225 protein-coding genes, 9 tRNA genes, 7 pseudogenes, 1 CRISPR repeat array and 2 riboswitches (2 of these 244 cut by a window edge) are annotated in these 230,686 nt (G+C 40.1%); of the genes and pseudogenes, 108 read left to right on the forward strand and 133 right to left on the reverse strand.

Annotated features, from left to right (window positions below; translation table 11 throughout):
- On the reverse strand, positions 1 to 526 hold the beginning of the coding sequence (gene gyrB, locus L5B83_RS04005; protein ID WP_250351248.1) for a DNA topoisomerase (ATP-hydrolyzing) subunit B. It extends 1,907 nt beyond the left edge of the window; the window shows 526 of its 2,433 coding nt (coding positions 1–526); it begins with the start codon at positions 524 to 526; the stop codon falls past the left edge of the window.
- A 480-nt stretch (positions 527 to 1,006) separates the two neighbouring features.
- Here gyrB and pckA point away from each other — a divergent pair, with 480 nt between their 5' ends.
- The 14 genes from pckA to L5B83_RS04075 all read left to right on the forward strand — a co-directional run bounded on the left by pckA (position 1,007) and on the right by L5B83_RS04075 (position 9,333).
- Positions 1,007 to 2,623, forward strand: coding sequence for a phosphoenolpyruvate carboxykinase (ATP) (pckA, locus tag L5B83_RS04010; protein ID WP_265777655.1), 1,617 nt, complete (start codon positions 1,007 to 1,009; stop codon positions 2,621 to 2,623).
- Between the two features lie 187 nt (positions 2,624 to 2,810).
- Entirely contained in the window at positions 2,811 to 3,128 is a 318-nt protein-coding gene (gene metJ / locus L5B83_RS04015; protein ID WP_250351398.1) for a met regulon transcriptional regulator MetJ, read from the forward strand.
- A gap of 244 nt (positions 3,129 to 3,372) precedes the next feature.
- On the forward strand, positions 3,373 to 3,684 hold the full coding sequence (gene rpsJ / locus L5B83_RS04020; protein ID WP_001181005.1) for a 30S ribosomal protein S10: 312 nt from the start codon (positions 3,373 to 3,375) through the stop codon (positions 3,682 to 3,684).
- A 16-nt stretch (positions 3,685 to 3,700) separates the two neighbouring features.
- Entirely contained in the window at positions 3,701 to 4,330 is a 630-nt protein-coding gene (gene rplC / locus L5B83_RS04025; protein WP_035687403.1) for a 50S ribosomal protein L3, read from the forward strand.
- Positions 4,331 to 4,345: 15 nt separating this feature from the next.
- A complete protein-coding gene (gene rplD, locus L5B83_RS04030; protein ID WP_250351399.1) occupies positions 4,346 to 4,948 on the forward strand; it encodes a 50S ribosomal protein L4 in 603 nt (200 codons plus the stop codon).
- A complete protein-coding gene (gene rplW, locus L5B83_RS04035) occupies positions 4,945 to 5,247 on the forward strand; it encodes a 50S ribosomal protein L23 (RefSeq protein ID WP_035687397.1) in 303 nt (100 codons plus the stop codon). The genes rplD and rplW overlap by 4 nt, the downstream gene beginning before the upstream one ends.
- 21 nt (positions 5,248 to 5,268) lie before the next feature.
- The gene (gene rplB, locus L5B83_RS04040; RefSeq protein WP_103853556.1) at positions 5,269 to 6,090 is read left to right on the forward strand and encodes a 50S ribosomal protein L2; all 822 of its coding nucleotides are present in this window, start codon (positions 5,269 to 5,271) and stop codon (positions 6,088 to 6,090) included.
- 25 nt (positions 6,091 to 6,115) lie between these two features.
- Positions 6,116 to 6,391, forward strand: a complete 276-nt coding sequence (gene rpsS, locus L5B83_RS04045) for a 30S ribosomal protein S19 (RefSeq protein WP_005539416.1) — start codon at positions 6,116 to 6,118, stop codon at positions 6,389 to 6,391.
- A gap of 10 nt (positions 6,392 to 6,401) precedes the next feature.
- Positions 6,402 to 6,734: a 50S ribosomal protein L22 gene (rplV, locus tag L5B83_RS04050; RefSeq protein ID WP_250351400.1), complete on the forward strand. Its 333-nt coding sequence runs from the start codon at positions 6,402 to 6,404 to the stop codon at positions 6,732 to 6,734.
- An 18-nt stretch (positions 6,735 to 6,752) separates the two neighbouring features.
- Positions 6,753 to 7,457 carry a 30S ribosomal protein S3 gene (gene rpsC / locus L5B83_RS04055; protein ID WP_250351401.1) on the forward strand — a complete coding sequence of 235 codons (705 nt, stop codon included), beginning with the start codon at positions 6,753 to 6,755 and terminating at the stop codon, positions 7,455 to 7,457.
- Between the two features lie 13 nt (positions 7,458 to 7,470).
- Positions 7,471 to 7,881 (forward strand): 50S ribosomal protein L16, encoded by a 411-nt coding sequence (gene rplP, locus L5B83_RS04060; RefSeq protein WP_103853558.1) that lies wholly within the window; start codon positions 7,471 to 7,473, stop codon positions 7,879 to 7,881.
- A complete protein-coding gene (gene rpmC, locus L5B83_RS04065) occupies positions 7,881 to 8,072 on the forward strand; it encodes a 50S ribosomal protein L29 (protein ID WP_017805230.1) in 192 nt (63 codons plus the stop codon). The genes rplP and rpmC overlap by 1 nt, the downstream gene beginning before the upstream one ends.
- Entirely contained in the window at positions 8,072 to 8,326 is a 255-nt protein-coding gene (rpsQ, locus tag L5B83_RS04070) for a 30S ribosomal protein S17 (RefSeq protein ID WP_250351402.1), read from the forward strand. Before rpmC ends, rpsQ begins: the two co-directional genes overlap by 1 nt.
- A gap of 611 nt (positions 8,327 to 8,937) precedes the next feature.
- Positions 8,938 to 9,333 (forward strand): hypothetical protein, encoded by a 396-nt coding sequence (locus tag L5B83_RS04075; RefSeq protein WP_265777656.1) that lies wholly within the window; start codon positions 8,938 to 8,940, stop codon positions 9,331 to 9,333.
- A 4-nt stretch (positions 9,334 to 9,337) separates the two neighbouring features.
- Here L5B83_RS04075 and recQ read toward each other — a convergent pair whose 3' ends face one another.
- Positions 9,338 to 11,182 (reverse strand): DNA helicase RecQ, encoded by a 1,845-nt coding sequence (gene recQ / locus L5B83_RS04080; RefSeq protein WP_265777657.1) that lies wholly within the window; start codon positions 11,180 to 11,182, stop codon positions 9,338 to 9,340.
- A gap of 61 nt (positions 11,183 to 11,243) precedes the next feature.
- The gene (gene cyaY / locus L5B83_RS04085; RefSeq protein WP_265777658.1) at positions 11,244 to 11,552 is read right to left on the reverse strand and encodes an iron donor protein CyaY; all 309 of its coding nucleotides are present in this window, start codon (positions 11,550 to 11,552) and stop codon (positions 11,244 to 11,246) included.
- A gap of 149 nt (positions 11,553 to 11,701) precedes the next feature.
- Between cyaY and lptM the strand changes: the two genes are divergently transcribed.
- Positions 11,702 to 11,818, forward strand: a complete 117-nt coding sequence (gene lptM / locus L5B83_RS04090) for an LPS translocon maturation chaperone LptM (protein ID WP_250363794.1) — start codon at positions 11,702 to 11,704, stop codon at positions 11,816 to 11,818.
- An 18-nt stretch (positions 11,819 to 11,836) separates the two neighbouring features.
- Positions 11,837 to 13,087 carry a diaminopimelate decarboxylase gene (lysA, locus tag L5B83_RS04095; protein ID WP_265777659.1) on the forward strand — a complete coding sequence of 417 codons (1,251 nt, stop codon included), beginning with the start codon at positions 11,837 to 11,839 and terminating at the stop codon, positions 13,085 to 13,087.
- A gap of 697 nt (positions 13,088 to 13,784) precedes the next feature.
- Here lysA and L5B83_RS04100 read toward each other — a convergent pair.
- From L5B83_RS04100 to cas1f, 9 genes and pseudogenes are all read right to left on the reverse strand, one after another.
- On the reverse strand, positions 13,785 to 13,934 hold the full coding sequence (locus L5B83_RS04100; protein WP_265777660.1) for a hypothetical protein: 150 nt from the start codon (positions 13,932 to 13,934) through the stop codon (positions 13,785 to 13,787).
- 222 nt (positions 13,935 to 14,156) lie between these two features.
- On the reverse strand, positions 14,157 to 14,447 hold the full coding sequence (locus tag L5B83_RS04105; RefSeq protein WP_265777661.1) for a hypothetical protein: 291 nt from the start codon (positions 14,445 to 14,447) through the stop codon (positions 14,157 to 14,159).
- A 175-nt stretch (positions 14,448 to 14,622) separates the two neighbouring features.
- Positions 14,623 to 15,272, reverse strand: a pseudogene (locus tag L5B83_RS04110) (IS1595 family transposase).
- Positions 15,273 to 15,393: 121 nt separating this feature from the next.
- A CRISPR array of direct repeats spans positions 15,394 to 16,925; the repeat unit is 28 nt; unit sequence TTTCTAAGCCGCCTGTGCGGCGGATAAC.
- A gap of 148 nt (positions 16,926 to 17,073) precedes the next feature.
- On the reverse strand, positions 17,074 to 17,646 hold the full coding sequence (cas6f, locus tag L5B83_RS04115) for a type I-F CRISPR-associated endoribonuclease Cas6/Csy4 (protein ID WP_265777662.1): 573 nt from the start codon (positions 17,644 to 17,646) through the stop codon (positions 17,074 to 17,076).
- A 2-nt stretch (positions 17,647 to 17,648) separates the two neighbouring features.
- Positions 17,649 to 18,656, reverse strand: a complete 1,008-nt coding sequence (gene csy3, locus L5B83_RS04120) for a type I-F CRISPR-associated protein Csy3 (protein ID WP_265777663.1) — start codon at positions 18,654 to 18,656, stop codon at positions 17,649 to 17,651.
- Between the two features lie 12 nt (positions 18,657 to 18,668).
- Positions 18,669 to 19,568, reverse strand: a complete 900-nt coding sequence (csy2, locus tag L5B83_RS04125; RefSeq protein ID WP_265777664.1) for a type I-F CRISPR-associated protein Csy2 — start codon at positions 19,566 to 19,568, stop codon at positions 18,669 to 18,671.
- Positions 19,565 to 20,923, reverse strand: coding sequence for a type I-F CRISPR-associated protein Csy1 (gene csy1 / locus L5B83_RS04130; protein ID WP_265777665.1), 1,359 nt, complete (start codon positions 20,921 to 20,923; stop codon positions 19,565 to 19,567). Before csy1 ends, csy2 begins: the two co-directional genes overlap by 4 nt.
- Before the next feature lie 394 nt (positions 20,924 to 21,317).
- Positions 21,318 to 24,644 carry a type I-F CRISPR-associated helicase Cas3f gene (gene cas3f / locus L5B83_RS04135; protein ID WP_265777666.1) on the reverse strand — a complete coding sequence of 1,109 codons (3,327 nt, stop codon included), beginning with the start codon at positions 24,642 to 24,644 and terminating at the stop codon, positions 21,318 to 21,320.
- Positions 24,641 to 25,621 (reverse strand): type I-F CRISPR-associated endonuclease Cas1f, encoded by a 981-nt coding sequence (gene cas1f, locus L5B83_RS04140; protein WP_265777667.1) that lies wholly within the window; start codon positions 25,619 to 25,621, stop codon positions 24,641 to 24,643. Before cas1f ends, cas3f begins: the two co-directional genes overlap by 4 nt.
- Before the next feature lie 923 nt (positions 25,622 to 26,544).
- Here cas1f and L5B83_RS04145 point away from each other — a divergent pair.
- The gene (locus L5B83_RS04145; RefSeq protein ID WP_265777668.1) at positions 26,545 to 29,571 is read left to right on the forward strand and encodes a glycoside hydrolase family 2 TIM barrel-domain containing protein; all 3,027 of its coding nucleotides are present in this window, start codon (positions 26,545 to 26,547) and stop codon (positions 29,569 to 29,571) included.
- 66 nt (positions 29,572 to 29,637) lie between these two features.
- On the opposite strand, the gene coaD is transcribed toward L5B83_RS04145, so the two are convergent.
- The 14 genes from coaD to L5B83_RS04215 all read right to left on the reverse strand — a co-directional run bounded on the left by coaD (position 29,638) and on the right by L5B83_RS04215 (position 41,483).
- Positions 29,638 to 30,132 (reverse strand): pantetheine-phosphate adenylyltransferase, encoded by a 495-nt coding sequence (gene coaD / locus L5B83_RS04150; RefSeq protein ID WP_265777669.1) that lies wholly within the window; start codon positions 30,130 to 30,132, stop codon positions 29,638 to 29,640.
- On the reverse strand, positions 30,129 to 31,418 hold the full coding sequence (gene waaA / locus L5B83_RS04155) for a lipid IV(A) 3-deoxy-D-manno-octulosonic acid transferase (RefSeq protein ID WP_250363870.1): 1,290 nt from the start codon (positions 31,416 to 31,418) through the stop codon (positions 30,129 to 30,131). The genes coaD and waaA overlap by 4 nt, the downstream gene beginning before the upstream one ends.
- Positions 31,419 to 31,510: 92 nt before the next feature.
- On the reverse strand, positions 31,511 to 32,662 hold the full coding sequence (mnmA, locus tag L5B83_RS04160; protein ID WP_250364521.1) for a tRNA 2-thiouridine(34) synthase MnmA: 1,152 nt from the start codon (positions 32,660 to 32,662) through the stop codon (positions 31,511 to 31,513).
- A 50-nt stretch (positions 32,663 to 32,712) separates the two neighbouring features.
- Complete coding sequence (gene nqrM, locus L5B83_RS04165; protein ID WP_250351355.1) at positions 32,713 to 32,961, reverse strand: (Na+)-NQR maturation NqrM; 249 nt, start codon at positions 32,959 to 32,961, stop codon at positions 32,713 to 32,715.
- Positions 32,962 to 32,970: 9 nt separating this feature from the next.
- Positions 32,971 to 34,008 (reverse strand): FAD:protein FMN transferase, encoded by a 1,038-nt coding sequence (locus L5B83_RS04170; RefSeq protein ID WP_265777670.1) that lies wholly within the window; start codon positions 34,006 to 34,008, stop codon positions 32,971 to 32,973.
- A 130-nt stretch (positions 34,009 to 34,138) separates the two neighbouring features.
- The gene (locus tag L5B83_RS04175; RefSeq protein WP_265754638.1) at positions 34,139 to 34,396 is read right to left on the reverse strand and encodes a hypothetical protein; all 258 of its coding nucleotides are present in this window, start codon (positions 34,394 to 34,396) and stop codon (positions 34,139 to 34,141) included.
- 190 nt (positions 34,397 to 34,586) lie between these two features.
- Complete coding sequence (locus L5B83_RS04180; protein WP_265754639.1) at positions 34,587 to 34,856, reverse strand: hypothetical protein; 270 nt, start codon at positions 34,854 to 34,856, stop codon at positions 34,587 to 34,589.
- Positions 34,857 to 34,963: 107 nt separating this feature from the next.
- A complete protein-coding gene (nqrF, locus tag L5B83_RS04185) occupies positions 34,964 to 36,187 on the reverse strand; it encodes an NADH:ubiquinone reductase (Na(+)-transporting) subunit F (protein WP_265777671.1) in 1,224 nt (407 codons plus the stop codon).
- Between the two features lie 14 nt (positions 36,188 to 36,201).
- Complete coding sequence (nqrE, locus tag L5B83_RS04190; RefSeq protein WP_013745915.1) at positions 36,202 to 36,798, reverse strand: NADH:ubiquinone reductase (Na(+)-transporting) subunit E; 597 nt, start codon at positions 36,796 to 36,798, stop codon at positions 36,202 to 36,204.
- A gap of 1 nt (position 36,799) precedes the next feature.
- Positions 36,800 to 37,423, reverse strand: a complete 624-nt coding sequence (locus tag L5B83_RS04195; protein WP_264244909.1) for an NADH:ubiquinone reductase (Na(+)-transporting) subunit D — start codon at positions 37,421 to 37,423, stop codon at positions 36,800 to 36,802.
- Entirely contained in the window at positions 37,423 to 38,199 is a 777-nt protein-coding gene (locus L5B83_RS04200; protein ID WP_103854398.1) for a Na(+)-translocating NADH-quinone reductase subunit C, read from the reverse strand. The genes L5B83_RS04195 and L5B83_RS04200 overlap by 1 nt, the downstream gene beginning before the upstream one ends.
- Positions 38,192 to 39,430 carry an NADH:ubiquinone reductase (Na(+)-transporting) subunit B gene (locus L5B83_RS04205; RefSeq protein ID WP_265777672.1) on the reverse strand — a complete coding sequence of 413 codons (1,239 nt, stop codon included), beginning with the start codon at positions 39,428 to 39,430 and terminating at the stop codon, positions 38,192 to 38,194. Before L5B83_RS04205 ends, L5B83_RS04200 begins: the two co-directional genes overlap by 8 nt.
- A gap of 2 nt (positions 39,431 to 39,432) precedes the next feature.
- Complete coding sequence (locus L5B83_RS04210) at positions 39,433 to 40,791, reverse strand: Na(+)-translocating NADH-quinone reductase subunit A (RefSeq protein ID WP_265777673.1); 1,359 nt, start codon at positions 40,789 to 40,791, stop codon at positions 39,433 to 39,435.
- A gap of 380 nt (positions 40,792 to 41,171) precedes the next feature.
- Positions 41,172 to 41,483 carry a BolA family protein gene (locus L5B83_RS04215; protein WP_265777674.1) on the reverse strand — a complete coding sequence of 104 codons (312 nt, stop codon included), beginning with the start codon at positions 41,481 to 41,483 and terminating at the stop codon, positions 41,172 to 41,174.
- Between the two features lie 110 nt (positions 41,484 to 41,593).
- Here L5B83_RS04215 and L5B83_RS04220 point away from each other — a divergent pair, with 110 nt between their 5' ends.
- Positions 41,594 to 42,196 (forward strand): YajG family lipoprotein, encoded by a 603-nt coding sequence (locus L5B83_RS04220; RefSeq protein ID WP_442780622.1) that lies wholly within the window; start codon positions 41,594 to 41,596, stop codon positions 42,194 to 42,196.
- A 122-nt stretch (positions 42,197 to 42,318) separates the two neighbouring features.
- Here L5B83_RS04220 and L5B83_RS04225 read toward each other — a convergent pair.
- From L5B83_RS04225 to ilvC, 7 genes are all read right to left on the reverse strand, one after another.
- Positions 42,319 to 42,395, reverse strand: a tRNA-Arg gene (locus L5B83_RS04225).
- A gap of 152 nt (positions 42,396 to 42,547) precedes the next feature.
- Positions 42,548 to 42,623, reverse strand: a tRNA-Asn gene (locus tag L5B83_RS04230).
- Positions 42,624 to 42,627: 4 nt separating this feature from the next.
- A tRNA-Phe gene (locus tag L5B83_RS04235) sits at positions 42,628 to 42,703 on the reverse strand.
- Between the two features lie 156 nt (positions 42,704 to 42,859).
- On the reverse strand, positions 42,860 to 43,933 hold the full coding sequence (mltC, locus tag L5B83_RS04240) for a membrane-bound lytic murein transglycosylase MltC (protein ID WP_265777676.1): 1,074 nt from the start codon (positions 43,931 to 43,933) through the stop codon (positions 42,860 to 42,862).
- Entirely contained in the window at positions 43,930 to 44,211 is a 282-nt protein-coding gene (locus L5B83_RS04245) for an oxidative damage protection protein (protein WP_250363877.1), read from the reverse strand. The genes mltC and L5B83_RS04245 overlap by 4 nt, the downstream gene beginning before the upstream one ends.
- Positions 44,211 to 45,329, reverse strand: a complete 1,119-nt coding sequence (mutY, locus tag L5B83_RS04250; protein ID WP_265762426.1) for an A/G-specific adenine glycosylase — start codon at positions 45,327 to 45,329, stop codon at positions 44,211 to 44,213. The genes L5B83_RS04245 and mutY overlap by 1 nt, the downstream gene beginning before the upstream one ends.
- A 244-nt stretch (positions 45,330 to 45,573) precedes the next feature.
- Positions 45,574 to 47,055, reverse strand: a complete 1,482-nt coding sequence (gene ilvC, locus L5B83_RS04255) for a ketol-acid reductoisomerase (RefSeq protein ID WP_265777677.1) — start codon at positions 47,053 to 47,055, stop codon at positions 45,574 to 45,576.
- 484 nt (positions 47,056 to 47,539) lie between these two features.
- Between ilvC and L5B83_RS04260 the strand changes: the two are divergent.
- Together L5B83_RS04260 and L5B83_RS04265 are read left to right on the forward strand one after the other, a co-directional pair.
- Positions 47,540 to 47,905: pseudogene (locus L5B83_RS04260) on the forward strand (transposase).
- Positions 47,893 to 48,705 (forward strand): IS3 family transposase, encoded by an 813-nt coding sequence (locus L5B83_RS04265; protein ID WP_265778371.1) that lies wholly within the window; start codon positions 47,893 to 47,895, stop codon positions 48,703 to 48,705. The pseudogene L5B83_RS04260 and the gene L5B83_RS04265 overlap by 13 nt, the downstream one beginning before the upstream one ends.
- Positions 48,706 to 48,797: 92 nt before the next feature.
- Here the strand turns inward: L5B83_RS04265 and ypfJ are convergent, their stop codons facing one another.
- Entirely contained in the window at positions 48,798 to 49,631 is an 834-nt protein-coding gene (gene ypfJ / locus L5B83_RS04270) for a KPN_02809 family neutral zinc metallopeptidase (protein ID WP_265777678.1), read from the reverse strand.
- Positions 49,632 to 49,821: 190 nt separating this feature from the next.
- Between ypfJ and lysM the strand changes: the two genes are divergently transcribed.
- The 4 genes from lysM (at position 49,822) to clpX (ending at position 53,773) form a co-directional block, all read left to right on the forward strand.
- The gene (gene lysM, locus L5B83_RS04275; RefSeq protein WP_250350844.1) at positions 49,822 to 50,265 is read left to right on the forward strand and encodes a peptidoglycan-binding protein LysM; all 444 of its coding nucleotides are present in this window, start codon (positions 49,822 to 49,824) and stop codon (positions 50,263 to 50,265) included.
- Between the two features lie 199 nt (positions 50,266 to 50,464).
- Positions 50,465 to 51,763, forward strand: coding sequence for a trigger factor (gene tig / locus L5B83_RS04280; RefSeq protein WP_265777679.1), 1,299 nt, complete (start codon positions 50,465 to 50,467; stop codon positions 51,761 to 51,763).
- A 171-nt stretch (positions 51,764 to 51,934) separates the two neighbouring features.
- Positions 51,935 to 52,537, forward strand: coding sequence for an ATP-dependent Clp endopeptidase proteolytic subunit ClpP (gene clpP / locus L5B83_RS04285; RefSeq protein ID WP_265748358.1), 603 nt, complete (start codon positions 51,935 to 51,937; stop codon positions 52,535 to 52,537).
- A gap of 3 nt (positions 52,538 to 52,540) precedes the next feature.
- Positions 52,541 to 53,773: an ATP-dependent protease ATP-binding subunit ClpX gene (gene clpX, locus L5B83_RS04290; protein WP_250350841.1), complete on the forward strand. Its 1,233-nt coding sequence runs from the start codon at positions 52,541 to 52,543 to the stop codon at positions 53,771 to 53,773.
- A gap of 62 nt (positions 53,774 to 53,835) precedes the next feature.
- Here clpX and rluC read toward each other — a convergent pair whose 3' ends face one another.
- Complete coding sequence (rluC, locus tag L5B83_RS04295; RefSeq protein ID WP_265777680.1) at positions 53,836 to 54,813, reverse strand: 23S rRNA pseudouridine(955/2504/2580) synthase RluC; 978 nt, start codon at positions 54,811 to 54,813, stop codon at positions 53,836 to 53,838.
- A 435-nt stretch (positions 54,814 to 55,248) separates the two neighbouring features.
- On the opposite strand from rluC, the gene rne reads away from it, so the two are divergent.
- The 6 genes and pseudogenes from rne (at position 55,249) to L5B83_RS04325 (ending at position 61,981) form a co-directional block, all read left to right on the forward strand.
- Complete coding sequence (gene rne, locus L5B83_RS04300) at positions 55,249 to 58,095, forward strand: ribonuclease E (protein ID WP_265777681.1); 2,847 nt, start codon at positions 55,249 to 55,251, stop codon at positions 58,093 to 58,095.
- 165 nt (positions 58,096 to 58,260) lie between these two features.
- A tRNA-Ser gene (locus L5B83_RS04305) sits at positions 58,261 to 58,350 on the forward strand.
- A gap of 118 nt (positions 58,351 to 58,468) precedes the next feature.
- Positions 58,469 to 59,692, forward strand: a pseudogene (locus L5B83_RS04310) (IS3 family transposase); the annotation flags it as partial.
- Positions 59,693 to 59,713: 21 nt separating this feature from the next.
- Positions 59,714 to 60,154 (forward strand): phage tail protein, encoded by a 441-nt coding sequence (locus L5B83_RS04315; RefSeq protein ID WP_265777682.1) that lies wholly within the window; start codon positions 59,714 to 59,716, stop codon positions 60,152 to 60,154.
- Positions 60,154 to 61,329, forward strand: coding sequence for a phage late control D family protein (locus L5B83_RS04320; RefSeq protein ID WP_265777683.1), 1,176 nt, complete (start codon positions 60,154 to 60,156; stop codon positions 61,327 to 61,329). Before L5B83_RS04315 ends, L5B83_RS04320 begins: the two co-directional genes overlap by 1 nt.
- Positions 61,330 to 61,417: 88 nt before the next feature.
- Positions 61,418 to 61,981: an IS1595 family transposase gene (locus tag L5B83_RS04325; RefSeq protein WP_265777648.1), complete on the forward strand. Its 564-nt coding sequence runs from the start codon at positions 61,418 to 61,420 to the stop codon at positions 61,979 to 61,981.
- A gap of 135 nt (positions 61,982 to 62,116) precedes the next feature.
- On the opposite strand, the gene L5B83_RS04330 is transcribed toward L5B83_RS04325, so the two are convergent.
- The 8 genes and pseudogenes from L5B83_RS04330 to L5B83_RS04360 all read right to left on the reverse strand — a co-directional run bounded on the left by L5B83_RS04330 (position 62,117) and on the right by L5B83_RS04360 (position 66,919).
- Entirely contained in the window at positions 62,117 to 62,731 is a 615-nt protein-coding gene (locus L5B83_RS04330; RefSeq protein WP_442780623.1) for an IS256 family transposase, variant Zn-binding type, read from the reverse strand.
- 9 nt (positions 62,732 to 62,740) lie between these two features.
- Positions 62,741 to 63,022, reverse strand: a pseudogene (locus L5B83_RS12415) (IS256 family transposase, variant Zn-binding type); the annotation flags it as partial.
- Positions 63,023 to 63,166: 144 nt separating this feature from the next.
- Positions 63,167 to 63,982, reverse strand: coding sequence for a DNA adenine methylase (locus L5B83_RS04335; RefSeq protein WP_265777684.1), 816 nt, complete (start codon positions 63,980 to 63,982; stop codon positions 63,167 to 63,169).
- Between the two features lie 43 nt (positions 63,983 to 64,025).
- Positions 64,026 to 65,396 carry a hypothetical protein gene (locus L5B83_RS04340; protein ID WP_265777685.1) on the reverse strand — a complete coding sequence of 457 codons (1,371 nt, stop codon included), beginning with the start codon at positions 65,394 to 65,396 and terminating at the stop codon, positions 64,026 to 64,028.
- Between the two features lie 107 nt (positions 65,397 to 65,503).
- A complete protein-coding gene (locus L5B83_RS04345) occupies positions 65,504 to 65,905 on the reverse strand; it encodes a hypothetical protein (protein ID WP_265777686.1) in 402 nt (133 codons plus the stop codon).
- 87 nt (positions 65,906 to 65,992) lie between these two features.
- Positions 65,993 to 66,178, reverse strand: coding sequence for a hypothetical protein (locus L5B83_RS04350; RefSeq protein WP_265777687.1), 186 nt, complete (start codon positions 66,176 to 66,178; stop codon positions 65,993 to 65,995).
- A 338-nt stretch (positions 66,179 to 66,516) separates the two neighbouring features.
- Positions 66,517 to 66,660, reverse strand: coding sequence for a hypothetical protein (locus L5B83_RS04355; RefSeq protein ID WP_265777688.1), 144 nt, complete (start codon positions 66,658 to 66,660; stop codon positions 66,517 to 66,519).
- Between the two features lie 109 nt (positions 66,661 to 66,769).
- Positions 66,770 to 66,919, reverse strand: a complete 150-nt coding sequence (locus tag L5B83_RS04360; protein WP_265777689.1) for a hypothetical protein — start codon at positions 66,917 to 66,919, stop codon at positions 66,770 to 66,772.
- Positions 66,920 to 67,179: 260 nt separating this feature from the next.
- Between L5B83_RS04360 and L5B83_RS04365 the strand changes: the two genes are divergently transcribed.
- Positions 67,180 to 67,368, forward strand: a complete 189-nt coding sequence (locus L5B83_RS04365) for a hypothetical protein (RefSeq protein WP_265777690.1) — start codon at positions 67,180 to 67,182, stop codon at positions 67,366 to 67,368.
- Between the two features lie 67 nt (positions 67,369 to 67,435).
- Here the strand turns inward: L5B83_RS04365 and L5B83_RS04370 are convergent, their stop codons facing one another.
- Entirely contained in the window at positions 67,436 to 67,738 is a 303-nt protein-coding gene (locus tag L5B83_RS04370; RefSeq protein ID WP_265777691.1) for a hypothetical protein, read from the reverse strand.
- 98 nt (positions 67,739 to 67,836) lie between these two features.
- Between L5B83_RS04370 and L5B83_RS04375 the strand changes: the two genes are divergently transcribed.
- From L5B83_RS04375 to L5B83_RS04410, 8 genes are all read left to right on the forward strand, one after another.
- Positions 67,837 to 68,094, forward strand: coding sequence for a hypothetical protein (locus L5B83_RS04375; protein WP_265777692.1), 258 nt, complete (start codon positions 67,837 to 67,839; stop codon positions 68,092 to 68,094).
- A 103-nt stretch (positions 68,095 to 68,197) separates the two neighbouring features.
- Complete coding sequence (locus L5B83_RS04380) at positions 68,198 to 68,470, forward strand: hypothetical protein (RefSeq protein WP_265777693.1); 273 nt, start codon at positions 68,198 to 68,200, stop codon at positions 68,468 to 68,470.
- Positions 68,471 to 68,496: 26 nt separating this feature from the next.
- Positions 68,497 to 68,835 carry a hypothetical protein gene (locus L5B83_RS04385; RefSeq protein ID WP_265777694.1) on the forward strand — a complete coding sequence of 113 codons (339 nt, stop codon included), beginning with the start codon at positions 68,497 to 68,499 and terminating at the stop codon, positions 68,833 to 68,835.
- A 103-nt stretch (positions 68,836 to 68,938) separates the two neighbouring features.
- On the forward strand, positions 68,939 to 69,211 hold the full coding sequence (locus L5B83_RS04390) for a hypothetical protein (protein ID WP_265777695.1): 273 nt from the start codon (positions 68,939 to 68,941) through the stop codon (positions 69,209 to 69,211).
- Positions 69,212 to 69,223: 12 nt separating this feature from the next.
- The gene (locus L5B83_RS04395) at positions 69,224 to 69,508 is read left to right on the forward strand and encodes a hypothetical protein (protein WP_265777696.1); all 285 of its coding nucleotides are present in this window, start codon (positions 69,224 to 69,226) and stop codon (positions 69,506 to 69,508) included.
- Positions 69,509 to 69,510: 2 nt separating this feature from the next.
- Complete coding sequence (locus L5B83_RS04400; protein ID WP_265777697.1) at positions 69,511 to 71,679, forward strand: replication endonuclease; 2,169 nt, start codon at positions 69,511 to 69,513, stop codon at positions 71,677 to 71,679.
- Positions 71,680 to 71,705: 26 nt separating this feature from the next.
- A complete protein-coding gene (locus tag L5B83_RS04405) occupies positions 71,706 to 72,251 on the forward strand; it encodes a phage N-6-adenine-methyltransferase (RefSeq protein WP_265777698.1) in 546 nt (181 codons plus the stop codon).
- Between the two features lie 92 nt (positions 72,252 to 72,343).
- Positions 72,344 to 72,628, forward strand: coding sequence for a hypothetical protein (locus L5B83_RS04410; protein ID WP_265777699.1), 285 nt, complete (start codon positions 72,344 to 72,346; stop codon positions 72,626 to 72,628).
- Here the strand turns inward: L5B83_RS04410 and L5B83_RS04415 are convergent.
- The 14 genes from L5B83_RS04415 to priA all read right to left on the reverse strand — a co-directional run bounded on the left by L5B83_RS04415 (position 72,625) and on the right by priA (position 88,686).
- Complete coding sequence (locus L5B83_RS04415; RefSeq protein ID WP_265777700.1) at positions 72,625 to 73,614, reverse strand: tyrosine-type recombinase/integrase; 990 nt, start codon at positions 73,612 to 73,614, stop codon at positions 72,625 to 72,627. The two genes, L5B83_RS04410 and L5B83_RS04415, sit on opposite strands and share 4 nt — an antisense overlap.
- A 215-nt stretch (positions 73,615 to 73,829) precedes the next feature.
- Positions 73,830 to 73,906: transfer RNA gene (locus L5B83_RS04420), tRNA-Arg, on the reverse strand.
- Between the two features lie 62 nt (positions 73,907 to 73,968).
- Positions 73,969 to 74,045 (reverse strand) — tRNA-Arg (locus tag L5B83_RS04425).
- A gap of 10 nt (positions 74,046 to 74,055) precedes the next feature.
- A tRNA-Ser gene (locus L5B83_RS04430) sits at positions 74,056 to 74,145 on the reverse strand.
- A 111-nt stretch (positions 74,146 to 74,256) separates the two neighbouring features.
- Entirely contained in the window at positions 74,257 to 76,269 is a 2,013-nt protein-coding gene (gene rep / locus L5B83_RS04435) for a DNA helicase Rep (RefSeq protein ID WP_326938359.1), read from the reverse strand.
- A complete protein-coding gene (locus L5B83_RS04440) occupies positions 76,266 to 76,487 on the reverse strand; it encodes a YceK/YidQ family lipoprotein (RefSeq protein WP_250351486.1) in 222 nt (73 codons plus the stop codon). The genes rep and L5B83_RS04440 overlap by 4 nt, the downstream gene beginning before the upstream one ends.
- 115 nt (positions 76,488 to 76,602) lie before the next feature.
- Positions 76,603 to 77,016 carry a DUF2251 domain-containing protein gene (locus L5B83_RS04445; RefSeq protein ID WP_250351485.1) on the reverse strand — a complete coding sequence of 138 codons (414 nt, stop codon included), beginning with the start codon at positions 77,014 to 77,016 and terminating at the stop codon, positions 76,603 to 76,605.
- 69 nt (positions 77,017 to 77,085) lie between these two features.
- Complete coding sequence (gene eno / locus L5B83_RS04450) at positions 77,086 to 78,387, reverse strand: phosphopyruvate hydratase (protein WP_265777702.1); 1,302 nt, start codon at positions 78,385 to 78,387, stop codon at positions 77,086 to 77,088.
- A gap of 115 nt (positions 78,388 to 78,502) precedes the next feature.
- Positions 78,503 to 80,134: a glutamine hydrolyzing CTP synthase gene (gene pyrG, locus L5B83_RS04455; RefSeq protein WP_250351483.1), complete on the reverse strand. Its 1,632-nt coding sequence runs from the start codon at positions 80,132 to 80,134 to the stop codon at positions 78,503 to 78,505.
- Positions 80,135 to 80,367: 233 nt separating this feature from the next.
- Entirely contained in the window at positions 80,368 to 83,466 is a 3,099-nt protein-coding gene (acrB, locus tag L5B83_RS04460) for a multidrug efflux RND transporter permease subunit AcrB (protein ID WP_265777703.1), read from the reverse strand.
- A 16-nt stretch (positions 83,467 to 83,482) separates the two neighbouring features.
- A complete protein-coding gene (gene acrA / locus L5B83_RS04465; protein ID WP_265777704.1) occupies positions 83,483 to 84,709 on the reverse strand; it encodes a multidrug efflux RND transporter periplasmic adaptor subunit AcrA in 1,227 nt (408 codons plus the stop codon).
- Positions 84,710 to 84,738: 29 nt separating this feature from the next.
- Positions 84,739 to 85,305, reverse strand: coding sequence for a TetR/AcrR family transcriptional regulator (locus tag L5B83_RS04470; RefSeq protein ID WP_250351480.1), 567 nt, complete (start codon positions 85,303 to 85,305; stop codon positions 84,739 to 84,741).
- Positions 85,306 to 85,477: 172 nt separating this feature from the next.
- Positions 85,478 to 86,281, reverse strand: coding sequence for a cell division protein FtsN (gene ftsN, locus L5B83_RS04475; RefSeq protein ID WP_265777705.1), 804 nt, complete (start codon positions 86,279 to 86,281; stop codon positions 85,478 to 85,480).
- Positions 86,282 to 86,499: 218 nt separating this feature from the next.
- Positions 86,500 to 88,686, reverse strand: a complete 2,187-nt coding sequence (gene priA / locus L5B83_RS04480; protein WP_265777706.1) for a primosomal protein N' — start codon at positions 88,684 to 88,686, stop codon at positions 86,500 to 86,502.
- A 200-nt stretch (positions 88,687 to 88,886) separates the two neighbouring features.
- Here priA and rpmE point away from each other — a divergent pair, with 200 nt between their 5' ends.
- Positions 88,887 to 89,099: a 50S ribosomal protein L31 gene (rpmE, locus tag L5B83_RS04485; RefSeq protein ID WP_103854262.1), complete on the forward strand. Its 213-nt coding sequence runs from the start codon at positions 88,887 to 88,889 to the stop codon at positions 89,097 to 89,099.
- A 51-nt stretch (positions 89,100 to 89,150) separates the two neighbouring features.
- On the opposite strand, the gene L5B83_RS04490 is transcribed toward rpmE, so the two are convergent.
- From L5B83_RS04490 to L5B83_RS04545, 12 genes are all read right to left on the reverse strand, one after another.
- Positions 89,151 to 90,437, reverse strand: a complete 1,287-nt coding sequence (locus tag L5B83_RS04490) for a hemolysin family protein (RefSeq protein ID WP_250363692.1) — start codon at positions 90,435 to 90,437, stop codon at positions 89,151 to 89,153.
- 65 nt (positions 90,438 to 90,502) lie between these two features.
- Positions 90,503 to 91,030 carry a DUF1523 family protein gene (locus L5B83_RS04495; RefSeq protein WP_250351476.1) on the reverse strand — a complete coding sequence of 176 codons (528 nt, stop codon included), beginning with the start codon at positions 91,028 to 91,030 and terminating at the stop codon, positions 90,503 to 90,505.
- Positions 91,031 to 91,058: 28 nt separating this feature from the next.
- Complete coding sequence (locus L5B83_RS04500) at positions 91,059 to 91,841, reverse strand: TatD family hydrolase (protein WP_250351475.1); 783 nt, start codon at positions 91,839 to 91,841, stop codon at positions 91,059 to 91,061.
- A 9-nt stretch (positions 91,842 to 91,850) separates the two neighbouring features.
- Positions 91,851 to 92,843 (reverse strand): DNA polymerase III subunit delta', encoded by a 993-nt coding sequence (locus L5B83_RS04505; protein WP_265777707.1) that lies wholly within the window; start codon positions 92,841 to 92,843, stop codon positions 91,851 to 91,853.
- Between the two features lie 5 nt (positions 92,844 to 92,848).
- Positions 92,849 to 93,478, reverse strand: a complete 630-nt coding sequence (gene tmk / locus L5B83_RS04510; RefSeq protein ID WP_250363695.1) for a dTMP kinase — start codon at positions 93,476 to 93,478, stop codon at positions 92,849 to 92,851.
- 1 nt (position 93,479) lies between these two features.
- Complete coding sequence (gene mltG, locus L5B83_RS04515; RefSeq protein ID WP_265778373.1) at positions 93,480 to 94,511, reverse strand: endolytic transglycosylase MltG; 1,032 nt, start codon at positions 94,509 to 94,511, stop codon at positions 93,480 to 93,482.
- 166 nt (positions 94,512 to 94,677) lie between these two features.
- A complete protein-coding gene (gene serA / locus L5B83_RS04520) occupies positions 94,678 to 95,910 on the reverse strand; it encodes a phosphoglycerate dehydrogenase (protein ID WP_265777708.1) in 1,233 nt (410 codons plus the stop codon).
- A gap of 22 nt (positions 95,911 to 95,932) precedes the next feature.
- A complete protein-coding gene (rpiA, locus tag L5B83_RS04525) occupies positions 95,933 to 96,592 on the reverse strand; it encodes a ribose-5-phosphate isomerase RpiA (RefSeq protein ID WP_265777709.1) in 660 nt (219 codons plus the stop codon).
- A gap of 102 nt (positions 96,593 to 96,694) precedes the next feature.
- Complete coding sequence (gene hemW / locus L5B83_RS04530) at positions 96,695 to 97,843, reverse strand: radical SAM family heme chaperone HemW (protein ID WP_265777710.1); 1,149 nt, start codon at positions 97,841 to 97,843, stop codon at positions 96,695 to 96,697.
- On the reverse strand, positions 97,843 to 98,457 hold the full coding sequence (gene rdgB, locus L5B83_RS04535; RefSeq protein WP_265777711.1) for an RdgB/HAM1 family non-canonical purine NTP pyrophosphatase: 615 nt from the start codon (positions 98,455 to 98,457) through the stop codon (positions 97,843 to 97,845). The genes hemW and rdgB overlap by 1 nt, the downstream gene beginning before the upstream one ends.
- Before the next feature lie 149 nt (positions 98,458 to 98,606).
- Entirely contained in the window at positions 98,607 to 98,978 is a 372-nt protein-coding gene (locus tag L5B83_RS04540; RefSeq protein WP_265777712.1) for a ComEA family DNA-binding protein, read from the reverse strand.
- Between the two features lie 329 nt (positions 98,979 to 99,307).
- Entirely contained in the window at positions 99,308 to 100,042 is a 735-nt protein-coding gene (locus L5B83_RS04545; protein ID WP_265777713.1) for a hypothetical protein, read from the reverse strand.
- Positions 100,043 to 100,335: 293 nt separating this feature from the next.
- On the opposite strand from L5B83_RS04545, the gene adhE reads away from it, so the two are divergent.
- Positions 100,336 to 102,960: a bifunctional acetaldehyde-CoA/alcohol dehydrogenase gene (gene adhE, locus L5B83_RS04550; RefSeq protein WP_250364153.1), complete on the forward strand. Its 2,625-nt coding sequence runs from the start codon at positions 100,336 to 100,338 to the stop codon at positions 102,958 to 102,960.
- A 108-nt stretch (positions 102,961 to 103,068) separates the two neighbouring features.
- Here the strand turns inward: adhE and L5B83_RS04555 are convergent, their stop codons facing one another.
- Both L5B83_RS04555 and L5B83_RS04560 read right to left on the reverse strand, forming a co-directional pair.
- Positions 103,069 to 103,548 (reverse strand): Dps family protein, encoded by a 480-nt coding sequence (locus L5B83_RS04555; RefSeq protein WP_265762244.1) that lies wholly within the window; start codon positions 103,546 to 103,548, stop codon positions 103,069 to 103,071.
- Positions 103,549 to 103,667: 119 nt separating this feature from the next.
- Entirely contained in the window at positions 103,668 to 104,237 is a 570-nt protein-coding gene (locus L5B83_RS04560) for an anthranilate synthase component II (protein ID WP_250364152.1), read from the reverse strand.
- 56 nt (positions 104,238 to 104,293) lie between these two features.
- Between L5B83_RS04560 and L5B83_RS04565 the strand changes: the two genes are divergently transcribed.
- From L5B83_RS04565 to L5B83_RS04575, 3 genes are all read left to right on the forward strand, one after another.
- A complete protein-coding gene (locus L5B83_RS04565) occupies positions 104,294 to 105,289 on the forward strand; it encodes an aminodeoxychorismate synthase component I (protein ID WP_265762245.1) in 996 nt (331 codons plus the stop codon).
- A complete protein-coding gene (locus L5B83_RS04570; protein ID WP_265762246.1) occupies positions 105,289 to 105,879 on the forward strand; it encodes an aminotransferase class IV family protein in 591 nt (196 codons plus the stop codon). Before L5B83_RS04565 ends, L5B83_RS04570 begins: the two co-directional genes overlap by 1 nt.
- 181 nt (positions 105,880 to 106,060) lie before the next feature.
- Entirely contained in the window at positions 106,061 to 106,450 is a 390-nt protein-coding gene (locus L5B83_RS04575; protein WP_265762247.1) for a RidA family protein, read from the forward strand.
- 53 nt (positions 106,451 to 106,503) lie between these two features.
- Here the strand turns inward: L5B83_RS04575 and L5B83_RS04580 are convergent, their stop codons facing one another.
- On the reverse strand, positions 106,504 to 107,115 hold the full coding sequence (locus tag L5B83_RS04580; RefSeq protein ID WP_250350854.1) for a LysE/ArgO family amino acid transporter: 612 nt from the start codon (positions 107,113 to 107,115) through the stop codon (positions 106,504 to 106,506).
- A gap of 144 nt (positions 107,116 to 107,259) precedes the next feature.
- Between L5B83_RS04580 and rpe the strand changes: the two genes are divergently transcribed.
- The 5 genes and pseudogenes from rpe to L5B83_RS04605 all read left to right on the forward strand — a co-directional run bounded on the left by rpe (position 107,260) and on the right by L5B83_RS04605 (position 110,897).
- Positions 107,260 to 107,934: a ribulose-phosphate 3-epimerase gene (rpe, locus tag L5B83_RS04585; RefSeq protein ID WP_265754347.1), complete on the forward strand. Its 675-nt coding sequence runs from the start codon at positions 107,260 to 107,262 to the stop codon at positions 107,932 to 107,934.
- Positions 107,934 to 108,608 carry a phosphoglycolate phosphatase gene (locus tag L5B83_RS04590; protein ID WP_265762249.1) on the forward strand — a complete coding sequence of 225 codons (675 nt, stop codon included), beginning with the start codon at positions 107,934 to 107,936 and terminating at the stop codon, positions 108,606 to 108,608. Before rpe ends, L5B83_RS04590 begins: the two co-directional genes overlap by 1 nt.
- A 23-nt stretch (positions 108,609 to 108,631) precedes the next feature.
- A complete protein-coding gene (gene trpS, locus L5B83_RS04595) occupies positions 108,632 to 109,633 on the forward strand; it encodes a tryptophan--tRNA ligase (protein WP_265777714.1) in 1,002 nt (333 codons plus the stop codon).
- Between the two features lie 100 nt (positions 109,634 to 109,733).
- Positions 109,734 to 110,097, forward strand: a pseudogene (locus tag L5B83_RS04600) (transposase).
- 185 nt (positions 110,098 to 110,282) lie between these two features.
- Positions 110,283 to 110,897, forward strand: coding sequence for an IS3 family transposase (locus tag L5B83_RS04605; protein ID WP_265777715.1), 615 nt, complete (start codon positions 110,283 to 110,285; stop codon positions 110,895 to 110,897).
- On the opposite strand, the gene lnt is transcribed toward L5B83_RS04605, so the two are convergent.
- Complete coding sequence (gene lnt / locus L5B83_RS04610) at positions 110,885 to 112,462, reverse strand: apolipoprotein N-acyltransferase (protein WP_265777716.1); 1,578 nt, start codon at positions 112,460 to 112,462, stop codon at positions 110,885 to 110,887. The genes L5B83_RS04605 and lnt overlap by 13 nt on opposite strands.
- Positions 112,459 to 113,361: a CNNM family magnesium/cobalt transport protein CorC gene (corC, locus tag L5B83_RS04615; RefSeq protein ID WP_265777717.1), complete on the reverse strand. Its 903-nt coding sequence runs from the start codon at positions 113,359 to 113,361 to the stop codon at positions 112,459 to 112,461. Before corC ends, lnt begins: the two co-directional genes overlap by 4 nt.
- Before the next feature lie 574 nt (positions 113,362 to 113,935).
- Here corC and nrfA point away from each other — a divergent pair.
- The 10 genes from nrfA to dnaE all read left to right on the forward strand — a co-directional run bounded on the left by nrfA (position 113,936) and on the right by dnaE (position 126,570).
- The gene (gene nrfA, locus L5B83_RS04620; protein WP_265778374.1) at positions 113,936 to 115,393 is read left to right on the forward strand and encodes an ammonia-forming nitrite reductase cytochrome c552 subunit; all 1,458 of its coding nucleotides are present in this window, start codon (positions 113,936 to 113,938) and stop codon (positions 115,391 to 115,393) included.
- A gap of 73 nt (positions 115,394 to 115,466) precedes the next feature.
- Positions 115,467 to 116,090 carry a cytochrome c nitrite reductase pentaheme subunit gene (nrfB, locus tag L5B83_RS04625; protein WP_250350801.1) on the forward strand — a complete coding sequence of 208 codons (624 nt, stop codon included), beginning with the start codon at positions 115,467 to 115,469 and terminating at the stop codon, positions 116,088 to 116,090.
- Positions 116,087 to 116,764, forward strand: coding sequence for a cytochrome c nitrite reductase Fe-S protein (gene nrfC, locus L5B83_RS04630; protein WP_265777718.1), 678 nt, complete (start codon positions 116,087 to 116,089; stop codon positions 116,762 to 116,764). Before nrfB ends, nrfC begins: the two co-directional genes overlap by 4 nt.
- The gene (gene nrfD, locus L5B83_RS04635) at positions 116,761 to 117,723 is read left to right on the forward strand and encodes a cytochrome c nitrite reductase subunit NrfD (RefSeq protein ID WP_265777719.1); all 963 of its coding nucleotides are present in this window, start codon (positions 116,761 to 116,763) and stop codon (positions 117,721 to 117,723) included. Before nrfC ends, nrfD begins: the two co-directional genes overlap by 4 nt.
- Before the next feature lie 239 nt (positions 117,724 to 117,962).
- Positions 117,963 to 119,882 (forward strand): heme lyase NrfEFG subunit NrfE, encoded by a 1,920-nt coding sequence (gene nrfE, locus L5B83_RS04640; protein WP_265778375.1) that lies wholly within the window; start codon positions 117,963 to 117,965, stop codon positions 119,880 to 119,882.
- Entirely contained in the window at positions 119,875 to 120,456 is a 582-nt protein-coding gene (locus tag L5B83_RS04645) for a DsbE family thiol:disulfide interchange protein (RefSeq protein WP_265777720.1), read from the forward strand. The genes nrfE and L5B83_RS04645 overlap by 8 nt, the downstream gene beginning before the upstream one ends.
- Positions 120,453 to 120,923, forward strand: coding sequence for a heme lyase NrfEFG subunit NrfF (nrfF, locus tag L5B83_RS04650; protein WP_265777721.1), 471 nt, complete (start codon positions 120,453 to 120,455; stop codon positions 120,921 to 120,923). The genes L5B83_RS04645 and nrfF overlap by 4 nt, the downstream gene beginning before the upstream one ends.
- Positions 120,920 to 121,771, forward strand: coding sequence for a tetratricopeptide repeat protein (locus L5B83_RS04655; RefSeq protein WP_265777722.1), 852 nt, complete (start codon positions 120,920 to 120,922; stop codon positions 121,769 to 121,771). Before nrfF ends, L5B83_RS04655 begins: the two co-directional genes overlap by 4 nt.
- 3 nt (positions 121,772 to 121,774) lie before the next feature.
- Entirely contained in the window at positions 121,775 to 122,974 is a 1,200-nt protein-coding gene (locus L5B83_RS04660) for an NAD(P)/FAD-dependent oxidoreductase (RefSeq protein WP_265777723.1), read from the forward strand.
- 119 nt (positions 122,975 to 123,093) lie between these two features.
- Positions 123,094 to 126,570 carry a DNA polymerase III subunit alpha gene (dnaE, locus tag L5B83_RS04665; RefSeq protein WP_265777724.1) on the forward strand — a complete coding sequence of 1,159 codons (3,477 nt, stop codon included), beginning with the start codon at positions 123,094 to 123,096 and terminating at the stop codon, positions 126,568 to 126,570.
- 39 nt (positions 126,571 to 126,609) lie between these two features.
- On the opposite strand, the gene L5B83_RS04670 is transcribed toward dnaE, so the two are convergent.
- The 5 genes from L5B83_RS04670 to L5B83_RS04690 all read right to left on the reverse strand — a co-directional run bounded on the left by L5B83_RS04670 (position 126,610) and on the right by L5B83_RS04690 (position 132,771).
- Positions 126,610 to 127,974, reverse strand: a complete 1,365-nt coding sequence (locus L5B83_RS04670) for an L-serine ammonia-lyase (RefSeq protein WP_265777725.1) — start codon at positions 127,972 to 127,974, stop codon at positions 126,610 to 126,612.
- Between the two features lie 80 nt (positions 127,975 to 128,054).
- Positions 128,055 to 129,296, reverse strand: a complete 1,242-nt coding sequence (locus L5B83_RS04675) for a serine/threonine transporter (protein ID WP_250364202.1) — start codon at positions 129,294 to 129,296, stop codon at positions 128,055 to 128,057.
- A 386-nt stretch (positions 129,297 to 129,682) separates the two neighbouring features.
- Positions 129,683 to 130,510: a class II glutamine amidotransferase gene (locus L5B83_RS04680; RefSeq protein ID WP_250350791.1), complete on the reverse strand. Its 828-nt coding sequence runs from the start codon at positions 130,508 to 130,510 to the stop codon at positions 129,683 to 129,685.
- Between the two features lie 115 nt (positions 130,511 to 130,625).
- Positions 130,626 to 132,035 (reverse strand): multicopper oxidase domain-containing protein, encoded by a 1,410-nt coding sequence (locus L5B83_RS04685; RefSeq protein ID WP_265778376.1) that lies wholly within the window; start codon positions 132,033 to 132,035, stop codon positions 130,626 to 130,628.
- A 1-nt stretch (position 132,036) separates the two neighbouring features.
- Positions 132,037 to 132,771 carry a 1-acylglycerol-3-phosphate O-acyltransferase gene (locus L5B83_RS04690; protein ID WP_250364203.1) on the reverse strand — a complete coding sequence of 245 codons (735 nt, stop codon included), beginning with the start codon at positions 132,769 to 132,771 and terminating at the stop codon, positions 132,037 to 132,039.
- 119 nt (positions 132,772 to 132,890) lie between these two features.
- Here L5B83_RS04690 and lpxH point away from each other — a divergent pair, with 119 nt between their 5' ends.
- Positions 132,891 to 133,634, forward strand: a complete 744-nt coding sequence (gene lpxH / locus L5B83_RS04695) for a UDP-2,3-diacylglucosamine diphosphatase (protein ID WP_265777726.1) — start codon at positions 132,891 to 132,893, stop codon at positions 133,632 to 133,634.
- On the opposite strand, the gene L5B83_RS04700 is transcribed toward lpxH, so the two are convergent.
- Positions 133,615 to 135,183, reverse strand: coding sequence for a phosphoethanolamine transferase (locus L5B83_RS04700; protein WP_265777727.1), 1,569 nt, complete (start codon positions 135,181 to 135,183; stop codon positions 133,615 to 133,617). The genes lpxH and L5B83_RS04700 overlap by 20 nt on opposite strands.
- A gap of 145 nt (positions 135,184 to 135,328) precedes the next feature.
- Here L5B83_RS04700 and pyrH point away from each other — a divergent pair, with 145 nt between their 5' ends.
- The 13 genes from pyrH to rnhB all read left to right on the forward strand — a co-directional run bounded on the left by pyrH (position 135,329) and on the right by rnhB (position 148,438).
- A complete protein-coding gene (gene pyrH, locus L5B83_RS04705; protein ID WP_250350787.1) occupies positions 135,329 to 136,045 on the forward strand; it encodes a UMP kinase in 717 nt (238 codons plus the stop codon).
- A 29-nt stretch (positions 136,046 to 136,074) separates the two neighbouring features.
- Positions 136,075 to 136,632, forward strand: coding sequence for a ribosome recycling factor (gene frr, locus L5B83_RS04710; RefSeq protein WP_250350786.1), 558 nt, complete (start codon positions 136,075 to 136,077; stop codon positions 136,630 to 136,632).
- Positions 136,633 to 136,766: 134 nt separating this feature from the next.
- Positions 136,767 to 137,966 carry a 1-deoxy-D-xylulose-5-phosphate reductoisomerase gene (gene ispC / locus L5B83_RS04715; RefSeq protein WP_265762205.1) on the forward strand — a complete coding sequence of 400 codons (1,200 nt, stop codon included), beginning with the start codon at positions 136,767 to 136,769 and terminating at the stop codon, positions 137,964 to 137,966.
- A 144-nt stretch (positions 137,967 to 138,110) separates the two neighbouring features.
- Entirely contained in the window at positions 138,111 to 138,839 is a 729-nt protein-coding gene (gene uppS, locus L5B83_RS04720) for a polyprenyl diphosphate synthase (protein ID WP_250350784.1), read from the forward strand.
- 3 nt (positions 138,840 to 138,842) lie between these two features.
- Entirely contained in the window at positions 138,843 to 139,706 is an 864-nt protein-coding gene (locus tag L5B83_RS04725; protein WP_265777728.1) for a phosphatidate cytidylyltransferase, read from the forward strand.
- A gap of 9 nt (positions 139,707 to 139,715) precedes the next feature.
- Positions 139,716 to 141,047, forward strand: a complete 1,332-nt coding sequence (gene rseP / locus L5B83_RS04730; RefSeq protein WP_265777729.1) for a sigma E protease regulator RseP — start codon at positions 139,716 to 139,718, stop codon at positions 141,045 to 141,047.
- Between the two features lie 29 nt (positions 141,048 to 141,076).
- Positions 141,077 to 143,461 (forward strand): outer membrane protein assembly factor BamA, encoded by a 2,385-nt coding sequence (bamA, locus tag L5B83_RS04735; protein WP_265777730.1) that lies wholly within the window; start codon positions 141,077 to 141,079, stop codon positions 143,459 to 143,461.
- A 111-nt stretch (positions 143,462 to 143,572) separates the two neighbouring features.
- Entirely contained in the window at positions 143,573 to 144,157 is a 585-nt protein-coding gene (locus tag L5B83_RS04740; RefSeq protein WP_250364210.1) for an OmpH family outer membrane protein, read from the forward strand.
- A complete protein-coding gene (gene lpxD, locus L5B83_RS04745) occupies positions 144,157 to 145,188 on the forward strand; it encodes a UDP-3-O-(3-hydroxymyristoyl)glucosamine N-acyltransferase (protein ID WP_265777731.1) in 1,032 nt (343 codons plus the stop codon). The genes L5B83_RS04740 and lpxD overlap by 1 nt, the downstream gene beginning before the upstream one ends.
- A 110-nt stretch (positions 145,189 to 145,298) precedes the next feature.
- Positions 145,299 to 145,751, forward strand: a complete 453-nt coding sequence (gene fabZ / locus L5B83_RS04750) for a 3-hydroxyacyl-ACP dehydratase FabZ (protein ID WP_035660215.1) — start codon at positions 145,299 to 145,301, stop codon at positions 145,749 to 145,751.
- A gap of 26 nt (positions 145,752 to 145,777) precedes the next feature.
- Positions 145,778 to 146,566, forward strand: a complete 789-nt coding sequence (gene lpxA, locus L5B83_RS04755) for an acyl-ACP--UDP-N-acetylglucosamine O-acyltransferase (RefSeq protein WP_250364212.1) — start codon at positions 145,778 to 145,780, stop codon at positions 146,564 to 146,566.
- Between the two features lie 94 nt (positions 146,567 to 146,660).
- Positions 146,661 to 147,848: a lipid-A-disaccharide synthase gene (gene lpxB / locus L5B83_RS04760; RefSeq protein ID WP_265777732.1), complete on the forward strand. Its 1,188-nt coding sequence runs from the start codon at positions 146,661 to 146,663 to the stop codon at positions 147,846 to 147,848.
- Positions 147,848 to 148,438, forward strand: a complete 591-nt coding sequence (gene rnhB / locus L5B83_RS04765; protein ID WP_268739333.1) for a ribonuclease HII — start codon at positions 147,848 to 147,850, stop codon at positions 148,436 to 148,438. Before lpxB ends, rnhB begins: the two co-directional genes overlap by 1 nt.
- A 243-nt stretch (positions 148,439 to 148,681) precedes the next feature.
- Here rnhB and argE read toward each other — a convergent pair whose 3' ends face one another.
- On the reverse strand, positions 148,682 to 149,824 hold the full coding sequence (argE, locus tag L5B83_RS04770; protein ID WP_265777733.1) for an acetylornithine deacetylase: 1,143 nt from the start codon (positions 149,822 to 149,824) through the stop codon (positions 148,682 to 148,684).
- Between the two features lie 111 nt (positions 149,825 to 149,935).
- On the opposite strand from argE, the gene argC reads away from it, so the two are divergent.
- The 3 genes from argC to argH all read left to right on the forward strand — a co-directional run bounded on the left by argC (position 149,936) and on the right by argH (position 153,186).
- A complete protein-coding gene (argC, locus tag L5B83_RS04775) occupies positions 149,936 to 150,943 on the forward strand; it encodes an N-acetyl-gamma-glutamyl-phosphate reductase (RefSeq protein ID WP_265778378.1) in 1,008 nt (335 codons plus the stop codon).
- Positions 150,944 to 150,955: 12 nt separating this feature from the next.
- The gene (argB, locus tag L5B83_RS04780) at positions 150,956 to 151,729 is read left to right on the forward strand and encodes an acetylglutamate kinase (protein WP_265777734.1); all 774 of its coding nucleotides are present in this window, start codon (positions 150,956 to 150,958) and stop codon (positions 151,727 to 151,729) included.
- 83 nt (positions 151,730 to 151,812) lie between these two features.
- A complete protein-coding gene (gene argH, locus L5B83_RS04785; RefSeq protein ID WP_265777735.1) occupies positions 151,813 to 153,186 on the forward strand; it encodes an argininosuccinate lyase in 1,374 nt (457 codons plus the stop codon).
- Positions 153,187 to 153,242: 56 nt separating this feature from the next.
- Here the strand turns inward: argH and ispD are convergent, their stop codons facing one another.
- The 4 genes from ispD to L5B83_RS04805 form a co-directional block, all read right to left on the reverse strand.
- Positions 153,243 to 153,944 carry a 2-C-methyl-D-erythritol 4-phosphate cytidylyltransferase gene (gene ispD, locus L5B83_RS04790; RefSeq protein ID WP_442780637.1) on the reverse strand — a complete coding sequence of 234 codons (702 nt, stop codon included), beginning with the start codon at positions 153,942 to 153,944 and terminating at the stop codon, positions 153,243 to 153,245.
- Positions 153,944 to 154,222, reverse strand: a complete 279-nt coding sequence (gene ftsB / locus L5B83_RS04795) for a cell division protein FtsB (RefSeq protein ID WP_250363500.1) — start codon at positions 154,220 to 154,222, stop codon at positions 153,944 to 153,946. The genes ispD and ftsB overlap by 1 nt, the downstream gene beginning before the upstream one ends.
- 111 nt (positions 154,223 to 154,333) lie before the next feature.
- Complete coding sequence (locus tag L5B83_RS04800) at positions 154,334 to 154,543, reverse strand: IS3 family transposase (protein ID WP_265777737.1); 210 nt, start codon at positions 154,541 to 154,543, stop codon at positions 154,334 to 154,336.
- Positions 154,544 to 154,654: 111 nt separating this feature from the next.
- Positions 154,655 to 154,921 carry a hypothetical protein gene (locus L5B83_RS04805; protein ID WP_265777738.1) on the reverse strand — a complete coding sequence of 89 codons (267 nt, stop codon included), beginning with the start codon at positions 154,919 to 154,921 and terminating at the stop codon, positions 154,655 to 154,657.
- A gap of 321 nt (positions 154,922 to 155,242) precedes the next feature.
- On the opposite strand from L5B83_RS04805, the pseudogene L5B83_RS04810 reads away from it, so the two are divergent.
- The 4 genes and pseudogenes from L5B83_RS04810 to L5B83_RS04825 form a co-directional block, all read left to right on the forward strand.
- Positions 155,243 to 155,360: pseudogene (locus tag L5B83_RS04810) on the forward strand (IS1595 family transposase); the annotation flags it as partial.
- Between the two features lie 265 nt (positions 155,361 to 155,625).
- Positions 155,626 to 155,775 carry a transposase gene (locus L5B83_RS04815; protein ID WP_265777739.1) on the forward strand — a complete coding sequence of 50 codons (150 nt, stop codon included), beginning with the start codon at positions 155,626 to 155,628 and terminating at the stop codon, positions 155,773 to 155,775.
- A 194-nt stretch (positions 155,776 to 155,969) separates the two neighbouring features.
- A complete protein-coding gene (locus L5B83_RS04820) occupies positions 155,970 to 156,332 on the forward strand; it encodes an IS3 family transposase (RefSeq protein ID WP_265777740.1) in 363 nt (120 codons plus the stop codon).
- A 15-nt stretch (positions 156,333 to 156,347) separates the two neighbouring features.
- A complete protein-coding gene (locus tag L5B83_RS04825) occupies positions 156,348 to 156,674 on the forward strand; it encodes a DDE-type integrase/transposase/recombinase (RefSeq protein ID WP_265777741.1) in 327 nt (108 codons plus the stop codon).
- Between the two features lie 146 nt (positions 156,675 to 156,820).
- Here the strand turns inward: L5B83_RS04825 and pflA are convergent, their stop codons facing one another.
- From pflA to focA, 4 genes are all read right to left on the reverse strand, one after another.
- Positions 156,821 to 157,561 (reverse strand): pyruvate formate lyase 1-activating protein, encoded by a 741-nt coding sequence (gene pflA, locus L5B83_RS04830; protein WP_250363510.1) that lies wholly within the window; start codon positions 157,559 to 157,561, stop codon positions 156,821 to 156,823.
- A 244-nt stretch (positions 157,562 to 157,805) separates the two neighbouring features.
- Positions 157,806 to 158,630, reverse strand: coding sequence for a hypothetical protein (locus L5B83_RS04835; protein WP_265777742.1), 825 nt, complete (start codon positions 158,628 to 158,630; stop codon positions 157,806 to 157,808).
- A 74-nt stretch (positions 158,631 to 158,704) separates the two neighbouring features.
- The gene (gene pflB, locus L5B83_RS04840) at positions 158,705 to 161,017 is read right to left on the reverse strand and encodes a formate C-acetyltransferase (RefSeq protein WP_265777743.1); all 2,313 of its coding nucleotides are present in this window, start codon (positions 161,015 to 161,017) and stop codon (positions 158,705 to 158,707) included.
- Between the two features lie 74 nt (positions 161,018 to 161,091).
- A complete protein-coding gene (gene focA / locus L5B83_RS04845) occupies positions 161,092 to 161,946 on the reverse strand; it encodes a formate transporter FocA (protein WP_265777744.1) in 855 nt (284 codons plus the stop codon).
- A 314-nt stretch (positions 161,947 to 162,260) separates the two neighbouring features.
- On the opposite strand from focA, the gene hinT reads away from it, so the two are divergent.
- Genes hinT through rlmC form a run of 4 tightly spaced genes read left to right on the forward strand, consistent with a single transcriptional unit; the run spans position 162,261 to position 165,219 of the window.
- Complete coding sequence (hinT, locus tag L5B83_RS04850; RefSeq protein ID WP_250349591.1) at positions 162,261 to 162,611, forward strand: purine nucleoside phosphoramidase; 351 nt, start codon at positions 162,261 to 162,263, stop codon at positions 162,609 to 162,611.
- The gene (locus tag L5B83_RS04855; RefSeq protein WP_265777745.1) at positions 162,611 to 162,979 is read left to right on the forward strand and encodes a YcfL family protein; all 369 of its coding nucleotides are present in this window, start codon (positions 162,611 to 162,613) and stop codon (positions 162,977 to 162,979) included. Before hinT ends, L5B83_RS04855 begins: the two co-directional genes overlap by 1 nt.
- A gap of 8 nt (positions 162,980 to 162,987) precedes the next feature.
- Positions 162,988 to 164,031, forward strand: coding sequence for a beta-N-acetylhexosaminidase (nagZ, locus tag L5B83_RS04860; protein ID WP_265777746.1), 1,044 nt, complete (start codon positions 162,988 to 162,990; stop codon positions 164,029 to 164,031).
- Positions 164,032 to 164,040: 9 nt separating this feature from the next.
- Entirely contained in the window at positions 164,041 to 165,219 is a 1,179-nt protein-coding gene (rlmC, locus tag L5B83_RS04865) for a 23S rRNA (uracil(747)-C(5))-methyltransferase RlmC (RefSeq protein ID WP_265778379.1), read from the forward strand.
- A 41-nt stretch (positions 165,220 to 165,260) separates the two neighbouring features.
- Here the strand turns inward: rlmC and L5B83_RS04870 are convergent, their stop codons facing one another.
- From L5B83_RS04870 to L5B83_RS04955, 18 genes are all read right to left on the reverse strand, one after another.
- The gene (locus L5B83_RS04870; protein WP_265777747.1) at positions 165,261 to 165,875 is read right to left on the reverse strand and encodes a sulfite oxidase heme-binding subunit YedZ; all 615 of its coding nucleotides are present in this window, start codon (positions 165,873 to 165,875) and stop codon (positions 165,261 to 165,263) included.
- Positions 165,875 to 166,834, reverse strand: coding sequence for a protein-methionine-sulfoxide reductase catalytic subunit MsrP (msrP, locus tag L5B83_RS04875; protein ID WP_265777748.1), 960 nt, complete (start codon positions 166,832 to 166,834; stop codon positions 165,875 to 165,877). The genes L5B83_RS04870 and msrP overlap by 1 nt, the downstream gene beginning before the upstream one ends.
- Positions 166,835 to 167,607: 773 nt before the next feature.
- Positions 167,608 to 168,453, reverse strand: coding sequence for a translation elongation factor Ts (gene tsf, locus L5B83_RS04880; RefSeq protein WP_250364187.1), 846 nt, complete (start codon positions 168,451 to 168,453; stop codon positions 167,608 to 167,610).
- Positions 168,454 to 168,584: 131 nt separating this feature from the next.
- Positions 168,585 to 169,313: a 30S ribosomal protein S2 gene (rpsB, locus tag L5B83_RS04885; protein WP_265777749.1), complete on the reverse strand. Its 729-nt coding sequence runs from the start codon at positions 169,311 to 169,313 to the stop codon at positions 168,585 to 168,587.
- Between the two features lie 284 nt (positions 169,314 to 169,597).
- A complete protein-coding gene (locus L5B83_RS04890; protein ID WP_250364222.1) occupies positions 169,598 to 170,209 on the reverse strand; it encodes a YfgM family protein in 612 nt (203 codons plus the stop codon).
- A 12-nt stretch (positions 170,210 to 170,221) separates the two neighbouring features.
- Positions 170,222 to 171,490 (reverse strand): histidine--tRNA ligase, encoded by a 1,269-nt coding sequence (hisS, locus tag L5B83_RS04895; RefSeq protein WP_265777750.1) that lies wholly within the window; start codon positions 171,488 to 171,490, stop codon positions 170,222 to 170,224.
- A gap of 10 nt (positions 171,491 to 171,500) precedes the next feature.
- Positions 171,501 to 172,607 (reverse strand): flavodoxin-dependent (E)-4-hydroxy-3-methylbut-2-enyl-diphosphate synthase, encoded by a 1,107-nt coding sequence (ispG, locus tag L5B83_RS04900; protein ID WP_265777751.1) that lies wholly within the window; start codon positions 172,605 to 172,607, stop codon positions 171,501 to 171,503.
- A gap of 14 nt (positions 172,608 to 172,621) precedes the next feature.
- Positions 172,622 to 173,680 (reverse strand): RodZ domain-containing protein, encoded by a 1,059-nt coding sequence (locus L5B83_RS04905; RefSeq protein ID WP_265777752.1) that lies wholly within the window; start codon positions 173,678 to 173,680, stop codon positions 172,622 to 172,624.
- A 228-nt stretch (positions 173,681 to 173,908) separates the two neighbouring features.
- A complete protein-coding gene (pilW, locus tag L5B83_RS04910; protein ID WP_265777753.1) occupies positions 173,909 to 174,457 on the reverse strand; it encodes a type IV pilus biogenesis/stability protein PilW in 549 nt (182 codons plus the stop codon).
- A 41-nt stretch (positions 174,458 to 174,498) separates the two neighbouring features.
- Positions 174,499 to 175,668, reverse strand: a complete 1,170-nt coding sequence (locus tag L5B83_RS04915; protein ID WP_265777754.1) for a bifunctional tRNA (adenosine(37)-C2)-methyltransferase TrmG/ribosomal RNA large subunit methyltransferase RlmN — start codon at positions 175,666 to 175,668, stop codon at positions 174,499 to 174,501.
- Positions 175,669 to 176,094: 426 nt separating this feature from the next.
- Positions 176,095 to 177,162 (reverse strand): AI-2E family transporter, encoded by a 1,068-nt coding sequence (locus L5B83_RS04920; RefSeq protein WP_265777755.1) that lies wholly within the window; start codon positions 177,160 to 177,162, stop codon positions 176,095 to 176,097.
- Positions 177,162 to 177,500 (reverse strand): nitrogen regulatory protein P-II, encoded by a 339-nt coding sequence (glnB, locus tag L5B83_RS04925; RefSeq protein ID WP_250350772.1) that lies wholly within the window; start codon positions 177,498 to 177,500, stop codon positions 177,162 to 177,164. The genes L5B83_RS04920 and glnB overlap by 1 nt, the downstream gene beginning before the upstream one ends.
- Positions 177,501 to 177,518: 18 nt before the next feature.
- Entirely contained in the window at positions 177,519 to 178,103 is a 585-nt protein-coding gene (mog, locus tag L5B83_RS04930) for a molybdopterin adenylyltransferase (protein ID WP_250350773.1), read from the reverse strand.
- A 21-nt stretch (positions 178,104 to 178,124) separates the two neighbouring features.
- Positions 178,125 to 179,054, reverse strand: coding sequence for a phosphatidate cytidylyltransferase (locus L5B83_RS04935; RefSeq protein ID WP_265777756.1), 930 nt, complete (start codon positions 179,052 to 179,054; stop codon positions 178,125 to 178,127).
- Position 179,055: 1 nt separating this feature from the next.
- Positions 179,056 to 179,685, reverse strand: a complete 630-nt coding sequence (locus L5B83_RS04940) for a lysophospholipid acyltransferase family protein (protein WP_265777757.1) — start codon at positions 179,683 to 179,685, stop codon at positions 179,056 to 179,058.
- Entirely contained in the window at positions 179,675 to 180,367 is a 693-nt protein-coding gene (locus tag L5B83_RS04945; RefSeq protein WP_265778381.1) for a CDP-alcohol phosphatidyltransferase family protein, read from the reverse strand. Before L5B83_RS04945 ends, L5B83_RS04940 begins: the two co-directional genes overlap by 11 nt.
- A 12-nt stretch (positions 180,368 to 180,379) precedes the next feature.
- Entirely contained in the window at positions 180,380 to 182,224 is a 1,845-nt protein-coding gene (locus tag L5B83_RS04950; protein ID WP_250350776.1) for an SLC13 family permease, read from the reverse strand.
- Positions 182,225 to 182,721: 497 nt separating this feature from the next.
- Positions 182,722 to 183,189 carry a surface-adhesin E family protein gene (locus L5B83_RS04955; RefSeq protein WP_250363529.1) on the reverse strand — a complete coding sequence of 156 codons (468 nt, stop codon included), beginning with the start codon at positions 183,187 to 183,189 and terminating at the stop codon, positions 182,722 to 182,724.
- A gap of 233 nt (positions 183,190 to 183,422) precedes the next feature.
- Here L5B83_RS04955 and purM point away from each other — a divergent pair, with 233 nt between their 5' ends.
- From purM to holA, 10 genes are all read left to right on the forward strand, one after another.
- Positions 183,423 to 184,460 carry a phosphoribosylformylglycinamidine cyclo-ligase gene (purM, locus tag L5B83_RS04960; RefSeq protein ID WP_250349563.1) on the forward strand — a complete coding sequence of 346 codons (1,038 nt, stop codon included), beginning with the start codon at positions 183,423 to 183,425 and terminating at the stop codon, positions 184,458 to 184,460.
- Positions 184,460 to 185,098: a phosphoribosylglycinamide formyltransferase gene (gene purN, locus L5B83_RS04965; RefSeq protein WP_250363528.1), complete on the forward strand. Its 639-nt coding sequence runs from the start codon at positions 184,460 to 184,462 to the stop codon at positions 185,096 to 185,098. Before purM ends, purN begins: the two co-directional genes overlap by 1 nt.
- Before the next feature lie 133 nt (positions 185,099 to 185,231).
- On the forward strand, positions 185,232 to 185,774 hold the full coding sequence (gene pyrR, locus L5B83_RS04970) for a bifunctional pyr operon transcriptional regulator/uracil phosphoribosyltransferase PyrR (RefSeq protein WP_265777758.1): 543 nt from the start codon (positions 185,232 to 185,234) through the stop codon (positions 185,772 to 185,774).
- A 95-nt stretch (positions 185,775 to 185,869) separates the two neighbouring features.
- The gene (locus tag L5B83_RS04975; RefSeq protein WP_265777759.1) at positions 185,870 to 186,814 is read left to right on the forward strand and encodes a peptidylprolyl isomerase; all 945 of its coding nucleotides are present in this window, start codon (positions 185,870 to 185,872) and stop codon (positions 186,812 to 186,814) included.
- Between the two features lie 83 nt (positions 186,815 to 186,897).
- A complete protein-coding gene (rsmA, locus tag L5B83_RS04980; protein WP_265777760.1) occupies positions 186,898 to 187,749 on the forward strand; it encodes a 16S rRNA (adenine(1518)-N(6)/adenine(1519)-N(6))-dimethyltransferase RsmA in 852 nt (283 codons plus the stop codon).
- Between the two features lie 3 nt (positions 187,750 to 187,752).
- On the forward strand, positions 187,753 to 188,574 hold the full coding sequence (gene apaH / locus L5B83_RS04985) for a bis(5'-nucleosyl)-tetraphosphatase (symmetrical) ApaH (RefSeq protein ID WP_265777761.1): 822 nt from the start codon (positions 187,753 to 187,755) through the stop codon (positions 188,572 to 188,574).
- A 15-nt stretch (positions 188,575 to 188,589) separates the two neighbouring features.
- Positions 188,590 to 189,210 carry a glucose-6-phosphate 1-dehydrogenase family protein gene (locus L5B83_RS04990; RefSeq protein WP_265778382.1) on the forward strand — a complete coding sequence of 207 codons (621 nt, stop codon included), beginning with the start codon at positions 188,590 to 188,592 and terminating at the stop codon, positions 189,208 to 189,210.
- 149 nt (positions 189,211 to 189,359) lie between these two features.
- A complete protein-coding gene (leuS, locus tag L5B83_RS04995; protein ID WP_265777762.1) occupies positions 189,360 to 191,942 on the forward strand; it encodes a leucine--tRNA ligase in 2,583 nt (860 codons plus the stop codon).
- Between the two features lie 48 nt (positions 191,943 to 191,990).
- Positions 191,991 to 192,491 carry an LPS-assembly lipoprotein LptE gene (locus tag L5B83_RS05000; RefSeq protein WP_265777763.1) on the forward strand — a complete coding sequence of 167 codons (501 nt, stop codon included), beginning with the start codon at positions 191,991 to 191,993 and terminating at the stop codon, positions 192,489 to 192,491.
- Positions 192,491 to 193,528 (forward strand): DNA polymerase III subunit delta, encoded by a 1,038-nt coding sequence (holA, locus tag L5B83_RS05005; RefSeq protein ID WP_265777764.1) that lies wholly within the window; start codon positions 192,491 to 192,493, stop codon positions 193,526 to 193,528. Before L5B83_RS05000 ends, holA begins: the two co-directional genes overlap by 1 nt.
- Positions 193,529 to 193,599: 71 nt before the next feature.
- Here the strand turns inward: holA and menH are convergent, their stop codons facing one another.
- Genes menH through L5B83_RS05020 form a run of 3 tightly spaced genes read right to left on the reverse strand, consistent with a single transcriptional unit; the run spans position 193,600 to position 197,383 of the window.
- Entirely contained in the window at positions 193,600 to 194,349 is a 750-nt protein-coding gene (gene menH / locus L5B83_RS05010) for a 2-succinyl-6-hydroxy-2,4-cyclohexadiene-1-carboxylate synthase (protein ID WP_265777765.1), read from the reverse strand.
- A gap of 16 nt (positions 194,350 to 194,365) precedes the next feature.
- Positions 194,366 to 196,072 (reverse strand): 2-succinyl-5-enolpyruvyl-6-hydroxy-3-cyclohexene-1-carboxylic-acid synthase, encoded by a 1,707-nt coding sequence (gene menD / locus L5B83_RS05015; protein WP_265777766.1) that lies wholly within the window; start codon positions 196,070 to 196,072, stop codon positions 194,366 to 194,368.
- A 36-nt stretch (positions 196,073 to 196,108) separates the two neighbouring features.
- Positions 196,109 to 197,383, reverse strand: a complete 1,275-nt coding sequence (locus L5B83_RS05020) for an isochorismate synthase (protein WP_265777767.1) — start codon at positions 197,381 to 197,383, stop codon at positions 196,109 to 196,111.
- Positions 197,384 to 197,592: 209 nt separating this feature from the next.
- On the opposite strand from L5B83_RS05020, the gene L5B83_RS05025 reads away from it, so the two are divergent.
- Positions 197,593 to 198,807: a pyridoxal phosphate-dependent aminotransferase gene (locus L5B83_RS05025; protein ID WP_265777768.1), complete on the forward strand. Its 1,215-nt coding sequence runs from the start codon at positions 197,593 to 197,595 to the stop codon at positions 198,805 to 198,807.
- A gap of 51 nt (positions 198,808 to 198,858) precedes the next feature.
- Here L5B83_RS05025 and L5B83_RS05030 read toward each other — a convergent pair whose 3' ends face one another.
- The 8 genes and pseudogenes from L5B83_RS05030 to fadR form a co-directional block, all read right to left on the reverse strand.
- On the reverse strand, positions 198,859 to 201,915 hold the full coding sequence (locus L5B83_RS05030) for a type I restriction endonuclease subunit R (protein WP_265777769.1): 3,057 nt from the start codon (positions 201,913 to 201,915) through the stop codon (positions 198,859 to 198,861).
- A 16-nt stretch (positions 201,916 to 201,931) separates the two neighbouring features.
- Entirely contained in the window at positions 201,932 to 202,762 is an 831-nt protein-coding gene (locus L5B83_RS05035) for an ATP F0F1 synthase synthase (RefSeq protein WP_265777770.1), read from the reverse strand.
- Positions 202,763 to 203,325: 563 nt separating this feature from the next.
- A complete protein-coding gene (locus L5B83_RS12355) occupies positions 203,326 to 203,838 on the reverse strand; it encodes a restriction endonuclease subunit S (protein WP_265778383.1) in 513 nt (170 codons plus the stop codon).
- A gap of 93 nt (positions 203,839 to 203,931) precedes the next feature.
- Positions 203,932 to 204,327: pseudogene (locus L5B83_RS12360) on the reverse strand (restriction endonuclease subunit S); the annotation flags it as partial.
- Between the two features lie 62 nt (positions 204,328 to 204,389).
- Positions 204,390 to 205,040 carry an IS1595-like element ISHpa1 family transposase gene (locus L5B83_RS05050; protein WP_194752148.1) on the reverse strand — a complete coding sequence of 217 codons (651 nt, stop codon included), beginning with the start codon at positions 205,038 to 205,040 and terminating at the stop codon, positions 204,390 to 204,392.
- A gap of 117 nt (positions 205,041 to 205,157) precedes the next feature.
- Positions 205,158 to 206,141: a virulence RhuM family protein gene (locus tag L5B83_RS05055; RefSeq protein WP_265777771.1), complete on the reverse strand. Its 984-nt coding sequence runs from the start codon at positions 206,139 to 206,141 to the stop codon at positions 205,158 to 205,160.
- Complete coding sequence (locus L5B83_RS05060; RefSeq protein WP_265777772.1) at positions 206,138 to 207,691, reverse strand: type I restriction-modification system subunit M; 1,554 nt, start codon at positions 207,689 to 207,691, stop codon at positions 206,138 to 206,140. Before L5B83_RS05060 ends, L5B83_RS05055 begins: the two co-directional genes overlap by 4 nt.
- 73 nt (positions 207,692 to 207,764) lie before the next feature.
- Positions 207,765 to 208,490, reverse strand: coding sequence for a fatty acid metabolism transcriptional regulator FadR (fadR, locus tag L5B83_RS05065; RefSeq protein WP_265777773.1), 726 nt, complete (start codon positions 208,488 to 208,490; stop codon positions 207,765 to 207,767).
- Between the two features lie 132 nt (positions 208,491 to 208,622).
- Here fadR and nhaB point away from each other — a divergent pair, with 132 nt between their 5' ends.
- Positions 208,623 to 210,164: a Na(+)/H(+) antiporter NhaB gene (nhaB, locus tag L5B83_RS05070; protein ID WP_265777774.1), complete on the forward strand. Its 1,542-nt coding sequence runs from the start codon at positions 208,623 to 208,625 to the stop codon at positions 210,162 to 210,164.
- A gap of 12 nt (positions 210,165 to 210,176) precedes the next feature.
- Positions 210,177 to 210,710: a disulfide bond formation protein DsbB gene (gene dsbB / locus L5B83_RS05075; protein ID WP_265777775.1), complete on the forward strand. Its 534-nt coding sequence runs from the start codon at positions 210,177 to 210,179 to the stop codon at positions 210,708 to 210,710.
- A gap of 141 nt (positions 210,711 to 210,851) precedes the next feature.
- Here dsbB and L5B83_RS05080 read toward each other — a convergent pair.
- The 3 genes from L5B83_RS05080 to dnaQ form a co-directional block, all read right to left on the reverse strand.
- Positions 210,852 to 210,928, reverse strand: a tRNA-Asp gene (locus tag L5B83_RS05080).
- A gap of 18 nt (positions 210,929 to 210,946) precedes the next feature.
- Positions 210,947 to 211,023 (reverse strand) — tRNA-Asp (locus L5B83_RS05085).
- Between the two features lie 87 nt (positions 211,024 to 211,110).
- Positions 211,111 to 211,878: a DNA polymerase III subunit epsilon gene (dnaQ, locus tag L5B83_RS05090; protein ID WP_250350755.1), complete on the reverse strand. Its 768-nt coding sequence runs from the start codon at positions 211,876 to 211,878 to the stop codon at positions 211,111 to 211,113.
- A gap of 80 nt (positions 211,879 to 211,958) precedes the next feature.
- Here dnaQ and rnhA point away from each other — a divergent pair, with 80 nt between their 5' ends.
- Positions 211,959 to 212,420, forward strand: coding sequence for a ribonuclease HI (gene rnhA / locus L5B83_RS05095; protein ID WP_250350754.1), 462 nt, complete (start codon positions 211,959 to 211,961; stop codon positions 212,418 to 212,420).
- A gap of 63 nt (positions 212,421 to 212,483) precedes the next feature.
- Here the strand turns inward: rnhA and manA are convergent, their stop codons facing one another.
- From manA to manX, 5 genes are all read right to left on the reverse strand, one after another.
- Complete coding sequence (manA, locus tag L5B83_RS05100; protein ID WP_265777776.1) at positions 212,484 to 213,692, reverse strand: mannose-6-phosphate isomerase, class I; 1,209 nt, start codon at positions 213,690 to 213,692, stop codon at positions 212,484 to 212,486.
- A gap of 2 nt (positions 213,693 to 213,694) precedes the next feature.
- On the reverse strand, positions 213,695 to 214,237 hold the full coding sequence (locus tag L5B83_RS05105; protein ID WP_250350752.1) for a YobD family protein: 543 nt from the start codon (positions 214,235 to 214,237) through the stop codon (positions 213,695 to 213,697).
- Positions 214,238 to 214,331: 94 nt separating this feature from the next.
- Positions 214,332 to 215,168, reverse strand: coding sequence for a PTS mannose transporter subunit IID (locus L5B83_RS05110; RefSeq protein WP_250364232.1), 837 nt, complete (start codon positions 215,166 to 215,168; stop codon positions 214,332 to 214,334).
- 13 nt (positions 215,169 to 215,181) lie between these two features.
- Entirely contained in the window at positions 215,182 to 215,985 is an 804-nt protein-coding gene (locus L5B83_RS05115) for a PTS mannose/fructose/sorbose transporter subunit IIC (protein WP_250364233.1), read from the reverse strand.
- A 12-nt stretch (positions 215,986 to 215,997) separates the two neighbouring features.
- Entirely contained in the window at positions 215,998 to 216,981 is a 984-nt protein-coding gene (manX, locus tag L5B83_RS05120) for a PTS mannose transporter subunit IIAB (protein WP_265777777.1), read from the reverse strand.
- A 395-nt stretch (positions 216,982 to 217,376) separates the two neighbouring features.
- On the opposite strand from manX, the gene L5B83_RS05125 reads away from it, so the two are divergent.
- The 10 genes from L5B83_RS05125 to L5B83_RS05170 all read left to right on the forward strand — a co-directional run bounded on the left by L5B83_RS05125 (position 217,377) and on the right by L5B83_RS05170 (position 224,849).
- Positions 217,377 to 218,591 (forward strand): type II secretion system F family protein, encoded by a 1,215-nt coding sequence (locus tag L5B83_RS05125; RefSeq protein ID WP_442780624.1) that lies wholly within the window; start codon positions 217,377 to 217,379, stop codon positions 218,589 to 218,591.
- Entirely contained in the window at positions 218,588 to 219,277 is a 690-nt protein-coding gene (locus L5B83_RS05130; RefSeq protein WP_265777779.1) for a prepilin peptidase, read from the forward strand. Before L5B83_RS05125 ends, L5B83_RS05130 begins: the two co-directional genes overlap by 4 nt.
- A 47-nt stretch (positions 219,278 to 219,324) precedes the next feature.
- Positions 219,325 to 219,954 carry a dephospho-CoA kinase gene (gene coaE, locus L5B83_RS05135; RefSeq protein ID WP_265777780.1) on the forward strand — a complete coding sequence of 210 codons (630 nt, stop codon included), beginning with the start codon at positions 219,325 to 219,327 and terminating at the stop codon, positions 219,952 to 219,954.
- A complete protein-coding gene (gene yacG / locus L5B83_RS05140) occupies positions 219,947 to 220,150 on the forward strand; it encodes a DNA gyrase inhibitor YacG (protein ID WP_265777781.1) in 204 nt (67 codons plus the stop codon). Before coaE ends, yacG begins: the two co-directional genes overlap by 8 nt.
- A gap of 28 nt (positions 220,151 to 220,178) precedes the next feature.
- Positions 220,179 to 220,445 carry a GNAT family N-acetyltransferase gene (locus tag L5B83_RS05145; protein WP_265777782.1) on the forward strand — a complete coding sequence of 89 codons (267 nt, stop codon included), beginning with the start codon at positions 220,179 to 220,181 and terminating at the stop codon, positions 220,443 to 220,445.
- Between the two features lie 264 nt (positions 220,446 to 220,709).
- A riboswitch (glycine riboswitch) is annotated at positions 220,710 to 220,824 on the forward strand.
- 103 nt (positions 220,825 to 220,927) lie between these two features.
- The gene (locus L5B83_RS05150; RefSeq protein ID WP_265777783.1) at positions 220,928 to 222,295 is read left to right on the forward strand and encodes an alanine/glycine:cation symporter family protein; all 1,368 of its coding nucleotides are present in this window, start codon (positions 220,928 to 220,930) and stop codon (positions 222,293 to 222,295) included.
- Between the two features lie 357 nt (positions 222,296 to 222,652).
- Positions 222,653 to 222,973, forward strand: a complete 321-nt coding sequence (gene hpf / locus L5B83_RS05155) for a ribosome hibernation-promoting factor, HPF/YfiA family (protein WP_250350742.1) — start codon at positions 222,653 to 222,655, stop codon at positions 222,971 to 222,973.
- A gap of 104 nt (positions 222,974 to 223,077) precedes the next feature.
- A riboswitch (PreQ1 riboswitch) is annotated at positions 223,078 to 223,122 on the forward strand.
- Positions 223,123 to 223,124: 2 nt separating this feature from the next.
- Positions 223,125 to 223,808: a 7-cyano-7-deazaguanine synthase QueC gene (gene queC / locus L5B83_RS05160; protein ID WP_265777784.1), complete on the forward strand. Its 684-nt coding sequence runs from the start codon at positions 223,125 to 223,127 to the stop codon at positions 223,806 to 223,808.
- Complete coding sequence (gene queD, locus L5B83_RS05165) at positions 223,801 to 224,223, forward strand: 6-carboxytetrahydropterin synthase QueD (protein WP_265777785.1); 423 nt, start codon at positions 223,801 to 223,803, stop codon at positions 224,221 to 224,223. Before queC ends, queD begins: the two co-directional genes overlap by 8 nt.
- On the forward strand, positions 224,223 to 224,849 hold the full coding sequence (locus tag L5B83_RS05170) for a 7-carboxy-7-deazaguanine synthase QueE (protein WP_265777786.1): 627 nt from the start codon (positions 224,223 to 224,225) through the stop codon (positions 224,847 to 224,849). Before queD ends, L5B83_RS05170 begins: the two co-directional genes overlap by 1 nt.
- Before the next feature lie 58 nt (positions 224,850 to 224,907).
- On the opposite strand, the gene L5B83_RS05175 is transcribed toward L5B83_RS05170, so the two are convergent.
- The 6 genes in view from L5B83_RS05175 to L5B83_RS05200 are tightly spaced (at most 34 nt apart) and all read right to left on the reverse strand, a layout consistent with a single transcriptional unit that may run on beyond the window.
- Entirely contained in the window at positions 224,908 to 225,555 is a 648-nt protein-coding gene (locus tag L5B83_RS05175; protein WP_265777787.1) for an ABC transporter ATP-binding protein, read from the reverse strand.
- On the reverse strand, positions 225,552 to 226,349 hold the full coding sequence (locus L5B83_RS05180; protein ID WP_265777788.1) for an ABC transporter permease: 798 nt from the start codon (positions 226,347 to 226,349) through the stop codon (positions 225,552 to 225,554). The genes L5B83_RS05175 and L5B83_RS05180 overlap by 4 nt, the downstream gene beginning before the upstream one ends.
- Positions 226,349 to 227,482, reverse strand: coding sequence for a capsule biosynthesis protein (locus L5B83_RS05185; RefSeq protein ID WP_265777789.1), 1,134 nt, complete (start codon positions 227,480 to 227,482; stop codon positions 226,349 to 226,351). The genes L5B83_RS05180 and L5B83_RS05185 overlap by 1 nt, the downstream gene beginning before the upstream one ends.
- 11 nt (positions 227,483 to 227,493) lie before the next feature.
- Positions 227,494 to 228,645, reverse strand: coding sequence for a polysaccharide biosynthesis/export family protein (locus tag L5B83_RS05190; RefSeq protein WP_265777790.1), 1,152 nt, complete (start codon positions 228,643 to 228,645; stop codon positions 227,494 to 227,496).
- A gap of 34 nt (positions 228,646 to 228,679) precedes the next feature.
- Positions 228,680 to 230,275: a WcbI family polysaccharide biosynthesis putative acetyltransferase gene (locus L5B83_RS05195; protein WP_265777791.1), complete on the reverse strand. Its 1,596-nt coding sequence runs from the start codon at positions 230,273 to 230,275 to the stop codon at positions 228,680 to 228,682.
- A gap of 16 nt (positions 230,276 to 230,291) precedes the next feature.
- Positions 230,292 to 230,686, reverse strand: the final stretch of a protein-coding gene (locus tag L5B83_RS05200; RefSeq protein WP_265777792.1) for a hypothetical protein. It continues 2,914 nt past the right edge of the window; 395 of the gene's 3,309 nt are visible here — the last part of the coding sequence; the start codon falls outside the window, past its right edge — the gene reads right to left on this strand; its stop codon occupies positions 230,292 to 230,294.

The raw sequence follows: 230,686 nt of genomic DNA on the forward strand, positions 1-230,686 counted from the left end.
TTGGCCAAAAACGCACCGTCGTTCCCGTTTGGCTAGTTTCACCAATAATGGTTAAAGGCGCTTGCGGATCACCTAAATGATAGAATTGTTCGTGAACATTGCCTTGACGGCGAATGGTGAGCTGTAATTTATCAGATAGCGCATTAACTACGGACACACCAACACCATGCAATCCACCAGACACTTTATAAGAATTATCATCAAATTTTCCGCCTGCGTGCAATACTGTCATAATCACTTCTGCGGCAGATACCCCTTCTTCAGGGTGAATATCCACTGGAATACCACGACCATCATCTTGCACTGAAACAGAATTATCAGAATGAATAGTCACAATAATATCAGAACAATAGCCCGCCAATGCTTCATCAATGGCGTTATCTACAACTTCAAAAACCATATGATGTAACCCTGTTCCGTCATCGGTATCACCAATATACATACCGGGGCGTTTACGCACTGCATCAAGGCCTTTTAATACTTTGATACTACTTGCACCATAATTTTCTGGGACATTATTCGACATAACAATTCTCTGTTTTTATTGATAAAAAATTGGGCAGATTATAGCAAATTTTTAGGCTTTTGGCTAATTTCGCAAAAATCTCAGGCAGGTAAATAATAAATTGAAAAATAATGAAAAAAGGGTTAGTAAACAAAATAGGGGTAAAAAGTGCTAACCGTCTTATCCGGTAAGGATTTTAGAGAGGTTAATTTGATAGTGGTATAAGACTTAATAACAATAAATTGTTGTAGCAATATTGTGGAGGAAAACCGTACTATACAACAATTCACACGACCACATCACGGTAACACCAAAGTCTGCAACCTTTACAGCAAATTCAAAATTTTTTTGATTAAGGTCATAAAAATTAACTATTTTGAGTGAGTAAGCTGTTTTTTTCTGATTTTGCGATCTACCTAACATTTTTTTTCATCTTCTTTGCATAAAATAGCTCGTACTTTCCTTTTAATTTTAAATATTAACTTTTAATTGAGGTGTATTATGACAGATGTAACTAAATTAGTTGAAGAACTTGGTGAGTTAGGCATTTATGATGTAAAAGAAGTCGTTTATAACCCAAGCTATGAACAATTATTCAAGGAAGAAACCAAAGAAGGCCTAGAGGGATTTGAAAAAGGTACGGTAACAAAATCAGGGGCAGTCGCTGTAGATACGGGGATTTTTACCGGACGTTCGCCAAAAGATAAATATATTGTTTTAGATGAAAAAACCAAAGATACCGTATGGTGGACAAGTGATGCGGCGAAAAACGATAACAAACCAATGAATCAAGCCACTTGGCAAAGTTTAAAAGAATTAGTCACCAAACAACTTTCTAGCAAACGTCTGTTTGTGGTGGATGCGTTCTGTGGGGCAAATCCAGATACCCGTTTAGCGGTGCGTATTATCACTGAAGTTGCGTGGCAAGCCCACTTTGTAACGAATATGTTTATCCGCCCATCTGCTGCTGAATTAGCGAACTTTAAACCAGATTTTGTGGTAATGAATGGGTCTAAAGTGACTAATCCAAATTGGAAAGAACAAGGCTTAAATTCTGAAAACTTTGTGGCGTTTAATATTACAGAAGGCATTCAATTAATTGGTGGAACTTGGTACGGCGGTGAAATGAAAAAAGGAATGTTCTCAATGATGAATTATTTCCTTCCACTTAAAGGTATCGCCTCAATGCACTGTTCTGCCAACGTCGGTAAAGAAGGTGATGTGGCAATTTTCTTCGGTTTATCTGGTACAGGGAAAACCACGCTTTCAACCGATCCAAAACGCCAATTGATCGGTGATGATGAACACGGTTGGGACGATGATGGCGTATTTAACTATGAGGGTGGTTGTTATGCTAAAACCATCAAATTATCGGAAGAAAGTGAGCCAGATATTTATCGTGCAATTAAGCGTGATGCTTTGTTAGAAAATGTGGTGGTGAGAGCAGATGGTTCCGTGGATTATGATGACGGCTCAAAAACAGAAAACACCCGTGTTTCTTACCCAATCTATCATATTGAGAACATTGTAAAACCCGTTTCTAAAGCGGGTCATGCGAAAAAAGTGATTTTCTTAACCGCTGATGCTTTCGGGGTGTTACCACCAGTAGCAAAATTGACACCAGAGCAAACCAAATACTACTTCTTATCTGGTTTCACAGCGAAATTAGCGGGCACAGAACGTGGTATTACCGAACCAACTCCAACGTTCTCTGCGTGTTTTGGGGCGGCATTCTTATCACTTCACCCAACACAATATGCAGAAGTGTTAGTAAAACGTATGGAAGCTGCGGGGGCGGAAGCATATCTTGTAAACACAGGCTGGAATGGCACAGGTAAACGTATCTCTATTAAAGATACTCGTGGCATTATTGATGCGATTTTAGATGGCGCTATTGATAATGCGGAAATGTCTGAATTACCAATCTTTAACTTAGCCATTCCAAACGCATTACCGGGTGTCGATCCGGCCATTTTAGATCCGCGTGATACTTATGCAGATAAAGCACAATGGCAAGCGAAAGCCGAAGATTTGGCGGGGCGTTTTGTGAAAAACTTTGAAAAATATGCAACAAACGAAGAAGGGAAAGCATTGATCAACGCGGGACCAAAAGCCTAATTACATAACAAAAATTTGCTAAAATTTACACCGCACTGATGATTTTGGAGAAAAATCAAAGTGCGGTATTTTTTTGTGGATTTTTAATCATTCATCTAGCTATCTAGCAGTCTTAATGTCTAGATTGTGATCTCAGCAATTTTTCATTAGAATAAACACAATTTTTGTGGAGATTTAAGGTGTCATTATGGTGAATTGGGATGGTAAATATATTAGCCCTTATGCAGAACACGGTAAGAAAAGTGAACAGGTAAAGAAGATTACGGTGTCTATTCCAATTAAAGTGTTGGAAATTTTGACTAATGAGCGGACAAGACGTCAGCTGAAAAATTTACGTCACGCGACAAATAGTGAATTGTTATGTGAGGCATTTTTGCACGCATTTACAGGGCAGCCGTTACCAACCGATGACGATTTGTTAAAAGAGCGCCACGATGAGATACCTGAGCAGGCGAAAAAAATGATGCGTGAGTTAGGCTTGAAGCCTGAAGAATGGGAATACTAAATTTCAGATTTTACTGAGAAATAGGTTGCAATTCCTATTTGAGCTAAGTATAATCCACACGCTTTCTTAGAAAGCCCTTTGATGTAATCATTTATTAAAGGCGTATTACAGATTTTGTAATACATAAAATGTCCCCGATTGGGGGACTATAATATTAGGTTACTGCACTTCCCTTTCAATGAAGTTTATGAAAGGTGATGGTGTCAGTTTTATTTTAGCTAAAAATTATTGGAGCTCTGGTCTAATGCAGAACCAAAGAATCCGTATCCGCTTAAAAGCATTTGATCATCGTTTAATTGATCAATCTACAGCGGAGATCGTAGAAACAGCTAAACGTACTGGCGCACAAGTTCGTGGTCCAATTCCTTTACCAACGCGTAAAGAACGTTTTACCGTGTTGATTTCTCCACACGTTAATAAAGACGCACGTGACCAATACGAAATTCGTACTCACAAACGTTTAGTAGATATCGTAGAACCAACAGAAAAAACTGTTGATGCATTAATGCGTTTAGATTTGGCTGCCGGCGTTGACGTGCAGATCAGCCTAGGTTAATTAAGAGGTTATGACAATGATTGGTTTAGTCGGTCGTAAAGTTGGTATGACTCGTATCTTCAATGAAGATGGCGTTTCTGTACCTGTTACTGTTATCGAAATCCAAGCAAACCGTGTAACTCAAGTTAAAACTCTTGAAAACGATGGCTATACTGCAATTCAAGTTACTACTGGTTCTAAAAAAGCGAGCCGTGTAACTAAGCCTGAAGCAGGCCATTTCGTGAAAGCAGGTGTTGAAGCTGGTCGCGGTTTATGGGAATTTCGTACAACTGAAGGTGAAGAATTCACTTTAGGTCAAGAAATTAATGTTGACATCTTCGCAGATGTTAAGAAAGTTGATGTTACTGGTACATCTAAAGGTAAAGGTTTCCAAGGTGGTGTTAAACGTTGGAATTTCCGTACTCAAGATGCAAGTCATGGTAACTCTTTATCACATCGTGTGCTTGGTTCTATTGGTCAAAACCAAACTCCAGGTCGTGTGTTTAAAGGCAAAAAAATGGCTGGACACTTAGGTGCTGAGCGTGTAACCGTTCAATCACTTGAAGTTGTTCGTGTCGATGCTGAGCGTAATTTATTATTAGTTAAAGGTTCTGTACCTGGTGCAACTAATAGTGATGTTATCGTAAAACCAGCAGTTAAAGCATAAGTCTAGGAGATAGAGATGGAATTACAAGTTGTAGGTGCAAACGCACTAACTGTTTCTGAAACTACCTTCGGACGTGAGTTTAATGAAGCATTGATCCACCAAGTAGTTGTTGCTTATGCAGCAGGTGCTCGTCAAGGTTCACGTGCGCAAAAAACTCGTGCTGAAGTGTCTGGTTCAGGTAAAAAACCTTGGCGTCAAAAAGGTACTGGTCGCGCTCGTGCTGGTGATATTAAATCGCCAATTTGGCGTTCTGGTGGTGTAACTTTTGCAGCGAAACCACAAGATCACAGCCAAAAAGTGAACAAAAAAATGTACCGTGGTGCAATCAAAAGCATTCTATCTGAGCTTGTTCGTCAAGATCGTTTAGTTGTAGTTGAAAAATTTGAAATTGATGCGCCAAAAACAAAAGCCTTAGTTCAAAAATTAAAAGATATGGCGTTAACTGACGCGCTTATCATCACTGCAAGTTTAGATGAGAATTTATTCTTAGCTGCACGTAACTTATATAAAGTTGATGTACGTGATGTGCAAGGTATTGATCCAGTCAGTTTAATCGCTTTTGATAAAGTGGTTGTAACTGTTGATGCAGTGAAACAAATTGAGGAGATGTTAGCATGATTCAACAAGAACGTTTGCTAAAAGTGTTAAAAGCACCTCACGTCTCTGAGAAAGCAACAAATAACGCTGAGAAGTCAAACACCATCGTTTTCAAAGTCGCTTTAGATGCCAACAAAGCAGAAATTGCAAAAGCTGTTGCTGAATTATTTGAAGTGAAAGTAGATTCTGTTCGTACTGTTGTCGTTAAAGGTAAAACTAAACGTCGTGGTACTAAGATGGGACATCGCAGTGACTGGAAAAAAGCTTATGTAACTCTTCAAGAAGGTCAATCACTTGACTTCGTTGAAGGTGCAGAGTAATTACGGAGGAGAAAGAAATAAATGGCTATCGTAAAATGTAAGCCGACCTCCGCTGGTCGTCGTCACGTTGTTAAAATCGTAAACCCTGAATTACATAAAGGGAAACCTTACGCACCATTATTAGATAGCAAATCTAAAACAGGTGGTCGTAATAATTTAGGACGTATTACTACTCGCCATATCGGTGGTGGTCATAAACAACATTACCGTTTAATCGATTTCAAACGTAACAAGTTAGATATCCCAGCGGTTGTTGAGCGTCTTGAATATGATCCAAATCGTTCTGCAAATATTGCTTTAGTGCTTTATAAAGATGGTGAACGCCGTTATATCTTAGCACCTAAAGGTTTAAGCGCAGGCGATCAAATCCAAGCAGGTGTAAACGCTCCAATTAAAGTTGGTAACTCATTACCAATGCGTAATATCCCTGTTGGTTCAACTGTACATAACGTTGAATTAAAACCAGGTAAAGGCGGACAACTTGCACGTTCTGCTGGTGCTTATGTACAAATTATTGCGCGTGAAGGTAACTATGTTACTTTACGTCTTCGCTCAGGTGAAATGCGTAAAGTATTAGCTGAATGTTCTGCAACTATTGGTGAAGTGGGCAATTCAGAGCATATGCTTCGCGTTCTTGGTAAAGCTGGTGCTAACCGCTGGAGAGGCGTTCGCCCAACAGTTCGTGGTACAGCAATGAACCCTGTTGATCACCCACACGGTGGTGGTGAAGGTCGTAACTTCGGTAAACACCCAGTTACTCCTTGGGGCGTTCAAACCAAAGGTAAGAAAACTCGCCATAACAAACGTACTGATAAATATATCGTACGTCGTCGTGGTAAATAATATTAATTAAATAAGAGGATTAGCCATGCCACGTTCTCTCAAGAAGGGTCCTTTCCTTGACCTACACTTGTTGAAGAAGGTAGAGAAGGCGGTGGAAAGCGGGGATAAAAAGCCAATTAAAACTTGGTCCCGTCGTTCAATGATCATTCCATCAATGATCGGATTGACCATCGCAGTCCATAATGGTCGTCAGCACGTTCCAGTTTATGTATCGGACGAAATGATTGGTCATAAACTCGGTGAATTTGCACCGACTCGTACTTACCGCGGACACGCTGCGGATAAGAAAGCTAAGAAGTAAGGGGTAAAAGATGGAAACTATCGCAAAACATCGTTACGCTCGCACTTCAGCGCAAAAAGCTCGTTTAGTTGCGGATTTAATCCGTGGTAAAAAAGTGGGTCAAGCATTAGAAATTTTAACTTTCACTAACAAAAAAGCAGCATCGCTTGTTAAGAAAGTGCTTGAGTCTGCAATTGCTAATGCAGAGCATAATGACGGTGCAGATATCGATGATCTAAAAGTGACTAAGATTTTCGTAGATGAAGGTCCTAGTATGAAACGTGTTATGCCACGTGCTAAAGGTCGTGCAGATCGTATTTTAAAACGTACAAGCCACATTACTGTGGTTGTGTCAGATCGTTAATTTAGTAGAGGAATAGCAATGGGTCAAAAAGTCCATCCAAATGGTATTCGCCTAGGTATTGTTAAGCCTTGGAGCTCTACTTGGTTTGCGAATACACAAGACTTCGCGTCTAACTTAGACGGCGATTTCAAAGTGCGTCAATTCTTAAATAAAGAATTAGCGAATGCTTCCGTTTCACGCATCACTATTGAGCGTCCAGCGAAAAGTATTCGTGTAACAATTCACACAGCTCGCCCAGGTATCGTAATTGGTAAAAAAGGCGAAGATGTTGAAAAATTACGTAACGCTGTTGCAGCTATCGCAGGTGTTCCAGCTCAAATCAACATCGCTGAAGTGAAAAAACCTGAATTAGATGCGAAATTAGTTGCAGATAGCATCGCTTCTCAACTTGAACGTCGAGTAATGTTCCGTCGTGCAATGAAACGTGCGGTACAAAATGCAATGCGTTTAGGTGCCAAAGGTATCAAAGTTGAAGTTAGCGGTCGTTTAGGTGGTGCAGAGATTGCTCGTTCAGAGTGGTATCGTGAAGGTCGTGTGCCATTACATACACTACGTGCGGACATCGATTATAACACTGCTGAAGCACACACTACATACGGCGTAATCGGCGTTAAAGTGTGGATCTTCAAAGGTGAAATTCTTGGTGGAATGGCTGCAATTGCACAACAACCAGAACAACAACCTACCACGCCTAAAAAGCCACGTGGTAAAGGTCGTAAGTAAGGAGAATTGCTAAATGTTGCAACCAAAACGTACAAAATTCCGTAAAGTCCAAAAAGGTCGTAACCGTGGAATTGCAGGTGGTACAGAAGTTAGCTTCGGTACCTTCGGTTTGAAAGCAGTTGGCCGTGGTCGTTTAACAGCTCGCCAAATTGAGGCGGCACGTCGTGCGATGACTCGTGCGATTAAACGTCAAGGTAAAATCTGGATCCGTGTTTTTCCAGATAAACCAATTACTGAAAAACCATTAGAAGTCCGTATGGGTAAAGGTAAAGGTAACGTTGAATACTGGGTAGCTTTAATCCAGCCGGGTAAAGTACTTTATGAAATGGATGGTGTGTCTGAAGAGCTAGCAAGAAATGCATTTGCACTTGCAGCGGCTAAATTGCCAATTAAGACCACATTCGTAACTAAAACGGTGATGTAATGAAAGCTCAAGAACTACGTACAAAAACTGTTGAAGAGCTGAATGCTGAATTGGTTAACTTGTTAGGTGAGCAATTCAAATTGCGTATGCAAGCAGCCACCGGTCAGCTTCAACAAACCCATCAGTTAAAACAAGTGCGTCGCAGTATTGCACAAGTGAAAACTGTATTAACCGAGAAGGCGGGTGAGTAATGACTGATAAAATTCGTACTGTGCAAGGTCGTGTAATTAGCGACAAAATGGATAAATCATTCACAGTTGCAATTGAACGCAAAGTGAAACACCCTCTTTATGGTAAATTTATCCGTCGTACAACTAAATTACATGTGCACGATGAAAATAACGAAGCAAAATTAGGTGATGTTGTTGAAATTAAGGAATGTCGTCCTCTTTCAAAAACTAAATCACATACTTTGGTTCGCGTTGTTGAAAAAGCAGTAATCTAATTTATTAGTTATCGCTTTAAATAAAATAATAGCCAATGGTGAATACCATTGGCTTTTTTGTTGATAAAAATAATAGGGGCTGTATTAGATTAGCAGTTATGTTAGTCTAATACAGATCCTATTTTTTAATATAGTAGATAATAAAAATAAGATATAGATCACATTTTTTTTATCATATTAGTGTAATATTGATTTTAGTTAAAATTTAGCCAATTTATAAATTAATCTTTAAGACAAGATCAAGATAGGAGACAACTATGAAGAGTTCTATTATATTTATAGCCATATTTTTTATTTTATATTGGATCGCAAATTCTATTTTGGATATGAATGGAGAGTTAAGGTATATTTATTTTGGACTAATAGGTTTTTTTGCATATTATTTTTCAAAAATAATATGCTTTATTCTAAAATAAATAAAAAATAATTTAATTGTGTTTTTTTATTAATTCTTGTATAAAATATAAATAAATTATTGGTTTGTAAGTTTATATTTATTTTCTTTTTATTTGTTGTGTCTGTATTTTACGATTGATAATGGTTAAAATATCTGAAATATTTTTTAAATTAAAATAGTGAATATTATTTAATTTTTTATTAGAGGTGTATATATGTTATTAAAAAATCATCTAAAAGTTTTTAATTATATAGTAACCGTATTTATCAGCCTTACTACTCATAAAGTTTATAAAAGATCTGAATTTATTGAAGGATTTAGATTAGCGTTTTTGTTATGTAGTGTAATGATCTTATTTTCCCTATTATATATGAAAATTGGTTCTTTCACACCAGATTTTATAGATAAGTTCAAATATATTTCTGCAAACGGAAAAGTTTTCATTTTTATTGTCAGCATTATTTTTCTTGTAATATTTTACTTTTTTTATCTTTATGTAAAAGAATTGCAAAAAGTAGATCTTTTTCCTGTTAGCTTTCTTAGCTTGTCCATAGGAGGGCTAGGATTTATCTATATAAAGCTATTACAGATGATTTTAAAACGAGATTAATCGTTCATTTTTCGTTAGATAATTTAAACGGCTGGCTGTTTTTTGCGCTGAGTGATTTATGCTCTTGGATAATATGCAGAAATGCTTGTCCGAAGCGCTCTAATTTAGTTGCGCCCACACCGTTGATTTGTAGCATTTCGCGCTTACTGGTGGGTTGATATTGTGCCATTTCTTGCAAGGTGGCATCGTTGAACACAATGTAAGGGGGGATATTTTCTTTGTCGGCAATTTGTTTGCGCAAGAAACGCAGGCGAGCAAAGAGATCTTTGTCGTAATTTTGCACCGCACTTTTTTGTGCGCTTTGTGCGGTCATAATGGAAGAAACCCTTGGCATTGCCAGCTCTAAGGGCTGTTCACCACGCAAAATTGGGCGTGCGTTTTCCGTCAGTTGTAACACCGAATGAAATTGATTCATCACTTGTTGCACAAGCCCAAGATGAATCAGTTGGCGGATCACTGATTGCCAATATTCTTTGCTTTTGTCTTTGCCAATGCCGTACACGCTGAGCTGATCGTGCTGGTTATCTTTAATTTTTTGATTTTGCATTCCACGCAACACGCCAATCACATAATGTACGCCGAACATTTGCCCTACGCGATAAATGGTGGACATCACCTTTTGTGCGTCAATTAAGCCATCATATTTTTTAGGCGGATCAAGGCAAATATCGCAGTTTCCACAAGGTGCTTGGCGATGTTCACCAAAATAGTTCAGCAAGACTAAACGGCGGCAGGTTTGGCTTTCGGCGAACTCACCGATGGCTTCTAATTTATGCTGTTCAATTTGGCGTTGCGGGCTTTCTGGTTTTTCCAGTAGCATTTTTTGTAACCACGCATAATCGGCGGGTTCGTAAAACAATACGGCTTCAGCTGGCAAATCATCACGTCCTGCACGCCCTGTTTCTTGGTAATACGCTTCGATACTACGCGGCAAATCAAAATGCGCCACAAACCGCACGTTGGATTTATTAATGCCCATTCCAAAAGCAATGGTTGCCACCACCACTTGCACATTATCACGCTGAAAAGCACGTTGCACTTGTTCGCGCTGGTTGGCTTCCATTCCTGCGTGATAGGCTTGGGCAGAAACGCCCTTTTTGCGTAAACTTTCCGCCAAACGTTCCACTTTATTACGGCTGTTGCAATAAACGATACCGCTTTTGCCCTTTTGCCCTAGTACAAATTGGCATAGTTGTTCCATTGGCTTAAATTTTTCCACCAAGGTGTAGCGAATATTTGGGCGATCAAAACTGCCGATATAAATATGCGGGTTATCCAGTTGTAAGTGGTGCAAAATATCTTGCCTTGTGGCACTGTCAGCGGTGGCGGTGAGTGCCATTATCGGGGCATTGGGAAAGCAGCGTTTTAAGCCACCAAGTTGGGTGTATTCAGGGCGGAAATCGTGTCCCCATTGGGAAATACAATGGGCTTCATCAATGGCAATAAAGCTCACTTGGCAATGGGAAATAAATTGAAAAAAACTGGTTGTCATCGCCTTTTCGGGCGAAATATAAAGCAATTTGAGTTGCCCTGAAATCGCCTTATTTTGCACGATTTGCTGTTGCTCAAAGGTTTGTGTGGAATTGAGATAATCCACTTCGATACCGTTGGCAAGCAGTTGATCCACTTGATCTTTCATTAACGAAATCAGTGGCGAAATGACTAAGGTTAAACCAGAAAAGCAAAGTGCAGGAATTTGATAGCAAAGGGATTTTCCGTTTCCCGTTGCCATAATCACGAGGCTATCTTGGTGTGAAAGGGCGGCGTTGATGACTTCTTCTTGTCCGTTGCGGAAAGATTGGTAACCAAAGACCTCATTTAAAACTTCAAGTGCGGTGTTTTTTTTCATTATTTTTTGCGAAAAACTCGTTAAAAATGCACCGCACTTTGTTTATTGATGAAATAGGGCATTAGGTAAAATGCACTTGCTCGCCGTGTACGCGACAGGCTTCTTCCAAGCATTGCCAGAATAATTTGCCGTCATTGGCAATCCATTGTCCCTCTTTGAAGGCAAAGTGGAAACCGCCCGCTTTGCTGGCAAGCCAGAGTTCAAGTAACGGCTCTTGCTTATTTACTACCACTTGGCTGCGATCAGGAAAGGTGATGGTAAACACCGAACCTTGCGTGTCGCAATCCACATCACAATCTTGCTCTTCTAATTGCTCTTCAATTTTGAGCCAAACTTGCTCAATATTTTGATGAAATTCTGTAACGTTCATAATTTTTCCATAAGCGAAATAGATAAGGCAGAATTATAGAGAGTTTTTACCATTTATACAAAGTGCAAAATGATGTAAAAAAGAATAGATCTTTCTATAAATATCGTTATTATGCGTAAGATTTATAAGATAAACCAAGAGAATATAAGATGAAAAAGCTAATTTTTATCCTCACTTTAGGGGCAGTTACGCTTTCTGCCACCGCTTGTGGTGTGAAAGGCCCACTTTATTTCCCTGAACAACAACATTCACAAACACAACAATAAGCATTCAAGGACAAGCTAATGGATTTTTTTCAATATCAAGATGATCAACTGATGGCGGAGCAAGTGCCGGTAAGTAAAATAGCACAACAATTTGGTACACCGGCTTATGTTTATTCACGGGCTACGCTTGAGCGGCATTGGCACGCCTTTGATAATGCCTTAGGCAATCACCCACATTTAATTTGCTTTGCGGTGAAATCTAACCCAAATTTAGCCATTTTAAATGTGATGGCAAAACTTGGCTCGGGCTTTGATATTGTATCGCAAGGGGAATTAGAACGTGTGCTTGCTGCTGGTGGTGAAGCAAACAAAATCGTTTTTTCTGGCGTAGCAAAATCTGAACAGGAAATTGAACGTGCGTTAAATGTGGGCATTCGTTGCTTTAATGTCGAAAGCCTTGCCGAGCTTTACCGTATTAATGATGTAGCAGGGAAGTTAAATAAAATCGCGCCTATTTCTTTACGCGTGAACCCAGATGTGGACGCCCACACTCACCCTTATATTTCTACTGGCTTAAAAGAAAATAAATTCGGTGTGAGCGTTGATGAAGCGCGTGAAGTGTATCGTATTGCGAGTCAGTTACCCCATATTAAAATCACCGGAATGGATTGCCATATTGGTTCGCAACTCATCGAAATTCAACCTTTCCTTGATGCGACTGATCGTTTGATTGTACTAATGAAACAATTAGAACAAGACGGGATTAAGCTTGAACATTTAGATTTAGGTGGCGGATTGGGCGTAACCTATAAAGACGAAAATGCACCGCACCCAAGTGAATATGCAAAAGCCTTATTAGCCAAGTTAAAGGATTATCCAAACTTAGAAATTATCCTTGAGCCGGGCCGTGCGATTACCGCCAATGCGGGGATTTTGGTGACTAAAGTGGAATATTTAAAAAGCAATGAAAGCCGCAACTTTGCCATTGTAGATACGGGAATGAATGATATGATCCGCCCTGCGCTGTATCAGGCCTATATGAATATCATTGAAGTGGATCGTCGCCAACCACGCGAAAGCAAGATTTATGATGTGGTTGGGCCAATTTGTGAAACCTCTGATTTCTTAGGCAAACAGCGTGAACTTGCCATTGCTCAAGGGGATCTTATTGCCCAACGTTCTGCCGGAGCTTATGGTGCAAGTATGGCATCAACCTATAACTCTCGCCCAAGAGCCATTGAAGTGATGGTAGACGGCGATCAAGCACATTTAATCAAACGCCGTGAAACTTTCCCTGAATTATGGCAGTTGGAAAGTTTATTGCCGTGATAATAAATTCTTTTAATAATATTTAAAATATCCGCCCTCTGAAAGTTGATTGTTTCAAACTTTTAGAGGGCGGATAATTTTTATGTAGTTAAATGCTATACAATCTTAAAAAGTACATCAATACAATCAGTCTAGTATTTTTTTGATTTCATTCCATTTCTTTTCAATTTTTCAATAGGAGTTAAGTCAGGGTGATATGTCGGTAATCAAAGGATTTTATTATCTGTTTTCTCAATGAGTACTTAGGTTGTTTGCCGTTTGTGAAATGTAATGTTTTCCATAATGATGACACTATTTGGAGGTCATTGTGGTAGTAGGCGTTGTTTCATCTAAGCTTCAAAAACATTGCTATTGACCGTGCTATAAAATAACCCAACAGCGAACGGTTTTCTATTGAACAAAGCCCCTATTGCATTACTGCGATAACATCTATGCCAGTCCAACTTACCCATAGACCGTTTACCACGCTTTGCCCAACCACAGGCGCTATGCCAGCAGTGATAGACATCACTTTCATCTAAATAAATCAAATTTCTGCCCAGTGTTTTGAATTTTTTTATGCTTCTCTGAAAAGTGATATGTTTGAGGGATAGTATCACTTGTCAATCCTCAGTCCGCACAGACTGTGATAGCCATTAGCTTTTTGCCATCACAAGGGTTTGTGTTTAAAAAGCCCTTGTGTTAGGTTTTCGTTAGGCTATTGAGTATAATGGATAATCAATTTTTTGTCGTTTGATGTGCTGTGTTTATTGTCTTTGCTATTTTTCCATTTTGGCACGATCACGAGATGAATACCGAAACCTTGGAGAGTTTTATGGACAGATTGATTTACTACCAATTTCCCCATCGCTTTTTTCAGTAGATCTTGAGAATGTTATATGGTTTTTTAATAAATTTAGCTATATAGCGTTCTTAAAAAATCTAGAGGAAACACCACAGTAAATTGATAAACTTGAACATACCATTGAACATTCCTATTAATTGCCATAAATTCATTTAGAATGATTGATATTAGCGTAGGGTAAAATTCTATTGATAGCACCGCGGTCTATATATTACATAGCAATATTTATTCTTTGCCAATTGTTGCGACAAGTGTAGTGTAAAGATATATACCGTTCCGAAATTCCGCTGTTGCAGTTGATACTTTTATATCAAAAATAATGTTTCCTCCTGAACTTTGAGCGATACTGATCAATTGCTCAATGCCGTCTGTAAAAGATTGATCGTTTTTGTTTCCAAATACTTTTTGTAGGAGTGATTTCTGATTAAGTTGCGTTGTATATGTGGTTGTACATACATCTACAATTTGAATGTTTTCAATGTTGGTTGGTGTACCTGTAATAACTTTAATGTTCATATTTTTTCCTTATTTGTTAATTAAAAACTCTCGTAAAAGTTTGAAAGTGCTGCATTCCTGAATTGTGGAGTAATATTTGCATATTATATTTAGACTAGGCTGTATCTTCAATTTAATCTGCAGTGAATAATGCTGTAAGCAAATAGAGCATAGATTTAGGGGCTGTCCTAGATAACTAGGCTAAATTTCCTTTAACTAATTGTTTTAAAATAGAAATTTGAGATTTTAAGTTACTGTTATTAAAACGCCATTCGCATTCCTTCAAATAAAGCTCAAAATGCGCTTTAGGAATACCGTTAAACTTGCGTAAATGGCGTTTCACTTGATTCCAAAAGTTCTCAATTCCGTTAATGTGATTTTGTTTTTCTGCAAAGTGTGTACTGTGATTGATGCGAAAATGGTTAAATTCACTCACGTCAAGTACATCATAACTTCGGTAGAAATCAATGTAAACAATACTATCAGGCTTTACTTGCTCGCGAATGATTGGCAACAATGTCGCAGATTGAGTATTTGGCAGCACGATGGTGTAAACCTTACCATTGCGTTTTAAAAGCCCAAATACAGCCGTTTTACCTGCTTCACCTAGCCCTCGTTTGTCTTTGCGAATGCCACCGAAATCGCTTTCATCAGCTTCAATTTCGCCATCGAACATTTCCAAATGGGAGCTGTTTTGATAAATAAGTAATCGTAAGCGATGAAAGTAATACACTGCTGTCGTTTTGTTTACATTTACTCACTCGACTGCTGTTCTTGCAGTAACACCTGCGACAAACAGCTCAATGAGTTTATTTTTTTATGCTGACTTAAGCGATTTTTTCTCATTTGGTCATTTTAACCTAAACAGAGTTTTTAGTCGTTATCTAGGACAGCCCCATAATAATGATTTCTAAGCTATCTATGTGATGGATAACCATATCCCGCCAAAATGACGGATAATTTTTTCTTTCTAAGCCATCTATGCGATGGATAACGGTAAACCAAATCACGGGTTAAGGTGGCTTGTATTTCTAATCCGCCTATGCGGCGGATAACTTTTCTTTCAATTCTTTTGCTGCGTTCCAAACTTTCTAAGCCGCCTATGCGGCGGATAACTTTTCTTTCAATTCTTTTGCTGCGTTCCAAACTTTCTAAGCCGCCTATGCGGCGGATAACTTTTCCGCTAAGCTATGGCTAAGTTGCTGTATTTTCTAAGCCGCCTATGCGGCGGATAACCCAGCCAAAAAGTGTCCGAATGCGTTGTCCTTTTTCTAAGCCGCCTATGCGGCGGATAACGAGGGGTAAAGAATGACAGTTGTTAATAAACCTTTCTAAGCCGCCTGTGCGGCGGATAACTATGCACATATTGAAAAGCGGCACGGCAGAACTTTCTAAGCCGCCTGTGCGGCGGATAACGATTTTCTACTATTTAAAAATCTTTATTTTTTTTCTAAGCCGCCTGTGCGGCGGATAACTAATTATGGAAGTGTTAAAGGCAATGCGGCTTTTTCTAAGCCGCCTGTGCGGCGGATAACGTAATACTGAAATTATCACCATCGTGTTTAATTTTCTAAGCCGCCTGTGCGGCGGATAACCAATTTTAGATTTGAACCTAGCACGGGTTCTATTTCTAAGCCGCCTGTGCGGCGGATAACTTTTTAGACAATAAAAACCCTTTAATTTTTAATTTCTAAGCCGCCTGTGCGGCGGATAACTGCCCCTGCAACAGGGTTAAATGCCAATAAATTTTCTAAGCCGCCTGTGCGGCGGATAACGAAAATGAAGTGATTGGTATGCTTATTTGGGTTTTCTAAGCCGCCTGTGCGGCGGATAACCGAAGAAAAGCCGTTTTTTGGTTGTACCGTTCTTTCTAAGCCGCCTGTGCGGCGGATAACATTTATTTTCATTTACAACCTAAACCCGTGCTATTTCTAAGCCGCCTGTGCGGCGGATAACAGATTGGGTTTATCGGACTTATTGCTCTTGTCTTTCTAAGCCGCCTGTGCGGCGGATAACCTATGTAGCAGTAATGTGTTCAAGTTGCCATTTTTCTAAGCCGCCTGTGCGGCGGATAACACCACGCTGACATCGAGCTCACCGACGGTACTTTTCTAAGCCGCCTGTGCGGCGGATAACCAGGGCGATTGCTCGCTGTTGAATGGTTAGAATTTCTAAGCCGCCTGTGCGGCGGATAACTGATGGAGAAAGAATTTCCAGAACTTGCAGGCTTTCTAAGCCGCCTGTGCGGCGGATAACCATTTTTAAACCCTTTTTAAATCACTTTTACATTTCTAAGCCGCCTGTGCGGCGGATAACATGGCACAAAGTTGCCGTCCTCGTCAAACACGTTTTCTAAGCCGCCTGTGCGGCGGATAACAAATACTTATTAATGATGTCGAATTCAGCTAGTTTTTCTAAGCCGCCTGTGCGGCGGATAACGGGTTGCACAACTGGACGCACGGGATTAGAGATTTCTAAGCCGCCTGTGCGGCGGATAACTGCAATTTTTGCCGTGCAAATGCCCTAGCTGCAAAGGTTTGCACCGATTTTATTGTGTTTACCCCATATTTTTCTCCTTATTTTTAATTCATTATTTTTGTTTGATTTGTTAAATTGCTCGCAAAAAAGGGTCTGCTACCTGAAATGCTCACCAATGCGGTACGGTGCTGCCTTGATGGCTAAGCCCATAGCTGTTGTAGCTGCCATGAACGGCGGCATCAGCTGGTTTTTGCAGAATTACAAGCGGATAGGGTTGGGCGTTGGTCTCACTCGTCATTCTGATAAAGGGCGGGTGAAGCTCTGCTCTGCGGTGGGTTTTGCAATGCGTCAGTGCCTCTTCATAGCTGATTTGGTGCCGTTTTGCGTGGGCTTTGGCCTGCTGGTCAATGGGGCGGAAGCGGTAGCGTTTAACTGTAACTGGCACTGCGTGGTTAGGCACGACAGCTGGCTTTTTGATGTGGATATAGTCCGTCAATCTTGCCAGCCATTTTTCTAAATTCAGCGTTGCAAGGGTCGCCTCATCTGGAGCGATGAGGCGGATTTGATTGCCGAGGCTATGCTGCCCCAGTTCATAGCGGGGAAAACTCACCCCGATGCGGTTCACGCTTTCACGGTTCTGCACATCAGCCAAACCAATGTGCAGTTGTTTGTAGAGGGCTTCCCAAAGGGCGTGCAGCGGTATTTCTGCTGAGGGAAGCAGGGTAAGCTCTTGGTAAATCATGGTTACTCCTTACCGCTTTCACCAAAGACGCCGCCACGGATAAGAATCGCGATAACGTAGTGTTGCTCATCTTTTTTGGGGGCTTTGCCTTCTTTTATCCAAGGGTCAAACAGGCTGTAAAAATCTTGTTTGTCTTTTGGCTGGCGGTAGGCGGTTCCCAGTGTGGTAACCGCACCATAGGGTTCGGCGGCAATGGGGAATGCTGCGTTGGGATACCAGTTATCTATGGTGCGGATGGCATTGCCAATTTTTTGCGAATGGATACCTGCTTGGTTTTGTTCACGTCCGACTGTGTAGAGGATTTTGCTTTTGTTTTTGCCCGTGTCTAGCACCAGTTCTTGGCTTGGGAAGACGTCTTGTCCGTTGCCGATGTTGGCTTGGGCTTCAACCTGCAAGAGGGTAAAGGCTTTGCCATTAAATCCTGCTTCTATCCAAGCGGCAAGCTTTGTCAAATCTGGGCTTTCAAAGTCAAAATCATTGAGCGAAATATCACGGGCTTGGTTAAAGGTTAAGGTGTCCTCACCGTTTTTGATGGTTACGGTGATGCTTTCGGCACCGATACGGTTACGCCACAGCCAACGGGCGTTAATCAGGTTGATGGCATAGCGTTTGGCAAGTTCGGCAAAACCTTGTTCTTGTTTGTACTGGGCAACGGTTTCTTCTAATGCTGCCTGAAAGTCTTGGTTGTTGCAGACACTGGGTTTGCCCGTAAAGGGTAAGATTTTGCAGGTAAAGCTGGCAATGAGGGTATCGCAGTCTTCATTTAAGAAGGCGGCATCTACACGCTGCAGGTTGGCTTTTTCAATTTCTGCATCAAGTTTCGCAGGGTTGCTGGCAATCGCATTTTTTAAGCGGTTGCTGATAGTGCCGCGTACGGATTTTTCTCGCACGATAACGGGTTCTTTGAGTGCGTTTTCTTTTTGGCTGTTCGTTTGCCAGAGATAGGCGTCAGAAATATCAATTTTGCGTTCAAAGGCGAGTACGGTAACTTTGCTGTTAATTTTTGCCATGATGTTTTCCTCTTAAGGCTGTTGGACAAGATAAAGATGGTGTTCGGCATCATAGGTTTGATACCAAAAGGCGTGTTGTAAGTCGGCAATACGGTTCGGGAAGACCCATTTGCCAAGACTGTAAATGGTTTCAACGTATTGTGCTGGGTATTCGGGGTTGCGGCTGTTGTTGAGTTTGCCTGCTGCTATCACAGGGCTGATGCCTTGATAGCCAACGGGAATCGGCACAAGCCAGCCACGTCCTGTTTTAATGCTTTCACTGTGCCATGTACCGTCATCATCTGGAATTTGGTGGATAACAGCGGTTTCAATCAGCGCATCAAGGGGCGAGAGCTGTTTTTCTTCGCAAATGGCGGTCAGTTCTTCGTGGGCATTCATCAAAATGAAAGCAGGCAGAAAATCTTTTTTGCATTCATTGATGGTTGGGCTGTAGCTAACAGGGGCTTTGGCATCAATGCCAACCACGCTGCCGCCAGCTATCCGCTGCTGCTGAATTTTTTCAGCGATAAAACGCTTTAAGCCGTCCATCTGCTGCTGTTCAAGGCTGCCGTAAATGCCAATGGCAAGGCTGACGGTAAGATGGCAGCGTCCTGATTCAATAATGGCGGCACTGCTGCCGTCTTTTAAAATCGGATTGCGTGTTTGGTTAAAACTGTAGTTGCTGTAACGGCTTTCTCGGTAACGCTGGATATGGATATCACGGCAGGCAATCAGCGTGCCATCTAACCGCAGATGGGAAAAATCTTGGCTTTGGGCAAGGGTGCGGCTTAAGGCATGTACGGCACCGACAAAGCCGCTGATGGCAGGGAATCCATAGGTGAGCGGACTTGACAAGGTGTTGGCATTCTCAATACGCAAATTTTTAATAATCAGGTAGCCTGCCTGCGGATAATTGGGGTAAATGTGGCTCATTGAAATACTCCTTCACCAAGACGCTGTGAGGCTTTGATGGCATCTTCAATCGCAGTTTTCCAATACAGATATTCTGGTGTACCAAAATCACTGCTTTGGATTTGGCTGTCTTTTTTAAAGATTTCTTTCAGGCTGCTTTGCAGCCAATCGGCAAATTGTTCAGCAACAGCATTTTGCCAGTCCTCTTCTTCACGGTCTTGCTGGTGGTCTTCATCGGGATTGTTTGGGTCAAGCCAGAGGCTTTGCTCGAAATTAAGTTTGCTATCTTCGCTCCAGCCTGCAGGCTGCTGCTGTATGGTGGCTGCGATGGCAAAGGTTTCCATCAGGATTTCGGCAAGCAAATCATCACGCTGTTCACGCAAAGAAACATTGTTGCGTCTGTCTTTGATAATTTCAGCCAGGCTTTTGATTTTATAACGCATTTTATGGCGGTAAGCACGGCTTTTAAATAAGCTGTTGTCTTGCTTGGTAAGCTGCACCGTTCCAAAGGCCCGTTTTTGAAAAATAGGCGGAATAGACGGCAAAAGATATTGGCGGCCGCCCTGACGGCTGTTAAGCAGGCTGATGTTCTGCGGCTTAGTACCGCCAAGCTGGGTTGCGGCAAGATCCAGCAGTTCTTGATAAGGGGCTTGCGGTTTGTCTGGGTGTTTGTAGCGATTTTCTCGTGCGGTTTTTTGCTCATCGCTATAGCGGCGGTGATTGATGTTGAGATAGACCTCATGGGTTAATTTGGAAGGGTGCAGCGGTACCAGTGTGCAATATTCGTTTTCATCGGGGTGGATTGCCCAGAGGATTTGCTTGTTGCGTTCGTGGGTACTTGGCGTATCGGGCTGGGCGGTTAAGCAGCGGTAAAATACTTGCTGATAGTGCTTGGAGTGTTCGGCATCTGTACCAAAACAGCCGTGAAGTGCAGGCAGTTGGGCAAGAATCACATCACGCATCAGGTATGACCCGCTAACGGGCTGCTCAAAAAATGCGGCTAACGGCAGTGCAGCGGCATTACCGCTGGCATCAAGCTGGGTACTGTCTATGCTGTGCGTGCCGATATAGCCGTGTGCTGGGCTGCCGCTAAAGATAATGTTGTCGCCTTTGGCATCGCTGTGAATGCCTTTAGAGGTGTGGGTACCAAAATTTAACTGCCCCGCCATTTTTTCAGCAGCCTGAAACCAATGGTCTGCTTGGTATTTTTCTTGAATCGGACGCAGGGCTTCACGGGCTTCGGCAATGGCGATGGGATCATTTTCTTGCTCGGCTTTGGCAAGCTGTTTTTGTTCTTTTTCGCTTTTCTTGTGGTACTGGGCGGTTAAAAAGGTGTTGATTGCCTCTTTAATCTGTTCGGTGGTGATGGTGTTCATAGAAGACCTCGTTTTTAATTGGCTTGATGGTGTGTATACTAAGTCAAAAAAATCAGACTATCAACCATTGTTTTTTTATTTTTATTAAAAATTGTTTTTTTTGTCTTGGTAAGCCTTTTGTGCTACAATGAAAGACCGTCGCATAGATGGCTTAGTAAATTGTATTTTTGTTTTTCACTTAGCCGCCGCCTAGGTGGTTTTTTCATGGGTTGCTTAAGCCTAAGGCTTGACCGATAGCTTAAGCCCTGTCCTCGACTCGTACAGAGTAACCTAAGTAAAATTTTTTTAAACCATTGTATTTTTATTTTTTAAAATTATTTCACTATTGAGTTAAGCCCGCCAAAGCAGGTTTTTGGCTGTTCTTTTGATGACTTCTTGAGTATCCTTTCCATTTTTACTCATGTTCCCAGCAGCCAAAGTATTCATGAAAATACCAAGTATGTTGTCTCTCTGGCAGGGTGATGCCGGCAAAGCGGATAACGGCGGTATTAGCAGAGATGCCCAGTTTTTCGCTTAATTGGCTGATTTGTGTTTTGAGTGAGGCGGTGAGCCATGGGGTGATGCCTTCATTATTATTTTCAAAAGGATAGGGTTTAATCACGTCTTGGGCTGTTTTAGCCCCCGAAAAACCATGGGCTTCAATTTGTTCTAGGTGATATGGCACATTGCCGCTGTCTTCGGGGCGGATAAGGTAGTCAGCTTCTTTTTCGCCTTGTCGGAATGGGCTTAGGCGAATCAGGTGGCAGTGATGGCGGTTTAGGGGTTCAGGCTGCCAGTAGGCATTGACGATATTGATTTTGTCATTTTGCATTAGCTCGGCAAGCACTTGATGTTCTAGGTCGGATAGGCGGTTTTTGGGGTCGGGTTCGGCTGGCTTGATGATGCGGGGCTGGGCATCAATACGTTTGAGCTGTTCGGCAGGTATGAGGGTTTCGCAATTGTGGCTGTTTAGGCGGTACTCGGCACTTTCATAGCCTGGGTGGATAAAGGCACAGTTTTCTTGTTTGATGCCACGGATATTGTGCTGCCAGATGCCAAGGTTGGGCATTTTGGGCTGCCTGTCGGGGCGGTGGCGGTTGATGCGTCCTGCCAGCTGAATGAGCGATCGCATGGAGCTGGGTTCAGCAATTGCCCAGTCGTAGTCGTGGTCACGTCCGACTTCACAGACGGGGCTTGCCAGCACGATAAAGAGGTGGTGCTTGGCGTCGGAATAAGCGGCAATCGCGGTTTTGACGGCTGGGTGGTTGGCAGGGTTGTTGCCGTTTTTGCGGTTTAGTATGGCATCAAGCTGTTGTTCCAGTTGGTTACGCAGTATGAGGGCTTGCCTGCTGTGATAGACGGCAAGGTGGATATGGGTGTCTTTGGCAAGACTGTCTTGTGCATACAGGGCAAGTGCGGTCTGCATAATGGGCGTGATGTTCGCCATACGGATGAGCCCAATGCTGATGGTTTTTCCGTTTTCGTCAAAGTGGTGGCGATGATGGTAATCTGTTGCGTATTCAAGCAGTTGTTTGGCAATTGCTGGATAGAAGCGTTTGGGGTTTTTACTTACTTTGGCGACCATCGGCAGGATTTCGCCTATTCGCTGTATGGGCTGTTGTTTCAGGCAGCGTTGGCGTTTTTCCAAAAAGCGTTGATGGGCTTGGCTGTGCTCACGGGTGTCGGTGCAGGTGCTGATGCTGCTGTGGTTTTCATCACTCCATAGGCAGGGAATGGACGGTGCTGGCAGGTTAAAATTTTCGTTGTAAATTTTGCGTCCTTCTAGGTAAGCGGTAAATAAGCCATACACTTGGTCGGGCTGTAAGGTAGCTGATGAGAGTATGATGCGGCTGCCGTATAGCCCTGCCAGATGCACAAGCCGTGTGAGGGCGGGCAGGTCGCTTTCGGAGAAGTCGTCTGGTTCATCAAGGATAAGGTCGCTTGAGAGCAATCGCAGGGTGGGAATGATGTAGTGTCCGCCACGAAGCTGTTCGCTGGCTTGCATGAGGTGGTCAATGGTGCAGCTGACAATGGGGCTGTAGAGCAGCTGCTGGGCTTTTTCTTGCTGGGTGAGTACGCCAAGCCCAAGTACGTCAAAATCTGATGGCTCAAAGCGGCTATCCACATAGCTGTCAATGAGTGATTCGGCAGAGAGGCTGCCGTTTTCTTCGCTGTCTTCTTCGTTTTTTTGATTAAGTTCAAAAAGCTGTTTATTAGCTCGTCCGCCCACCAAGACGGCGAGTTCTTTTTCGCTTAAGCCAAGGTCTTGACGCAGGCTGGCACCTGTCTGCAAGGTGAGTGTCCGCAGTCCTAGGGCAATGGTAAAGCGTGCTCCTTGATGTGTATCGGCCAGTGCATAGGCAATGCGGGCGTTGGCGATGGTTTTGCCGCAGCCAGTAGACGCCATATTGATGGCAAAAAAGCCATGGGTTTGGCTTTGTCCGCTGACTTCTCTTGCCAGTTTGAAGGCTTGGTTTTGCCATTGAAATCTTGCGGTTGCGGTGTTTTTAGCAAGGCTGTCGTGGTCTTTGAGTTTGGGTAATGCTGCCTGAATAATGGGCAAGGCTGTGGCGACACGTCCGCAATAGTCCGCTACGCCAAGTAGATGTTCGTCAAGGGCTTGCTTGGTTTCTTTGGTTTTGCAGTCGGTGTTGGCGATAAGTTTATCCTGCCAATCGGTATTGCCTGACACGCGTTGTTTGCTATCTTTGGACAATGAAGAGTAGTTGTGGTCGCCCGTCATCAGGATTAAGCGGGAAAGATTCAGCAGCAAGGGATTGGTGATGGGGCTTTTTTGCTGGCTTAATGCGGTCAATTTTGGGTCGTTTTTGGCTTTTTGAGCAAAGCGTTTAAGCTGCTTCTGCAAGGTTTTGCTATGCAGAACAAGGTGTTCAAATTGCCAGTTTTGCTTCAGATTTGCGGTAATTTGGGGGTTATGCACCCAATGATTGATGGCACGCAATCTTTCATAAAAATCTTGAGCAGAGACGTTGTAGCATGAATGACCTGCCTGCCGCATTTCTTTGATGGAGTCGGCACTGTAGCCATCACCGCTGGCATCTGTGTCTTGCAGCCGTGGCAGGGGCGGCAGACGGTGGTGGGTAACAATCAGCCAGCCAATCCATTGGGCAAGCGGCGGCAGATTCTGTATATTGGCGTAGCCATAATCGCTTGTTTCAAATGCAGGCTTATGGTTAGCAAGATAATGGTCTAAATGGATTAAGCGGTCAAATACGGCTTCATCGGTTTGACAGTCAGCAACGAGCCATAGAAAGAGTTTTAACGATACCCATTCATGGCGGTAGGGTTCGCCTTTTGTGGCGGTTTGCCCTTTGAGTTTCTGCTGGAAACCTAAATTGGATTTGCCAATATCATGCAGTAGGGCGGCAAGGGTTGTAATGATTTGTATGGCGGTGAGATATTGCCAATCGTTTTCCCATTCTTGATGCATGATATTTCTCTTGGTGTAATTAACAGGAACAATGCCTAATTCATTAAATTTACGTCTGTTGCCAATAATAAAAAGCAGTTCTGTGGTATGGCTAGTGCGGTTGCGGTGGCAGCTGACGGCGGTGGATTTGGTGGCACTTTGACGCAGCAGCGCGGCAACAGTATTAAGCCCTTCTTGGGTGATGGCTGTCTGCCAAACGTTATCGCCAATGCGGTTGGCAAAGCTATCGAGTATGCGGCGGGTGCGTTTTAATGCTTTCTTTTCGCATTGGCTGACAAAGGTAACAATCATGCTGCCTCCCAATCGGTTTTTAAAGCCAGTGCTTTTATCAGGTCAAATTGGGTATCTAAGGCATTATGTTTGATGAATTGATTTAAGCATTCTTGGCGAAATTGCTGTTCGCTTAGGTTGTCGGCAGCAGCAATAAAGGCAAGCGGTAAGACTAGTGCGTCTTTGATGATGTCGGCAATATCAAAAACGAGCGCACCGCGTCTTGTTTTTCCGTGCATCACGGCAAAACCGTGCGGAATGCCCAGCACCCATGCGGTTGTTGCGCCCAGCCCGTAGGCAAGATAATTGCCGTGATTTAAAAAGCGGTTGGCTTTGTCGATGCCGTCATGTTCGCGGCTAAAGCCTTCTTGTTTGGTACAGCTTGCAGCGGCTTTATAAAGGGCTTTGGTCAGATGCGCTTCATGTTGGAGCAGATGCGTTACGCTGCTTTGTTGGGCAATGGTGTTTCGGGCAGTTTCAATGGTGTGCAAAATCGCAGGAGCATTAAATCCACGGGCAATGAGTTCACGGTCTTTTTGCCAAATGGTTAATAGATAATCCATGCGTGCAGTTTGCAGTATTTTTGCTGCCTGAAGCCGTTTATTATCGTCCCACCACCATGAAAGCCAGCCTTGCACATATTCCGTTGGGCGGTATTCACTTTGCGGTGTGAACCAGCTAATTTCCGTGCCAGCAAAAAGTGGCGTTCCGCCACCGCCGCAAAAGCCGACCAACACACCAGCCTGAGCCAACACACGCATTGCTGCTTGCGTGATAGAGGTGCCTGTCCCGAGTAAGATAACGGTTGTATTGGCAATGGGAATATTGTAATAGAGATTGGCACGTTCATCTTCGGTGAGATAAAGAACACGGCCGTCTTTTTGCATCACACGGCAATATTCCAAGTAATACATATTGGCACGCTTGCTATGCAGAATGGTTTTGAGATCGGAAGCATTGAATCCAGATGCCTGATAGGGGCTTAGTGTATGAGGCATAAAGGCTCCTTTTTAATTTTTGACAACCCTATTTTCTGTTAATACTTGTTCTTTATACAACATATTTTGCCGTAACTCACGGAGCTGGCGAAGAATACCGACTAAAACCGTTCTATATTACTTCAGTATATCAAAGTATATCAAAATGTTAATTAAACCCTTGAATTATCAAATCAATCGCCTAAATGGCTTCGCTTGGTCGTTCGGTTAAATGATGACTAATAGGGATTTTTCCGCGTTTTTCCACATAGTCATTGGTATGCCACCTTTTCCCACGATCTTTTTGCGTTCATAAATGTAAGATGTTTGTAGGTGTTCATAAGTTCTCATTAGTAATTTTGTTGTGTCAAACAAATTATCGTTGATTTCTTTATGAACACTTTTCTATTTGTTGCAGTTAGATTGTAAATTCAAGCGTATTTAAATAGGTAAATTATGGTATAGCATAAAGTATTGAGCCAAAATAGAGATGAATACTTAATAAAAATTCAAACAGTAAGACAAGTATTACAATAAATCCCACCTTAGCAGATTGTGAATATTAATATCTTTACTGAAAAACAAAATAAATAATTCACAGAGATTATCTCTAAGACGTTATTGATAACTTATTTATAGACTTATCAATTTCTACAATACGCTGAGATCTCATTTAGAGTTCGGAAATCTTTTGAAGCACTGAGGTCGCCTTTTAAGGGCTGTCTTAGATCAATGCTCATATAGTCAAACCCAATTAAATACACTACAATAGTCGCATAATATCTTCACAAGATTACCGACAAATGCTCCTAGCCAATCAAGACAACTGGTAGCTTAAACACCAGAGTAATACTATTGAGGCAGTATTCAATCAACCGCTTTTTATTGTAGGCTTTATGATTGTGTAGTGATGATCAATGGTTTTTTACTATATAGGCGGCTTTATGTTTTTACCGAATTATTTTCAAGACCCAAAGGTGTTGCATCTAAACACCACGGCTCATCACGCTTATTTTATTCCACACCATAATATCCAAAGTGCGGTGCAAAACTCGCGAGAATTTTCTCACTATTTCATTCCTCTCAATGGAAATTGGGATTTTCATTATTTTAAAAGTTATTGGGATTTGCCCGAGAATTTCCTCGATTTTCCCTTTCAACAACGCATTCCTGTGCCTTCCACTTGGCAAACTCAGGGATATGATCAACACCATTACACCAATGTGAATTACCCGTTTCCTTTTGATCCGCCTTATGTTCCACAGGAAAATCCTTGTGGGCTTTATCACCGCACTTTTTATTTGCAAGCTAAAGCCAATAAACGCTACTTAATTAATTTTGAAGGGGTAGATAGTTGTTTCTTTTTATATGTAAATCAAACGTTTATTGGATATAGTCAAGTCAGCCACTGCACAGCTGAATTTGATCTCACGAATTATTTATGCGAAGGAGAAAATCACCTTACCGCGGTGGTCTTAAAGTGGTGTGATGGCAGCTATTTGGAAGATCAAGATAAATTTAGAATGTCGGGTATTTTTCGTGATGTGTATATATTGGAACGCGAGCAAAATTATGTGCAGGATTTTTTCATTAAAACGGCGCTTTCTGCGGATTTAAAAAGTGCGGTGGTAAATTTGGCGATTTTTTTCCGCCAACCTGAAAATCCCCCAACAATTACCTATCACCTTTTTGATCCACAAGGAAAACCACTTCTCCGCACAGAACAGCCTCAATTTTGCGTAGAAAACATTCAATTATGGAATGCAGAAAATCCACAGTGTTACGATTTATTCATCTGCTATGGTGAAGAAGTGATTTGCCAAAAAATAGGATTTCGGCAAATTGAAGTGAAAAAGGGGATTTTATTGCTTAACCAACAGCCGATAAAATTTAAAGGCGTAAATCGGCACGATAGTGATCCTCAGAGCGGTTATACGATTAGTGAACAGCAAGCAATGGCAGATCTGCGTCTAATGAAGCAACACAATTTTAACGCCATTCGCACTGCCCATTATCCTAATGCACCTTGGTTTGCGGAATTGTGCGATCGTTACGGCTTTTATTTGATCGCGGAAGCCGATATTGAAAGTCACGGCACCAATGCGGTCTATGTGCCAAGCCCTGAAAAAAGCATTTTACTTGGCGTAGAAACCGCCTCTGATGACGCAACGACTCGTCAGCAAATCATTGATAATTATTGCTATATGGCACGCAGCCCTGATTTCAAACAAGCGATTTTAGATCGCGTACAAGCCAATGTGCAGCGCGATAAAAATCGTCCTAGTGTGCTGATTTGGTCGCTAGGTAATGAAAGTGGTTATGGAGAAAATTTTGAGGCGGCAGCACAGTGGGTAAAAACCGTTGATCCAAGCCGTTTGGTACATTATGAGAATGCCATTTTTCAACATTCCGCTCACCAAAATGATACGACGCAGTTAGATTTACACAGTGAAATGTACCGCAGCACAGAGGATATGGCTGCCTACTTTGCAACACAAACTTCCCCAAAACCTTATTTACTCTGTGAATATCTACACGCAATGGGGAATTCTTGTGGTGATGCGGAAGATTATTTCCAAGCAATACAGCAACACGCAGGGGCTTGTGGTGGGTTTGTGTGGGAATGGTGCGATCACAGCCCTTATTTACCGCAGTCAGAAAAAATGGGGTATGGCGGTGATTTTGGTGATTTCCCTAATGATAACAATTTCTGTGCAGACGGTTTAGTGCGTGCGGATCGCCGTATTCAAAGTAATCTACTTGAACTGAAAAACGTACAACGTCCATTACGTGCAAACTATCACAATGGGCAAATTGAACTCACCAATTATTTTGATTTTACCCACGCAGAAGATATGGTGAGCATTCACTATCAACTGCTAGAAAACGGGGTTCTCGTGCAACAAGGAAACATTGCCGCCCCAAAAATTCCACCAAAATGCACCGCACTTTTACCTTTCACCTTACCGCCAAATAATGGCAGTTTATGGCTGTTGAATTTAACATATCGACAAAAACACGCCTCACCTTTAGTGGAAAAAAATCACTTACTCGGCGTTGATCAACTCTGCCTATTTGGCGATAAACGGCTACCCAGTTTTTATCCCCCGCGCTTAGCAGAAAAAGCCCATATTCAATACCGTTCGCACGAAATTCACATTACCTTTGGCAAGACAAATTATATTTTTGATAAACAAAAAGGCATTCTCTCGCAATGGCTTTATGGGCAATGCCCCATTATTCAGCGTCCGCTGGCGTTTAATATTTGGCGCGCACCATTAGATAACGACAGTCTTATCAAAGCACATTGGGTTGCAGCGGGTTATCATCAGGCTTACAGTCGCGCCTATACGATGCAAGTGGAAATGCGAAAAGATCGGGTTGTGGTGAAAACGCATTGTGCTTTGCTCGCCGTATCGAAAAGTAAAATTTTAGATCTTAAGGTTGAATATCATTTGTTTAATCACACACAGTTTGAGATCAAAATTCACGCGAAAAAAGCACCGCACTTACCTTTTCTACCCCGTTTTGGGTTACGTTTTTACTTAGCCAAACAACAATGGCAAGCACGCTATTTTGGCTATGGCAACGGCGAAAGCTATATTGATAAACACCACGCCACTCAGCTTGGGCTTTATCAAACAACCCCACAGGAAAATCACGTGGATTATTTAAAACCACAGGAAAATGGTAGCCATTATCATTGTTCTTTTATTAAATTAACCCGTGCTGAAGGTGGTTTGTACATCACTGCCCAGCAACCGTTCAGCTTTAACCTTTCCCCTTATAGCCAAGAAGAATTGGCAAGTAAAAAACATCATTACGATTTACAAGAAAGCCCTTACTGTGTGCTGTGTGTGGATTATAAAATGAGTGGCATTGGCTCAAACTCTTGTGGGCCATCGCTCAAAGAGGCTTATCGTTTGAATGAAACCCAATGGGATTGCACCTTTAAGGTGAGTTTGCTTTGAGGCGTGTGGGCAAAATAAGGCATAGGTAAAACGTGGGGCGGAAGTTCGCCCCATTTTTATATCCCATTATTTTTCAATAGGATCTTTCATTGCTTGCAACACGGCTTGCGGCACAAGTTCACTCACATCACCGCCGTGTAGATGAATTTCTCGCACGATGGTGGAAGAAACAAAAGCCCATTTTTCACTTGGAGGGAAGAATAAACTTTCTACGCCTTGTCCATTTTCATTTTTTGTCAATAAACGGTTTAGGCTGGCAAGTTGCAGTTCGTATTCAAAATCAGTGGTGGTTCGCACACCGCGGATAATGGCGTGAATGTGTTTTTCTTTCACGACATTGGCAAGTAAATCAGCAAAGCCAAAAACCTCTACATTTGGCAAGTGCGCCACGGCTTGCTGTGCAATTTTTACTCGGCTATCTAAATCAAACAGAGGCTTTTTACTCGGGCTGGCAGCAATGGCAACAAAAACGTTTGAAAAAAGCACCGCACTTCGCTCAATAATATCTAAATGCCCATTTGTGATAGGGTCAAAAGTGCCGGGATAAATCACAGTTGTCATTGTCTTTCCTCGCTTAAATAAGGCTGTAATAAATCTAATAGGCGTTGCAAGGCGCCACGATTTTCTAATAATACCGTATAGCCTGCTTTGCCGGTGCGTTCACGTAAGGTGGGGGAATTAAGCAAAATTTCCACCGCTCTTGCAATTGCGGCAGCATTATTATTCACTTCAACAAAGCCCTGAACTTCCATTAACTTGCGGTAAACTTCTGGGAAATTGAAGGTATATTTGCCACTCACCACGGGGATTTGAAAGGCTAACGGTTCAAGTGGATTATGCCCTCCCCGTTTCACTAAACTGCCCCCCACAAAGGCAACATCAGCCAATGCATACATTAACATTAGCTCACCCATCGTGTCGCCTAACACCACTTGGGTATCAGGTTGTGGCACGCGATTTTCACTACGGCGAACAAAGGTGAAATGCTGCTTTTCAATTTGTTCCGCCACCTGATTAAAGCGTTCAGGGTGGCGCGGCACGAGAATCAGCAATAAATTAGGAAAGGCTTGTAATAATAAACGATGACTTTCCAAAATCAGGCTTTCTTCACCTTCGTGGGTACTCGCCGCTACCCATATAGGGCGTTGTTGTTTCCACTGGATTTTGAGCTTTTCTGTTTCTGTAAGTAAGCTCTCACTTAATACGAGATCATATTTGATATTGCCAGTGAGTTTGAGCTTTTGTGGATTATAGCCCAGTTTGAGATAACGCTGACCGCTGATGTTATCTTGCGGTGCAATCAAGCTGATTTTACTTAAGATCGCTTGGATATAGCTTTCCAACCAGCCATAGCGTTTTGCTGATCGGGCAGATAAACGAGCATTGGCAATAATAAAAGGAATATGCTGTTTATCTAGTTGATAAATTAAATTCGGCCAAATTTCGGTTTCGATCACAATGCAAGCTTTTGGCTGAATAAAACCAATAAAGCGTTTGATCGCACCGGGTAAATCATAAGGCAAATAAAAATGACTGACTTGCTCACCAAAGGCCGCTTTGACGCGTTCAGATCCCGTTGGCGTTACGGTGGTTAGGGTGATGGCTAAATCAGGGTAAGTACGTTGAATCGCTTTCACTAATGGCGTGGCTGCAATGACTTCGCCCACCGATGCCGCGTGAATTAACACGCCATTCGGTTTCGGTGGGGTTTGTGAGGCAGAATAAATAGCATAACGCTCCAAAATTCGCTGACGATAAGCCGGCGCTTTGAAGCTACGTAATAAAATAAATAACCAAATAAGCGGTTGAACAAGATACATTATGCTGGTGTAAATTCTGTGCCACATAGCCGTTTCTTCATTAAATAGCGAGAAAACCGAGAACTTCTCCGCACTTTATTAAGACAAGAAACAAAGTGCGGTGGAATTTCGCGACGTTTTTATTTTATGGATTGTTCAATAATTCCACCACCAAGGCAAATTTCACCTTGATAAAACACTGCTGATTGCCCCGGTGTAACCGCAATTTGCGGTTCATCAAAACGTACTTCGATGCTATCATCATTAATTGGGATAATTTGACAAGGAATATCCGTTTGACGATAGCGTGTTTTCACAGTGCAACGCAGGGGTTCACGAATCGGCTGGCGATCTACCCAATGTAGCTGTTGTGCAATTAAGCCACTGGATAGCAACGCGGAATTATCTAACCCCTGAGCCACCACTAACACGTTATTTGTGAGATCTTTTTCGACCACATACCACGCATTTTCTGCTTTACCTTTCACCCCACCAATGCCTAAGCCTTTGCGTTGCCCTAAGGTATGATACATTAAGCCTTGATGACGCCCAATAATCTCGCCTTCCGTTGTCTTAATATCACCCGGTTGAGCAGGCAAGAAACGGGCTAGAAAATCTTTAAATTTACGCTCGCCGATAAAACAAATGCCAGTCGAATCTTTTTTCTTGGCGGTAACCAAGCCTAAATCTTCTGCAATGGCCCGCACCACGGGCTTTTCAAGCTCGCCAACAGGGAAAAGGCTTTGCCCCACTTGGCGTTCACTCAAGGTGTAAAGAAAGTAACTTTGATCTTTATTCGTATCTAAACCACGCAACAATTGCGCTTTGCCATTGTGATCTCGACGACGCACATAATGCCCTGTGGCGATATAATCTGCCCCTAAATCTTCTGCCGCATATTCCAAAAAGGCTTTAAACTTGATTTCTTTGTTGCACAAAATATCAGGGTTAGGTGTGCGGCCTGCTTTATATTCCGCTAAAAAATGTTCAAAAACATTATCCCAATATTCTGCGGCAAAATTGATTTTATGTAATTTGATCCCGAGCTTATCGCAAACCGCTTGTGCGTCTGCCAAATCCGCTGCTGCGGTGCAATAATCCGTATCATCATCTTCTTCCCAATTTTTCATAAACAAGCCTTCCACTTGGTAGCCTTGTTGTTGAAGAATAAATGCGGAAACAGAGGAATCTACCCCGCCAGACATACCACAAATCACTTTTATTTTACTGTTTTCTGCACGTTGTTCTTCACTGAGTGCTGGAAAATATTGTTCGTAAGTTTTTGATTTCATCATAATTTTGCTTAATTTTTTTACCGCACTTTCGTTTCCCCATTGGGGCATTATTTGACTTCGTAAAAGTTATTTTCGCTTTTGTTGAAACGCTCTAATTCTGATGCGTCCACTTCACCTTTCTCTACTTTTGCTTTTAAGTTATCGCAAGGCTCATCACAATCGCAGACTTTTTTTAACCCCAACGCGGAGATCCCCCCGCAGCTTCCTGCAATGGATTTACGTTTAATAATATAGCCAATAGACATAGCAAAAATAACGAGGACGAAAAAGCCGAAAGTAATAAAAAAGAGTTCCATATTTCCCCCTTATTGGTTGATGAGTTGTTTAAATGCAGAAGACATTTTTACCTCAAATCCTTTTTCCGTTTTGATAATTAAATAAACGGCAAGTTTTTGCTGCTCTGCAATATCCAGTGCTTTCGCTTCACCCAGCACAAATAGCCCTGTTGAAAGCCCGTCTGCGGTCATTGATGACGGCGCTAATACGGTAATCGAGGCTAAATGATGTTGGATTGGTCGCCCAGTTTGTGGATCAATTTCGTGCGAATAACGCACGCCATTTTCTTCAAAGTAAATGCGATAATCACCTGAGGTTGCCATTGCTAAATTATGTAGCCCAACAACTTGCTCAACACTTCTGGAACCGTCAAAGGTAGGCTTTTCAATGGCAATTTGCCAAGGTTTGTTTTCGCTATTATTTCCTTTAGCACGAATTTCGCCACCAATTTCTACCATATAGTTGCCAATGCCTAAACTTTCTAGGTAATCCGCCACTTGATCCACACCAAAGCCTTTGGCAATCGAAGATAAATCCACATAAAGTTCTGGCACAGTTTTTTCTAAGTAAAATTTACCCGCACTTTCACTGAGTTTTAATTTTTCAATGCCAACCCACGCACGGCGTTCATCAAGTTGTTGCTGGCTCGGTGCTTTTTCCACGCGTTTTTCGGGGCCAAATCCCCATAAATTCACCAAGGGGCCTACGGTAACATCTAATGCACCTTGTGTAACCTTATTTAAGCGAATGGCTTCACCTATCACTTTGGCAAGATCGGCTGAAATTTCAATGGGCGTATTAACTTGACGATTTTGATTAAAGCGACTTAATTCAGAAGTCGGAATATAAGTGGACATTTTATCATTAACGTCTTTTAAAATATGTTCAATCCCCTCGTGTGTATCGGTAACCGATTGTGAGCCTTCCTCAGTGATGTATTTGATATGGTAGGTTGTTCCCATTGTTTTACCTTCAAAGGCAATTTGTTTTGGCTCTTTATTGCAAGCAGTTAGTGCTACCGCAGTGAACAATGCTACACCCCACATTTGTAATGTTTTGATTTTCATACGCCCTCCCAAAACGACTAATTAATAATGGAAAACAGACAACTCAACATCCTTATCTGTTTTCCATTCTTGATTATTAAAAACAACCGAGGGAAATTGAGCTATTTTTGGAAAATCCCTCGGCTGAAATTTATTGTTGAGGAGCTGGTTCGAGCATCTCTATTGTCAGTTTGCACTCAGCAATCGCTTTATTTGGATCCACCTTAAATTTTGCAAGCATATCTTTTTCCAAATCTGTCCAAAGTGCGTTGATATCATCCATTGAATGGGTTTCTTTCATAATTCTGAAAAAGATTTCTTTCACTTCAAGGCATTCTTTTGGTAATTCTGTCGCAGAAGCGGATAACACAAAAGTCGCAAAAAATATGGTGATCAATAATTTTTTCATTCATTTTCCTTATTAATTTAAGTGATTAAGGTTAGTTTAATTTTAACGCTCAAATCCATAACTATTTGAGAAATTTGACCATTCTTTTAATGGGATCATTCATTTTTCATCTTTAGTTATCTTTAAATCTTAGGATAAGCGGTCTCTTTTTTCAAAAAATTTGCAAGAAAAGACCGCTTGATTGATAAGATTATTTGCCATTCATCTCTTTGAGCATTTTAAGCATTTCTGCACAGCCTGCCGCAACCGCTTTTTCACCATTTTGTTTCATGGCATCAGCTAATTCTGCTTGGGCACCTTTAAATGTTTCTTCAATTTCAGCTTTACTTGGACCATTCTTTTTAGTTTCAGCTACTGTTTTCACATACTCCAAATATTCTTTACACTCTTTTGGAAGATCTTGTGCTTGAGCAGATAAAGCAAAACCTGTAAATAATGCAGCAATAAGTAATTTTTTCATAACATCTCCATTAATTGAAAAATAAGTTAGTCTTCGTTAGGAAAAAAGCTCAAATCCACAAAGTCATCGTGAATTTGACCTTAGTTTAAGTAAGCTTGTGAGTAAAATTAACCACCGAAATCATCTAATAAGATGTTTTCATCTTCTACACCAAGATCTTTTAACATCTTGATCACAGAAGCATTCATGATTGGAGGTCCACACATATAGTATTCACAATCTTCCGGTGCTTCGTGGTTTTTCAGGTAGTTTTCATAAAGAACATTATGAATAAAGCCTGTATAACCCGTCCAATTATCTTCCGGCAATGCATCTGAAAGCGCTACATGCCATACGAAGTTGTCGTTTTCTGCTTGTAGGGTATCGAAATCTTCTACATAGAACATTTCACGTTTAGAACGCGCCCCGTACCAGAATGACATTTTACGTTTTGATTTCAAACGTTTTAATTGGTCGAAGATATGTGAACGCATTGGTGCCATACCTGCCCCCCCACCGATAAATACCATTTCTGCATCAGTATCTTTCGCGAAGAATTCACCGAATGGACCAGAAATAGTTACTTTATCACCCGGTTTTAATGACCAAATATAAGAAGACATTTGTCCTGGTGGTGCATCTGGGTTACTTGGTGGTGGCGTTGCGATACGCACGTTAAGCATAATGATGCCTTTCTCTTCTGGGTATGAAGCCATTGAGTAAGCACGCACAATTGGCTCGTCCACTTTTGACACATAACGCCATAAATCAAATTTATCCCAATCTTCGTGATATTCTTTTGGAATATCGAAGTCTTTGTAATAAACCGTATGAGGATCCGCTTCAATTTGGATATAACCACCCGCACGGAATGGTACTTCTTCCCCTTCAGGAATTTGAAGTTTGAGTTCTTTAATGAAGGTGGCTTTGTTGTCGTTAGAAATAACGGTACATTCCCATTTTTTCACGCCGAACACTTCTTCAGGTAATTCAATTTGCATATTGGTTTTTACATTTACCTGACAAGCTAGACGATAACCTTCTTTCGCTTCACGTTTTGAAATGTGAGAAAGTTCTGTTGGTAGAATATCACCACCGCCCTCAGTTACTTTCACCACACATTGACCACAAGAGCCACCGCCCCCACAAGCTGAAGAAACGAAAATCCCTTTGCTTGCTAATGCGCCTAATAATTTTCCACCTGCTGGCAAGTGAATGGCTTTGCTTGGATCGTGATTGATTTCAATAGTAATGTCCCCTGAGTTTACGAGTTTAGATTTAGCAAGCAAGATAATTGCTGCTAACGCTAAAACCACCACAGTGAACATTGCAATACCTAAAATAATTTCCATTTAGTATCCCCTTCTTATAACTGAATACCTGAAAATGACATAAAGCCAAGCGCCATTAGACCTACGGTGATAAAGGTGATCCCTAAACCACGCAAGCCTGCTGGAATATCAGCATATTTCATTTTTTCAGTTAAACCGGCAAGTGCCACGATAGCAAGCATCCAACCTGTTCCTGCACCGATACCATAAACTACCGATTCAGCAAGGTTGTATTCACGTTGCACCATAAAAGATACCCCACCGAAAATCGCACAGTTTACGGTGATTAACGGTAAGAAGATCCCTAATGCGTTATAAAGTGCGGGGAAAAATTTGTCCAAAACCATTTCTAGGATTTGTACTAATGCCGCAATCACACCGATGAAGGTGATAAAGCGTAAGAAACTTAAATCTACGCCTTCTACTAACGCACCATCTTTTAAGATGTGAGTATAAACAATTTGGTTTGCTGGCACGGCGATACCTAATACTACGATTACCGCGATCCCTAAACCAAAGGCTGTTGAAACTTTCTTTGAAACCGCAAGGAATGTACACATACCAAGGAAGAAAGAAAGTGCCATATTTTCAATAAAAATGGACTTAACAAATAGACTTAAATAGTGTTCCATCTTATTTCTCCACTTGCTCTGGTTTCCAAGTTCTTAAGCCCCAAATTAAGAAGCCGATGATAAAGAACGCACTTGGTGCTAAAAGGAATAAACCATTTGCTTGATACCAACCACCGTCTTGGATAGTTTGGAAAATAGTCATTCCGAATACTTTACCTGAACCAATTAATTCGCGTAAAAATGCCACAATAACAAGGATCACACCATAACCGATACCGTTACCTAGACCATCAACAAAACTTGCTAATGGTGGCTCTTTCATTGCAAATGCTTCTGCGCGACCCATTACGATACAGTTGGTAATGATTAAGCCAACGAATACCGAAAGCTGTTTAGATAACTCATAAGCATAGGCTTGCAACACTTGATCCACAAGGGTTACTAATGATGCAATGATCGCCATTTGCACGATAATACGGATACTATTTGGAATATAGTTACGGATACAAGAAATAAAGAAACTTGAAAATGCCGTTACTAAACTTACTGCGATTGCCATTACCACCGCAGTTTCTAATTTTGTTGTTACCGCAAGTGCTGAACAGATCCCCAAAATTTGCAATGCAATTGGGTTGTTGTTCACGATTGGAGATAACAATAATTTTTTCATATTTGCATTAGCCATTAGTTAGCCTCCGCTCTAAGTTTGTCTAAATACGGGCCAAAACCATCGCGACCAAACCAGTAATCAAAAGAACCTTGTACCCCTTTTGTGGTTAAAGTTGCACCAGATAAACCATCGATACCGTGTTCTTTATCTGCTGAAGCACCTTTGCCAATTTTAATCGCTACTTGATCTTGAGCATTAAAGAGTTTTTTACCCACAAAGTATTTCTGCCAGTTTGGATTAGCGATTTCGCCCCCTAAACCTGCGGTTTCACCTTGTTCATAGTAAGTAATCCCTTTAATGGTATTTGCATCTGGCGCAACAGACACAAAGCCATACATCACAGACCACAATCCTGTACCATAAATTGGCAACACGATTTGTGACGTTTTGCCTTGTGCATCTTTCACTAAATAAACCTCAGCATATTTCGCCCGCACTTTAATGCCAGCTTTATCTTCTTCAGGTTTAATTGCTACGCTTTCTGCAGGATCTTTTACCGCAACACGTGCATCAAAGTTTTTGATGTCGCTTACATAATCACCCGTTGCAAGATCCACAATTTTCGGCTCAATGTTTTCTGCATAAAGGGCTTTAATTTCCGCACCTTTTGCTTTAGCGGGTAATAATCCTGCTACACTGAGAATGTTTTTCTGTTTATCTAATAATTTTTGCTCATTTTGCGTCGGTTTCAAACCTACTGCCGCACTTGCTACGATAATTGAGCAAACTAAGCTGACTAAAACAACAACAAGGATTGTTCCGCCAACACTATCTTTATTAAACTTAGCCATTGCGCGCTCTCCGACGTTTGATATTTGCTTGAACAACCAGATAGTCAAAAATTGGGGCAAATAAGTTAGCTAATAAGATGGCTAACATCATTCCTTCTGGATAAGCTGGATTAACCACACGAATAATCACCGCCATTGCACCAATTAATGCACCGTACCACCATTTACCTTTGTTGGTGAATGAGGCTGATACTGGGTCAGTTGCCATAAATAACATACCTAAAGCAAAACCACCCAATACTAAGTGCCAATGCCAAGGCATTGAGAATAATGGGTTAGTGTCTGAACCAATCACATTAAATAGGGTAGAAGTGGCAATCATACCGATCATCACACCAGCGATAATACGCCAAGAGGCAATGCGTGCGAACACAATCACCGCCGCACCAATTAATAATGCAAGGGTAGAAACTTCACCGATTGAACCTGGGATATTCCCTAAAAAAGCGTCCATCCATTGAATTGGCTGACCGGTGGTAACTTGTTTTAATGCTCCTTGACCGCCGGTTGCCCATTGTGAAAGTGCGGTTGCACCAGAGAAACCATCAGCGGCGATCCATACGGAATCCCCTGAGATTTGTGCTGGATAAGCAAAGAATAAAAACGCACGCCCTGCTAATGCTGGGTTCATAAAGTTTTTACCAACACCACCAAACACCTCTTTCGCCACAACAACCCCGAACGTTGTCGCTAACGCCGCTTGCCATAATGGCAATGTTGGCGGAACGATAAGGGCTAATAAAATAGAGGTTACGAAGAAACCTTCGTTGATTTCGTGTTTACGCACTGTGGCAAATAACACTTCCCAGAAACCGCCCACAAGGAATACGGTTAAATAAATTGGTAGGAAGAAAATCGCCCCTAATGCCATTTTAGCAAGTACACCTGCATCAGGCGACACTAAACCTAGTGCGTTTGCTAAGGCAAAATGCCAGTCATTCGCCACATTTTGTGCTAAGTTTTGCGCAAAATCACCGACGTTTAATGCAAGGATAGATTGCGCCCCCACATTAAACATACCGTAGAACATTGCTGGAAATAACGCCAGCCACACTAATACCATCATACGTTTTGAATCTAACGCATCACGGACGTGAGAAGCTTTCGCTGTTACTGTACCGGGGGTATATAAAAAGGTTGCCGTTGCTTCAAACAGTGCATACCATTTTTCATATTTACCACCCGGTAAAAAAGCAGGTTCCATTTTCTCTAAAAGATGTTTTAAACCCATTTTTAACCTTCCTTCTCGATCTTATCTAGAGCCGCACGCAGCATTGGACCGTAATCATTTTTACCCGGACAAACGAATGTACAAAGTGCTAAATCTTCTTCATCTAACTCTAAGCAACCTAATGCTTGCGCACTATCGGTATCGCCAGCACTTAAATCACGCAGTAATAATGTCGGGATAATATCTAATGGCATCACACGTTCATAAGCGCCAATTGGTACCATTGCACGGTGTCCACCATTAAGTGCGGTGGTAAAATTGAATAATTTATGGCCGAAATGACCTAATACGGTACGGGTGATCGAATATTTATTTGCGCCCGGCATAATCCAACCGAGGAACTCTTTCTCACGCCCTTCTACAAGCACAGAAACCTGTAACGCATAGCGTCCTAAGTAAGCTAATGCGCCTTCCGCTTTATGACCACTTAACACAGATCCTGAAATAATGCGGTTTTCGCCTTCTTTTAATTCACCTTGAGTTAATTGGGCTAAATTAGCACCAAGTTGCGTGCGAATTAAACGTGGATTTTTCACCTGCGGACCAGCTAATGCGACAACACGATCTGTAAACAATTCACCCGTGGTAAATAATTTACCGATAGCAATCACATCTTGATAGTTTAAATGCCAAACTTGCTTGGTTGCACCCACAGGATCGATAAAGTGAATATGTGTACCAACAAGTCCTGCAGGATGTGGACCTTTAAAACGGTTAGTTTGCACATTTTCAATTTGGCGACTTTGTGCTGCATTTAAGATATTAGAATCAGCGCCACCACAAAGATGGATCATTTTTTTGCCGTCAAACAAACGGCTTAACACCGTTAAGCCATCAAAGAAAGCTTGCTGATGTTCTGCAATAATCACTTCTGGATTTGCCGCTAATGGATTTGTATCCATTGCATTGACAAAAATAGAAGAAGGTACCGCATCAATAGCTGGCACTTTACTAAATGGACGGGTACGCAATGCTGTCCAAAGCCCTGAGGCTTGTAAGTTTTGACGAACTTGCTCCGAAGTTAAACTTTTTAGCTCATCGGCAGAATATTTATTAAAGGTAACCTGATCATCACCTTCGATTTGAATCACTACTGATTGCAACACACGCTTAGCACCGCGATTAATCGCAGTTACAGTACCGCTGGCAGGGGCAGTAAATAATACGCCGGGGTTCTTTTTATCTTCAAAAAGTACCTGACCTTTTTTCACTACATCACCTTCACGCACCTTCATTGAAGGACGCATTCCCACATACTCTTCGCCAAGCAAGGCAACTTCAGTAACGGCATTGCCGCTATGGATTACTTGTTCTGGCTTCCCAGCAATAGGAAGATCCAAGCCTTTTTTAATCGTAATCATATTGTATGCACTACTTTTCGTTAGATTAAAAATATAGCTATCGCAAGCTAAAACGCAATGCGATAACCTCGTCTTGAGTAATGATTTTTGCTTAATTATCAACGATGAATGCAAAAAACATCGTCATAATATCCACTCCAACCACATAAATTTAAAACTCAAATTCTGTTTAGATTTTATACCGCGCATAAAACTAAACGCGCAATATACGTTAAAATTTTGATAAAAATTAGCAGTTCATTTTAACTAAATAATAACTTTCATTCCACTTTGACAAACAGTTTTTCCTGCTTTTTCGCAAAAAAACCGCTCTGTTCTTGTGGAAAATCAAATTTTGCAAAAACCTGTTAGCTAATCTTACCTCGTATGAGGTAGCTTGTTTATTGCCCGACACCTAAACAATTTGGCGATTTTGGGAACTGCTGTTCCAACGCGTGCCATTCATCTAATGTATAAGTATGTAGTGCTAATGCGTGGATACCCTGTTTCAATTCTTCTGCTAATAACTGATACAACATTTGATGGCGCGCGACCTTTCTCACCCCATTAAATTCATCGCTCACTAACACCACTTTAAAATGCGAATCTGCACCACGCCACGAACTGTGCATATGGCTTTCATTTTCAATATGCAAAAAGTGCGGTGCAAATTTTTGCGAAATTTTTTGTTCTAAAACTTGTTGAACACCCATTATCCTTTCCTTCTTTTATAAACTAACACAATAAAAATTTGCTTTTGCAAAGACTATACATTCATACTGAAGTTTGCAAGAATAGCCGTATCTTTTTTATTCGCGAGGAAATGACTATGCGTTTTACCAAACTCTCTCTCATCAGCTTATTTTCAAGTGCCGTGCTATTATCTGCTTGCCAATCTCAGCCCAGTAACACGCTCACGTTTACCCCACCTAGCCCAAGTGTACAATTCAATGCCGCAAATCAACAGGCGGTGCTAAACATTTTAACCCGCGATGTGCGCCAACAACCTGAAGTATCGAGCTATGTTTATAATGAAAAAATATTTAAACTCTTTGCCAAACCAACGCCAACCGCGCTTTTCGATCAAGTCATCAAACAAGATTTAAATGCCAAAGGTTTCCGCATTGCGGCAACACCGGCTCAATCCAACACCAACGTCATTGTGAATATCAATAAATTCTATGCCGATATAGATCAGGGCAATTTGCGTTACAAAATCACAGCAAATGTACAACTTAGCGTTCAAGTACAGGGTGCAAAAGGACAATTTAATAAAAATATTGGTTCATCAAGAACCCAAGAAGGGGCGTTCAAAGCCAGTAATGAAAATATCCAGAAGGTGCTAACCCAAGCCTTGCAAGAAACCGTGAAAAGTATTTATCAAGATCAAGACATCGCTAATGCGATTAATCGCTATTCCAATTAATGTGATGGCTATCTTGCTTTATTTTGAAATAACACAGCCTAGCTGGTTTTCACTTATTGCAAAGTGAAGCCGCAATAAAAGAAAACCTTGCAAACTAACGCAAGGTTTTTTATTACCTAAAATGGCGAACGTGGGCGGAGTCGAACCGCCGACCTGTCCCTTAGGAGGGGACTGCTCTATCCTGCTAAGCTACACGTTCTTTTGTGATTCAGTTTCGCATAAATAGGTGATGATGAAAAGCAAATACTGAGAAATAAAGTGCGGTGTTAATTTTGTTAATTTTTAATCAGAAAAGAGAGGGTAATTAGATATGAAAAAGCCGCTAATTTTCATTAGCGGCTATTAAGAATTTGGCTCCTCCTGCTGGACTTGAACCAGCGACATATGGATTAACAGTCCACCGTTCTACCGACTGAACTAAGGAGGAATAGTGGTGCCTCGAGGCGGAATCGAACCACCGACACGGGGATTTTCAATCCCCTGCTCTACCGACTGAGCTATCGAGGCAACGCATCAGTGGTGCGTATTAAACGATTTTTACCGCGGTAAGTCAATCATTAATTTTAACTTTTTTACATTTTTTTATCCGTTTGAATATTTAACAGACGAAACGCATAGAAATACAGCAAAAATTGTGTAAAAAAACAAAACCACTTTTAATGCTCATCGTCTAACACGATAACTTTTTTGTGCTTTATCCACCTTAATGAGATAATTTCTTGCCTGTGAAGAAGGATGTGCCGTCGTTAAAATACGGTACACTTGCTCAGGATACAAGCGATTAATCTGTTCAATTGCCATCTCTTTATCTTCGTGAAACACGCGTAATACTGCGCCAGCACCACTGTTATAAGCTGAGATCATTGCAAAACGTTTAGATGTTGGATTGGTAATGCCATCTAAATATTTATTTTGTAATAACCATAAATAAGACGCGCCTGTATCAATATTCTTTTCAGGATCAAATAAATAACTTTTTGATGGTTGCCCACCACGCCCTTTCATTTGGAATACATCACGTCCTGCCGTATGTGGCACAACTTGCATTAATCCCACGGCATTGGCATAGCTAATTGCATAAGGGTTAAAACTTGATTCTGTTTGCATAATGCCGAGGATTAAACTCTCATCGAGGTTATAACGTCTTGCAGCACGACGTACCATAGGTAAATATTTTTGCGCGCGCACTGCAACGTGGTTCGCAATCATTGGAATCACCACAAATTGCACGATTCTGCCATTACTCAAACGACGCGTCTGTAATTTATTTTGCAATAAATAATTGGCAAAATTACTTGCTGTCGTTACATTCGTAATTTGTCCACCCAAATTATCCACAACCTGCCCTAAGAGGAATGGACGTGAGCTAATCGGTACATCACCAGAAGCAAATAGATCAATGCCTTTAGCATCAGATCCCATTAATAATGTATGTACAATGGCATTATGTAAGCGATTTACATCACTTAATGTTTCAACCGTAATGCTCCCTTCATCAAAACTCACGTGGCTACGCGTATAATAACTATCCGTATATTTCACATAATCTTTACGGCTAGCAACCAATAACTCATTAACGCCCCAAATTTGATCAATATTATGGGAAAATTGTCCAGTTAAAATATCTAGCCCTTGTGTATCTTTTGCAAAGGCTTCATCATAATCAATCCTTTTATGGCTTGAGCCACTACAAGCAAATAAAAAAGGAATAATCAACGCAACAACATATTTTTTCATAGTGTTTTTTCTGCTGGTGGAACATAACCTTCAATGTGAACCTCTTTGCCTTCAAACAAAAAGTTCACCATTTCTTGTTCTAATAATTGACGATGTTCGGCATTCATCATATTTAATTTCTTCTCATTAACGAGCATAGTTTGCTTTTTCATCCACTCGCCCCACGCTTGTTTACTGATATGATCAAAAATACGTTTACCTAACTCCCCCGGATAGAGTTGAAAATCTAAGCCATCTGCCTCTTGTTTTAAATAGGCACAAAATACCGTTCTTGCCATTATTCTTTTCCTTTTGCTAACTGTAATAAAAGATTTTTAACTGGCGTTGCCAGCCCAATTTGATCTGGATTTTGCGGATCATACCAATATTTGACCGCACTTTGTATAGAAGATTCATACTTCCCGTGATTTTCACCCACCTTTTTCCAATCAGAGCGATTGCTATCCTCACCCCGATATTCCTGTTTCACATAAATAGGATGAATCATTAAATGAAAGTGGCTAAACGTATGACGAAAAGCCGGCCATTCTTGGTAAAAAGCCACATTTTGACGGGCTAAATACGCCAGTAAATCCTGCTTACTATCAAATTGCGGAAAACAATACAAACCGCCCCATAATCCTGATTTTTCACGCTGTTCTAAGACAACTTTTCCCTGTTCTTGCCAAATCAAAAAATAACTTTGTCGCTCAGGTAAGGTTTTTTTCGGCTTTTTAGCTGGATAAGCTTGCCAATTTTGTTGTAAATTTGCACCGCACTTTGTAGCTAAAGGACAAAGTTCGCATTTGGGTTTTGTGCGTGTACAAACCATTGCGCCAATATCCATCATCGCTTGATTAAAATCCGCCACACGCTGTTTTGGTGTAACTTCTGCACTTAACTGCCAAAGCTGACTTTCTACTTTCTTCTCTCCAGCCCAACCTTGCACGGTAAAATAACGTGATAATACCCGTTTCACATTACCGTCTAAAATCGGGTAAGGGGCATTTAAACAAGAAGATAAAATCGCCCCCGCAGTACTACGCCCAATCCCTTTTAATGCCTGCACTTGTTCAAATTCTGTGGGAAAATTACCTTGATAATGATCTCGAATATATTGTGCTGATTGGTGCAAATTTCTTGCTCTTGCGTAATAACCTAAGCCTGTCCACAAATGTAATACTTCATCAAGAGGCGCATTCGCCAGCGCAGTAATCGTGGGAAAAGTTTGCATAAAGCGTTCAAAATAGGGAATCACAGTGGCAACTTGGGTTTGTTGCAACATCACCTCTGACAACCATACACCATAAAGGGTTTTATTTTGCTGCCAAGGTAAATGCTTCCGTCCAAATTGCTCATACCAAGTAAGCACAGATTTTGCAAAAGGAGATGTGGTGGAAGATTGAGCTAATAGCATAAATATAATAGATAAAAGAATCAAAAAACGAAGTGTATCATAGGCAAAATTTATCTTGCAAAAAAAGATTGTAAGAATTAAGTGTAATAAAACCAACCATACCCATCGCAATCTATCTTGCTACATTGAATAAGAGGAAGGCGCTCTTTCCACACCACTTTGCTCACATCAATGTCTATTTTTTTACTTTAAAGAACGAGAAAAAAGCCAGCAATTATGCTGGCTTTCTAGTTCAAGCAACGACTTATCCTTGTGAAGAAATGCGTTTCATATCTGTCATATAACCACGCAATTCTTGACCGATTAACTCAATTGGGTGGTTGCGGATCGCATCATTCACATCACGTAAGGTGATATTGTCAATTTCTACGGTTGGGGTTGGTTCACCCAAATCACCACGTTGTAAATGTTGCATTACTGTTTTCGCTAAAATTGGTGCTGCAACATTGGCAAAGAGGTAGTTTCCATATTCTGCCGTATCTGAAATAACCACATTCATTTCATATAAGCGTTTACGTGCAATGGTGTTTGCGATTAATGGTAATTCGTGTAAGGATTCATAATAAGCAGATTCCTCAAAGATGCCCGCTGAAACCATCGTATCGAACGCCAACTCCACACCAGCTTTTACCATTGCAACCATTAATACACCGTTATCAAAATATTCTTGTTCGCTGATTTTGATTCCTTCTGCTTTTGGTGCATTTTCAAAGGCGGTTTTTCCTGTTTCTTCACGCCATTTTAATAGATTAGCATCGCCATTTGCCCAATCTTCCATCATCACACGGGAAAATTCACCGCTGATAATATCGTCCATATGTTTCTTGAATAAGAAATCCAACTCTTGTTTAATTTCTTCTGAAAGTTCAAAGGCACGTAATTTAGCGCTGTTGGATAGACGATCCATCATAAGTGTGATGCCACCTTGTTTTAAGGCTTCGGTGATGGTTTCCCAGCCATATTGCACTAATTTCCCAGCATAAGCAGGATCTTTACCGTCGGCCACTAATTTATCATAACAAAGAATTGACCCTGCTTGTAACATACCGCAAAGAATGGTTTGTTCTCCCATTAAATCAGATTTCACTTCTGCGACAAAGGAAGATTCCAATACACCGGCACGATGTCCACCTGTCGCCGCAGCCCAAGCTTTTGCGATCGCCATACCTTCACCTTTTGGATCGTTTTCAGGGTGAACGGCAATAAGCGTTGGTACACCAAAACCACGTTTATATTCTTCACGCACTTCCGTCCCCGGGCATTTAGGCGCAACCATCACAACGGTAATGTCTGGACGAATTTGCTCGCCCACTTCAACAATGTTTAACCCGTGAGAATACCCTAGTGCCGCACCTTCTTTCATTAATCCCATCACATCGGCGATCACTTTACTATGCTGTTTATCAGGCGTTAAATTAATCACTAAATCGGCACTTGGAATCAGTTCTTGATAAGTCCCAACATTAAACCCATTTTCAGTGGCGCGTTGGAAAGACGCACGTTTTTCTGCAATGGCTTCTGGGCGTAACGCATAACTGATATCTAAACCAGAATCACGCATATTTAACCCTTGGTTTAAGCCTTGCGCACCGCACCCAACGATAACAATTTTCTTACCTTTTAAGAAATTCGCTTCATCAGAAAATTCTTCGCGATCCATAAAACGACAACGACCTAATTGATCTAATTGTTGGCGTAAGTTTAATGTATTGAAATAATTAGCCATTTTGTATCCTTATGTTGAGATATTGTGTTTGTTACTTATTGTGGTGGAATTATACCGTTTCTTTACATTGCGTAAATTGATATTATTAAAATTAAATATTGCATATATTGCAACAAAATAAACGAATAATACCTACCAGAAGCAAATCTTAAAATCTACCATATGCCTTGTGCTTTTTAATAAAGATTTTTTATTATGTTAATCACTTGTTATGTCAGAAGAGTTTGTGCTAGCGATACTTACCTAAATATACAACGCAATGCCAAAATACACTGAACGTCTTCGGTTAACTACGCTTATCCATATTAAGATCAGTTTATTATTTACTAAGTGCGGGGTAAAATTTACACATTTTTTACCGCACTTATGTGAGAAACCTATTTAGATAATGCGGCTAAAAACAATTTCAATTGTAAAACAAAGCAAATTGTAAAGAAGATGATCTGCCCCCCAAAAACTGGACACCTAATTTGAGGTGCAGATTATGTCCTATACCTATCAATTCCGTTTAGAAATTATCAAACAAGTCACCGAACAGGATGTGGGTATCCGAGAAGTGACTAAACGTTATCAGATTTCTCATTCTCTTGTGATTAAATAGTTAAAAGCCTTTCACGAAAGAGGCTTAGAGGGGGTAAAATCACCTTTTATTCAACCTAAAAGAGTTAAGCCCAAAATGAAGAAAAAAGAGATGAAAATTCCTGAACCCACAGATTTATCCCCTAAAGCCGTTAAAAAATTGCAACGTGAGCTGGCTCTCGCCCGTGCAGAGATTGCTTATTTAAAAAAGTTGGAGAAATTAGACCGGCAAAAACGACGGCAGAAAAAAGAGCCACCATTCACAATCTAAAGCAAAAGTATACGTTAAATGATTTACTAAAAGCGGCGAAAATGGCGCGTTCTACCTTTTATTATCAAGAAGTTAAGCGCGATTACTCGGTAGAAAAAGCGGCAATATTCTCGCTGTATCAAGAGAGTAAACAGCGAGATGGCTACCGCCCTTTAACGTTCAAATTACGTCAAATCGGGGTTACGTTGAATCATAAAATCGTACTGAAATTAATGAGGGCGTTGCAAATTCAGTCAATTGTTCTCAAGAAAAAGCTTGGAAAACGAAGCAAAACTTCATTGATTATACCAAATGTGCTGAATCGTGATTTTACAGCGACAAAACTTAATCAGAAATGGGTGACGGATGTGACCGAATTTCATATTGGGCGGGAGAAGCTGTATTTTTCCGCATTAATGGATTTGGCGAATCGAGAAATTATCGCCTATCAGTTTGCAAGGCGCCCCAACTTTCCCTTAGTAAAAAAGATGCTGGAACAAAGGTTAAGCCAATTAAGTGCGATGGATTGCCCCATTATTCACAGTGACCAAGGCGTTCTTTATCGTACAAACGCTTGGCGAAAAATGCTGGAGAGGGGCGCGATACTGAGTATGAGCCGACGCGGGAATTGCTATGATAATGCGGTGATTGAGCGTTTCTTTGCGATTTTGAAATCCGAGTGTTTTTATACGCATAACTATGCGTCGATAGCGGAATTGCAAGCTGAACTTGAGGAATCTGTGGTGTATGACAACCAAAAACGTATTAAAATGGCTTCAAAAGGACTGAGCCCTGTTCGATACAGAACTCAGTATTTATAGTTTAACAACCTGTTCAACTTTTTGGGGAGGGCAGATCAGCGGTGTAAAATGTTTAATTTTTCTACCGCACTTAATCTCTCTTTATTCGCCCATTAATTAAACGTGTTACATTGACTTGGCTGACCTGTTTGTAAACCGCGTTTAAACCACGTTAAACGCTGTGCTGAGGTGCCGTGGGTAAAGCTGTCTGGTACGGCATAGCCTTGTGAGCGTTTTTGTAAGCGATCGTCCCCTACTGCCTCAGCGGCACGGAAGGCTTTTTCTAAGTCACCTGCTTCAAATAACCCCGTTTTTGCTGCTTGATTAGCCCATACACCAGCAAAACAGTCTGCCTGTAATTCTAACTTAACGGAAAGCTGATTCGCTTGCGATTGGCTAAGGCTTTGTTGCGCACGATGTACTTTCGGCAAAATGCCAAGTAAGTTTTGGATATGATGTCCGACTTCGTGTGCGATGACATAGGCGAAAGCGGATTCTCCTTCCGCCCCGAGTTGATGTTTCATATCACGATAAAACGACAAATCCAAATAAACACGATGATCGTTAGGACAATAAAATGGTCCCATTGCAGATTGTCCTGTACCGCAAGCAGTGGACGTTGCACCGTTATACAGCACCATAATAGGTGGGGCATAACGCTGATTTTTTTGCGCGAAATAATTACTCCACACCGTTTCTGTATCCGCTAATACCACGCGAGAAAGGCTGTTTAGTTCTTGCTCTTCTTGGCTGTTCACTGTCATTTGGTGAGTTTGGCTGCCAAAATCAGGTGTGCCAACAAGCCCTGATAAATCAACACCATAATAAGCACCAACCAGTAAAATAATAAAGCCGAGTACGCCCGTTTTTTTACCACCGCCGAAACTGCCCCTTGCACTTCTTCTGTCTTCCACATTAGAACTTTCTCTACGACCTTGCCAACGCATAATTTTTCCTTAATAACTAAAATTGGCGGCTATTTTAGTATAAAAGAAAGAAAAGTGCGGTGCTTTTTTTGCGAAGAATTTTCAATTAATGTAAAGATCAAGATTATTTATAGAAGGCATATAGACTTATGAAGATGAATTGGGTAAGGTTAGCAGCCGAACTCAATGTTTTATAAATAAGGAGCAAAAAATGGGTTTATTTGATTTTGTTGGTGACATCGGTCGAAAACTTTTCTCAAAAGAAGAAGATGCCTCTGAAGCCGTGGAAAAACACATTGCAGAAGATAATCCGGGCGTGGAAAATCTTTCTGTCAAAGTCGAAGAGGGGGTGGCGAAAATTGAAGGCAATGCCACATCAGCAGAAGCATTGGAAAAAGCCATTTTAATGGCGGGCAATGTGGTAGGCATTAATTCGGTGAATGTCGAAGGGGTCGCGATTGAGAACGGTGAACGTTTAGCTACTGATGAAGAGTTTTATGTGATCCAAAAAGGCGATACCCTTTGGAAAATTGCAGAAAAAACCTATGGGAATGGTGCAAAATACACTGCCATTGTTGAGGCAAACAAAGAAGTGATCAAAGATGCGGATAAGATCTTCCCAGGACAGAAAATTCGTTTACCAAAATCACTTTAATAACAGTAACGCAAAAGCCTTATTTTGTAAGGCTTTTCTTTTTTTTTAGTGTAAAAAATAGCCAGTTGTGGTTTTTTATTTCTCAATATCTCGACGGGCGAGCGTTGTATCGCTATAATTTGATGTCTTTTTAACTTTTATTTACTAACGTGTTCGGTGTTAGTATTCGCCGAGTGCAAATTCATTTTGAGGTAACATAATGTCATTTAATATTGAAACAACTCAAGGTCTTGAGCGTCGTGTCGCTATCACCGTTCCTGCTGAAACCGTAGATCAAGCGGTGCGTGAAGAATTAAAACGCGTAGCAAAAAATGCACGCGTGGATGGTTTCCGTAAAGGTAAAGTTCCCCCACATATTATTGAAAAACGTTTTGGGGCATCTGTGCGTCAAGATGTATTAGGTGATTTATTACAGAAACACTTCTTCAATGTACTTGTTGATAGCAAAGTAAATCTTGCTGGTCGTCCAAGTTTCAACGTTGAACAGTTTGAAGCGGGTAAAGATCTTGTTTTCACAGCAACCTTTGAAGTGTATCCAGAAGTGGAGTTGAAAGGTTTAGAGCAAATTAAAGTAGAAAAACCGGTTGTTGAAATCAGCGAAGCAGACATTGATAAAATGGTTGATGTGTTACGCAAACAGCAAGCAACCTGGGAAGAAACCCAAGAGCCAGCAAAAGCAGATGATCGTGTCACAATCGACTTTGTTGGTACCGTTGATGGTGAAGAATTTGAGGGCGGAAAAGCGACTGATTTCGTATTAGCAATGGGACAAGGTCGAATGATCCCAGGCTTTGAAGAAGGCATTATTGGTCATAAAGCGGGTGAGCAATTTGATATTGATGTTACCTTCCCAGAAGAATATCACGCCGAAAACTTAAAAGGTAAAGCGGCAAAATTTGCTATTACGTTGAAAAAAGTAGAAGTGATGGTATTACCAGAATTAACGGATGAATTTGTAGCGAAATTTGGTCCAAATACCAAAACTGTGGCAGATTTACGCACAGAAATTGCCAAAAATATGCAACGTGAGTTGAAAAACGCCTTAACTGCACGCGTGAAAAACCAAGTTATTGAAGGGTTAATTGAACAAAACCCAATTGATGTTCCTGCGGCTGCGGTTGAGCAAGAGATTGAGGTTTTACGTCAGCAAGCGGCACAACGTTTTGGTGGAAATCAGCAACAAGCGGCACAATTACCACGTGAATTATTTGAAGAGCAAGCAAAACGTCGCGTTCAAGTTGGTTTATTACTTTCTGAAGTGATTGCATCAAATGAATTAAAAGCAGACGAAGCGCGCGCTGACGCAATGATTCAAGATATTGCATCTGCTTACGAACAACCATCAGAAGTGGTGGAATATTATAAAAACAACAAAGAATTAATGAACAATATTCGTAACGTTGTTTTAGAAGATCAAGCAATTGATGCCGTATTAGCGAAAGCACAGGTAACTGAAAAACCAGCATCATTTGATGAAGTAATGAATCCACAAGCATAATTTGCTGTAACTCATTGATTTCAAAGTGCGGTCGTTTTTTTCACAAAAATGACCGCACTTTTGTTATATAATTCACCACATCAAGTGGATTGAACTTAATTCAGTGTAAGGCAATGGGTTAAATTCAATTTACTATAATTTTTATAACTCTTTGATACAAAAGGAAAACCGATGGAGAATACGATGGCTTTAATTCCTATGGTGGTTGAACAAACCGCACGTGGCGAACGTTCTTACGATATTTACTCACGTTTATTAAAAGAGCGTATTATTTTTCTAAGCGGTCAAGTTGAAGACAATATGGCCAATTTAATCGTGGCCCAACTGCTGTTTTTAGAATCAGAAAACCCAGATAAAGATATTAGTCTTTATATCAACTCACCCGGCGGCGTAGTGACGGCAGGAATGGCAATTTATGACACTATGCAATTTATTAAACCGGATGTGCGTACCCTATGTATTGGACAAGCTTGCTCAATGGGCGCATTTTTATTAGCTGGGGGCGCACCGGGTAAACGTGCCGCATTGCCAAATGCCCGCGTGATGATTCACCAGCCTTTAGGCGGGTACCGTGGACAAGCTTCTGACATTCATATTCACGCACAAGAAATCTTAAAAATTAAGCGTACGCTGAATGAAAGATTAGCATTCCACACAGGACAGCCTTTTGAGAAAGTAGAACAAGATACGGATCGTGATAATTTTATGTCAGCAGAACAGGCAAAATTATACGGTTTAATTGATGAAGTACTAGTAAAAAGAGAAACGGAATAAGCGATGACAACAGAAAAACAGCCACATTGCTCAATGTGTGGCAAAGAACGCAGTGAAGTACAAAAATTGATCGCAGGAGAAGACGGCGCAATTTGTAATGAATGTATTGAGCTTTGTCATAATTTGCTTGTTGATGCAGAAAAGCAAGAGCAAGCAGAGGCGAATAAAACCACAGAATTACCAACTCCACACCAAATTCGCGCGCACTTGGACGATTATGTGATCGGGCAAGATTATGCGAAAAAAGTGCTTGCGGTAGCGGTATATAATCATTATAAACGCCAACAAGTCGGGTATAAATCTGATGAAGTTGAATTAGGTAAAAGTAATATTTTGCTGATTGGACCAACAGGAAGCGGCAAAACGTTGCTCGCGGAAACCTTAGCAAGAACCTTGAATGTGCCTTTTGCAATGGCTGATGCCACCACCTTAACTGAGGCTGGATATGTGGGAGAAGATGTCGAAAACGTGTTGCAAAAATTATTGCAAAACTGTGATTATGACATCGAAAAAGCAGAAAAAGGCATCATTTACATTGATGAAATTGATAAAATCACCCGTAAATCAGAAAATGCCTCAATCACCCGCGACGTATCTGGCGAAGGCGTGCAACAAGCCTTGCTTAAATTAATTGAAGGCACCGTTGCGTCTATTCCACCACAAGGCGGACGTAAACATCCACAGCAAGAAATGCTGCGTCTTGATACCTCTAAAATCTTGTTCATTTGTGGAGGGGCATTTGCAGGCTTAGAGAAAATCGTAGAAAAACGTGTTCACGTTGGAAGTAGTATTGGTTTTGGGGCAGAAGTGAAAGGGCAGGATAACAAAGCCACCCTAACGGAATTATTCACCCAAGTTGAGCCAGATGATTTAATGAAATTTGGCTTAATTCCAGAATTTATCGGACGTTTGCCTGTCATTGCACCGCTGGCGGAATTGGATGAAGACGCCTTGATCCAAATTCTCACCGAGCCGAAAAACGCACTCACTAAGCAATATCAAGCCTTATTTGGTTTTGAAGAAGTAACCCTTGAATTCACTCACGAAGCCTTAGTCGCAATGGCGAAGAAAGCCATTGAACGTAAAACAGGCGCGCGTGGTTTACGCGCTATTGTGGAAGGGTTGTTGCTTGACACAATGTATGACTTGCCATCAATCGAAAACCTTGAAAAAGTCGTTATTGATGAAAATACAGTCGTGGCTAACGAACCTCCGAAAATGATTTATAAATCTTAAGTGAGATTTGCTTAAAACAAAGTGCGGTAGAAATTTTTCAATTTTTTCTACCGCACTTATTTTTAGCTAAATTTTTGTTGGCGTAAGCGTTTTAAAATCGCTTTGAGTCCATTCTCAAGTGGCGCGGTGAGCGTTAATGTCTCTTGAGTTTTTGGGTGTTCTAGGCGGATCGAGTAGGCGTGTAAAAATAACCGCTCTAAGCCTAATTCCGCCATTTGGCTGTCAAACTGTTTATCCCCATATTTGCTGTCCAAGGCAATGGGATGACCTGCATATTGCGTATGCACACGAATTTGATGCGTTCGCCCTGTCACAGGAGAGGCTTTCACTAACGTGGCGTTGTCATAGCGTTCTTCAATACTAAATAAGGTTTCTGAGGGCTTTCCTTGTTCGCTGACACGCACAATTCGTTCTCCACCCGCTAATTCATTTTTCAGTAATGGGGCTTTAATGGCTTTGCAATGAGATTGCCACTGCCCACGAACTAAAGCAAGATAGTCTTTACGCACGGTTTTATTACGCAGTTGCTCGTGCAAATGACGTAGCGCAGAACGCTTTTTCGCTACTAATAAAATGCCCGAGGTATCACGATCCAAGCGGTGTACTAATTCTAAAAAACGGGCTTCAGGGCGTAATGCTCTCAAGGCTTCAATCACACCAAAATCTAATCCACTGCCACCGTGTACTGCAATGCCAGAAGGTTTATTCAGTACCAATAAAGCCTCATCTTCAAAAATAATTTGTTGCTCTAATTGGGCGACTTTATTCAGTTTTTTTGATACGGGGGCTTGGGCTTTCTCACTCACACGAACTGGCGGTACGCGCACAATATCACCACTTTGCAATTTGTATTCAGGCTTAATTCGCCCTTTATTCACCCGCACTTCACCCTTGCGTAAAATGCGATAGATTAAACTTTTTGGCACGCCTTTGAGCTTAGCTAACAGATAGTTATCAATGCGTTGCCCTGCTTCATCTTCACTAATCTGCAACATTGTTACGCGAGGATTTACAATTTTTTCATCAGTTTTGTTAAACATTGGTTTCATTTTATCGTTTGCTAAATTGAGCGGATTATAGCATAAATACGCGGATTTACCTTGCTAAAAAATCCCTATCGTTAGATAATAGAGCGAATTTTTGCCAGCTTACTGGGAAAAATGAGATAACCTTAGAAATAACGCAGCAAACGGCATAAGACGTTGTTTTATAAAATAAATTTGTCCAATTTGATTTTGTTACAGCGATAACAGAAAAATGGACAATTAAGAGTGATAAAAATCATCCACGCTTGCAAAATAATATTTCAATCATTTTGTTTGTATCGAAAATTATGTTTCGATAACGCAATCAATGCACCCAGCAACTGACAGTCGAGAGAATGACATTTTGCGACAGACACGAGGTCGATTGCGAAGCCAAAGTGCGGTGGTTTTTTATGACAAATTTAAAATGAAAATATAAGAGAAAATCGAATGAAAAGAATGTTAATTAACGCAACCCAAAAAGAGGAGTTGCGTGTTGCCCTCGTTGATGGACAACGCCTATTTGACTTGGATATCGAAAATCCGGGTCACGAACAAAAAAAGGCCAATATCTATAAAGGCCGTATCACCCGCGTTGAACCTAGCTTAGAAGCTGCCTTTGTGGATTACGGTGCAGAACGCCACGGTTTCCTACCTTTAAAAGAAATTGCCCGTGAATACTTCCCTGCTGATTATGTGTATCAAGGTCGTCCAAATATTCGTGATATTTTGCACGAGGGGCAAGAAGTCATCGTTCAAGTCAACAAAGAAGAACGTGGTAATAAAGGCGCTGCGCTGACCACTTTCGTATCCTTGGCTGGTAGCTATTTGGTGATTATGCCAAATAACCCCAGAGCGGGAGGAATTTCTCGCCGCATTGAAGGGGAAGAACGTTTAGAATTAAAAGAAGCCTTAAGCTCTCTTGATGTGCCTGAAGGCGTAGGGTTAATCGTACGCACGGCCGGTGTGGGCAAATCCCCTGAGGAATTACAGTGGGATTTAAAAGTGCTTTTACATCACTGGGAAGCCATTAAGCAAGCCTCTGAAAGCCGTCCTGCTCCTTTCTTAATTCACCAAGAAAGTGATGTGATTGTACGCGCGATTCGTGATTACTTACGTCGTGATATTGGCGAAATTTTGATTGATAACCAAAAAATTTACGAAAAAGCAAAAGCCCATATTAAGTTAGTCCGTCCTGATTTTATCAATCGTGTCAAACTCTATCAGGGGGAAGTGCCACTATTCAGCCACTATCAAATTGAATCGCAAATTGAATCTGCATTTCAACGAGAAGTGCGCTTACCATCGGGCGGCTCTATTGTCATTGATGTGACAGAAGCACTCACGGCGATTGATATTAACTCGGCCCGTTCAACCCGCGGTGGTGATATTGAAGAAACCGCACTCAACACCAATCTTGAAGCCGCAGATGAAATTGCGCGCCAATTACGCTTGCGCGATTTAGGTGGGCTAATTGTGATTGACTTTATTGATATGACCCCAATTCGTCATCAACGTGAAGTGGAAAATCGCATACGTGATGCGGTACGCCAAGATCGTGCGCGAATCCAAATTAGCCGTATTTCTCGTTTCGGTCTATTGGAAATGAGCCGTCAGCGCTTAAGCCCGTCTTTAGGGGAATCTTCTCACCACATTTGTCCACGTTGTCAAGGTACGGGGAAAATTCGTGATAATGAATCACTTTCGTTATCCATTTTGCGTTTATTGGAAGAAGAGGCAATCAAAGAAAATACCAAACAGGTACATACCATTGTGCCTGTTCAGATTGCATCTTACCTATTAAATGAAAAACGTAAAGCCATTAGTAGCATTGAAAAACGCCATAATGTAGATATTGTGGTTGCCCCAAATGAAGCAATGGAAACCCCACATTTCAGCGTGTTCCGAGTACGCGAAGGGGAGGATGTGAATGAGCTAAGTTATAATTTAGCCAAATTGCATCAAGACAAAGAGGATAGCTTTATTGCAGAAGAATCTTTAGTTACGCGTAATATTGAAACGGCAGCAGTAACCACAGAAAGTGTGTTGGAAAATGCTGCAGTTTCTCTCGCGATAGAAACGCCGGCACCAATGCCTGTGGCGAAGAAGGAAAATAAACCTTCACTTATTTCTCGCATTTTAGCAAAAATTAAAGCGCTCTTTGTGGAAGAAAAAGAAACAAAGAAAACGCCAAATCGTTCCAATAAAAATAACCGCCGCCGCAATCAAGACCGTCGTAACACGCGTCGTAATCGTAATGAAAGCGGGCGTAATGTGGAAGATAAGCGTCAAGATAAAGCGCTAGATCAAGAGGCCCGTTCCTCTCGTAAGGCAAAAAAAGCACAGATTGATGACAACTACCAAACTAACCTTGCAGAAACGAAGGTAATTGAGGAAGTGGTTGAACAGGTTCAGCCACGTCGTCAGCGCCGTGATTTACGTAAAAAAGTGCGTGTTGCCGACGTTCAAGCCCCTATTGCACCAATAACAGAAATGACAGATACGGTGGAAACGCATCCAATAGCAGTGGAAGCTGCTCCCAAAGATATGGTTGAAGTAAGCCCCGTAGAAAATGTGGTCGCCCCTGTTGTTGATATTGAGGTAAATACAGATAATGGTGAAAAACAGCGTGATAATCGCCGCCGTTTACCACGCCATTTACGTGTGAATAACCCTCGTCGTCGCCGTCAATCGCAAGGTGAAGAAAAATCACCAATGCCCTTATTTTCCGCCGTGGCATCGCCTGAATTAGCGAGTGGAAAAGTGTGGATTGATAGTAGTGCCTTCACCAATAATAAAGGCAACGCATTTTTGTCTGTCGATGAATTGCTTGAACAACAAAATAATAAAGCAGAATCAGAAGCAGAAGTGATCACGCCTGCAACGAAATTAATCGTGCAAAGCAGTGCTGATGAGCCTAAACCCTTAGCAGGATTTGTTACTCAGCCGGCAAATGAATCCGTGGAGAAAAAAGTACAAGCTTCTTTACAACGTTTGAATTCAGCGAGTGCGGAGCCAACGGCAAATGCAGTAGAAAATTTACCTCAATCAGAAAAAATTGAGGAAAAAACTGACCGCACTTATGAATTTACTGGGCGTTTAGGTACGGTATCTGCCGTTCAACATACCCAAGCACAAATGACATTAGCGAAAGCGATTGAAAGTGAAAATACGGCTTACCCAATCGTTGAATGGAAAGAGTCGCGCTATTATTTTTATGGGCGTGGTTCGGCAGGTCATCATAGTGCGATTAGCCACGTTTATTCCGAGCCAACTAAAGCAGTAGCGGAAGAATAATTCTTCTTTTGGTAGAAATAAAACCGAGCATTAATTGTTTTAATGCTCGGTTTTTTGTTTAAGTGCTAAACAAGTTGCTGTAAAAAAAAGCAATCAAATTAATTTTTTATTTTCCTGCTTGACTTGGTATAGCAAAATTCGTATTATTCACCTCGCTTAAATCACGGAGGAATGGTCGAGTGGTTGAAGGCACCGGTCTTGAAAACCGGCGAGGGTTTACGCCCTCCGTGAGTTCGAATCTCACTTCCTCCGCCATCAAATTTTTGAAAAAATCTCTTAAAGAATGATCTGCACCCAAAAGTTATACTAAACAACCAACTGATTAAGGTGCAGATTTTTTATGACGAAATAGACTCAAAGTTTCAAACAACAAGTGCTCGACTTTTATCTTCAAAATGGAAAAAATCGTTCGCTTACTCGCCGCTATTTTCAGCTTACCAAAAGGACGTTAGCGCGCTGGATTGCAACATTTAATCATAATGGAATCAATGGATTAGCTATGTTAGGTAAAAACGCTGTTATTCTATTGAATTTAAATTAAAGGTCATTCAAGCTATTAAAAAAGGACAATGCTACGCTGAAACCGCGTGCTTTCACTTTGATATCCTCAATTCTGGGATAATTAGCCAATGGTTGCAAACCTTCGAAAAACAAGGTATAGCGGGGTTATTTCCTAAACCTAAAGATCGTTCAAATATGAAACTAAAATATCCTAAAATGCCACCGAAGCCCAAAATGGAAGAGGAGCGCTTGCGTTACCGAATTTTAAAATGAGAAGCGGAGAATGCAATACTAAAAAAGTGGCAGGAACTCAACCAACAAAAAATGCAGAAAACGCCGTCATCGTAAATGCCTTGCGCTCGCGTTTTCCGTTGGGGTTGTTACTCAGGTTAATCGGATTGGCACGCAGCGCCTTCTTTTATCATCTCAAGTCAAAGATTGATAAAAATGTAGTGATTTCACAGCAAATAGAGGCGATTTATCGCAAAAAATGACGGAAATTATAGTTATCGTCGAATTACCTTAGAATTAAGAAAATATTTAATTATCAACAACAAAAGCGTACAAGCGATAATGCAACGCTTGGGGCTAAAGGGAAAAAATAAGCGGAAAAAATATCGTTCTTACCAAGGCGAAGTGGGACACATTGCCGATAATCTGTTGCAATGGGATTTTACGGCAAAGGCGCCGAATGAGAAGTGGGTAACGGATATCACGGAGTTCAAATGTGCGGAAGGCAAACTTTATTTATCGCCAATTAAGGACTTATTTAATAACGAAATTATCGCTTACGATGTGGCGAGAAGCCCGAGTTTTGAGCAGATAACCAGAATGATGAGGCTGGTGATAAAACGATTAGATGGAGCAAAACCGATACTGCATTCCGACCAAAGATGGCAGTATCAAATGATAGGCTATCGGGAGATATTGAAAAAAACAAGGGATTCAGCAAAGTATGTCGAGAAAAGGCAATTGTCTTGATAATGGAGGGATGGAAAGCTTTTTTGGGCGATTGAAGATAGAATGTGACTTTGGCAAGCGGTTTGAGACGTTTGAGCGGCTTGAAAAAGTGATTCACGAGTATATTCATTACTACAGATAAAGAGAGGATCACATAATGCTACAAAATTTTGCAATGATGGCTTATGGTTTTTTTGTGTTTATGCGATCAACCATCCCTTACCAAGAAACACAACGCTCTGCCCAATGGCGACACCCGACAAACTCGGTGATTGGTCGAATGCCAAAAACGCAATTTATCGGCAAAGAAAGTGAAAGCCTCACCATTCAAGGCGTGCTAATGCCAAGTATTACAGGGGGCGAAATGAGCATCGCAACCTTAGAAGCTCTTGCTGAACAAGGCGAACCTTACCCATTAATTGATGGGGCAACATTTCGGGTGCTAGGTTGGTATGTGATCGAAGAAATCAGTGAAACGCAATCGGTGTTTTTTGCTGATGGCAAAGCGCGTCGTATTGATTTCTCAATGAAGTTAAAACGCACTGATGATAGCCTTTTAGCTGATATTGGTGATGCCGTGAAAGGATTGATTAGCTAATGCACTATGACGAATTTTACCAAAGAATGTTGGAAACCAATCACAAAATCCCGCAATTTCGCATCAGTGTGAGCAGTAAAAATGGCGAGCAGGACATCACCCAGCCAGTCAGCCAGCGCCTAATGCAACTCACCTTAATTGATAACCGTGGCTTTGAGGCAGATGAATTGGATTTGCAACTTAGCGATCACGATGGGGCATTAATGTTGCCAAGTCGCGGTGCAAAAATTGAGGTGGCGATAGGTTGGAAAGGGCAGCAGCTAATCCCCAAAGGCAGCTACATTGTGGACGAAATCCAATATAGCGGCACGCCTGATAGTCTGACTATTCGGGCAAAAAGTGCGGATATGCGTGGCACATTGCATAGCAAAAAAGAGCGGTCATTTCATCAGACGACTTTTGGCAAACTGATTGAACAGATTGCGCAAGAAAACGGCTTAGAACCCTTATGCCACAAGGCGTTTAAAGATAAAGCTATTGCTCATCTTGACCAAACCAACGAAAGCACAATCAATCTTTTATCACGCCTTGCGGAAGAAAATGATGCCATAGCCACAGTGAAAAACGGCAAGCTATTATTTATGCCTGCAGGTAAAGGCAAAACCGCCACGGATAAACCTTTACCGCCTATTCACATCACCCGACAATCAGGCGACAGTTTTAATTTCTCACTGGTTGAAAGTGATAACTACACCGCCGTGCGTGCCTATTGGCATAATTTAGACACGGGCAAAAAAGGTGAAGTGGTGTTTGATAAAAACAGCAAAATTGAACGCAAAACTCGCCTAACCAAAGGTAGAACACGCAAAGATGGCACAGTAACAGGGCAACGGCAAAGCAAGCGCAAATATAATCAACTGGTGCAAAGCGAACCAGTGGAAACCGATGCAAACCAAATGAAAACCCTACGCCACACCTACAAAACCGAAGCAGCTGCCTTAAATGCCGCCAAAGCAGCCTTTGATAAAATCCAACGTGGCGTGGCCACCTTTAGCCTAAACCTTGCTCTTGGCAACCCCGAGCTAATGCCTGAATTACCTGTAACCGTGCAAGGGTTTAAATCAATGATTGACAGCTCGGAATGGATTATTACTAAAGTAACGCATAATATTGGGGGGAATGGGTTTACCAGTTCGGTGGAATTGGAGTTGAAAATTGAGGAAATAGAAAAATAGCGGTTAATAACAGTTACTTTTTAAAGAAATTAAATAAGGGGCTGTCCTAGATAACGACTAAAAACTCTATTTAGGTTAGAATGAACCAATGAGAAAAAGTCGTCTAAGTCAGCATAAACAAAATAAACTCATTGAGCTATTTGTCGCAGGGATTACAGCAAGGACTGCTGCGGAGTTGGTCAATGTAAACAAAACAACAGCAGCATACTACTTTCATCGTTTACGCCTGCTCATCTATCAAAATAGCCTACACTTAGAAATGTTTGAAGGTGAAATTGAAGCCGATGAAAGTTATTTTGGTAGTGCCCGCACAGGTAAACGTGGTCGTGGCGCGGCAGGGAAAATCGCGGTATTCGGGCTCCTTAAACGCAATGGCAAGGTTTATACCGTTGCGGTTCCGAATACTCAATCAGCCACCTTGTTACCTATTATTCGAGAGAAAGTAAAGCCTGATAGTATTGTTTACACCGATACTTATCGTAGTTATGATGTGCTTGATGTGAGTGAATTTAGCCATTTTCGCAAATTTAATGGTATTCCTAAAGCCCATTTTGAGCTTTATTTAAAGGAATGCGAATGGCGTTTTAATTACAGTGACATAAAAACTCAAATTTCCATTTTAAAACAACTAGTTAAAGGAAGTTTAGTCTAGTTATCTAGGACAGCCCCTTAAATAATATTGTGAACTTTTCTATACTTTTCGGTGTAGTAGACAAAATGATTGCTGATTTTTGAAAAACTGCACCAAGTGGACAAAGTGGTTGCTAATAATTATTTTCTAAGATTATTAGCAACTCTTTTTATTTAAAAAATTCTGTATAAACATAATTTTACGTTTTTTCGTTAATCCGTTGTGATTATTTAATTTCCGCTTCAGTTCACTAAATAATCCTTCTATCCTATTTGTTGTTTTTTCTATATTTAATTCCGGATATTTCTCATAAGGAAATAAATACTTTTCATAACGCTTTAAACTCGCATAAGTTCCTCGAATATGTTGATGTTTATAAGGAAAATAACCTCGTTCATTTGCCTTTTCTGAACGCGCATTTAAAAATGCTTGATGTGCTAAATACCAATAATGTAATCGCCGATAAAATTCCGCTTTGTGACTACTCTTTAAGGTTTTCACTCTCACTTTTAATGCTTTTCCAGCCTCGGATTGATGATTTTTCCTTAACTTTCTCATCACCATCGCTACCATATGAAATTGACACATCTGCGTTGGCGTATTGAGAAAATCTTTCAGTAACCCTCTTCGCCCATCACAGGTAATCGCTTGAATTTTATTGCCTTTTGCTCTTAATTTATTCATTGCGATTTTGTAATAGTCGTCTTTTTCTGTTTTAACTATTTGATGGTATACCACGTTACCTGATAATGAGCCCATCAACACTAACACACCAAAATCTCACCCAAAGAATGTCACATCCATAATCAGATTTAACATAGTTTTTTCTGGCGTTTTTAGTTTAGTTTTAGGGGCTTTATCAATATATCGCTGAATCGTTCTTTCTGAACAATGATATTTTATAGCAAGGACTTTATAAATCTGTTTTCCCTCTGAATAATCTGACCAAACAGTGGCTAAATTTAATTTAGGTTGGAAGGTAAAAGTTTTATTACAGCTATTACATTTATTGCGTTGGATGGTATTTCTTATACCATGTTTCTTAATATTTTGATTTTGGCAGAAAGGGCAGGCTTTTTATTCATTTTCAAAAAAGTGGTTTAAAGCCTTTTGCTATAAGGTTTCAACCACTTTTTTAGTAACCATTTTGTCTACTATACCTACTTTTCTCAGAAGAAAGTATAAAGATAGGGAGTAATATAACTACTATATAATAAGATTATCACTGTAAATAATGATTTCAGTTGCTTTAATTTTCTTATTGACTGAATAGTTCAGAGTATATTCACTTTGACGATATTGTTGGTACATATATTTGATCTTTTGATGATTATCATAAGACACTATCCAAGGAGTCTTTACATTATCTAGTTGCTCCTTGATCAATAAATGATTTTGATGTTTGTAAAAATTACGATAGAGTCCTTGTCCTTTTTCATAATATGGAGGGTCTAAATAAATTAATGAGTTTGCAGGTATAAAATTATCCAGCGTTAACAACCAAGTTTCAGTATTGTAGTTGGTAACGTGAATTTGGCTCGCTGAATTACCTATACGTTCAATACGTTTAATTAAATCAATTTTATTAAAGCGACAATCAAGCTTATAGTTTCCTGTTTGATTTAGTCCGCCTATTACACCGGCTTTTAAAATACCAGAACGATTTGTACGGTTTAGAAAAAACGCTGCAAAACCATGTTCTAATGGAGATAGATCATCTCTTTTAAGTAACGCTTTTTGTTTATGCCATTCTTCAATTGTGATCCGAGTATCATTGATCAAACGAATAAAATCTTCCGTTTGTTCTGTAACTGATTTCCAAAAATGATAGATTGCTAAGTCTAAATCATTGATATGAATATTTGTACAATAATTATTAAATAATAAATCCAGTGCAACCCCTGCACCTCCTGCAAAGGGCTCAACATAATGACCATTCAAATTATTCCGTTCAATAATCTCTTTTATTGTTGGAGCAAATCTTGCTTTACCACCAGGATAACGTAAGGGGGTGTAATGCATTATAGAATCCTTTTACGAATATACTAAGGATGATTATAAAATATTATTCTTCATTTGGCCACGGATATTTATTCCAAATCGCAATAATTAAAGGTTTAAGATTATTATGTGCTGCAATACTTTGCTCAAAAGTAATATTATGAGCATAATTATGTAACACACTATTTAGTAAACTTAGAGTACCTATATCTCTATTAGGTTGACATTCATTAATTAAAGTCGAGAGCTCTTTCTTTTCTAAATGTCCAAGCTTTTCTAACTCTTGTGCAATACTAAGAATTTTAACTCTTAAAATAGAACTTTCCTTTACTTTTTCAGATCTTCCATTTTCATGAAACTGTATGCTACAGTTTTTTCTTAAAAAGTAATCGCAACTTTGCTCAATTAGTGCTCTAAGTAATGCTGCTACCGCATAAGGAGTTTCTTTCACTTTTAATTTTGTTTTTAGTTCTAAATAAACAGATTCAATTTTACTTACCGGAACTTTTAACTCATAGTCAATAAGTCCATTTTGTTTCTTTTTATAAGTGGAATTTTTTGATTGGTTCTTATTTGACAATGGCTCTTTTATAGCCGTACTATTTGTAGTCGAAATCATTCCAGGAAGAAGCTCTATTTCTTCAGGCAAATGAGATGGGGGAATCTTACCGAGAGATTTTAGGTGTTCTAAGTATCTCAAACGGTCTTCTTTGTTTGAACGAGAACCTATATTATGGGCTTTATTATCAAAATCATTAAAATATTGACGTAATATCTCTTTTAATTCTTCTAATTTAATATTAATTTTTATATTTCTCTCTTTAACACCAGTTAAAATACCAAATGCCTCTCGTACTTCAGGTGTACTTAACATACGAGTGATAGTTGTAATGACTTTTTGCGATTGTTCAGGCTGAATAAGCTTATTCTGTAATGAAAACTCTAAAATCGTTAATGCTGCAGCATGATCAGGTTTTCCATCAGCTTCTTGCTCAAAGCGAGTTTGTTGTTCCGTACTCCAAGATTTTCTGGCTGTATCTGAACTCGCAGAATGTAATGTTGATAACCAAGGTTGTGCTTCTAACCTAGATTTAAATTGATGAACTTCGATTTTTTTGATTGGAGTAGCTATTTTTTGTTTAAGATTATTAAAATATTTTTGATGTTTTTTAGGTGCTAGTAATGGATTTAGTAATAATTTTAATGCACAAATACGTCTATTTCCCTCTAAAACAATTTTTTTCTTATTTTCTTCAGTAATACCAACCAAATCCAATGGATTAATTAATCCTTTCTCAGCAATATCTTTTGCAAGAGGTTTTATTTTTTCGTTTTCAATAAGAAACTCAATAATTTCCTTTTGATTTTCAATGGGAATATGTCTTGGGTTTTTAGGATCTAAATATAATCTTGTAATACTAAGTGTTTTTCTCATATCATCTCCTTAGATTAGGGAATGGATTCATCATAACTATATTTTTCTTTTGCGATTAATAGCCCAAAAGCAAAGTGCGGTGAGAATTAGGAGGAGTTTTTTCATTCTTAATTTTCCGTTACATAACGATCAAATGGGAACTGTTGCTTAATTTCTTCATCTGTCAATTTTGAAATATTCGTGCAATACTGCTTAACATCTGTTTCAAAATTAAAACTATGGGAATAATGTCTATTCGTAATCATTACTCTTTTTAAATCAAGTGTTTTAGCAAATTTTTTATCAAGAAACATTTGGTAACAAAAACCTCTAACAACACTTCCCAGCATCTCTTTACTTATTTGCTCTCGATTAAAACTGACGGAGAGAAAACTATTATTTAACTCCGCACCTTTTATATCTAATCCTTTTAATGCTTCAGCATAGCTTTTTGGAATAGTTGATAAATTATTACCACTAGCAATCGCTGATACAAAAATAACACTTAGAACAACGAATAATTTTTTCACCCTCTAATCCCTCTGATATTTAGAAAGAAATGATAATTAAAATTACAGTCAAAATTATACACGTATAAATTAATAGAATGGTATTAATTACTTCACTTTTTTATCGACGCATTCTTTATTGTAAATGTTAATGGTGTTTTTATGTCCATTTATGTTGATGTTGGTTGAATTATTAGAATTGTTAGACTTATCTAAATATTGTGTTTCAACTACTCCAGCAACTTGCTGATTTTCAGCAGAGTTATTTAATATAGGACTACCAGCATCTTTCATATAAGATAGCAATGAAAATAATACAAAAGAATAAACTTTAATTTTAGATGAGGCAGAATTATTCGTTTTCTTTATTTTATCCTTCTCTCTTAATAAATAGGATAAAGAGTCTTGAATTATCTCGCTCTCAAGCTGATTGAATTCGTTGTTAGAAAGGTCTTCTTCAACTTTTTTATATCCTCCTCTGATATATTGCCAATTTCTTCGAAAGTTTTATGTCTATGCTTATCTAGTAATTCTTTAAAATCGTAATATTCCAATACTTGATTATAAATTTTTACTGTTTCTTTTAAATGAGAAATTATATCATTTTGGTAAAAATCAATATTAGGAACAGCTTAGTTAATAGATGAAAATTTCTTATTGACAGCCAACATTTTTCGCATAGGTTCTGAGTTCATATAGCTAAAATAGCTTTCATAACTTTTTGCTAAACTCTCTATTTTCTGAATAATATCATTTGGTAGTAATTTGTTTTTCATAAAACTTCCTATTTTATTTTTATAGTTTGGCTTCCTGCTATAACTGCTTTTGGGATAACACTATTGCTTTTATCCACATTCTTTAAACCATTTAAAAAACCTATAACTTCTAATTTTTTTGATCGTCTAAGGAGTTAAATACATTCAATACCATATTTTCTAGTGATGAAAGTTGAGCCACTCCTCTTATGCCACTTAGAACATACATTACATCACCACCAATTTGAGTGAGGGTAGCTAAAAAATCGGTATTCGGCACACGCTCCCCTTGTTCATAATAAATATATGCTCGTTTCGCCCCCCCCCCCCCCCCCCCCCCCGCATTTTGTGGCGATTTCTTCTTGAGTTAGCCCTAAACGCTCGCGTTCAGATTTTAAAAAATCAGAAATTTGCAACATTTTTCAACTATTCCTATTGCACAAATGTGCAATATATTATTAATCACATTAAGCTACTTACTAATAATTAGTAATAGCTCTTTATATAGCAAAAAAGCCGTTATAACTCAAGGGGATTAAGATGACCGAGATCACAGTAATGCAATTTACAAAGGAGGACAAACAGCCTCAAGCTGTCGCCAATATTCGCCATCAGGCGATGATTTCATTGTATGAAATGAAAATGCTCGAACAACGAGCCAAGAAAGAAAACCGTTCAATTTCTCAAATGGGACGGATTTTAATTAGACAAGGTTTAGGCTTGAATTAAATTTAAAAGGTGGTGTGCATGTGTAAACAATGTAAAAAATGCCCTGAATGTGCAGGGCAAAATCAAACTAATCCGCAGGTGGGAAAATCGCCGTCAGTGCCTGTGCCAGTTGTGCCTTATCTTCTTCTGATTGATGTGGCAAATCAAGCTGCGAAAGCACCTGTTGATGCAGGTCAGAAAGTGAAAAACCTTGTTGAACGTAATGCGCAATCAGTGCATTCAGCACCGCTTGATGTGCTGAAAGCTGATTATTATGGAAGACTGCAAGTTGTTGCAAAGCAAACATCTGATCTTGAAGTGCTTCAAGCTGTGCTTGCACAGGCGAAACAGCATCATCTTTGGCTTGTTGAGTTGCATTTGAATTCGTCATTGGGTGATTTTCCTCGTTCGTTGTTGCGACATAGTGAGGAGTATCTTACCGAATTGAAACAATTAATTAAAGCACTTACCCCTAAGCAGGAGGCATAAATGCAAGTTGATTTACCTTGCTTAAATTGTGGCAGTAAAAATGTGCGTGTGCGGACTTCGCAACGTATTGGTATGCGGACGATTAAGATTTTAGCCATTTGTAATAACTGTGGGGCTAAAAATCACGTTGGGGCAGAAATCTTGAAACTGGAAACCCCAATTTATCACGAACGTGCCGAGGCGTTACGCATTAATAAACCGTTGGCGCAGATTGACCCAAATCAACAGGATTTATTTGAGCAAGAAAATCAAACCTAACCTTTAACTTAATTCCAACTTAAACCGAGCCATCGGCGAGCCTTTTCAAATTCAGAAAAGTTTGCCGAGGGATTTTTGCAACCTAAATTTAAGGATTTGAACAATGATTAAACAAAAAAGCACACAAAAACTCACCGCACTTGGTAAACGCCGTGTGAATGTTTTCAAACTTCAGCAACGCGTGGAAAAGCTAGAAAAATTGATGAACCACCAACAGCGTATTAATGCGCACAATCAGAAATTACGCCAGTTAGACGTGATCACCACGGAAGAAATTTTAGAACGTTTAAGCCATTTAGAGTGCATTGTGCTACCTGAAAGTGCGGGGCAAAAAGTGAGTGTTTTATCGCGCTTTTGGGATTGGTTAAGCCGTTAAACTCGGATTGCTTGTAAGGAGGCATTATGGCGTTTGAACAATTTCCGCAGTATCCAAAAACATCACCTGAAACAAATGCGAGAGGGATACAAAACTGCCATCAAATTTTGGGCTGTCAAGATACTGCGGTGCGTGCGTTTAATCAATTAGCCCAAGATGCCAAGCGTAGTGTTTGCTTGCTTGGTAAGGTGACCAAAGCCGATTTAGCCAGTTCAATGGCTCTCGGTGATCGCTGGGAGCATTATTCCAAAGCGGGGCAAATAAAGCTGGTGCAGGGAATGATTGAACTGCATAACGCCATTAATGCAATCCCAACAAAAGCAATGTTGGTTGAGTATCGAAAAGTATTGTGGAGATCAGAATGATTGCAATGTTAATGATGTTGTTAGCAGGGTCAGTTGCGGTTACGGCATTAATTTTGTGGATCGATCACTGGATTGAAACCCACTGGGACGAGGAAGACGAGCAATGAAATTTACCGTTACCGGCACGCAAGGAATGTTATGTGATGCGTATTTTCAAGGCTTATGCCTGAAAGCCTTGTGGGATTGCCCTTATCCCCTTAATGGTGAATATCAGAGAACGTTTAAGGACTGTTTAGGGCAGCTTTGGTCGGTGTCCGCTTACTCTTCGGAAACGCGAGTAAATAGCTTGCAAGTGGAGATAAGAATTGCCGATAAGGGCAAGGTGAGTAACGAGCGAATTATTGGTGCAATGTGGTTAAAACCCTTAATGAACTAGAAGGAAAACAAGATGATGATTTATTTAGACTGCGGTGCAGAACTGCAAATTTTACGTTTAGAAACAGGCTATCAGCTATTAGAAACCTTACCCAATGGCAAGGTGCGAAAAATTGGGCGATTACATAAAAGCATTCAGGGCGTACTTGATGAAATCAATCTCTTTGCTTTAACCGAACACGAGATATTAGCCATTGAAGAAAGCAAAGATGTGATTAAAAACACCTGTAGCAAAGTGTTGGAATATTTCCAACTTAACAGCGAATACCTTGCTCAATTAGAACAACCGAGTTTCTAAAAATGGACGTCTTAAGATTTGTGGATGAAAATCGCCCGTTATTAGGCGAAAAAAGGGTTTCAGAACCCTTTTTGCAACGTTCGCCGAAAATTGACTATCAGCCACAACCAAAAGGGCTGACGCCTGCGCAATATGAATTATTCAATTTTGATGCAGATGCGTTCCCTTTTGCTTATGGCTATATTCAAGATTTACCTGACTATTTAAGCCAATATTTTGTAAAACGCTATATTCGCACCTTCCGCAAAGGCAATCGCCGACAAGCCAACACGTGGCTACGTGAAACAATGGATAAAGGGGTGTTGGCTCGCGTGGAAGGGGTGATGAAACGTTACCCGATCACCACATCAATTAGCCGTGTGAAAGGCTCGGTTTATACCTTTGGTGTGATTAAAGGGAAAAAAGTACAACAGAAAGTAATCGGTTTAGATGAGTTCTCTGTGCAAGATGTAGAGACCTTTTCTAAATCATTTGCTGATGCGTTGCAGGAAATGGTGGTGCAATTTGAAGATAAATATATTCACAACCGCACCAAGCCATTAAAAAGTGCGGAAGAAATCGACCAAATTTTTACCGCACTTTATAAAAAGATGGCGTACTACACCCAGATGAAAGGGGTTGAGCCACCCTTTTATCGTCAATTTCAGCAGGGCAATCTAGATGAAAATCGTTGCAATATTGCCCTTGAAAAAATGCGCTGTGAAGATTGGTGGCGCACTAAGCTGTTAATGGCACGTTCACAAATTCGTGAGCATTTAATGATTGCGGTGGGGCAAGTGCAGAAAAAAGCCTCGCCTTATGCCAGCCGTGAAGCCATTGCAGAATGGCGATTAAAAAAACGCAAAGCCCGTGAATTTATCAAACAAATGGCATTAATTGATGAAGATGGCGAAGTGTTGGAGCTGGAAGAGATGTTTTATAAAACTGTTTCCAACCCTGCTATTCGCCGTGCGGAATTGATGGTGCGTATGCGTGGCTTTGAGGAAATCGCTAAACACTTGGGCTATGCCGGGGAATTTTATACCTTGACTGCCCCCAGCAGCTATCACGCTGTGCATAGTCAGGGTGGATTTGTTGCCAATTGGAATTTCTCCAGTCCGAAAGATACCCAGCGTTATTTATGCAACCTGTTTGCCAAAATCCGTGCGGCGTTGTCACGCCGTGGCATTCGTCCCTTTGGCTTTCGTGTGGTTGAACCGCATCACGACGGCACGCCACATTGGCATTTATTGTTATTTATGCCACAAGACCAAGTACAAGAATGCCGTGAGGTGTTTAAGTATTATGCACTGGAAGAAGATGGTGATGAGAAAGGAGCAGATGAACACCGCTTTACGGCTAAAGCTATCGACTGGGAAAAAGGCTCTGCCACAGGTTACATCGCCAAATATATTGCCAAAAACATTGATGGCTATGCTTGTGATGATGACAAGGACGAGGAAACAGGCGAGAGCCTGAAAGATATGGCTAAAAATGTTTCTGCTTGGGCGTCTAAATGGCGTATCCGTCAGTTCCAGCAAATCGGCGGTTCACCTGTTTCGGTATGGCGTGAGGCGCGCCGCAAACGTGGTGGCGTGGTTGAGGGTGATGAGGCGTTGACGAAGTTGGTTGAGGCAGCAGATAAAGGCGATTGGGCGGAATATACGTTGCTACAAGGCAATGGTGATCCTTGTGCGAGCCGTGATGAATTACTGGCACGCACTTGCTATGAAAAACGTGAGCCAAATAAATATGGGGAGGTGAGTAAAAAAGTGATTGGATTTTTTAACCAACAAATGAAATCTTTCAAGGCGGTTTTAACTCGCACTAAGGTTTATCGTTTAGTTAAAAAATCGGTATTAAAAGCACAACAAGCCGAACGTAGTGAGGCGTTGAAACATTGCGAGCGTAGCTCGCCTTGGAGTTCTGTCAATAACTGTACGGAACAAAAAATAGACAATTTAACGTTATTTTTAAATGCTCGTCAAAATGATGTGGAAATCGTGCAAAAAGCACTCAAACCAATTTGTTTACCTCTCAATGATCGGCAGTTAGCTTATTTATTGAAAGGAAATTTATTGGTGTTAAACCATAAACAATCGGTGAGATTTATTAATAACAAGGTAGAAATTATCCCAAATCAAGAACCTGTGCCATTTATGGGCGATGCAGGGGAATGGTTTGTGCAGTGAGAAAATTAAATTCTAAAGAGATTGTTATGAATAAATCAAATACAAAGAAACAGAACAAAGATTTGTGGGCGACACCTTGGTGGGTATTTTGGTTTGCAGAAGCCTACTTCGGGATCAGGTTTGATCTTGATGTATGTGCAATGGATCATAACAAGAAAGTGAAAAAATACATCAGCCCAGAACAAAACACTTTGATCACTGAATGGAACGGACGTTTTTGTTGGTGCAATCCGCCTTATTCAAATCCATTACCATTTGTGATGAGGGCTATCCAGCAATCCGTACTACACAATAAAACCGTAGTAATGCTGCTCAATGTGGACAATTCGACTAAATGGTTTAATCAATGTGTGCGTAATGCCAAAGAGATTGTTTATATCACAGATAAGCGTGTCCCTTTTATCAACAACGAAACAGGCGAAGAAACCGATCAAAATAATAAAGGGCAAATGCTGGTTTTATTCGCCCCAAGCAACGGCTTAGATTGTTTAAAAACAAGCTATATATCAATGCTAAAAATGCGAGAAATTGGTAACCAATGGGGGCTTGAGAATGGTTTATCAGCCCTTTAGTCATATTCCCGTAAATCATAATGCAAGACCTTATGATTTGCCCCCTGTACCAAAAAATAAACCTAAATCAAATTTAAATAAGGAAATTTAAAATGGAAAACATTACAAACGAGCAACTACACCAAGAATTGCAAGCCTTACGAACTCTTGTGGCTAGCACAATGATTGACGAAAAAAGCACCTTAGTTTGGACAGCACAAGATATTGCAGATTATTTCCAATTTAGCTATGAGCATACTAAAAGAGCGGTAATTGCGGATCCCGATTTCCCCAATGCGATTGAATTGCAAAAGCGCACTGGGGGAAAAGCGGCTAATCGTTGGCTGGCAGGTGATGTGATTGCCTTTGCCCGTAAACGGGCAAGAAATCGGCGTTAGTCTAACAAATGTGCCACTTTTTTCATATCAGGGGCATAGTAGGTATTTTGTAAGATGCTTAAATCCCTATGCCCTGATATTTTTGCCAAAGTCATCACATCAACTTTTTCAGCCAATCTTGTCAGTGCTTCGCGGCGGGTATCGTGAAAATGTAAATCTTCTAGCATCATTCTATTTTTCAGCTTACGAAATAGGGCATCAAGTAAAGATGTGCTAAGCTGAAAAACACTTTCCCCCTCTTTCATTTTCTCTAATAATTTTAATATTTTGATCGCTTGGGTTGATAATGGGACATCTCTGGGCCAACCATTTTTAGTTTTGGGTAAATGGGCAATGCGGTCTTCAAAATGGATATGCTCCCAGGTTAAATTAACAATTTCACCTGCGCGCATTGCGGTTTCAATGGCAAATAAAATGGCTGCGCCCACCCTTGATGTGGCGGTAGTCGGCAATTCATCAAAGGAAAATCCCGAACTGTAAATCAGTGCATCAATTTCATCTTGGCTATAACGTCTTGTGCGAGGCTTAGGCGTTGCAGGTTTCTTCACGCCTTTCAAAGGATTATTTTTGAGCAATTTCCATTCGGTTATCGCCGTGTTAAAAATATGGCTAATTACCGCCCATTCTCTTAATACCGTCGCTGATGATACGGTTTTCAAGCGTTCATCTCGCCACCGCTGAAAATCTTCTTCTTTTAGCTCTTTGAGGGATTTTTTTGCTATCGGCAATGCCAAAAAACGATATAACAAGAGTGTCTCTTTCCTTGCGCTGCGTTTTTTTAGTGTAACTTCGCGTAAATAACGCTCAACCACGTCGCTAAAAGGGATATCGACAATTTCACTGTATGAGCCTGTTTCAATTTCCATTTCTGTTCTATTCGCCCAAGCGACAGCTTCCGCTTTTGTGCGGAATGACTTTGATTTAACAACGCCTTTTTTCCTAACTTGCGCTCGCCAAGTCGCATTTCTTTTTGTAAATGTTGCCATAAAATCTTAAATATTTGGTTTGGTGCAATAATTGGTGCAGTGATGGTGCATTTTTGGTGCAAATAAATGTTACAACAGATCAAATCTGATCACAATCAAGCCAACAATAGAGCGGGGAAAATTAAGAAAAACTAGAAAAATACGTTATTTTTCAAGCGAATATCATATTAGATCAAGAAAAAATATGTTTTTATATAAAGGGGAAACTAATAAGATGGCGCACCCGAAAGGATTCGAACCTTTGACCGCTCGGTTCGTAGCCGAGTACTCTATCCAGCTGAGCTACGGGTGCGTATTTGAGTTATACTAACCAATCATTTAATCATTTTAATTTTGCTGTAGAGTTCAACAAAATGGCGCACCCGAGAGGATTCGAACCTCTGACCGCTCGGTTCGTAGCCGAGTACTCTATCCAGCTGAGCTACGGGTGCCCTGAGTAAATGGCGGTGAGAGAGGGATTCGAACCCTCGATAGAGTTTCCCCTATACACCCTTAGCAGGGGTGCGCCTTCAGCCTCTCGGCCATCTCACCGCAATCGGTTTGTGGGCGGTATAATACGGATTGCCTCAGCATAAGTCAAACGATTTTTTGCAAATAATTATTTGTTTGAATGATTTATCTACAACAAGGAATAAATATCAACTAGCCTTTCAAAATCGCGCGTAGATTCGCAAGGTTTTTCTTTGTTTGGTTCTGCTTTTCTTCTGTTGTCATTACTGGTTTGTCTTTTTCCCATTGCACATCATCTGGCGGCAATTCATCTAAAAAGCGGCTTGGCATCGGTTTAAAAACTTCGCCAAATTGTCGCCGCTCTTTGCATAAGGAAAAGGTCAGCGTTTGTTGCGCGCGTGTAATCCCTACATAGGCTAAGCGTCGTTCTTCTTCCACATTGTCTTCATCAATGCTGGTTTGGTGTGGCAGGATATTTTCTTCCATTCCCACTAAAAAAACGTGAGGAAATTCCAGCCCTTTTGAGGCGTGTAATGTCATCAATTGCACTTGATCGCTTTCATCATCTTCTTCACCACGCTCTAACATATCACGCAAGGTTAGGCGGGCAACCACTTGATTGAGCGTCATTGGCTCATTAAATTCATCGCCTTTAAGCATTTCTGCTACCCATTGGAATAAGGTCGCCACATTTTTACTTTGTACTTCTGCCATTCTTGGTGAAGTGGCCGTTTCGTAAAGATATTCTTCATAATGCAATTGGCTTAACATTCGGCGAATGGCATCTTCTGGTTCAGCGCGTAAAATGTCATCATTAAGCTCAACAATCCAACGCGCAAAATTTTGCAACGCATCATAAGCTTTTGGCGTAACGCGTTGAATTAATTCAAAATCAAAAATGGCTTCAAATAAACTAATATGTTTCTGCGCTGCCAATGATCCCAATTTTTCAAGGGTTGCCATACCAATTTCTCGCTTTGGCGTATTGATAATACGTAGCAATGCGGCATCATCATCTTGATTCACCAAAACGCGCAAATATGCCATCATATCTTTGATTTCAGCCCTTGAGAAAAAAGACGTACCACCAGAAATCTTGTAAGGAATACGATTTTGCATAAGTACCTTTTCAAATAAACGGGATTGATGATTTCCCCGATACAAAATGGCATAATCACGGTATTTGGTTTTACGCATAAAACGGTGTGTAATCAGCTCTCCCACCACCCGTTCTGCTTCATTTTCCTCATTTTTAGCCTCGATCACTTGTAATTTTTCCCCTTTACCTAAGGTAGAAAATAATTTTTTATCAAAAACGTGATCGTTGTTGGCAATCAAAATATTGGCACAATGCAAAATTCGCCCTGTAGAACGATAATTTTGCTCAAGTTTAATCACTTCTAACTGTGGGAAATCGTTTTTTAGGCGAGCCATATTTTGCGGTTTTGCACCACGCCAAGAATAAATAGATTGATCGTCATCGCCTACTACGGTAAATCTCGCAGCCTCCCCCACCAACAATTTGATTAATTCATACTGGCTCGTATTGGTATCCTGATATTCATCCACCAGCAAATAGCGAATTTTTGCCTGCCATTTTGACCGCACTTCTGCATTTTCACGTAACAGCAAAGTAGGCTGCATAATTAAATCATCAAAATCTAAGGCATTATAAGCACGCAACTGAGTGGCATAGCGTTGATAGCATTGGGCGAATGTTTGTTCTTGGGGATCTTCTGCCATTGCAAGGGCTTGGGCAGGCAAAATAAGATCATTTTTCCAACGGGCAATACGCGTAATCAACGCTTTCAATAAATCTTTATCTTGTTGTAGAAGATCTTGGGTTAATTCCTTTAATAACGCCATTTGATCCGAATCATCAAATAAAGTGATCGAAGATTTTAGCCCTAAATGCTTATATTCTCGCTTTACAATCTCAAAACCAAGGGTATGGAAGGTAGAAATCGTCAAACCGCGACTTTGCGCTTTGCCAATAGAATGCGCCACCCGTTCTTTCATCTCTCGTGCCGCTTTATTAGTAAAGGTTACCGCCGCGATTTGCTTGGCGGAATAACCACAATTTGCGATTAAATACGCAATTTTATTGATGATAACTCGCGTTTTCCCCGAACCAGCGCCCGCTAAAACCAAGCAAGGCCCAGAGACATAATGAACAGCTTGTTGTTGTTGTACATTTAATTTCATTTGGCTTCTTCCGCCCACGCATAGGGCAATAATGCGGTGTCTAATAAAAAAGATAAAGGCAAATCTAAAATTGGCAGTCCCCATTTTTGAGCCATCTGCCAATCATATTTTGTACCCGCATAGCTTTCATAAGGTTTACTTGGATCAACCAACTTCACCACCGTGCCACAACCCGAAAGTAAACAAAGTGCGGTAGGAATTATTACTATTTTTTTCATACTAAATGAGACAAAAAATTTCGGACATTATAAAAAATAGAAAGTAAGAAATAAAACGGGAATTGCCAAGATAGCTACATAATGTGTGATTTCAAAACAACTAATATGTCAAACATTATCTTATAATCCATTGATTAACAAGCTCTTGTGTCGTTTCTTTATGCACCCACATACTTTCAAAATTTGGTGTAGGATATTTACTGTGGTTGTAGCCAACAAATTGGTGAAAATCAAATACGGCGTGAGGATAACCATTAATCAGTAAAAAGGCTTGATAACCATTTTCTGACCAACAAATCTGTAAATCTCGTGGCTCAGCTAAAGAATTTTTATCAATATCATTCACTGCATATACAAAAAGACTATCCACTACAGGCTGAGATCTCTGATGCAAATCAAGGGCATAAAAATAGCCTGTTTCACCATCATCTTCAAAAATAACCAGTAAATGTTCGTGCTGTGGTGAATGTGCGCCACAACGGTATTTTTCACCAATTTTTAGCTTTTCATCAAGAACAGAATAAAGCATTGTTTCTCCTATTTTTAGGTAATAAAAAGCCACCGGTAATTCGGTGGCTTAGGTAAATCAGGTAATAAATTACGCTTGACCTTTAACTGCTTTTAATCCTAAGAATGGCGCTTTTTCGCCTAATGCTTCTTCGATACGGATTAATTGGTTGTATTTTGCAATACGGTCTGAGCGGCTCATTGAACCCGTTTTGATTTGACCTGCTGCTGTGCCTACTGCTAAATCAGCAATAGTTGCATCTTCAGTTTCGCCTGAACGGTGTGAGATAACCGCTGTGTAACCTGCATCTTTTGCCATTTTGATTGCAGCTAAAGTTTCAGTTAATGAACCAATTTGGTTGAATTTAATTAAGATTGAGTTTGCAATCCCTTTTTCAATCCCTTCTTTTAAGATTTTGGTGTTAGTTACGAATAAGTCATCACCCACTAATTGAACTTTATCGCCTAATACTTTAGTTTGGTATGCGAAACCGTCCCAATCTGATTCGTCTTGACCATCTTCGATAGACACGATTGGGTATTCTTGGCATAAACCTTCTAAGTAGTGAGTAAATTCTTGAGAAGTGAATGATTTACCTTCACCTTTCATTTCGTACATACCGTTTTCTTTGTTGTAGAATTCAGATGATGCACAGTCCATTGCCAATGTAACATCTTTACCTAATACATAACCGGCTTTCTCTACCGCTTCTTTGATACAAGCAAGCGCTGCTGCATTTGATTCTAGGTTAGGTGCAAAACCACCCTCATCACCTACTGCGGTGCTTAAACCTTTAGATTTTAATACTTTAGCAAGGTTATGGAATACTTCGGCACCGATACGTAGTGCTTCTTTTAAGGTTTTCGCACCCACTGGTTGGATCATAAACTCTTGAATATCCACGTTGTTATCTGCGTGTTCACCACCGTTGATAATGTTCATCATTGGTAATGGCATTGAGTAAACGCCCGGTGTGCCGTTTAGCTCTGCAATCCATGCATAAAGTGGTAAACCTTTAGATGCTGCCGCTGCTTTCGCGTTAGCAAGAGAAACCGCTAAAATTGCGTTTGCACCGAATTTAGATTTATTTTCCGTGCCGTCTAAGTCGATCATAATTTGGTCGATTTCTGCTTGGTTAGTGGCATCTTTACCCACTAAGGCTTGTGCGATTGGACCATTTACCGCTTCAACCGCTTTTAACACACCTTTACCTAAGAAACGAGATTTATCGCCATCGCGTAATTCTAATGCTTCACGAGAACCTGTTGATGCGCCAGATGGTGCAGCAGCCAGACCGACAAAACCACCTTCAAGGTGAACTTCTGCTTCAACAGTTGGGTTACCGCGCGAGTCAATGATTTCACGACCAATAATTTTAACGATTTTCGCCATTTTATTTTCCTCTTTTAAGTTCAAAATGAATTCTTGAAAAATCGCACTTATAGTAAAGCGTTTTTCCGAATTTGTCTTGTTAAAAATACTGCTTATTTGATCAAAACACTATTTTTTAACTATTTTTCTGATGTTCCTTTGCTGCTTTGACAAAGCCCTCAAATAATGGATGACCATCACGTGGGGTTGAGGTAAATTCAGGGTGGAACTGACAAGCGACAAACCAAGGGTGATTTGGTACTTCAATAATTTCCACTAATTTTTTATCCGCAGATAACCCTGTTACTTTTAAACCGGCTTTTTCAATTTGTGGTAATAGGGTATTGTTTACCTCGTAACGATGACGATGACGCTCTTCAATGGTTTCTGCACCATATAGCTCACGCGCTCGGCTGCCTTCGGCAAGATGACATTGCTGTGCGCCTAAACGCATTGTGCCACCAAGATCAGACTTATCACTACGGGTTTCGATATTTCCTTCTGCATCTTGCCATTCTGTAATTAAGCCCACTACAGGCTGTTTACAATTTTTATCAAACTCAGTGGAATTTGCTTCGGTCAATCCTGCTTTATGACGCGCATATTCAATTAATGCTACTTGCATTCCTAAACAAATGCCTAAGTACGGAATGTTGTTTTCTCGGGCATATTGTGCGGTGCGAATTTTGCCTTCCACCCCACGATAGCCAAAGCCACCCGGCACTAAAATACCATCTAAGCCTTTTAGCACCTCTGTGCCTTTGCTTTCAACATCTTCTGAATCAATATACTTAATATTCACATTTAGACGGTTTTTTAATCCCCCGTGTTTTAATGCTTCATTCACGGATTTATAAGCATCAGGTAACTCAATATATTTCCCTACCATACCAATGGTTACTTCACCTGTTGGGTTAGCTTGTTGATAAAGCACTTGCTCCCATTCGCTTAAATCGGCTTCAGGGCAATCTAGCTGGAAGCGCTGACAAATAAACTCATCTAGGCCTTGTGATTTCAATAAAGCTGGAATCTGATAAATAGAATTCACATCTTTCAACGAAATCACCGCACGTTCTGGCACATTACAGAACAAGGCAATTTTGGCACGTTCATTTGGTGGGATCATACGATCAGAACGGCAAATTAACACATCAGGCTGAATTCCAATTGAGAGCAATTCTTTAACTGAATGTTGCGTTGGCTTGGTTTTCACTTCGCCCGCTGTTGGAATATAAGGCACAAGGGTTAGATGCATAAAAATCGTACGTTCACGCCCCACTTGCACAGCAAGCTGACGTAATGCCTCTAAGAACGGTAATGATTCAATATCCCCCACTGTTCCGCCCACTTCCACGATAGCCACATCGTGTCCCGCTGCGCCATCAATCACGCGCGCTTTAATTTCGTTGGTGATATGTGGGATAACTTGAATGGTCGCCCCAAGATAGTCGCCTCGACGCTCTTTGCGTAAGACTTCAGAATAAATTTTACCCGTAGTAAAATTATTGCGTTTGGTCATTTTAGTGCGAATAAAACGCTCATAATGCCCGAGATCGAGATCCGTTTCTGCGCCGTCTTGGGTCACAAACACTTCACCGTGTTGGGTTGGACTCATTGTACCGGGATCCACATTAATATAAGGATCCAGTTTCATAATGGTTACATTCAAACCACGAGCTTCTAAAATTGCGGCCAATGATGCCGCTGCAATCCCTTTACCAAGGGAAGAAACCACGCCGCCCGTTACAAAAATATAGTTGGTAGCCATAAATAGAACCTAATTTGTTGAGATGAAAAAATTGATAATCATTGTAATAAGACGGGATGTTAGTTTACAGCAAAGGGCAATCTAACTCAATCGCTAGGCAAGATTTTTTAATTTTTAAAGTGCGGTGCTTTTTTCTCATTTTTTTATAAAATTCCGCAAAATCTCCCCGCACTTTCTTTTTTCGTCAATAAAAAAAGCTACCCAGAGGTAGCTTTTGATTTTTTGACTATTAATTAATGCTGACCATTGGCTTCAATAGGTTTGATGCTTTCATCAAACTCTGGTAATGGTTTATGCTCACTTGCGATATAAGTATAAATGACAGGCAAGATGAACAAGGTAAAGAGCGTACCAATTGCCAATCCTGCTACGATCACAATACCAATACTAAAGCGAGATACTGCACCTGCGCCTGTCGCATATAGCAATGGAATTAACCCTGCAATCATCGCGGCGGTTGTCATCAGAATTGGGCGTAAACGCACGGTCGCGGCTGCCATAATGGCTTCTCGACGGTTTTTATGGTGATAAAGCTGCTCTTCTTTTGCCACTTCACACATTAAGATGCCGTGTTTCGTAATTAAGCCTACAAGCGTAATCAAGCCCACTTGTGAGTAAATATTTAAGGTTGTTCCAGCAATGCCGAAGAAACCAAATAAATTTAAGGCAAATAACGCGCCACTCACAGCAAGTGGTACAGAAATCATAATCACTAATGGATCACGGATAGATTCAAATTGAATTGCTAACACAAGGAAGATAATAATCACCGCTAAGGCAAAAGTAACGCCTAATGAATTGCCTTCTTGTACAAGCTGACGTGCTTCACCTTTGAAGTCGTAGTTATAGCCTTGTGGTAAATCCTGATTCGCTGTGTCTTGTAACCACTTCACCGCATCACCAATACTAATTGTTGGTGAAGGTACTGCACCAATAATCGCAGAATTTAACTGGCTAAAACGAGGTAATGAACTTGGCTGTGATTCAAGCGTTACCGTTAAAAAACTGCTTAACGGTACAGATTCGCCATTACTTGCTTTGACATAATAGTTATCCATACTTTCTGGAGATAAACGATCTTTGCGCTTAACTTGTGAAATCACTTTATACGCACGTCCATCAATATCTACACGGGTGATGGTTGCAGCAGAAAGATAGCTACCTAGTGTATTACTAATTTGCTGCATAGATACCCCATAGGTTCCCGCTTTTTCTTTATCAATGGTGATTTTCATCTGCGCAGTATCAAATTTCAACGCTAAAGAGGTATACACAAACTGCCCAGAGTTTTTCATTTTATCTAAGAAAGCGCTGGCAACGTCTGCCAATTCTTTATAATCTTTCGCCGTGCTAATCACAAAGCTCACTGGTGGGCCTTGTTCACCGGTTTCAATTTCTGGGAACGCGAAACCACTCACCGAAATTTCAGGAATAGCTTGGGCTTTTTGATTTAATTCAGCAAGCACTTCACTTTGTTTACGGCTACGATCCTTCCAATCCTTTAACGTGACTACGTTTAATGATTGATTAGATGCTGGCGCACCAGAAATGACCATTGAAAAACCGACTTCTTCGGTATTTTTCAAAATATCTTCATAACCTTTCATTGCCCCTTGTACATAATCCACATTCACATTCGCAGGTGCTGTTCCTAACGCGAGAAATGCCCCTTTGTCTTCCGCTGGGGTTAATTCACTTGATAGTGCATTGAACAACATCGGTAAAGTGGCAAAAATAACAACAGCAAATGCCAGCACAAATTTACGGCTATTCATTACAATGCCAAGCAAATATTCATAAGTGCGGGTCAATTTTCCTAAGGTATTTTCAATGCGTTGCTCAAGTTTTGATGGTGCAGTATGTGGCTTAAGCAATTTACTACTCATCATTGGAGAAAGCGTTAAGGCCACAATCCCTGAAATAAACACCGCCCCCGCTAAAGTAAGGGCAAATTCTTTAAACAGTGAGCCAGTAATCCCGTTCATTAATGCCATTGGGGAATACACCGCGATCAATGCAATGGTCATTGAAATGACAGGCGTTGCAATTTCTCTTGTCCCGATAATTGCTGCGCGGAATGGCGTTTCACCGAGTTTAATATGGCGATCCACGTTTTCTAGCACCACAATCGCATCGTCCACCACAAGCCCAATTGCCAGAATTAATGCTAGCAACGTCATTAAATTAATTGAGAAATCAAACGCTTGCAACATCATAATCACCCCAATTAGAGAAATTGGAATGGTAATGACAGGAATTAAAATCGCTCGGAATGAACCAATAAATAAGGTAATCACCACCAATACGATAATGGTTGCCTCTAAAATGGTTTTCACCACTTCATCAATGGAGCTGTTAATTGCAATTGTGCGGTCATAAAGAATGTCAGTTTCAATACTGTCAGGCAAATTGCGTTTAATGCTCTCATAAAGCGGACGAATATTTTCCGCCACGGTTAATGGGTTTGCCGTTGAGGCAGGATCAATGGCTAATACCACAGAATCTGAGCCATTCGCTACCGCTCGGCTATCATCGCTTTCTTTATTTAATTCAACATCAGCAATATCACGCAAACGCACGAGATTATCACCTTTTGAATACACGATCAGATTTTGCAACTGCTCTACGGTCTTGGTGGTGGTTTCCACTTTATTTTTATACACCGTAAAATAGCCATTATCATTACCTGCCGCCGTTTGAACGTTATTAGCAGATAAAGCCGCCATCACTTCTGGCGCGGAAAGGTTTTGCGCTGCCATTTTTTGTGGATCTAACCAAATACGCATTGCATATTGTGATGCACCGAAAATGGTGACTTTTGCCACTCCTTCCACGGTAAAAAATTGTGGTTTCACCACACGCTCAATATAGTCGGTAACTTGGCTGGCATCTAATTTGTTGGAACGGAAACTGATGTACATAATCCCCGATCCCCCTGTTGAAGAAGTAATCGTAGGATCATCAATCCCAGTCGGCAATGCAGAACGCACGGAATTCACCTTCGCCAACACATCAGCTAGCGCCGCGTTGGGATCGGTGTTGAGTTTCATTTTTACCGTAATAGAAGAGGTATTTGGACGACTTTCTGAAGACATATAATCAATATTATCAGCCTGTGCAATCGCTTCCTCTAGTTTTGAGGTAATAAAGGCTTGGATCAGATTGGCATCCGCCCCCGGATAAACCGTGGTAACGCTGATTACCGTGGTTGTCATTTTAGGATATTCACGCACCGTCAATTTTGAAATGGCTTGCAAACCTAAAATCACAATCAGCAAGCTAATCGAAACCGCTAAAATGGGGCGACGAATAAAAATATCTGTAAATTTCATTCACACACTTCCTAAATTAAAGATTGGTTTTCTTCACAGGTTCAGCTGTACCAACACCCGCTTTATCCGTCACAAAAACTAAGCTGCCATTACCAATACGCTGCTGACCGCCCGTGATGATTAAATCCCCCACTTTCACATCATCGCCTTTTAATTGCGCATAAATGCCTTGACGATCTTTGGTAAACACCGTGATTTGTTTCGCACGATATACCTTATCAATGTCATCTTTGTGTGGGAATTTATCGTTATCTAATAACGTCTGTTTATCTTCATCAGAAAGTGCGGTTAAAACGTAGGCAATTTCGCCGTACATATTGTAACTCACTGCCACTTGTGGCACGACAACTTGGTTGCGCTCCGTTGGTAAGGCAATGCGTAAACGCGTGAACATTCCTGATAATAATTTTTGTCCCTGTGGCTGATCAAACGTCGCTTGCACATCAATTAACCCCGTAGAACCATTAATTGCAGGTTCAATGGCGGTGATTTTCGCCCCAAAGGTTTCGCCCAAAAGTGCGTCGGCTGTTGCCGTCACCTTTTGATCTAAATGTAATTTTTCAAGGGAATTTTGTGCCACTGCAAAATCCACTTTCATTTGGCTACGATCTTCAACACGAACAATTTCACTGCCCATTGTGACATATTGCCCGACATTCACTTTTACAATACCTGCCACACCATCAAAAGGTGCGACAATTTGACGGCGTTCGATGGTTGCTTTTAACGCAGCAATATTCGCCACTAAGGCATCATAACTGGCTTTGGCATTATCCAATTCCTGTTGCGAAACACTTTTGGTTTTATAAAGATTAAGATAACGTTGATAGGTTTGTTTCACCGAAGAAAGCTGTGCTTGCGAAGCCGATAAATTTGCCTGTTCTACCGAGCTATCTAATTGCACTAACACATCACCTTTTTTCACCGCTTGCCCTGATTGCACTAACACTTTCGCCACTGTACCTGCGGTTTGCGCACTTAGCATTGCCCCTTGGTTTGGACGAACCAAACCGGTGGTTTCAATAACAGGTGTCCATTCTTTTGCCTCAACACGCATCGCCGTTACAGGATTAGCAGGTTCAGGCATTGACGATAAATATTTGCCAATCGCCATTCCTTTAAAAATATTGGCAGCGATCATTCCAATAAAAATGAATGCCACCACGATAAGGGTCAACTTCACCCAAAAAACGTGCGAACGCTTTTGTGTTTTAGGCTGAACGGGTTGAGTATTAAGACTCATAAAAAAACTCCATAATAACTATAACTAAACTATTTTTGCATTGATCGCCAAGTTCTTATAATAACTTCCTCTAAAATATCATTTTCAATTTCAGTTTTTATAAAAGCATGATCGTATGCTAAGTTAATCGCACTTTCTAAACCTAATGAAAATAATATTTTCGGCGGTAAATCACATAATACTCCGGCTTGATTTGCTTTTTGGCAAAACGCATACCATAGGGTTTGTTTTTCCTGTTCCATACAAATTTGATAGAAATCAGGTAAGGATTGATATTGGCTCATATTCACCACAATCATTGGATTGTCCTGTAAATAATGCCAAATGTTCCACCACATTTGACGATATTGTTCAAAGTGCGGTTGGTTTTCATCGTAATTTTTTTCTAATTCCTTAGAAAAAAGAGTAAACACTCTACGAGCAAAGGCTTTTAACAATTCTTCTTTACTTTTAAAGTAGATATAAATTGTTCCCGCAGAAATATTGGCTGCTTTGGCGATTTTGTGCATCGACAGATTATGCAATCCACCTTCTGCCATAAGCCTTTCTGTTGCTAAAAAGATTTGCTCGGTCATCTCATTTTCAGATTGACGCATTAAAATAACCTTAAAAAAATTAATAAAAGGAAGTTACACACAGTAAAAGAATGGACTGAATGAACGTTCGTTCATTTTAATGATTTTTTATTTTTTCGCAATAAATAAATCAAAATATAAGCGAAAAAAAAAGCCACCTTTAAAAAGGTGGCTGATGTGGTTTCGTTCGATTTTACATTCCAATTAACACACAAGTGGTGATTGACTTCGCCTTTTCAAGTGTCTTTTGCGTGGTTATGCGATCTCCCACAGGTCCAATCACGACGCGATTCCAATCCGCACTGCTATTTACGCGTGCATTAAATCCTGCTAAAACCAATTTCGCTTGAATATTTTCTGCTTGCTGACGATTTTTAAATGCGCCACATTGCAAGCCATATTTTCTCTCTCCATCGGTATTTTTCGCTACGGCGGTTTCCACTTTCTTCGGTGTTTCCACTTTCTTCGGTGTTTCCACTTTTTTGCTGTCTTCTTTCGCTTTCACAACAGAGGTTGTTTCTACCACTGTAGGCTTGCTTTCACTAACTTCTACTTTTACAGGCGCAGGCTTTCTTGCCGCTTCTTTTGCAGCAAGTTCTTCTGCTTTTTTACGTTCTTCTGCTTGTTTTAAACGTGCTGCCTCGGCGGCTTTTTGCTCTTTTTCCATTTCGATTAGCACTTTTTTCTGCTCTTCCGTTAAACGCATATTTTTTTCCAACGATTTTGGATTATCGTCCACTGGCACAGTGCGGGTTTCCAAGGCTTTAATATAGCTCCACACTTCTTCAGGCGGTGTGGGCAACACGCTTTTTGGTGTGTTTTTCTCTGGCGTTATCAACACAGGGGCAATGTCATTAGATTTTTCTTTTAACAAGAATAATCCCGCTACAAAAATGCCGATCACTAATGCGGCAATCCCTAAAATCAGTGGTTTATTAACCTTTTTTGCTTTTTTCTTTGGTTTGCCTGTACGGCGAGCATAATCACGTTGAGCCACAATAAAACCCTATATTTAAAAGTGCGGTGGAAATTTACGCTAAATTTGCTTTCGGAAATCGCGTATTATTCGCGATGGAAGATTGCGATTAAATTGTATAATGAATAAAAATCAAGATCATTATTCAATAAAACAGATGAGAAAATAAATTTCCCCTCATTTCATCCGACAAAATTGTTCCAATTCTACTGAAAAATAGAGGCAATGGCTAGCGAGTTTTAACTTAAATCTAACGGATCCACATCTAACACCCAACGGACTTGATGGGCTTTTTGCGGAATATCCTGTTTAAACTGGCTTAATACTTGCTGTAATTTTGCTTTTGACGAATGTTGTAATAATAACTGCCAACGGTAAGCCCCCGCTTTTTTGCTAAATGGCGCAGGTAAAGGACCATAAATTTGTAAACCTGCCACATTTTGCTGTTGTAATTGTTGCGCAATTTGCTGTAAAAACTGTTCAGCTTCTTCACTATGACGGCTTTGCGCACGAAATAAGGCTTGTGAATGATAAGGCGGTAATCCCATTTGCTGGCGTAATTGCAAGGCGTGTTGGGCAAATTCGCCATACCCCTCTTTTAATAAGGTGCGTAATAAAGGGTGATCTGGATAATGGGTTTGCAATACCACTTCCCCACGTTTGTCGCCACGTCCAGCTCGTCCTGCGACTTGAATATAAAGCTGAGCAAGTCGCTCTTCAGCACGAAAATCTACAGAAAATAACGCATTATCCACATTCAGCAATCCAACTAAGGTGACATTAGGAAAATGATGTCCTTTAGCAAGCATTTGTGTACCAATTAAAATCTGGCTTTTGCCTTGTTGAATATCTTGCAAATGCTGTTCTAACTTACCTTTGCGCGCTGTGCTATCACGATCAATACGCGTTACCACATAATCGGGGAAGCGTTGTGTTAAGGTTTCTTCAAGCTGTTCGGTGCCAAGTCCAGTGGTCATTAAGTGGGTTGAGCCACAATGCCCACATTGCATAGGAATGGGCTTTTGCGAGCTGCAATGATGGCAACGTAATACACGCTGATGTTGATGATAAGTATAAGGTTTTTCACAATGCTGGCATTCTGCAATCCAACCACATTCGTGGCAAAATAACACGGGGGCAAAGCCTCGACGGTTTAAAAATAGCAAGACTTGGTTGCCTTGTTGTAAATGTTCCTGCATTTTATTGGCAAGGGCATCTGACAATCCATTTTGCATACGCTGATGTTTTAAATCAATCACGAATTGTTGAAGTGCGGTGCTATTTCCTGCCCTTTTTTGCAAAATAATGTGCTGGTATTTGCCTAATTTCACGTTATTCAGGCTTTCTAAACTTGGCGTTGCTGACCCCAATAAAATAGGAATCTCTAATTGTTTTGCATACACCACCGCCAAATCCCGTGCGTGATAACGCCAGCCATCTTGCTGTTTAAAAGAGCTGTCGTGTTCTTCATCTATCACAATCAAACCAAGATCCGCAAACTGCGTAAATAATGCCGATCTTGTGCCAATGATTATCGCACTTTGTCCTGATTTTGCGCGCTGCCACGCCTGTAAGCGTTGGTTATCATTCAAATTTGAATGTAAGACATCAATCGCGACATTAAAACGTGCTTTAAAACGTTGTACCGTTTGTGGCGTTAGCCCAATTTCAGGCACAAGGACTAGCACTTGTCGCCCTTTTTTCAAGGTTTCTTCAATGCTTTGTAAATAAATTTCTGTTTTGCCCGAACCTGTTACGCCATCAATCAACCAAACTGCAAAGCCTTGATGAAATACAATTTGCCCTAATGCTAAGGCTTGTTCTTTGTTTAAACGATGCTTATTCTCTTCATTAACAATGGGCTGATCAAGATCATACCAAGGACGGCTCACTTTCTGTTGTTCGTATTCCTCTATATAACCTTTTTCTTTTAAATGCTGCCAAATTGTAGTAGAAAAGGGCGTTTGCCCTTTTTCCAGTGGTTGTTGAGCTAATAACTGTAAGGCTTCTTGCTGTTTCTTCGCTCGTTTAAGTGAATGCTCACGTAAGGCTTGTTCCCCCTGTTCAGTAATGCGGAAAAAAACGGGCGAATTTTCCACCGCACTTTCCCCTTGCCGCAATTTCACCGGCAGCGCTTGGAATAAGGCTTCACCCAATGGCGCTTGATAATAATTTGCCGCCCAGTGGATCAATTGCCACACAGGTTCATTAAACAGAGTTTGCTCATCAAGTACGGTCAAGATTGCTTTAAGCTGTTGTGAGGCAACCTCACTTTGGCTCGGCAAATCTACCACGATCCCCACGCGTTTCTGCCTTCCAAATGGCACAATCACACGCCCCCCCATCGCAGGAGAAAAGCCCTCTGGCAGAAGATAATCAAAAAATTGGAATAATGGCACGGCTAGCGCCACACGGACAAGTTTCATTATGCGAGCCTTAACAAACAAAAATTGTGCTTATTATAGCGGAATAATCTCGCCCCTTGAATATTCCTTTTTTTTCGGTATAATCTGCGGGCTTAAATGAAAGATCTTGCTTATGGCGATGTGCTATAAGTGTAATATTAACCACACTCGGTGCTAAATTCAGTTTTAGAGAGCGGAGTGGCTTCAAATTGAGGTTTTCTATGAAACAAGGTATTCACCCAGAATATAAAGAAATTACGGCAACTTGTTCTTGCGGTAATGTGATCAAAACTCGTTCAACTTTAGGTAAAGATTTGAACTTGGACGTGTGCAGCAACTGCCACCCATTCTACACAGGTAAACAACGTGTTGTTGATACTGGTGGTCGTGTTGAACGCTTCAACAAACGTTTCAGCATTCCAAGCACGAAATAAGATTAAGTGTATGAAAAACCCTACTGATGTAGGGTTTTTTATTCTCTAAAATTAATCTTTTCTAAGGGAAACCATTAACTGATCAATTTTAAAATTCTCTGTATCAATAATTTCAAATTTATAGTTATCATAGAGAACAAAGTCAGTTTTTTTCGGGATTTTACGTAACATATACATCATAAATCCACCGATGGTTTCATAATTTTCTGCATCGGGGAAATTTTCTATTTCTAAGGCGCGCATCACATCTTCTAAAGGTGTTGCACCATCAATCAGCCACGAGCTTTCATCACGGCGAACAATTTGCTCTTCTTCACTCGAAACTAATTCGCCCATTACAATACTCATTACATCATTGAGCGTTACAATTCCTACCACCAACGCGTATTCATTCACAATCACGGCAAAATCTTCACCAGCAGATTTAAACAATTCCAGCACTTCAAACAAGGATAAGGTATCAGGAATAAATAGTGGTTTACGCAAAACACGCTGATCCGTAAGGGAAACCTGTTGTTCTTGTAAATACAGTGTGAGTAAGCTATGTGATTCAATATAACCTAAAATTTTATCCAATCCATTATCGCAAATGAGCAATTTAGAATGCGGATTAGATTTAATCGTTGCCACCACCTTTTCACGATCAAAAGTGCGGTCTAAAAATACAATATTTTCACGCGTGGTCATTGTGGAGGTTACCGTACGCTCTTGCATATCAAAAATATTTTCGATCAAATAATGTTCTTGCGCTTTTAACACGCCCGCTTCTGCACCCGCGTCCACCAACGCCACAATATCTTCAGGGGTAAGGTTGTCTTCTCGCACGGTGGAAATACGGAATAAGCGAAACACAGCATTAGCAATGGCATCAAACAACCATACAATAGGCTTAAATAAGAAGATACAAAACAGCATAATGCGTACGGTACGTAATGCCACAGTTTCTGGATTAGTCATTGCAAGACGCTTCGGAATAAGATCCGCCAACAAAATAAAAGCAATGGTAACAATCGCAAAAGACAGCCAAGAGGCAGCACTTTGCAACCATTCTGCCTGACTATATTGGGCAAGCCATTTTTCAAGCACTGGGCTAATGGCACTTTCACCAATCACCCCGCCTAAAATCGCCACCATATTCAAGCCAATTTGCACCACAGTAATAAATCTCCCCGGGTGGGCTTGCAGTTGTAACACCAATCTTGCCCGTTCATCGCCTTCATTTTCAAGGCTTTGTAGTTTTAATTTTCTAGCTCCCGCTAATGAAATTTCTGCAGAAGAAATCACCGCACTGACGCCAATTAAGGCAGTTAAACTTAATATTGCTTCAAATAATCCCATTTTTATTATCCTTAGAAGAAAAATGGTGCATCGCAAGATACACCACTTTCACTTGATTTTGACGCTTATTTTTCGCTGTCAAACCAACCACGCACAAATTGGATTGAGAAGAACAGTGTAATCAACAAGAAGAAATAAAATACATAAGACAGAATTGGGTAAGACGCCCCTTCATCTAAGGTAACTTCTTTGATTGAGGTGGCATTACGGAATTCATCAAATAGCACTAAACGCCAGCCATAATATTTCACTTGCACCAATTTATGCTCCACAGCAAAGCTTTGTGCTTTGGCTTGTAAATCGGCAGAGCCAAATTTGAAATAGAAAGGAAAACTCCAGCGTGTATCTTCATTGCGATACACCATCACCTTATCTTCATTCGGTTTTTGCGTATAAATATAATACACATCACGGGTCGGGCCATCTGCTGGATTCGATTTGGTGATTGGACCATCTTTATCCACCCGTTTTACTTCCACGCCTGTTACTCGGGTTACATCATAATGAGGGGTAACATAGTTTACAAGGGCAAATAAAAAACCGTGAAATAAAAAGATGATCAAAATGAAAAAATATTTAAAAAAGCGTCGCATTGTTTCTTCCTCCAGCTAAGGTAATGTTTTATTGTACCTGAATTTTGAACAAACGCTCAAAATTTTGTGTGGTGATTTGGGCAAATTCCTCACTTGAAAGCCCTTTCAAGGTAGCAACATAATCACACACTTCACGAGTATAAGCAGGCTGATTTTGTTTTCCACGATAAGGCACAGGCGCAAGGTAAGGGCTATCGGTTTCCACCAATAAACGATCTAACGGCACTTGACGTACAACTTCACGTAGTTCTTCCGCATTTTTAAAGGTAATAATGCCTGAAATGGAAATATAAAATCCCAGATCAAGGGCTTGTTTTGCCATTTGCCAATTTTCGGTAAAACAATGCAAAACACCACCGCACTTTTCAGCCTGATGTTCTTTCAACAAGGCAATGGTATCTTCTCTTGCCGAGCGGGTATGCACAATAATTGGCTTGTTTAACGCATTCGCTACGCCAATTTGCTCAGCAAACACAGCTTGCTGCTGAGCTTTATTTTCCACACTGTAATAATAATCCAAGCCCATTTCACCAATAGCGATCACCTTATCATCTTGCGCAAGCTGATGTAAACGTGTCGCATCAAAAGGTTCATCATCTAAATCTAAAGGGTGAACACCACAGGCTAAGGAAATTTCAGAAAACGGTTTTAAGGTTTCATACATTTGCTCAAAACGTTTTAAGGTTACGCCCACCGCAAGTAAATGTTGCACACCACGTTGTTTGGCTTTTTGCACCACATCAGCAACATTTTGATGTAAGTTTTCATAATCTAATGCGTCTAAATGACAATGACTATCTACAATAAACATTTTACTTTCCTAATGCGTTTGTTGAGGTTCAAAGACCTCGGTAATTAAGCGTGTTAAGCCATCAAGCAAAATAATTTCTTGATTCACGCCGTTAATTTGTAATAAATCCGATCGCACTTGCTGCATAATTTTGCTGGCTTTAAGTAGCCCTTGAGTACTCTGTTTTTGGTTAAAACGTTGAATAGCTTGCAAAAAATCCGTCTGAACCCATTGAGCTGGCACATTCAATTTCATTTTTAACGCATCGCGCAAAAATCCACTCAACCAATCGAGTTGTTGGAATAAAATCTCTTTTTCAAAGTACGGTAATAATTCCAGTGGCGAACGGCGCGTATAAAACAACCAAAATTGACGTAACAATAACGTGCGTTTTTGTAATAATCCTTGTTGCAACATAGCCAAGGCAGAAAGTGGACGACCGTGCGAAACATCAAGTGCGGTGCGAATTTCTTCCATTGTTCCCACATTTTGCTCCGCCAGCCAAGCTAGGGTTTGTGCTTGTGTTGGGTTGGCGATTAACCAAGGCTGACTACGGCTGTAAATGGTCGCCAACAAGCTCGCCGAAAGATCGGCTTGAAGCAGGAAATAGGTCTGTTGCGTCGGTTCTTCCAAGGTTTTCAGCAACGCATTCGCGGCAGATTCTGTCAGGCGATCCACCTGTTTAATCATCACAATTTTATTGCCTCCTTGTTGTGAACGCTGCGCCACTTTTTCATTCACTTCACGCACTTGATCGATGCCAATATCCTTATTTTCAATAGGTTCAAGCAGATAAAAATCAGGGTGATTGCCTGCATTAAAAAGCTGACAATGATGGCACGCACCACAAGGTTGATGGCCCTTTGGCGATTGACAGACTAACCACGCTGCCACGCCACGCAACAACGCATCACTGCCAATGCCTTGCTCCGTTTTAAATAACAATGCGTGATGCCCATACCCTTGTTCAAAGGCGTGGATAATTTTGTCGTAATAGGGTTGCAACCAAGGATAACGTAACATAAATTTTATTGATGATTTTTAATGAAATTTTGCACCGCACTTTGAATATCGGCACGCACTTGTTCAATGCTTTGTTCGGCATTAATCATCACCGCATTGGGATCTTGTTTAACCAAGGCTAAGTAACGATCTCTGGTACGTTGGAAAAAGGCGATTTCTTGCTGTTCAATACGATCTAACTCACCACGCCCTCTCGCTCGCGCTAAACCAATTTCAGGATCAAGATCTAAATATAAGGTGAGATCAGGGGAAAAATTGCCTAACACCGTTTGCTTTAAGGTTTGCAAGAGATTTGCATCAATTTGACGACCGCCCCCTTGATAAGCTTGGGAAGATAAATCGTGGCGATCGCCCACCACCCACTTACCTTCAGCAAGAGCGGGCTTAATCACATTTTCCACCAACTGAATGCGCGCGGCATAAAGCATTAACAATTCTGCTTTATCCGTTACGGGTTCTTCTGTTTCGTATTTAATCAAATGACGCAATTTTTCCGCCAAAGGCGTGCCACCGGGTTCACGAGTAAACACCACATCACTTACCCCCTCACGAGCTAGCACTTCCACAATGGCATCACGGGCAGTCGTTTTGCCCGCCCCTTCTAAGCCTTCGATCACGATAAATTTACCAGTCATCTTATTTCTCACTTTTCTGTTGGCGATACCAACGCAGATATTCCTGTACGGCCTGATTATGTTGCTGTAAGTTTTTGCTAAATTTATGTCCGCCCGTACCATCTGCGACAAAATATAAAAATTCCGTTTTTTCAGGGTGAGCAACGGCTTTCAACGCACTTTCCGTTGGCATTGCAATTGGCGTAGGGGGCAAACCCTCAATCACATAAGTATTATAAGGGGTGGCTTCTTCCAAATCTTTACGCCGAATATTGCCATTATAACGCTCACCCATTCCATAAATCACAGTTGGATCAGTTTGCAATTTCATTTTTTTATTCAAGCGGTTAATGAAAACAGAAGCCACTTTGCCACGCTCATCATTTAAAGCGGTTTCACGCTCTACAATAGATGCCAAAATCAACATCTCATAAGCATTTTTTAATGGTAAATCGGCATCACGCTCTGCCCACATCTTTTCTAATAATTTCGTCATCCGTTCAGCCGCCCGTTTTAAAAGCGCCAGATCGGTAGATTTCGGCGTATAGTGATAGGTATCTGGATATAACCAACCTTCAATTTTATGCGGTAAATCCGCCGGCAAACCCAATAATTGATAAATTTCTTCTTCTGTTTTATCTGCCAAAGTTTGTTGCAAATAAGGGGCTTTCGTCAGCGTTTTACGCCACGTTTTAAAGGTATCCCCTTCTAAAAAACGGACATTCAACTGCACTTCCTTACCTTCGTTCAAACGTTGCAACAAATCCGCCAGCGTTTTTACACCGTCAAGGCTATATGTTCCTGCTTTAATCTTATTCAATTGAGGCTGAAGTTTTAATAACCAAGGTAAATAAGTGGCATCATCAATCAGCTTTTCTTGCTCCAACAGCTTCGCTAATTTTGCGCCTGTCGTGCCACGCTCCACGGTTAATAATTGATTGGCTTGCACATTCACGGGGTGATTTATCCATTGTGTGAGGTGCTGATAACCCCAGCCCCCTAGCCCACCAGCCAAAACCAATAGCAGTAAAATAGAAAAGAAAAATTTTTTCATCATCAGTCCATCATCAAAAAATTGTAGGCAAGTGTATCATAGACAGGCAAATTTTCAGAATGTTATAAAAACAAGAACAGGATAAAAATAAAGTGCGGTGAAAATTTTGTGATTTTTTACCGCACTTCCTTTATAGACAAGACTTAACATTCAAAGCCAAGCAAAGCTAATACAACACCCTTGCTCGAATGGTGCCGTCAATTTCACGCAGTTGTTGTAAGAGTTGTGAACAGTCATCAGTTTCTACATCAATCACAACATAACCAATTTTTGGATCGGTTTGTAGGTATTGTGCAGCGATGTTAATATTTGCTTGCACAAAAAGTTGGTTGATGTGGTTTAACACGCCCGGGCGATTTTCGTGAATGTGCAATAAACGCTTGGTTTTGCTGTGTTCTGGTAAAGACACTTCTGGGAAGTTTACCGCTGAAAGCGTTGAGCCGTTATCGGAATATTTCACAAATTTGCTCGCCACTTCTGTACCAATATTTTCTTGTGCTTCTGCCGTTGAACCGCCAATATGCGGGGTAAGAATAACATTATCCAAACCACGTAATGGCGAAACAAATTCTTCATTAATAGAAGCGGGTTCTTTTGGAAACACATCCAATGCCGCCCCACGCACTTTGCTGGCTTTAATCGCGGCAGCCAACGCATCAATATCCACCACCGTTCCACGTGCGGCATTAATTAAAATACTGCCTTCTTTTAATTGTGCGATACGTTTAGCATTCATTAAATTTTTGGTGGAATTATTTTCTGGAACGTGTAGGGAAACAACATCGCTATTGGCAAGCAATTCTTCCAAAGAACCAACTTGCTGTGCGTTACCCAATGGTAGTTTGGTTTCAATATCATAGAAAAACACGTTCATTCCGAGAGATTCGGCAATCACACTCAGTTGAGAACCAATGTGTCCGTAGCCAACAATGCCTAATTTTTTGCCCCGCACTTCGTGTGAACCTACAGCAGATTTGTTCCATAAACCACGATGCACTTCGGCATTGGCTTGCGGTACATTACGCATTAAGAGTAAAATTTCGCCTAGTACCAGCTCTGCTACCGAACGGGTGTTAGAGAATGGTGCATTAAACACGGGAATCCCTCGCATTTTCGCCGCTTCAAGATCCACTTGGTTCGTGCCAATACAAAAACAGCCCACCGCGATTAATTTGTTAGCGCACTCCAATACCTCAGCAGTTAAGTGCGTGCGTGAACGAATACCTAAGAAGTGGGCATCTTTAATCACTTCTTTTAATTCTTCTGGCTCAAGGGCTTTTTTATGATATTCAATATTGGTATAGCCTGCGGCATTTAGCACATCAACGGCATTTTTATGCACGCCTTCTAGCAGTACAAATTTAATTTTAGACTTATCCAGTGAGACTTTTGCTGACATTTTGCTCTCCATAATCAAATAGTTATTCGATAATTTCTGCCCCTTGCGGTGTGCCGACAATCACAATATCCGCGCCACGCAAGGCAAAAATACCATTGGTTACTACACCTGCAACATTATTTAAGGTTTTTTCCATTTCAATGGGATTTAAAATTGGGAAATTATACACATCTAAAATCACATTGCCGTTATCGGTTACCACGCCTTCACGATATTCTGGCGCACCACCTAAGCTGACTAATTTACGCCCAACTTGCGAGCGTGCCATTGGGATGACTTCTACAGGTAATGCAAAGGTTGAACCTAGTACGTCCACTTGTTTGCTTTGATCCACAATACAAATAAATTGCTTCGCGAGTGCGGCGACAATTTTTTCTCGAGTCAGTGCCGCCCCTCCGCCTTTGATCATCATTTTTTGGGGGTTAATTTCATCCGCTCCATCAACATAAATATCTAAACTGGATACATCATTGGCACTGAATACCTCAATCCCTTGTTTTCTCAATAATTCCTCTGAAGCTTTGGAAGCGGCTACTGCACCTTTAATATTATTTTTCATTGCACCAAGCGCTTCAATAAAGCAGTTTACCGTTGAGCCACTTCCCACGCCGACAATCATATCAGGCTTCACATATTGTAATGCGGTTTGTGCCGCTTGCTTTTTCATTGCGAGTTGATCCATATTCTTTCCCTTAACGCATAATATTGATGTTCAAATTTGACATAAGTAACCGTTTGCGAACAAGGCATCTACTTTAATCCCATTCAAGGATAGATACAAGCCTTATTCTGGTAAAAACTCTGCTAATAATTCATTCAAAAAGAGTTTTCCTTGCTCAGTAATTTGCCAAGTGCGGTGGTTTTCCTGAATATATTTTTTTGATTTTGCCCACGCAATTTGGGGGGCTATCACGTCAAGCGATAATCCTGTCAAATACTCAAACTCCGATTTTGGCACAGGTTCAAGCAAGCGAAAACGGTTCATAAAAAATTCAAAAGGACGATCTTCAAGCGCGATTTGTTTTTCTTCATATAAATATTCCCCACGCATATAGCCTTTCGGGTGCTTGGTTTTAGAAAAACGCCCGATTTCCCCATTGGGGAACGTTAATTTTCCGTGCGCCCCACAACCTATCGCCAAATAATCACCAAATCGCCAATAATTCAGATTATGCCGACACTGATCGCCAGCTTTTGCATAAGCTGATGTTTCATATTGCACATAGCCTGCTTGGCTTAACAGTTGATGTCCTTGCTCAAAAATATCCCATAGGGCATCATCATCGGGCAAAGTAGGAGGGCGATAAGCAAACATTGTATTTGGCTCAATCGTCAGTTGATACCAAGAAAGGTGGCTCGGTTCAAGGGCGATAGCTTGGTGTAAATCATCTTTCGCTTGCTCAAGGCTTTGATTGGGTAAACCGTGCATTAAATCTAAATTAATACGCTTAAAACCCGCCTCTTTCGCCATTTGTACCGCTTTTTTTGCTTCGGTCGCATTATGAATACGCCCTAAACGTTGCAATTTTTCATCATCAAAACTTTGTATGCCTAAAGAAAGGCGATTTACCCCTGCTTCAACATAGCCCGCAAAACGTGTCGCTTCCGCCGTGCCGGGGTTGGCTTCTAACGTAATTTCAATATTTGGTGCAAACGCGATTTGCTGTTCAATTCCTTGTAATAATTGAGCTATGCCTTGTGCAGAAAACAAACTTGGCGTACCGCCGCCAATAAAAATGGAATGCAGTGTTCGCTCAGCAAGACTTGCTTGATAACGCAGTAGATCTTGGTGTAAATCAGCCAACAAATGCGCGATATATTCTTGTTCGGGAATGCCTGCTTTTTGTGCGTGCGAATTAAAATCGCAATAAGGACATTTTTGCACACACCAAGGAATATGCACATACAGGCTTAATGGCGGTAAAACTCGCATTATTTTGACCGCACTTTTATTTGTAAACGTTCTTTTAATACGCTTAATGCACTGGCTCGATGTGAGATTTTTTTCTTCTCTTGGGTATCAAGCTCGGCAAAAGTGCGGTCTTTTTCAGGATAGAAAAACACACTATCATAGCCAAAACCATTTTTTCCTTTTTCTGCAAAAGTAATTTCACCTTCACATTCTCCCTCGGCAATAATTGGTGAAGGATCCGTTTCGTGTTGCAATAAAACAATACAACTCACAAATTTAGCCTGACGTTCAGCAGCGGGTACATTTGCTAATTTTTGCAGTAATTTTTTACGATTTTCAGCATCAGCCTGCTCGCCCTCAACACCCGCATAGCGCGCGGAATATAAGCCCGGTTCGCCATTCAAGGCATTCACCACTAATCCGCTATCATCGGCAATAGCAGGCAACCCCGATATTTTGGCAGCATAACGCGCTTTTAATAAGGCATTTTCGACAAATGTCAGCCCCGTTTCCTCTGGACTTTCAATCCCTAAATCAGTTTGAGCAATGACATCAAAACCAAATTCGGCAAGTACATCAGCCATTTCTCGCACTTTACCTTGATTATCTGTAGCAAGCACAATTTTTTGTTTCATTGTTGTTCCTTATAAAATAAAAAAGGCGACTACTAAGCCGCCTTTGCAATACGAACTGATAGGAAATCAACGCAGGATTACCGCTCAATCACAATACTCTTTCGCAATATACTTAGTTTGATTAGTATAGTGCATTTTAATTACGATCACTATTTGCTATTTTCGCTAAATGATAAAGGATCAATGCGTTCTCTGTTTTTTTTTAATGTTGCTTTACCAATGCCCTGAACCTCCAACAGCTGTTCTATGGCAGTAAATTTGCCGTGTTTTTCTCTATACTCAACAATTGCTTCCGCTTTTTTAGCGCCAATACCCACTAATGCACGCTGAATATCGCTAGCTGTTGCAGTATTGATATTCAATTTTTCGCCAATAAAAGAAGAAGAGGCTTTCGCAACTTCCACTGCGCTTTCTAACTGAGGACTCGCCTTATCATTTTGTTGAGATTGTGCGGCAACAGAAAAACTCCCTAATAATGCGGTTGATAGAAGTAAAGAAGATAAAATTGTCTTAATTTTCATTACGGTTTTCCTTATTCATAAAACAAAACGTATAAATACTGAATAAATCAGCGGTTATACTTTGCATTTCAGAGTAAAAACTCGCAATAAAAACACCGCACTTCTGCGATCACGATCGTAAAAATAGAAAGAATATAACTAAGGCAATATTTATTGTTATTGTGAATAAGTACTTATCGTATCTACCCTATGTGGATGTTTGTTGGGTATCATTTTTGGGGATTTGGATCAGCGAAGCTGATGTGTTTATAGATATGCCGAAACGTTTTGATCTTTCTTTAAAGCATAGTAAAAAAAGTGCGATATTTTCCACCGCACTTTTCTTTTAGCTATTTTTCTGCAATTCCTGCAACAATATGGCAAATGCTACCTTTGCTACCATAATGGCAAGGCATTAAATAGAAATCCTTACCACCCTTTTCATAGCTTTTACCTAAGATCAAACTATTACAATTTTTAGCCAGAATAAAATACTGCTCGGCGTTAATTTCTAACTTGTGATACATATCTTTATTGAAAGGGCGTAAATAGCCCACAAGGCAAGCAAGAATCACAAAGTAAAAATAAATCACCACTGCGGTCGGCACGATATTGAGTTGTTTTTTCGCAAGAGATTGCCATAGCATACAAATATTATAACGCGTGAAAAAACGGCATAATAGAAGGCTGATTACAAGCAACCCAGTGATATAAATTAATAAGCTATAAAGCGTAAACACTTTGATCAGCACCGTGATTTCCAAAAATAATGGAAAGGTTAAAATAAAGCAGGTTAATAAGGTGCGAACAAAATTAAAAGGGGACGACGAGAGCTTATCTTTCAATAAAATCAATAGCCTAATGCCTAAAATATAGGTAAGAAGCATAAAAGCAGACACGCCGAGAACGTGAAATAAGCTGCGTGCAATATCTGCTCTGCCCACTTCAACGATATCCCAAGGATAACCATAATACCAAGCTAACCCCCAGTTATAACAATAAGCCACAGACCAGCCTACTAATACTAGAAAGCCGAATAAAATAGAAGAATTGAGTAATTTGGTAAAAGAAATACGTTCGTTCATAACCTCTCTCAAATAGGAATGATTATCAAGCGTTAAAATTTTAAGCTATTTTTTTCATCTTTTAAATTAATTTCCCTTTGCTTTGCGAATGGTTGGATCTCTATAAAAAACAAGGCAATTTTTCATTTGTTAAAATAGCGTTAAATCATTGTAAAACAAGCGTATTTTGGGTATTTGATCTAGATCAGCGTTTCCGTCTTTAATGCAAAATTGTTTAAGCACTTATCCCTCCAAGTAGGTATAATTTTTCACAGAAAAAAATTATCAATTTATAAACTTTAGGAGAAATCATTATGAGTAACGTGGTTGAAACTACAATTAGCCCAGCTCAAGCAGAAGTGAACGCGTTGGTGGAAAAAGGCTTGGTTGCCTTAGAAGAATTCCGCCAACTCAACCAAGAACAGGTTGATTACATTGTGGCGAAAGCCTCAGTGGCAGCGTTAGATCAGCACGGTGTGCTGGCTATGCACGCTTATGAAGAAACAGGGCGTGGTGTGTTTGAAGACAAAGCAACGAAAAATTTATTTGCCTGTGAGTATGTGGTAAATAATATGCGAAATTTGAAAACCGTTGGGGTAATCAGCGAAGATGATGTAACGGGCATCACTGAAATTGCTGATCCCGTTGGCGTGATATGTGGGATAACACCAACCACAAATCCGACTTCCACCACCATTTTTAAAGCCCTCATTGCCCTTAAAACACGTAACCCAATTATTTTTGCCTTCCACCCTTCTGCACAGCAATCTTCCGCTCACGCTGCGCGTATTGTTTATGATGCAGCAGTGGCAGCTGGTGCGCCTAAAAATTGTGTGCAATGGATAGAAACGCCCTCAATGGAAGGCACATCAGCACTAATGAAACACCCCGGTATTGCCACTATTTTAGCAACAGGTGGGAATGCGATGGTTGAAGCCGCTTATTCTTGTGGTAAACCAGCCCTTGGTGTAGGAGCAGGGAATGTGCCAGCTTATGTAGAAAAAAGTGCTGACCTACAACAAGCCGTACACGATATTGTGATGTCCAAAGCCTTTGATAATGGAATGATTTGTGCCTCTGAACAAGCGGCGATTGTTGATGCTGAAATCTATGATGACTTCATCAAAGAAATGAAATCTTACGGCGTTTACCTTGTCAATAAAAAAGAAAAAGCAATGTTGGAAGAATTTATGTTCGGCGCAAAAGCTAACAGTGCAAACTGTGCAGGGGCAAAATTAAACGCCAATGTGGTGGGCAAACCCGCCTATTGGATCGCGCAACAAGCAGGTTTTGAAGTGCCAGAAAAAACCAATATTCTTTTAGCTGAATGTAAAGAAGTTGGACCAAAAGAACCGCTCACGCGCGAAAAACTTTCTCCTGTACTTGCTTTACTTAAGTCTCATTCTCGTGAAGAAGGGGTGAAATTAGCTGAGCAAATGGTGGAATTTAACGGATTAGGGCATTCCGCTGCAATTCACACAAAAGATACTGAGCTTGCCAAAGAATTTGGTGAACGCGTAAAAGCCATTCGTGTAATTTGGAACTCACCTTCTACCTTTGGGGGGATTGGTGATGTGTATAACTCCTTCTTGCCATCGTTAACCTTAGGTTGTGGTTCTTACGGTAAAAATTCCGTAGGTAACAACGTAAGTGCGGTGAATTTATTAAATATTAAACGAGTGGGCAGACGGAGAAATAATATGCAATGGTTTAAAGTACCTTCAAAAATCTATTTTGAACGGGATTCAATCCAATATCTACAATCAATGAAAGGTATGGAACGTGTGGTAATCATCACCGACCGCACAATGGTAGATTTAGGCTTTGTAGAAAAAATTGCGAAACAAATCACTGCACGTGGCAACCACGTTACCTATCAATTATTTGCGGACGTTGAACCAGATCCAAGTATTGAAACTGTACGTCGTGGGGTTGAATTAATTCGTAGTTACAAACCAGACACCATTATTGCCTTAGGTGGTGGCTCATCAATGGATGCAGCAAAAGTAATGTGGTTATTCTATGAACAACCTGAAGTAGATTTCCGTGATCTCGTCCAAAAATTTATGGATATTCGTAAACGCGCCTTTAAATTCCCACAATTAGGACGCAAAGCACGCTTTATCGGTATCCCAACCACTTCAGGAACAGGTTCTGAAGTTACGCCATTTGCAGTGATCACCGAAGGTGATAAAAAATACCCAATCGCCGACTATTCACTTACCCCAACGGTCGCTATTGTCGATCCGGCGCTGGTAATGACCGTACCCGCTCACGTTGCCGCGGATACAGGGTTAGATGTGCTAACTCACGCAACGGAAGCCTATGTTTCGGTACTAGCCAACGATTTTACAGACGGCTTAGCGTTGCAAGCGATTAAATTAGTGTTTGAAAATCTTGAACGTTCCGTAAAAGAAAAAGATCCTGAAGCCAGAGAGAAAATGCACAACGCTTCAACAATGGCAGGAATGGCATTCGCCAATGCGTTTTTAGGAATGAACCACTCTCTCGCCCATAAAATTGGTGGCCGTTTCCATACGCCTCACGGACGCACCAACGCCATTTTAATGCCACACGTTATCCGTTATAACGGTACACGTCCGCAAAAAGTGGCAACTTGGCCGAAATATAATCATTATAAAGCCGATGTGAAATACCAAGAAATCGCACGTATGCTAGGCTTACCTTGTGCCACGCCAGAAGAAGGCGTGAAATCTTTCGCGCAAGCTTGTTATGATTTAGCAGCTAGCGTGGGCATTCAAATGTCTTTCAAAGAACAGGGTATTGATGAACAAACTTGGCTCGATGCACGTCGCGATGTGGCATTGCTTGCCTTTGAAGATCAATGCTCGCCAGCTAACCCACGCTTGCCATTAGTGGAAGATATGGAAGTGATTTTAACCAATGCCTACTACGGTTACGATCCAAGCCAATATTAATTGACTATAACGCTGATTGACGTAAATCTGTATTAATCAGCAAAATCAATGAAAAAACCACCGCACTTTAAAAGAGCGGTGGTTTTTGTTAGCTTTTTTATTGGAAAATTAGCTGTTGCAGGTTTCACAAGCAGCAGTAAACATCCAAACTAATTTTTCTTGCTCTTTAATGTAATCACTCATTTGTGAAGCTGTACCTTCATCATCAGCATCAGCGGCTAACGCCAAGATTTCACGCTGTTGTTTGAGTAATGTTTTAAAGCCAGATAAGGTACCGCTTAAGCATTCTTGCGCCACGCTTACACCAGTATGTTCTTTAATTAACGATTTTGTTAAATATTCGCTGAAAGCATTGCTTGGGGTGTAGCCTAAAGTAAGGATACGCTCTGCAATTTCATCTACTTTTACCACTAAATCATCATAAATTTCTTCAAATTTTGCGTGTAATTCAAAGAAATTAACCCCTTTGATATTCCAGTGGTAACCGCGCACGTTCATATAAAAGACTTGGTAAGTAGCAAGTAAGTTATTAAGTTCTTGCGCTAATTTTTCTGAAGTGGCTTTGTCTAAACCGATATTTGTTGCCATAGTATGTTCTCCTCTGTTTGATTTCCTATGATGATAACGATAAATACCTTACAAATAAAATGGATATAAATGATAGATTTAATAGCCTAAAACTATTTAATAATAACCTATTGATAGCTTCAAGTTTTCAACCAATTTTCAATTAACCTTTTTCCTTGCGCTGAAATATAAGATTCGGGATGGAATTGTACGCCAAAAATTGGTAAATGGCGATGTTGCATTGCCATTATGATCCCTTCTTCGCAAGTGGCGGTAATGTCTAATTCAGGTGGAAAATTCTGCTTCGATACCGCCCACGAATGATAAAGCCCAATTTGAAATTGGCTCGGCAATCCTAAAAACAAGCCAGAATTTGACCGCACTTTGATCTGCTTTGCCTGCCCGTGTCGCACCTGCGCTAAATTATATAACGTTGCCCCAAAAAACTCACATAAAGTTTGATGTCCAAGACAAACGCCCAAAATAGATTTACTGTGCTGATAGCGTTCCAACATTGCAAACAGTTGTGGATAAGCACGAGGAACATCAGGCCCCGGAGAAATTAAAATGTGGCTGAAATTTTCTACTTCATCAAGGCTTAAATGCTCTACATTTTGCACGGAAAATGGCACGTCAAACTGGCGAATTAAATCCACCAAATTGTAGGTAAAAGAGTCGTGATTATTGATAATTAATAAATTTGTGTTCATCTTATGGATTCACTACAATGATGACATTTTGCTATCTTACTTGATTTATTGTTCCTATGCCATTTGATTACTTTGTGCAACGTGCTAACCACTTAGGCGCTCAACATATTCCTTTTTTCTTTTTGATCGATTTTGAACAGCAACACCCCATTATTTGCCCCCTTGCAGAATGTGCCGAGCAAGGTATTTGGTTTGAGTTTCCAAGCCAAAATAATTTGCCAATGGCAGCCCAATCAAGCCCAGATAAACCTTTTAGATTAGAAAAATTTCCTATTGATTTTGCCACTTATCAGCAAGGTTTTGACATTGTTCAGCAGGCATTGCAACAAGGAAATTCCTATTTACTCAATCTCACTTATGCCACGCCGATTGCAATAAATTATGATCTCAACACGTTGTTTTTTGCCACACAGGCGAAATATAAACTCTTGTTTAAAAAAGAGTTTGTTTGTTTTTCGCCTGAGCCATTTGTGAAAATTGCACATAACCAAATTTTCACTTATCCAATGAAAGGCACGATGAATGCGGATTTGCCTGATGCAGAGAAACAATTAATCAACTCTGAAAAGGAGCAGCGAGAACATTACACCATTGTGGATTTAATGCGTAATGACCTTGCTATGGTAGGGCAAAATGTGCAAGTAACGCGTTTTCGATATTTAGAAAAGATTATTACCGAACGTGGGGCAATTTGGCAGACAAGTTCAGAGATTCGTGCAGATCTTAACACAAACTGGCAGGCGCATATTGGTACAATACTCAGCCAGCTTTTACCCGCAGGATCGATCAGTGGCGCACCAAAAGAAAAAACCGTTGCTACCATTCAACAAGCAGAATTAGGGCAACGGGGTTATTACACGGGCGTGTTTGGCATTTTTAATGGCGAAAGTCTTGAAAGTGCGGTTGCAATTCGTTTTATTTCACAGCAAAACGGACAATACTCTTTCCATAGTGGTGGAGGGATTACGATTCAAAGCAACGCAGAACAAGAATATCAAGAATTATTAGAGAAAATTTATGTGCCACTTAAAGCACAAAAAGGAACGAACTAATGGATTTCCCCCTATTTGAAACCCTGTGCATTGAAAACGGGCAAGTGCAAAATCTGGCTTTACACCAACAACGTTATGCACAAAGTGTGAGCGAATTTTATGCCAACCAACCTTATACAATTTTTTCCCTCGAAAAAATTCTGCAAAAAAACACCGCACTTTGGAAAAACCTCCATAGTCCCATTGTCCGCTGTCGTATTGACTACAATGCCGAGCAGTATCGCCTTCAATGTTTCCCTTATCAGCGCAAAGGCTACCGGCATTTTCAACCCGTGATTTGTGATGAGATTGACTACCATTTGAAATATAGCGACCGTACTATTTTCAACGAATTGCTGAAGCAAAAAGGCAATTGTGATGAAATTATTATTGTTAAACAAGGTAAAATTACTGATTGCACCATTGGCAATCTTATACTCCGACAAGGTGGGCAGTGGTTCACCCCTGATAGCCCTCTTTTAATCGGCACACAACGCACAAAATTGCTACAACAAAATAAAATCAAAGAGCGATCAATTTTTCTCACTGATTTAGCGAAATATGAAGAAATTCGATTAATTAATGCGTTAAATCCGTTTGACGATCTCTGAATACGGTTTATTAAACCATAAATGGCAAAACAAAATGGGTGAACACGTAGGTTCGCCCCTACGTTGAATAAGTAAAGTGCGGTGCTTTTTTATGAGAAAGTTAAATAAATAGATTTCCCTTTCAGTTTTCCATAAGATTGCATAAAATAAAATCATCTTTTTCACTTAAAAGGAAAATAAAATGACAAAAATTATTCATACAGAAAATGCGCCTGCTGCGATTGGTCCTTATGTACAAGCGGTGGATTTAGGCAATTTAGTGCTAACTTCAGGGCAAATTCCAGTTAATCCCGTAACAGGTAAAGTGCCGGTGGATATTGTGGCGCAAGCACGTCAATCTTTAGAAAATGTTAAGGCCATTATTGAACAGGCAGGTTTAACTGTCGCAGATATTGTAAAAACAACGGTTTTCGTTAAAGATTTGAATGATTTTGCGGCAGTCAATGCGGAATATGAAGGTTTCTTTAAGGAAAATAATCATCCAAACTTCCCCGCTCGCTCTTGTGTAGAAGTGGCACGTTTGCCAAAGGATGTTGGCATAGAAATTGAAGCAATTGCCGTAAGGAAATAATCATCGCAAAAATAAGGGCGAATATCATCGCCCTTTTCACTGTTTTCTTATTTTTACATTAAAGCATAGTTAATTAAGCCAAAAGCAATAAACCACATAATGATCCCTGTGGAGAAATCTAATAAACGCCAAGTAATCGGTCTTTGGAAAAAAGGGATCAGCAATCTTGCACCATAACCTACACTGAAAAACCATAATCCAGACGCGGAAATGGTACCAAGCAGAAAAGCGGTTTTATCTTCCGTGGTTAATGTTCCTGCAATACCACCTACGATAACAATGGTATCCAAATAAACGTGAGGATTGAGAAAGGTAAGCGCTAAGGCGATCATCAGTGTTTTTTTCAATGATAAAGCCGCTCCTTGTTCTAATGCCAAGGCGGTATTGTTACGATAGGCGGAAAGAAAAGCGCGTGCACCATAAACGAGTAAAAATAATCCCCCCACCAAAGCTAATGCCACACTGGCGATTTTTTCTTGGCTAATAAAATGCCCCAAGCCAAATACCCCGAGAGAGAAAAGCAAGCAATCACAGAGAAAAAAGAGCGTGCATAGTACTAAAACGTGCTGTTTGAGCAATCCTTGTTTCAGTAAAAATGTGTTTTGTGCGCCAATGGTGGCGATAAGCCCAAAACACATTAAAAAGCCTTGCAGATAAAATTCCATTCCTTACTCCCTATTTATCTAATAACGGCGATTATAAAAGCCTTATGTGAAAATAATCAATCAGAAAGGGGAAATTTCCTTAAACTTTATGCGATTAAGTAGTACACTATCGACACTTATTTTCAGCCTATCTAGAGGGATAAAATGAAACCTTTTTTAATTGCACCTTCCATTTTATCTGCCGATCTCGCTCGCTTAGGTGAAGATGTCGAGAACGTACTAAAGTGCGGTGCAGATTTAATTCATTTTGATGTAATGGATAACCACTATGTACCGAATTTAACCTTTGGCCCTGCAGTGTGTAAAGCCTTGCGAGATTATGGTATCAGTGCGCCCATTGATGTGCATTTAATGGTGAAACCGGTAGATCGTTTAATCCCTGATTTTGCTAAAGCTGGGGCAAATTACATCACCTTTCACCCTGAAGCCACAGAGCATATTGATCGATCGTTACAACTTATCCGTGATAATGGCTGTAAAGCGGGCTTGGTATTTAATCCCGCTACGCCATTAAGCTATTTAGACTATGTTATGGATAAAGTCGATATGATTTTACTGATGTCAGTCAATCCCGGTTTTGGCGGTCAGTCTTTTATTCCTTCTACCCTTGAAAAATTAAAACAAGCACGCCAACGCATTGATGAAAGCGGTTTCGATATTCGTTTGGAAGTCGATGGCGGTGTGAAAGTGAATAACATTGCAGAAATTGCACGCGCAGGCGCAGATACCTTTGTGGCAGGATCAGCCATTTTCGATCAACCCGATTATCAAAAAGTCATTGACCAAATGCGTCAAGAATTAAGTAAGGTAAGCAAATAATGACATCACAATTTAAACTTATTGGTTTCGATTTAGACGGCACGTTGGTGAACAGCCTGCCCGATTTAGCCCTTTCAGTCAATTCAGCTTTAAACGAAGTGAATTTACCCTCAGCACCGGAAGAATTGGTACTCACTTGGATCGGCAATGGTGCTGGCGTATTAATTGCACGAGCGTTAGAATGGGCTGTGGCACAAACAGGCAAAACATTAAGTGCGGTAGAAATTGAGCAAGTAAAAACTCGCTTTAATGTTTATTATGGTGAAAACCTGTGTAATCTCAGCCGCTTATACCCAAATGTGAAAGAAACACTCACCGCATTAAAAGAGCGTGGCTTTATTTTAGCTGTGGTAACAAATAAACCAACCCAGCACGTTCTTCCTGTACTAAAAGCCTTTGGTATTGATCATTTATTTAGCGAAACCTTGGGCGGACAATCTTTACCACAAATAAAACCGCACCCTGCTCCCCTTTATTATTTATGCGGTAAATTTGGCTTATATCCAAAACAAATGTTATTTGTAGGGGATTCAAAAAATGACATTATCGCTGCCACTTCTGCTGGTTGCCCAGTGGTAGGATTAACTTACGGCTACAATTATAATATTCCTATTGCAGAAGCCCACCCTGATTGGGTGTTTGACGACTTCGCACAAATTCTGCAAATTGTTTAATGTGATTCAAAAAGGATATAACAATGACCAAACCTATCGTATTTAGTGGCGTTCAGCCCTCTGGTGAATTAACTATCGGTAACTACCTAGGCGCATTACGCCAATGGGTAAAAATGCAAGAAGATTATGAATGCTTATTTTGTATCGTGGATCAACACGCAATCACCGTGCGTCAAGATCCACAAAAATTACATTCAGCAACCCTTGATGTGCTGGCATTATATTTAGCCTGTGGTATTGATCCTGAAAAAAGCACCATTTTTATTCAATCGCACGTTCCAGAACACGCCCAACTTGCGTGGGTGCTAAATTGCTATACCTATTTTGGCGAAATGGGACGAATGACGCAGTTTAAAGATAAATCAGCACGCCACGCTGAAAATGTCAACGTTGGCTTATTTACCTATCCAGTTTTAATGGCAGCAGATATTTTACTTTACCAAACCAACCAAGTACCAGTAGGGGAAGATCAAAAGCAACATTTAGAAATCACCCGTGATATTGCCCAACGTTTCAACGCACTTTATGGTGAACATTTTGCTATTCCAGAAGTGTTTATTCCAAAAGCGGGCGCGCGCGTGATGTCGTTACTTGAGCCTGAGAAAAAAATGTCTAAATCAGACGAAAATCGCAATAACGTGATTGGGCTGTTAGAAGATCCAAAATCAGTGGTGAAAAAAATCAAACGTGCGGTTACCGATTCTGATGAGCCACCTGTCATTCGCTATGACGTAAAAAATAAAGCTGGGGTATCCAACTTATTAGATATTTTGGCAGGCATTACAGGCAAAAGTATTGCTGAATTAGAAGCAGAGTTTAAAGGCAAAATGTATGGTCATTTAAAAACTGCCGTCGCCGATGAAGTATCTGCAATGCTCACACAATTACAAGAACGCTATCACCACTTCCGCAATGATGAAGCCTTATTGCATAAAATCGCCGCAGAAGGGGCGGAAAAAGCGCAAGCCCGTGCGAAAGCCACATTAGACGCAGTCTATAAAGCCATCGGCTTCGTTGCGCGTTAATCCACTTTTAACATTAAATTAGGCGAAAAACTCGCCTAATTTTCACCGCACTTTGATCTGCCCCCCCAAAAAACTGGACACCTAATTTGAGGTGCAGATTATGTCCTATACCTATCAATTCCGTTTAGAAATTATCAAACAAGTCACCGAACAGGATGTGGGTATCCGAGAAGTGGCTAAACGTTATCAGATTTCTCATTCTCTTGTGATTAAATGGTTAAAAGCCTTTCACGAAAAGGCTTAGAGGGGGGCAAATCCCCCTTTATTCAACCTAAAAGAGTTAAGCCCAAAATGAAGAAAAGAGATGAAGATTCCTGAACCCCACAGATTTATCCCCTAAAGCCATTAAAAAATTGCAACGTGAGCTGGCTCTCGCCCGTGCAGAGATTGCTTATTTAAAAAAGTTGGAGGAATTAGACCGCCAAAAACGACGGCAGAAAAAAGAGCCGCCATTGACGAACTAAAGCAAAAGCACGCGTTAGATGATTTACTGAAAGTGGCGAAAATGCCGCGTTCTACCTTTTATTATCAAGAAGTTAAGCGAGATTACTCGGTAGAAAAAGCGGCAATATTCTCGCTGTATCAAGCGAGTCAACAGCGAGATGGCTACCGCCCTTTAACGTTCAAATGATGTCAAATTAGTTTTACATTGAATCATAAAGCCGTACTAAAATTAATGAAGACCTTGCAAATTCAGTCAATTGTTCGCAAGAAAAAGCTTGGAAAACGAAGCAAAACTTCATTGATTATACCAAACGTGCTGAATCGTGATTTTACTGCCACAAAGCGGAATCAAAAATGGGTGACGGATGTGACCGAATTTCATATTGGGCGGGAGAAGCTGTATTTTTCCGCGTTAATGGATTTGGCGAATCGAGAAATTATCGCTTATCAGTTTGCAAGGCGCCCCAATTTTCCCTTGGTAAAAAAGATGCTGGAACAAGGGTTAAGCCAATTAAGTGCGACGGATTGCCCCATTATTCACAGTGACCAAGGCGTTCTTTATCGTACAAACGCTTGGCGAAAAATGCTGGAGGGGCGCGCGATACCGAGTATGAGCCGACGCGGGAATTGCTATGATAATGCGGTGATTGAGCGTTTCTTTGCGATTTTGAAATCCGAGTGTTTTTATACGCATAGCTATACGTCGATAGCGGAATTGCAAGCTGAACTTGAGGAATCTGTGGTGTATGACAACCAAAAACGTATTAAAATGGCTTCAAAAGGACTGAGTCCTGTTCAATACAGAACTCAGTATTTATAGTTTAACAACCTGTTCAACTTTTGGGGGGGCAGATCAGTTCGTTTTAGTATTCGCCATAATAATAGGTTCACGCCACGCAATAGCATTAATAAAAAGCATAAGAAATACAAAGGCATATCACCTAATTGAGCATAAGGCGTTTTACCTACTGTTGGTGCAATCCGTTGTGTTAAAGTGGTTTCCACAAACTGTGGAGCTTGAGCGATCACCTTACCTTTGGCATTAATAAAGGCGGTGATTCCAGTATTGGTGGCACGAATTTCAGGTTTACCCAATTCTAAAGCACGCATTCTTGCCATTTGTAAATGTTGCCAAGGACCAATGCTGTTGCCAAACCACGCATCATTGGAAATGGTCAGCAAGAAATCCGTTTCTGCGTGCAGATTTTTCTGCACTTGTGAACCAAAAATAATTTCATAGCAAATTGCTGGGGTAAATTTCCGTTGTTTAGCTAAAAATGGCTTTTGTACTTCTTCCCCTGATTGGAATGCCGACATCGGTAAATTAAACACCGAACCCAGCGGACGCAAGAGGTTTTCCAATGGCACATATTCACCAAATGGGACAAGATGATGTTTATTATAGCGGTTGTGGGTTTGCTCGCTATAAGGTAAATCAGGATCACCTAAGTTTATGATAGAATTAAATAATTTTCCTTTTTGCCAATCTTGATAAATGGTTCCAATCATCACTTGCGTCCCTGTATCTTTGGTTGCTTGCTGTAAGGAAAGTAAAAATCGCTGAATATCATTTTCTAAAGTTGGTAATGCGGCCTCAGGCAAAATGATAAGATCTGTTTTACCTAAATACTGAGCAATAAGACGCCCATAAATTCCTAAGGTTTGGCTAAGATAATGAGGTTCCCACTTCAAGTTTTGTTCAATATTCCCTTGCACAAGGGTGATGGTTAAGGCTTTTTCTGGCTTTTCCTGCACATAATTCGCAGAAGATGACCACATTGCTAAACCGCCAATAATCAGACATAACACCGATTGTGAAGCAATCATTAACCATTTTTTATCTTTCTGTAATAAGTGAGAAATCAGTGAAAAAAGCACCGCACTTACCCACATAACAAAGAAAGTTAGCCCCTGTACACCAAAAATTGGCGCAAGTCCTGAAAATGGACTGTCAATTTGTGTGTAACCAAATTGTAGCCACGGAAAACCGGTAAATAACCAACCGCGTAAAAACTCTGTGAATGTCCAAAGCACAGGATAAAGTGTGAGATTATTCACCTTAAAGCGTTGAATGAAATAGGCAAACAGTGTTGGAAATAAGGCAAGATACGCCGCCAACAATACCACTAACACATAGCTGAGCCACAACGGTGAGCCTCCAAATTGGTGAATGCTCACGTGTAGCCAATTCACGCCAAAGGTAAAAAAGCTCAAGCCCCATAAAAACGCACCGCAAAGTGCGGTACTTTTTTTCGCTGTTTTTGCCACCCATAATAACCCTAATAGGGAAAGATAGGCGACGCCCCAAAAATCAAAAGGAGAAAAAGCAAAAACACCTAATCCCCCAGATAATAAAGCAATAAGATAAATTAATTGTGATTTCATTGCGCGCAATTGTAATTTTCTTCGTGAGTTGCTATTTCTTCCAAACATTCATCAGGCACGGTAACACGCAACTGAATAATGCGACGACTGTCTGCGGAAGTCACTTTAAAGTGTAAGTTTTCAAGGGTAATCTCTTCCCCCCGTTTTGGTAAATGACCGAAGGCTTGCATTACCACACCACCCACCGTATCCACTTCTTCATCGGTAAAATGCGTGTGGAATTGCTGGTTGAAATCTTCAATATCCGTTAATGCACGCACAGCGTAAGTATGACGAGAAAGCTGACGAATATCAGCCACATCTTCTTCATCAAATTCATCTTCAATATCGCCAACAATTTGCTCTAAAATATCTTCAATGGTTACTAATCCTGACACCGCGCCAAATTCATCAACCACAATCGCCATATGAAAGCGCTCAGAACGGAAATCTTTTAACATTCTATCTACACGTTTACTTTCCGGCACGATGACCACTGGGCGAAGCAGAGAAAGTAAATCAAATTCTTCCGCATTAGAACGCAAAAATTTTAGTAAGTCTTTCGCGTGTAAAATCCCAGCGATATTGTCTTTTTCATCGGTAATCACAGGAAAACGTGAATGCGCACTTTCAATAATGGTTTCCAAGCAAGCATCCAGATCCTGATCGGCTTCAATAAACACAATTTGCGAACGCGGGATCATAATATCACGCACGCGTAATTCAGCGATTTCCATTACCCCTTCAATCATTTCACGGGTATCTTGATCGATTAATTCATTTTGTTCGGAATCACGGATCACTTCCACTAATTCCTCACGGTTTTTCAGCTCACCTTGGAAAAATCGCCCAAATAGGGATTGCAAAAAATTCTTTTTATTTGTGGTTTCTAAGCCAGTATTTTGGCTATCATCGGTCATTTTGTTCTCTCTTATCGTTAATTGAGGGAGGTTTAATCAAAATATGTTCGCGCTATCATATCAAAACTTAACTACGGGGCAAGCGATTATGAAGATTTTCCTTACCCTCAAAAAAATGAAATACGACAAAAAAGTACCGCACTTTGTTTATTTTTAGCTTCGTTTTTCATATTAAAATGTCGCATTTTTAGTCTATTTTTTACGCATAATCGCTAACCGTGTAACAATATCAGGTTACTCTTTTCTCGTTAGTTTCTTTTAATTAACGCATTTTAATAACTATAAAGAGTTATTTTTGTGTAACAAAAATAATTAATAAAGGGTATTGTGAAAAGAAAAATTGATCAAACGCAAAAAACTACAAAATACCCCTGAAAAAGATCAGGGGATTTGTTATTTTTATCTCCATTAGACTTGCTTTTCTATTCATTATCATATTGTTTTTAATGATAAAAATTATCATTTATGTCGTGGTATATAGATATTATTTTTTTGTTTGTTAAATAACCATTGGTTAACTTTTAATGGAGTAATTATCGTGAACATTTTCAGAAAAACGTTAGCTTCTCTGGCAATGGCTGGATTGACTTTAGTGGTTGCGCAGTCTGCAATCGCAACAGATAACAGTGCTGCAGAAAAGCGTGCCGCAACACGTGAGGAATTAGCAAAACCCAACCCTGATTTGAAGATTGAGACAATCAGTGAAAAATTTGCAGAAAAATATCCGAAACAATACCAAGGTTGGGCTAATACGGCTGAATCTACGGAAATTGTTCCTGCCATTGAGGTTGACCCTAGAATGATTGTTATGTGGGGCGGTTATGCTTTTTCTAAAGAATATAACAAACCTCGTGGGCATTTTTATACCGTTACAGATGTGCGTAATATTTTACGTACAGGCGCACCTTTTGATGCAAATAGTGGGCCACAACCAATGGCGTGCTGGACTTGTAAAGGACCAGATGTGCCACGTTTAATTGCTGAATGGGGAGAAGAAGGTTATTTCAATGGAAAATGGGCGAAAGCAGGAAATGAGATTGTGAACCCAATTGGGTGTGCGGATTGCCACGATACGACTTCAAAAGAGTTTGCGGAAGGGAAACCAGCATTGCGTATTGCTCGCCCACACGTTTTACGTGCTTTAGATACCATAGGTAAAGATTTCACTCATTTAGATAAAACAGATAAGCGCGGAGCAATTTGTGCAAATTGCCACGTTGAATATTATTTTGATAAAAAAGTGGTGAATAATGTGGTGTTCCCTTGGATGAAAGGGGTCGATGTAGATAGTATGGAAAAATACTACGACAGCATTGAATTCTATGATTGGATCCATTCTATTTCTAAAGCGCCTATGCTAAAAGCACAGCACCCAGATTATGAAACTTGGTTACAAGGTACGCACGGTAAAAATGGCGTAACCTGTGTAGATTGCCATATGCCAAAAGTCCAAGGTGCTGATGGTAAAGTTTACACTGACCACAAAATTGGCAATCCGCTTGATTCTTTTGAAAACACCTGTGCAAACTGCCACGATCAAAGTAAAGAAACCTTAACAAAAGTGGTGGCAGGTCATAAAAAAGATATCAAAGATGTAATGATTAAACTTGAAGACCAAATTGTGAAAGCGCACTTTGAAGCAAAAGCCGCTTGGGAAGCTGGTGCGACAGAAGAAGAAATGAAACCTGCATTGCAAGATATTCGTCACGCACAATGGCGTTGGGATTACTCAGCAGCAGGACATGGTGGGCATATTCACGCACCAGATGTTATTTTAAAAACCATCGCAACAGGGTTAGATCAAATTGCTGATGCAAGAACTAAACTTGCCGTCATTTTAACCAAGCACGGAGTGAAACAACCGATCAATTATCCTGATATTTCAAATGCAGAGAATGCGTGGAAAGCAATGGGTATTGATATTGAAAAAGAGCGTGCGGCAAAAGATAAATTCCTCAAAGAAGTGATTCCTCAATGGAATAAAGAAGCACTGGACAAAGGCTTAATGGAAAAAGCACCTCCAGCAAAATAAGCGAAAAAGCAACCGCACTTTACGCGAGATCAAAGTGCGGTCTATTTTGAACCAAAATTTGAGGTAATAGGAAATGAATGCTGTATTAAAGAAAGTGGTTAAGCTCAGTGCCTTGCTTGCGATAACGATCTTTGCTTTACCCACTCAAGCTAATACTAAAAACGCTGAATTAAGTTATCAACCTACGTTAGAGAATCAGCGTAATCCCAATGAGTATTGTGCAAAATGTCATAAACTAGATGCTAATGATGAACAATCTGGTGGTGATTTACATTTTGGTAAATTTCACGGCACACACTTATCTAAAACCAATCCAAGCACAGGGAAACCGATTACTTGTGTGAGCTGCCACGGTAATATTTCTGAAAATCACCGTCGTGGTGTGAAAGACGTGATGCGTTTTGAAAGCGATATTTTCTCTGACAAACAACCGATGTACTCAGTGCAAGAACAAAATCAAGTGTGTTTCTCTTGTCATCGCCCTGAAAAATTACGCGAAAAACTTTGGGCGCACGATGTTCACGCAATGAAATTGCCTTGTGCCGCCTGTCATACCTTGCACCCAGAAAAAGATGCAATGAAAGGTATTGAGAAAAAACAACGTGTTAAACTTTGCGTGGATTGTCACGGAGAACAACAAAAACGTAAAGCCCTAAAAGATCTTGACCCGACTAGCAAACAAAAGGATAACAAATGACAACTTGCTCACGCCGTAATTTTGTTTCTGGTATGGGAGCTTTGATCCTAATGACAGGAACAACAATTAAGTCAATCGCACAAGATAAGGCAGAAGAAAAGCCAATTCGTTATGCAATGTTGCACGATGAAACGGCTTGCATTGGTTGTACCGCTTGTATGGATGCGTGTCGTGAAACCAACCAAGTGCCAGAAGGCGTTTCACGTTTAGAAATTATTCGTAGCGAACCTTATGGTGAATTCCCTGACGTGAAATATGAATTTTTCCGTCATTCTTGCCAGCATTGTAGCAATGCACCTTGTGTTGCAGTATGCCCAACAGGGGCGTCTTATATTGATGCGTCCACAGGTATTGTTGATGTTAATAAAGATCTCTGCGTTGGCTGTCAATACTGTATCGCGGTATGTCCGTATCGTGTTCGTTTTATTCACCCTGTGTATAAATCAGCAGATAAATGCAATTTCTGCCGTGATACGAATTTAGCCAAAGGTAAACAGCCCGCTTGTGTGGAGGCCTGTCCAACCAAAGCCTTAACCTTTGGTAATACAAATGATCCGCAAAGCGACATTTCTTTAAAACTGAAAGAAAAACAAACCTATCGTACAAAGGTTGAATTAGGTACAGATCCAAATCTTTACCACGTTCCAGCTAGAGCAGGGGAGATCAGACGATGAATAGTCCATTTCATTTCCCATCTTTAGTATGGGACGGGCCGATTGCGATTTATCTCTTTTTATTAGGGATTTCCGCAGGGGCGACAATGCTTGCCGTATTGCTAAAACGTGCAGGATTGGCTGGGGAACGCCCAGAAGAAAGTCATATCTTGAAGGTAAATGCATTACTTGCACCAATAAGCATTACCATTGGCTTATTATTATTGATTTTCCACTTAACTAAACCTTGGACATTTTGGTACTTAATGTTCAATTATCACCACACATCAATTATGTCTGCTGGGGTGATGTTGTTCCAAGTCTATATGTTGTTCTTGGTCTTATGGTTAGCGATTATCTTTAAGTCCTTAGTGCTTAGCTTAGTGAAACGCTTTGTGCCGAAACTCACTAATCTTACGGAGAAAATCATCGATCTTGCAGCAAAATTCACCAATGTAATCGAGATTATTACCTTGTTGCTTAGCGTAGCATTAGGGGCATATACAGGGTTCTTACTTTCTGCATTAGTGAGTTATCCAATGCTAAATAATCCTGTATTACCAGTGCTATTCCTTGCATCAGGGACTTCATCAGGGATTGCTGCATTGATTTTCTTTACCATTTTATGCACCAAAGAAAACCCTCATTCTAAAGGCTTGGCATTCTTACACAAATTTGAGCAGCCCGTGGTACTCATTGAAGCCTTTTTACTTTTCGCTTTCTTCTTTGGATTATATTTAGGTGGCGGGCAAAAAACGGTGGCATTTCACACCGCACTTTCAGGGGGCTTCTGGGCGAACGTCTTCTGGATCGGCGTGGTCGGCATCGGGATTGTATTACCGCTTCTATTAAACGCCGTTGCAGGTGAAAAACTTAAGCACCAAAAGGGCTTTATGTTGATTGTCGCGGGGCTTAGCTTAATCGGAGTGCTTTGCTTGCGTTACTTTATTTTATACGCAGGACAAATGACTTTAGCATAAAAAGCCAATTAATGATTATCAGGCGAACCAAGGTGTTCGCCTTTGTTTTAATGTGATGTGGATTTTACGGTAATCCCTTATCTGAAAAATGAGGGAAAAATTAAAGTGCGGTGCATTTTTTACACTTTTTTACCACCGGTAGGATATAGAAAGTATTTAGATGATTTCACCACATCACGCAATGACATTACGGCATATTTTCTCTAAAATACAGGATAAATTAATCAGCTAATATGACGATGATCCCTGAACTTGCTTTTCTTGCTTTACTTTTTGCTCTTGTTTCCGCATCACTGTTGGCGATCGTGCCGCATATTGGGATTAAACAGGGTAATCCGCGCCTTATCACCTCCGCGTGGAATCTGAGTTATCTCTTTGGGATTTTTACTACCCTTTCTTTGCTCGGGCTTGCTTATTGTTTTGCTGTTGATGATTTCTCACTACAATATGTTGCAGCCCATTCTAATTCCGCATTGCCGTTATTTTTCAAAATTGCTGCTACTTGGGGTGGACACGAAGGCTCAATGCTGTTTTGGCTTTTTTCTTTAGGCTTATGGACAATGGCGTTTGCCTTTTTTAGTCGCAACATTGATCCCATTATTGCGAGTCGAACCCTGTCTATTCTTGGCCTACTTTGTTTTGGTTTCGCACTCTTTATTGTTTTTTTCTCAAATCCCTTTGAGCGCCTGTTGCCTAGCCCATTGGAAGGGCGTGATCTTAATCCAATGTTGCAAGATGTGGGGCTGATTTTTCATCCTCCATTGCTTTATTTTGGCTATGTAGGTTTTGCGGTGAATTTTGCTCTTACCCTTGCCACCTTATTAAGTGGGCATTTTGATGCCGCACTTGCTCGCTGGACACGCCCTTGGGTGTTACTTTCTTGGTTCTTTTTGACTTTAGGGATAATGTTAGGCGCGTGGTGGGCATATTATGAACTTGGCTGGGGCGGTTGGTGGTTCTGGGATCCCGTAGAAAATGCCTCATTAATGCCGTGGTTACTCGGGCTAGGGCTATTGCATAGTTTATCGGTGAGCGAACAGCGTGGCATTTTCCATTATTGGACGATTTTATTTTCACTTTTTGCTTTTGCATTTAGCTTATTAGGCACCTTTATTGTGCGTTCTGGTGTACTCACCTCTGTACACGCCTTTGCGATGGATAGTGAACGAGGAATGGCACTGTTAATGCTCTTTTTCTTACTGACAACCTGTTCACTGACCTTATTTGCACTTAAAGTCAATGTGCGTCCAAGTGAAAATAGTGCGGTGCGTTTTTCTCTTTTTTCTAAAGAAAGCCTAATGCTTATTGCGAATATTTTACTGGCAGTGGCAACGGCAAGCGTATTTTTAGGCACGTTTTACCCTATGCTGTTTAGCACAATGGGGTGGGGATCGATCTCTGTTGGCGCACCTTATTTTAATACGATTTTCTTACCCCTGATTGTGCTGGCTTTGCTGGCGATGATTATTGTAGTGAGCGCATTTTGGAAAAAAATTCACTGCAGACTGTTGTCTCGTAATGTTTTACTGCTGATCCCCGCTTGTGGTCTTGCTTATATTATGATCGCATTCACCATTCAAAATGATGAAACGTTACATTTTCAGCCTTTACCTTTTGCATTAATCAGTTTAGCGCTTTGGTTGCTAAGTGTTACCCTTTCGAGCGGGGGGCGAGCTTTGTCTTTAACCCGTTGGGCAATGGTGATTGCGCATTGTGGGTTAGCACTCAGCGTGATTGGTGCAACAATGTCGAGCTATTTTGCCAGCGAAATTGGTGTACGCCTAGCACCGCAACAAAGCCAAATGCTCAATGGCTATGAATTTACGTACCTTGGTTTCCGTAATGAATTAGGGGCGAATTATACCAGTGAAGTGGCACAATTTGAGATTAAAAAAGCAGGCAAAAAAATCACCGCACTTTATCCCGAACGTCGTTATTATGATGTGCGGACAATGAATATGTCCGAAGTAGGATTATATTGGAGTTTGCTCGGCGATATTTATATCGTGATGGGCGATAAACTGGGTGCTGGTGAATTTTCTTTCCGTTTGCATTATAAGCCTTTTGTTCGCTGGTTATGGATTGGGGCAACATTAATGGCTTTTGGCGCATTATTAGCCGCCTTTGGTTTGAGAACAAGGAGAGCAAAAGATGAATAGAAAAGCACTTGTTTTTCTGCCCTTATTATTGATTATTGCACTATGTGGCTTGCTATTATTAGGACTGCAAAATGATCCGAAAAAAATTGCTTCTGCTTTAATTGGCAAACCCGTGCCTGAATTTTATCAACCTGATTTGTTCGATCCTGCAACCAACGTGAATAATCATTCCTTGCCGAGTGAGGTTTATTTGATTAATGTGTGGGGGAGTTGGTGTACTTATTGTAAGCAAGAACACGCTTTTTTGATGGATTTGCAAAAGCAAGGTGTGCCGATTGTGGGATTAAATTATCGCGATAAACGGCAAAATGCGTTATTAATGTTACGAGAAATGGGCAATCCTTTTCATCTTATTATTGATGATAGCAAAGGCTTACTAGCAATGAAATTAGGCGTAGATGGCGCGCCAGAAACGTATTTCGTCGATGCGAACGGTATTATTCGTTATCGCTATTCAGGGCCATTGAATAAGCAAATTTGGCAACAAGAATTTCAGCCTTTATGGCAAAAATTTGCACAAAATGCACCGCACTTATCTTTACAAGCGATGAGTCAAAAGGAAGGTAAAGAATGAAGAAATGGTGGTTTGCAATTATCACACTGGTTACAATCCTTCCGCTGGCTCAGGCAGAAATGGTAGATACCTTTGAATTCTCTCACCCCGAGGAACGCACAAGAGCTGTCGCACTGGCGAAATCCTTGCGTTGCCCACAATGTCAAAATCAAAACTTGGTGGAATCCAATTCCCCTATTGCCTATGATTTGCGTATTGAAGTTTATAAAATGGTGGAAGCAGGTAAGAGTAATGAGCAAATTATTGAAACGATGACAAATCGCTTTGGTGATTTTGTTCGTTATAATCCCCCCGTAAAATCCACTACCGCTTTGTTGTGGGGATTACCGTTCTTATTGTTACTGTTTGGTGCAGTGGCTATGTGGCGAATGTTGCGCGTCAAACAATCACAGCAAAGTGTCGCATTCAGTGCAGAGCAGCAGGACGCACTAAAGCATTTATTAGCAAAAACGGATAAATCAGAATGACTTTTTTTATCGGTGTTACCCTTTTATTATTGATTAGTCTTGGGCTTTGGTTGCCTTTAGGACAAAGGATAAATTGGCAGAAAAATTATCGCCAACAGCAAAATATTGCCCTTTATCAGCAACAAACAAAGGGTAAGCTTGATCCTGAATTGCTACAAGAATTTGCCCAACGGCTACTTGATGATGAAAAACAGCGTGAAAAACAACCGCACTTTGTTATTTCTTCCAAGACAAAAGCACGCTCTTATTTTGTGGGATTAAATTTATTATTGATTGGCTTGCCGATAGGCTATTATTTTTCCCTTGAACGCTTTTCTACTGAACATCAACAGCAAGTGCAGGCTAAACAACCGTTTGTAGATCCCTTAACCGCCCCTTTTACGGAACAACCTACGGGACAAAAAAATGAATCCTATGTGGAAAAAATTCAGCAGCGCTTACGGCAAAACCCTAACAACAGTGAGGCTTGGATTGAATTAGGGCTGGCTTATATGCAAAATAATGAATTTGATAATGCACTGCTGGCTTATTCTTATGCTGATCGTTTAACGGGCGGTAAACCGGCTATTTTAGGTCTAGTCGCGAATGCGTTGTATCAACAGGCAGGGCAAAAAATCACTCCACAAGTGCAGGCAATGCTTGATCAAGCCTTACAGCAAGATCCGAAAGAGGCATCAAGTTTATCGTTATTAGCGGGAGAAGCCTTTATGAAAACGGATTATGCCAATGCGATTACACTTTGGCAACGTCTGTTGGATTCGGATAAATCGGGAATCGATCGCCGCACGATCATTCAACGTATGCAAATGGCAGAAATGCTACAAAACGCCAAAAATGGAGCAAAGTAAAGAATGACACAATGGGTTTCTGATACGCTAATTATTGGCGCAGGTGCAGCAGGGCTATTTTGTGCCGGACAACTTGGTAAACAAGGTAAACAGGTAACAGTTCTTGATAGCGGTAAAAAAGCGGGGCGGAAAATTTTAATGTCAGGCGGTGGGTTTTGTAATTTCACTAATTTAGAGGTTACGCCACAGCATTATCTTTCGCACAATCCACATTTCGTTAAATCTGCGTTGGCTCGTTTTACTCAATGGGATTTTATCGCTTTAGTTGCAGAATATGGCATTGCTTATCACGAAAAAGAACTCGGGCAATTGTTTTGTGATGAAAGTTCACAACAGATTGTGGATTTGTTACTCGCAGAATGTGAGAAATATCAGGTTAATATTCAGCTACGTCAGCACATTGAGCAAGTTTCTAACTCAGAAAAAGGCGGTTTTACTGTGCAAGCCAATGGGCAAACTTGGTATTGTAATCAGCTGGTCGTGGCAACGGGAGGGCTTTCAATGCCAGCCTTAGGTGCATCGCCATTAGGTTATCAAATTGCTGAACAGTTTGGATTGGCAGTGATCTCTCCGCGTGCTTCCCTCGTACCGTTTCGTTGGCGAGAAACAGAACAATTTTACACCGCACTTGCTGGCGTTTCTTTGCCTGTTCGAGTTAGTGCAGAAAATGGGCAATCTTTTATCAACCAATTGTTATTTACTCATCGTGGTATTTCGGGGCCGGCGATTTTACAAATTTCTAACTATTGGCAGCCCAATGAATGGGTGGAAGTTGATCTATTACCCAATCAATCTATTTGTGATTATTTACTTGAATTACGCCAAACTTCACCTAAGTTGCAGTTAAAAACCGCATTATCACGTATTTTGCCAAATAAATTAGTAGAGCTTTGGCAAACCAGAGAGAGCATTCCAATAGAAACATTGGCGAATTTAACCAAAGGGCAGTTGGAACAGTTAGATAATGTTATTCACCACTGGCAAATTTTCCCTAATGGTACAGAAGGTTATCGCACGGCAGAGGTTACAATGGGCGGGGTAGATACGCACGAAATTTCATCAAAAACAATGGAAAGTACGAAAGTCAAAGGATTGTATTTTATCGGCGAAGTGCTAGATGTAACAGGCTGGCTTGGTGGCTATAACTTTCAATGGGCGTGGAGTTCAGCTTACGCTTGTGCCAGCCATATTGCCCGTTTATAAGCCCATTTCCCATTTTGATTGCCTGCAAAAAGAGATTTGATCCGAGTGAAAATCTCGTTAAAATGGCAGGCTAATTTCCCTTTTCATCTAATCAACGGCAACAATAACAAGGATTTTTTATGTCAGAACCGCGTTTCGTGCATTTGCGTGTGCATAGCGATTTTTCAATGATTAACGGTATTGCTAAAGTCAAACCGTTAGTCAAAGCCTGCGTGGAGAACGAAATGGTGGCAATGGCATTGACAGATTTCACCAATTTTTGTGGTTTAGTCCGTTTTTATGGAGAAGCATTATCTTCAGGCATAAAACCTATTGTGGGTGCAGATGTATTAGTGAAAAGTGATTTGCTTGGAGATGAACATTTTGAGCTGACGTTACTCGCCAAAAATAATACGGGCTATCATAATATTACCTTATTATTATCCAAAGCTTATGAACGTGGTTACACGGATTTACCTTATATCGATCAACAATGGCTAGTGGAGCACCGCGAAGGCTTAATCATTCTTTCTGGTGGACGCAATGGTGATATCGGAAAAAAATTGTTGAAGAATAACCCGGCTGATATAGAAAGTGCGGTGCATTTTTATCAAGAATTTTTTCCCAATCATTTTTATTTAAGCCTTTGCCGTACAGGTCGCCCTGAAGAAGAGCGTTATATCCAAGCCGCCTTAAAATTGGCTGAAAAACATCATATCCCTCTTGTGGCAACCAATGATGTATGTTTTTTGTCTTCGCAAGATTTTGAGGCACACGAGATCCGCGTGGCAATTCACGATAGCTACACCTTAGATGATCCTAAACGTCCAAAATTATATAGCGATCAACAATATTTCCGCACTGAGCAGGAAATGTGTGAATTATTTGCAGATATTCCCAGCGCTCTGGCAAATACCGTACAAATTGCTAAGCGTTGTAATGTAACCATTCGTTTGGGGGAATATTTTTTACCTAAATTTCCTACCGGGGATCTTAGTACAGAGGATTATTTAGTACAAAAATCCCGTGAAGGCTTGGAGGAGCGTCTCGCCTTTTTATTCCCTAATGAAAAAGAGCGGGCAGAAAAACGTAAAGAATATGACGAACGCTTGCAAGTTGAACTAGACGTGATTAACCAAATGGGTTTCCCGGGCTACTTCTTAATCGTGATGGAGTTTATCCAGTGGTCGAAAGATAACGATATTCCTGTTGGACCCGGGCGTGGTTCCGGGGCAGGATCATTGGTGGCTTATGCGTTGAAAATTACTGATCTTGATCCCCTTGAATTTGATTTGCTGTTTGAGCGTTTTTTAAATCCAGAACGGGTATCAATGCCCGATTTTGACGTGGATTTCTGTATGGACGGGCGAGATCGCGTGATTGAACACGTGGCGGAAACCTATGGACGCGGTGCGGTGTCGCAGATTATCACCTTTGGTACAATGGCGGCCAAAGCGGTCATCCGTGATGTAGGACGGGTGCTGGGGCATCCTTATAGCTTTGTGGATCGCATTTCTAAATTAGTGCCGCCTGATCCGGGAATGACCTTAGCCAAAGCCTTTGAAGCAGAACCTCGTTTGCCTGAAATTTATGAAAGCGATGAAGAAGTTAAAGCATTAATTGATATGGCGCGCAAGCTCGAGGGGGTAACGCGTAACGCAGGGAAACACGCTGGGGGCGTGGTGATTTCGCCGGGGCTGATCACTGATTTTTCGCCCTTATATTGTGATAGCGAAGGCAAACACCCAGTTACCCATTTTGATAAAAATGATGTGGAATATGCCGGGCTGGTGAAGTTTGACTTCTTAGGATTGCGTACGCTAACCATTATTAAATGGGCATTGGATATGATTAATACGCGTCTGGCTAAAGAAGGCAAGCCGTTAGTGGATATTAATCGTATCCCACTTGATGATGCGCAATCTTTCCAAGTGTTACTCAATGCAGAAACTACCGCGGTATTCCAGCTAGAATCGCGCGGAATGAAGGATTTGATTAAGCGCCTGAAACCAGACTGTTTTGAAGATATTATTGCGTTGGTTGCGTTGTTCCGTCCGGGGCCGTTGCAATCAGGAATGGTGGATAATTTTATTCGCCGTAAACACGGTGAAGAAGAAATTTCTTACCCTGATGCAGAATATCAGCACATTTCACTCAAACCGATTTTAGAGCCAACCTACGGTATCATTTTATATCAAGAACAAGTGATGCAAATTGCGCAGGTGCTGGCAGGTTACACCCTTGGTGGGGCAGATTTATTACGTCGGGCAATGGGGAAAAAGAAACCCGAAGAAATGGCAAAACAACGCTCTGTATTTGAAGAAGGGGCAATTAAAAACGGGATTGACGGTAACCTTGCAATGAAAATTTTCGATTTAGTTGAAAAATTTGCAGGTTACGGATTTAATAAATCGCACTCCGCGGCTTATGCCTTGGTTTCTTACCAAACATTATGGCTAAAAGCGCATTATCCCGCAGAATTTATGGCGGCAGTAATGACGTCTGAAATGGATAACACCGAAAAAATTGTTGGGCTATACGATGAATGTTTGCGTATGGGCTTAAAGGTTACCCCACCAGATATTAATACAGGAAAACATCATTTCAGCGTGAACGATAATGGGGAAATCGTCTATGGTATTGGGGCAATCAAAGGCGTGGGAGAAGGGCCGATTGAAGCCTTAATTGCTGCCCGTGAACAAGGTGGCATTTTCAAAGATTTATTTGATCTTTGTGCTAGAGTGGATTTAAAGAAAATCAACCGCCGCACCTTTGAAAGCCTCATAATGTCAGGGGCATTCGATAAATTAGGTCCACATCGTGCAGCGCTAGCAAAAAATTTAGAAGATGCCTTAAAAGCCTCAGATCAATATGCCAAAAATGAGGCGATAGGACAGGCAGATATGTTTGGCGTGCTGACAGAAACGCCAGAAGAGGTGGAGCAGGCTTATGCGAAAACACCACGTTGGAGCGAAAAACAAATTTTAGATGGAGAACGAGAAACCCTTGGACTGTATTTAAGTAGCCACCCGATTAGTCCTTATTTAAAGGAAATTGCTCATTACAGCTCAACAAGATTAAAAGATCTTGTACCAAATTATCGTGGACAAATCAGCACCACTTGTGGCTTGGTCGTGAGTTCTCGGGTGGCGATAACAAAAAAAGGCAACCGCTTAGGCATTGCTACCTTAGATGATCGTTCGGGGCGTTTAGATCTGACATTATTTGGCGAAAGCCTAGAGCGTTTTGGTGAAAAATTACAAAAAGACACCATTGTGATTGCGTCAGGGCAGGTCAGTTTTGATGATTTCTCGCAAGGCTTAAAAATGTCTGTACGGGAATTGATGACCCTTGATGAAGCAAGAAGCCGTTACGCCAAAAGCCTCGCGATTTGCTTGACGCAAGAACAGCTTTCACCGCAGTTTATTAAGCAGTTTAAAGAGACTCTTAGCCCATATAGTGGAGGGGCATTGCCAATTCATATTTACTATCAAAGCCCAGAAGGACGTGCATTGGTGAAATTAGGTGTGCAATGGTCAGTGAACCCCAGTGATGAACTGATTAATACGCTAGTGGAAATACTGGGAGAAAGTGCGGTGGAAATTGAGTTTAAATAATCGAAAAATAAAATAAGGCGGAATAAACCGCCTTATTTTTTAGGTGCAAACCACTTTAATTGCCAACCCTCCTTGAGAGGTTTCACGGTACTTGGCGTTCATATCTTTGCCCGTTTCATACATCGTTTCGATGACTTTATCTAAACTTACACGCGGGTTAGACGTTCGTTGCAATGCCATTCGACTAGCATTAATGGCTTTAACAGAAGCTATCGCATTACGTTCAATGCAAGGTACTTGCACTTGTCCACCCACAGGATCGCAAGTCAGCCCTAGATTATGTTCCATTGCAATTTCAGCAGCCATACAGACTTGCTCTGGACTCCCCCCAAGAATTTCCGTTAAACCAGCCGCAGCCATTGAGCAAGCGACACCTACTTCACCTTGACAGCCCACTTCAGCCCCTGAAATGGAGGCATTCATTTTGTAAAGCGAGCCAATCATTCCACAAGCCAGTAAATAGCGTTCGACAATTTCATCGCAAATTGGCGAAATAAACTTTTCATAATAAGACAACACGGCTGGCACAATCCCACAAGCTCCATTAGTTGGCGCAGTAACCACACGCCCGCCTGCCGCATTTTCTTCGTTTACCGCCAAGGCGTACATATTAACCCAATCGATCACTTTCATCGGATCATTGGAAAGTCCATTATTGGCTTGTAATAAACGATGTAACGTTGCAGCACGGCGAACCACTTTGAGCGGGCCGGGCAATAACCCTTCGGTCACTAAACCGTGTTCGATACATTCTTTCATCGTTTGCCAGACGCGTTTTAGGTGTAGTTGGGTTGCCTCTTTGCCGTGTAGGGCGATTTCATTTTGTAACATCACACTTGATAAGGCTAAGCCATTTTCTTTGCAATGATGCAAAATATCTGCTGCACTTTGATAAGGAAAAGGGACATTGATGTCGCTTTCTTCTTGCTGATTGAAATGGACTTCATCAACAATAAAACCACCGCCAATAGAATAATAGGTTTGCTGATAAAGTAAGTTATCATTTTCATAGGCTGATAGCGTCATTCCATTTTCGTGCAATGGCAGAAAGGTTTGATGAAAGACCATATCGCTCTCATAATCCAACTTCGCGACTTTCTGCCCTTGCGCTAATGGTAAAAGTGCGGTGCTTTTTACATCAGAAATAAATTTAGGGATTAAATCAATATCCACATCGTGCGGTAAATAGCCTGCTAATCCCATAATAATGGCAATATCAGTATTATGCCCACGTCCTGTCATTGAAAGAGAGCCATAGACATCGACTTTAACCTGAGTGGTACGGGCAAGTAACTGTTTTGTCACTAAATCATCGACAAATTGCTTACCAGCTTTCATTGGGCCAACGGTATGGGAACTAGAAGGCCCAATACCGATTTTAAACATATCAAAAACACTAATCATTGTTTTCTCGAACTTTTCTGGCAGGGCATTTCGCCCTGCTTAGGGTAATTATTATCAAAAGGTGGGCTATTCTATCTTAATTAATAAAATAATCCATACACGACGGCTGAGATTGCGATTATTCCCATAATCGTCACGAAAACATTACTAGCATAGCCCCGATAACGTGCCATCGCCGGCACTTTACGAATCGCATACATTGGCATTAAAAAGAGAATAGCGGCGATAATTGGTCCGCCAATAGATTCAATTAAGCCAAGAATGCTTGGATTGATAATTGCCACCGCCCATAGCGTCAATAAAAAGAAAAGTGCGGTGAAAAAATTCAATTTTTTTCGATTTGTAATGCCTTGTTTGCCTGAGAATTTCAGATACAGCCCCTGAATGCCTTCTCTCGCTCCTAAATAATGACCAAAGAAAGAGCTAGTAATAGCAAGGAATGCCACTAAAGGTCCAAAGTAAGAAATATAAGGGTTATCAAACTTATTGGCTAAAAAGGAAAGAATACTGATATTTTGTGCTTTCGCTTGGACTAAATCTTCAGGAGTCAGGGTTAGCACACAGCTAAAGACGAAAAACATAACAAAAAATAACAGTAAGGTTGAGGTGTTTTTTAATGCTCGGCTTGCGTGGTGTTCGGTCAGCTCTGGCGATTGGTATTCCCGTTGTTGCGATTGCGAAAAGCAAGAAATGGCCGGGGAATGATTAAAAGAAAACACTAATACAGGAATGGTGATCCAAAGCGTGCCAATGAAGCTGGCTGCATCGGGCATTTGGTGCAGCATTGCGGTATTCCATTGAGGAATTAAATAAATGGAAAGAGAAAATAAAATAAATACAAGGGGATACACCAACAACTCGGTCATTTTTAACATTATTTTTTCGCTCATCAGCATCACTGAAATCAGGCTGGCAATCAACACGAAAGAAAGTAGGATTCGGTTTGGCGCGTTTAATCCTAACTGATTGATTATAAAGGATTCTACTGTATTAGTAATGCCATTGCCATAAATCAATAAAATAGGGAAAATCGCGAAAAAGTAAAGTAATGTGATGATTTTCCCCGCGCCCTGCCCAAAATGCTCTTCCACCACTTCGGTAATATCGCTCCCCGGTTGGGAAGATGACAACACAAAACGAGATAACGCGCGGTGTGAAAAATAAGTCATCGGCCCAACTAATAGCATAATCACAATTAACGGCCAAAATCCGCCCATTCCTGCATTAATGGGCAAAAACAGTACGCCAGCTCCCACTGCCGTACCGAATAAATTTAATGTCCAAAGTAAATCGAATTTATTTGTTATGGTTGTTTTTAGCATTGCCGAACTCCGTTATATAAACTTGGATTAGCGTATGATGAATACCTAATCTAACCAGCGCAGATGATATAGCGATTGCGGATATGAAACAGGATAAAAGGTGTGATTTGTGATAATGATCGATTTTTTCTTGAATAATTGGTTAGAAAATAGAGAAATGTTTACGTCTTTTTAACATTTTATCTTTTTATACTTTCGATTTCGCACTGTTTTATTTCGACAAAAAACAAAATTGAGTATTTTATCTTTATTGATAATGGGTTACCAAAAATTAAAGCAGTTTCGTTTTATGGAATAATCCGAACAATAACAGAAAAAGGTTGGACATAGTTAAATCAAAAAGCACTTTTAATGGCACAATAAAAGTGCTTCTAACGAGAGTGTGATCAGGCGGCTTTCGCATTGCCTAATGTGCCATCATCAATGGCTTCCCTTGGGGTGCCAAGGACTTCGTAAACTTTATCGCCATCTTTGAAAAACACAAAACCACCGTGTTCCATTTTTGTCCAAGTCTCATTTTTAGTCAGCGGAAAGGTAGTAATAATGGTAACTTTATCTTTTTCTGTGGTATGTTGGCGAAAGTCGATCACCCCGTCATCATCAATACGTTGTGCTGTACCAAAAGGCGCTTTACGGGTGAGGTAATGCAAATTGGTAGAGCAGTGAGCAATCATCCATTCGCCGTTTGAAAGAATGAAATTAAATGTGCCGCCTTGTGCCAATTCTTTGCTAATTTCTTGAATTACTTGGAAAATCTGTTCTTCGGTGGGCTTTTTGCGAAAGCGATTTTTTAACTGTTCAGCCATATAACAGAAAGCGGCTTCTGAATCTGTTGAGCCAATAGGTTGGCAGAAATTTTCTGACATATCAGGTAATTGGGTCAGATTACCGTTGTGTGCAAATACCCAGTTTTCGCCCCAAATTTCACGAATAAATGGGTGTGTATTTTCAATCGTTACCGCCCCTTGCGTGGCTTTACGGATGTGTGCAATGACGTTGAACGATTTGATGTGGTATTGTTTTACACAATCTGCAATGGGGGAACTATGCCCTGCTTGGTTATCGCGAAAAATGCGAACGCCCTTGCCTTCAAAAAAGGCAATACCAAAACCATCTGAATGGCTATCGGTAAGCCCTGCGCGACGGCGAAACCCTTCAAAAGAAAACACAATATCCGTTGGGGTATTGCAATTCATTCCTAATAGCTGACACATAACTAAACCTTAAACGACTTTTTATCTTATAAATTTGATTTAACAAAAAAACGAACAAAAATTCAACCGCACTTTTAGATCAAAGGCGCATATCACATAACTTAGTGTTATTTCTTTATTGCACCACCATTAAGCCTAAGCAACCTTTATCCGCCGCGAGCAAATCCGTTGCACCAAAGGTGAAAGGATGACTGTTAGAAGAAGGGTGTTGAAAGCGAACTAAAATCTGCATTTGACCTTCAATCCACAGGCTATCTTTCCAAGCAAGATCGCTTTCAGCAACGGGCTTATCATTGATACGTTCAAGGATAAATTTTGCCCCTTGAATTTTAAACCCAGTAGGTTCGTTGGCGGTGAGAATCCAGCGCTCAGTGCTGTTTAATTCAGCATTTACATCAATCCGTCTTGGATCAAAACGTTGTTGATTGATCATTCCATTATTGGCATCAAGCTGGAAATGGCGCTCACGACGAATTTTCGCCTTTAATGCTTGTAGTGCATCAGTATTAAACTGCATTGTATGATTTTGTGCAAACGCACTGCTTAAACCTTGTGGGCGTAGCTCAACAACGGTGTTATCAAGCAATTCTTCATTACTGCCGAAAAAGCCCATTAGTTTACTGAAAAAATTTCGTTTTTTTCCTGCGATTAAGGTGGCGTTTTCCCCTTCGTTTAGATTGACAAGAATTTCTGCGCGTTCACTCGGTGCAAGAAACAGCACCTTAGTTGTTTTCGCTTGTGGTAAAAAGCCTTGATCGAGGGCGATAAGTTGGAAATCGCGTTCATCATCAAAGCGTAATTCATAGCGACGCGAAAGGGAGGCGTTAAGTAAACGTAACCGCACAACACCACGCGGTACGGCTAAATAGGGGGCTTCTTGCCCATTTACCAATAAACGATTACCGAAAAAGTGCGGTCGATTTTGTTGGAATAATTGCACACCTTCATCATTTAATTGCATATCTTGCAAAATTAAAGGAATATCGTTTACGCCATATTTTTGTGGCAAGCTGGATTTACGACTTTCGTTATCTTCAATAATGCACAGTCCGAGCAGCCCACGATAAGTTTGATAAGCCGAATGCCCGAGGGTACAAGCACTATACCAGCAGGTGCAGGCAGCTTGGGTGATGGGAAGAATTGGCGACCAGCTTTGTCCTTGCGTAAAAGGATGCGCAACACCACCGAGTGATTCAGCGCTTACTTGTAGCCCTTGAATGGCTAAGGCAACCATTTGTGTTAAGTTATTGCGATAATTCAGCTTGGCGAAATCCCCTTGGCGCATTTTGAGTGTTGGACCTAAATAATTACCGTTAAATCCCCAAACTTCGCTGGTTTTTCCCCGTTCTAATTGCGCTTGTGCGCTGTTCATTTCTAAAAAAACAGGTTTACCACGACGTGTTTCCATTAGTGGGGGAACGCGCAAAGGTTGGCGTTCGGCAGCCCATAATGGCGCAGGAATAGCAGAAAATGCCCCCGCTGTGAGGGCAGTTTTGAAAAATTGACGGCGAGAAAAATGATTCATCTTATTTTGTTGGGCTTGGTTGAGCAGCAATTTCTGCATCAAGTTCATTGATTCGTTGTTGCATTAGTGAATGGCAATAGCTCGCCAATTCACGCACATTATCTTTGCTATAAGCGGAGGTATCCACAGGGGGTAGCATTTCGCAGATCACCTTGCCATTATGCCAGCGATTAAGATTGATTTTATTTTGTGTGGTAGAACAAACCACAGGGACAATCGGCACGCCAGCGGCAATCGCAGCGTGAAATGCCCCTGTTTTAAACGGCAGTAAACCACGCCCACGGCTGCGTGTACCTTCAGGGAACATCCAAATAGAAAGATTATCGCGGTTAATGCGTTCAGCCAGTTGAGTCATTGTATTGTGCGCTTTGGAACGATTATCGCGATCTAAAAAAATGTTGCCCGATGCCCAATATAAAATGCCGAAAAAAGGGATCCAAATCAGGCTTTTTTTCCCTACGCTCACGGTGCGTGGCATCACCATATAAGAAATGGTGACCATATCGTAGTTATTTTGGTGATTGCCAATATAAATGCAAGGCCCAATATTTTTTGCCTTTGCAGGGAAACGATGTTCCACTTGCAAACCGAAAAGCGGATATAAACGCCCAAACCAGCGAGCGATATCTCCTACATTGCTTGGATTTCTGAAACGAATAAGAGAATAGATTGTGCCAAGTAAACAAATCAAAATACAGCAGAACACAATCACAATAATGCGAAGAAGTTTTAGCATAACGACATACCCTGAAAAAAATTTGCACAAGTATAGCGAAAATCCGTAAATATTTGTATCAATCCGCTAAAAAAATGCTAGGCTATCAAACAATTTCATTCTTTAAAAAGACATTCAAAATGGCAACGACCTATTTTATTGCTGATTTACATTTAAGCGAAAATCGTCCAGATTTAACCGCCCTTTTTGTGGATTTTATGCAAAATCAAGCCCAAGATGCTGAAAGTTTGTATATTTTAGGCGATCTTTTTGATTTTTGGATTGGTGACGATGAACATTCTCCGTTGATCGATTTAGTGACACTGCAAATTCGCACCTTAACGGAAAAAGGCGTGAAATGCTATTTTATGCACGGCAATCGCGATTTCCTCATCGGCGAAAAATTTGCCCAACCTTGCGGCTTAACCCTGTTACCCACCTATCAGGTGATTGATTTGTATGGCACTCCCACATTGCTTTGCCACGGCGATACACTCTGTATTGATGATATGGCTTACCAACGCTATCGTAAAAAAGTGCATCAAAAATGGCGTCAATGGCTTTTTTTACATCTTCCTTTAAAAGTGCGGTTAAAAATTGCTGAGAAAATTCGTGCCAAAAGCAAACAGGATAAGCAGCATAAATCCTCTCAAATTATGGACGTAAATGCCGATTTTGTGTTGCAAACAATGCAACAATTTAATGTGCCACAGCTTATTCACGGGCATACCCATCGGCAAAATTGGCACAAAATTCCACCGCACTTTGAACGCATTGTTCTCGGTGATTGGGGGGCAACGTCGTCGGTGTTAGCGGTGTCAGCGAAAACAATGACATTTATTAACCATTCGTTAAATCAACAGGTTAGCGTTGAGCAGGAATGATCACCGCAGGATCATCTGGCGCAGTGATATTTTCAATTTTTTCTTTTAAGCCATAATCTGGCTGTGGTGTCTCATCAAAAAGATCCATATTGGCGTCAATATTCGCATTGCGAATGCCGATCCAATTGGCTAATCCCTCCGTAAAGTTCAAGCCAGACTTTGCCACGTTTTTCTCGTGGCGTTGCTGATCATCACTGGAAATTTTAAACAGTGGAATATCGTAATGGCGTTTACTTTTACCATTGCTATTATGAATGGCAATATAGTTGTCGCTGATTTGATGAGCTAAACCGTGATCAGCAAAGTAAATCATCGAAAAAGTGCGGTGGTTTTTTTGCTGATTTTCTACCAGAAGTTGATAAATTTTGCTGAGTATTTCATCGGTTTTTTTGATCGAACTAATATAGCAGTTTACTTCTTGATATTTTTTATCAATTTTTGTGTCGTCAAAAATCTTTTTATAATCAGCCACGCGTTCGCAAGCTAAAGGGTGTGAGCCATATAGATGGACAACGATAAAACGTTTGTTCTCGCTAGGTTTTTGCAGTAGCTGGTCAAATTTTGCGATTAATTTAAAATCACTCACATCACTGCTAAGAGAATCACCTGATTTTAAAAAGAGTTTTTCATCACTTTTATTGGCAATCGCAGAAATGGGCGTGTCGTATTGCCCTAAATAGCCTTGATTAGAAAGCCAGTAGGTTTTGAGACCTGCTGACTTAATTAAGTCAATGAAATTTAAGCGGTAATTACCTTCCCACGTTTTTTTGTTTGGCTTTGTAAACATTAATTTCAGCGAAGCGATAGTATTGGTTCCCCCTGCGGTTAAGCCATTAATCAATGTGCCTTTGGCGGTGGAAAGAAATGGCGTATTAGCAATAGGATAACCATAAGCGTGGTGATAATCTTTTCTTGCACTTTCGCCGATAACTAAAATGTAGTCATCATAATGGGAACGGCTATCCAGTTGGCTTTCTCCCCATTCACTTGGCACATCAAAGCGATTAAGCAAACGCAGTTCTTCGATCACTTTTTCACCGGCTAAATAGCTTTCTTGCAGAGGTTGGAAAGGAATTTGTCCCCAAAATGCATTGATAAAAATGAGTGCCAATAGCCCTTTATTTTTATAAAAAGCCACGTGAAATTTTTGACTTAACTTGCGATAAAGCAAGGCTCCGCCAAGAATAACAAAGGGATAACCATAATGAAGTAGCGGAATTTGGGCGAAAAATTCTTTTCCTTCTTGTAAGTCGGTGGCAAAAACAGAGGCAATATACTGATAAGAAGGCGCACCAAAATTCACCCCAATAGGCGCATAGCAGGCATAAATGAATAAAATAGGGAGCGCAATAAAATAAAAGTATTTTTGGGAGCTAGAAAAAATAATAATGAAAGACATAAAAAGGGCAATTTGTTGCCAGTTTGGCTGTGGAAAATAACCCGAGCCTTGTAATGCCAACAGGCTGATTACATAAAGTAGCGCAAAACATACCGCACTTGCGAGTAAGGATGAAAGATGAAATGTTCCTTTTTTGTTCTTTTCTGTCACAACATTATTCCTTATTTTTGACTTCCTCTCATTTTACTTAATTTTTTTCGAGGGTTCTATGCGATTTTTTTTCTAAGCTATTTTCAGGGTAAAGATGTTGCTCTATAATATGCAGAATTTTGTACCCAACTTTTGTGAGGAAAAAATGAGCAAACCCGTATATAAAAGAATCCTGCTTAAATTAAGCGGTGAAGCTTTACAAGGTGAGGAAGGTTTTGGAATTGATCCTTCAATTTTAGACAGAATGGCGCTCGAAATTAAAGAATTACTAGAAATGGGCGTAGAAGTCGGGGTTGTGTTAGGGGGCGGAAATTTATTCCGTGGTGCGAAACTGGCGAAAGCAGGAATGAACCGTGTGGTCGGCGATCATATGGGAATGCTTGCCACCGTAATGAACGGCTTAGCAATGCGTGATGCCTTACACCGTGCTGATGTCAATGCAAAATTGATGTCAGCCTTCCAACTCAATGGTATTTGTGATACTTATAACTGGTCTGAAGCAATTAAAATGCTACGTGAAGGACGCGTGGTCATTTTCTCGGCAGGAACAGGTAGCCCATTTTTTACTACCGATTCTGCCGCTTGCTTGCGCGGTATTGAAATTGAAGCCGATGTTGTACTCAAAGCGACAAAAGTGGACGGCGTGTATGATTGCGATCCTGCCAAAAATCCAGAAGCAGTGATGTATGAAAAACTTACTTATGCTGATGTGATTGACAAAGAATTGCAAGTGATGGACTTAGCCGCTTTTACGTTAGCACGAGATCACGGAATGCCAATTCGTGTGTTTAATATGAGCAAACCGGGGGCATTACGCAATGTTATTTTAGGTGAGCGTGAAGGGACGCTTATTTGTAACTAATTGATTAAACTTAAATAAAAGGAATATTTGTGATTAACGAAATTAAACAAGATACGCAAACGCGTATGGAAAAAAGCCTTGAAACATTCAAACATCATATTGCGAAAGTCAGAACAGGACGCGCACAGCCTAGCTTACTTGATGGTATTCAAGTGGAATACTATGGCGCATTAACGCCATTACGTCAGTTAGCTAATGTTGTCGCCGAAGATGCACGCACACTTGCAGTAACTGTGTTTGATCGTAGTTTAATTGGGGCAGTAGAAAAAGCCATCTTAACCTCTGATTTAGGTTTAAACCCATCATCAGCAGGCACAACTATTCGCGTTCCACTTCCTCCATTAACGGAAGAACGCCGTCGTGATTTAATCAAAATCGTAAAAGCGGAAGCCGAACAAGGCAAAGTTGCTGTACGTAATGTACGCCGTGATGCTAACGATCAAATCAAAGCGTTGTTGAAGGAAAAAGAAATCAGCGAAGATGAAGAACGCAAAGCACAAGATGAAATCCAAAAAATCACCGATCTTTATGTGAAAAAAGTGGATGAAGTGTTAGCGGACAAAGAGAAAGAATTATTAGATTTCTAATCATTTAAAATAATGAAGCAATAAAGGGCGAGCCAAAGGTTCGCCCTCTTTTTTCTTGCTGAACGGCGGGCTTTTGAGTATATTCACCACAATTTTAGCAAACTTACTTCTTTTTATAGTGCGGTCAAAAATTTATGCAAAAACAACAAAAACTCGTTATTCTTGGTTCAACCGGCTCAATCGGCACTAGCACCCTTTCTGTAATAGCACATAATCCAGAAAAATATCAAGCGTTCGCTTTAGTAGGGGGGCGTAATGTGCAGTTAATGCTTGAGCAATGCGTTAAATTTCACCCGACTTTTGCTGCATTAGATGATGAAAGTGCGGCGAAAAATTTGAAAGAAAAATTGACCGCACTTGGTATGAAAACGCAAGTGTTAAGCGGACAACAAGCTATTTGCGAATTAGCGGCACACCCTGAGGCTGATCAAGTGATGGCTGCCATTGTTGGTGCAGCCGGCTTGCTACCAACCCTTGCAGCGGTGCAAGCGGGTAAACGGGTATTGCTAGCCAACAAGGAAAGCTTGGTGACTTGTGGGCAACTCTTTATTGATGAAGTGAAGAAAAGCCACGCACAGCTTCTGCCAGTGGACAGTGAACACAATGCGATTTTCCAATCTTTACCGCCTCAAGCACAAGAAAAAATCGGTTTTTGTCCGCTACAAGAATTAGGCATTAGTAAAATTGTCTTAACGGGATCGGGCGGGCCTTTCCGCTATACGGATCTTACTGAATTTGAACACATCACACCAGAACAAGCTGTGGCACACCCCAATTGGTCAATGGGCAAAAAGATTTCGGTCGATTCAGCTACAATGATGAACAAAGGCTTAGAATATATTGAGGCTCGTTGGTTATTTAATGCGACAGCTGATGAAATGGAAGTGATTATTCATCCTCAATCCATTATTCATTCTATGGTGCGTTATATTGATGGCTCGGTCATTGCGCAGATGGGTAACCCTGATATGCGTACGCCAATTGCTGAAACAATGGCTTATCCACAACGTACCTTCGCGGGAGTTGCGCCATTAGATTTTTATCAGCTTAATGGGCTGACTTTCTTACAACCAGATTATCAGCGTTACCCTTGTTTAAAACTCGCCATAGATGCTTTCGCAGCAGGGCAGTATGCAACAACAGCGATGAACGCGGCGAACGAAATTTCTGTCGAGGCGTTTTTAAACCGTCAAATTAAATTTACCGATATTGCCTTTGTGAATCAGCAGGTTGTAGAAAACATCACACCGCAACAGATTCAATCCATTGATGATGTGTTAGAGGTGGATAAAAAAGCACGTGGGTTGGCGTGGAAAATCATTCAATCAAAATAACATTTTGTTTTTATTATAAATAACTCAGAGCGGGCGAAAGTTCGCTTTGATTTTTTACATATAATTCTGTGCGTTTTCATAGTAAGTAAGATCATATTATGATATATTCAGCCATTAATTTTGTAACTAGAAAATCCTTGATGAATGACAGAGATTGATTCAAATAATATTCCTCAACACGTTGCGATTATTATGGATGGCAATGGTCGTTGGGCAAAACAGCAAGGAAAAATGCGTATTTTCGGGCATAAAAATGGTGTCGCGGCAGTGCGCCAAGCGGTTTCCTATGCACTAAAAATTGGTGTGAATGTTCTCACGCTTTATGCTTTTAGCAGTGAAAATTGGTCTCGTCCAGAAAGTGAAGTCAGTGCATTAATGACATTATTTATGCAAGCGCTTGATTTAGAAGTAAAAAAATTGCATAAAAATAATATTCGGTTAAAAATTATCGGCGATAAATCGCGTTTTAATGCAAAATTACAGCAAAAAATTGAAAACGCAGAAAAATTAACCGAAAATAACACCGCACTTACCTTAAATATTGCGGCAAATTACGGGGGCTATTGGGATATTGTGCAGGCTACAAAACAGCTTGCCAGCTTAGTGAAAAATCAGCAGATGACCGTTGATGAGATCACCGCAGAACGTTTTCAGCAATATTTGGTTACCCAAAATCAGCCAATGGTTGATTTGCTCATTCGGACAAGTGGGGAGCAACGTGTGAGTAATTTTTTGCTATGGCAAATTGCTTATGCAGAATTTTATTTTTCCGATGTGTTATGGCCAGATTTTAACGAACAAGAATTTAATCAAGCTATTTTAGCTTATCAACAACGAAATCGCCGTTTTGGTGGAGCAGAACAAGAGGACTAAACTGTGCTTAAACAACGTGTCATTTCCGCAATAATTTTAATTGCTATTGTCTGTGCTGCGTTATTTTTATTTTCTCCTTTTTATTTTGCCTTAGCGTTAGGTGCCGTGGTGGGCTTAGGCATTTGGGAATGGACACAATTTGCCCACGTTAAAAATAAATTTTGGCGTGTTGTTGTGGCTGGATTAGCAAGTGCGGTGCTTTTTTTATGGATTTTAAGCGAAGCCAATTATCTCAATGCTGGGCGTGTGTTTGAACATTATGCCGAACCGATTTTATTAAGTGCCGTGATTTGGTGGCTTATTGCCCTTAGTCTGGTAGTGAGTTATCCCAATTCAGCGAAATTTTGGGCAAAATCCGTGGTATTACAAGGAGTTTTCGCCATTGTAACTTTAGTGCCTTTTATTATTGGTGTGTTAAAACTGCGTTTAGATAGTTACGTTGCTAATCCCTATCACGGCTTAATGTTGCTCTTTTATGTCTTTATTCTTGTATGGGCAGCTGATTCTGGTGCGTATTTTGCCGGTCGCCAATTTGGAAAGCATAAACTTGCAGCAAAAGTTTCCCCGGGTAAAACTTGGCAAGGGGTATTTGGTGGTTTACTCACGGCTGGCGTGTTAGCAGCAATTTTTATGCAAGTTGCTCCGCAAGATCTATTCAATGTGCCAACAGTGCCTTTCATCCTGTTATCCGTTGCAACTGTGGCGATTTCTGTATTGGGTGATTTGACGGAAAGTATGTTTAAGCGTGAAAGCGGTATTAAAGATAGCAGTCAGTTAATTCCCGGACACGGTGGGATTTTAGATCGTATTGATAGCTTAACTGCTGCTGTTCCATTCTTTGCCTATTTCTATTTTTATGTCTTGTAGGAAACAGATATGTCTTTTTTGTGGTCGCTAGGTTCATTTTTGGTTGCCATTTGTGTACTGGTTTTTGTACACGAATATGGACACTTTTGGGCTGCGAGAAAGTGCGGTATAAAAGTTGAGCGTTTTTCTATCGGTTTCGGTAAAGTATTGTGGTCATTTATTGATAAAAAAGGGACAGCCTTTTCTATTTCACTGATTCCTTTAGGTGGCTATGTGAAAATGCTTGATGAGCGTAACGAAGCGGTACCAGAAGAATTAAAATCACAAGCCTTTAATAATAAATCTGTTGCACAGCGCGCCTTTGTCATTGCAGCTGGGCCTATTGCGAATTTTATTTTTGCTATATTGGCGTATTGGTTGGTGTATTCCATTGGTATTCCTAGTGTGAAACCTGTTATCGCAGAGGTTCGACCTCAATCTATTGCAGCGCAAGCACAGATCCAACCAGATTCACAAATTATCGCCATTGATGGCACAGCAACGCCAGATTGGGAAACCATTAATATGGTACTTGCCACCAAAATGGGCAATCCAAATGTAGAAATCACGCTTTCTCCTTTTGCATCTAACGTGAAGCAACAGCGTACCTTAGACTTAACAAATTGGCGTTTTGATCCCGAAAAAGAAAGTGCTTTTGGCGCATTAGGTATGATTCCTGTGCGAACTAAAGTGGAAATGACCTTGTCTAAAGTGGCAGCAGATTCTCCTGCACAAAAAGCAGGTTTGCTTGTTGGTGATAAACTTTATACCAATACCGGTGAACCAATGAATTGGCAAGATTTTATTCAAGATGTGCAAAAGGGGCTGCCTTTCACGTTGCGCATTGAGCGGGCGGGGGAAACGCTATATAAAACCTTAACGCCGATACTAAACGAAAAAGGGAAATGGTTTGTTGGCGTCTCGCCAACCATTAAACCATTAGATGAAAAATATCGCACGGAATTAAAATATGGTCTTTTTGATGCGTTACAAAAAGGCATAGAAAAAACGAAAGATTTAATGCTACTGACTGTAAAAGTGATCGGTAAATTAATTACTGGCGATCTTTCTTTAAATAATTTAAGTGGGCCTATTTCTATTGCAAAGGGGGCGGGTGTCTCTTCTGAAATTGGCTTCGTTTATTATTTAAGTTTTATGGCATTAATTAGTGTGAATTTAGGTATTATGAATTTGTTCCCATTACCGGTATTAGATGGGGGACATTTAGTTTTTCTTGCCGCTGAGGCGATAAAAGGCAAACCACTTTCACAAAAAGTGCAAGATGCGGCTTATAAAATTGGCGCAATATGCTTATTAGCTTTAACAGCATTTGCTTTGTTTAACGATTTCTTACGTTTATAACTCTTTCTTTTACAAGGATAAAAGTAACAATGAAAAAACTTTTAATCGCAAGTTTATTATTGGGTTCAACCACGGTGATGGCTGCACCTTTTATTGTGCAAGATATTCGTGTTGATGGCGTTCAGGCTGGCACGGAAGGCAAAATTCTTGCGAATTTACCCATTCGAGTTGGGCAACGGGCGACAGATAAAGATATTGCTAATGTAGTAAGAACCTTGTTCTTACAGGGATATGAGGGGGTTAAAGCGGCTCGAGAAGGCAATACCCTAGTGATTTCTGTACAGCAACGCCCAATTATTGCCGATGTTATTCTTGACGGGAATAGCTCAATTCCAAGTGAAGCCTTGAAAGATAACCTAGACGCGAATGGCTTTGCGGTTGGCGATGTGTTGAACCTTGATAAATTAGAGGCTTTTCGCCAAAGTTTATTAGATCATTACCGTAGCGTAGGGCGTTATAACGCAAAAGTGGAAACCATCGTTACGTCATTGCCAAATAATCGTGCGGAAGTCAAAATCCAAATTAAAGAAAATGATGTCGCACTATTGAAAGGGGTTACCTTTGAAGGAAATCACGCGTTTAGTTCAAGCAAGTTGCAAGAACAAATGGAATTACAACCTGATGCGTGGTGGAAGCTTTTCGGCAATAAATTCGATTCCGTACAGTTTGGTAAAGATCTAGATACATTACGCGAGTTTTACCTTGATCACGGCTATGCCAAAATGCAAATCACTAAAACAGATGTACAGTTAAATGATGCACAGACTGAGGCAAAAGTTTCTATTGATGTTAATGAAGGTGAGAAATATACCGTTAAGAGCGCGCGTATTGTGGGTAATGTTGCGGGAATGGGCGAGGAGCTTTCCGGATTATTAAAACAAATTCGGGTGGGGGAAACCTTCCGTCGTAGTGATGTGGTTGCGGTAGAAAATGCCATTAAAACGACCTTAGGTGAGCAGGGATACGCAAACCCTCAAGTGAATGTTAGCCCAGCGTTTGACGATCAACATCACACTATTGCATTAACTTATGTGGTTGATGCAGGTCGTCGTTATTCTGTGCGTCAAATTCGTTTTGAAGGCAATAACGTCAGTGCAGATAGCACATTACGCCAAGAAATGCGTCAGCAAGAAGGAACTTGGTTATCTTCTCAATTAGTTGAACTAGGTAAAGTGCGGTTAGAACGTACAGGATTTTTTGAGACTGTAGAATCGCGTACTGAGAATGTGCCAAACACGGACGATGAACTTGATGTGATCTATAAAGTGAAAGAACGTAATACGGGTAGCATTAACTTTGGTATTGGTTATGGTACAGAAAGTGGCTTAAGCTATCAGGCAAGTATTAAACAAGATAACTTTTTGGGAATGGGATCTTCAATCAGTTTAGGTGGTTCGCGTAATGATTACAGTACCAGTGTGAATTTAGGCTATACAGAACCTTATTTCACAAAAGACGGCGTAAGTCTTGGTGGGAATGTATTCTTTGAAAAATACGATAACTCAAAAAACGACACGTCAGCCTCTTATAGCCGTACAACTTACGGGGTGAACGGTACGCTTGGTTTCCCCGTCAATGAGAATAACTCATACTATGTTGGGTTAGGCTATGTTTACAACAAATTAAAAGATGTACGCCCTGAATATAACCGTAACCTCTATCGTGAATCAATGAATGTGAGTGATTGGACATTCAAATCTCACGATTTTGAATTCTCTATGGGTTGGAACTATAACAATCTGAACCGCGGCTATTTCCCAACGTCAGGAATGCGCGCCTCGATCGGCGGAAAAGTGACTATTCCAGGTTCAGATAATAAATATTACAAATTGTCCGCAGATGTCCAAGGCTTCTATCCGTTAGATCGTGATCATAGCTGGGTCATTTCAGCAAAAGCTTCCGCAGCTTACGCGAATGGTTTTGGTGGTAAACGTTTACCGTTCTATCAAACTTACAGTGCAGGTGGTATGGGAAGTTTGCGTGGTTTTGCTTATGGTGCAGTAGGCCCACAAGCTATTTATCGAGATGAAAAAAATTGTGCAACGACACCGGATAAATATTGTAAGAAAGGGGTAAATGGCGACATTGTCGGTGGTAATGCAATGGTCACCGCAAGTGCGGAATTAATTGTACCAACACCTTTTGTGGCGGACAAAAATCAACGTTCAGTAAGAACCTCAGTTTTTGTTGATGCAGCAAGTGTATGGAATACAAAATGGAAAACAGACGGAAAAGCACGTTTCACCAATTTACCGGATTACGGCGATCCGAGCCGTGTTCGCTCCTCAGCGGGTGTCGCTTTCCAATGGCAATCACCGATTGGACCTTTGGTGTTCTCTTATGCCAAACCAATCAAAAAATATAAAGGTGATGAAATTGAACAATTCCAATTTAGTATCGGTGGTACATTCTAATTGGAACTTCTTTCATTCTTATTAGTCTAAGTGAAAGCTTGGAAAGCTAATGGGAGCTTGCTCCCATTGGTATTGAATTTAAAAATTAATTTATTTTAAGGAAACTCAAAAATGAAAAAAGCTGTAAAATTAACCGCACTTTCTTTAGCGTTAGCATTAGGTTCATCCATTGCAATGGCGGAAGATAATATTGCCTTTGTAAATGTCGATTATTTATTTGCACATCATCCAGCACGTCAAGTTGAATTTAAAAAATTAGATGAGCAATTCAAAGCACCATCTGAAAAATTACAAGTTGAAGATAAAGCACTGCAAGATAAAAAAGCAGCATTTGAAAAAGAAATTGATGGTAAAGTGAAAGCATTAGATAAAGATGCACCAAAATTACGTCAAGCTGATATTAAAAAGCGTCAGGATGAAATTGCAAAATTAGCGCAAAAACGTGATGAAGAGTTTAAAAAATTAGTACAACAGCACCAAGAAAATATTGCTAAATTCCGTCAGGAAACACAAAAAGCAGAAATGGAAGTTGAACGTAAATTATTAACTGACATTCAAACTGCGACGACAACGGTGGCAAAAGCAAAAAACTACAGCGCCGTGCTTGATGAAAAAGTGGCAGTGTATGCAGCTGATGGCAAAAATATCACCGAAGAAGTATTAAAAGCAATTCCAGCTCCAGCACAGGCTAAATAATGCAAAAGTCTTATTCTCTTAAAGAATTAGCACAACAAATTGGCGCTACCATTCGTGGTAACGCCAATGTGCTTATTGATAGTATTGCTCCTCTTGACAAAGCACAGTCAAACCAACTCACTTTTATTTCAAATATTAAATTCCGTGATTTGCTTGCCCAATCCCACGCAGGGGTTTTAGTCGTGAGTCAAAATGATGTGGAGTTTTGTTCGCCTGAAAGCAATCTGCTGATTGTCAATGATCCTTATGTTGCTTATGCTGTGTTAGCGCAATATATGGATTCTACTCCTAAAGCCGCCACAGGTATTGCTGAAAGTGCGGTGATTTCATCCTCGGCAAAATTAGGTGCAAATGTTTCCATTGGCGCTAATGCGGTGATTGAAGATGAAGTTGAATTAGGTGATAACGTGGTTATCGGTGCGGGTTGCTTTATTGGCAAGGGTGCAAAAATTGGTGCAAACACCCAACTTTGGGCAAATGTAAACATCTATCACCAAGTACAAATTGGCGAACATTGCTTAATTCAATCTGGTGCAGTTATTGGCAGTGATGGCTTTGGCTATGCAAATGATAAAGGTCGCTGGATCAAGATCCCACAAACTGGCACAGTGATTATTGGTAACCACGTTGAAATTGGTGCTTGTACCTGTATTGACCGCGGCGCATTAGATGCCACGGTAATTGAAGATAATGTGATTATTGATAACCTTTGTCAAATTGCCCATAACGTACATATCGGCACTGGCACAGCGGTAGCAGGCGGTGTGATTATGGCGGGCAGCCTGAAAGTGGGACGCTATTGTCTCATTGGTGGCGCAAGTGTAATCAATGGTCATATGGAAATTGCAGACAAAGTGACCGTTACAGGAATGGGAATGGTAATGCGGCCAATTACCGAACCCGGTGTTTATTCTTCCGGTATCCCGTTACAGCCAAATAAAGAATGGCGAAAAACTGCTGCATTAACCTTAGACATTGATAAAATGAATAAGCGTCTAAAAGCGCTAGAAAAAAAGCTGAATAATGCTTAACTCATCTTTCAAACGTGCCACTTTATGTGGTGCGTTTTGTATTAAACGGTGAAATATCGTATAATCTGCACCAATTTTATTTTCTATTATTTTTAAATTAAAAAGGTACGATTGTGACAACAGAACAAACCGCAAAAGTCATTGAAGCAAAAGAAATTATGACCTTACTTCCACACCGCTATCCCTTTTTATTAGTGGATCGTGTGACTGATTTTGAAGAAGGGAAATGGTTAAAAGCGATTAAAAACATTAGCGTTAATGAACCTTGTTTTACAGGGCATTTCCCGGGAGAACCCATTTTACCCGGCGTGTTAATTTTAGAAGCATTGGCACAGTCAATGGGCATTTTGGCGTTTAAAACTCACGAATTACAAGGTGGAGAATTGTTCTATTTCGCAGGTATTGATGATGCACGTTTTAAACGTCCAGTTTTACCGGGTGATCAAATGGAACTTTATGTTGAAGTGATCAAAGAACGCCGTGGTATTACGGCATTTACTGGTATCGCAACAGTAAATGGTGAAGTGGCTTGTGAAGCAAAATTAATGTGCGCTCGCAGATAACAAAATCAAGAAATTAAGAGGTCAATATGATCCATCCAAGTGCAAAAATTCACCCTTCAGCCATTATTGAGGAAGGTGCTAAAATTGGCGAAAACGTCGTCATTGGCCCATTTTGTATTATTGGTTCTGACGTTGAAATTGGCAGAGGCACAGTACTACATTCACATATTGTTGTGAATGGCGTCACCCAGATTGGTGAAGAGAATGAAATTTTCCAGTTTGCGAGCATTGGTGAGAAAAACCAAGATCTAAAATATCAAAATGAGCCAACTAAAACCATTATTGGTAACCGTAACCGCATCCGTGAAAGTGTTACTATTCATCGTGGCACAGTACAAGGTGGGGGCGTAACCCGTGTTGGTGATGATAACTTATTTATGATCAACGCCCATATTGCACACGATTGTAAAATCAAAAATCGTTGTATTCTTGCTAATAATGCCACCCTTGCAGGACACGTGGAACTAGATGATTTTGTGATTGTCGGTGGAATGTCAGCCATTCACCAATTTGTCATCATTGGCGCTCACGTTATGCTTGGCGGCGGTTCAATGGTGAGCCAAGATGTTCCTCCTTATGTGATGGCACAAGGCAACCACGCACAGCCCTTTGGTGTGAATATTGAAGGCTTGAAACGCCGTGGCTTTGATAAGCCGACATTACACGCCATTCGTAATGTGTATAAATTGATTTATCGTAGTGGAAAAACCTTAGAAGAAGTGATGCCAGAAATTGAGCATTACGCCAAAACGGAAAGTGCGATTAGCTTTTTCCTTGATTTCTTCAAGCGTTCAACCCGTGGCATTATTCGCTAATTAAACGAACGATACCACCTATAAAAAGGTTAAAATTTTTTACCGCACTTTACTTATTGCCTAAGGTTTGCAATATAAAGTGCGGTTGTTTTTTATGAGAAAAGTATTAATGGAACAAGCAAAAGCATTCCCGACCATTGGCATTGTAGCAGGCGAAGTCTCTGGTGATATTTTAGGGGCAGGGTTAATACGCAGTCTGAAAATCCGTTATCCTAACGCGCGTTTTATCGGCATTGCTGGCAAACAAATGTTGGCAGAAGGTTGTGAAACCTTGGTGGATATGGAAGAAATTGCTGTAATGGGCTTAGCCGAAGTAGTGAAACATTTACCACGCTTGCTGAAAATTCGCCGTCAGGTTATCAACAAAATGTTGCAAGAAAAACCCGATGTATTTATCGGCATTGATGCCCCTGACTTCAATCTTGACATTGAACTCAAACTCAAAGAACAAGGTATCAAAACCATTCATTATGTTAGCCCATCAGTATGGGCGTGGCGACAAAACCGCATTCACAAAATTGCACAAGCGACCAACCTTGTTCTCGCCTTCTTGCCTTTTGAAAAAGCCTTTTATGACCGCTTCAATGTACCTTGCCGTTTTATTGGACACACAATGGCAGATGCCATCGCCTTAAAACCCGATCGTCTTGCGGCTTGTCAAATGCTTAATATTGACCCACAGCAACGTTATCTGGCGATCCTTGTTGGCAGTCGTGGCGCAGAAGTGGAATTTCTTGCCGAACCGTTCTTACAAACGGCATTATTGCTGAAAGAACAGTATCCGGATGTACAATTTCTTGTTCCTTTAGTGAATGAAAAACGTCGCCAACAATTTGAACAAATTAAGGCGAAAGTCGCCCCTGATTTAGAAATGACATTACTTGATGGGCAAGCCCGTCAAGCAATGATCGCGGCACAAGCTACATTATTAGCGTCAGGAACGGCAGCATTGGAGTGTATGCTATGTAAATCACCTATGGTCGTAGGCTACAAAATGAAGCCGATGACGTATATGCTAGCAAAACGTTTAGTGAAAACCCCTTATATTTCTTTACCTAACTTGTTAGCCAATGAAATGCTTGTACCAGAAATGATCCAGCAAGATTGCACGGCGGAAAAGCTGGTGGAAAAGCTAATCCCTTATTTTTCTACAGAAGAAAGTGCGGTACAAAATCGCCACAGTTTAGTGCAACATTTTATTGATCTACATAAAATAATCCAATGCGATGCGGACAAACAAGCCGCTGACGCGGTGATTGAATTATTGCAGGAGAATAAATAATGAGCGAATTTGTCTATCCTGATTACGAACTTATCGCAGGTGTCGATGAAGTGGGGCGTGGACCTTTAGTTGGCGCAGTGGTAACGGCAGCGGTGATTTTAGATCCTAATAATCCCATTGAAGGCTTAACCGACAGTAAGAAACTCTCTCATAAAAAACGTCTTGCCTTAGCGGAAGAAATTAAACAAAAAGCCAAAGCGTGGGCGCTAGGGCGGGCAGAACCAGAAGAAATTGATGAACTTAATATTTTGCACGCCACGATGTTGGCAATGCAACGTGCGGTAAATCAGCTTAATATTACACCGCACTTTGTATTAGTGGACGGCAACCGTATTCCCTCATTACCAATGCCCGCTCAAGCGGTGGTAAAAGGTGATAGTCTCGTGGCAGAAATCAGTGCCGCTTCCATTCTTGCCAAAGTTGCTCGTGATTTAGAAATGGAGGAACTGGATAAACGTTATCCTCAATATGCCTTTGCACAACATAAAGGCTATCCAACAAAATTGCACTTAGAAAAACTCGCAGAACACGGCGTTTTACCCGAACACCGCCGAAGTTTTGCACCAATAAGAAAACTTATTACAGAGTAAAAAGTGATCTGTCCTCAAAAACTGGACACCTAATTTGAGGTGCAGATCAGTATTTAACGAGCGTAATGTTAATAAGCAAATTGAGTATAAAGGAAAACACTACTAATGCCGTACTAAAATAGCCGAGACGATTTATTAATAAAATTTCCTTAAATAGAAAAGGAAAAGGAGGAATTTTAATATAATGATGTAAAAAATACGGTGAAAAATCACCGCACTTTTTATTTTAGGGAAATCACTGTTTTAGCAGAAATGCTTAATCAACTTACTCAATAATTCATTCGTTGGTTTAATAAATTCTGCACATAGATATTCATCTGGCTGGTGGGCTTGTTCGATTGAACCCGGACCAAGCACCAAGGTTGGGCAGAGTTGTTGAATAAAAGGGGCTTCGGTGCAGTAGTTCACCGCTTCGCATTTTTCGCCAAGTAATTTTTCCACCACTTGGACAATTTGGGCGCTGTGTTCGCATTCATAACCCGGGGTGGGTTCATGCAAGGCGCGGAGTGAAATCAGATCGCCCCATTTTTCAAACATTGGGCGAAGTTTTTCTTGTAACATTTCATTGAGATCTTCTAGACGCATTTGTGGTAAGGGGCGGATGTCGAAATGCAATTCGCAGCACGCACAAATACGATTTACTGCATCCCCCCCGTGGATTGCACCAAAATTCATTGTCGGATAAGGAATGGCAAAGGTGGAATGATGATATTTTTCCTTTAACTCGTTACGCATTTCCATTAAATAGCCTGTTGCTTCGTGCATTAATTCAATGGCGTTAATGCCCTTATCTGGATCGCTCGAATGCCCTGTTTTACCTGTAATTCTTACTGCTTGCCCAATATGTCCTTTGTGCGCGCGAACGGGTTTTAATGATGTTGGTTCGCCAATAATCGCACAATCTGGGCGGATATGGCTGTGTTGGCTGAACGTTCTTGCCCCAAGTAGGGTAGTTTCTTCATCGGCGGTGGCGAGAATGCGTAATGGTTTGTTTAGTTTAGAGAGATCAATATGGCCTAAGGTTTCTAACACGAACGCGAAGAATCCTTTCATATCTGCTGTGCCTAAGCCGTAAAATTTACCGTCTTTTTCGGTGAGTTTGAAAGGATCAAAATGCCAGCGTCCTTCATCGAAAGGCACGGTATCTGTATGTCCTGCAAGTAGCAGTCCCCCTTCTCCTTCGCCATAAGTGGCTAGTAAATTGAATTTTTCTCGGCTGCCCTGCACGGGAATAATGTTCGTTTTAAAACCTAACTCATTGAGCCAAGTGGCAAGAAGTTCAATTAACGTTTTATTTGATTGGTCAAATTCTGCTTCTACGCTACTGATGGTAGGCAAGGCAATAAGCTGAGAATACATTTCAAGAAAAGTAGGCAATTTTTTCATTAAGTTTATCCTGTATTAAATTAAAGATTGATTTTTGATTAATTATGCATAACAATAGCATAATTAATCAAGAGTTATCTTTTTCTATGAGGCAAATTTTCTATGTGTTCTATGCAAAAAGCCATCATTATTGGCGCAAGTGGCTACACTGGGGCTGAACTGGCTCGTATTTTAACGTTGCACCCCGCATTTCAACTTAATGGATTATATGTTTCTGCGCAAAGCCAAGATGCACATAAAGCCATTTCCGATATTTATCCACAGCTTAAGCAGATTGTGGATTTACCGTTACAACCTTTGGGGAAAAATTTAACCGCACTTGCTCAAGAAAATGATTTGGTATTTTTAGCCACCGCACACGAAGTGAGCCACGATCTTGCGCCAATTTTCTTGCAAAATCAATGTAAAGTCTTTGATTTATCTGGCGCGTTTCGCGTAAACAACACAGAATTTTATCCACAATATTATGGCTTTGCACATCGCCATCCTGAATTATTAGAAAAAGCGGTTTATGGGTTAGCAGAATGGAATGATCGCGCCATTGCACAAACCGATTTAGTGGCGGTGGCAGGTTGTTATCCAACGGTTTCACAACTGAGCTTAAAACCATTGATTGAAAATAATTTATTAGATCTCAATCAATTGCCAATTATCAATGCGGTGAGTGGGGTAAGCGGAGCGGGGCGTAAAGCTTCACTGACGAACAGTTTTTGTGAGGTGAGCTTAAATGCTTATGGCGTATTTAACCATCGGCATCAGCCTGAAATTGCCACGCATTTAGGCACAAATGTCATTTTTACGCCACATCTCGGCAATTTTAAACGCGGTATTTTGGCGACAATCACCGCAAAATTAAACGCAAATGTAACAGACGCTCAAATTCACGACGCTTATCAGCAATATTATGCGAATCGACCACTGGTGCGTGTTTATAAACAAGGATTACCAAGTATTAAGTCCGTAGAGTTTACGCCTTATTGTGATATTGGATTTGCCACTCAAAACGGTTATATCATCATTGTTGGCGCAGAAGATAACTTACTCAAAGGTGCAGCAGCACAAGCGGTACAATGTGCTAATATTCGTTATGGTTTAACAGAAACCTTAGGCTTGATTTAGTGGAAAAAAAGAATGAAACCTTTAGTAATTAAATTAGGTGGTGTGCTGTTAGATACGCCACAAGCAATGGAAAATTTATTCACCGCATTAGCAAATTATCAGCAAAATTTTGCTCGTCCTCTGCTTATTGTACACGGTGGTGGTTGTATCGTTGATGAATTAATGCAACGTCTTGGATTGCCAGTCAAGAAGAAAAATGGGTTAAGGGTTACCCCTTCTGATCAAATTGAAATTATTATAGGCGCACTGGCGGGGATTGCAAATAAAACATTGTTGGCGCAAGCGACGAAATTTAATCTTAATCCTGTTGGGCTTTGTTTAGCGGATGGGCAATTAACAAGCGCGAAACAAATTGATGTTGAATTAGGACACGTTGCGAACGTATTTCCCAATAATCCGCAATTATTACATACATTATTAAGCGAGGCATTTTTGCCTATTATTAGTTCTATTGCGGTAGATGTGCAAGGGCGTTTAATGAACGTGAATGCGGATCAAGCAGCAACGGCGATTGCGGCATTAATGGGGGGCGATCTGGTGATGCTTTCTGATGTGGATGGGGTTTTAGATGCCAATAAACAACGCCTACCACAGCTTAATAGCGAGCAAATTCAACAGCTTATTCAGCAAGGTGTGATTACAGACGGAATGATCGTTAAGGTCAATGCCGCATTGGAGGCAGCAAAAATCCTTAACACGGGAGTGGATATTGCCAACTGGAAATATCCAGAAAAATTGACCGCACTTTTTGCAGGTGAGATAATCGGCACCAGAATTTTACCTTAAGCGTAAAGCAATTTGGTATGGGCGAACATTTACGTTCGCCTCTACATTTTTAATGATAAAAATCAAAAAGATAAGGATAAACTATGGCACTTTGGGGTGGACGTTTTACACAAGCCGCGGATAAACGTTTTAAAGATTTTAATGATTCATTACGTTTTGACTATCGCCTTGCTGAACAAGATATTGAAGGTTCAATTGGTTGGTCAAAAGCCTTGGTCAGTGTTGGGGTATTAAGCCAGCAAGAGCAACAACAATTAGAACAAGCCTTAAATGCGCTTTTAATTGAAGTGCGGTCAAATTTACAGGGTATTTTGCAAGATGATGCGGAAGATATCCACAGTTGGGTAGAAAGTAAGCTGATCAATAAAGTTGGGAATTTAGGTAAAAAATTACACACTGGGCGTAGCCGTAATGATCAAGTGGCATTAGATATAAAAATGTGGTGTAAGCAACGTGTTACGGAGCTGCAATATTCTATTCGTGCCTTGCAAACTAAATTAGTGGATACCGCAGAAAACAATCAACACGCAGTAATGCCGGGTTATACCCATTTACAACGCGCCCAACCGATTACTTTTGCACATTGGTGTATGGCTTATGTGGAAATGTTAGAACGTGATTATTCTCGCTTATCTGATGCCTACCAACGAATGAATACTTGCCCACTGGGTAGTGGCGCATTGGCGGGAACAGCCTATGCCATAGATCGTGAAAAATTAGCACAGGATCTTGGCTTTGCAAGTGCTACTCGTAATAGCCTAGACAGTGTGTCTGATCGTGATCATATTATCGAATTACTTTCGACTGCTTCGTTAAGTATGGCTCATCTTTCTCGTTTTGCCGAAGATATGATTATCTTCAATAGCGGTGAAGCGGATTTTGTCGAGCTTTCTGATCGCGTTACTTCAGGTTCTTCATTAATGCCGCAAAAGAAAAACCCCGATGCCTGTGAATTAATCCGTGGCAAAGCAGGGCGCGTGATGGGCGCTTTAACAGGAATGTTAATGACCGTAAAAGGCTTACCGCTTGCCTATAACAAAGATATGCAAGAAGACAAAGAAGGCATTTTTGATGCGTTAGATACTTGGCAAGATTGCTTAGATATGGCGACCTTTGTATTAGATGGCATTAAAGTCAATGTTGAACGTACACGTGAGGCGGCATTGAAAGGCTATTCTAATGCCACCGAATTAGCGGATTATCTGGTTGCTAAAGGCGTACCATTCCGTGATTCTCACCATATTGTTGGAGAAACCGTGGTTTATGCAATTAGTGTTCACAAAGGTTTAGAAGATCTGAGCTTAGCAGAGTTCCGTCAATTCAGCGATGTGATCAGTGATGATGTGTATGACATCCTCTCGTTACAATCTTGCCTTGATAAACGTTGTGCTAAAGGTGGGGTATCCCCATTACGTGTTGCCGAAGCCATTGCAGAGGCAAAAGTGCGGTTGAAATAATCGGGATTTTTAGTAAAAGGGCAAAGCAAACATTGCCCTTTATTTTTGGCGATAATTTAAGAAATGGGTTTTCTTCTGCTTAAATAAAATTCCGCCAGTGCTAAATCTTCAGGGCGAGTGATTTTGAGATTATCACTTCTGCCTGCCACAAGATGAGGCTGAAAACCCATTAATTCCATCGCAGAGGCTTCATCAGTAATAGAGAGATGATTGGCTAAGGCTTGTTGCAAGGCGTGTTTGAGTGTTTGAGCAGGAAAAAATTGGGGCGTTTGTGCAAGCCAAAGTTGTGAGCGATCTTCCGTTTGTTGAATTTGTAAGGTTGAATTTGTGCGTTTGATCGTATCCACGGCAGGAATTGCTAAAATTGCCCCATTGTTATCATTGATTTGTAATAATTTATCTAGATCTTGATGAGTAAGACAAGGACGTGCCGCATCGTGTACCATAACCCAAGTGTTTGCTTTGCTTTCAATGTGTTGCAAACCATTTAGTACCGACTCTGCGCGTGTTTTCCCTCCCTCAACAAGCTGAATCTTTGAATGATTGAGTAAATCAATTTCCGCTAAATACGGATCACTTGGGGTTACCGCAACAATAATGTGGTTAATTGCAGAGTAGTGAATTAATACATCAAGCGTATGTTCGAGAATCGTTTTTCCCTGAATGGTTAAATATTGCTTTGGTTTATCTGCCTGCATACGGCTGCCGATCCCAGCAGCAGGGACAACAGCGATAATTTCACGTGGTAATGATTTCATCATTTATGCTCTTTTACTATACGATAAAACGTTTCGTTATGTTTTACCATCTCGTGTTGTAATCTGGCACGCTCTTCAATGGCATCCACGCCTTCTTTGAGATCTTTAATTTCGGCCGCAATCGCTTGATTACGTTGGGATAGTTTTTCATTTTCTTGTTGGCGCAAGGTAATTTCTTTTTCTGTATTTTTATAATCTACATAGCCGTTTTTTCCAAACCAAAAATCGTATTGAAAAAGTAAGGCGAACCCCGCCAAAATAAAAATTAATAAACGCATAATTTTTCTCGTTAAGTAAAAATTGTCATAGTTTACCTTGAAATGCCTAAAATTTGTAGAAATGGATAGGATTAAGTGATCTGCCCCCCAAAAGTTGGACAGATTGTTAAACTATAAATACTGAGTTCTGTATCGAACAGGACTCAGTCCTTTTAACGCCATTTTAATATGTTTTTGGTTGTCATACACCACATATTCCTCAAGTTCAGCTTGCAATTCCGCTATCGACGTATAGCTACGCGTATAAAAACACTCGGATTTTAAAATTGCAAAGAAACTTTCAATCACCGCATTATCATGGCAATTCCCTCGTCGGCTCATACTCGGTATCGCGCGCCCCTCCAGCATTTTTCGCCAAGGGTTTGTACGATAAAGGACGCCTTGGTCACTGTGAATAATGGGGCAATCCGTGGCGTTTAATTGGCTTAACCCTTATTCCAGCATCTTTTTTACCAAAGGAAAGTTGGGGCGTCTTGAGAACTGATAGGCGATAATTTCTTGATTCGCCAAATCCATTAATGCGGAAAAATACAGCTTCTCCCGCCCAATATGAAATTCGGTCACATCCGTCACCCATTTCTGATTCAGTTTTGTCGCAGTAAAATCACGATTCAGCATATTTGGCGCAATCAACGCCGTCTTACCTCGCTTTCCGTGCCTTTTCTTGCGAACAATTGACTGAATTTGCAAGGTCTTCATTAATTTTAGTGCGGCTTTATGATTCAATGTAAAACTGATTTGATGTAATTTTAAGGTTAAAGGGCGGTAGGCATCTTGCTGTTGACTCGCTTGATACAGCGAGAATATTGCCGCTTTTTATGCCGAGTAATCTCGCTTAACTTCTTGATAATAAAAGGTAGAACGCGCCATTTTCGCCGCGTTCAGTAAATCATTTAACGTGTGCTTTTGCTTTAGTTCGTCAATGGCGGATCTTTTTTCTGCCGTCGTTTTTACCGGTATAATTTCTCCAACTTTTTTAAAGGGGCTGTATTAGATTAGCAGTTATGTTAGTCTATGAAAATGAAGATAACTCATTGTAAATTCAAGAGATCTATACAGAAAAAAAACTGCTAGAATTTTTGTACTTGAAGTGACAGCTCGTTCAGTAGCAAATTTACTGGAAATTACCCCTAATTCAGTGTAGTGCTCCACTAATTTAACAGTCTCTGATAGGTTGTTTTGCTAAAGTGGGGGGGTAATCCCTGATTGTAAGCATGAGGATGAACGGTATTATAATAAAATACATCATTCTTAATATCCTCCTTTGCTGCAGACAATGAAGCATACTTTAACATCCATTCGTATTTGAAACTTCTAAACCAACGCTCCATCGGTGTGTGTAGTGGTAGACTAATTCCGCAGTCCTCAATAGGTGGTGAACTATCACAAAAAGAGACAATTTAATGAGAAGGACATTTAGCCCAGAATATAAAGCCGCCGCGGTAAAATTGGTGACTGAACAAAGTTATTCCATCTCACAAGCCTGTTTGGAATTAGGGATAGGGGAAACCGCATTACGTCGTTGGGTAAAACAAGTACAAGCAGAGCAATAAGGCTATGTATTACCCGGCACTAAGCCTATATCCCCCGAACAACAACGCATACGGGAACTGGAGCAACGAATAAAAATACTCGAAGAGGACAAAGAAATCCTAAAAAAGGCTACCGCGATTTTTATGTCTCTCGACAATGCCGCTACCAAGCGGTAAAGGCATTAAAATCGCATGGTATTAAACGGGTGTGTGCGTTGTTTCAGGTATCAGAAAGTGCCTATTATGCTCAGTTAAGACAGTGTAGCAAGTCAAACAAATATGGACGTTTATCGTTAGACATCGAGGCATTATTTGATGAAAGTCGAGGCGCTGCAGGTAAACGAACATTGAAGGCGAGATTACAGCATAAAGGGATGAAGGTAGGATTAGCGCTTATCCGTAAATTGATGAAACAACAAGGCTTAGAGAGTAAACAACCCAAGAAGCGTTATTCTTATCCGCTCATAGAGGAACAAACGATGCCATTTAATAGCCTATTAAACCGCAAAGTTAGCCCAGATTCCCAGACCTCCGTCTTGTGTGGTGATACCACTTATCTGAAGGTTAATGGCGAATGACATTATCTTACAGTTGTGCTGAATTTAGCCCAACGTCAAGTCGTAGGTTGGCGATTGCAAAGAAAGCATAATGCGGAGTTAGTCGTTGAGGCATTAAATCCTGCGATGTTGACGACAGTAAGGACAAAAGAGATGATATTTCATTCAGACCAAGGAAGTGTTTATCGGAGTTATCCCTTTACGCAATGTGTGAAACGTCATGGATTAATCCAGAGTATGAGTCGTCGTGGCAATTGTTGGGATAATGCACCGATAGAGCGTTGGTTTAGAAGCTTCAAATACGAATGGATGTTAAAAAAAAGGGGGGTATGCGTCATTGTCGGCAGCAAAGGAGGATATTAAGAATGATGTATTTTATTATAATACCGTTCGTCCTCATGCTTACAATCAGGGATTCCCCCCCCACTTTAGCAAAACAACCTATCAGGGACTGTTAAATTAGTGGATCACTACAAATACAAGGGGAGGCGGAAGGATAATCTTCCTTATTAATAATTCACTTTATGCCCATAACCTTCTAAGATTTGCTTGATGTGTTCAAGCGATTCTTTTGTTGGTGGTTTTACCTCTTCCAGCTCGTATTTTTCCCCCATTGCTTCCCATTTATGCGCCCCTAATCGGTGGTAAGGCAGAAGCTCCACTTTTTCAATATTATCCATATCTTTGATAAAATTGCCAAGTAGATGGACATCTTCATCGCTATCCGTCCAACCGGGGACAACCACGTAGCGAATCCAAACTTTTTGATTGCGTTTTTGCAAATATTTCGCAAACTCAAGGGTACGTTTATTGGGAACACCGATAAGATTTTGGTGAATGCGATCATTGAGTTCTTTGAGATCTAACAACACTAAATCAGTCACATCAAGTAATTCATCAATAATATGATCATAATGGCGAACAAACCCGTTGGTGTCTAAACAAGTGTGAATACCTTCTTTTTTACAGGCGCGAAACCAATCCCGTACAAATTCCGCTTGCAATACAGCTTCTCCTCCTGAGGCGGTAACGCCACCACCAGAAGCATTCATAAAATGGCGATAAGTGACCACTTCTTTCATCAGTTCTTCTACGGAAATTTCTTTACCACCGTGTAGATCCCAAGTGTCACGGTTGTGGCAATATTTGCAACGCATTAAGCATCCTTGCAAAAACAGGATGAAACGAATCCCCGGGCCATCAACGGTTCCGCAAGATTCATAAGAATGATAGCGAGCTAAAACTGACATAATGTTCCTTTGTTAGAGAATGTAAAATCGTTAATTTCTATTTAAGGCTTTGAGAAAAGGATTAAATAGAAATTAATCTGCCTCACGATGAGGCAGATTGGGTATTATAGCGTAATATTAAGGAAAAAAGTTATTTTCCGCTCCAAGCTTTTATCGCATTATGGCGAATTTTTACAAAAAAACTACCGCACTTATTATCGCAAATAAATTTTATCTCACAACTATTTTTAGCCATTTAGCCTCATTAGTTATAAGATTTCACTCTTTCACAAAAATCTGTTTTAAATTCATATCGTCCGTTGTTATTGGGGATTGCGACAGAAATAATATGGCTATCAATAATAGCAAACCGAATGTTGTTACCATATTTATGGTATAAGTCTACATTATTTAAGCAATGTTTATTGAGTATTGCGTTAAAACTGGTTTTTACCAATGCTTTCTCAAAGGTTAAATAATAAAATTGACCGATAATGGGTTTATAGTTGCAAGATACGGCAAAAATAAATTTTATTGCAATCAAACTCATTAGTAACTGGTAGCATAATTTTTGTTTTTTCTGCGCACTTTTATCTAGCCAAATCAGATTTCGCGATAAAGAAATTTGATAGTACACCGCAAGTATCCCCATTAATGCCGATACAATAAATAAAAATAAGATAATGCCACTGATCAGGATAAATAACACCTGAGTAGAGGTGTGAAAGAAGCTAATTGTGAAGCCAGTTCTAACACAAACCTCTTCTGAGACGACACAGTTAATATAAATGAGGTAAGGCGTTGAAATAATAAAAACAAGCGGTTTATTATTAAACGTTGTTTTACATTTATCAACGAATTGCTTATTGTCTAGATAGCAATAAGATAGACAGATCACAATTGCTAGCAGTAATAAACTAAGATCAATAGGCTTTTTAGGTTTGGCGGTCATTAGAAAAATGAATATGCCAAATAAAATAGCTATTCTGAGATAATATTGATATTTAATGGTGAGCCAATTTAGTTCTCTTGGCAGTTCTTTTATTGCAATGCATAAATCGTTATATAAAGAATATAAGTATTGACGCATAGTTTTTGATGAAATAAAACATAAAAATGGTCGGTATATATTGATACCGACCATTTACCCTAGAAAGATTTAAATTACATTGATTGTGTAAATGTACGTGTAATTACATCTTGTTGTTGTTCTTTCGTTAAAGAGTTAAAACGCACAGCATAACCAGAAACACGAATGGTTAATTGCGGATATTTTTCTGGATTTTCCATTGCGTCTAACAACATTTCACGGTTCATTACGTTCACGTTTAAATGTTGTCCCCCTTCAACAGTGGCTTCGTGGTGGAAGTAACCATCCATTAAGCCTGCAAGATTACGTTTTTGTGCTTCGTAATCTTTACCTAACGCATTTGGTACGATTGAGAAGGTGTAAGAAATACCGTCTTTCGCATAAGCAAATGGAAGTTTCGCCACAGAAGTTAATGACGCTACCGCACCTTTTTGATCGCGTCCGTGCATTGGGTTTGCACCCGGTCCAAATGGCGCACCTGCACGACGACCATCAGGTGTATTACCTGTTTTCTTACCATAAACCACGTTAGACGTAATGGTAAGCACGGATTGTGTTGGAGTTGCATTGCGGTAAGTATGATGCGTTTGAATTTTTTTCATAAAGCGCTCAACAAGATCAACCGCTAAGTCATCAACGCGACTATCGTTGTTACCGAATTGTGGATATTCGCCTTCAATTTCAAAATCAATCGCCACATTAGAGGCAACCACATTACCGTCTTTATCTTTAATATCCCCACGCACAGGTTTCACTTTAGCATATTTAATTGCGGCTAAAGAGTCTGCGGCAACAGAAAGCCCTGCAATACCACAAGCCATTGTACGGAATACATCACGATCATGGAACGCCATTAAGGCTGCTTCATAAGCATATTTATCGTGCATAAAGTGAATAATGTTCAATGCGGTAACATATTGCGTTGCTAGCCAATCCATAAAGCTGTCCATACGTTCCATTACGGTATCGAAATCTAACACTTCATCTGTAATTGGTGCTGTTTTAGGGCCAACTTGCATACCTGATTTTTCATCAATACCACCATTGATTGCGTATAATAAGGTTTTTGCAAGGTTTGCACGCGCACCAAAGAATTGCATTTGTTTACCAACGACCATTGGGCTTACACAACAAGCAATCGCATAATCATCACTATTGAAGTCTGGACGCATCAGATCATCATTTTCGTATTGGACAGAAGAAGTATCAATAGACACTTTAGCACAATAACGTTTGAATGCTTCTGGTAATTGTTCAGACCAAAGAATGGTTAAGTTTGGTTCTGGTGAAGGTCCCATTGTATAAAGTGTGTGCAAGATACGGAAGCTGTTTTTGGTTACTAATGTACGACCATCTAAGCCCATACCAGCCAATGTTTCGGTTGCCCACATTGGGTCGCCAGAGAATAATTGATCGTATTCAGGTGTACGTAAGAAACGCACCATACGTAATTTCATAACAAGATGATCAATTAATTCTTGTGCTTCTTGTTCAGTAATTTTTCCTGCTTTTAGATCACGTTCAATATAAATATCTAAGAAGCTTGATACACGACCGAAAGACATCGCTGCACCATTTTGTGATTTTACTGCAGCAAGGTAGGCAAAATAGGTCCATTGTACAGCTTCTTGTGCATTCGTTGCTGGGTTAGATACATCAAAACCGTAAGACGCCGCCATTTCTTTAATTTTACCTAATGCACGGTGTTGTTCTGCAATTTCTTCACGTAATTGAATAGTAGCTTGAATATCTTCACCACGTTCTAATTTTTCTTGTAATGAATTAAATTGTTTAAATTTATCTTTCATCAAGAAATCAGCACCATAAAGGGCTAAACGACGATAATCCCCGATAATACGACCACGACCATAAGCATCTGGTAATCCAGTGATAACACCAGATTTACGGCAACGTAAAATATCTGGTGTATAAACATCAAATACCCCTTGGTTATGGGTTTTACGATATTCCGTAAAGATATGTTCAATTTCAGGTTTTAATTCGCGACGGTAAACTTGGCAAGAGCCTTTTACCATTTTAATTCCACCATAAGGCATAATGGCACGTTTTAATGGGGCATCTGTTTGTAAACCCACAATTTTTTCTAAATTTTGATCGATATAACCCGGTTTATGTGAAGTAATTGTTGATGGAGTATCTGTATCAATGTCATAAGGTTCGTGAGTTTTGTTCTCAACCTTAATTTTTTCCATTACTTCATTCCATAATTTGGTTGTTGCTTCAGTCGCACCAGCAAGGAATGATTCATCACCTTCATAAGGGGTATAGTTTTTTTGGATAAAGTCACGTACATTGACTTCTGTTTGCCAATCGCCTGGGGTAAATCCTTCCCACGCTTTTTGTTGCGCTTCAGTTAATTGAGTCATTACTATTTTCCTTTAACGTAAATAAAATTTAATTATGTAAAAACGATGAAAAAAACAACCGCTCTTACGCCAAACTAATGTGAATGTGGTTTATTGGTAAACCACTGCATTAATGCAATACATACCCCGCCACCAACAATATTACCAAGCGTAACAGGGATAAGATTTTTTACGACAAAATGATATACATCTAAATCAGCAAATTGCTCGGCATTCAACCCGATAGCTTGCCAAAATTCCGCAGAACTGCAATGCGCTGTAATGATACCAAGGGGAATCATAAACATATTCGCTACACTATGTTCAAAACCAGAAGAAACAAATAAGCCAATTGGCAAGATCATAATGAATGCTTTATCAGTCAAGGTTTTTCCGGCATAGCTCATCCAAACTGCAATACATACCATAATGTTACACAAAATACCTAAACTAAAGGCTTCAAACCAACTATGATGAATTTTATGCTGTGCGGTTTTTAGAATGGTTAACCCCCATTGCCCATTCACAGCCATTGTTTGCCCAGCAAACCAAATGAGTCCAGCGATGACGATAGCACCTAAAAAATTACCGGCATAAACGGCAATCCAGTTGCGTAACATTTGAATTGTATTAATGCGTTGCCCTGCACGTGCAACCAGCGTCATTGTTGATGAAGTAAACAACTCCGAGCCACAGACAACCACCATAATCACCCCAACAGAGAAAACTAAACCACCTACAAGCTTGGCTAAGCCCCAAGACACGTTGGAGAGACCGGTTTGTGTTGTTGTATAAAAAACAAAAGCAAGGGCAATAAATGCGCCTGCAGAAATTGCGGAAAGAAAAGAATAGAATTGATTTTTAGTCGCTTTATAGGTCGCGATATCTTCGGCTAATTGCGCCATTTCTGTTGGCGTTGCCATAAAGCTGACGGAGTTTTCTGTTTTCATCACACACCCTACAAAAATTAACTGTCCCTATTCTAAGGTATAAACCTGTAACTTAAAACTAAAAAAAAGTTTATTTTTTATAAAATTTGTTCAAGATCAAATTTATTTACATTTGTGTAACATATTGAAATAAAAAACAAGTTTGACATTAACATAAATTTAACAAATGGATTGCAAATTGCTATTTTAGAACTTTTCTGATAAAAATAACCGCACTTTATATACCGCAAAATATCAATCAATACGCGGATAAAAAGCGTACAATAAGGATTGTATTTATCTCTCAATATCCCTTTAAAATATAAGGAATTGCTATGGCAGAAGAAACCATTTTCAGCAAAATTATTCGTAAAGAAATTCCAGCAAATATCCTCTATCAAGATGAGCGAGTAACGGCATTTCGTGATATTTCCCCCCAAGCGCCTACGCATATTTTGATTATTCCAAATAAATTAATTCCAACAGTGAACGAAGTAACTGAGCAAGATGAGCTGACATTAGGGCGTTTATTTACCGTGGCAGCTAAATTGGCTCAGCAAGAAGGCATTGCGGAAGATGGGTATCGCCTTATCGTCAATTGTAACAAACACGGTGGACAAGAAGTGTATCATTTACATATGCACTTACTTGGTGGTGAATCTTTAGGAAAAATGTTGGCAAAATAATGAAAAAACTATTTGTTCTATGCGGATTAAGCCTATTGCTTACGGCTTGTGGCTCAACGCCCTCGCAAAATATTGTAAGCGAGAATGAGCCTATTTTAAATGTAGAAGCAAATTTAGCGCCGTTGATTGAGACAAAGTTACGCGATAATAATGTTTGGCTAAAGAATACTAGCCCACATCAGCTTGATGTCGCTTATTATTTCTTTTGGTATGACAAAAATGGAGTAACCCAAGGGGAAGAACCGAATTTACATTCGCCTTCTAGCTTGCTTCTACAACCAAGCCAACAAACCAATTTAACCCCTGTTCCACCAACACAACAAAGCGTTAATTACCGCTTATACCTTCGTTTGAATAAATTGCAATAAGGATTTCAATGTCAGCTTTACTTATCGATCTTACTGGACAAGAAGTTAGCCAAGAAGAATTAGAATTACTTGCACATCCATTAGTTGCTGGCGTGATTTTGTTTACACGTAATTTTTATGATCGTGAACAAATTCAACATCTTGTCGCCACCTTACGGCAAAAAGTGAAGAAACCCTTATTGATTACGGTAGATCAAGAAGGCGGACGGGTACAACGATTTCGTGAAGGCTTTACCCAGCTTCCCGCAATGCAAGCGTTTGCCGAACTTATCAGCCATACCGCACAACAACAAGAATTCGCGTACCAAGCGGGTTGGCAAATGGCAGCAGAAATGACCGCACTGGATATTGACTTAAGTTTTGCCCCGGTGCTGGATTTAGGTCATCAATGCCGTGCTATTGGTGATCGTAGTTTTCACGCTGAAATCGATCCAACACTTCGCCTAGCCACAGCGTTTATTCAAGGTATGAAACAAGCGGGTATGGCAAGCACAGGCAAACATTTCCCCGGTCATGGACACGTGATCGCTGATAGCCATTTAGAAACCCCTTATGATGAACGTCCACAAGCGCAAATTTTTGCGCAAGATATTCAACCCTTTAAACAGCTTATTGCACAAAATTTGCTTGATGCCGTAATGCCAGCACACGTGATTTATAGCCAATGCGATAGTCAGCCTGCAAGTGGTTCAGCTTATTGGTTGCAAACAATTTTACGTGATCAGCTTGGTTTTAACGGTGCGATTTTTTCTGATGATTTAGGTATGAAAGGCGCAGGTTTTATGGGAGATTTTGTTGCACGTTGTCAGCAATCATTGAATGCGGGTTGTGATTTATTACTACTATGTAATGAACGTGAAGGTGTAATCCAAGTTCTTGATCATTTCCAACCGCAAGAAACCACGGAACAATATGCACTTCGCCAACAACGTTTACAAAGTTTATTTAAACGTAGTCAATTAGATTGGAAAACCCTTGAAAACTCAACGCGTTGGAAAGAAAATCAGCAAAAATTGACCGCACTTCAACAAGATTGGTTAGCGAGAGCTTAAATGTCAGTAATGCCTGTTTGTCCGCACTTTATAGCGGGGCAATGCCGTTCTTGCCAATGGCTTGAAATGCCCTATTCGCAGCAGCTTGATGAAAAAAAAGCCCATTTAGTTCAACAACTTGTTGGGCTTGATCTTTCACAGCTTGAATGGCTACCAACTTATCCCTCTGCACAGCAAGGTTTTCGTAATAAAGCCAAAATGGTGGTAAGTGGCTCAGTAGAACGCCCGATTTTAGGCATTCTTAGCAATCCTAATGATCCACAAAGTGCGGTAGATTTATCAGACTGTTTACTCTATCCTTCTCATTTTGCGCATATTTTTCATCAATTAAAAATCTTTATCGGACGAGCTGGTTTAGTGCCTTATCACATTACGAAACGCAAAGGTGAGCTGAAATACATCTTACTCACTGAAAGCCAAATTAACGGCACATTAATGTTGCGTTTTGTGTTACGTTCAACGGCAAAACTTGCGTTAATTCAACGAGAATTACCACAGTTATTAGCAAATTTACCGCAAATAAAAGTGGTGAGTTTAAATATTCAACCCAAACACGCGGCAATTTTAGAAGGTGAGGAAGAAATTTTTCTTACAGAACAAAAACAATTAGAAGAAAATTTTAACCAAATTCCTTTATTTATTCGTCCACAAGGCTTTTTCCAAACCAATCCTAAGGTAGCAGAAAGCTTATACGGCACGGCACAACAATGGATTAAAAATCTTCCCATTAGCAACATCTGGGATCTGTTTTGCGGTGTAGGTGGCTTTGGCTTACATTGTGCGGCGATCTTGCAAGAAAAAGGGCGAAATGTGCAATTAACGGGCATTGAAATCTCTCCATCAGCCATTGCAAGCGCCAGCTCATCAGCGGAAAAATTGGGCTTAACCCAAGTGAAGTTTCAATCCTTAGACGCAGCAAATTTTGCCTTAGTACAAAATGAAAGACCAGATTTGCTGATCGTCAATCCGCCACGCCGTGGTATCGGCAAAGAACTAGCGCAATTTCTCAACAAATTACAACCGCACTTTATTTTGTATTCCAGTTGCAATGCCGTTTCAATGGGCAAAGATTTACGTGAATTATCTCGCTATCAAGCTCAAAAAATTCAACTTTTTGATATGTTTCCTCATACTACGCATTATGAGGTGTTGATTTTTCTTAAACGCATTGATGATAAATTTAAATAGCTATAATGTGCCGTTAGTCGTGGCGAGGAAAGCCATATAGGTTAATTCTTCCCAGCCCTATTTTTTTCTCTCATAGTTATTAGTGGTCTTCGTTGATAGAGAAAATAAGCCACAATAGAAAACGCAAAGAGTAAGTAAATGATGGCATTGAGGTTATAGCTTTTCGTTGACCAGTAATAATGGATTGACGCACACCCTAATGCAAGATAATTAAACTGGTGAAGGATAAACGTTTTTTGTTTTAAATATTGACGAAGTGCAGGCAGCATCACAGTAGTACTACCGCAGAATAATAAAAGCGCACTGACGCCAACCCATAAATAAGGATGAGTGAGGATCTCGCTGAGGAATAATTCCATATTGAAACCTAATTCTAGGTATAAATAGGCAAGAATATGCAAAAATGCCCACCCAATAGCCCATAAACCGATTATTTTATGTATGGGAGAAAGTGATTTTCTCCCTAATAATTGAATGATAAGACGGAAAAGAAATAATGCTAGAAATAAACTTAATGAAATCCAGCCAAGAAAATGAATAAGCTCTTTAGTAGGATCTGCGCCAAAAGATTCACCATTATTGATACCTAACTCATAAACCAACCATAGTAGGGGAGAAGAGGCACAAAGGTGAGTGATAAGATGGATTTGCTTCATTAGTAATTCACCTTTAAATCTAACCCATTATAAAGTGAAGCGACTTCATCATAGCCATTAAACAGTAAAGTAGGTTGGCGCTTATTATCAAATAATCCACCACGACCGATAATGCGTTCACTCGCTTGTGACCAACGGGGATGAGGGACATTTGGATTAACATTCGCATAAAAACCATATTCTTGAGGAGCAAGCTTGTTCCAAGTTGTTAGCGGACGCGTGGCACTGAGACGAATTTTTACAATGGATTTTATACTCTTAAAGCCGTATTTCCACGGCACAACAAGGCGAATTGGCGCACCACTTTGGGGAGAAAGCGTTTTTCCATATAATCCAACGGAAAGTAAAGTTAGAGGGTGCATCGCTTCTGCGATGGTTAATCCTTCAATATAAGGATATTCAATTCCTCCCCCGAAAAAATAATTTTTTTGTCCCGGCATTTGTTCAGGATCATATAGGGTTTCAAATATAACATACTTGGCATTACTGGTGGGATTGACATCATTAAGTAAGGCTTTTAATTCAAAGCCTATCCAAGGAATCACCATTGCCCAGGCTTCAACACAACGAAATCGATAAATGCGTTCTTGTAGTGGATAACGATGATAAAGATCATCCAAATCTAAAGTTAATGGAGTTTGTACCTCACCCGTAATTTCAACTTTCCAAGGATCCGTTTTAAAATTTTTCGCGTATTGCGCAGGGGAACCTTTATCAACACCAAATTCATAGAAGTTGTTATAACCGATGACTTTATTTTCTGGCGTCAATGGTAATGTATTCGGTGTATCTTTAATCGCATTAAGAGGCTTTCGTCTATCTATTACAGGGTTAGCAATACTTGTATTTGGGAGTATCATATTCCCACTTACTGCGCCAACGCTAATCAAGAATTTTCTGCGGTTTAAAAATACATCTTCTGGCGTTACATCGTTTTCAGTTAATATCTGCTTTTTCATGCTATTATCCTCCTAAGCTGAAAGGGAGCCTGTTTGATGTTTAAAATAAGGCAACACACCGCAGACAATATAAATAATAAAGTGAGGGAGGAGCCGTCATTCAATTGTTAGACAAGTTGTTTATTGAATAATTACAGGCAAACTGATCCGATGACTGCGTTGAGAGATTGCCACAATTATAGCTAAATTTATTCAAGCATCGTACAACATCTTCATAAACTTCTCACAAGGCACAAAAGTAAGCTATTCCCTAAATTTAAGAAAAAAAGCGATGGAAAAATTGATGGTAGGTTGCGCTATCCGCAAAATTACTTAAGATTTAGGTATCCATTTCACAATCATTCAACAATGGAAAAAGCGCAAAGACTTAGCTCCAGCCAAACGCACCGCAGCAAACAACAAAAAAATTGGTGATGCTACATCATTAGAAGATGTGCGTCTTTATCTGGATGCTTACCAATATTAGCAAGCAAAACCTCTAGGCTGTTCTACAAATGGTATTTTCTTTGCCTTTTGAAAAGAAGTGGGTTGAGAGAAAAAATAAACGAAAAAATACCAGATTGATTGCATTGATTCGCTTTTTAGATTGTATGGCGTTTAAGTAAGTTTAGCTATATATGATATTTAACTAAGTTTGATGATATTCTCTTTTTTATTCAAAAATTAAATAATTGATGTATAAACATCAAGTAGAATTTTTATCATAAGATCTAGTGAATGATAATGAAAAAGCAGATCCAACAAAGATCTGCTTTTTCTGTTCTCAGCAATAATTATTTAGTCATTGCTGCAACTTCTGCGGCGAAGTCAGTTTCTACTTTTTCGATACCTTCACCGACTTCAAAGCGTAAGAATGAAACAACTTCTGCGCCTTTTTCTTTTAATAGATCGCCAACGGATTTAGATGGATCCATTACGAACGGTTGGCCTGTTAAAGAAACTTCACCTGTGAATTTCTTCATACGGCCTTCAACCATTTTCTCAGCGATTTCACGTGGTTTACCTGATTGCATTGCGATATCCACTTGGATTTGACGCTCGTGTTCTACTACGTCTGCAGGTACATCACTTGGGTTAACATATTCTGGACGACTTGCTGCAACGTGCATTGCAACGTGTTTTACTAATTCTTCATCAGCGTTTGCAGCACCCACTAATACGCCAATTTTCGCACCATGTAAGTATGAACCTACTACAGGCGCTTGCACTGAACCAACACGGCGGATTGTCATATTCTCACCGATTTTTGCAACTAATGCTGCACGTTTTTCTTCAAATTCAGCTTGTAACGCTTCGATTGTAACGCCTTTGTTGTTTAATGCGTAATCTGCAACTTCATTCGCTAAACCTAAGAAACCTGCATCTTTAGCTACGAAGTCAGTTTCACAGTTCATTTCAATCATTACACCATAGTCACCAGCAACACGGGCGATAATAACCCCTTCAGCTGCAACACGGCCTGCTTTTTTCGCCGCTTTTGCTTGACCTGATTTACGCATATTATCAATTGCTAATTCGATATCGCCATTTGCTTCTACTAACGCTTTTTTACATTCCATCATACCAGCGCCAGTACGATCACGAAGTTCTTTTACTAAAGATGCTGTAATTTCAGCCATTTTAAAATCCTCTATCCACAAAATTTGGTGCGATTTTTGACCGCACTTATGTAAAAAAGCAGGGAACATAAGCCCCCTGCTAACCAATTAATCGTTGTGATTAATAAGGGCTTTCGCCGCATTCACCTGAATTATTCAGCCGCTTCTGCTTCAGCAAATTTTTCTTCGGTTACCACTTCTTGTTGGCGACCTTCTTTTACTGCTGCCGCTGCTGCTGCAAGATATAGTTGAATTGCACGCGCAGCATCATCGTTACCCGGGATTACGAAATCAACACCATCAGGTGTAGAATTTGTATCAACTACAGCAAATACAGGAATTCCTAAATTATTTGCTTCTTTGATTGCGATGTGTTCGTGATCTGCACCGATAACAAATAATGCATCGGGAAGACCTGCCATATCTTTGATACCACCAAGGCTTAATTCAAGTTTTTCCATCTCACGGCTACGCATTAATGCTTCTTTCTTAGTTAATTTATCGAAAGTACCATCTTGAGATTGGGTTTCTAAATCTTTTAAGCGTTTGATTGATTGACGCACTGTTTTCCAGTTAGTCAACATACCACCTAACCAACGGTGGTTTACATAATATTGCTGACAGTCTAATGCTGCTGCTTTCACTGCTTCACTTGCTGCACGTTTTGTACCAACAAATAAGATTTTACCGTTGTTGTCCGCAATGCGAGTTAATTCTGCTAGTGCAGCATTAAACATTGGAACGGTTTTTTCAAGGTTGATGATATGAACACCATTACGTGGTCCGAAAATGAATGGTTTCATTTTTGGGTTCCAGTAACGAGTTTGATGACCGAAGTGAACGCCAGCTTGTAGCATTTCGCGCATTGAAACTTGTGCCATAATAATTTTCCTTTTGTTTGGGGTTTAGCCTCCACATACCAAATAAATCGACCGTTTGGCACCCCGATTTATCCGTGCGATATGTGTGTGATTTATGATTAAAAATTAAGTTTGAACTTATTTTGCCTAAAATAAAAATGACTTTCTTAGTCTAGCCAAAATAACGCCGCACTTTATACCACAAAGTGCGGTGAAAAACTAGCAAATTTTATAGATAACCTCATTAAAATTTGAAATGAAAAAGGCGAAGAAAAAAGGCTTGCACTTGGCAAGCCTTGAAAAAATTAGAGATTATTTAACCGCACTTGGATTAAATCTGTTTCCACTGGGCTGGCGTTTTTTAGCCCTTGTTCAAAACTGGCTTTGGCGTTTTGTTTATCGCCTTTAGCGAGTTGAATATCCCCTTTTAATAAGAAAGCTGCGCTGTTCCACGCCTCTCCTTTAATGAGATCAAGCGAGGCTAACGCATTATCGAATTGCTGTTGTTGGAATTGTACTGCCGCCAAACGTAATGCACTCACAGAACGCAAAATGTCATCATTGGCATTAGTTACCGCTTGTTTTAATAAATTTTCTGCTTGAGCATAATCCTGTTTTTGTACAGAAACATTTGCTGCATCCAATAAAGCAAACACGGCATAAGCGGTTTTATCATTACTTTGTGCAAATTGTTCTACGCTATCCACGTTTACTTTATCTGCTTGGAATTGGCTGGCAAGTTGCTCATATTGCACTGAACGTTGTTGATTTTGCGCAATTTGATGAGATTGCCAATAACGCCAACCAAAAACTCCAGCGAGCGTTAGTACAAAAATAGCCACAACCAATTTGCCATTTTCTTTCCACCAATTTTTTATTTCATTCAGTTCTTGTTCTTCTTCAATGGTATAAGCCATAATGTTTCCTTATTAAAATGCTTTTTGTAAATAATCTACGACATTATCTAATGATAAGACTTGTTGAGTTCCCGCAAGCAGATCTTTCACCACAACTTGCTGAGCTGCTGCCTCAGTTTCACCAATCACAAGGGCAAAGTTTGCACCGACTTTATCAGCACGCTTAAATTGCTTTTTAAAATTTCCCCCACTGCAATGGGTCATAATACGTAAGTGCGGTAAATTTTTACGCAATTTTTCAGCTAATTGAAACGCGGGTAAGGTTGTGCCTTCCCCAGAGTAAACCATATAAATATCCACCGCTCTTGGTAATGCAATTTGATGATTCACCTCCTGCACTAATAGCACTAAGCGTTCTAAGCCCATTGCAAAACCAACCCCCGTTGTTGCGTGTCCGCCAAGCTGTTCAACTAAACCATCATAACGACCACCACCACATACCGTACCTTGCGCTCCCAGTGCGTTCGTTACCCATTCAAACACGGTTTTGTTGTAATAATCCAAACCACGTACTAATTTTGGATTAACCTCATAAGCAATGCCCATTTGATCTAGCAAAGTACAAAGTTGAGCAAAATGTACACGGCTTTCTTCATCTAAATAATCGAGTAATTTTGGTGCGCCATTAAGCACCTCTTGCAACGCTTGATTTTTGCTGTCCAAAATCCGCAATGGATTTTTTTCTAACCGCTCTTTTTCTTCATCACTTAATAAATCAATATGTTGTTGCAAAAATTCAACCAAAGCAGAACGATAATTTTTGCGCGCTTCTAACGAGCCAATGGAATTAAGCTGTAAGCTGACGTGCTGTTCGATACCTAATTCTTTCCATAAACGTGCAGTGAGCAAAATTAATTCGGCATCAATTTCAGGGTTAGCAATACCAAATATTTCTACCCCTGCTTGATGAAACTGACGATAACGCCCTTTTTGTGGGCGTTCGTGGCGGAACATTGGCCCCATATACCACAAACGTTGTTCGTTATTATAAATCCAGCCGTGTTCTATGGCTGCACGTACACAACCAGCCGTTCCTTCAGGACGAAGCGTAAGCTGTTCATCATTATCCCAAAAAGTGTACATTTCTTTTGAAACAACATCAGTTACTTCGCCAATTGCTCGTGCGAAAAGTGGCGTGCTTTCCACGATCGGCATACGTACTTCAGAATATCCATAACTTTGTAGAACGTTGCGTACTTTGCTTTCCACCCATTGCCACAAAGGGCTTTCCGTTGGGGAGCAATCATTCATTCCGCGAATTGCTTGAATTGTTTTTGTCACAATATTTTCCTTAAATAATTCGATTTTTGGGATCTTGCTGTGCAACTTTGGCACGGATCTTTGCTTCTAATTGGTTAATTAAATCTTCGTTATCAAAACGTTCTTTTTGGCGTTCACCATCAACATAATAACCGCTTTTCTTATTACCGCCAGTTACGCCCAAATCAGACACAAGCGCCTCCCCCGGTCCATTAACCACACAGCCAATAATAGACACATCCATTGGCGTAATAATATCTTCAAGGCGTTGTTCAAGGGCATTTACTGTGCCAATAACGTCAAATTCTTGACGGGAACAGGTTGGGCAAGCAATAAAATTAATACCACGTGAACGAATACGTAGGGACTTCAAAATATCAAATCCCACTTTAATTTCTTCTACTGGATCAGCGGCTAAAGAAACGCGCAACGTATCACCAATGCCTTCCGCCAAGAGCATTCCCAATCCTACTGCTGATTTTACTGCGCCAGCTCTCGTGCCACCCGCTTCAGTGATCCCTAAATGTAATGGTTGCTTGATGGCTTTTGCTAATAAGCGATAGCTTTCCACGGCAAGGAAGACATCTGACGCCTTAACACTTACTTTAAACTGATCAAAATTCAGACGATCTAGAATCTCAACGTGACGTAACGCACTTTCAAGCAAGGCTTCAGGCGTAGGCTCGCCAAATTTCTCTTGAATATCACGTTCTAATGAGCCTGCGTTCACCCCGATACGAATTGGAATATTTTTATCTTTCGCACAATCCACTACCGCACGAATACGATCTTCGCGTCCAATATTACCCGGGTTAATACGCAAACAATCCACGCCATATTCTGCTACTTTTAAGGCGATACGATAATCAAAATGAATATCCGCCACTAATGGCACATTCACTTGTTGCTTAATCAATTTGAAGGCTTCGGCTGCATCCATTGTTGGCACAGAAACACGCACGATGTCTGCGCCTACACGTTCAAGCGCTTTGATTTGTGCTACCGTAGCCTCTACATCGGTGGTGCGCGTATTAGTCATAGACTGCACAGCAATCGGCGCATCGCCCCCTACTGGCACATTACCCACATAAATTTTTGTCGATTGACGACGTTTAATATTCGGTTTAAATGACGACATTGTAATCTCTTTGCTTATTGCAATTTGAATTTAGCGACACGACCATCCACTTTAAGCGGATAAGCCTCGCCTTTATAAGTAATTTTTACGTTGCTTGGTGCGCCAATCGTGAGATCATAAGCGGTATTTTGATCAAAATTCAACACTTCACCTTGTTTGTAAAGTTTTTCAGCTAGCACTTTGCGATTGGCATCACGTACCCGAACCCAACAGCTCGCACCCGTAATTTCAATACGCAGTACAGCATCACTAGTTGGTATAGAAACAGCGGGATTTTCCACCGCACTTTCCATTGTACTGCGATTTTCGCCCGCATTAATTTTATTCATTTCTGATTGTAATAGCTGCGCTGAAGTTTCAGATTGCACTTGGCGATCAGTATTTTCTGCACTCACAGATTGAACTACAGCCACCTGTGGCTGCGCATTTTCTACGCTCGCTTTTGCATTTGTGTTATTTTCTTCCACTGGCGCAATTTGCTCTACCGTAACAGGTTGAGAAAGTGCGGTAGAATTTTGCGCTGTTTTTTCAGCATCAATTGCTTTAGGTGTAAGCGCAATCACGTTTTCTTGTGAAGTTACACTATTTTGCGTACTGCTTTCTTGCTGTGTTTCCACATAGTTTTGCACTAAATCATCACGTTCTGCATTCGATTTTTGATAGTTTTCCCACCACCAAAGTGCCGTTACAGCTAATAAAGCGATAACCACAACCGCTGATACCCAGCCGATCCAACGATTATGTGAAGAATATTCATTCACTGCTTGAGTTGCACGCACACCACGAGTTAAATCATTTTTTGTTGTTTCTTCAAGGGAATTTACCACGGATGACCAAAGACTTTCAGGTAAACGTAAATATTTTGCATAATTGCGGATATAGCCTTTGATGTAAGTTGCTGAAATAGAGCTATGTGTAAACTCATTATTTTCCAAACGTTGTAAAATTGAAGGGCGTAAATTGAGTTGTTTAGAGACATCATCTAACGATAAATTTAATGCTTCTCGCGCTTGGCGAAAATGTTCACCTAAACTTTGTTGAATGGTTTCTTGGTTCTCATTTGAGGTTGCCATAAGGAATTCTCTTAAAATTTAATTGTAGGATTTCACTCAGCGCGACACTTTAGCAAAATGCGAAAATCAAGGCACTCAGCGTTAAAATTCAAAAGCTAAAGTTTAAAGTTGTCATCTCGGTTTTGCAACCATTAATCAATGAATTTCTGACGAATTAACAAAGAAAATCAGCCTATTCAACTCATCAAGGAAAAATGCCTTCAATTTTTGCAATTCGAAAAGAAAACGTTAGTGTTGCATTACGTTTGCGGGCAGTGAATTGGCACGTGTTGGTGCAACTTTTTCTAATAAGTCCCGATACTGCTGATAAAGTGCGCTGTTTTTTTCTGCCAAAGCACAAAGGGCAAGATTTTCGTAGGTATCCGCTTGTTGATAATAATTAGGTGAATTTAAGGCTTGTTGGAATTGTTGATAGGCTTGCGCAAAACGCCCTTGCTCACATAGAAAGACCGCATAATTATTCAACAGGTCGCCTTGTTTAGCCTCTAATTTTAAGGCGTTTAAATAGGCATTTTCCGCACGCTCAGTATCGCCTTGTAATTGATAAAAATAGGCTAATGCTGAATGGACTAAATAATCGTTGGGTGCATAAGCCAAAGCCTTATCTAGATTTTGTTTGGCTAAGCGGAGTTCTCGCTGTTCTAAATAACCAATCGCAAGCTCTACCCTCGCTTTCGCGGCTTGTTGCTTATCAAAATCCTCTTGGTTTGTCTGTGGGGAAACGCAAGCACACAGCAAGAGAGAAAAAAGCATAACCAGATAATAACGTATTTTCATTTTTTCTCTCCTTTTTTGCTGATACGATTGATTATTTTTGTTTATTGCACTTGCACCGCGTTGATTTGTTCACCAAAACGCTTTTTCTGTGCCGTACGTTTAGTACGGTCAATCACGTCCCCCGCTAACTGTCCACAGGCGGCATCAATATCATCACCACGGGTCTTGCGAACTATCACCGTAAAGCCATATTCCATCAAGGTTTTTTGGAAGCGATCAATACGTGTGTTAGAACTTTTCGCATAAGGCGCTTCAGGGAACGGATTCCAAGGGATCAAATTGATCTTACAAGGCGTATTTTTTAATACTTCCGCTAACTGATGAGCGTGTTCTACACTGTCATTAACGTGATCCAGCATCACATACTCAATAGTAACCTTACCGTGATTGGCGTTAGAAACCGATAAGTAACGATTCACTGAATCAATTAGCGTTTTGATATTATATTTTTTGTTTAATGGCACAATTTCATCACGTAATTCATCATTTGGCGCGTGCAAAGAAATCGCTAATGCCACATCAATCATTTCACTTAATTTATCCAATGCTGGCACAACCCCAGAAGTAGATAGGGTTACACGGCGTTTTGATAACCCATAAGCAAAATCATCGAGCATAATTTCCATTGCTGGTACCACATTTGCCACATTGAGCAAAGGCTCGCCCATTCCCATCATCACCACATTCGTGATAGGGCGTACACCCGTTACGCCAAAATTGCCAATAATTTTTGAGGCACGCCACACTTGTCCGATAATTTCAGACACGGTTAAATTGCGGTTAAACCCTTGTTGTGCAGTGGAACAAAAAGTACAAGCCAACGCACAGCCCACTTGGGAAGACACACAAAGAGTCGCTCTATCAGCCTCAGGAATATACACGGTTTCAACCTGCTGATCGCCCACTTGCATCGCCCATTTGATCGTGCCATCTGCGGAACGCTGCTCTACTGCCACTTCTGGCGCTTTAATTTCTGCTACCGCTTTTAGTTTTTCGCGTAACTTCTTGTTAATATTCGTCATATTGTCAAAATTATCTTCACCAAAATGGTAAATCCATTTGACTAATTGATCCGCACGAAACGGTTTTTCCCCTAATTCTTGAAAAAATTCACGCATTTGTTGGCGTGTTAAATTCATTAAATTAATTTTCTTCTTAGGTTCTGCTGAAAGCTGGTTGCCTTCTTGTGGAATTGTATTCTGTTCTAACATAAAGCCTCGTTGTTACACATTACGGCATTGATATAGCTAAACTTTTTTCTTTTTCAGTATAAGTTTGCAAGCTATAAATTAAGAAAATTTCTACCGCTTAAAAAATGAGTTGCGATTGTACAGAGTTATGTTTGATTAATCTAGCAATTTCAGCCTAACCTGAACGCTATTTTAGCCAACAGAAAAATAAAAGAAAAAACCACCGCACTTTTTTGCGATCAAGATCGCAAAAATTTTAGAGAATACAGAAAATCCTAAAAAACAAAGTGCGGTGGGATTTTTGAGCATTTTCGATGAATAATTAACTCATAAAGAACAGCATAATAAAAAGTCGAATTTATAGTCGACTTTTTATTTAATAGCTCTTCCAGACAAACAAAAATATTGTTTTATATAAATTTAAAAGAAAAACTTACCGCACTTTTTCTATGCTGTCTTTGTTCCCTCTTGGGCGTTAATCTGTGAGGTTTCCCCAAGTAACGCAGCGTATTTCACTGTATCTGGGCTGGCTTCGAGGGCGATTTTTAGTACCATTGTGAGGGGAACAGAAAGGAACATTCCCACTGAGCCCAGTAACCAGCCCCAGAATAAAAGGGAGAGAAACACGACAAGGGTAGAAAGCCCGAGAGTTTTCCCCATCATTCTTGGTTCAAGCACATTGCCGATGATCATATTTAGGCTGATAACCCCAATGGTAACGCCAATTCCCGTGAAAAAGCCATTGAGTAATAACGCTTGTACAATAATGGGAATGGCAGCAATAATTGAGCCAATATTTGGCACATAATTAAGTAGAAAGCTGAGTGTTGCCCACAAAATGGCATATTGCACGCCAAAAATTTTCAGCAAAATAAATACGCTTAAGCCCGTTAAAAAGCTGGTAAAGGTTTTCACACCAAGATAATCCATTACGCCTTGCAAAATGCGATCAATATAACCTTCGTATTGTGCCACTTGGTTAGGTTTGCTAAATGCCACCGCAAATTTATGTTTAGCCGTGGGGGCTTCTAACAACATAAACAGTACCACTAAAAATAGCACAAATACGTTGGTTACTACACCTGAGAAACTCAGCAAAAATCCGCTGGCAAAGTTCATTATCATTGCGGGATCAAAATGATCCATAATTTGTTGCTGTAAATCTCTCACGGGTAAATGTAAACCTTGCGTGATTGTCGCAAGATCGTTGAGTCGTTGTGAAAGTAATAAGCGGTATTGAGGGATCGATTGGGTAAATTCTCTCGCTGTACTATTAATTAAGCTAACAAGAAAGAAAAATACCGTCAAAATCATTAAAAACAGTAAACTTAGCGCCAACCAATGTGGTAATTTACGTTTGGTCATAAACTTCACCACAGGTGAGCAAATAATGGCGATAAATAAGGAAAGTAAAAATGGGACAACAATTTCCCCTGCCAATTTCACCCCAGCCAGAATGACTACCAAGGCAGACAATGCCATTAATAATTGGCTGATCGGCAAACGCTTATCCATTATACGGCTTCCTCGTTTTCCTCACCCGTGCGAATTCGGATTACGCGCTCTACGTCATAGACAAAAATTTTACCATCACCAATTTTGCCTGTTTGTGCGGTTTCCATAATCGCCTGAATACACTGCTCCACTACGTCATCAGAAATGACCATTTCCATTTTTACTTTTGGCAGAAAATCCACCATATATTCCGCACCTCGATAAAGCTCGGTATGCCCTTTTTGTCGTCCAAAACCACGTACTTCTGTTACTGTCATTCCTGTAATGCCAATATCTGATAAGGCTTCACGGACATCATCGAGTTTAAATGGTTTGATAATTGCTTCAATTTTTTTCATAAGTTACCTCACTTAATATTATTTCTCGCGTCGTGCGGATTTAGGTCTAAAACTGGTAATAATTTCAGGTTTTGTCTCAATATAAATACCATCAATTAATTGTAAACAATATGGCACTGCGGAAAAAATGCCTTTCACTAATACATTACCTTGCTCATCTTTCACTCCCTCAAGGGTTTCTTTGATGGCTTTCGGTTGTCCCGGTAAGTTTAAAATTAAACTATTTTTACGAATTACGCCAACTTGTCGCGATAAAATTGCGGTCGGGACAAAATGCAAGCTCACTTGGCGCATTTGTTCACCGAATCCCGGCATTTCACGATCGGCTATTGCCAGTGTGGCATCAGGGGTAACATCACGTTTAGCAGGGCCGGTTCCCCCTGTGGTTAATACAAGATGACAATGATGCTTATCCACTAATTCACATAATGTCTGTTCAATAATAGGTTGTTCATCAGGAATTAAACGAGTTTCCACCTCAAAAGGCTCAACCAATGCTTGCTCTAGCCATTTCTTTAATTCAGGAATACCTTGATCCGTATAGACCCCTTGCGATGCTCGATCAGAAACGGAGACTAAACCAATTTTTAAAAGTGCGGTCATTTTTTCCTCTTTTTTCTTTTATTAAATCCAATAATATCTCACAATATGGAAAAAGACAGGGGCTGCAAAACAAAGGCTATCCATACGATCCAACATTCCGCCGTGTCCACTAATCATATTTCCCCAGTCCTTCACGCCCATACTGCGTTTCATTGCCGACATCACTAATCCACCTAAAAATCCCATTAGACAAATAATGAAACTAATCAATACCGCTTGTACTACGGTAAATGGGGTGAGCCAAGCCAGTAAGCCACCTAAAATTGAGGCACTAAATACACCACCCACAAAGCCTTCAACTGTTTTAGAAGGTGATAATGTGGGGGCGATTTTATGTTTACCACATAATTTTCCCCATATATATTGTAATACATCGCTGGCTTGTACAATAAGAATTAAGAAAATCATTAACAATAAACTTTTTCCTTCAAAGCCTTCAATATTCAAGGTTAATATGGCGGGTATGTGAGAAATACAGAATATAGCAATCATAACGGTCCATTGCACTTTACTTGAGCGGTCCAGAAATTTTGATGGATCACCTAATAAAGCAGATAAAATCGGTAAAAATAGAAATCCATACACGGGAATAAAAATAGTAAACATACTAAACCAGTCTATGGCAATGAAATAATATTGCAATGGTAAAATCAGATAAAAACAAGCAACTAACGCAAAATGATCACCACGCCGAATATCAATAAGGGATAAAAATTCACGTAATGCGGTAAATGAGATAAGGAAGAAGAGCAGTAAAACGGCGTAAAATCCTAAATAAGCGGCAGCAAAAATAATTAAAATCATTACCCACCACGCATTAATACGATGATTAAGGTTATCAATGACTTTATGGGGGGTAGAAAACCCCACTTTCCACTTCAAACTATAACCAATTGCAGAAGCAAGAAGCAAGGTGCCTATAAGACCCCAGAATAAATGCCACATTTCCATTTTATTCTCCTTGATATCTTGGGTTTAAATTAACTAATGCTTGCTCAGCACGGGCTAAAAAGTGTGTTTTATCTTCTTCTGGCTGAATATGGATAGGATCACCTAAATAAAGATCGCACAATAATGGTACTGGAACAATAAACCCTTTAGGTAATAAATTATGTGTATTACTTATCCAAACAGGGATGAAATCTACATCAGGGTTATCTTTAGCCAAATAATATAGCCCGCTTTTAAAAGGCTGAATAAGCATATCATCATCTGTTTTTCTCGTTCCCTCAGGAAAGATAATCAGCGAATCCTTTTTTAATGCTTGGCTTATTTGCTCTGTTACTGCTTTAGGATCATTGCCATTACGTTCGATCAAGAGCATATTGAATACTTTTTTCGCCAGAAAAGAACGAATTCTCCCTTTTTGCCAATAATCAGCTCCCGCAACTGGACGGGTGTTTTTTCTGACTTCATAAGGCAAAGAAACCCAAAATAAAATAAAATCGCCGTGGCTGTTATGGTTTGCATAATACAATCGAGGTTTACCCACAGATTGCAGGGCAATATTCTTTGCCGGACGTACTCCGGTAAGAAATGAGGTTAAACGGCATAACAGAAAATCAATCAATTTAGCTAACATTATTGTTCTCCTGTGTTTCTACTTCGTTATTTTCTGTCGGAAATTGTACCGCACTTTCCTTTTCATCATCTTGTGTTGATTTTGCTTCCTCATTAAGCCCCGCTTTTACACGTTTTACACAGGTTAAAATTAATCCGATAACGACAAGCCAAGCAATACCATACAACCAACTTGGTAATGTTGGCATAAAAGTATAAATCAAACCTAATCCACCAAATAAGAATGCACGATCACTTTTGCCTAGAGGTCCATCATAACGGCGTGTTTTACCATATATCTGCCCCAATACTCCACAAAATTCCGTGAGTGCAGCAAGCCAAATAATGATTCCAATCACAAAAGGATCAAAAGGAGAAATAAAAGCAAAGGGTAAATATAATGCGGCATCGGAAATCACATCCGTAATTTCATTCAAATACCCACCCAAACGAGATTTTTGCTGAAATTCTCTGGCTAACATTCCATCAATTGCATTAAATGCCATACGAATAAAAAGCCAAATCGGAAGCAAAATGAATAACCAATTTACGGTTGAAAGTGCGGTCAAAAATAGACCTAAAATTATTGAAATAGCACAAGCCAATAGGGTAACTTGATTTGCTGTAACGCCTTTTTGTTCCAATTTAATCACACTTGGGCGCAGTAAATTTTGAAATCGAGGCTTTAAATCATAAATACTCATCATTTCTCCTTCTTAAAATGGAAATAACAACGGAATTAAAAATACACTTGTCAGCATAATCAACAACGTAAAGGGTACACCAATTTTTACGAAATCACCAAACTTATACTTCGCTGCCCCTAATACCATCGTATTGACGGGGGAAGAAATAGGGGTCATAAACGCAGCAGAAGAAGCAATCGCCACCGTCATTGCAAAAGGTAATGGTGAAAGCTGTAAATGCTGTGCCATAGTAATCGCAATAGGCGCCATAAGAATGGCTGTCGCCGTATTGGAAATAAATAGGCCAATCACGGCGGTAAGCGTAAACAAGCTGATTAAAATCCAATGTTTCCCCATTCCGCCTACGGTATTAATCATAAACTCCACGATTAAATTTATCCCACCTGTTTTTTGCAGTGCGGTAGAAAATGGCATCATTCCAACAATTAAAATTAAGCTCGACCAATGAATAGAAGCATAAGCACTTTTCGCATCAACGCAACGGAACTTCGCTAACATTAAACAAGCAATTAATGCCGCGACCACATTCGGTACAAGCCCTGTTACCATTAATGCTACCATCGTTACAATGGATAAAATGGCATAGGGTGCTTGGCTTTGTGCGGGCGCTGCACGCTCAATTTCTGCGGGGTAATCCAAGACAAAAAAACTTTTCGTTTTATTACGCATCGCGTGGATCAATTTCCACGATCCTACCACCAACAGCAAATCTCCGATCTTTAATGGCTGTTCGATCAAACTTCCCGTCAAAATCTCATTATTCCGTTTAATGCCAACCACATTTAAACCAAAACGGGAACGAAAACCGACATCGGCGACTGTTTTGCCTAGATAATCACCATCTGGAATAGGGGTAATTTCCACCATTCCCATAAATTTTGCTTGTTGTTCAAAATAGTAAGGGCGAAGTTCTGTAGGCTCTAACTGATGTTGTTGGCAGAATTCATTGATATCTAACTCAGGATCGGCACAATCAATCAGTAAAATATCTTTTTCACGAATTTCAATTTTACCTAATGAATCTGCAAGAAATCTTGGGCGAAAACGTTTCCAACGCTCGATGGCTAGCACATTTAATGCATAATTAGAACGTAAGTGTAAAGATTCCAACGGTTGCCCAATAAAATCCGAGCCTGTTTTCACGACAAAACGTTTTGTGCGGTTATGCAGTTGGTAATCATTAATTAAATCTTGAATAGAATGGCGGCTTCCTCCTTCCTCTTCATCCTGTTCAGAGGTTCCTAACCAATGACGTGCAACAAGCATATAGGCAATGCCTAATAATAAAATCACGATGCCAATCGGTGTAAAAGAGAAAAAATTAAAGCGTTGGTGGGTCAAGTTTATTAATTCGGCATTAATCACCAAGTTAGGGGCAGTGGCGATTAAGGTCATCATTCCACTAATTAGCCCTGCCATACTGAGAGGCATCATAAGACGTTTTGGGGAAATATTCATTTGCTGACAAATCACTAACACCACAGGAATAAAAATCGCCACAATACCAACGGAACTCATAAAAGATCCTAACCCAGTTACCGCTAACATTACTAAGATCAACACACGAGTTTCGCTATTTTTGGCCGCTTTCATCAACCACTCGCTGACTTGATACGCCACGCCCGTTCTGACTAATGCTTCACCAACAATAAAAAGTAATGCAATCAAAATAATATTTGGATCGCTAAACCCTGCAAATACTTCTTGCACCGTTAAAATACCACTTAAGCAAAAAGCGAGCATCACTAATAGGGCAATGACGTCCATACGGATTTTATTGTGGATAAACAAGAGTACAGCAATTGCGAGAAAGATCACAACGCTAGCAAGTGGCATATTAGTGATTGTGGGCATCAAGATCTCCATGGTTAAGGTTTTTTATAAATGTTTTTTTGATTATATTTAGTCATTTGGCTGACTGTGTTTTTCTTTGTTGATATAACGTGTTTCGCGCGTTGAGCGACTTATTTTCTTTTGTTTCCGCAAAAGAAAGTAAGCAAAGAAAAGCGTCCCCTGCTAAATTGCTTTTCCTCATTCCAATAAAATTTTTTAACGAAAAGTAAACCCATACTTGCTATGCCGTGTTCAGGCGTTACTTTTCTAAAAATTTTATTCCCATTCGGTTAATTGACAAGAGGGTTGCCCTAATATGATAACGTTTAACTCTGCGTCAATATTTAAAATAAGTGCTAATTTTAAACTGCCTGACAATTTATAGATAGATTGTATTTACACGCTATTATAAAGCTCAACTTCGTATCAACATTCAAAGTGCGGTGCAAAAATGCTGAAAATTTGCACCGCACTTTTTTCTTCTCGTTTTTTCTATTTTAGTGAGTCTGTTTTTTCATTTACCATTTTCGATACATATTGGCGCACATCACTTGACCCAATACATAAAGGGTGGAGTTTTTTTGCAATTTTACCGTATGCCTTTGTTGTTTGCGTAGCGCTGCGCGGATACCATCGCCCCAAAATTCACTGTAATAATCTGTTCTAACTTGTGTCAGACGATAAGTGTCGCAGTTGAGTATTTTATATTGACGCACGGATCGCGCGTAAAGTTCAGGACGGTTTTTATACACGAATAAGCCTTTGTCTGAATTAATCACGACATCAAAATGAATTAAATGTTTGTCTTCGTTATCTACCCAAACTGATTGGGTATCCACATAATATTCGGCATTTGGTGCTAACTTGAAATAGCCCGCTTTGGTTAAGGTTGGTAGCACGAGTTTGACTTCGGGAGGAGGCGAAGTTGGAGTGGTAGAACAAGCAGCGAGCAACATTACACTCAGTGATAAACCTAATTTTCTCATTTTGACCTCCTTACATTCTGAGGAAGAATGCGTGTTGATTAGGTTAAAATTATTCTTGCATATTTGGGGGGCAATTTCTAACAAAAAAAGCCAATTTTGTGAGCTGTTGCACAAATCAAAATGCGTCTAAAGAATGAAAATAATGAGACAAGAGAAAATTTATCGCAAACGATTGCGTAGGCGTGATACAATACGCGCGATTTTTAGTAACTCAAGTCATATAGGAAAAAATCGTGAGCAAACAATCATTAAGTTACAAAGATGCAGGTGTCGATATTAACGCTGGCAATGCGTTAGTGGAAAAAATTAAAGCCGATGTAAAACGCACTACGCGTCCAGAAGTGATGGGGGGATTGGGTGGCTTTGGCGCTCTTTGTGCATTGCCAAGTAAATATAAAGAGCCAATTTTGGTGTCAGGCACAGATGGTGTTGGGACAAAATTACGCCTTGCCATTGATTTGAATAAACACGATACCATTGGCATTGACTTGGTCGCGATGTGCGTGAATGATTTAGTGGTGCAAGGCGCTGAACCACTATTTTTCCTTGATTATTATGCCACAGGTAAATTAGATGTTGATGTGGCAGCGAGTGTGATTAAAGGTATCGCAAATGGTTGTGAGCAAGCAGGTTGTGCCTTAGTCGGCGGTGAAACTGCTGAAATGCCCGGTATGTATCATCAAGGTGATTATGATTTGGCGGGGTTCTGCGTCGGTGTCGTAGAAAAATCTGAAATTATTGACGGTAGTCGGGTGAAAGTGGGCGATGCCTTAATCGCATTAGGCTCAAGTGGGGCGCATTCCAATGGCTATTCATTAATCCGTAAAGTAATCGAACGTTCAGGCATTGAGCCAGCTACAGCACAATTAGACGGAAAACCTTTCGCCGATCAAGTGTTAGCGCCAACAAAAATTTATGTAAAATCCATTTTGCAATTAATCAAACACGTGTCTGTTCACGCCATTTCTCACTTAACAGGCGGTGGTTTTTGGGAAAATATTCCACGCGTGTTACCACATAATGTGAAAGCGGTGATTGATGAATCAAGCTGGCAATGGCCTGCTATTTTCAACTGGCTACAAGAACAGGGCAACATTGAACGTTATGAAATGTACCGCACTTTCAATTGTGGTGTGGGAATGATCATTGCCTTGCCACAAGATCAAGTGGAAACCGCGTTAGCATTATTACACCAAGCGGGCGAAACGGCGTGGCAGATTGGGCATATTGAAAGCCTAAGTGAAGGTGAACAGCAGGTTATTATTCGTTAATGAAAAAGATCGCTGTATTAATTTCTGGTGAGGGGCAAACCTTGCAAAGCATTATTGATGCCTGCAAGGTTGGCGATATCCCCGCACAAATCTGTGCTGTCATTTCTAATAAAGCAACGGCTTATGGATTACAACGGGCAAAAATGGCTGAAATTCCTACCGCACTTTTTGAGCGAAAAGATTATGCAGATAATAAGCAAATGGATCAGGCTATTGGTGATTATATCGCCATATTAGGGGCGGATTTGATTGTTTTAGCGGGGTATATGAAAATTTTGACTGCTGAATTTACCCAACGTTTTGCGGGAAAAATTCTCAATATTCATCCTTCATTGTTACCGAAATACCCCGGCTTACATACTTATCAGCGAGCTTTAGAGGCGGGCGAACAAGAACACGGCACAACGGTGCATTTTGTCAATGAAGAGGTAGATGGCGGGGCAATTGTGCTACAAGCAAAAGTGCCGATTTTTCCTGATGATGACGTGGTTGATATTGAGCAGCGAGTGAAATATCAAGAGCAACAAATTTATCCTTTGGTGATTAAATGGTTTGTTACCGATCGCTTAACGCTTGAGGCTGGCAAGGCTTATTTAGATGGCAAGCGCTTGCCAAATGCAGGGTATGCCATCGATTAACGATACAAAGCACAAACGCAGGTTTGTGCTTTTTCGTTATGTTGAGCGAGAAAGAATTTTATTAAGTGCGGTCATTTTTGGGTGAGTTTTTGGTATAGTAGCGAAAAAATTTATCACAACCTAGGATTTATAAATGGCAGAAAAAATTCTTATTGATGAAGATCGATTTATGCGAACCATTTCGCGGATTTCACACGAGATCATAGAAAAACATCAACATCTTGATGACTTAGTGATCGTCGGCATTAAACGCCGTGGGGCAGAAATCGCAGAATTAATTAAGCGTAAAATTAATGATTTAACGGGGAAAGAAGTCCCTTCCCTTGATTTGGATATTACTTTTTATCGCGATGATTTAGAATATGTTGAGCCACAAAGTCAATCGCCCGTTTATAGCGGTGCATCAAATTATGTCAGCATTCAAAATAAAATTGTAATTTTGGTCGATGATGTTTTATTTACCGGGCGAACTATTCGAGCCGCGTTAGATGCGTTAATTGATTTTGGACGTGCAGCGAAAGTGGAATTAGTTATTTTTGTTGATCGCGGACACCGTGAATTACCCATTCGTGCGGATTATGTGGGCAAAAATGTGCCAACCAGTCGCACAGAAAAAGTGCAAGTGCGCACAATGAAGTTTGATCAATGTTATGAAGTGGCGCTAGTCTCAAAATAAAAGCAACATAAAACCGCGTTTATCAAACCAAAGGGGGAACCTTTTGGCAAATTGATACTCTAATGTAAAATAATTTGAACGGATAAATGGAAAATATGAAAAGAGTGAATTTTAAAGCAATTTTAATCGGTTTAGTGGGATTCTTTGCCGTTTCAGCAAATGTTTTGGCAGTAGAGCGTGTTGTCGCCACGGTAAATGGTAATCCTATTTTAGAAAGCCAAGTCCGCGCGGCGTTAGGTAAAAAAGCCAATACAGAAGCAAATCGTGAAGCGGCATTAAATACCGTCATTGATGATATTCTCGTCAATCAAGCCATTAAAGACTCTGGGGTGAGCGTGAGCAATGCACAAGTTGATCGTGTTATGGAAGATATTGCGGCACGCAATGGCTTGACTTATGGTCAGTTACTTGATGTGCTAGATTATCAAGGCATTAACTATCATCAATATCGCCAACAAATTGCAAATCAATTATTAATGTCGGAAGTGCGTAATCAGGCAATTGGTAAAAGCATTGATGTAACCCGTGAAGAAGTGCAAGAACTCGGGCAAAAATTACTCGATCAAGCGAAAGCACAAGGTAAAGAGAAAAAAGTAACAGGAACAGAATACCAAGTTCGTCATATTTTGTTGAAACTTAATCCATTACTCAATGATGCACAGGCTAAAGCACAATTAACGCAAATTCGTGCGGATATTCTTGCCAAGAAAACCACTTTTGCTGATGCCGCATTAGCCTATTCTAAAGATTATTTATCTGGCGCAAATGGTGGAAATTTAGGCTTTGCGTTCCCTGAAACCTATGTGCCAACGTTTGCCAAAATGGTGCAAAGTACGAAGAAAGGCACAATTTCAGCGCCTTTTAAAACAGAGTTTGGCTGGCATATTTTAGAAGTTACTGATACACGCCAAGGGGATCGTACTCGTGATGCTTATATGCAAAAAGCCTATCAGCAATTAGTTAATCAACAACTGCACGAAGCCTCGCAGGATTGGGTGAAAGCCTTGCGTAAAACAGCCAATATTAAATATTTCAAGTAATTTGCCGCAATCACGAAATCCCAGCCCCAATGCTGGGATTTTTGTTTTATAATAGTGCGTCTTTTTTAACAGTATCAATCATTATGAATTCAAGAAAACATTTAGGTCATACCGCCCGTAAGCGTTTTGGGCAAAACTTTTTATCCGATGATAATATTATTCAAAGTATTGTGGCAGCTATTTATCCACAGCCAGATCAGTATTTGGTGGAAATCGGTCCCGGTTTAGGGGCATTAACAGAACCTGTGGCGGAACGTGTTGAACGTTTAACGGTGGTTGAGTTAGATCGCGATCTGGCTGAACGTTTACGCCATCATCCCTTTTTACACCAAAAATTGAATGTGATTGAAGCAGATGCAATGCAGTTTGATTTTGCTCAGCTTTATCAAGATGAAAAACTGGCAGAAAAAAATCAGAAATTACGTATTTTCGGCAATCTTCCTTATAACATTTCAACGCCATTAATGTTCCATTTGTTCAACTATTGCGAACAAATTCAAGATATGCATTTTATGCTACAAAAAGAAGTAGTAAAACGTCTTTGTGCTGCACCAAATAGCAAGGCTTATGGCCGTTTAACCATTATGGCGCAATATTTTTGCCAAGTAATGCCTGTATTGGAAGTACCGCCGAGCGCATTTAAGCCTGCACCAAAAGTGGATTCTGCGGTGGTTCGTTTAATTCCGCATAGTACGTTGCCACACCCAGTGAAAGATTTATATTGGCTCAACCGTGTTTGTACGCAAGCCTTCAATCAACGTCGAAAAACCTTGCGCAATGCGCTCTCTACATTATTTTCTGCAGAAAATCTCACCGCACTTGGTATTGATTTGAACGCACGAGCGGAAAATCTCTCCATTGCCGATTATGTAAGATTGGCAAACTGGCTGTGTGATAATCCTGTGCTGGAAAATGAACAGAGTGAAGTGGAATAGACAATGGCAACTTATTTAGTCGGCGATCTGCAAGGCTGTTATGATGAACTGCACGCTTTGCTGGAAAAGGTAAAGTTTGATCCAAGCCAAGATGTCCTTTATTTGGTTGGTGATTTGGTGGCGCGAGGGGATAAATCGCTCGAATGTTTGCGTTTAGTCAAATCGCTTGGCAAGGCGGCTCACACTGTGCTAGGCAATCACGATTTGCATTTAATTTCTACCGCACTTGGAATTAAGCAAGTGAAGCCCAAAGATCGTGTGGATGCCATTTTCAACGCCCCTGATTTTCACGAGTTGATTGACTGGCTTCGCCAGCAGCCTTTACTTATTCATAATGAGCAAGCCAATTTCTTGCTCACTCACGCCGGCATTTCACCTGATTGGGATCTTGACACCGCGAAAGCTTGTGCTAGCGAAGTGGAACAAGTGCTACGCCACAGTGATTATTATGCAATGATCGCGCAAATGTATGATAACCAGCCAGATCGCTGGTCGCCTGATTTGCAAGGTATCGACCGTTTACGTTACATTATTAATGTGTTTACCCGTATGCGTTTTTGCTATTATGATCACCGCCTTGACTTTGATTGCAAAGCCCCTGTTGATGAAGCCCCCGCTGAACTGACACCTTGGTTTAGGCTTAATAATCCCTTGTTTAAAACACAAAATATCGTCTTTGGCCATTGGGCAAGTTTAGTGGATACGCCTACGCCAGCTAATATTTATGCCCTTGATACCGGCTGTGTGTGGGGCAATCGAATGACAATGCTACGCTGGGAAGATAAGCGTTATTTTACTCAACCAGCAATGAAACAATATACCTAAAAAATGAAAGCAAAACTGATTACCTCTGCCAGTTGCGATCTGTTTAATCTGCCTTTTTTTCAGTTCGCACAAATGAAAAAATTTTGCCCTGAACAAATTCCACAAATTAAAGCGGATTACAAACGGGACTGGAATTTATGGAAGACCGCCATCTTACAAGTGGCACAACAGCTTGGCGCACCTTTTGCTGAACCTCATATTGAAAAATGGTGTAACGGTTGGCAAGTACGGGCGCATTTTTTTGCTTATTTTAAATATGAATTTAACAAAAATTCCGCGGCGATTTTATCGGTTATCTTAAATCGTCGCCGTTTACAAGTGAGCCTTGATTGGCATTGCTACCGCGCTGATCGCTCGCAAATCAATGTGCAACAATACAACCAATGGGTTGAACAGTTGGATCAAGCACAGTATGCCGATTTTGATTTTTGGCGTGGTGATGAAAGCGAATACGCTGATTTCCGCAAAGTGCGGTCGCTTTCTGCACAGGATTTTTTACTCAACAATGATGAAGATTTTTTCTGTATAGGAAAAAATATTGAAAAAGCTGAATTAGATCACATTGATGCGGTGGAATTTATCGTACAAACTATTCAAGATTTACTGCCGTTGTATGAAAAATGTCATTGCAAATAAGGGCGTGATTTTCGCAATAGTTCTATCAATTTCCCTTATTTTACGCTATCCTATATCACATTTTCTTATTCATCTATACCGCTAAAATCGCCTTTGGTAAAGGGGGAAAAGTGCGGTCAATTTTTTGATAATTTTTTAAAGGTAACATTATGCAAGAACAATATCGCCCTGATTTGATTGAGAGTGAAGTGCAGAAATATTGGGCTGAAAATAAGACGTTTAAAGCGGTGCAAGATCCGAGTAAAGAGAAATATTATTGCCTTTCAATGTTCCCTTATCCATCTGGTCGCTTGCATATGGGGCACGTTCGTAACTATACCATTGGTGATGTCATTTCTCGTTACCAGCGAATGAATGGTAAAAATGTGTTACAGCCGATGGGTTGGGACGCATTCGGGTTGCCAGCAGAGGGGGCGGCGGTGAAAAATAAAACTGCGCCAGCAAAATGGACATACGAAAATATTGACTATATGAAAAATCAGCTCAAAATTTTGGGCTTTGGTTTTGACTGGGATCGTGAAATTGCCACTTGCAAACCTGAATATTACAAATGGGAGCAATGGTTCTTTACGGAGCTTTATCGCAAAGGCTTGGTGTATAAAAAAAGCTCTAGCGTAAACTGGTGTCCGAATGATGTAACCGTGTTAGCGAACGAGCAAGTCCACGAGGGGCGTTGCTGGCGTTGTGATACCCCAGTGGAACAAAAAGAGATCCCACAATGGTTTATCAAAATTACCGACTATGCCGAGCAATTATTGGGTGGTTTAGATCATCTGCCAGAATGGCCAGAAATGGTGAAAACGATGCAGCGTAACTGGATCGGTCGTTCAGAAGGGGTAGAAATTACCTTTAATATTGAAAATTCTGATGAAACCGTAACGGTTTATACGACACGTCCAGATACGTTCTATGGCGTGTCGTATCTGGCTGTTGCCGCAGCACATCCATTAGCGGAAAAAGCAGCACAAAATAACCCCGCACTTGCCCAATTTATTCAAGAAGCAAAAAACACGAAAGTGGCGGAGGCAGAGCTTGCCACAATGGAGAAAAAAGGAATGGCAACGGGCATTCACGCCATTCACCCGATTACAGGGAAATTAGTGCCTGTTTGGGTCGCTAACTTTGTGTTAATGCACTATGGCACAGGGGCGGTAATGGCGGTACCAGCGCACGATGAGCGTGATTATGAATTTGCTAAAAAATATGATTTACCGCTTTACCCTGTTATCACGCCAGAAGACGGCAGCCCGTTAGATTTATCACAGCAGGCTTATACTGAACACGGTATTTTGATTAATTCAGCAGAATTTGATGGCTTAGGTTTTGAGGCCGCATTCAAAGGGATTGCGGATAAATTGGAACAAATGGGCGTGGGCAAACGTCAAGTGAATTATCGCTTACGCGATTGGGGGGTATCACGCCAACGTTATTGGGGCGCACCAATCCCTATGCTTACCCTTGAAAATGGTGAAGTTGTGCCGGCACCACTTGCAGATTTGCCAATTGTATTACCTGAAGATGTGGTGATGGACGGTGTTCGTAGCCCGATCAAAGCCGATCCAAATTGGGCAAAAACTACTTACAATGGGCAACCTGCATTAAAAGAAACCGATACCTTCGACACCTTTATGGAATCTTCGTGGTATTACGCGCGTTACACTTGTCCAGATTTCCACCAAGCAATGTTGAACCCTGAAGAGGCAAATTACTGGCTGCCAGTGGATCAATATATCGGTGGTATTGAACACGCCACAATGCATTTACTTTATTTCCGTTTCTTCCATAAATTATTGCGTGATGCTGGTTTAGTAAACACAGATGAGCCTGCAAATAAATTATTATGTCAAGGAATGGTCTTAGCTGATGCGTTTTATTACACCAGCGACACCAACGAACGCATTTGGGTTTCGCCAACCAAAGTTACGCTTGAGCGTGATGAAAAAGGACGTATTATCCGTGCCATTGATGATGAAGGACGCGAGTTAGTCCATAGCGGAATGACGAAGATGTCAAAATCGAAAAACAATGGTATTGACCCACAAGAAATGGTGGAAAAATACGGTGCGGATACCGTACGCTTATTTATGATGTTTGCTTCCCCTGCTGAAATGACCTTAGAATGGCAAGAATCTGGCGTGGAAGGGGCAAACCGTTTCTTACGCCGTTTATGGAATTTAGTCTTTGAGTACAGTAAAAATCCTGCAAAAACAGCGCTAAATCCAACCACACTTTCTAACGCGCAAAAAGCCTTACGCCGTGATGTGCATAAAACCATTGCGAAAGTGAGCGATGATATCGGTCGTCGTCAAACCTTTAACACGGCGATTGCTGCGGTTATGGAGCTAATGAACAAATTAACCAAAGCCCCATTAGAAGATGAACAAGATCGCACGGTAATGGCTGAAGCGTTAAATGCGGTCGTTAAAATGCTTTATCCGATCACTCCGCACATTTGTTTCCAATTATGGAAAGAGCTTGGAAATCAAGAGGCGATTGACTTTGCCCCTTGGGTGAAAGCCGATGAGCAAGCAATGATCGATGACGAAAAACTGGTGGTGGTGCAAGTTAATGGTAAAGTGCGCGCTAAAATTACTGTACCTGCGGATATGGCAGAAGAGGCGATTAAAGACATTGCGCTTGCTGATCCGAATGTACAAAAATTCTTAGATGGTCTAAACATTGTGAAAACCATCTATGTACCCGGTAAGTTATTTAGCTTTGTAGCGAAATAATCCTATGCCCCACGCATTAGGTGGGGCGAATTATTAAGAGAAAATCAAATGTTGAACTTACTTAAAAAATTATCTCTCGTCAGTGCTGTCGCATTACTCACGGCTTGTGGTTTTCATTTCCAAAATGGCGAATTGATTCCGCAAGAACTAAGAACATTGCGTCTAGAAAGCCGTGATCCTTATGATGCGATGACGATTGCAATGCGTAAGCAGTTAAGAGCCAATAATATCCAACTTGTTGAGCAAGGCGATGTGGTGGTGTTCCGCTTAAATAATGTGCGTGAGAACAGTGAAGTGGCATCTATTTTCAAGCAAGGACGTGAGGCTGAAAAAGTATTAGTGTTACAAGTGGAGGCGAACATTCAGCTTAAAAACAAGCAACGTTATCCAATTAATACACAAGTAACCCGCACTTTCTTTGATAACTCACGTGCAGCATTAGCCAAATCTGCCGAAAAAGAGGTGATTTGGAATGATATGCGTGAGCAAGCAGCGCGCCAACTTATCAGCAAAATGGTGGCGTTAAAACAGCAGATGAAAAGCCAATAATGCAACGTCTGTTTGCCGATCAGCTCAGTGCCTCGCTAGATAAAAAGTTAGCATCAATTTATTGTTTAGTGGGGCAAGATCCTTTGCTTTTACAAGAAAGCAAGGATCTCATTTGCACAACGGCAAAACAGCAAGACTTTGATGAAAAAAATGAAATGACTATTGATAATAGCACTGATTGGATCGCCTTAAACGAACAAGTGCAATCAATGGGATTATTTTTCAGTCGTCAAATTTTAGTGTTAAATTTTCCTGAAAATCTCACCGCACTTTTGCAAAAGCGTATTGCTGAATTAATAAGTTTGTTAAACCAAGATGTGCTACTCATTTTGCAAATGGCAAAACTCACCAAACCGATGGAAAAACAAGATTGGTTTGTGCAAGCCAGTCAGTTTGATCCGCAATTTTCTCTCGTAAATTGTCAAACACCAAGTATTGAACAATTACCTCGTTGGATTGTCGGGCGTAGTAAAACCTTAGAAATCTTTATTGAGCCAGAGGCAATCCAGCTTTTGTGTTATAGCTACGAAAATAATCTTCTTGCCTTAAAACAGACCTTGCAGTTACTGGCATTGCTTTATCCAAAGGATAAAATCACCTTATCTCGCGTGCAAAATGTGGTGGAACAATCCTCTGTGTTTACCGTATTTCAATGGGTTGATGCCTTACTTGAGGGAAAAAGCCAGCGTGCCAGACGAATTTTAGCGGGGTTGCGTGGTGAGGAAATTCAGCCTGTAATTTTATTGCGTACCTTGCAACGTGAGTTAATAACCCTTTTGACACTCACTCAACCACAACAAGGAATGAGCAATATTGATCAAGGGCTTTCTACGGCGAAATTGCGTGAAAAATTTGATCAACTCAAAATTTGGCAAACACGTCGCCCACTTTTCTTACAAGCGATTCAACACTTAAACTATCGTAAACTGTATGAAATTATTCAACAGCTCGCCGAATTAGAACGTTTGGTAAAACTTGAATTTAGTGATGATGTATGGGAAAAACTGGCGGATTTATCCATACAAATTTGTCATTAGATTTTCGTATTAGTCAGCATTTTTGAAACCTAGTGCTTACTTAACGTCTTATAAATACTGCGTTTTTTCACTTAAATAGAATGAATTTTAGTGAGAATGTGTGCCAAACATTGTGAAAAAGCCTGTGGATTTTCTTGATGAGCATTATGTCCTGCATTGGGAATGAAATGTAAGTTGAGTTGGTTTTCTGTCGCCATTTGACGGAATTTGACATCCTTTTCACCGCAAAGATAAAAAATTGGCAAGGAATTTGACCGCACTTGTGAGCGAAAATCAGGTTGTTTGGCGAGAGAAGTGGCTTTGAGCATTTGAGCAATATTTTCACCACAATTAGCTTGGCGAAGTTTAATCAAGGCCTGCCGTTGTTCAGCGGTTAAGTGGGCAAACACGGGTTGTTGATACCAATCTTCTAATACCTGATGAGCTGGCTGAGTGGCAAAACGTTCAGCCCAATCACAATCATTTTGCCAGCGTTGTTGGCGTTCTTGTTCGGAGATTAGCCCTAAATTTGCCCCCTCTAAAATCAACCCTTGTAAATCGCCTTTTTCTACTTTGGCTTGTAAAGCATAGTAAAGAGCAAGCCGTCCACCTAGTGAATAACCAATTAAAAAATAGGGCTGATTTTGCACCGCACTTTGAATTTGTTGAGCGAGTATTTTTGCTGCGTTGTCAAAATCTGTCACGTCAATATGTTTGTTCTCCCCGTGTAAGGGGAGATCAAGAGCGAGACAGGAAAAGTGCGGTAGTTTTTCGATGATTTTTTGCCAATCCGCCTTTGTTCCAAGTAAACCGTGCAGAAAAACTAAATGGGGTTTTGCCATTACTTAAGCTTCTTATTTAAGCGCCAATAACAGCGTGGCTAATTTGTTCAATCAGACGTTTATAAATATTACTGCCATCGCTATTGTTCACCTTAATTTCGATTAAGGTGGCTTCGCGGCGGAAATAAGCTTGTTTAAGCACGGAGCTGAGATCTGCCCAAGTGTAAGGACGTGCATATTTGAGATCAAACATTGATGCCGCATGAGAAAATTCTAAATTATGTGGCATACGGTAGAATTTATTTTTCATTTCCGCATCCACAGGCAGCATATCGAAAATTGCACCGCCATTATTATTGATCACAAAAATAATGGTTGGCTGGTTTACTTTTTTAAGCAACGCTAAGGAATTGAGATCGTATAGGGCGGAAGTATCTCCAAGCATTGCTACCACAGGCTGGTTTGAACCTAAACTTAAGCCTGTTGCGGTGGCAAGTAAGCCGTCAATACCACTTGCACCACGGTTGGTGTACACCGGATAGCCTTCTGGCAATTTAGTTAGGGCATCAACCAAGCGTACAAAAAGGCTGTTGCCCAAAAAGAGCAGTCCATTATTGGGTAATAAACGCTCTAAATGGTGAGCTAAAGAGGCCTCATTCAAATTACCGCCCACTTGCTGTTCCACAAAGCTAGAACAGAACTTAGCCAGTGCGATTGGCTCTAATAGCCAAGGTTTCTGGCGTAAAGGGGGATGGGCGCGTAGCCAATGATGAATTTTTCCATTAAAACGGGTGTGTGCGTGATGGTTTGGATCAACCGAATTATCTGAAGGTTCAACGATCCAATATTCCCCTTTAAAGGCCGCCATAAATTGATTTATACGTTTGCTAATAAAGTGCGAGCCAAATTGCAACACAATATCTGCTTCAAGCAATTTTTGTTTAACGGTTTGATTTGCCAGCCAAATATCCGCATAAGGTAGGGTTGGCTCAACGCCAGATTGAATATCTGTGAGCATAATCCAGCCTTGCGTTTCAGCCCAAGTGCGAATGCCCATAGCTTGCTCTGTGGGGAGTTTTCCAACCAAAATAATCCCACGTTTTGTACGCCAATGATCCCAATGTTCGTGCATTACCACTTCTTTTTGTGGGGCTTGATGGTTATGCCACGGTTTGTTTTGGCTTAACCAACGCTGAATTGGCATAAGCCAAGGATGTTGATCAATTTGTTCTGCATTGGCTTCATATAACGGCTCAGCAAATGGCATATTAATATGCACGACACCAGCGTGCTGGCTTTGTCGATAACAAGCCTGTTCCACAAGTGAAATCAGCCAGTTAGGTGAATAATCTTGGCTAGGACGAGGTAAATCTACTGTTGCGACAGGATAATCAGCAAAAATGTTGTGCTGTAAAATGGCTTGATTTGCACCGCACTCCAATAATTCAGGCGGGCGATCAGCACTCAATACAATGAGATTTACCCCACTTTGGCGCGCTTCAATCACCGCGGGATAAAGATTTGCCACTGCTGTGCCAGAAGTTACAATAATCGCCACGGGCTTTTTATTTGCTTTAGCTAAACCAAGGGCGAGAAAACCCAAACCACGCTCATCAAAATGGGTATGGCATTTGGCTTTGCCACCTTGTTCAAGGCGAGCGGCTTCTAACGTGAGTGGGGTAGAACGAGAACCGGGCGCAATGCAAAAATGGCTAACCCCTTGACGAATCAGGGTTTCCAAGATCACTTTTGACCAACAACGATTAAATACACTCACTGACATAGGGTTCTCCATTGATTTTGTTCGTTCTTTCTATGTTTATTCTTGTAATAAAGAAATTAATCCTAAGGCTTTACGCTCAATTTCTTGCCATTCTAACAAGGGAATAGAGCCTTCAACAATCCCCGCACCGGCAAAAACGCGAATTTGTTCTTGCTCAATGAACGCTGAGCGAATCGCCACACAGAATTCCGCCCATTCTTTTTGCATTACGCCTAATGTTCCCGCATACCAACGGCGGTCAAAGGTTTCCGTTTGACGTAAAAATGCGATGGCTTCATTTCGTCCTAAGCCTGCTACCGCCGCGGTGGGGTGAATGGCATTTAAGAAAAGGTTATCACCATATTCGGGGGAAATCTGTGCAGAAATTTTACGTCTTAAATGCTGCACTTGGCGCAAGGTCTTCAGACCTAAGGGCGAAACTTCAATATGTTGGCTATAAGGTGCAAGGTGTTGCTTAATGTCATCAACAACGAGTTGATTTTCATAAATATTTTTTTTATCTTGCAGAAGCCATTGGGCTTGTTGTGCGGTTTCTTGTGCATTTTCGCCCACTAAGGCTGTCCCCGCCAATGCTTCGGTTTGCAGTTGTGTGCCTTGCCGTTGATACAGGCGTTCAGGGCTTGAGCCAATAAAAATACATTCTTCCGTTTCAGCAAATAGAAAATGATAGCAACCGAAATTATAGCGTTCACTTTCAGCCAAAAAATCATAGGCGTTCAGTTTTCCTTCTGAGTGGAAAAGTGTTTCATTCGCCAATACAATTTTATTTAGTAAGCCTTGCTTAATCTGCTGTAAACCTTGTTCTACCCATTCACACCATTGTGCTTGTGCTGCCCGTTTTTGCCCAAAATGAATGGATTGTTGAATTGGACAAAGTGCGGTGCTTTTTTCAAAAGTTTCTAATGCGTTCAAGCAGTCTTGGTATTCTTGTGCAAAATCTTTTGTTTGATCGATGAATAGTTGAATTTTTAGCTTATTTTCTTGCTGTTGCAAATACAAACGCGGCAAGAAAAATTGGCTTTCACCATAAAATTGCACACCGCCCACTAAGGGATAATGGTTTTCTTGTATAAAAGCTTGTGCCAGATTTAATTCCAAAAAACACCGCACTTGTCCGATAGCGGCGACAACTTGCTTGCTATCACGGAAATTAAGGTAAAACTGCGGATAGGTTTTTTGCGCTTTTAGCCAGCTTAATAAATTGAGGTTTGTAACCATTTCTGCCTGCACACAAGCGATCTTCTTATGTTCAAGCAGAGAAGGGCGGAGTTGCGCCAAAAGCTGTTGTTTTATTGTGCGTAAATTATCCATTTAAAAAGCGTTGTTTTTGGCAAAAAAATCAGTTAAAAATAAGGGCTAATTCTACCGCACTTTATGAAAATTTTTTATAAAATCTTTTCATCTTTGTAAAATAAGCGTAAAGTGCGGTAAGAAATAAGCCGATTTTTATCGGCAATTTTTTACCTCAAATGATAATCGCACGCAACATTATTGATATTGCAACCAAAAGGATAATAACAATGACAACCTTTCCTAAATCAAGCAAGTTAGAACACGTTTGTTACGATATTCGTGGGCCAGTGCATAAAGAGGCGCTACGTTTAGAAGAAGATGGACATAAAATCTTAAAATTAAATATCGGCAATCCTGCGCCTTTTGGTTTTGAAGCACCAGATGAAATTTTGGTGGATATTTTGCGTAATCTGACCGCAGCACAAGGTTATTGTGATTCCAAAGGGTTGTATTCTGCACGTAAAGCCATTGTGCAATATTACCAATCAAAAGGCATTCAGGGCGCAAATGTGAATGATGTTTATATCGGTAATGGCGTGTCTGAACTGATTATGATGTCAATGCAAGCCTTATTGAATAATGATGATGAAGTGTTGATCCCAATGCCTGATTACCCATTATGGACAGCTGCTGCTACGTTAGCGGGCGGAAAAGCGGTGCATTATTTATGTGATGAACAGGCAGATTGGTTTCCTGATTTAGAGGATATTAAAAGCAAAATTACCTCTCGAACTAAGGCTATTGTGATTATCAACCCGAATAATCCAACGGGGGCGGTGTATAGCAAAGACTTATTGCAAGGTATTGTGGATATTGCCCGTGAACATAAATTGATTATTTTTGCCGATGAAATTTATGACAAAATTTTGTATGACGATGCGGTTCATCATCATATTGCCGCACTTGCGCCAGATTTATTAACCATTACCTTTAATGGGTTGTCTAAATCTTATCGCGTTGCTGGTTTCCGTCAAGGCTGGATGATTTTAAATGGCCCGAAACAGCACGCAAAAGGTTATATTGAAGGGCTAGATATGCTCGCTTCAATGCGTTTATGTGCAAATCACCCAATGCAACACGCCATTCAAACCGCATTAGGGGGCTATCAAAGCATTAATGAATTTATTTTGCCCGGTGGGCGCTTATTAGAACAACGCAATAAAGCCTATGAACTGATTAATCAAATTCCGGGAGTGAGTTGCGTGAAACCAATGGGCGCGCTTTATATGTTCCCCAAAATTGATGTGAAAAAATTCAATATTTACGATGATGAAAAAATGGTGCTGGATTTGTTGCGTCAAGAGAAAGTGCTATTAGTACACGGACGTGGTTTTAACTGGCATTCCCCCGATCACTTCCGCATTGTTACCTTGCCTTATGTAAATCAAATTGAAGATGCGCTTGGGCGATTAGGACGTTTTTTAGCTAATTATCGTCAGTAATCTATCAATTTAAACGCCAGTGAGTACTGGCGTTTTTTATGTTTTTGCTGTTTAAATTTTCCTTCCAATATTTTTAAATTTCTCTACAAAAGCAGCAATCCTTTTAAAGACAGCTTGTTTTTTCGTTCTATATTGAGGATTTAAGGGGGTACCTTTTGGTAGCGCTTCATTTAATGCTGTACCATTTTCACTTGCATAGCCACGTTTTAAAGAGGCTAAAATATAGCGTTTTGCAGCTTCTTCATTAAGTTTTTCATTCTTAATGAGTTCGCTCGCTTCTTTTTCTTGCTCTAATTGAGCAAATTTATAAAAGGACTCTATAACTTCAACTCTATCAGGAATGCTATTAAGATCAGTTTGTTGAATAAAGTCAATAATTAAACTTTCTTTTGCTCGATGTCCTACATTGGAACGAATAATTCTGCGTGCTTCTTTAATTAAATCAGGTTTATTATCGGTTTTCTTATTTTCATTAAAAATTAATTCTAAAATATAATCTAAATTAATTTCTTGTGATTTTAATAGATCAACCTCGAAAATTACATCACTCCAATCAATATTTGATCTTTCTTGACCATTCCCATCAGTTTGTTGGCGCTTCCAATCACGAATATCATTATAAGTAGAAAGATAGTCTTGACGGATTTTCTCAGGCAAAACAATAGGATCTGTTACATATTCACCATTTCCCTCATTAATTTGATTTCCAGAATTACTACTATCTGTAATTGCATTATATTCATCATAATTTCTTAAAATATTATCAATACGCAAATACTCACCAAATAATTTCGCAAAGGCTTTCTTATCTGATTCTTTTTCTATAGCAGTGGGATCAGGAAATCTCGTTTGTAACTCTTTAACAATTTCTTTATATCCTCGAACTCGCTCACCAGCATCATTTACATAACCATTCATATAATCCTGATAGCTACGTTCTAGCACCACATTTTTAGTATTTTTATCGCCAAAAAGCGTAATGGCATCAATGGTGGCTTGCTCCAAATCTCGGAAAGTCACAATATTGCCGAAAGTTTTGGTGCGGTTAAAAATGCGGTTGGTGCGCGAATAGGCTTGAATCAGCCCGTGATAACGCAGGTTTTTATCCACAAATAGGGTATTTAAGGCAGGTGCATCAAAGCCCGTTAAAAACATACCCACCACAATCAGCAGATCAATTTCTTGATTTTTGACCCGTTTGGCAAGGTCGCGGTAATAATTTTGAAATTCCTTGCTATCCACGCCGTAATTGGTTTGAAACATAGCGTTATAGTCGCCAATGGCTGATTGCAAAAATTCTTTGGCAGAGCTGTTCATCGCCGTGGGTTCAAAGTTTTCATCTTCAATATCGCCAATGGCATCTTGCGCTTCATTGGGCGCAAAAGAAAAAATGGTGGCAATTTTTAGCGGATTTTCTGCCGTGCTTTGTAACTGCTTAAAAATCTCATAATAATGCTTAGCGGCTTCTACACTACTTACGGCAAACATCGCATTAAATCCCTTGCCTGAAGCATTGAGGCGGTGGGTTTTTTGTTTAAAGTGCTTCAAGACATAACGGGCAATTTCGTTTAAGCGCTCGGGGTGCAAAAGGGCTTGCTTGTTTTCAAGGGCTGAGAGTTCTTTAAGATCTTGCTCTTGCTCTGCGGCTCTAAATTTAGGGCGGACATCGTTATAATCTACTTTAAATTTCAGCACTTTTTCATCACGAATGGCATCAGTGATGACATAAGAATGCAATTCCCTGCCAAAGACGCTTTGCGTGGTTTCTGAGCCTAAGGCATTTTGCGGGAAAATCGGCGTACCAGTGAAACCAAACTGGCAGAATTTTTTAAATTTCTTTTTAAGATTTTTCTGTGCTTCACCAAACTGTGAGCGGTGGCATTCATCAAAAATAAACACCACAGGCTGCCCGTAAATCGGCAAGTTGTCTTCTGATTTCATCAGATTGTTGAGCTTTTGAATGGTGGTTACGATGATTTTATTGTCATCTTTCTCAATATTGCGTTTTAAGCCAGCGGTGCTGTCGGAACCATTGACGCTATCAGGAGAAAAACGCTGATATTCCTTCATGGTTTGATAGTCCAAATCTTTTCTATCCACCACAAAGAAAACTTTGCTAATAAAATCTAGTTCCGTAGCAAGGCGTGCGGCTTTAAAGCTGGTGAGGGTTTTGCCTGAACCTGTGGTATGCCAAATAAAACCGCCGCTTTCGGGTTTGCTCCAATTGTTATTGAGATAGGTGCTGCTGATTTTCCAAAGAATGCGTTCGGTGGCAGCAATCTGATAAGGGCGCATAATCAGCAGCGTGTTGCTGACATCAAAAACAGAATAATGCAGCAGCACATTAAGCAAGGTATTTTTTTGGAAAAAAGTGGCGGTGAAATCTTTTAAATCTTTAATCAGCTCATTATTGGACTTTGCCCAATTCATCGTAAAATCAAAGCTGTTTTTATTGCGCTTGGTGGTGTTGGCAAAATAGCGCGTATCCGTACCGTTGGAAATAACGAAAATCTGCAAATATTTAAATAGGGAGTTTTCTGTATTAAAGCTTTCTTTACTGTAACGATGCACTTGGTTGAACGCCTCGCGAATCGCCACCCCGCGCTTTTTCAGCTCAATTTGCACCAACGGCAAGCCATTCACTAGCACCGTTACATCATAGCGATTGGCGTGCGTGCCTGTTTGCTCAAACTGCTGAATCACCTGCAAGCGGTTGCGCTGAATGTTCTTTTTATCGACAAGATAAATGTTCTGGATTCGCCCATCATCAAACACGAAATCATAAATATAATCGTGGTGAATTTTTCGGGTTTTATCAATAAGGGTTTCCGCAGGTGGATCAAGATACTCCGCCACAAAACGCGCCCATTCTTCATCACTGAAACGCACCTCATTCAGCCGTTGTAGTTGCTCGCGCACATTTGCCAAAAGGTTGTCATTGGTGGTGAGGTCTTGGCGGAATTCATAGCCTTGCTGCACGAGGTCGGCGATAAATTCCCGCTCCAAATCCGCCTCGCTTTGGTAGTGGCTGGGCTGTTCGATTTTTTCATATTCATCAAGGATAATGAATTGATTGGTTTCGGCGATGGGGGTGGTTTCGGTGGTCATTTTTACCTCTAAAATTTTAAATTTTTACAACAGAATTAGCTAATCTTCTCTCATGATCAATGCCTGTTGTATAAAACCTTTGATCTATTCCATAAAGTAGATTTTTCAATTGATCATCTGTTTCAATTTCAAATTTCCCCTCTTTTTCGTCAAAAATCAACTTTTCAGAGCAATACTCATTAATATAACTAACCAATTGTTTTTTCATATTATCATCAAATCTACCCAGAGTATTGTTTGCCATTGCAATTCGTTTTCTATTTGGCTTACTTACTTTGCTTGAATCAAAATCTTTCAATTTAATAAAAGGATTATCAAGAAAGTCTTTTACTTCCTGCTCTGTTGCTTCTTTGTAAAGCATATCTATGCCTTCAAAAATAGATGAAATCTTGGAAAGATCTTTAAAAATTAAAACATCCGTCTCTTTAAAATAAACAGCATTAGGATGTTCTTTTATAATGATACGATTTTCTGATTCCTCTAATTTTGTAACATCTCCAAAACTTATAAATTTCTTTTTAAAAAATAACGAAGGTGTTATTTTTTGGAAGCAAAATACTTGACCGCCTTCTTGCACAGAGCAAAAATATTTTAAATCTTTAAAATGTTTTTTATCTAAAAGATCAAATAATTTAGAGTCAAAATCTTCCTTTAAAAAAGATAAGCAAAAATCTTTTTTACTAAACTCATCAATTTTAAACCAACATTCTTCATCTAAATTATGATCTGGGTCGTAGTCTACATAGTTACTCTCCGTAAACTCTATATCTTTATAAATGAGCTCATTAATTGATAACAATTTATAAAGTTTTTCGTGTCTAGATATTTTGCTTAAAATATGATTCATATGTTATTTCCCCTGAATAAAAGTGTAATTGTTAATTCTATATATATGACTTACTTCTACATCTTTAACAACTTTAAACTTCTGCTTACTAATGAGTACAAAAGAATGGCTATTTAACATTTTTATTTTGTAAAAGTTATACCCAAATAGCAATAAAATAGGGTTGAAATAATTGTCTTGAGAGATAAAGGTAAATGCAAGAACTATAAAAAATATAACCCATAGCACAAAATCATTAGATATGCTTAGAGCAATAAAAATATACCCCAGATAGCTTGGTAAAAAATTATTTACTTGATTTTCAATGTCAGCAACCTTTTCATTACTTATACCACTCTCTTTACTTAGTAAGGGAATAAGTAGTAATACTAAATATGCCAATAATATTGGAATCAATAAATAAGAAATTATCCATATATTATTAGATATAAAATTCAATTCTTTATCACTAACATATGATATCAAGTAGGGAAATACATTCCTTTGCTCTTTGATAAAGTAGATTATAGGAAGCAAAGATACTGAACTAATAGACAATAGTATTCTGAACACTATACCCATATTTATTTCTCAAACCCAAGCAACAAATCCCGATAATACTCATACTGCTTCTGCCGTAGGGCGATTTCTTTGGGCAGGCCGTCTGAAAGGGAACTGGTGAGCGTATGGAATTTATCCAAAATGGCGGCAATGCGTTTTTGTTCTTCTAGTGGGGGAATTGGGATTAGGATTTGATTCAAGATTGCCTGTGTTAAGCTTGGTCTTCCAGAGCCAGTATCTAATTTCATAAAATCAATAGTTTTTAGAAAATAGTAAAAGAATTTTGGGTAAATTTGTGAATCATCTATTTCTGTGTAATAAATCGTATCAACATTCCAAAAAGGGTTGTCAACATAAAAAATATTGGTAATTGAACCTTTTCTTGGTATTAAAACTGTTGGTTTGTTATAGGCGTATTGATTAACGTATCCCATAATCCCGCCTGAGCCATATACAGGAATGTCACCTTTTTCTAGTTTTTTCCAATCCTTACCATGTTTAATTTTCGCAACCTCCTCCAGCGTCTTCCACTCCACTTCATCGCCAAAGGTGAGGAGTTTATCGCGATAGTGTTGATATTGTTTCTGGCGTAGGGTAAGCTCGCTGGTAAGCTCGCTGGTAAGCTCGCTGGTAAGCTCGCTGGTAAGCTCGCTGGTAATCGCTGTAAATGCGTCTAAAATTCGGGCGATTTCTCTTTGTACAGACAGCGGGGGAATGGGGATTTTTATTTTTGAATATTTAGAAATCCACTGTCGTGCATGATCTTCTGGTTTATAGTGAATACATTTCATAGCATAGAAAACATACTTGAAATGTATAGTATCTCCCTTTGGTGACAGCATTTTCATGGCGGAAGATTTGACTTTAAAAGGAAAATCTACCCAATGAAAGGAAGTTGTAAAATCATCAAAAATAATTACAGGATTTTCCTTTGAGGCTTGATAAATCCCATCTGTTTCGTTGGTGTAGCCCAAAATAAAACTTTGTCCAGCAGTGAGAACAGGCGTTTCATGCTCATCTGAATACTCTTTGGATTTTACTAAAAAGGGTGTAGGTTGCTCATAATCTAAGGGGCTGTCCTAGATAACTAGGCTAAACTCCCTTTAACCAATTGTTTTAAAATAGAAATTTGACTTTTTATGTTGCTGTAATTAAAACGCCATTCACATTCCTTTAAATAAAGCTCAAAATGCGCTTTTGGGATACCATTAAATTTGCGTAAATGGCGTTTTGCTTGGCTCCAAAAATTCTCAATTCCGTTAATGTGGTTATGATTTTCAGCAAAATGTGTGCTGTGATTGATACGAAAATGACTAAATTCACTCACATCAAGCACGTCATAACTACGATAATTATCGGTGTAAACAATACTATCAGGCTTTACCTGCTCCCGAATAATGGGTAACAAGGTGGCAGATTGCGTATTTGGAACCGCAACGGTATAAACCTTGCCATTGCGCTTGAGAAGCCCGAATACCGCAATTTTCCCTGCCGCACCACGACCACGTTTGCCTTTGCGAGCACCGCCAAAATAACTTTCATCGGCTTCAATTTCACCTTCAAACATCTCTAAGTGAAGGCTGTTTTGATAGATGAGTTGGCGTAAACGATGAAAGTAATATGCGGCAGTCGTTTTGTTTACATTGACTAACTCTGCTGCTGTCCTTGCAGTAACACCTGCAACAAATAGCTCAATGAGTTTATTTTGTTTGTGCTGACTTAGACGACTTTTTCTCATTGGTTCATTCTAACCTAAATAGATTTTTTAGTGTTATCTAGGACAGCCCCTAATCTAAAACTTCCCCCAGTGTTTTCCATTCTACGGGTGCGCCTTGTAGTAGTTTTTCTAAGTAGTTCATAGCTGTTTCTTCTTCGTCTTTTGGGTTAATGTTTTAATTTCTTTCAGGTAGTCTTCTTCTACGGGGCTGAGGGTTTTTGCCTTGTATTTACGGAGTTCGGCTTTGGCTTTTTCTTGCGCTCGGGCAGAAGAGATTTTGCCAGCATTTTCCAGCACTTTTCTGCCCGTTGATGCCAAAATGGTATCCAGTTCGCGTAAGAAGTCTGCCATACGCATTTCGCGCTCTTCTAGGGCGTTGAGTTCGGCTAGGTCAAAGTAGGCGGCAACGAGGTTGTTCAGGATTCTGAGTTCTTTTTCTTCCAAGAAGTTTTTGGCGATCATGGCTTCTGCCTGCGTGGGCTGTGCGCCTTTAAAGTGGGTTAGTCCGGCAAAAGGCTTGTCGCTGTCTACACGGTAGTAGATGACTTCGCTGGCGGTATGGCCATGGGCGGCGTAGTGCAGTTTGTTTTGCACGGTTTGGAAAAACTGCTTGCTGATGTCGCTTTGTGGGTCGTAATCGGTGGCGGTGGCATAGAGATCCAGCACTTGGCGGTACATCACTTTTTCGCTGGAACGAATGTCCTTGATGCGTGTTAAAAGTTCTTTCCAATAGCTGCCGCCGCCGAGGTTTTTCAGGCGTTCATCGTCCATAGTGAAGCCTTTGATTAGGTATTCTTTAAGCCGTGCCGCTGCCCATTGGCGGAAGTGTGTTCCCTGCAAGGATTTCACGCGGTAACCTACGGAGATGATGACATCAAGGTTGTAGTGTTCTACTTGGTAGGTTTTCCCATCGCTGGCAGTTGTTGCAAAATTTGCAACAACTGAATCTCTTTGCAGCTCTCCTTCTTCAAAAATATTTTTGATATGGCGGGAAATGGTGGATTTGTCTCTGCCAAAAAGCTGCGCCATTTGGTCTAGGGTTAGCCAGACGGTTTCGTCTTCTAGGGTTACTTTGATTTGTATACCGCCATCTGCAGCGGTGTATAAAATCATCTCGCTCATGCTTCTATCTCTTTGATGATTTGGGCAATCTCCCCACGCAGCTGGCTGATTTTGGCAACGGTTTGATCAATTTCTGTATTCAGCTGATTGATGTCAATCACTTCGCGCGTGTCTTTCGCTTCCACATAGGTGCTGACGGAAAGATTGTAATCATTTTTCGCGATGGTGCTGTTGTCCACCCAAGCAGCAAGGTGTGGAACGTCTTCTTTTTTGTCAAAAAGCTCGATGATGTGGGCAATATGCTCATCGGTCAGCACATTGTTATTGGTTTCTTTTTTGAAAAATTCTTCACCGCTGGCGTTGATAAACTGGGTTTTAGTATCGGGTTTATGCTTGGAAAGTACCAAAATATTGGTGGCGATACTTGTACCAAAAAAGAGATTCTGTGGCAGGGCAATAACGGTTTCTACAAAGTTATTGTCTACCAAATATTGGCGGATTTGTGGTTCAGCCTTTGTATTGGTTCGGTAAAAAATTCCGGGGAAGCAAACAATGGCGGCGCGGCCTTTGGAAGAAAGGTAGTTCAAGGCGTGCAACACAAAGGCTAAATCAGAGTTGTCTTTCGGAGCGAGTACACCCGCAGGTGCAAAACGCTCGTCGTTAATTAGTGTTGGGTCGTCCTTACCAATCCAACTCACCGAATAAGGTGGGTTAGAAACGATGGCATCAAAGGGTTTTTCATCACCAAATTTCGGGGCAAGAAGGGTGTCGCCCAACGCAATGTCAAATTTGTCGTAATTGATATTGTGCAGGAACATATTCATACGCGCCAAGTTGTAGGTGGTATGGTTGATTTCCTGCCCAAAAAAGCCGTCTTGAATTAGGTGCTCATCAAATTGCTTTTTAGCCTGTAAGAGCAAAGAACCTGAACCGCAAGCAGGGTCATAAATTTTATTGACTTCTGTCTGTCCGTGCATCGCCAGCTGTGCAATGAGTTTAGAAACATTCTGCGGGGTGAAAAACTCACCACCCGATTTGCCTGCATTAGCTGCATAATTGGAAATCAAAAACTCATAAGCATCACCAAAGAGGTCAATATGATTATCCTCAAAATGGCCAAAATCCAAATCCGCCACGCCTTTAATCACGGCAGCAAGGCGTTTGTTTTTATCCTCTACCGTGTTGCCCAAGCGGGAGCTAGTTACATCAAAATCCGCAAAAAGCCCTTTAATATCTCGCTCGGAATCGTACCCGTTAGCAGAGCTTTCAATGGCGTCAAAGATTTTTTTCAAATCCATATTTAGCTCAGGGTTGATGTGAGCATTTTTGGCAATATTGGCAAAAAGTTGTGAGGGATAGATGAAATAGCCTTTGGTTTTAATCGCATCATCTTTAATTTCTGGTGTGATGGCATCATCAGGGAAGCTGGCGTAATTTACCTCAGGATCGCCTCCCTCAATGTAATTAGAAAAATTTTCGCTAATAAAGCGGTAAAAAAGCGTTCCTAAAACGAATTGTTTAAAGTCCCAGCCATCTACGGCGCCACGGACTTCATTGGCAATCTGCCAGATTCTACGTTGTAATTCTGCACGTTGCTGAGTACTTGTCATTTGTATTCTCCCAAGATTTGATGATATTTATTCTACTTATATTGTACTTACTAATTGTGTATTGATGAATCTGTTACTCCCCAAAATCCGCTGGTAAATGATGCAACATCGCTTTCCAAATGCTGCTGCTGCGTTCGCGGTTTTCCGCTAGGCATTGAATGGCAAGTTCAACATTGCCTTGCTCACAACTTTTGCACAGTGCTTGGTAAAATTGCATCGTGAATTGACGCGATTTTGCTTCAGAAAAGAATAAAGAGGCCACTTGGTGGTAGAGATCTTTAAAGCTATTTAAAATTAAACCATAGACAGGTTTGTTTGCGACAAAGGTAAAAGCGCGGTATAAATGATAGTCAAATTCAGCGTACGCCTGTGGCGTGTCTGCCAAGTGCGGTAGATTTTCAAATAATTTTAATGACGCGACGGGATCGGTTTGAATGGCTTCAGGGATATACTGTTCGCCCATTTTTGTACGTAATGAAACAACATTGGTAATAATCACAGGAATCGTGGATTTATCCAGTTGAATGAGTGTGCTGATGATATTTGGCCCGGCAGTTTCCCATACGTTATTCACGCGGGTTGGCTTGCCGTGCTGAATACTTAGCCAACCATCACGGGCAAGGCGTTGCAACACTTCTCGCAATGTCGTTCTGGTTACCCCGATTTTTTCTGCTAATTCCCGTTCTGCGGGTAGATCAGAACCCGGCGGAAAATGGTTATTCCAAATGCTTTTTACAATATATTCCTCAGCTAATCCCGCTGGGCTTTGGGCTTTAAGAAGCGACTGATGATTATTCATACTTTTGCGCAATTATTTTTTGAAAAATTTGTGACATAGATAACAAAATAGAGATTTGTTATTATCCTTGAAAGGTGGATATATTACAATTGGCACAGTTGTATTTTTTCATTTTAAGGTAAAGGTCGTAATATGAACTATTATCAAGCATTTCTAAAAAATTTTCTTGGTTCAAGTCCTGACTGGTACAAATTAGCCATCGTTGGATTTTTAGTTTTAAATCCAATTTTGTTTTTTTGTGTTAGCCCATTTATTGCAGGCTGGGTGTTAGTGGCTGAATTTATTTTAACCCTTGCAATGGCGTTAAAATGTTATCCGTTACAACCCGGCGGGCTATTAGCCATTGAAGCGGTAATGATTGGAATGACTCACCCTGAACACGTTAAGGCAGAAATTATGGCAAATTTTGAAGTGATTTTGCTCTTAATGTTTATGGTGGCTGGCATTTATTTTATGAAGCAACTGCTACTTTTTATTTTTACTAAGTTGCTACTCAATATTCGCTCTAAATTGGTTTTATCGCTTTCATTTAGCTTAAGTGCGGCATTTCTTTCTGCTTTTTTAGATGCGCTAACTGTTGTTGCAGTGATTATTAGTGTGGGAATGGGGTTTTATGGTGTTTATCATAAAGTGGCTTCAGGGAAACACTTTGATGATTCTGATGATATTAATGATGATAAACATATTGGTAATCGTAAAGACACCTTGGAAGAATTTCGTGCCTTTTTACGTAGCTTAATGATGCACGCTGCAGTGGGAACGGCGTTAGGCGGTGTAATGACAATGGTGGGAGAACCACAAAATTTAATTATTGCCGAACAAGCGAAATGGGGTTTTGGTGAATTCTTCTTCAGAATGACGCCTGTTACGATTCCAATCTTAATCTGTGGTGTATTAACTTGTATTGCTGTCGAAAAATTCCACTTATTTGGTTATGGGGCAAAGCTTCCACGTAAAGTTTGGGGCGTGTTGGCAAAATTTGATCGTAATCGCCAACGTAAAATGAACAATCAAGAACGCATTAAACTGATTATTCAGGCCCTTGTGGGGATTTGGCTTGTCGTTGGGCTGGCTTTCCATCTTGCCGCAGTAGGATTAATAGGTTTAAGTGTCATCATTTTATGTACTTCCGCTTGTGGTATTACGAGTGAACACGCATTGGGTAAGGCATTCCAAGAATCGTTACCTTTTACAGCCTTGCTTGTGGTATTTTTCTCGGTGGTGGCTGTTATTGTGGATCAACACCTTTTCGCCCCTATTATTCATTTTGTATTGTCTGCCTCCGAAAATGTTCAGTTAATGCTGTTCTATATTTTTAATGGGGTATTGTCTGCAATTTCAGATAATGTCTTTGTCGCAACGGTCTATATTAATGAAGCAAAAGCAGCGTTGGAACAACATATTATTTCACCACAACAATTTGAATTACTTGCTGTGGCGATTAACACGGGGACAAACTTGCCATCTGTCGCAACACCAAACGGACAAGCCGCATTTTTATTCTTGCTCACATCCTCGCTTGCACCGTTAATTCGTTTGTCTTACGGAAGAATGGTTTATATGGCGCTACCTTATACAATTGTGCTATCTTTAGTTGGATTAGCTGCAGTAGAATTTTTATTGCCTACATTAACACAGTTTTTAACTCAACTAGGATTAGTTACTCCAGTATAAGAAGGATTTAAAATGCTGAAATATTTCAAACAGTTATCGCTAAATCGTGGCGGTTGGTTGCTTTTATTGATCTCAACAATCGCCTTAGAAAGCACCGCACTTTATTTTCAACACGGAATGGGATTAGCGCCTTGCGTGATGTGTATTTATGAGCGTGTTGCATTGTTTGGCATTACATTTTCAGCATTAATTGGCTTGCTTTACCCTCGCTCACTCATTTTGCGATTACTGGCGTTATTAGTGGGCTTGGGGAGTGCGGTAAAAGGCTTATTACTGGCAATCAAACACGTTGATTATCAACTTCATCCTGCGCCTTGGAATCAATGTTCTTATATGGCGGAGTTTCCACAGACATTGCCTTTAGATCGCTGGTTGCCTTATATATTTAACCCAACCGGATCTTGTGCAGATATTACATGGTCATTTTTAGGTTTTTCAATGGCACAATGGATTATCGTAATTTTTTCATTTTATAGTTTATTACTAGCGGTGTTATTAATCAGTCAATTTAAACGTTTAGAGCAAACAAGAAATATCTTTAGATAAGAGGATAGTGAATTGAATCTGTATTTTGATACTTGAATAAGCAAGTATTTAAAATACGGATTTTTTATATAAAAATCTATTCTTTATAGGATTATAACTAGGAAAATATAATAGAAGAAAAGACTTAGAAGTGAAAAAGATTGGCGGAACGGACGGGACTCGAACCCGCGACCCCCTGCGTGACAGGCAGGTATTCTAACCAGCTGAACTACCGCTCCGAATCTAATATGCTAAATTGGCGGAATGGACGGGACTCGAACCCGCGACCCCCTGCGTGACAGGCAGGTATTCTAACCAGCTGAACTACCACTCCGCATTAGCGAGAGGCATAATAATAGTGAACGAAAAGTTCGTCAAGCAATTTTTATGCCTCACTGTTTAACTGATTAATGAATGAGCGTTAATGTAAGGTTTCGTCCTCAGTTCGCTTCATCCATAGGCAATTATCTTTGCTTTTTTTGTTAATCAATTTTAAATAATCTAAATGTGCTTGCTCTTCTGCATCGTCAGGGGTAATCACCGTGAAATCTTGCGAAAAAAGCACCGCACTTTCAATTTGTACCTCTTCCTCAATTTGTTGTATTGGCTCTTCGGTTTCTGCTTCGTCAAACAAACTTGTTTGCCCACCGGTCATAGCTAAATAGACATCGCCCAGAATTTCCGCATCAAGCAACGCCCCGTGTAAGGTACGTTTGCTATTATCAATGTGAAGGCGATCACAAAGGGCGTCTAAGCTATTGCGTTTGCCGGGATATTGTTGGCGAGCCATTTGTAAGGTATCGGTAACAGTACAAATATCGCTGGTTTTCACATTGCATTTATGCTTTTGAAATTCATAATCCATAAACCCGACATCGAAGGGCGCGTTATGAATAAGCAATTCAGCCCCTTGGATAAAATCAATAAATTCCTGCGCAATTTCAGAAAAATTTGGTTTGTCTGCCAACATTTCATCGGTAATCCCGTGAACTTTAATTGCCTCGGGATCAACGGGGCGATCTGGTTTGATGTATAAATGCAGTTTTCGCCCTGTGTATTTGCGATTGATTAATTCAACCGCACCAATCTCAATAATGCAATGTCCTTCATAGTGCGCACCAAATTGGTTCATCCCCGTAGTTTCGGTATCCAGTACAATTTGACGTTCAGGAAGAAGTGGCGTTGTCATAGTTTTCCTATCTCTTTACTCAATTTTGCGGTATTATCGCCCCATTTGAAAAAAAATTATAGCTAAATTTATTTGAATTTATGTTAAAGCATATTGACGTTTTCACTGATGGTTCGTGTTTAGGCAATCCCGGCAGGGGGGGCATTGGTATTCTATTGCGCTACAAACAGCACGAAAAACAAATTTCACAAGGTTATTTCAAAACAACAAATAACCGAATGGAACTGCGAGCCGTCATAGCGGCTTTAGCGAGCTTAAAAGAACCTTGTCAGGTAACGCTACATAGCGATAGTCAATATATGAAAAATGGTATGACTAAGTGGATTTTTAATTGGAAAAAAAATAATTGGAAATCTAGCACGGGTAAACCTGTAAAAAATCAAGATTTATGGTTATTGCTCGATAATGAAACACAACGACACCAAATTCATTGGCAGTGGGTGAAAGGACATAGTGGACATCGAGAAAATGAAATTTGTGATCAACTTGCAAAGCAAGGTGCAGAAAATCCAACGCTGGAAGATGTGGGCTATGAATCTTAAAAGTATAAAGCGGTGAAGGAAAGTTCACCGCTTTTTCTTGATATGATAGCTATGTAAGGAGCATTATAATTGTGTTGGTAACCTCGCAATCACAGCGTAGCCTTCTTCAATTCCTGTTATTGAATATTCAGAGTCTGCGCTGATAAAGGTGGATTGACCTTGTTTTAAGTGAAGTGCGGTGGAATTTTCGCTAATTTTTAATTCGCCACGCATTACTAATAAAATCTCTGCACTTTGTGAATGTAAACGATGTTGTTCACCTTGTTGATAGCTCACTTGAGTGAGGGCAAAGTCTTTTGCGGGTGTTTGGTAAGTAAAAACTGGCTCATTTTTTGGTGCAATAGGGATAATTTGTGGTATGACTTCTCGGTAGTCAATAACTTTCAACAATTCAGCAATATCAACGTGTTTTGGGGTTAAACCACCACGAATAACATTGTCGGAGCAAGCCATTAATTCAATATTTTGACCGCGTAAATAGGCGTGTGGAATCCCCGCATCTTGGAAAATGCCTTCGCCTTTTTTGACTTCGACAATATTAAATAAGTAGAAGCAAATCAGTCCTACATCAAGTTTTTCAGGTGGAATTTGCATCGCTTCCATCGTGTAAAGTACCCAATAATCAGGATTATCAAGGCTAAGTTGATGTTGTGCATAAGCCGTTTGATTAGCTTGAATAATCGGATTAAGCCACATAGCGAGTGCTTGTTGCTCTGCTTGCATCAGATCAGCATAAAAATCCGCTAAAGATTGTTGTGCAAGTTTTTCAGCAAGCGGTGCAAGAGATGGGCGAGCTTGTAGTGTTTCGATAATTGCTCGCTTGGTTTTGAAGCCGTGTAAGAGCCAAAAATCGGACAGCGCGATCATCATTTCCGGCTTATGATTATTATCTTTATAAGTTCGCGTTGGATCGTTAAGTGCAATACCGAGGGCATTTTCTTTAGCAAAACCCGCTTCTGCTTGTGCTTTTGTTGGGTGAAGCTGAATTGAGAGGGGCTGTTTTACATCTAAAATTTTGAGTAAATAAGGTAAGCTGCGACCAAATTGAGCTTGGCTTGCTTCCCCAAGTGCGGTGGGATTTTTGGCTAAAAATGCGTTTAATGGTTGTGATGTACCATTTTCTTCAATGAGCGATGGCGCAGAATTGTGATCGCCTAACCACCATTCGGCGTAATATTGATTTTTTTGCGCAGGAATGCCCAGAAATTCTGGTAAAAATTGCTGTCCGCCCCAAACATAATGTTGAAGCTTGCCGTTTAATGGGTAAAGCATAGTTATTTTCCTTTTTTATTTTGTTTTTCGCTGTGGTGTGCGGTAGATTTTTGTTTTGCTTGCTCTACAGCATTTTGAGCTTGTGAAATGCGTCCGCTATCAGTGAGATATTGCAAAATTTTTTCCACATCTTTAGGATTTTGTGCGGCTAAAGATACCGCTTTTCCATTTTTTAGCACTAACTGCAAGAAACCATTTTCACCAATATTAATGGTATTAATGTAAGCATATTGCAAATAAAGATTATTTAAGAAAAAGCCTTCTTTTTTCAAAATAAAGACAGGGTAGCGGATAAAGAAATGATAAATCATTAAAATGCCAAACATTACCAATAAAAACATTGTGTAAGGTTCAATGCCTTGTGGTAAGGCTTGATAAATCGCGATACCAACTAGCGCAAGCATAATAATGCCTTCAATTTTTGATTTACGACGTAAACGCACATTTAAGACCGTTTCACCAAAGCGTTTTTCCATAAGGAATTGATCGTAGAAAGCATATAAAAAATAAAGAATGATAAAGACTAATAAAGCGGTATTGATCATAACAACGTCCGTATTCTGATTATGTAAAAAATAAACTCTCCACGAAAGTTCGAGGAGAGTTTAATTTTATCATTATTCTGTCTTTAAGTAACGATTAAGCGAGAATACCTGTTGCTGCACCGATGATACCGATGACAAAAATACCCACGATAATCCATAACGCATTGACACGATTGCGTAATAGCCACATACAAGCAAAGGTAAATAGCAATGGCAGTAAACCCGGCATCAAGCTATCGAGGATAGATTGCACGGTGGTAACCTCAATCGTACCATCTTGTTTTTCAATGGTAGAAACCACCAGAGGTACATTAATGCTTGTCCATTTTTGTACTAACGCCCCCATTATAAAGAGACCGAGAATAGATGCACCTTCGGTCAGTTTTTGCAATAATCCGCCACTCATATCTTGTACAACATCAAGCCCTTTCTTATAGCCATAAACCACACCGTAATAGCGGGTTGCTAAACGTACAAGGTTAAATAAAAAGAAGAATAATAATGGGCCAAGAATGCTTCCACTTAGTGCTAAACCTGCGCCGAGTGCAGCAAATACAGGGCGTGCTGTTCCCCAGAAAATAGGATCACCCACACCAGCTAGAGGCCCCATTAGCCCTACTTTAATCCCGTTTATTGCCGCATCATCAATTTCTTTCCCATTGGCTCGCTCTTCTTCCATCGCAATGGTTACACCAAGAACAGGTGCAGCAACAAAGGGTTGAGTATTGAAAAACTCTAAATGGCGTTTGATTGCATCTTTACGTTCTTGTGAATTCGCATCAGGGTATAAACGTTTAATCACGGGAACCATTGAATAAGCAAAACCGAGCGCTTGCATACGTTCAAAGTTCCAAGAGCCTTGGAAAAGGTTAGAACGCATTACGACTTTATTTAAATCACTTTGGGTTACTTTTTTCATTTCTGTTGTCATTTTTCTTACCCCATTAATCTAATCTGTTATCAAGATCATTGTTACCATTAGAAACCACTTGCACCACTTGTTTACTTTGGTTGTATTTTGGGTGAAGTTGGATATAAAGTGCTGCCATAATTGCACCTAGCACACCTAAGGCAACAAGGTTGAAATTCGTAAAGGCGGCAACCACAAAACCTGCGTAGAAAAATGGCATTAAATGCCCCGCACGCATCATATTAATCACCATTGCATAACCTACCACGGCGATAATTCCGCCGGCAATTTTTAGACCTGTTGTAACTACTGGCGGAATCGCATTTAGCATTGATTGTACAGCGTCTGTTCCTGCGGTTAAGGCAACAATCAAGGCTGGAATAGCGATACGCATTGCTTGTAAAATTAAGGCACTGCAATGAATCCAGTCTAAGCGGTTTAAATTACCATCTTCAATGGATTTATCGGCAGCGTGTTGGAAACCAACAGTGATGGCACGCACAACATAAGTTAGCACTTGACCTGCGGCTGCAAGTGGGATAGCCAAGGCGATTGCGGTGGTAATTTCTTGACCGCCAACAATCACAAGGATCGTAGAAACGACAGAAGCAAGGGCGGCATCTGGCGCAAGTGCTGCACCAATATTCATCCAACCAAGAGCGAGTAATTCTAACGAACCACCAACGATAATTCCTGTTTTAATATCACCGAGGACTAAGCCAACAAGTGTACAAGCAATTAATGGGCGGTGAGTTTGGAATTCATCAAGGATTGAACCCATACCTGAAATACAGGCAACAATAAAGACAAGAATAATTTGTAGTGTTGAAATTTCCATTATAGTCATCCCTTATACAAGATTGTTTTTCTTTAATAAATCCATCATATATTGACGGCTATCATTTGATACTTTGCGCACATCAAGTTCCACACCCATTGCGTCAATGGCTTTGAATGCGTCAATATCTTTATCATCAACGGATACGGCACTGGTAATCATTTTTTTACCATCTTTGTATGCCATACCGCCAATATTGATCGATTTCATATCAAATCCTGCTTCAAGCAGTTTTAGCACATCGGTTGGATTAGTAAATAACAGCATCATACGCTCGCCAGCATATTCTGGGTTATTATAAACGCGGATCATTTTTTCTACGCCTACAACGTGTGCTGTTACCCCGGGAGGGGCAACGCTTTTCAGCATTGTGGAACGAACGCTATCTTTTGCTACATCGTCATTGACGACAACAATGCGAGAAACCTTGCTTTCTTTTGTCCAGCGAGTGGCAACTTGACCGTGAATTAATCGGTCATCAATACGCGCAAGCCCAATAACGAGATGTCCCTCTTTATTTGGCGTTACGACTTCTGGTTGGCTTGATGCGGGTGCGGCTTGAGCAACGGCTTGTGGCGCTTGCTCTGGCTCTTCTTCCACATATCTTAAGGCACGGACACCGGTTCGTCCTGTTTCTAAGGCGATTGCCACTAATTCTTGCAAACTAGGGCCATCATCGCGAGCCATAAAGGTTTCTACCAACATTGGCACGTTTACCCCAGTAACAATATCCATATTGTCTTTTCCTTCTGATACTCGGTTTGCCGCATTAAACGGACTGCCACCCCAAGTATCGACAAGGAATAACACTTCATCACAATGCGCAAGAGTTGTGCTGAGTTTTTCCTGATATTTTGCCATAATCGTTTCAGCATTTTCGCCGGGAACAAAATCGATCGTGGCAACATTTTCTTGTTCACCAATCAACATTTCGGTCGTTTTGAGCAGTTGTTCTGCCGCCACGCCGTGTGTTGCGATGATGATCGCAATAGCCATAAGGACTCCTTATACAAGTGGTTATGGTTTAAGTACTATAAAATCAGGCGCGCATTCTAAACTAAAATGCTCCAAAATAATGTGATGAAGATCACGGATTTTGCACTGTATTAAATAAAAATTGTGATTCATCTCATCTTTTTTATTATGTGGTTAAAAAATACACTTTTTTTGATGAATTATTTCAATATTTTTTGGAGTGAAATTTTATAAATTCTTATCTTATTGAATTTTCTCAACAAAAAATGCTCAATAAAGTAGCAGAATATTTTTAATCTGCAAGATGACTACTTATTTTTGCGATCTCGATCGTAAAAATAAAGTGCGGTGGTTTTTTTGTGGATTTTTTGGGATAGGCTAAACATAGCGACTGCGGATAAATGAACGAAGGAATAATGAAACTGTTTAATTGGCAAGCCTATAATTTTTTACAACAAAAACAACAAGGAATGATCGTGGCTGAGAATGTTGAAATGGCACGACAAGCTTTGTTTCAGCGACAGTTGCAAAATATCAAACTGCAGCGCAACTGGCAATTGCCGCGCAAGCCAAAAGCAAATGAATTATATGAATTGATTAACCAGCTCGCATTATTGCTAAAATCTGCTGTGCCAATGAAGCAAAGCTTGCAGTTATTAATACAGAATTGCACAGTTATTTCCTTAAATCTTTGGCTTGGGCAATTGATTAATGATCTTGAAAGTGGATTAAGTTTTTCACAATGTATTGAAAAACAAGGAAAATATTTTTCAAAGCAAGAACAGCAACTCATTCAAGTTGGCGAAATGACTGGCAAGCTCGCACAGGTGTGTGAGCAAATCGCCCAACATCGTCAGCGATCTTTAATTTTGCAACGAAAAATCCAAAAAATCTTACTTTACCCAATGCTGGTGCTAGGTATTTCCCTGCTTTTAACGTTGTTACTGCTAATTTTTATCGTGCCACAATTTGCCGAGATGTACGCGAATAATAGTGCCAGTTTGCCTGTATTTACCGCGTTTTTATTGCATCTTTCAGAAGGACTACAACAACATTTTTGGCAACTAGGTTGTTTGTTTATACTTACTTTGGTCTTTATTCGTTTTCGTTTAAAACGTTCGTCAAGGTTAATCAAATGGAAAAATCAATGTCTCAGTAAAATGCCGATTTTAGGCAAGATCACGCAATTAGCGCGCCTGATTCGCTTTAGTCAAGCGCTTGCGTTAATGCTGCGTTCCGGTGTGCCGTTAAATGTGGCACTACAATCTTTTTTGCCAAAACGGCAAAGTTGGCAAGTAGAAAAAAATGATGTGGCAGATCAGGTGTTAAATCAAGCCGTAGAAACGGCGTTATATTGGCTTAATCAGGGCTATAAACTTTCTGACAGCGTAGCCAGTGATTTTTTTCCAATGACTGCGCAACAAATGCTAAAAATTGGTGAAGAAAGCGGACAGGTCGCCCAAATGCTACAACATATTGCTGATAAATATCAGCAAGATCTCAATCATCAAGTGGATCTCCTCTCTCAATTGCTTGAACCACTTTTAATGCTGATTATTGGTGGCCTGATCGGGGCTGTTTTACTCGGAATGTATTTACCAATTTTCAATATGGGATCAATGATTCAATGATAGCTGTTGCGACATTTTTGTTTGGTGGATTAGTGGGGCTACTGATTTTTATATTTGTTGCTACATTTGCTCAACGATTAAAGCAAAGCGTGTGGCACGATTATTGTACACTTTTTCAACCACAGCAAAAAGAAACACCTATGCCACATTCCTTGTGGCAAAATAAAAAGTGCGGTGGTTTTTTGTATTATATTTTTGCCTTTGCGGGACTATTTGTATTGTGTCGCAAGTTAAATACTGATCCTTATATCGCATTATGGTGGGCAATTTGGCTCAGTTTTGTTATTTTAATCAGTATTATTGATTGGCTTTACCGATTAATTTCTCCGTTGTTATGTATTTGGCTGTTCTTATGGACCTTGCTAGGCGTACATTGGCAAATTGTATCTATATCGTTAGCGAAAGGTTTAACAAGTGCGGTGATAATTTTGCTTATTTTTTATGGAATTTGTGGCATAAGCCAAATAATGTTGCATAAAACAATGTTAGGCGAAGGCGATGCTTGGCTTGCCTTTGCGCTTGGAGCGGGAATAGCCTTACCACAATTGCCCCACTTTGTTTTTCTTGCTTCTTTTTATGGGCTTCTTTTTTGTAGCATACAAAAATTACGCAAGCGTGATTATCAACAAATTCCTTTTGCACCTTTTTTAAATCTTTCGGCATTTAGCCTCTTATTGCTTCAGTAAATAAGAGCGCGTATGATTTAAGCAAAATAAGACAAAGGTAGAAAAGAATGAGCTATATTGTTGGCGTGACGGGGGGCATTGGCAGTGGTAAAAGTACCATTGTGGATTTATTTGCCGAGTTAGGGGTCGAAATTATTGATGCAGATATTGTGGCACGAGAGGTTGTGGCGAAAGGCTCTCCGTTACTGGCGAAAATTACTGAGCATTTTGGTGCGGAAATTTTATTGGATTCGGGGGAATTAAACCGTCAAGCCTTACGCCAAATTGTCTTTGAGCGTCCACAGGAAAAAGTTTGGCTGAACAATTTACTTCACCCAGCAATTCGCCGTGAAATGTTGCATCGCCTCGCTCAAAGTCAATCTCTTTATGTGTTGTGGGTTGTGCCGTTGTTGATCGAAAATGATCTCACCGCATTTTGTGATCGCGTGCTAGTTATTGATGTGTTGCCAGAAACCCAGTTGTTGCGTGCTGCGAAGCGAGATCAAAATAAAATGGTCTTGATTAAAAAGATTATGGCATCACAAGTAAGCCGAGAAAAACGCTTATCTGTTGCAGATGATGTGGTGAATAACGAGCCAGAATTAAGCCAAAATCTGCCTTATTTGAGGCAAAAAGTGTTAGAATTGCACCATCAATATTTACAATTTGCGAAGGAAAAAACGAAAAATAATGCGTGAAGAAATTTTTGAAGTACCTTGTCCAGTGTGTCAAAAAGCCGTACCTTGGACGCCAGAAAGTCAGTATCGCCCTTTTTGTAGCAAGCGTTGCCAGCTTATTGATTTAGGTGAATGGGCAAATGAAGAAAAAGCCATTCCTTGTGAAACAGCGGATTTTTCCACCAATGCGAATTTCGATGAAGATTGGCGTGGCTAGTTAAAAAATATAGCAAATAAGGAAAAAAATGAATATTCAACATCAACAAAATCAACAAGATGGTGAGTTTTTTGTGCTTGATGATCAAGGGCAGAAAGTGGCAAAACTCACTTATTACTTTATTGATGCCCATAGCATTAATGCCAATCACACGTATGTATCGGAGCGTTTACGTGGGCAAGGGGTGGCAGATAAACTTTATCAAGCGTTAGTGCAATTTGTGCGAGAACATCAATTAAATTTAGTACCAAGTTGTAGCTATATTGAAAGAAAATGGCTGCGTGAAACCCGTTAATCTCTTACCCTCTCCAAATTTTCACTGGAAATTCATCTATTTTGCGTAGTAATGGTGTGTTATTAAAACAGCATTACTACCATTTTCTATACATTGCCGTCAATTCTCGTAAAGGGATTGAGAAATGAAAATTATCTTGCTAAAATCCACCGCACTTTTTTATAAAAGTATGTTCGGACGAAGGTAGCTGGAGAGTAGGGAATTAACCCTGCACCGACGAGGAAAAATCTTTCAGGTGCTATTAAGTTAGCGAGGACTGTTACTGGACGAACCCTTGGAGAGATCCATTGCATAGGCAAATGGACGCCGAAGGCGCAAAAGAGCGGTGTAAATTTTCATCGTTTTTCAAACGCTCAGGCAAAAGGACAGGGGCAAGAGATTATTTCAGGTGATATAACGCAAGGCTTTGCGTTGTCTTTTTTCTATTCGCCAAACTCTTTTCGCCTCCTTGTAAACCGCAATTTTTTTACGAGGAACATTTAATGTCAATGACACAATTATTATCATCAATTAACGCCTTTATTTGGGGACCTCCCTTATTAATTTTATTGTCTGGCGTAGGGCTTTATTTCACCTTTCGTTTAGGGTTTATTCAAGTCTTTCAATTGCCGAGAGCGTTAAGTTATTTATTTAAACGTGAAAAAGGGGCGCAAAAAGGAAAGGGTGATGTTTCCGCCTTCGCTGCTTTAAGTACTGCATTAGCGGCTACCATTGGAACGGGAAATATTGTTGGGGTAGCAACTGCCGTGCAGGCTGGTGGTCCCGGCGCAATTTTTTGGATGTGGTTAGTGGCATTGTTTGGTATGGCAACGAAATACGCCGAATGTTTGCTGGCGGTGAAATATCGCATTATTGATAAACGTGGTTTTATTGCCGGTGGCCCGATGTACTACATTGAACGTGGGCTAGGTATAAAATGGCTTGCAAAAATGTTTGCAATTTGTGGTATTTTGGTGGCCTTTTTCGGTATTGGGACGTTTCCGCAGGTGCAAGCCATTACGCACGCAATGCAGAATAGCTTTCATATTCCTGTGGAAATAATGGCGCCAATTATCACGTTATTGGTTGCCGCGATCATTTTAGGCGGCATTAAACGCATTTCTTCTGTGGCGGCCATCATTGTGCCTTTTATGGCCGTGCTTTATGTCGCGATTTCTATCGTCATTATCACCTTGAACTGGCAGCAAGTCCCTGCCGCAGTAGGATTAATTATTGAAAGTGCGTTCAATCCACAATCTGCCTTAGGGGGAGCATTAGGCTATACCGTAATGAAAGCGATTCAATCGGGTGTGGCACGAGGCATTTTCTCAAATGAATCAGGCTTAGGAAGTGCGCCAATTGCAGCCGCTGCGGCACAAACCAAAGAACCTGCGCGTCAAGGTTTGATTTCAATGACGGGAACATTCTTAGATACCCTTATCGTTTGTACGATGACGGGCATTGTCATTGTGCTAACAGGTGCTTGGCAATCACCAGAAGCCGGTGCGGCAGTAACCAATCTTGCCTTTTCGGAAGGTCTGGGAACAGCAGCAGGTGGCACGATTGTAACCCTTGGATTATTATTCTTTGCATTCACCACGATTTTAGGCTGGTGTTATTATGGTGAGCGCTGTTTTGTGTATCTTGCCGGTGTTAAAGGGGTAAAAGCGTACCGTTTTATCTTTATTATTATGGTGGCTTGTGGGGCGTTTATTCATCTTGAAACCATTTGGATTCTGGCAGATATTGTAAATGGATTAATGGCATTCCCAAATCTTATTGCGTTAATTGGTTTACGCAAAGTCGTACTTGACGAAACAAGAAGCTATTTTGAACGTTTAAGCATTGCACATCAAGATGCAGACGATTAGAAAACGTTAAATAAATATTGGTCATTCATTGAAGCACAGTAGAAAATCGCCTTTTACTGTGCTTTTTGCTATTTTGAAAGAGGGAACTGGAAATTGATTGAACACATTATTCAACGTTTATTTAGCGAATGGCTACTTAAAAGAGAAGCCATTTATGAATATGAACCTAGGAATAATAACAACTTTTCCATAAAATGAAAGTCTCTTTTTTGAAATCTTCTACTTAGATCATAAATTTACATTTTTCTTTTTTATTCTTAAATAAAGCCCTTGAAAAGTTCCTCTAACAGGACTATGTTGTAGGTATGAGATTTCACACAAGTAGAAATACTTACAATCAAAAGAGAGGTAAATGCTATGACTCTAAATATCACAAGTAAACAAATGGACATCACTCCAGCAATCCGCGCTCATATTGAAGAAAGACTTGCTAAATTAGGAAAATGGCAAACTCAACTGATTAATCCTCATTTTATTTTGAATAAAGTACCAAAAGGCTTTGCGGTGGAAGCCTCTATCGGCACACCATTTGGTGATTTATTTGCAAGTAGTGAAGCTGATGATATGTATAAGGCGATTAATGAAGTGGAAGAGAAACTTGAACGTCAGCTGAATAAATTACAACATAAAAATGAATCTCGCCGTGCAGAGGAACGTTTAAAAGATTCGTTTAATTAAAAACTTTTCTATTTTAGCCCGCACTTTTGCGGGCTTTTTCTTTGCCTCATTTCCCCTTTGTTGTACAATATCGCCCTTATTTCGTGGCTGGATAAAATCTAGCTGTACCCGTGGTTCGTAACCCTCCCACGCAAAAAAACTAGGAAATTTTATGACAACATTCAAAAATCACAACCGTAAATCGGTTGTTATCTTTTCTGGTGGGCAAGATTCCACCACCTGTTTAATTCAAGCTATTGCGGATTATGGTGTTGAAAATGTGGAAACTGTTACTTTCCACTACGGACAACGCCACGCCATAGAATTAGAAAAGGCGAAATGGATCGCACAAGATCTTGGCGTAAAACAAACCTTCATTGATACCTCCGTGATCAAAGCCATCACAACAAATGCATTAATGAACAAAGACGCAGAAATCAAGCAAGAAAAAGATCAACTGCCCAACACCTTTGTAGATGGACGCAACGCATTATTTCTGCTTTACACCGCCATTTATGCAAAAGGACAAGGCATTTCTGACATTATCACGGGCGTGTGTGAAACCGATTTCAGTGGTTATCCTGATTGCCGTGATGTATTTATTAAGTCGATGAATGTAACGCTTAACTTAGCGATGGATTACCATTTTAATCTTCGCACACCGCTTATGTATCTTACCAAAGCACAAACTTGGGCATTGGCAGATAGCCTAGGTGCGTTGGATTATGTTCGCAATCATACTCACACCTGTTATATGGGCGTGGAAGGTGGTTGTGGCGAATGCCCGAGCTGTGTATTGCGTAATAAAGGCTTAAGCGAATATTTACAACAAAAAAGTGCGGGGCAAAATGTTTAAAGTTTCTAAGGAATTCAGTTTTGATATGGCACATTTGTTAGATGGACACGATGGCAAATGTCAAAATCTGCACGGACATACTTATAAATTGCAAGTAGAGGTGCAGGGGGAGCTACACGCCAACGGGGCAAAAAAAGGAATGGTGATGGATTTTTCTGATCTAAAACAGATCGTAAAAGAACAGATTCTTAGCCCAATGGATCACGCCTTTATTTATGATGAAACGAGCGAACGAGAAAGCAAAATTGCACGATTGTTACAAGATCTTAATTCCAAAACCTTTGCTATGCCAACCCGTACCACCGCAGAAGAAATGGCACGCTTTATTTTTCAACGCTTGAGCGAACACTTGCCGATTAGTGCCATTCGCTTGTGGGAAACGCCCACTTCATTTTGTGAATATCGGGAAGAGTAATGGTGGAATTGATCTCTAATCCAAGCTATCCCATTGTAGAAATTTTCCAGAGTTTGCAAGGCGAAGGGGCGAATACAGGAATGCCTTGTATTTTTATCCGTTTCGGCAAATGTAACTTAGCTTGCCCTTGGTGCGATACGCCCTACAATGATTTTGAGCCGTGGTCGTTACAGCAAATCTTAGCGAAAGTGCGGTCGTTTTCTGCGAAAAATATTATTATCACAGGAGGAGAGCCGACGATTCAACCGCAACTTAGCTTATTGCTTGAACAACTTAAGGCAGACGGTTATTTTCTTGCCATTGAAACCAATGGATTAAAACCGATTCCCGCACAAATTGATTATATCGCCACCAGCCCTAAGCGTGCTTATGTTGAGAAATACCGCCAACGCTGTATTGCTCAAGCCAATGAAGTTCGCATTGTGGCAGATGCAGATGTACAGGAATTTTGTGCATTCATTGAAAAGCAAATTGAGGCAGAGCATTATTACCTTTCACCTTGCGAAACCAATGGCGAAATGAATTTGCTCCACACTATCACACAATTAGGCTTACTAAACCAACGCCCGAATAAACCAAAATGGCAATTAAGTCTTCAAACACATAAGCTGATTGGGATTGAATAAAATCCAAGAAAAACCCACCGCACTTTTTAAAGTGCGGTGGGTTTTTAACGAGTTTTAGTTATTGTTGGTTGTAATATTGATATGCTTCATCAATGGAAGGAAAATCTAATAATTTTCCTTTTTCTAATACCTTAGCATTATCACAATATTCACGAATTGCAGAAGGACTGTGAGAAACCAGAATAATAGAACGATCTTTGCGTTTTTCAAAAAGCTCATAACGACATTTCTCACTAAAGCGAGAATCCCCAACGGCAATTACTTCATCAATAAGATAGCAGTCAAACTCTACGGATAAAGATAATGCAAAGGCTAAACGCGCTTTCATTCCCGATGAATAACTTCTTACAGGTTCATAAAGATAGTTACCTAATTCTGAGAATGCTTCGGTAAATGCTGTTACATAGTCAATATCAGCATTATAAATTCGGCAAATAAAACGCAAATTATCCATTCCCGTTAAACTCCCTTGGAATGCCCCACTAAAAGCGAGTGGCCAAGATATGCTCATTTCACGGCGAATAATACCTGCTGTTGGCGCTTCAACCCCGCTCATTAAACGAATTAGAGTTGATTTACCCGCACCATTTCGTCCTAAAATCCCTACTTTTTCGCCTTTCTCCAGTTTAAAATTAATATCGTTTAAAACTGTGACAGAACCTGTTCTTGTGTGATATTTCTTGTAAACATTTTCTACACTGATCATCTTGCATTAATCCTATTACTAAAACTGCGTACCATTAATAATCCAATTAAAAGCATGACTAAATCACAGGCAAGAAGGTAACTAGGTGATTCCATTGTTACAATGCTTGAGCCAAAATAGCCGTGCCTAAACATTTCTGTTCCGTGAATCATTGGAAACCATAGCAACATAGATTGAGCATTGCTAGGTAAACTGCTTACTAAAAAGAATGCGCCTGAAATAGGAAACATCAAAAAGGTCAATGTTCCCCAGATCTTGCCAAAAAATTCTAAATAATAAGCTAGCGAACAAATGATTAAACCTAGACCAATCGCAAACAGCGCCATTAAAAACCAAGCGAAAAGCATATATAGCACATCGTTTGGCATTTCAATCCAACCAATCATTACAAGAAAAGCAAGCATCAAAATCTGTGCAACGGTGGCCCCCATAATTTCCAGCGTCATTCTGGAAAAAAGTGTATCTAAAGGACGAACATTACGGTGATACAATAAGGCCATATTCGCATCAATTGCACCAATAGCTCTATTCGACGCATTACGCCACATCATTAATAATGGATAGCCTGTGATAGCAAAAGCAACAATATTTAGCGTAGAAAATCTATCAGCCCTAAAAAAATGCCACATTAATACAATCACAAGGGTCATCATAAAGGGTTCGACAAATAGCCATAAGAACCCTAAATTTTTACGCCCATAACGAGTAATAATTTCACGTAGCAATAATGCTTTTAACACTCGCCATTGAATCTGAAATGATTCTCGTAATGAAGTTTGTTCACCATACTGCATTAGTTTTTATGCTCTCTCACACCTGCTAATAATAGTGTTAATACACCATAAAGGACCAAGCCAAGAATCAATGTTGCTAAAATATTGTATAAACGATGTGGCTCTAAAGCCAAATCAGGATGATTAGGTTTAGCAATAATTTCCAAATATAATTGCTGTCTGCCTGCTTCTTCTTTTGCACTTTGCAATGCTGATATCGCTGCAGTTAATTGTTGCTTCGCTAAAGTATCATCTAAAATCAAACGCTGATACTCGGCAGATTGTGTGGTTAAAGATTTTTTTCCTTCAAACACCACATCTAACTGCTGTGATAATTCTTCACGAATACTTTTTTGTCTTGCTCGTAATACTTTGACTTGCGGGTTATTTGGTGATAATGCTCTTACTTGATCAAGCTGAGTTTGAATTGAAATTAATTCATTTTGTAATTTCTGTACCAAGGTTAAAACAGATTCTGATTGGCTTGCTACATCAAAGATTTCATTTTTAACACGATATTGGCTTAATGCGACAGAAGTTTCAGTTAAATGATTTTCCGCCTCATTAACTGATTGCTGGGCAAATTTAATGGTATCTCTACGCGCACGATCATTAAGTTGATTCACTAATTTTTCAGCTAGATTGAGCAAGGCATTATTAATTTCTTGCGCTGATGTTGCATCAAAAGTACGCACTCTTAATGTTGCAATACCCGATAATGAATCAATACTGATTGACAAGTGATCGCGGAAATATTGATAGAACGCTTCTTGGGAGTCGAATAATCCTAGTGGATCAAAACGACTGAAAAAATCCCCTTCGTCATAATATTTTCTAAGCGGCAGATCGCTTTCTAAGGTGCTTAAGGCATTGCGAGAACGCATAAACTCCTGCACAGTAAAAGTATCATCTTGAGAACGTGCAAAACCGATACTTTGCAACAATGCTCCCATTCCGCCTAAACTCGCTTGGCTACGCGATGAACGCACAATAAAGCTAGATTCAGAAATATAGACATCTGAAGCCCAGATAGAAAAATAAAAAATTGAGCAGAAAGTAGGAATGATCACTGTTATCCACAATAGTGGATTAATTTTCTTTAAATTCAATTTTTTCTTACGTTTTGTAATGGGTTGATCAATATTTTGTTCCATTCTTTATATACCTACATTCTATTAATGCTATTGATCGTTGATAATGCTGGGTTTACTGTTCCAAAGATCATACGAATAAATTTTTGGTATTCAGCCAATGGTGCATTAGATACATAAACAATATCTTTATCTTTAATTGGAAATTGTTGAATCCAAAACATTGATTGAGGTTCAAGTAAATTTGCTTGATATACTGTTGGAATTTTCATTCCGTTGTGATATCCCTTGGCTTCCCATTCATTTTGTTTATTTAATGACATTTCTTCAAATGGAACATAACGGAAGATAAATACACCTCTTGGATCGGCACGATTATCATTCAAACCGCCAAGACGACCTATTGCCTCTGCTAAGCTTAAACCTTCTGCTGAAAAACGAATTTCTTTACTATTTCCTACCGCACCCATTGCCGTGAATGAAAGTGGATTATTTATTAAACTTAGGACATCACCGGAACGTAAGAGGATATTTTCTTGTGGATCCCGTGCTAATTTTGCTAAAGAAATGGTTCTTACTTGATGACTGCGAGTAAGTTGCACTGCAATATCTTGTAATTCTCCGCTTGTTCCACCTGCTGCAGTTACCGCATCTAGCACACGTTCACCATAAGTCGTTAATGGCATACGCACAGCTGATGATTTAGTTAGCACCGTTACATTTGCTGAATTGTTTTTGACAACGCGTACAATCGCTTGCGGTTGATTAGCAATAGACTGTAAGCGATTAATAATGTCAGTTTGAATTTGCTCTGGTGTTTTTCCTGCTACACGCAAAGAACCAACAAATGGAATGGTAACGCGTCCATTATTGCTGACCATTTGCTCGGGCAAATGCGTACTTTGGCTAGATGATATGCCACTTTCATTTAACACGCTACCAAATAAAATGGCAGGAGGTGCTTCCCAAAGGGTAATGTCAAGTAAATCACCCGAGCTTACCACGCCTTGGTAACGTTGTTTAGAAGAACCTAACTGTTTAAAAGATTCAAGTTGAAAAGGAGTATCACCTACAACCTTATCATCTAACTTAATTAATTGAACGGCAGACACATTGGCATTTTGTTGCTCTACTTTTTCTATTTCGCCCTTATTTGGGCCTGATGTGGGTAAATTTGCACAGGATACAAGTAAATAACAACTGATAGTAATGAGATATTTATGCATATATGTACCTTATAATGTCTTAGTAATAAGTAGTTTATATTCTAAAATATTCTGGATTAATGGTTTTCCAGTTAATATTTGATCGAATACATTTTGCAGGAGAGCCTGACAGTAAAAGATTTTTTTCTAAAAAAGTATCTCTTACAACACTTCCTATATCGACAAAACTATTGTCAGATATTATAGCCCCCCTTAATACCGTAACAGAATGATTTAGCCATACATGATCTCCAATAAATATAGAATCATTTTGATTTATAATATTATTATCTTGATCTATTAAAGTATGTCCATCTGAACACATTATATTGATTTTATCTGATATTAGGCAATTATTTCCAATTGAACAATAGTTATCTCCCAGAAGCATTATAGAACAATTCTCTCCTATAGAGCATTCATCGCCAATGCTACATCCGCCTCCAGAGTGAAGTGTATTTGTTATAAGTAATGAATTAATTCTAGAATTACCTATATGGACGTAGCCATTTTCAAATAACCTGATATTAGCTTTATTAAAGACGGCTTTCTCATGAATTACAACTAAGTTATTTATTCCTCCGAATCTAATTTCGAGATTTGGAATTTCTCTACAACAAGAATTTTCTGTATAGGTAAACTTTTTTTCTCCCCAGATAACAGTATTAATATTTTCTTGATGTTGTTGGTATTCTTTAAAAAAGAATTGCAAATTATTTATTTGCTTATTTGTTATAGTACTAGGAATCAGTTTTATTCTATTAGCATTGATATCTTTAAATTTTGATATATTTATACTATCTTTTCCAGGTATATTTTCACCTATAGAATGAGAGATATATCGATCCACATATTCACCAAATGAAAGAGCCTCATTGTAGAACCTATATTTATGATTTTCTGCAATAAAGCGTATATCTAAATGTTTTATTACACTTGGATAGATTGGTACATGAATATGATTTTGAGCAAATGGATGTAAGTTAACATTATCGCAACTTCCATCTATACCTAAATAATTTAATATACTATTCGCTAACCAAATAAAATATTCTCTAGTTGGATGATTAACTGTTACAGCAAGATATTTATCAAGTATATTTTCTATAAGCCAAGGAACTGAAGGAATATCTATATTGAATTGTTTTTCTCTTTCATTTAAAGTGGAAAAAGTATTTTCCATATTTCTGATAATTTCATTTTTATTATAAAAATCATAATCAGAGAGAATTTTTATAATATTTTCTTTCTTAGTTCCAATTGTTAATAAATCATTTATATTTTTATCTCCATAGGGAAAGATCCCTGATGGAGATATTGAATATTTTTTGTTTGGTCTAACAACTGGATGAACTATATTCTGAGGGAAATAAGTTGATAACCAAAAATTAGGTATAGATATTTTAATACAATCAGCTCTTAACTTTTTACAAATAGCATCTGTAGAAAAGAATGAATCGAAATTTTCTGAAACATGCTGATAAATAAAACAGTCTAGACTAGATAATGTATCATCATCTAAAAACGATTTATCTCTAACATAGACATCCTTAACTTTTATTATCTTAAAATATTTAGAAAAAATAGATTTTTCTAAAAAATGCTCTAAATGAGTGTGTTGGCAATTGCCATAGATCATGCATTTTTTCATGATAAGTACCTAATGATTAATTTTGGAATATTTTTAAGTAAAGCGTTCTTCCTTTATCCCAAACTCGTCGGGAAAAATTCCACTTATAGAATTTATGCTTAAAATATAAAAAAGCTTTTCTTTTAAGTTCATTATTAAGTATTTCTTTTTTCAATACAGGTTTTGAACTTTTTAGCTCTATTGATGTATTACTTTTTTTCTCTATTTTTCTTTTTAAATTAGGAAAAATGATCGGGATTTTTTCATCTTTCCAAATGGGATCTTCACCATAATATTGGTTGAGTAAAATAGTATCTGTAGTATTACTACATAAATAGGATAATGGAAAAATAAACGTATCTTTTGTTTGAGAATTAATATACGAAAATTTTTCTTTAAATAGATCTATATAATTTTTACAAAATAGCTTCA

It is taken from the genome of Avibacterium sp. 21-599 (assembly GCF_026226765.1).
Taxonomy (GTDB): domain Bacteria; phylum Pseudomonadota; class Gammaproteobacteria; order Enterobacterales; family Pasteurellaceae; genus Avibacterium.

Excerpts from the sequence above, each read along its gene's own strand:
- L5B83_RS04905 (WP_265777752.1), bottom strand. The coding sequence starts at position 173,680 with ATGGCAACCTCAAATGAGAACCAAGAAACCATTCAACAAAGTTTAGGT.
- L5B83_RS05000 (WP_265777763.1), top strand. The coding sequence starts at position 191,991 with ATGTTGAACTTACTTAAAAAATTATCTCTCGTCAGTGCTGTCGCATTA.
- L5B83_RS04145 (WP_265777668.1), top strand. The coding sequence starts at position 26,545 with ATGTTTTTACCGAATTATTTTCAAGACCCAAAGGTGTTGCATCTAAAC.
- nrfD (WP_265777719.1), top strand. The coding sequence starts at position 116,761 with ATGAATAGTCCATTTCATTTCCCATCTTTAGTATGGGACGGGCCGATT.
- L5B83_RS04205 (WP_265777672.1), bottom strand. The coding sequence starts at position 39,430 with ATGGGTTTAAAACATCTTTTAGAGAAAATGGAACCTGCTTTTTTACCG.
- coaD (WP_265777669.1), bottom strand. The coding sequence starts at position 30,132 with ATGACAACTGTGATTTATCCCGGCACTTTTGACCCTATCACAAATGGG.
- L5B83_RS04395 (WP_265777696.1), top strand. The coding sequence starts at position 69,224 with ATGATGATTTATTTAGACTGCGGTGCAGAACTGCAAATTTTACGTTTA.
- glnB (WP_250350772.1), bottom strand. The coding sequence starts at position 177,500 with ATGAAAAAAATTGAAGCAATTATCAAACCATTTAAACTCGATGATGTC.
- rplP (WP_103853558.1), top strand. The coding sequence starts at position 7,471 with ATGTTGCAACCAAAACGTACAAAATTCCGTAAAGTCCAAAAAGGTCGT.
- nrfF (WP_265777721.1), top strand. The coding sequence starts at position 120,453 with ATGAAGAAATGGTGGTTTGCAATTATCACACTGGTTACAATCCTTCCG.
- L5B83_RS05110 (WP_250364232.1), bottom strand. The coding sequence starts at position 215,168 with ATGACAACAGAAATGAAAAAAGTAACCCAAAGTGATTTAAATAAAGTC.
- rpmC (WP_017805230.1), top strand. The coding sequence starts at position 7,881 with ATGAAAGCTCAAGAACTACGTACAAAAACTGTTGAAGAGCTGAATGCT.
- manA (WP_265777776.1), bottom strand. The coding sequence starts at position 213,692 with ATGCTTTACCCATTAAACGGCAAGCTTCAACATTATGTTTGGGGCGGA.
- L5B83_RS04540 (WP_265777712.1), bottom strand. The coding sequence starts at position 98,978 with ATGAAAATTAAGACAATTTTATCTTCTTTACTTCTATCAACCGCATTA.
- L5B83_RS05125 (WP_442780624.1), top strand. The coding sequence starts at position 217,377 with ATGAAACTGTTTAATTGGCAAGCCTATAATTTTTTACAACAAAAACAA.
- L5B83_RS04445 (WP_250351485.1), bottom strand. The coding sequence starts at position 77,016 with ATGCTTTATTCTGTTCTTGATGAAAAGCTAAAAATTGGTGAAAAATAC.
- ispG (WP_265777751.1), bottom strand. The coding sequence starts at position 172,607 with ATGTCGTCATTTAAACCGAATATTAAACGTCGTCAATCGACAAAAATT.
- ilvC (WP_265777677.1), bottom strand. The coding sequence starts at position 47,055 with ATGGCTAATTATTTCAATACATTAAACTTACGCCAACAATTAGATCAA.
- clpX (WP_250350841.1), top strand. The coding sequence starts at position 52,541 with ATGACAACAGAAAAACAGCCACATTGCTCAATGTGTGGCAAAGAACGC.
- csy2 (WP_265777664.1), bottom strand. The coding sequence starts at position 19,568 with ATGAGCCACATTTACCCCAATTATCCGCAGGCAGGCTACCTGATTATT.
- L5B83_RS05025 (WP_265777768.1), top strand. The coding sequence starts at position 197,593 with ATGACAACCTTTCCTAAATCAAGCAAGTTAGAACACGTTTGTTACGAT.
- csy1 (WP_265777665.1), bottom strand. The coding sequence starts at position 20,923 with ATGAACACCATCACCACCGAACAGATTAAAGAGGCAATCAACACCTTT.
- L5B83_RS04565 (WP_265762245.1), top strand. The coding sequence starts at position 104,294 with ATGCCATTTGATTACTTTGTGCAACGTGCTAACCACTTAGGCGCTCAA.
- rluC (WP_265777680.1), bottom strand. The coding sequence starts at position 54,813 with ATGTTTAACAAAACTGATGAAAAAATTGTAAATCCTCGCGTAACAATG.
- L5B83_RS04075 (WP_265777656.1), top strand. The coding sequence starts at position 8,938 with ATGTTATTAAAAAATCATCTAAAAGTTTTTAATTATATAGTAACCGTA.
- L5B83_RS04415 (WP_265777700.1), bottom strand. The coding sequence starts at position 73,614 with ATGGCAACATTTACAAAAAGAAATGCGACTTGGCGAGCGCAAGTTAGG.
- rplD (WP_250351399.1), top strand. The coding sequence starts at position 4,346 with ATGGAATTACAAGTTGTAGGTGCAAACGCACTAACTGTTTCTGAAACT.
- L5B83_RS04245 (WP_250363877.1), bottom strand. The coding sequence starts at position 44,211 with ATGGCAAGAACGGTATTTTGTGCCTATTTAAAACAAGAGGCAGATGGC.
- L5B83_RS05035 (WP_265777770.1), bottom strand. The coding sequence starts at position 202,762 with ATGAATCATATTTTAAGCAAAATATCTAGACACGAAAAACTTTATAAA.
- L5B83_RS04405 (WP_265777698.1), top strand. The coding sequence starts at position 71,706 with ATGAATAAATCAAATACAAAGAAACAGAACAAAGATTTGTGGGCGACA.
- corC (WP_265777717.1), bottom strand. The coding sequence starts at position 113,361 with ATGACCGATGATAGCCAAAATACTGGCTTAGAAACCACAAATAAAAAG.
- cas1f (WP_265777667.1), bottom strand. The coding sequence starts at position 25,621 with ATGCCTCATACACTAAGCCCCTATCAGGCATCTGGATTCAATGCTTCC.
- L5B83_RS04170 (WP_265777670.1), bottom strand. The coding sequence starts at position 34,008 with ATGAAAATCAAAACATTACAAATGTGGGGTGTAGCATTGTTCACTGCG.
- L5B83_RS05105 (WP_250350752.1), bottom strand. The coding sequence starts at position 214,237 with ATGATCAATACCGCTTTATTAGTCTTTATCATTCTTTATTTTTTATAT.
- lpxB (WP_265777732.1), top strand. The coding sequence starts at position 146,661 with ATGAGAAAAGTATTAATGGAACAAGCAAAAGCATTCCCGACCATTGGC.
- nqrE (WP_013745915.1), bottom strand. The coding sequence starts at position 36,798 with ATGGAACACTATTTAAGTCTATTTGTTAAGTCCATTTTTATTGAAAAT.
- lpxA (WP_250364212.1), top strand. The coding sequence starts at position 145,778 with ATGATCCATCCAAGTGCAAAAATTCACCCTTCAGCCATTATTGAGGAA.
- apaH (WP_265777761.1), top strand. The coding sequence starts at position 187,753 with ATGGCAACTTATTTAGTCGGCGATCTGCAAGGCTGTTATGATGAACTG.
- serA (WP_265777708.1), bottom strand. The coding sequence starts at position 95,910 with ATGTCAGCAAAAGTCTCACTGGATAAGTCTAAAATTAAATTTGTACTG.
- L5B83_RS05060 (WP_265777772.1), bottom strand. The coding sequence starts at position 207,691 with ATGACAAGTACTCAGCAACGTGCAGAATTACAACGTAGAATCTGGCAG.
- L5B83_RS04660 (WP_265777723.1), top strand. The coding sequence starts at position 121,775 with ATGACACAATGGGTTTCTGATACGCTAATTATTGGCGCAGGTGCAGCA.
- rplW (WP_035687397.1), top strand. The coding sequence starts at position 4,945 with ATGATTCAACAAGAACGTTTGCTAAAAGTGTTAAAAGCACCTCACGTC.
- fadR (WP_265777773.1), bottom strand. The coding sequence starts at position 208,490 with ATGAATAATCATCAGTCGCTTCTTAAAGCCCAAAGCCCAGCGGGATTA.
- L5B83_RS04180 (WP_265754639.1), bottom strand. The coding sequence starts at position 34,856 with ATGAAAAAATTACTTATTGCTGCATTATTTACAGGTTTTGCTTTATCT.
- L5B83_RS04590 (WP_265762249.1), top strand. The coding sequence starts at position 107,934 with ATGACATCACAATTTAAACTTATTGGTTTCGATTTAGACGGCACGTTG.
- L5B83_RS04855 (WP_265777745.1), top strand. The coding sequence starts at position 162,611 with ATGAAAAAACTATTTGTTCTATGCGGATTAAGCCTATTGCTTACGGCT.
- nrfB (WP_250350801.1), top strand. The coding sequence starts at position 115,467 with ATGAATGCTGTATTAAAGAAAGTGGTTAAGCTCAGTGCCTTGCTTGCG.
- L5B83_RS04955 (WP_250363529.1), bottom strand. The coding sequence starts at position 183,189 with ATGAGAAAATTAGGTTTATCACTGAGTGTAATGTTGCTCGCTGCTTGT.
- metJ (WP_250351398.1), top strand. The coding sequence starts at position 2,811 with ATGGTGAATTGGGATGGTAAATATATTAGCCCTTATGCAGAACACGGT.
- rplC (WP_035687403.1), top strand. The coding sequence starts at position 3,701 with ATGATTGGTTTAGTCGGTCGTAAAGTTGGTATGACTCGTATCTTCAAT.
- pflB (WP_265777743.1), bottom strand. The coding sequence starts at position 161,017 with ATGACTCAATTAACTGAAGCGCAACAAAAAGCGTGGGAAGGATTTACC.
- purN (WP_250363528.1), top strand. The coding sequence starts at position 184,460 with ATGAAAAAGATCGCTGTATTAATTTCTGGTGAGGGGCAAACCTTGCAA.
- clpP (WP_265748358.1), top strand. The coding sequence starts at position 51,935 with ATGGAGAATACGATGGCTTTAATTCCTATGGTGGTTGAACAAACCGCA.
- ftsB (WP_250363500.1), bottom strand. The coding sequence starts at position 154,222 with ATGCGTTTATTAATTTTTATTTTGGCGGGGTTCGCCTTACTTTTTCAA.
- tmk (WP_250363695.1), bottom strand. The coding sequence starts at position 93,478 with ATGACTGGTAAATTTATCGTGATCGAAGGCTTAGAAGGGGCGGGCAAA.
- bamA (WP_265777730.1), top strand. The coding sequence starts at position 141,077 with ATGAAAAAACTTTTAATCGCAAGTTTATTATTGGGTTCAACCACGGTG.
- L5B83_RS04680 (WP_250350791.1), bottom strand. The coding sequence starts at position 130,510 with ATGTGTCAGCTATTAGGAATGAATTGCAATACCCCAACGGATATTGTG.
- hemW (WP_265777710.1), bottom strand. The coding sequence starts at position 97,843 with ATGCGAGTTTTACCGCCATTAAGCCTGTATGTGCATATTCCTTGGTGT.
- rep (WP_326938359.1), bottom strand. The coding sequence starts at position 76,269 with ATGAAATTAAATGTACAACAACAACAAGCTGTTCATTATGTCTCTGGG.
- acrA (WP_265777704.1), bottom strand. The coding sequence starts at position 84,709 with ATGAGTCTTAATACTCAACCCGTTCAGCCTAAAACACAAAAGCGTTCG.
- L5B83_RS04975 (WP_265777759.1), top strand. The coding sequence starts at position 185,870 with ATGAAAAGAGTGAATTTTAAAGCAATTTTAATCGGTTTAGTGGGATTC.
- L5B83_RS04545 (WP_265777713.1), bottom strand. The coding sequence starts at position 100,042 with ATGAACGAACGTATTTCTTTTACCAAATTACTCAATTCTTCTATTTTA.
- rsmA (WP_265777760.1), top strand. The coding sequence starts at position 186,898 with ATGAATTCAAGAAAACATTTAGGTCATACCGCCCGTAAGCGTTTTGGG.
- L5B83_RS04195 (WP_264244909.1), bottom strand. The coding sequence starts at position 37,423 with ATGGCTAATGCAAATATGAAAAAATTATTGTTATCTCCAATCGTGAAC.
- L5B83_RS04400 (WP_265777697.1), top strand. The coding sequence starts at position 69,511 with ATGGACGTCTTAAGATTTGTGGATGAAAATCGCCCGTTATTAGGCGAA.
- cyaY (WP_265777658.1), bottom strand. The coding sequence starts at position 11,552 with ATGAACGTTACAGAATTTCATCAAAATATTGAGCAAGTTTGGCTCAAA.
- L5B83_RS05050 (WP_194752148.1), bottom strand. The coding sequence starts at position 205,040 with ATGAGAAAAAGTCGTCTAAGTCAGCACAAACAAAATAAACTCATTGAG.
- mltC (WP_265777676.1), bottom strand. The coding sequence starts at position 43,933 with ATGAAAAAATATGTTGTTGCGTTGATTATTCCTTTTTTATTTGCTTGT.
- L5B83_RS04390 (WP_265777695.1), top strand. The coding sequence starts at position 68,939 with ATGAAATTTACCGTTACCGGCACGCAAGGAATGTTATGTGATGCGTAT.
- trpS (WP_265777714.1), top strand. The coding sequence starts at position 108,632 with ATGACCAAACCTATCGTATTTAGTGGCGTTCAGCCCTCTGGTGAATTA.
- rpsC (WP_250351401.1), top strand. The coding sequence starts at position 6,753 with ATGGGTCAAAAAGTCCATCCAAATGGTATTCGCCTAGGTATTGTTAAG.
- L5B83_RS04385 (WP_265777694.1), top strand. The coding sequence starts at position 68,497 with ATGGCGTTTGAACAATTTCCGCAGTATCCAAAAACATCACCTGAAACA.
- nrfA (WP_265778374.1), top strand. The coding sequence starts at position 113,936 with ATGGCTGGATTGACTTTAGTGGTTGCGCAGTCTGCAATCGCAACAGAT.
- tsf (WP_250364187.1), bottom strand. The coding sequence starts at position 168,453 with ATGGCTGAAATTACAGCATCTTTAGTAAAAGAACTTCGTGATCGTACT.
- lnt (WP_265777716.1), bottom strand. The coding sequence starts at position 112,462 with ATGAAATCACAATTAATTTATCTTATTGCTTTATTATCTGGGGGATTA.
- hpf (WP_250350742.1), top strand. The coding sequence starts at position 222,653 with ATGACTCTAAATATCACAAGTAAACAAATGGACATCACTCCAGCAATC.
- L5B83_RS05195 (WP_265777791.1), bottom strand. The coding sequence starts at position 230,275 with ATGAAAAAATGCATGATCTATGGCAATTGCCAACACACTCATTTAGAG.
- ispC (WP_265762205.1), top strand. The coding sequence starts at position 136,767 with ATGCAAAAACAACAAAAACTCGTTATTCTTGGTTCAACCGGCTCAATC.
- rpsQ (WP_250351402.1), top strand. The coding sequence starts at position 8,072 with ATGACTGATAAAATTCGTACTGTGCAAGGTCGTGTAATTAGCGACAAA.
- pyrG (WP_250351483.1), bottom strand. The coding sequence starts at position 80,134 with ATGGCTACCAACTATATTTTTGTAACGGGCGGCGTGGTTTCTTCCCTT.
- priA (WP_265777706.1), bottom strand. The coding sequence starts at position 88,686 with ATGAAACTTGTCCGTGTGGCGCTAGCCGTGCCATTATTCCAATTTTTT.
- L5B83_RS04200 (WP_103854398.1), bottom strand. The coding sequence starts at position 38,199 with ATGGCTAAGTTTAATAAAGATAGTGTTGGCGGAACAATCCTTGTTGTT.
- L5B83_RS04365 (WP_265777690.1), top strand. The coding sequence starts at position 67,180 with ATGACCGAGATCACAGTAATGCAATTTACAAAGGAGGACAAACAGCCT.
- lysM (WP_250350844.1), top strand. The coding sequence starts at position 49,822 with ATGGGTTTATTTGATTTTGTTGGTGACATCGGTCGAAAACTTTTCTCA.
- argC (WP_265778378.1), top strand. The coding sequence starts at position 149,936 with ATGCAAAAAGCCATCATTATTGGCGCAAGTGGCTACACTGGGGCTGAA.
- lptM (WP_250363794.1), top strand. The coding sequence starts at position 11,702 with ATGAAAAAGCTAATTTTTATCCTCACTTTAGGGGCAGTTACGCTTTCT.
- rseP (WP_265777729.1), top strand. The coding sequence starts at position 139,716 with ATGTCTTTTTTGTGGTCGCTAGGTTCATTTTTGGTTGCCATTTGTGTA.
- L5B83_RS05175 (WP_265777787.1), bottom strand. The coding sequence starts at position 225,555 with ATGATCAGTGTAGAAAATGTTTACAAGAAATATCACACAAGAACAGGT.
- L5B83_RS04355 (WP_265777688.1), bottom strand. The coding sequence starts at position 66,660 with ATGAAAAACAAATTACTACCAAATGATATTATTCAGAAAATAGAGAGT.
- L5B83_RS05130 (WP_265777779.1), top strand. The coding sequence starts at position 218,588 with ATGATAGCTGTTGCGACATTTTTGTTTGGTGGATTAGTGGGGCTACTG.
- L5B83_RS05145 (WP_265777782.1), top strand. The coding sequence starts at position 220,179 with ATGAATATTCAACATCAACAAAATCAACAAGATGGTGAGTTTTTTGTG.
- hinT (WP_250349591.1), top strand. The coding sequence starts at position 162,261 with ATGGCAGAAGAAACCATTTTCAGCAAAATTATTCGTAAAGAAATTCCA.
- L5B83_RS04220 (WP_442780622.1), top strand. The coding sequence starts at position 41,594 with ATGACTATGCGTTTTACCAAACTCTCTCTCATCAGCTTATTTTCAAGT.
- nqrF (WP_265777671.1), bottom strand. The coding sequence starts at position 36,187 with ATGGAAATTATTTTAGGTATTGCAATGTTCACTGTGGTGGTTTTAGCG.
- argB (WP_265777734.1), top strand. The coding sequence starts at position 150,956 with ATGAAACCTTTAGTAATTAAATTAGGTGGTGTGCTGTTAGATACGCCA.
- L5B83_RS04505 (WP_265777707.1), bottom strand. The coding sequence starts at position 92,843 with ATGTTACGTTATCCTTGGTTGCAACCCTATTACGACAAAATTATCCAC.
- L5B83_RS04835 (WP_265777742.1), bottom strand. The coding sequence starts at position 158,630 with ATGCGTCAATACTTATATTCTTTATATAACGATTTATGCATTGCAATA.
- cas3f (WP_265777666.1), bottom strand. The coding sequence starts at position 24,644 with ATGATTGTTACCTTTGTCAGCCAATGCGAAAAGAAAGCATTAAAACGC.
- L5B83_RS04210 (WP_265777673.1), bottom strand. The coding sequence starts at position 40,791 with ATGATTACGATTAAAAAAGGCTTGGATCTTCCTATTGCTGGGAAGCCA.
- L5B83_RS04325 (WP_265777648.1), top strand. The coding sequence starts at position 61,418 with ATGAGAAAAAGTCGTCTAAGTCAGCATAAACAAAATAAACTCATTGAG.
- rpmE (WP_103854262.1), top strand. The coding sequence starts at position 88,887 with ATGAAACAAGGTATTCACCCAGAATATAAAGAAATTACGGCAACTTGT.
- L5B83_RS04410 (WP_265777699.1), top strand. The coding sequence starts at position 72,344 with ATGGAAAACATTACAAACGAGCAACTACACCAAGAATTGCAAGCCTTA.
- L5B83_RS04580 (WP_250350854.1), bottom strand. The coding sequence starts at position 107,115 with ATGGAATTTTATCTGCAAGGCTTTTTAATGTGTTTTGGGCTTATCGCC.
- nagZ (WP_265777746.1), top strand. The coding sequence starts at position 162,988 with ATGTCAGCTTTACTTATCGATCTTACTGGACAAGAAGTTAGCCAAGAA.
- queD (WP_265777785.1), top strand. The coding sequence starts at position 223,801 with ATGTTTAAAGTTTCTAAGGAATTCAGTTTTGATATGGCACATTTGTTA.
- L5B83_RS04570 (WP_265762246.1), top strand. The coding sequence starts at position 105,289 with ATGGATTTCCCCCTATTTGAAACCCTGTGCATTGAAAACGGGCAAGTG.
- L5B83_RS04740 (WP_250364210.1), top strand. The coding sequence starts at position 143,573 with ATGAAAAAAGCTGTAAAATTAACCGCACTTTCTTTAGCGTTAGCATTA.
- coaE (WP_265777780.1), top strand. The coding sequence starts at position 219,325 with ATGAGCTATATTGTTGGCGTGACGGGGGGCATTGGCAGTGGTAAAAGT.
- lpxH (WP_265777726.1), top strand. The coding sequence starts at position 132,891 with ATGGCAACGACCTATTTTATTGCTGATTTACATTTAAGCGAAAATCGT.
- L5B83_RS04470 (WP_250351480.1), bottom strand. The coding sequence starts at position 85,305 with ATGCGTCAATCTGAAAATGAGATGACCGAGCAAATCTTTTTAGCAACA.
- L5B83_RS04945 (WP_265778381.1), bottom strand. The coding sequence starts at position 180,367 with ATGAGTATTTATGATTTAAAGCCTCGATTTCAAAATTTACTGCGCCCA.
- ispD (WP_442780637.1), bottom strand. The coding sequence starts at position 153,944 with ATGAAATCATTACCACGTGAAATTATCGCTGTTGTCCCTGCTGCTGGG.
- L5B83_RS04335 (WP_265777684.1), bottom strand. The coding sequence starts at position 63,982 with ATGCATTACACCCCCTTACGTTATCCTGGTGGTAAAGCAAGATTTGCT.
- csy3 (WP_265777663.1), bottom strand. The coding sequence starts at position 18,656 with ATGGCAAAAATTAACAGCAAAGTTACCGTACTCGCCTTTGAACGCAAA.
- L5B83_RS04105 (WP_265777661.1), bottom strand. The coding sequence starts at position 14,447 with ATGAACATTAAAGTTATTACAGGTACACCAACCAACATTGAAAACATT.
- focA (WP_265777744.1), bottom strand. The coding sequence starts at position 161,946 with ATGAAAACAGAAAACTCCGTCAGCTTTATGGCAACGCCAACAGAAATG.
- rpiA (WP_265777709.1), bottom strand. The coding sequence starts at position 96,592 with ATGGATCAACTCGCAATGAAAAAGCAAGCGGCACAAACCGCATTACAA.
- L5B83_RS04950 (WP_250350776.1), bottom strand. The coding sequence starts at position 182,224 with ATGCCCACAATCACTAATATGCCACTTGCTAGCGTTGTGATCTTTCTC.
- L5B83_RS04675 (WP_250364202.1), bottom strand. The coding sequence starts at position 129,296 with ATGCTAAAAACAACCATAACAAATAAATTCGATTTACTTTGGACATTA.
- rdgB (WP_265777711.1), bottom strand. The coding sequence starts at position 98,457 with ATGAAACAAAAAATTGTGCTTGCTACAGATAATCAAGGTAAAGTGCGA.
- L5B83_RS04560 (WP_250364152.1), bottom strand. The coding sequence starts at position 104,237 with ATGAACACAAATTTATTAATTATCAATAATCACGACTCTTTTACCTAC.
- L5B83_RS04370 (WP_265777691.1), bottom strand. The coding sequence starts at position 67,738 with ATGACGAATTCAAATGCAACTCAACAAGCCAAAGATGATGCTGTTTCG.
- L5B83_RS04375 (WP_265777692.1), top strand. The coding sequence starts at position 67,837 with ATGCAAGTTGATTTACCTTGCTTAAATTGTGGCAGTAAAAATGTGCGT.
- tig (WP_265777679.1), top strand. The coding sequence starts at position 50,465 with ATGTCATTTAATATTGAAACAACTCAAGGTCTTGAGCGTCGTGTCGCT.
- L5B83_RS04815 (WP_265777739.1), top strand. The coding sequence starts at position 155,626 with ATGAGAAGGACATTTAGCCCAGAATATAAAGCCGCCGCGGTAAAATTG.
- L5B83_RS05020 (WP_265777767.1), bottom strand. The coding sequence starts at position 197,383 with ATGGATAATTTACGCACAATAAAACAACAGCTTTTGGCGCAACTCCGC.
- waaA (WP_250363870.1), bottom strand. The coding sequence starts at position 31,418 with ATGTGGCACAGAATTTACACCAGCATAATGTATCTTGTTCAACCGCTT.
- mltG (WP_265778373.1), bottom strand. The coding sequence starts at position 94,511 with ATGAAAAAATTTTTCTTTTCTATTTTACTGCTATTGGTTTTGGCTGGT.
- L5B83_RS05055 (WP_265777771.1), bottom strand. The coding sequence starts at position 206,141 with ATGAGCGAGATGATTTTATACACCGCTGCAGATGGCGGTATACAAATC.
- L5B83_RS04315 (WP_265777682.1), top strand. The coding sequence starts at position 59,714 with ATGCTACAAAATTTTGCAATGATGGCTTATGGTTTTTTTGTGTTTATG.
- ypfJ (WP_265777678.1), bottom strand. The coding sequence starts at position 49,631 with ATGCGTTGGCAAGGTCGTAGAGAAAGTTCTAATGTGGAAGACAGAAGA.
- L5B83_RS04655 (WP_265777722.1), top strand. The coding sequence starts at position 120,920 with ATGACTTTTTTTATCGGTGTTACCCTTTTATTATTGATTAGTCTTGGG.
- L5B83_RS04340 (WP_265777685.1), bottom strand. The coding sequence starts at position 65,396 with ATGAGAAAAACACTTAGTATTACAAGATTATATTTAGATCCTAAAAAC.
- L5B83_RS04215 (WP_265777674.1), bottom strand. The coding sequence starts at position 41,483 with ATGGGTGTTCAACAAGTTTTAGAACAAAAAATTTCGCAAAAATTTGCA.
- L5B83_RS04490 (WP_250363692.1), bottom strand. The coding sequence starts at position 90,437 with ATGGGATTATTTGAAGCAATATTAAGTTTAACTGCCTTAATTGGCGTC.
- rnhA (WP_250350754.1), top strand. The coding sequence starts at position 211,959 with ATGTTAAAGCATATTGACGTTTTCACTGATGGTTCGTGTTTAGGCAAT.
- uppS (WP_250350784.1), top strand. The coding sequence starts at position 138,111 with ATGACAGAGATTGATTCAAATAATATTCCTCAACACGTTGCGATTATT.
- mutY (WP_265762426.1), bottom strand. The coding sequence starts at position 45,329 with ATGCTATTAGCTCAATCTTCCACCACATCTCCTTTTGCAAAATCTGTG.
- L5B83_RS04690 (WP_250364203.1), bottom strand. The coding sequence starts at position 132,771 with ATGCTAAAACTTCTTCGCATTATTGTGATTGTGTTCTGCTGTATTTTG.
- pilW (WP_265777753.1), bottom strand. The coding sequence starts at position 174,457 with ATGAAAATACGTTATTATCTGGTTATGCTTTTTTCTCTCTTGCTGTGT.
- holA (WP_265777764.1), top strand. The coding sequence starts at position 192,491 with ATGCAACGTCTGTTTGCCGATCAGCTCAGTGCCTCGCTAGATAAAAAG.
- L5B83_RS04670 (WP_265777725.1), bottom strand. The coding sequence starts at position 127,974 with ATGATTAGTGTTTTTGATATGTTTAAAATCGGTATTGGGCCTTCTAGT.
- queC (WP_265777784.1), top strand. The coding sequence starts at position 223,125 with ATGACAACATTCAAAAATCACAACCGTAAATCGGTTGTTATCTTTTCT.
- L5B83_RS04320 (WP_265777683.1), top strand. The coding sequence starts at position 60,154 with ATGCACTATGACGAATTTTACCAAAGAATGTTGGAAACCAATCACAAA.
- L5B83_RS04870 (WP_265777747.1), bottom strand. The coding sequence starts at position 165,875 with ATGAAGCAAATCCATCTTATCACTCACCTTTGTGCCTCTTCTCCCCTA.
- rlmC (WP_265778379.1), top strand. The coding sequence starts at position 164,041 with ATGCCTGTTTGTCCGCACTTTATAGCGGGGCAATGCCGTTCTTGCCAA.
- nqrM (WP_250351355.1), bottom strand. The coding sequence starts at position 32,961 with ATGGAACTCTTTTTTATTACTTTCGGCTTTTTCGTCCTCGTTATTTTT.
- L5B83_RS04935 (WP_265777756.1), bottom strand. The coding sequence starts at position 179,054 with ATGGAAATGTGGCATTTATTCTGGGGTCTTATAGGCACCTTGCTTCTT.
- L5B83_RS05030 (WP_265777769.1), bottom strand. The coding sequence starts at position 201,915 with ATGACCACCGAAACCACCCCCATCGCCGAAACCAATCAATTCATTATC.
- menD (WP_265777766.1), bottom strand. The coding sequence starts at position 196,072 with ATGTCAGTGAGTGTATTTAATCGTTGTTGGTCAAAAGTGATCTTGGAA.
- L5B83_RS05115 (WP_250364233.1), bottom strand. The coding sequence starts at position 215,985 with ATGGAAATTTCAACACTACAAATTATTCTTGTCTTTATTGTTGCCTGT.
- acrB (WP_265777703.1), bottom strand. The coding sequence starts at position 83,466 with ATGAAATTTACAGATATTTTTATTCGTCGCCCCATTTTAGCGGTTTCG.
- L5B83_RS04805 (WP_265777738.1), bottom strand. The coding sequence starts at position 154,921 with ATGAAGACCTTGCAAATTCAGTCAATTGTTCGCAAGAAAAGGCACGGA.
- L5B83_RS05150 (WP_265777783.1), top strand. The coding sequence starts at position 220,928 with ATGTCAATGACACAATTATTATCATCAATTAACGCCTTTATTTGGGGA.
- rpsS (WP_005539416.1), top strand. The coding sequence starts at position 6,116 with ATGCCACGTTCTCTCAAGAAGGGTCCTTTCCTTGACCTACACTTGTTG.
- rpsB (WP_265777749.1), bottom strand. The coding sequence starts at position 169,313 with ATGGCACAAGTTTCAATGCGCGAAATGCTACAAGCTGGCGTTCACTTC.
- L5B83_RS05170 (WP_265777786.1), top strand. The coding sequence starts at position 224,223 with ATGGTGGAATTGATCTCTAATCCAAGCTATCCCATTGTAGAAATTTTC.
- argH (WP_265777735.1), top strand. The coding sequence starts at position 151,813 with ATGGCACTTTGGGGTGGACGTTTTACACAAGCCGCGGATAAACGTTTT.
- L5B83_RS05180 (WP_265777788.1), bottom strand. The coding sequence starts at position 226,349 with ATGCAGTATGGTGAACAAACTTCATTACGAGAATCATTTCAGATTCAA.
- pyrR (WP_265777758.1), top strand. The coding sequence starts at position 185,232 with ATGGCAGAAAAAATTCTTATTGATGAAGATCGATTTATGCGAACCATT.
- L5B83_RS04920 (WP_265777755.1), bottom strand. The coding sequence starts at position 177,162 with ATGGATAAGCGTTTGCCGATCAGCCAATTATTAATGGCATTGTCTGCC.
- pflA (WP_250363510.1), bottom strand. The coding sequence starts at position 157,561 with ATGTCAGTTTTAGCTCGCTATCATTCTTATGAATCTTGCGGAACCGTT.
- rpsJ (WP_001181005.1), top strand. The coding sequence starts at position 3,373 with ATGCAGAACCAAAGAATCCGTATCCGCTTAAAAGCATTTGATCATCGT.
- rnhB (WP_268739333.1), top strand. The coding sequence starts at position 147,848 with ATGAGCGAATTTGTCTATCCTGATTACGAACTTATCGCAGGTGTCGAT.
- mog (WP_250350773.1), bottom strand. The coding sequence starts at position 178,103 with ATGACCGCACTTTTAAAAATTGGTTTAGTCTCCGTTTCTGATCGAGCA.
- rplV (WP_250351400.1), top strand. The coding sequence starts at position 6,402 with ATGGAAACTATCGCAAAACATCGTTACGCTCGCACTTCAGCGCAAAAA.
- L5B83_RS04380 (WP_265777693.1), top strand. The coding sequence starts at position 68,198 with ATGATTAAACAAAAAAGCACACAAAAACTCACCGCACTTGGTAAACGC.
- L5B83_RS04645 (WP_265777720.1), top strand. The coding sequence starts at position 119,875 with ATGAATAGAAAAGCACTTGTTTTTCTGCCCTTATTATTGATTATTGCA.
- L5B83_RS05185 (WP_265777789.1), bottom strand. The coding sequence starts at position 227,482 with ATGGAACAAAATATTGATCAACCCATTACAAAACGTAAGAAAAAATTG.
- leuS (WP_265777762.1), top strand. The coding sequence starts at position 189,360 with ATGCAAGAACAATATCGCCCTGATTTGATTGAGAGTGAAGTGCAGAAA.
- lysA (WP_265777659.1), top strand. The coding sequence starts at position 11,837 with ATGGATTTTTTTCAATATCAAGATGATCAACTGATGGCGGAGCAAGTG.
- L5B83_RS04890 (WP_250364222.1), bottom strand. The coding sequence starts at position 170,209 with ATGGCTTATACCATTGAAGAAGAACAAGAACTGAATGAAATAAAAAAT.
- L5B83_RS04685 (WP_265778376.1), bottom strand. The coding sequence starts at position 132,035 with ATGAATCATTTTTCTCGCCGTCAATTTTTCAAAACTGCCCTCACAGCG.
- eno (WP_265777702.1), bottom strand. The coding sequence starts at position 78,387 with ATGGCGAAAATCGTTAAAATTATTGGTCGTGAAATCATTGACTCGCGC.
- nrfC (WP_265777718.1), top strand. The coding sequence starts at position 116,087 with ATGACAACTTGCTCACGCCGTAATTTTGTTTCTGGTATGGGAGCTTTG.
- L5B83_RS04440 (WP_250351486.1), bottom strand. The coding sequence starts at position 76,487 with ATGAAAAAAATAGTAATAATTCCTACCGCACTTTGTTTACTTTCGGGT.
- nhaB (WP_265777774.1), top strand. The coding sequence starts at position 208,623 with ATGAACTATTATCAAGCATTTCTAAAAAATTTTCTTGGTTCAAGTCCT.
- L5B83_RS04500 (WP_250351475.1), bottom strand. The coding sequence starts at position 91,841 with ATGTTTATTGTAGATAGTCATTGTCATTTAGACGCATTAGATTATGAA.
- L5B83_RS04175 (WP_265754638.1), bottom strand. The coding sequence starts at position 34,396 with ATGAAAAAATTATTGATCACCATATTTTTTGCGACTTTTGTGTTATCC.
- L5B83_RS04350 (WP_265777687.1), bottom strand. The coding sequence starts at position 66,178 with ATGAAAGATGCTGGTAGTCCTATATTAAATAACTCTGCTGAAAATCAG.
- rne (WP_265777681.1), top strand. The coding sequence starts at position 55,249 with ATGAAAAGAATGTTAATTAACGCAACCCAAAAAGAGGAGTTGCGTGTT.
- msrP (WP_265777748.1), bottom strand. The coding sequence starts at position 166,834 with ATGAAAAAGCAGATATTAACTGAAAACGATGTAACGCCAGAAGATGTA.
- recQ (WP_265777657.1), bottom strand. The coding sequence starts at position 11,182 with ATGAAAAAAAACACCGCACTTGAAGTTTTAAATGAGGTCTTTGGTTAC.
- dnaE (WP_265777724.1), top strand. The coding sequence starts at position 123,094 with ATGTCAGAACCGCGTTTCGTGCATTTGCGTGTGCATAGCGATTTTTCA.
- rpe (WP_265754347.1), top strand. The coding sequence starts at position 107,260 with ATGAAACCTTTTTTAATTGCACCTTCCATTTTATCTGCCGATCTCGCT.
- manX (WP_265777777.1), bottom strand. The coding sequence starts at position 216,981 with ATGGCTATTGCGATCATCATCGCAACACACGGCGTGGCGGCAGAACAA.
- L5B83_RS05190 (WP_265777790.1), bottom strand. The coding sequence starts at position 228,645 with ATGCATAAATATCTCATTACTATCAGTTGTTATTTACTTGTATCCTGT.
- L5B83_RS04575 (WP_265762247.1), top strand. The coding sequence starts at position 106,061 with ATGACAAAAATTATTCATACAGAAAATGCGCCTGCTGCGATTGGTCCT.
- pckA (WP_265777655.1), top strand. The coding sequence starts at position 1,007 with ATGACAGATGTAACTAAATTAGTTGAAGAACTTGGTGAGTTAGGCATT.
- mnmA (WP_250364521.1), bottom strand. The coding sequence starts at position 32,662 with ATGAAATCAAAAACTTACGAACAATATTTTCCAGCACTCAGTGAAGAA.
- L5B83_RS04100 (WP_265777660.1), bottom strand. The coding sequence starts at position 13,934 with ATGGGGAAATTGGTAGTAAATCAATCTGTCCATAAAACTCTCCAAGGT.
- L5B83_RS04940 (WP_265777757.1), bottom strand. The coding sequence starts at position 179,685 with ATGTTAGCTAAATTGATTGATTTTCTGTTATGCCGTTTAACCTCATTT.
- argE (WP_265777733.1), bottom strand. The coding sequence starts at position 149,824 with ATGAAAAAATTGCCTACTTTTCTTGAAATGTATTCTCAGCTTATTGCC.
- yacG (WP_265777781.1), top strand. The coding sequence starts at position 219,947 with ATGCGTGAAGAAATTTTTGAAGTACCTTGTCCAGTGTGTCAAAAAGCC.
- lpxD (WP_265777731.1), top strand. The coding sequence starts at position 144,157 with ATGCAAAAGTCTTATTCTCTTAAAGAATTAGCACAACAAATTGGCGCT.
- dnaQ (WP_250350755.1), bottom strand. The coding sequence starts at position 211,878 with ATGACAACGCCACTTCTTCCTGAACGTCAAATTGTACTGGATACCGAA.
- L5B83_RS04915 (WP_265777754.1), bottom strand. The coding sequence starts at position 175,668 with ATGTTAGAACAGAATACAATTCCACAAGAAGGCAACCAGCTTTCAGCA.
- L5B83_RS04495 (WP_250351476.1), bottom strand. The coding sequence starts at position 91,030 with ATGCGACGCTTTTTTAAATATTTTTTCATTTTGATCATCTTTTTATTT.
- rplB (WP_103853556.1), top strand. The coding sequence starts at position 5,269 with ATGGCTATCGTAAAATGTAAGCCGACCTCCGCTGGTCGTCGTCACGTT.
- pyrH (WP_250350787.1), top strand. The coding sequence starts at position 135,329 with ATGAGCAAACCCGTATATAAAAGAATCCTGCTTAAATTAAGCGGTGAA.
- nrfE (WP_265778375.1), top strand. The coding sequence starts at position 117,963 with ATGATCCCTGAACTTGCTTTTCTTGCTTTACTTTTTGCTCTTGTTTCC.
- L5B83_RS04555 (WP_265762244.1), bottom strand. The coding sequence starts at position 103,548 with ATGGCAACAAATATCGGTTTAGACAAAGCCACTTCAGAAAAATTAGCG.
- dsbB (WP_265777775.1), top strand. The coding sequence starts at position 210,177 with ATGCTGAAATATTTCAAACAGTTATCGCTAAATCGTGGCGGTTGGTTG.
- adhE (WP_250364153.1), top strand. The coding sequence starts at position 100,336 with ATGAGTAACGTGGTTGAAACTACAATTAGCCCAGCTCAAGCAGAAGTG.
- menH (WP_265777765.1), bottom strand. The coding sequence starts at position 194,349 with ATGGCAAAACCCCATTTAGTTTTTCTGCACGGTTTACTTGGAACAAAG.
- cas6f (WP_265777662.1), bottom strand. The coding sequence starts at position 17,646 with ATGATTTACCAAGAGCTTACCCTGCTTCCCTCAGCAGAAATACCGCTG.
- L5B83_RS04800 (WP_265777737.1), bottom strand. The coding sequence starts at position 154,543 with ATGAGCCGACGAGGGAATTGCCATGATAATGCGGTGATTGAAAGTTTC.